This is a genomic window from Oceanidesulfovibrio marinus, assembly GCF_013085545.1.
Taxonomy (GTDB): Bacteria; Desulfobacterota; Desulfovibrionia; order Desulfovibrionales; family Desulfovibrionaceae; genus Oceanidesulfovibrio; species Oceanidesulfovibrio marinus.
The window spans coordinates 3,492,398-3,723,083 of record NZ_CP039543.1 but is presented as its reverse complement, the minus strand read 5'-3'; the positions used below and the strand labels follow the sequence as shown (position 1 = coordinate 3,723,083).

Here is a 230,686-nt window from a genome sequence, read left to right as displayed (position 1 = left end):
CTCTCTAAAGAAAGAGGGCATCCCCGAAATATTTCTTTTGATCTTCTCGCGTTAACATTCTTATCTTTGCTGACACTCATTTTTGGCTATACATGTAGGTTAACGTATCTTGGTGAAGGGACTCAATGCGTAGGAGTAAATGTCCCTGATCGAATTAAATTTCTACTAGATTTCTCTCAATTTTCCATCAACTCTTCAGTGACTTTTTTGGGAGGGCTTTATGTTCCCAAATAAGTGTCTACCAATTCTCTTTATTTTTTCCATATGCATTTCTATCCTTGCAAATAATACGTTTGCTGCCACACTAGAGGTACACACCTCTTCATCTTCATCGTCTATAGATCTATCGGATATAAGTTGCTCAATAATTGTAGATCAGCTAAAAGTCGATGGCAATAAAATTGAAATACTCGTGAACGGCGATGCTGGAGAACTAGAAAAGGCGTTGACAATTACAGTAGAAGATTTTGACCCAAGCACCGCATACACTGTTACTCGAATAGAAGGGAAAATACCTTTCTTTAAAAATGATAGCAGTATTGACATGTACATTCACATCATCGACCAAAACGAACAAAAACAATTGTGGACTCCTCGAACATTAAATCAAGTTATTGTTGAAGAACTAGAACCAAGAGCATTATTTGTATACTATATTCACAGCCGGCTACTTGCACAGCAAGTCCTAGGAAAAGACCTTGTGCATATTCCGGATACGCGTGATGAAATTCGTGTTGTATACAATTTTTTGAGAGCTGCAAGAGAGTTATCTTATCAATTCAACATTCTAGCTGATAGCTTCACAAAAGACGCCACGAGCAGACTACGAGAATCTTCTCCAATCTATAATGAAGTTATAAAAGGCGCTGTCGGATTAGCCAACTACAGGCTCATCATGGACCAAATGAAGCAGCTCGATGGTGAGTATTATGCCCAAGCCTATAGAACAATTAAGTCTAAGAAATTCTCTAATTTTTCTTCTTATTGTAAGCTAATGCATTCTCTACAGAACTCATTGTATAAGCATACTTCAAACGAACTTTACGAGATCAATCAAAGTAAAAATGTACAACCTCTTGTCCTCACTGCTGTTTCAGATTGTATATACAAGTACATTAATGACAACAAGCTTGAAATAAGTTATAGTGAAGTTTTTGGCAATCAAGATAGATTAGGGCTTGTTCAAAAGCAACTCGGATATTTGTATAGCCCAATGCCAGGGATGCTATGGTCCGAGAGCTTAAAGGAAACTATTATTGACTCAAAGATCCACGACCTGGAGCGAACTTGCTCAACTTTGGAATGAGCACCCACCACTCTAAAACACCTCCTCTTCTGGCTACACCGCCAATATATTGCAACTATACAATTTTGCTTACCAGTTCCTGTTACGGTTCATAACTCCATCATTTGGCTTTCCCTTCGCCCGCCTCCATCACATGCAGCGCAGGCGCTTTGCCTTCCTTGTCCACGCCCGGGTACAGGGTGATGTGCGGGAAGGGGATTTCGATGCCGTGTTCGTCAAAGGCTTTTTTGAGCCGTTTGTTGAACTCGCGGCCGATGATCCATTGGGAGCCGGGTCTGGTTCGGGTGCGCGCGCGGATGATCACGGCCGAGTCGCCGAACTTGTCCAGGCCCAGGATCTCGATGGGTGCGAGGATGTCGCGGTTGTAGGCGTCGTCCCCCCGCATGTCTTCGTCCACGGCCTTGATGACCTCGACGACGTCGTCCACGTCCTCGCGGTAGGCCACGCCCAGGTCGAACACGTAGTAGGAGTAGCCCTTGGTCATGTTGGTGACCACATCGATCTGGCCGTTGCGGATGAAGTGCACGTTGCCCGATAGGTCGCGCAGCACGATGAGGCGCAGGGTAATGCGTTCCACCACGCCGGACTTGCCCAGGGTCTGAACCACGTCGCCCACGCGGACCTGATCCTCCAGCAGCATGAAGAAGCCGCTGATGAAGTCCTGTACGAGGTTCTGCGCGCCGAAGCTGACGGCCAGGCCGATAACACCGGCTGCGGCAAGGATGGGGCCGAGGTCGATGCCCATCTCCCCGAGGATCATGAGCAGCGCCACGACGAGCAGCGCCACCTTGAGCGTGAAGGAGATGATGCCGCGGGTGGTCTCCACGCGCTTGAGGTACTCGGAGTCGCGCCCCTTGCCGATGCGCTGGAACACACGCCGCGTGATCATGCCCACGATCTTGAGCGTGATGATGAGCAGGATGATGATGACGAGAATGCGCAGGCCGCCGGAGACGATCCAGGCCATGCTCTGTTCCCAGTACTTCTGCAGCATGTCAACGGCTACCTGGGCCTGTTGTTGGATATCTTCGTTCATGGGACGCGTCCTTTTGGTTGATGCGTAAAAACGATTCACAAGGGCAGGGTATTTTTAACAGCATACCAAAGACAAACCCCAAGGCAAGCTTGCGCGGCGGCGAAAGCCTTGTTACGTACCTTTCCATTCCGGAGCCCCTTGCGCTCCGGGCGCTTTATCCGGAGGAATCCCATGCTTGCCATTCTGGAATACAAGGCCGGCAACCAGACCAGTGTTCGCCGGGCCCTGGATCATCTCGAAATACCCAACATCATTACCGCCGACCCGGAGAAGATCGCCGAGGCCAAGGGCCTGATCTTTCCCGGCGTGGGCGCAGCCGGCTCGGCCATGGACGAGCTCCTCGCCACAGGCCTGGACCAGGTCATCAAGGACCACGTGGCCGCGGACAAGCCGCTCCTCGGCATCTGCGTTGGCTGCCAGATCCTGCTGGACTACTCGGTGGAGAACGACACGGAAGCGCTCGGCATCGTGCCCGGCGAGTGCGTCATGTTCCAGCCGACCATGAAGGACGAGAGCGGCGACCCCATCCGCATCCCGCACATGGGCTGGAACAAGGTGAACCTGGTCAAGGACTGCGTGCTGTTCGACGGCGTGGACCCGGACTCCGAGTTCTACTTTGTCCACTCCTACTTCCCCAACCCCAAGGAAAAGTACGTGATCGGCACCACCCGCTACGGACTGACCTTCTGCTCCGTGCACGGCGGTCCCGGACTCTGGGCCACGCAGTTCCACCCGGAGAAATCCGGCAGACCCGGCCTGCAGGTGCTGAAGAACTTCTACCGCTACTGCCAGGAGGAAGCCCGTGCTGAGTAAACGCATTATCCCCTGCCTGGACGTGCGGAACGGCCGTCTCACCAAGGGCATCAAGTTCAAGGGCAATGTGGACATCGGCGATCCCGTGGAGTCCGCGCGCATCTACTACGAGGAAGGCGCCGACGAGATCGTGTTCTACGACATCACGGCCTCGCACGAGGAGCGCAAGATCTTCCTGGACGTGGTCAACGAGGTCGCCTCCAAGATCTTCATCCCCTTCTCCGTGGGCGGCGGCATCAACACCCTGGAGGACATGCGCGCCGTGCTGCTGGCCGGCGCCGAAAAGGTCAGCGTGAACTCCGGCGCCGTGAAGAACCCGGATGTGATCAGCCAAGGCGCCGCGGCCTTTGGCGCGCAGTGCGTGGTCCTGGGCATGGACGTCAAGCAGGTGGAGAAGTCCGAGCAGATCCCCTCGGGCTACGAGATCGTGGTTCACGGCGGCCGCAAGTACACGGGCCTGGACGCCGTGGAGTGGGCCAAGACCGGCGAGGCGCTCGGCGCCGGCGAGATCTGCCTCAACTCCATCGACGCCGACGGCACCAAGGACGGCTACGAGCTGAACCTGACCCGGCTCATCGTGGAGAGCGTGTCCATTCCGGTCATCGCCTCGGGCGGGGCCGGCAACCCGCAGCACATGGCCGACGCCCTGATCAAGGGCAAGGCCACAGCCGCGCTCATCGCCTCCATCGTGCACTACGGCGAGTACACCATCCCGCAGATCAAGAAGGAGATCGCGGCCCAGGGCGTGAAGATGCGCATGGTCTGGTAGCGGGCTGATTGTTTTTGCTGGGAGCTGAAACGAAATGAAGGCGGCCGTCCCGATGGGGCGGTCGCCTTTTATTATAATAGGACATCGTAAATCATGCGCTCATATAAGGAAATAATAGCCTTAATGAACTGAGATGGATATAACCTGACACCTGGGCCACCAAAAGGTTGTGGTCATGCCGTCCCTGGCTGGGTATCGATGGAGTTGCGAAGCTTCACGAACCCTTTCGAGGAGAACGCCATGACCACGAAACGCAAAGTAGCACGAAGGAAGATGAGTCTGCTAGAGCTGGCCACTGAATTGGGCAACGTCAGCAAAGCGTGCAAAATCATGGGCTATTCCAGGCAGCAGTTCTACGAGATCCGGCGCAACTACCAGACCTTCGGCGCCGAAGGTCTATTGGACCGCCTGCCCGGGCCGCGAGGCCCGCACCCCAACCGCGTCGACGAGGCTGTCGAGCAGGCCATTCTCGACTACTGCTTGGCTCACCCCACGCACGGGCCGCTCCGCGTCGCCCAACAGCTTGTCCTGCAAGGCGTCCAGGTCAGCTCCGGCGGTGTCCGCGGCGTCTGGAGCCGGCACGGCTTGCTCACACGCCACGAGCGGTTGCTGCGGCTGGAGAAGAGCGTGCGAGAGCAGCGTTTGGAGCTCTCGGACGAACAAATCCGCGTCCTGGAGCGCTTCAGTCCCGAGTTTCGTGACCGGCACATCGAGACGCGTCACACCGGCGATCTTGTGGCCGTGGACACCTTCTTCGTGGGCACGCTCAAGGGCGTTGGACGCGTGTATTTGCAGTCGGTTATCGACTGCCACAGCCGCTATGCCTGGGGCCGACTCTACACCACCAAGTTGCCGGTTACCGCGGTTCACGTGCTCAATGAGGACGTGCTGCCGTTCTTCGAGGAGCACGCCGCGCGCATCTCCACGATTCTGTCGGACAATGGTCGCGAGTTTTGCGGTCGACCGGACAGGCATCCGTACGAATTGTTCCTGCAATTAGAAGGTATTGAACATCGCACGACACAGGTTCGGAGGCCGCAAAGCAACGGTTTCGTGGAGCGGCTGCATCGGACGCTGCTCGACGAACATTTCCGCATCAAGGGCCGCGAGAAGTGGTACGAATCGGTGGAGGAAATGCAAGAGGATTTGGATAGTTACCTGAACCACTATAACCGGGAACGCACCCACCAGGGTCGCGGCATGAACGGCCGAGTGCCCTACCAGGCGTTCCTGGACGGCATCGTAAACGACGAGGCAGAGGCAGAAACAATCGAAGAAGCAGCATAACCATCACCCCGCCAGGGGCGGAGTGTCAGGTGAATACTATCTCTGTACAAATAGGACATCGTAAATCATGCGCTCATATAAGGAAATAATAGCCTTAAGGTCACCAATACTCGTTTTTTGACTCTAGAAATTCTTCAAACTCTTGTGCTATTGAGTCAATATCGTTATAGTCTTGCCAGTTCTCTCCATATACTTTCGTTGCCCATCCATCTAGTTGGGCTTCATAGAGAGCATTATCGCTTTTTGTGCGGGCCTTTTCTGCACGACTTTTATCTAATTTCTCGTGGCATCGAATGCATACCACAGCTAGATCGCAAGTGTCTTCTTTACCAAAGCTATCATAATTGAGGTGATGGACCTCTAGTTTACTTTTGTCAAAGTCCCAACCACAGCGTTGGCACCAATATTTTCCATCACAAAATGTTCCTTCTATTGCCTTTTCCCGTTTTTGTTTCCATTTCAAGCTTGAAATATAGCGCTCGTACTCTTCTTTCATGTGTTTAGGAACCATTGGCAACCCACCTATTGCTCAACAGATGATCGTGGAAGCTCTACACATCACGAAACATAGCCACCATCTCACTCCGCGCCCTCACTCATCCTTCAGCTCTGAGTGCCGTTCGTAGAAGCCTTCGATGGGTTCGAGCTTGCCGCCGCACTTGGGGCATATGAGTCGTTCTGTTCCATCCGGCAGATAAGGCGTTTGGCATTGGACACACATCATAGGTTGGGTAGCAGAAATATGCTTATTTCTGACGCGAAAGTATGACCGTGTGCATATTGCCCCGACAACTATACATAGGGGTCCCAATAAATAATTTGCTCCGCGGAGATCTATTACAAGGCCATATTGCCTGCTATAAAATAGTGGTACAAGCAAGACAGCGAGGCCAAATAATATACACGGGATCCCAATCCATATGAAATATCTGTTCCCTACTGGCATGGTACTAAAGCGCATACAGGTGCACCCTCTCTAGATCTAGGATAGGTCAAACTTCTATTTCTTAATGTTCTTCGATCATTTCGACTAACTTTGTGATAAAAGCGGGGATGCCCCCCAGCCCCTCAGGCACACCCGGCATGAATCCGCCCGCAAGATCAAGCACCGGGTTAAACTTGTCCGCGTTTTGCAGCACAAACCTCGCTGCCGCCGGCGGCAAATACGGCAGCGCATCCCAGATAAGCCCCAGCGCCGTTTCCATCGCCACGACGCTCCCCACTGCGCCGAGCGCGGTGAGCTCTATGACGAGAGCAGAGTGGAGTAGCCCCCGTTTCGACCGGACACCTCGGCATACCGAAGAGGTAGGTCTGGAGGCATGTCTAGACATAGTGCTAACGAGTATCCGACGGTAGAGGTGGTGCACAGTGTCCAGCGCCGGCGCTGGGCACTGACCGAGAAGTTGCGGATCGTCGAGGAGTCGTCGCAGCCAGGCATGAGCGTCTCCTACGTGGCCCGCAAGCACGGCATCGCCCCCAATCTCCTTTTCCGCTGGAGGAAGCTCATGAGCGAGGGCGGCAGGAAAGCCATCGAGGCCAACGACACGGTTGTTTCGGCAGCCGAAGCGCGGGCCATGAAGAAGCGCATCCGCGATCTCGAGCGCCTTCTGGGCAAGAAGACGATGGAAGTGGAGATCCTCAAGGAGGCCATCGAGATTGCGCGCGAAAAAAAAACTGATCTCGCGCACGCCATTGCCCTTCGAGGACGATACCCCATGACGCGCGTTGCAGACGCCATGGGCGTTTCCCGGTCCAGGCTTGTGGAGCGCGTCGGCGCCCAGCCAAAGGTGAGGCCGCCTCGCTATTCCAAGGCAGAAGATGAAGCGCTGCTGCCGCTCATTCGCGACATCATCGACGATCGTCTCACGTACGGCTACAGGCGGGTTTGCGCCGTGCTCAATCGACGCCTGGTTGAGTTGGGCCAGCCTCGCGTGAATCACAAACGCGTTTACCGCATCATGCGCCTTCATGGACTTCTGCTGACGCGGCATTCCGGCAAGCGGCCGACGCGCGCCCATGACGGCAAGGTAATTACGCTGCGCAGCAACCTGCGCTGGAGTTCCGACGTCTTCGAAGTGTCCTGCGCCAATGGCGAGGCGGTCAGGGTGGCGTTCGCCATTGATTGCTGCGACAGGGAAGTCATCGGCCATATGGCGTCGAGCCGGGGCATTTCCAGCTCGATGATCCAGGACCTGATGCTGGAGTGCGTCGAGAAGCGGTTCGGGACAAATCGAACTCCCCGCCCGGTGCAATGGCTTTCGGACAACGGCTCATGCTACACGGCGAAAGACACGGTGGAGTTCGCCTCGTGGCTGGGCCTGGAGAGCCGGTTCACGCCCGTCAGGAGCCCGGAGAGCAACGGCATTGCCGAAGCGTTCGTGAACACGTTCAAGCGTGATTACGTGCGCATAAGCGACAGGCCGGATGCCGTGACGGTGTTCGGACAGCTGGCGGACTGGATCGAAGATTACAACGAGAGGCATCCCCACAAGGGGTTGCGGATGAAATCTCCTCGCGAGTTCATCCGCTCTATGGCAACAGCCGAGTGTCCGATTTAGCGGGGGCAACACCACAGAGGCCAGAGCCGCAATCGGGCAAACTGGTCCGCTCCCATCGGCAGCGAGAGTTGTTATAGAATCAACGCAGCAACAAAACCGCCTACAACAATTATGGCAACGAGGTACAGTATCGACCAATACACATTGTACAGTAACGCAAGCCCTGCAATCTCGTGATAATTTAAACCAAGAAACAAAACCCCAAAGAAGATCAGGAGCAAGCCGAAAAGTTTATGTAATTTCGTGAACTCAAAAATTCTTGGGAGATATGTCGACCAAACAATGAACTCTGCAATTCTCGAGTCGTTCTCGTATTTGGACGCAATAATTCAAAGAATACCTATGCACATCGCCAGAACAGGACCAACAAAGCAGTTCTACTCATCCCCAAGGAGCCACTGGATAAGATATATTCCAGTAATAGTCATAGCTGCTACATTATACTTTGCATTTTTTGGCATCATGAATGTCCGCATTCCGACAACGTACCTACTTTAGTGACGTAATATTAAAGCAAAGCATCCTGCCAACGCAAACGACGAGAGAGGGAGAATAACCCAATGGATGCCGAGGCTATCAGCGAGATCAAAGACATGGCTATAAAGTATAGCCATAAACAGCATCCCAAATATGATCGCGTACCAACCTTCTCTCCTATAGTTCACCTCTTCCCGCCACCACTCTCTCATATCTGCATTCCATACCAAAAAACGTGCCACCATGGAGACGTCCGTGTACTGGTCTGCAAAGTATGACAATACACCTATGAGTATTGCTCCTGTGGCTGAGGTAAACGGCAACCACTGATCACCAGGGACAACTGGGCTCCAAACCAGACATAGAGTAGCTGCCAATAGTATATTGTATTTCAAATTTCTTACCTTGACATCACACGTCGCAATCATAGCCAAGAAGACTGAAGACATGCGTCCATCAAACACCATGCCTGCCGCATTCTGTATCAGAATCACTGGGACAATACCAAAGCAAATATCCCGGCAAGGGCTATGGAGAAAAGTGGTAGCAACACCCAAGGCACATTGAGACTTTGGGCAATCTCTAAAACTGCATCATAACGAACTGCAATGAGCCCGGCGCCCAAGGCTACTTCAAAAAATGCTGACTTCTTACAATGTCCCGTCTCACCAAGTTCACGCATTTCAATATTCCATGCGATAAAACGAGCAACGGTTGACTCATCTTGATATTGTTCGGCAAAGAAAGTCATGACTCCAATTAATATGACACCTGTTCCTCCAGCAGGAAATAGCCACACATCGCCAAGAAGTAACGGACTACACATGGCGTATATAACGACGATAAGTAGCGTAGTATACTTAAGATGTATCACTTTCATTTACATACCACATTGATAGGGCCAATATAATTCGAGTGCCACCCTCTGTATCCACTAACGCAGGTTCAGGACCCGACCTGTCCCAACATACAAATGAAGGCGACCGCCCCAACCGGGCATTCGCCTTCTTCATATGCGGGCTCACTCATCCTTCAGCTCAGGATGCCGCTCGTAGAAACCTTCGAGGGGTTCGAGCTCGCCGCCGCATTTGGAACAGGTCAAGTGCTCAGTTCTGTCGGGCTGATAAGTTGTCTGGCATTTTGGGCAGATCATGGTTGTGAAAATTGAAATATGCTTCTTCTGGGTGAACTGAGATGGATATAACCTGACACTGACCACCAAAAGGTTGTGGTCATGCCGTCCCTGGCTGGGTATCGATGGAGTTGCGAAGCTTCATCCAACCCGCAGCGAGGAGAACGCCATGACCACGAAACGCAAAGTAGCACGAAGGAAGATGAGTCTGCTAGAGCTGGCTACCGAGCTGGGAAACGTCAGCAAAGCCTGCAAAATCATGGGCTATTCCAGGCAGCAATTCTACGAAATCCGGCGCAATTACCAGACCTTCGGCGCTGAAGGCCTGCTGGATCGTCTGCCCGGGCCGCGAGGCCCGCATCCCAACCGCGTTGACGAGGCTGTCGAGCAGGCAATCCTCGACTACTGCTTGGCCCACCCCACGTACGGCCCGCTCCGCGTCGCCCAACAGCTTGTCCTGCAGGGCGTTCAGGTCAGCTCCGGCGGCGTCCGCGGCGTCTGGAGCCGGCACGGCTTGCTCACCCGACACGAGCGACTGCTACGGCTGGAGAAGAGCGTGCGGGCGCAGCGCCTCGAACTCTCGGACGAGCAGATTCGCGTTCTGGAGCGCTTCAGCCCCGAGTTCCGCGACCGACACATCGAGACGCGCCACACCGGCGACCTCGTGGCCGTGGACACCTTCTTCGTGGGCACGCTCAAAGGCGTTGGACGCGTGTATTTACAGTCTGTTATCGACTGCCACAGCCGCTACGCCTGGGGCCGACTCTACACCACCAAGCTGCCGGTCACCGCGGTTCACGTGCTGAATGAAGACGTGCTGCCGTTCTTCGAGGAGCACGCCGCGCGCATCTCCACGATTCTGTCGGACAATGGTCGCGAGTTTTGCGGTCGACCGGACAGGCATCCGTACGAATTGTTCCTGCAATTAGAAGGTATTGAACATCGCACGACACAGGTTCGGAGGCCGCAAAGCAACGGTTTCGTGGAGCGGCTGCATCGGACGCTGCTCGACGAACATTTCCGCATCAAGGGCCGCGAGAAGTGGTACGAATCGGTGGAGGAAATGCAAGAGGATTTGGATAGTTACCTGAACCACTATAACCGGGAACGCACCCACCAGGGTCGCGGCATGAACGGCCGAGTGCCCTACCAGGCGTTCCTGGACGGCATCGTAAACGACGAGGCAGAGGCAGAAACAATCGAAGAAGCAGCATAACCATCACCCCGCCAGGGGCGGAGTGTCAGGTGAATACTATCTCTGTACATTCTGGGGAACAAAAAAACGCCATATTAGTACTGATCCAACAGCAATTAGCAGTGGCCCCAGGATATAATTTATTCCATGGAGATCAATTACCATCTGGAACTTCCCACTGTAATACACCGGATCTATGATTATCAGCACGCCATACAACGCGAAAGGAACCCCCATTAATGCCCAGTAGCTCCTTTTCTTTGTGTACATATTTCCCATCTTGAACCTTATCTTGCCTTTTTAAGTCTATTCTTCAGAGGAATTGTTCAAGCGGAATATCACTTCTTTTACAAAAGCTGGTATGCCGCCCAGACCCTCTGAAAATCCCGGCATGAAGCCCCCCGCGAAGTCTAGTCCATCCTTAAATTTGTCCGCATTTTGCAGCACAAACCTCGCTGCCGCCGGCGGCAAATACGGCAGCGCATCCCAGATAAGCCCCAGCGCCGTTTCCATCGCCACGACGCTCCCCACTGCGCCGAGCGCGGTGAGCTCTATGACGAGAGCAGAGGCCAGAGCCGCAATCGGGCAAACTGGTCCGCTCCCATCGGCAGCGAGAGTTGTTATAGAATCAACGCAGCAACAAAACCGCCTACAACAATTATGGCAACGAGGTACAGTATCGACCAATACACATTGTACAGTAACGCAAGTCCTGCAATTTCTGGATAGTTTAAACAAAGAAACAAAGCTCCAAAGAAGATCAGGAGCGAGCCGAAAAGTTTATGAAACTTCGTGAACTCAAAAATCCCTGGGATATATGTCGACCAAACAATGAACTCTGCAATTTTCGAGTCGTTCTCGTATTTGGACGCAACAATCCAAAGAACACCTATCCACATCGCCAGAACAGGACCAACAAGGTAGTTCCACGCGTCCCCAAGGAGCCATGGAATAATATATACCCCAGCTATAAGCCCAACAGCTGCATTGTACTTTGCTCTTTTACACATCATGAATACCCGCACTCAAACGATGTATAAGATTCAATATAGCCCCAGCCACCATACCACCCAATGCTGACTTCAACACCATCTTGATGACCTTTCCATGACGTACTTTTTGTAGCGCCCAGAGTAAATATACTTGCACTATGCCCATTCCCCGCGAACGCCCATCCTCCTACAAGCACATTTGCCCATCCTTCCATAGCATGCAGGGGTGTTTTATAGTCACATGATGTACATGTCGGATACAACTCTATTTGAGAGGTCGTACCTCCTAATAACGTCGCTGAAATTGCTGGCCCAAACAACGTAGCCTTATATACACCATTGTATTGCCTCCCCTTAATAAAATTATCTGCCACGCGTTTTTCAGGGATGCATGCTGTTGAAACATTACACCTCAGAAAACAAGCATCGCCGCCTTCTCCAACTGTCATCATTATGGCAGTCCCTCTGATGTTCACCGAATAATTCGGCCATGGAATTCTATCGGGAGGTACATACTGCTGTATCGTTTGCTCTGCCTCCACCGCCTCTACCCGGCACTTGCAGTTCGGATGCGGCCGCTTTGGGACATCATGGTAGTTGTACATATGGCCATCCCGTTTGCGGCAAATCTCGCACGCGCCGGGGTTGGCTATCCAGCGCCTTTTCGCAAACGGATTCTTCGTATAGATTTTTTCATCTTTATCGGTCAACAGTGGCGGGCTCAGGTTTATCGCGGGCATGGTTCGCTCCTTTGGGTAGCGTTGAATGGCTGTGTCGCAACGCAACGTTACCCGCGACATGCTGTGAACACCGCGGGGAAGCGGTTCCGGCTGGTTTCCCCCGCCAGCCCCCAGCACACGAAAAAAGGCGGCCGCCCCAATCGGGACAGCCGCCTTTCACCTTGAAAAATCAATATGATTTTCAGCTCTCAGAAACTGCATCCACAATTGAAATTGTGTTCTGCGGCAAGGAGGGCGAGGTTTTGCGCGGAGAGAAGCATATACAACAGCGAGCCTGACGCCGCCGCAGGGCACAAGGGCATTGTGGAGACGGTTTCTACTCGCCCACGGACTCCCACTCGGCCCACTCCGGGCTCTTGAACTCCCCGCTCTTGCCGCCGCTCTTGTAGAGCAGCTTGAGCTCGCCGAGCACGATGTCCTTCTGCACGGCCTTGCACATGTCGTACAGGGCCAGGCCGGCTACGGAGGCCGCGGTCATGGCCTCCATCTCCACACCGGTGCGGTCGGCCGTGCGCGCCTCGGCCTTCACCAGCACGGTGGAGCGCGCCTCGTCCAACCCGAATGACACGTCCAGGAAGCTGAGCGGCAGCGGGTGGCACAGCGGAATGAGTTGCGCCGTGAGCTTGCCGGCCTGGATGCCGGCGATACGCGCCGTGGCCATGGCGTCGCCCTTGGGCAGGGCCTGCTCCTTCAGAAGGCGGAATGTCTCGGCCGAGAGCCGCACCTGCATGCCGGCGATGGCGCGGCGCTGGGTCACGTTCTTGCCGGCAACGTCCACCATGCGCGCGCGGCCCTGCTCATCTATATGGGAGAATCCGGACATGGGTACCTGCTGGGTTCGGGTTGGCTCCAGGTACGATGGAGTGGAAGAGCCGGATCGGGACAAATATGAAGTCGTCTCAACAATAGGCATTGTGTTCTATGGCAAGGAAGGCGAACTCCGCGCGGAGGGAGTGCATACACCAATATTCGACCTTCGAGCGGAGTGAGCCTGACGCCGCCACAGGATGCACGGGCATTGCTGAGGCCGCTTCTACTCCTCGTCGCCCACTGCCTTGTCTTCCTTCTTGAAGAAGTTCTTCACCTTGTTCATGGGCTTGTTCTTTTCGAGCTTCTTGAACCCGCGCAGCAGCTCTTCCTGCTTCTTGCTCAGGCGGGAGGGTGTCTTCACCGTAACCTCCACCAGCAGGTCGCCCTTGTGCTCGGAGCCCAGGTACGGCAGGCCCTTGCCCTTGAGCTTGAAAACCTCGCCGGACTGCGTGCCGCGCGGAATCTCCATGGTCACGGGCTCGTCCAGGGTGGGCACCTCGATCTTCTTGCCCAGCGCCGCATCCACCATGGAAACGGAGGTGGCGTAGACCAGGTCCTGGCCCTGGCGCTCGAAGGTCTTGTCCTCCTCCACATGGATGACCACATAGAGGTCGCCGGGAGGGCCGCCGTGCTCTCCGGGCTCGCCCTCGCCGCGCAGGCGCAGGCGGCTGCCGTCGTCCACACCGGCCGGAATGCGCACGCTCAGGTCGCGCATGACCGCATTGGTGCCGCGTCCCCGGCACTTCGGGCAGGGATCCGTAATGACAACACCCTCGCCGCGGCACACCGGGCAGGTGACCGCGATGCGGAAGAAGCCCTGGGACTGGTGGATCTGCCCGGCGCCGCCGCAGTGCTTGCAGGTCTCCGGGCTGGTACCGGGAGCCGCGCCGCTGCCGTCGCACTCCTCGCAGGGTTCGTCCCTGGGAATGGTGATGGTCTGCTCCACCCCCTTGGCCGCCTCGCGGAAGGTGATGGTGAGATTGTAGCGCAGGTCCATGCCGGCGCGCGGCCTGGGGCCGTGGCTGCGAGCGCCGCCGCCGAACCCGAAGAACTCGCTGAAGATGTCGCCAAAGGCGCTGAAAATGTCTTCGTTGGAGTTGAAGCCGCCGAAGCCGCCGGAACCGCCGTTGCCCACGCCGGCGTGGCCGAACTGGTCATAGCGCTGGCGCTTCTGCGAATCGCGCAACACCTCGTAGGCTTCTGCCGCTTCCTTGAACCGGTTCTCGGCCTCAGCGTCGTCCGGATTGCGGTCCGGGTGGTTCTCGAAGGCGAGCTTGCGGTACGCCCGTTTGATCTCGTCCTCGGACGCCTCGCGGGAAACGCCCAGCACCTCGTAGTAGTCGCGTTTGGAAGTCATCGTGTCCATGGCGTCCGGTTACGCAGTTGCCTCTTCAGGGGCTTCGGGTTCAACCACCAGCACCTTGCCGTCGGCAATCTCGCGCAAGGCGTTGACCACTTCCTTGTTCTTCGAGGAAACGAGCGCCTCGTAGCCCTCGCGGTACTGCTGGACACGCTTGATGCCCATCTGGACGAGCAGGAAGCGGTTGTCCACCTGCTTTTGACAATCTTCAACTGTGATACGTGCCATGTCTGGCTCCTTATGGTGATGTTGCGGAAGCGTTCGCGGCGTTTTCCGGAGCGTCCTCCGGCCCTGCGGCCGCGCCTTCCTCGAATAGTTGACCGGTCAGTTCATCGGCGAGGCGCTGTCCGCCCTCGCCCACGGGGTACCAGGGACCATCGTCCCCGCCAAGAGAAACGAGCGTGCCCACCCCGGAAGGCAGCTCGTACCAGAAAATTTGCAGCCCGTTCACGTCCAGCCCCGTGTCGAACACCCGGAGCACGAGAAACCGGCGGGCGTCGGCCGGCAGCACATCCCGCGGCTCGTCCGTGTAGCGCAGGTCCGCCAGCTTCCAGACGGCCATGCCCAGCTCGCCGAGCTTATGGCCGCCGTCCGGACCGTCCAGCATCCAGACTTTGTCCTGCCGCTCTACCGTGGCGTTTTGCACGCCGCGTCCGGGCTCCACATACGACGCTTCGATGCGCGTGACGTCGTGCGCGGCGAAATGCATGATGGACCGCTCGCGCAGGGAGAACGCCGTGCGCAGCATCGCGTCCACATCCTTGGCCGCCACAACCATCGGCATGGTCTGCCAGTCCGACTGCAGCACGAACGTGGCGTTGGTGCCGTCCAGCGGATCGGCGTCCTTGGGCCGGTACACGGAGAAAGCCAGCCGCTCCGGCGTGTCGTTGCCGCGACGCCGCACGTATATATCGAAGACCGGCTCTTCCACAATGCCCGCCTGCGCCGCGGGCTCGAAGAACCGCGTCCCCTTCAGATCGAGAAGACGCGTGGCGTAGGAGTCCGCTTCCATATTCGAAACGGCCTTACTCTTCAAGGTCTCCGGCCACGTGAACGACGCCTGGGTGGCGTTGTCCGCGTCAAATGAAATCTCCCAGCGCTCGGCCCGCTTCCCTTCGCCCGGTCCCTCCAGGCGGATGGAGGCCAGGGCCTTGCGGTTCATGTCCAGGGCGCGGAGATCGAAAAACGTATCCGCGCTACCGGCCAGACGGCTCGCGTATGATGAGTCCAGCAGCAGGACTTCGCCGTGGTTCCGGCCTGCCGGGCCCTGCAACTCCGCCTCCGGGGCCGGACCGTCCGCCAGTGCGTAGACACCGTCTCCGGTCGGGTTCATTCCGCCAACCGTGAGGGAGAATTCCATCCCGTCGGCGAAGACACTAATACCTCGTGTGGCGTTGTCCACCCCATACCCGGCCAAGTCCTCGCCGTCCACTGCAAGACGCCGCAGCGGCGGGTGGCCACGCAGGAACGCCGTCAGGGCCTCGGCCTTGTCGCGCTCCGCCCGCACCGTCTGCCCGCCGGGCGGGGTCACGAACCACTCGCCGGCCTTTTTGAACAGCGTCACGTCGCCGGCCGGCTTGCGAATCACCACGCGGTCCACGGCGCCGTCGGAAAAATCAATCCACGGTCCGGTATCCACGGCGCTTTCCCCGCCCAAGGGCTCGGGCACGCCGGGCTCGGTTTTCTGGGGCGTCTCGCCAGGCAGCCACACCGCCAGAACCCACACAGCCACAGCCAGAATTGTCAGGTAGAGCACGCGTCGCATGTTCTGCGCTCCCCCTACGCCTTGCCTGAGTTGCCCGGATTCCGCTGATACCGCGGACGGCGGCGGCGCATCGCCACCACGATAGCCAGGATGATGCACGCGAGCGGCGCGATCACCACAGGCACATAGGTCATCACCGCGCGCTGCAGCGGCGTCATCACCAGGAACGCGGCCACGGGTCTGGGCTTGTTCACGCTGATCAACGACTCATGCTCCAGCAGCCAGTTGAGGCTGTTGCGCGCCAGGTCCTTGTCTCCGCCGATGACGATGAAGTCGTCGCTGAGGAAATCCTGGTCAGCAAAAAACACGCCGCGCGTCTCCGGCGCCTTGGATACCGTCGCATTGGTGGCGTTGGCCTGTGCTGCCGGAGCAGCCGCCGTTGCATTGGCGGACCCGGCGCCGCGCGCCGGTCCTTCATATACGGCTCCCAGCCAGAACGGTCCCATGGTGTCCTCGCCGGGGTTGAACGCGGCCGTGCCCTGATGCAGCCCCTGGATGTTGGTCTCCAGCCAGGTCTGCTCCCCGCTGAAGGCCAGCCCCTGCGGTTCGGTCGCATTCTTCGCCGTAGCGGCGTTGCCATCGGCGGCCAGCAGCGCGCCGGAGGTGGGGAAGAGCGTCATCAGCGCGAAGTCCCGGGTGATGGGCATGCGCGAGTACTTCTGCGCCAGCGGCGTCATGGCGTCGCCGGTCATGGCCTGGCTCAGGGTGTCCACCACAAAGCCGCTTGGCATCTTCAGGCCGAACTGTTTCGTGATCCAGGCGTCCAGGTTGGTGGGCGTCTCCGGAGCCAGGGCGACCAGCACCCGGCCGCCGCGGTCCACGTACTCGTCCAGCACCTTGATCTCGTGGTCCAGGTAGTTGTCCGTCGGCCCCAGGATGAGCAGCAGGTCCACATCATCAGGCACGGTTTTTGTCTTGGCCAGGGTGATGGGCTGCACCGTGCCGCCCTGGTCCGTGAGCAGTTTCTTGAGCGTGGTCGCGCCGTGGCCGCCCGGGGCGTCCACATCCAGCTCGCCGTGGCCAGTGACCACCCGCACCACGCTTTTGCGCCGCGAGGTCGCCTTGACCACCGCGTTCACCAGAGCCTGCTCGTCCGGGAACACAACCTTGTCGCTCCGGCCGTCGGACTCCACCACCACGGCGCCGGACTGGCGCACGTCCATCTGCTTGGCGCGGAAGGGCGCGCGGTCCGGGTCCACTATCTCGTAGGTGAACTGCTTGCTCTGCTGGGCAAAGAGCTCCAGCATATCCTCGGTCTGGCTGGAACCTTCCGAAGGCCGGAAGAACGCCACGGCATGGACCGGTCCGGTCAGCGAAGCCAATGCGGCTTTTGTTGTCTCGCTCAGGGAGTAGCGCTTGTTCGAGGTCGCGTCCCAGCGCCAGTCGTGCTTGGCGGCCAGTACGTTGAGCCCCATCAGCAGCGCCACGGCCACTATGCCCGTCAGCACGGTCATGGAAAGTCGTTTCAGCATGCCGCTACGCCCTCCACCGCTGGTTCTCCAGCGAAAGCACCGTGAGCCAGAAAAAGCCCGCGATGAAGGTGACGAAGAAGATGACGTCGCTCCCGCCGAGCACGCCCTTGGTGAAGGGCTCGAAGTGCGTGAGCATGGAGAGGTTGGCCAGGACCGGCTTGGCCCCTGCCGGCGCGGCGTCCTTGAGCCAGGAGAGCACCCAGAGCAGGAGCAGCGCAACAAAGGTGGCCACCGCGGCCACCACCTGATTCTCCGTGAGCGACGAGAGGAACAGGCCCAGGGAGCAGAAGGCCAACGCCAGGAGCAACAGGCCCAGATACCCCACCAGCATTGGCGCGATCTCCGGCCTGGAGAACATGAAGAGCAGCCCGGCGCTGCACAACGCGGAAACGCCGATGGCCGCGGCCAGGAACCCCAGCAGCGCAACCAGCTTGCCGGCCGCCACCTCCCACTCGCGCACCGGGTAGCTCATCAGCATCTCGAAGGTGCCCATGCGCTTCTCTTCGCTGAAGCCGCGCATGGTCAGAAGCGGCAGGAAGAACAGCAGGATGATGCCCGCGTTCTGCAGCTGCGGCCCGACCACCAGCTCCATGAGGGTGAAGTCCGCCACCTCGGGCGAGCGCATGGCCTCCATGGAAAGCATCTCGTAGAACCCCACGCCCACGACAAAAAAGTAGCCGCTGGCCAGCAGGAAGAAGGCCATCAGCACATATGCCAGGGGGGAGCGGAAGTATATGGCCAGATCCTTGTACGCAAGAAGCAACGTCTTCTTCATGATCCGGCCCCTTGCGCGCCTGCCTGGGTTTCACCGCCGTTCTCGGCAAGGCCGGCCTGCCGGTGCACCAGGTTCACGAAGGCGTCCTCCAGCCCTGCGCCGGCCGGCTTGAACTCCAGCACGCCGTACCCGGCCTGGGTTGCCAGGCGAATGATGTCTGCACGGCGATCGGCTGCGCCGTCCGTGGTCACCGTAAAGGCGCCCTCGCCGTACTGCTCATAGGATACTTCGACAGAGCGCACCCACGCCGGGGCATCGAGGGTCTTCAGAGCCTCGCCCGCATCGGCCTGATCCACGTCCAGCCGGATGATGTGGCTACCGTGGCGGCCGAAGGTATCCACCAGGCCGCCGGGGGTGCCCTCTGCCACAATGCGTCCCTCATTGATGATCAGCACGCGGTCGCAGGTCAGCTCCACCTCGGGCAAAATGTGCGTGGAGAGAAGGATGGTCTTATCCTTGCCCAGCTCGCGAATGAGGTCGCGTATCTCGCGTATCTGCTGCGGGTCCAGCCCGGCCGTGGGCTCGTCCAGAATGAGCAGCCGCGTGGGCCCCAGGATGGCCTGGGCCAGCCCCACGCGCTGGCGGAAACCTTTCGATAGATGGCGCACAAGCTTGCCCCGCGCCTCGGTCAGCCGGCAGCGCTCCATAACTGCGGCCGTATCGCCCTTGGCGTCGGCCGCCTCCTTGAGCCGTGCGGTCCAGACAAGGTGCTCCTCCACCGTCAGCTCCGGGTAGAGCGGCACGTTCTCCGGCATGTAGCCAAGCTGCGAGCGCAAGGCCAGCGGTTCCTTCTGGATGTCCTTGCCGGCAAAGAGCACGCGCCCGGAGGATGGCTGCAGATACCCCGTGAGGATGCGCATGGTGGTGGACTTGCCGGCCCCGTTGGGCCCCAGCAGACCGAGAATCTCGCCCTCGGCCACGGTGAAGCTGACGTCGTGCAGAACGCGCGTGGAGCCGTACGTGTGGGAAAGGTTGAGGACTTCGAGCATGCCTCGTTCCTGTCCTTCCGATCAGGGTCTTTTGATGGAACAGATGATCGTGTAACGGGTTTTTGGGGTGGAGGTCCGGACGTGGGCGGAGTTTCGGGCCCTGACGCCCCTTGCCCTTGGTGAAAAAAGTGCCTACATCTTCGCCGGCGGCAACGCCGCTCGCCTGCAGAGGCGTGCGGGAAACCGCCCCGAGGCCCCTGCCACACCGTGGCGCGTCTCAACCTTGATGTGAACAAGCCCGATCCGCAGACCACAGGCGGAACGTCGCAGACTTACTCCCGACCATTTTCAGCGTCAAGGCGCTGACGCGACGGATACCCTTTCCTTAACCACTTGTAATAAGCCGCATGTCCCGCAACAAGCTCACATACGCACAGAAGAACTGCATCGCCTCGGCAGGCAAGCTCATGCAGCAGCTTTCCATGATCCAGCCCGGCTCGCGCATCGGCGTGGCCGTGTCCGGCGGCGTGGACAGCCTCACCCTGCTCGAAGTCCTGCTGCACCGCCAGCGCATCCTGCCTTTCCGCATCGAGCTCATGGCCCTGAGCCTGAACCCCGGGTTCGACCCCGAGGCTCACAAGCATGTGGCCCGTTTCGCCATCGAAAAGGGCGTGGCCGTGCACACGGAGCTCACCGACCACGGCCTGGAGGCGCACTCCGACCGGAACCGCAAGAACTCCGCCTGCTTTCTGTGCAGCAAGCGCCGCCGCACCCGACTGTTCGAGCTCTGCCGCGACTACGACCTCACCCACCTCGCTTTCGGGCACAACGCGGACGACCTCGTATCCACATTTTTCATGAATCTCTTCCAGGGCGGCCGGGTGGAGACCCTCTCGCCCATCGAATCATTTTTCGACGGTCGGCTCATGGTCATCCGTCCACTTTTATGGCTCGAAAAATGCATAATCAAGCGCGCGGCTCGCAAATGGGCGCTTCCCGTGGAAGAGAACCCCTGCCCGTCTGCGGCCACGAGCAATCGTACCCGAACATTTGAATGGTTTTGCAAAGAATGTGGTAACGATGCGCGGAAAAAGAACAATGTGCTCAACGCACTGCGCAGGTCAGCTCTTGACCATACCATTGATTTGCATTACTGACTAGCCACTGCTGGGTAATTTTCCGTTGCCTCGTTCCGGCGCAGGTTGAAGGAAGCCGCACTTAAATTCAGCTTGATGCAAGCCAACCGGAGACACGCACCACCCAATGCTTCTTAGAAAATACCACATTGTCGTTTTCAAAGATAATGAAGGGGCCTGCAGGACCCTTCGCCTTCGTGGTTGGATTTTCTTCGCCCTTTTTGGACTGTTCGCTGTGCTCATTGCTGCGAACGTCCATTTTTTCAGGTACTTCAGCACCTATCACAACCTGAAGACCAACCTCGAAGCCTCTGAAAAGACGATTTCGGAACAGAACAACCAGTTGCTCACTCTGGCCAGCAAGATCAAAACGCTGCAAGGCGATCTCACCCGTATCCGTGATTTCGACTCCAAGCTCCGCGTCATGATCAACCTGGACGACCAGATCGACACCAACACCTCGGTGGGTGGATCCAAGAGCCAGGACTTTTCCGACAGCTACCTGCCCGTCTATCGCCAGGAGCTGCTCGCCCGCAAGATGCACAACTTCCTCCACCAGCTGAACACCGACGTCCAGCTTGAGGAAGTACGCCAGCAGGAGCTCATGCAGGCATTCAAGGGCAACCTAGAGCTGCTTGCCGCCACGCCGTCCATCTGGCCGTGCGAAGGCTGGGTCACCTCCCCCTTCGGCCCGCGCATCTCGCCCTTCACCGGCCGCAGCGACTTCCACCAGGGCCTCGACATCTCCAACCAGGTCGGCACGTCCGTCTACGCACCGGCCAAGGGCGTCGTCTCCTTCGTGGGTGTAGAAGGCGGCTACGGCAAGACCATGGTCATCAAGCATGGCAACGGCCTTGTCACCCGCTTCGCCCACCTTTCCGCCATCGACGTGAAAGAGGGCCAGACAGTGGAGCGCGGACAGCAGGTTGCCGAGATGGGCAACACGGGCCGTTCCACCGGTCCCCACCTCCACTACGAGGTCCGGCTCAACGGCACGCCCGTGAACCCCATGCGCTACATCCTCAACTAAGAGTCAGGGCCGCGTGCCCGCTGATTTACTGATACTCGGAGCCCCTTGCGCCACACCGCGCCGGGGGCTCTTTCTTTTGCGCCGCCGGAGCCGGCAGTGTATACGTGTGCCATCATGTGCGGATTGACTGGCTTTCTCGGCCCGGCCACACCGGGCGCCGACCCCCGGCCCTATACCGACATCCTCGACGCCATGTCGCGGCGCATTGCCCACCGCGGCCCGGACGGCGCCGGCGCGGTCTACCTGCCGGGGCTCGGCCTGGGCCTGGCCCACACGCGCCTGGCCATCCTCGACCCCACACCGGCCGGCGCGCAGCCCATGGCCCTGGTCGATGGCGCCGCCGTGCCACACAGCCCGGGAAGCTCCGTTCAATCGACCTCCTCCAATGCCTCGTGGATCGTCTACAACGGCGAGATCTACAACCACATGGACATCCGCCGCCGGCTGGAGCGCGAAAGCAATATTCAGGGCTGGCGCTCCGGCTGCGACACCGAGACACTGCTGGCCGCCTGCGCCGCCTGGGGCGTGGAAAAGGCCGTGGCCAGCGCCGTGGGCATGTTCGCTTTCGCTTACTGGGACGGCTCTTCGCGCACGCTTACCCTGGCGCGCGACCGCATGGGCCTCAAGCCACTGGCCTACGGCTTCGTTGGCGGCAACGCCGGCGAACGCGCCCTCCTCTTTGCCTCCGAGATCACCTCGCTGGAGGCGCATCCACAGTTTCCCGGCCTGGCGAACCTGGACGCCTCGGCCCTGGCCTCCTTTTTCTGCTGGGGATGCGTGCCCGCGCCGGCCACCATCTACACCGGGTTCCACAAGCTGCCGCCCGGCTGCCTGCTCACCATCCGGCCGCAGGACGTCCGCGAAGGGACGCTGCCCGAGCCGCACCAGTACTACTCCGTGGCGCGCCTCGCCGCCGCGGGCCTGGCGGATCCGCTGGTTGACGAAGACGACGCCGTGGAGCGGATGGAAGACGCGCTGCAATGCGCCGTGGCCGACCGTCTGCTTTCCGACGTTCCTCTGGGCGCATTCCTCTCCGGCGGCACGGACTCCTCCCTGGTGGCCGCGCTCATGCAACGCGCCAGCGACCGGCCCGTGGCCACCTTCACCATGGGATCGCCCCACCCGGAGCACGATGAATCCGCAAAGGCCGCGGCCATTGCCACGCACCTGGGCACGCGGCACACGCACCTGCCCGTGACCGAGGCCGACGCTCTGGCCCTGGCCGCGGATATGGGCCGCCTCTACGACGAGCCCTTTGCCGACTCCTCACAGATTCCCACGCACCTGGTAAGCCGCCTGGCCCGAGGCCACGTGGCGGTCTGTCTCTCCGGCGACGGCGGGGACGAGCTCTTTGGCGGCTACAACCGCCACCTCTTCGGACCGGCCATCTGGCGGCGCATCGGCGGCGTGCCCTTTCCTGTGCGGCGCGTCCTGGCCGCGATCCTGGCGCGCGGCGGCGAGTCCGCCCTGGACCGCGCCTACCGGCTCATCGCCCCGGCCCTGCCCCCGGAGCGACGGCAGATGCTTTTCCGCCAGAAGGCGGCAAAGGTCCGCCGCGGGCTGCTTGCCCACGATCGCGAGGCCTTCTACCGCGCCCTGGCCGCGCTCTGGTCCGAGCCCCCGCTTTCGGCGCAGTTTGGCTCCACAACAACACCACCGTGGCCCCAGCCGCGCATGACCGCCGGGCTCGAAGAATCTCCCGGTGGTGCCCGCGCCCTGGATTTCGGCGACTGGATGCAGGCCGCCGACCAGCTCGGCTACCTGCCGGACGATATCCTGGCCAAGGTGGACCGCGCGTCCATGGCTGTGGCGCTGGAGGTGCGCGTGCCCCTGCTGGACCATCGTGTGGTGGAGCTGGCCTGGCGGCTGCCGCGCTCCCTGCGCATGAACCACGGCCATGGCAAGACCATCCTGCGCACGCTCCTGTCCCGCCACCTGCCGCAGGAGCTGGTGGACCAGCCTAAGCAGGGCTTCGGTGTGCCCCTGGCCGACTGGCTGCGCGGACCGCTGCGTCCCTGGGTCGAGGAAATGCTCGCCCCGGCCTCCCTCGGCAGCCACGGCCTGCTCGACGTCCGCGCCATTCAAAGCGAGTGGCGGCGGCTCCTGGCCGACAACGACCGCTCCGGCATCAACGCGCCGGCCATGCGCATCTGGGCCGTGTGCATGTTCCAGGCGTGGTACGCAGAAAGGACTTCCCGATGACTCAAACCGCGCCGCGCATCTGCCTTGTCAGCCACATCGCGCTCAACCTCTGGCTCTTCCGCCGGCCCCTGACGCGCATGCTGGCCGAAGAGGGCTGGAACGTGACCTTTATCGCGCCCGAAGGCCCGCACATGGACCACCTGCATCAAGCGGCCGCGGAGATCTGCACTGCAATGGAAGGGATACGGGACAATGCGGCGGAGTGCGTGACGATCCGGACCTGGCCGCTGGAACGCGGTTCCCTCGCCCCAAGCGCGGCCCTGCGCGGCACGCGGGCACTCGAATCGATCCTTATCGAGGAAAAGCCCGACGTCATCCACACCTTCACCCACCAGCCTAACATCCTCGGCCGGCTCGCCATGCGGAAGGTCTCGCGCGCCCTGCGCCGCCGGCCTGTGCTGATCAATGCAGTCACCGGCCTGGGCAGCTGCTTCCTGGGCAGCGGACTCAAAGGCGTCGCCGTGCGCATGCTCTTCTACCAGCTCTACGCGCGCACAGCGTCCAAGGCCCGCGCCGTGCTCTTCCAGAACGAGGACGACCGCCTCTACTTCGAGTACCGGCGCCTGACCGGCTCCGCCAGAACAGCCGTCATCCGCGGCAGCGGCGTGGATACCGAGCGGCTGCGTCCCGGCCTGCTGGGCCCGGCGGCCCGTAAAAAATTCCGCGCGTCCCTGGGGCTCAAGCCGGACCACGTGGTCTGCACCATGGCCGCGCGGCTCATCCACGACAAGGGCGTGCGGGAGATCCTGCTCGCGGCGCGGTCCCTGGGCGCGGCCCTGCCTGAGCTGCGCTTCCTGATTGTGGGCGAGCCCGACCCCGGCAACCCGCGTTCCCTGACCGACGAGGACATGAAGACCTTCTCCGGCCTGGGCAACGTGCTCTTCCCGGGTTGGCGCGAGGACATGGCCGATGTCTGGGCCGCCAGCGACATGGCCGTGCTGCCGTCGTACCGCGAGGGCCTGCCCGTGAGCCTGCAGGAGGCCATGGCCTGCGGCCTGCCCGTGGTGACCACGGACGTGCCCGGCTGCCGGGAGCTCGCCCGGTCGCCGCAAGGCGAGCTGCTGCCGCCCGAAACGTGCGGCGCCATGCTCGTTCCGGCTGGGGCCTGGCCGCCCCTGGCCGAGGCCATCGGCCACCTCGTGTCCCAGCCGGAGCTGCGCACATCCCTGGGCCAGGCGGCCCGCAACAAGGCCGTCCAGGAATTTGACGCCCGCGCCATCGCCAGGCAGACCATCGATCTCTACGCAAAGCTGATGCGCTGACTGTTGCGACTGTCGCGCCTTTTCACCCGGAAGATTCCCAAATCCGCCCCATCGTTGCGTATGCGGCCTTCCGTTTCCATAAAAAAAGCCGGACCCCGAAGGGCCCGGCTCGAAGCGTTCGCATGAGAGGGACGGCTATACCGGCGGCGTGTCCGGATTGACCACCAGCACGGGCACCGGAGCCAGGTGGATGAGGTCGCCCATGGCTTCGGCCAGGTAGGTGCCCTTGGCTGCGCCGGTTTTCTTGTTACGCCCGGCCACCACGATCATGTCCGCATCCTTCTTCTTGACCATCTCCAGGATCTCCTCCACCGGATCGCCCTGCACCACCTCGATTTCCAGGTTGGGGCACTCCTTCAGATCGCGCTCGCAGACATGCTCCATCTGCTCGCGGGCGTGCTGCAGCTCCCAGCTTTGGAAATCCTTGAGCACGTTGGGGCTGGGGTAGTTCCCATACGCCGGGAAGAAATCGCACAGATTGACGGCGACGTAGAGCATCACCACGCCTGCCCCGTACTTCCTGGACAGGGACAAGACGTGTTTGGCGGAGTCGATGGAGCTTTTGGAGAGGTCGGTAGGCCACAAAATAGTTTTCGGTTCCATAGAGCGGATCTCCTCGTTTGGCGACGCGAATTTTTTTGAGTTCTGTTCAGAATACACGATTGAACCACTGAATCAACCATATTCCCTGCAGCGCGCCAACCTTTTCGCAATTGCGTCGCGTGCGCTGCCGCTCTATGATTCAAGCCATGGAGCATTCGCCCAGATACCCGGCCGGCAAGCGCGTTTTCGACATCGTAGCCGCCCTTCTCCTTGCGCCGCTGTGGGTTCCGGCCCTGGCGCTGGCCTCCTGTGCCGTGCTCCTGTCCATGGGACCACCCATATTCTTCCGCCAGCAACGGCCCGGCCTGGGCGGCAGGCTTTTCACCATGTACAAGCTGCGCACCATGCTGCCCTGTACAGAGTGTGGCGAGGCCGCACTGGCCAGTGATCCGGCGCGCGTCACTCGGCTGGGACGGTTCCTGCGCCGCACCAGCCTTGACGAGCTGCCCGAGTTCCTCCATGTCCTTTCCGGCCGCATGAGCCTGGTGGGACCGCGGCCCCTGCTGCCGGAGTATCTGCCGCGATACACGTCGCACCAGGCGCGAAGGCACGAGCTGCCCCCCGGCATGACCGGCCTGGCCCAGACGTCCGGCCGGCGCGGCCTCTCCTGGGAGGAGACGTTCGAGCTCGACGTGTGGTATGTGGAGCATCGCTCCCTGCGGCTGGACATCGCCATCCTCGTCCGGACCGCAGCCCAGGTTTTCCGCGGCGGCGCAGACAACACGCCGGACCGCGGCGCCTTTACCGGAACCGACCCCGCGGGCACCGCCCCGCAGGACCATACTTCAACACACGACACGCCATGACCCAACGCATCTTTCTCTCGCCGCCGCACCTTTCCGGCGACGAGCTCGATTCCCTGCGCGACGCCCTGGGCACGCGCTACCTCGCCCCGGCCGGCCCCACCCTGGCGGCTTTCGAAGACGACGTTTCCACAATCCTGGGCCTGGACCCGGAAGAGCGGCGCGTGGTCGCGCTCAACTCCGGCACGGCCGCCATCCACCTGGCCCTGGTGCTGGCCGGCGTGGGCCCGGGCGACACGGTCCTCTGCTCGGACCTCACCTTCATCGCCTCCATCGCCCCGGCCGCCTATCTGGGTGCGACGCCCGCATTCGCCGACGCCCACCCGGATACCTGGAACATGGACCCCGCACGCGTTCGCGAGGCCTTCGAAACGTCCCGCGCCGCCGGGATTCCGGTCCGGGCCGTGGTTCTGGTCCATCTCTATGGGCGGCCGCTGCCGCCTGGCCACCTGGCCGAGATCCAGGCCCTCTGCCGCGAGCACGGGGCCGTGCTTGTGGAGGACGCGGCCGAGTCCCTGGGCGCGACCACCGGCGGTACGCCCACCGGAATCCTCGGTGACTTCGGCATTCTCTCTTTCAACGGCAACAAGATCGTGACCTGTTCGGGCGGCGGCGCCCTGGTCTGTCCGGACGCCAAGACCGCCAAGCACGCGCTCTCCCTGGCCACCATGGCCAAGGACCCGGCCCCGCACTACCAGCACTCGGCCATCGGCTACTCCTACCGCATGCCCAACGTGCTGGCCGCCATCGGCCGCTCGCAGCTCCCCCACCTGCAAGAGCGCATGGCCCAGCGCAAGGCCGTGCGGGATCGATACATGCAACAGCTCGACGGCCTGCCCGTCGCCTTCATGCCCGAGCCCGAGAACGCCGCGCCCAACTGGTGGCTCACCTGCGTGACCTTCGGCCACGGCCCCGGCGACGCACACGGCCACGAAATGTGCGAGACCGTGCGCCAGGCCCTGGACGCCGAGAACATCGAAGCGCGGCCGGTGTGGAAACCCATGCATATGCAGCCGGTCTTCAAGGACGCCGCCGCGTTCCTCAATCCCGAAGGCTGTGTAGGCGCCGACCTCTTCGCCCGCGGGCTCTGTCTGCCGTCCGGCTCCACCCTGTCCGAAAACGACGTGGACCGCGTGGCCGGCGTTGTGCGGACGGCTCTGGGTTAATTGACGAGAGGCACCGAGGGACGCTGTCCCTCAGCACCCTGCAAGGGGCCATTGGCCCCTTGACCCCATTCTGGGGGTTTGGGGGAACAGTGTTCCCCCAGCCGCCGGAGGCAAATCTTGTAAACATATCCATCCAGGAAATCAGACAATGACCGCAGCCATTCCCGCCCGTGAGCGGATCATCTTCGCCCTCGACGTGCCCACGTTTGACGAGGCCGTGGCTCTTGTGGACCGCCTGTCCGGCGAGCTCATGTACTTCAAGGTCGGGCTGGAGCTCTTCATCGCGGCCGGCCCGCAGATCATCCGGGCAATTGCAGACCGCGGCGGCAGGGTGATGCTCGACCTCAAGCTGCACGACGTGCCGGCCACGGTGCGGCGCGCCCTGCTGGCCATGAAGTCCTTGCCGGGTATCGCCTTCGCCACCGTGCATGCCGAACCGCAGGTCATGGCCGCGGCGGCCGAGGCCCAGGCTGCTGGCGGACCGCCCGTGCTGGGCGTCACGGTGCTCACCAGCCTGGGAGCCGAGGACCTGGCTGCGTCCGGTGTAGCCAAGACGCCTGAGGAGCTCGTGGAGATCCGCGCCCGTCTGGCCAAGCTCGCCGGCCTGACCGGTGTTGTCTGCTCGCCGCGCGAGGCGGCTCTGGTCCGCGAAATCGCCGGGCCGGACTTCGCCATCGTCACGCCGGGCGTACGGCCTGCCGGACCGCAGGTGGCCGGCGACGACCAGAAACGGACCCTCACCCCGACCGAGGCCGTGGCCGCCGGGGCGGACCACATCGTCATCGGCCGGCCCATCCGCGACGCTGAAGATCCGGTGGCGGCGGTGCGGGCAATCGTGGCGGAGCTGGACGAGTAGGCCAGACAGCCTCAGCCGACCCCTGATGCATCCGTTTCCCACGCCGCCCTGTTGCACCATGCAGCATCTCCCGTTTATGATAGACTACGTACCGCGGCAAGCTTGCAACATTACGCTCTGCGCCGTTTTTCCCTTGGACACATCGGCATCCAACACCTGGAGACTTCATGACCAAATGCGCCCGATGCGAGCGTCTGCCCGAGAGCGCCCCAGCCGCAGGACGGCTCTTCCTCGTACCGCCTATTGCGCCCACCTGCGCGATCATCGAAGACGTGCTGGAAAGGCTTTCCCTCGAATACACCACGCCCTTCCCGCAGGTGTACGAGATACCTTTTGGCGAGGGTGATCTGCGAAGGCTGTGCGAGGAATACGGCGAGACGATCAGCGCGTTGGAGCAGGCGGACACCAAATGCTTCATCCTGCCCAGAGACGAGGCCCTGTCCGTGGCACATCTTGCGACCATGGAGCCTTTGCGCGTCCTCGTGGCCCGCATCAGGGCTGGCTGGCTCACGGATATGCTGGCCCAGAAACGCCTGACCTCATGGTTTCAACCCATTGCCGATAAAGAGGGCGTCATCCACGGGCACGAATGTCTGATGCGCGGCATCGGGCTTGACGGAGCCATCATCAGTCCAATCGAAATCTATAATGTGGCTCGCCAATCCGACCTGCTGTTTTTCCTGGATTGCGCTTGCCGCATCAACGCCGTGCGCTGCGCCGCCGAGCATGGCGTGGCCTCGCGGCTCTTCATCAACTTCGTGCCGGCCTCCATTTACCGGCCGGAAGCCTGCCTGCAGAGCACGTTCAAGGCCATCAGCGACGTGGGGCTCCAGCCCGAGAACATTGTCTTCGAGGTGGTGGAGAGCGAAACGGTCCGCGACACCGAGCACCTGCTGCGCGTGCTGTCGTTCTACCGCGACCACGGCTTCAAGGTGGCGCTGGATGACCTCGGCGCGGGCTACAGCTCCCTGAACCTGCTCAGCCGGCTGCAGCCTGACTACATCAAGCTGGACATGGCGCTTGTCCGCGACGTGGATGTGGACCCATACAAGGCCAACATCACGGAAAACCTGCTGAACATGGCGCAGAAGCTGGGCGTGCGCTCCGTTGCCGAGGGCGTGGAGACGCAAGGCGAGCTGCATTGGCTGCTGGAGCACGGCGCTGACCTGCTGCAGGGGTTCCTGCTCGGCCATCCGGCGCCGGAGCCTGCATCATCCGTGAGCATGCCTGCCTGATACATTTTTTTATCCCAGCCCTGCTTTCCCTAGCCATGCCTCCGGCATGGCTTTTTTTCGTCCATGACGCTTCATCAGCGGCCGATCACGTGCGCCGTCTACCCGACGCGCCTCGCGCAATACCGCTTTTTCTTCAGATCATAACAATTTATTCCGACGATTCGTCTTGAAACACAATTAAAGTTCGAATAACCTTCAAGCCCATGAACTCAGAAACCGCCTTTGAAGAGACCTTGTACGAGAGCAACGGCCGGCCAGAAGCCGCCGGCGAGCTCGACCCCGTGGACCGCGCCATCCTGGACGCCCTGCAGGAGAACGCCCGCATCACCAACGCGGCCATTGCCCGCCGCGTCTCCATGGCGCCGTCTGCCGTGCTGGAGCGTATCCGCAAGCTGGAGCGCAAGGGACTGATCCGCGGGTACGAAGCCCGGCTCAACGCCAAGGCTCTGGGCCACGGCCTCACCGCCTTCACCTTTGTGCGTAGCGAAGAAGCGCCCGGCGACACCAGCGCCGGCGAGCTGCTGGCGCGCATCCCCGAGGTCATGGAGGTACACCATACCGCAGGCCACGACTGCTACCTGGTCAAGGTGCGCGTGGCCGACACGGACCATCTGGGCCGACTGCTCAAGGAGTTCGGCCGCATCTCCAGCGTGCGCGACACGCGCACCACCGTGGTCCTTTCCACGCTCAAGGAGTCCGCGCGGTTACCCATCCCCGTGGACGAGGAATACCTGGCCGGGGCCGACCCCGCCGAAGACTGAACCACATCAGCACAGACAGGAGCCGTCATGGACACGAGCCAGCTCGACGCAGCAATCAAGGCACGCGGCAAGGAGTTTTTCACCTCCATCGCCGGCGAGGCCCCGTCGATCTTCAACAAGGGGTGGTGGACCGGCAAGGTCATGGACTGGGCCATGAAGAACGAGGACTTCAAGGTCAAGCTCTTCCGGTTCGTGGATGTGCTGCCCTACCTGGACAACGGGGACTCCCTCTCCCGCCACATCGACGAGTATTTTGTGGACGACTGCGGCGAGCTGCCGCCGGTGATGAAGTTCGGCATCAAGTCGGCGGGCATCGCCGGCAAGATCGGCGGCAAGATCATGGCCAAGTCCATCCGCGCGAACATCGAAAAGATGGCGCGGCAGTTCATCGTGGGCCAGAACACCAAGGAGGCCGTGCACTCCATCGACAAGCTGCGCAAGGACGGCTTCGCCTTTGTGCTGGACGTGCTGGGCGAGGCCACGGTGAGCGAGGCCGAGGCCGACGCCCGCCTGGAAGAGCACATGGAACTGCTGCAGGCCCTGGGCAATGCGCAGTCCAAGTGGAAGCCGCTGGGCGGCAACGGCGAGATGGACTGGGGCCACGCGCCCAAGATCAACCTGGCGGTCAAGCCCTCGGCATTCTACTCCCAGGCCAAGCCGCGCGACTTCGAAGGCTCGGTGCAGGGCATCCTCGACCGGCTGCTGCCTGTGGCGAAGAAGGCCCGCGAGCTCGGCGCCTTCCTGTGCATCGACATGGAACAGCTCGACCTCAAGGACATCACCATCGAGCTCTACAAGCGGCTGCGCAGCCATCCGGACCTGGCCGACTACCCGCACCTGGGCATCGTGCTGCAGGCCTACCTGCGCGAGACCGACGCCGACGCCAAGGGCCTTGTGGAGTGGGCGCGCGAAAAGAACCTGCCCATCTCCATCCGCCTGGTGAAGGGCGCCTACTGGGACTACGAGACAGTAAAGGCCAAGCAGAACGGCTGGGAGATTCCGGTGTACACCGTGAAGGCCGAGTCCGACGCCGCCTACGAGCGCGTTGCCGGCTACATCCTGCAGAACGCCGATATCTGTCACTTTGCCTGCGCCTCGCACAACATCCGCACCATCTCCGCCGTGCAGGAGACCGCGTTGTCCCTGGGCGTGCCGGAGTCGGCCTACGAGTTCCAGGTGCTCTACGGCATGGCCGAGCCCGTGCGCAAAGGGCTGCTCAACGTGGCCGGACGCGTGCGGCTCTACTGCCCGTACGGCGACCTCGTGCCCGGCATGGCCTACCTGGTGCGCCGGCTGCTGGAGAACACTGCCAACGAGTCCTTCCTGCGCCAGTCCTTTGCCGACGAGTCCGACCACGACCGGCTGCTGGAAAAGCCGGTGACCACGGCCCAGCGCGAGGCTCCGGCTCCGGAACCGGCGCCCAGCTGCGAGGGCGTGGGCCCCTTCCGCAACGATCCGGCCATCGATTTCACCATAGAGGAAGCGCGCCGCGCCTTCCCGGAGGCCATTGCCGCGCGCCGCGCCAGCCTTGGCCGCACCTATCCCCTGTTCATCGGCGGCAAGGATATCGAGACGGACGACCGCATCCCCTCCACCAACCCGGCCAACCTGAACGAGGTTGTCGGCGAGGTCTGCCAGGCCGGCACGGCCGAGATCGACCAGGCCATCGCCGCGGCTGTCACGGCGCAGAAGGAGTGGGCCCGCCGTCCGGCCAAGGAGCGCGCCGAAATCATCATGCGCGCCGCCGAGATAGCCAAGGAGCGGATCATCGACCTTGCCGCCATTCAGGTGCTGGAAGTGGGCAAGCAGTGGGACCAGGCCCACGCCGACGTGGGCGAGGCCATCGACTTCATGGAGTACTACGCCCGCGACATGCTGCGGCTGGACAACCCGCGCCGCATGGGGCGCGCTCCCGGCGAGATCAACCACTACATGTACCAGCCCAAGGGCGTGGCCGCGGTCATCGCGCCGTGGAACTTCCCCCTGGCCATCTCCGTGGGCATGTGCTCGGCCGCCATCGTCACGGGCAACGCCGTGCTCTACAAGCCGTCGTCCCTGTCCTCGGTCATCGGCTACGGCCTGGTGGAGCTGTTCAAGGAAGCCGGCGTGCCGGACGGCGTGTTCAACTACGTGCCCGGCCGCAGCTCCGTGATGGGCGACTACCTGGTGAACCGGCCCGAGATCGGCGTCATCGCCTTTACCGGCTCCATGGAGGTGGGCACCCACATCATCGAGACGGCGGCCAAGATCCAGCCCGGCCAGGACCACGTGAAGCGCGTCATCGCCGAGATGGGCGGCAAAAACGCCCTGATCATCGACGACGACGCCGAGCTGGACGAGGCCGTGGTCCACACCCTGTACGCCGCTTTCGGCTTCCAGGGGCAGAAGTGCTCGGCCTGCTCGCGGGTCATCGTGGTGGACGCCATCTACGACCGCTTTGTAGACCGCCTGGTGGAGGGCGCGCGCTCCCTGAAGATCGGCCCGTCCGAGGACCCGGGCAACAACATGGGCCCGGTGGTGGACGTGAGCCAGCAGAAAAAGATCAAGGAGTACGTGGAGATCGCCCGCAAGGAAGGCACCATCCTGGTGGAGCACACGGCCCCGGCCGCGCTGGATACGGACAACGCCTGCTACGTGCCCATGACCATCGTGGGCGGCATCACGCCGGAGCACCGCATCGCCCAGGAGGAGATCTTCGGCCCGGTGCTGGCGGTGATGCGCGCCAAAAACTTCGATCAGGCTATCGAGTGGGCCAACTCCACGCGCTACGCCCTGACCGGCGGCGTGTTCTCCCGCTCGCCGCGCCACCTGGAGCAGGCCCGGCGCGAGTTCAACGTGGGCAACCTCTACCTCAACCGCAACAACGTGGGCGCTCTGGTGGAACGCCAGGCCTTCGGCGGGTTCAAGCTCTCGGGCGTGGGTTCCAAGACCGGCGGGCCGGACTATCTTATCCAGTACATGGACCCCAAGGTGGTCACGGAAAATACCATGCGGCGTGGCTTCACGCCCATCGCCGAGGACGACGAATGGGTTTAGAGCATCTTAAGCTCGAAGAGATTTAGATGCTCTTATGCGTTTCTTTGAAATAACGTCAGTTATTTCAAAAAGGAGTCTTGCTTCAAGACAAAAACGCGCTGGAGCATCTTAAGCTCGCATCTGAAGTTCGTGAAGATTTGTTCAGATAGGAGTCGTATTTTCAGACAAAAACGATCTGAAATCATCCATCCATAGCATCTCTCTCAAACGGGCCGTCCTCGGATGGCCCGTTTGTCTTTTGGGAAAAAAGGGCGTATTTGGGTCTCGCTAAAGTATCACCCAACTCCCCGCAATAAATGAGCTAATTTTCGAATTCGCACAGGTACGGGGTATATAGCCCGGAGGAAAAATGTCTCTCGGTTCACGCATTTTCACTGCGGTTTGTATCGCTGCGCTTGCAACCGTAACGCTCTTCATATGCTCGTGGTTCGGTCTTGGTATTGGTTTGCAGATGGCCCTGACCGCTGTAGCCGTGCTCACTGCCGGGTACGCCATAGTAGCCCTGCCGGCTCGCGTGTTCGGACCGGTCGCCGCCACCCAAAAGTTTGCCGAGGCCGCCGCGGGTGGCGACTTCTCCGGCGCTCCGGCGCAGGCCCCGCTGGAGCTCGGCGCGTTGCAGACCGCCGTGGCCAAGCTGGCGGACACCTTCCGCTGCGAGTGTGAACGCTCAGAAAACGGATTGAGCGCCGCAAGGAACGAAGCGGCGGAGCTCCGCTCCCAGCTCGAAAAGGCCAGGGAAGAGAACGAGTCGCTCACGTCGCTACTGCAGCAGCTTGCCGGCGGCGCTGCCCGCGCACGCGCCATCTCCGGACAGGTCGCCTCGTCCGTGGAGGAGCTCTCCCACGAGGTGGAGGAGGTCAACCAGGGCGTGGATATCCAGCGCGACCGCATGGCCGAGATCGCCACGGCCATGGAGGAGATGAACGCCACCGTGGCCGAGGTCGCACGCAACGCGGCCGAGGCGGCAGGCAGCGCGGCGGAGTCCCGCAGTAACGCTCAGGACGGAGCCGACGACGTACGCGGCGCCGTCACCACCATCTCCCAGATTCGCGAGCGGATCATGGGCCTCAAGACCACCATGTCCACGCTGGACACCCAGGCCGATTCCATCGGCGAGGTTCTGCAGATGGTCACCGAGATCGCCGACCAGACCAACCTGCTCGCTCTCAACGCGGCCATCGAGGCGGCCCGAGCCGGGGAGGCCGGCCGTGGCTTCGCTGTTGTGGCGGACGAGGTGCGCAAGCTGGCCGAAAAGACCATGCACGCCACCGACGAGGTGCGCGAGGCCGTGTTCGGCATCCAGAAGGTGGCGCGGGAGAACGTGGCCTCGGTGGAGTCCGTGGCCGAGGATATGGATGCTGCCGCCTCCCGTGCCGAGGACTCCGGCAAGTTCATGGACCAGATCGTCTCCCACGTGGAGGGCTCTTCCCTGCAGATGGACTCCATTGCCACGGCATCGGAAGAGCAGTCCGCCACCTCGGACGAGATCAACCGCGCTGTGAGCGAGGTCAACGACGTGGCCGTGAGCACCGCCACGGGCATGGCCCGCTCGGCCGCCGCGCTGGGCTCCATGACCGGGCTCATCGGCGAGCTCGACTCGATCATCCGCGAGATGTCCGACTCCGAGCACACGCTCACGGCCAATGTCTCTGCCGCCGGCCGGCCGCTCATCGTCTGGAGCGACAAGCTTTCCGTGGGCATCGACTCCATCGACGACCAGCACAAGATCCTCGTGGACCTCATCAACGAGCTCAACGAGGCCATGAAGCAGCGCAAGGCCAACGAGGCCATCATCGACGTGCTCGACCGGCTCAAGAACTACGTGGTGGAGCACTTCGCCAACGAGGAAAAGCTCTTCGACCGCTACGGCTACCCCGAGACCAAGTCGCACAAGGAAATCCACACCATGTTCGTGGACAAGGTCGTGGAGTTCGACAAGGCGCTCAAGGCCGGCAGCGTGACCCTGTCCATGGAGATCATGAAGTTCCTCAAAGACTGGCTCACCGGCCACATCATGGGCACGGACAAGAAATATGTCCCATTCCTCAAGGAGCACGGCGTGCGCTGACAGGCTGTTGAGAACCTCCCGTTGGCTGTGTTGCCGTAGAAAACTCAGCCTCTCGCGTATCTTCTCCCATCCAACCGGCTCCCTGACGGCTGTTGCATTATTGCCGCCCGGGGGCCGGACTCATTTTACCCATACATCCCGGCAGCATGAGCCACGCGCCCTCTTGACTGTGCGGCCCGGATGCTTATCTGAACTCCAGAACCAAACAACCACTCTTTTCTGGAGGTAATGATATGACAACTCTCACTCCACTTTCCGCTTTTGACCGCAACCTTGACTGGATGAACCGCTTCTTCGCCAGCGCCATGCGTCCTGGCGCGGGCACCCACGTTCGCACGCACGCGGGCGCTTTCCCTATCGAGCTCAAGGAAACGGACACGGCCTATGTGATCTTTGCGGAGCTTCCCGGCTTCAAGAACGAGGACATCGACGTGAGCCTGGAGGACAATGTCCTGACCATCCGCGCCGAGAAGAAGCACGACGAAACCGCCGAGGGCGAGCGTTACCACTTCAGCGAACGCGGCTACGGCGAGTTCTCCCGCGCCATCCGCCTGCCCAGGCACGCCGCGGGCGAAGCCTCGGCGCATCTGGAAAACGGCATCCTCACCCTGACCATCAACAAGGTCGAGGAGGCCAGGCCCCGCAGGATCGAGATCCAGTAACCAACCATCTGCCCAACCAACAACAACGGCGGAGTCCCTGCGATAGGGGCTCCGCCGTTTTCTTTGCTATCCGGCCAGACGCTCACGACTGGGAATGGGTGGATACCACCTGGGTCCACTGCTCGCCCGGTTTGGACGTCGGCGGCGCATGCTCGCCTTTGACCATGGTCGCCTTCCTGCCGCTGTCGTCCATATATATCCCAGAATCCGGAACGATCTCGCCAGGTTTCACCGTAATTTTCTTCTCGGACATCTCCGCCTCCTTGCATTGCGCCGGTCTGGTCCGCGCCGGCCCGTTCCCGGCTTGGTTGAACGGTCCTGCCCCAGCATAACACACCCGACCAGAAAACACCGCCGTCTCTTCCTGAATCCGCGGCTCCCACGGCTCATTCACCAGAATTGACGCCGGCCCCGCCCCTCCTCTAGGATGCGCCATCCTCGACAACACGCCGCCAGCGGCGGGAAATCACATTCAAGGAGGCATCCTGTGGACTTGCGCATCAACCTGCCTGAAAGCGAGATACCCACGGCGTGGTATAACGTCATGCCCCACCTGCCTTCTCCGGTGGCGCCGCCGCTCGATCCTCAGACCCACGAGCCTGTGGACCCGGCCGCCCTGGCCGCCATCTTTCCCGAGTCCCTCATCGCCCAGGAGATGAGCGACCAGCCCTGGATCGAGATTCCCCAGCCCGTGCGCGACGTCTACCGCCTCTGGCGGCCCACGCCCCTGGTCCGCGCCAAGCGCCTGGAAGAGGCCTTGGGGCTGAAGGTCAAGATCTACTATAAGAACGAGTCCCTCTCCCCGGCCGGCTCGCACAAGCCCAACACCGCCGTACCGCAGGCCTACTACAACAAGCAGGCCGGGCTGAGGCGCCTAGCCACCGAGACCGGCGCCGGTCAGTGGGGCACGGCCCTTTCCTTCGCCTCGGTCCAGTACAACCTCGACTGCACCGTATATATGGTCAAGGTCAGCTTCGAGCAGAAGCCCTACCGCGGCATGCTCATCCGCTCTTACGGGGCCACCATCTTCCCCTCGCCCTCGGACAAGACGCGCTCCGGCCGCGCCGCCCTGGAAAAGAACCCGGACCACACGGGCAGCCTGGGTCTGGCCATTTCCGAAGCCGTGGAAGACGCCGCCACCCACGAGGACACCAACTACGCCCTGGGCAGCGTGCTCAACCACGTGCTCATCCACCAGAGCGTGACCGGCCTGGAGACCAAGAGCCAGCTCGTTCTGGCCGGTGAAAAGGCCGATATCCTGGTGGGCTGCGTAGGCGGCGGCTCCAACGCCGCCGGCCTGTTCGCGCCCTTTGTGCCCGAGTGCCTGGACGGCCACGGCCCGCAGATGCTCGCCATCGAGCCCATGGCCTGCCCCACCCTGACCAAGGGCCAGTTCCGCTACGACTACGGCGACGTGGCCCAGCTCACCCCGCTCATCAAGATGCACACCCTCGGCCACTCCTACACGCCCCCGCCCATCCACGCCGGCGGCCTGCGCTACCACGGCAACGCCCCCATCCTCTGCCAGATGGTGGACTCCGGCCTGGTCACGCCCCAGGCGTACTACCAGAAGGAGGTCTTCGAGGCGGCCATGCTCTTCCTCAAGACCGAGGGCTTCCTGCCTGCGCCGGAAACGGCCCACGCCATCAAAGGCGCCATCGAGGCGGCCAAGAACGCCGAGCCCGGACAGACCGTGGTCTTCCTCTACTCCGGCCACGGCCTGCTCGACCTCGCCGCCTACGACGCCTATCTCTCCGGCAAGCTCACCGACTACGAGTATCCGGACGCCGAGATCGCCGAAGCGCTCAAGAGCTGCCCGGACATATAGGGACCAGGAAATACCAAAAAGCAGTCCCCCCGAACGTCCTGGCTGGAGTTCGGGGGGACTTTTGCGTTGCGCGCAGTCTGCTGCGTGAAGCCTGCGGGGCCTAGTCGCTTTCGGACTTGAGGTCCTCGACGATTTTCTGCAGCTCGCTCACCTGCTCGGCCAGGCTCTTCAGGGCCGTGGTGAACTCATGCACCCCTTCGGACGCTTCCATCGTGATGCGGTTGATCTCTTCGATGGCGTTGTTGATCTCCTCGGACGTGGCGGACTGCTGCTCCGCCGCCGTAGCAATGGCGTCGATCTGTGCTGCGCTGTCCTCTGTCTTGCGCACGATCTCGCGGAGCATCTCGCCCGAGCGGACGGAGAGCTCGCCCGCGCTCGAGATGCGACTGAACACCCCTTCCATTGCGGAGATGTTGGTGCCTGCCACCTTCTGAATCGCGCCTATGGAATCGGACACTTCCTTCGTCGCCGTCATGGTCTTTTCCGCCAGCTTTCTGACCTCGTCGGCCACCACTGCGAAACCGCGCCCCGCCTCGCCGGCCCGGGCGGCTTCGATGGCCGCGTTCAGCGCCAATAAATTGGTCTGGTCGGCGATGTCCTCGATAGTGCCGATGATAGCTCCGATGTCCTGGGCCTGCGAATCCAGCGCTTGCATGCTGTCCTTGAGGTTGTTCACCTCGGCGATGGTCGAATCCATCGCGCCCTTGGAATCGTCCACCACTTCCGCACCACTGGACGCTTTCTCCTGGGCCTCCTTGCCCACTTTGGCGGCGTCGCTGGCGTTGCGGGCGATTTCCAGAACCGTGGTGTTCATCTCCTCCATGGCCGTGGCTGTGGACGTGATGCGCTCGCTTTGAATGTCGGTGCCGCGAAGCAGCTCTTCGGATTGCGAGGACATTTCTTCGGAGGCAGAAACCACATGCTCCAGCACCCGCTCCACGCGCTCCGCCGCATGATGCAAGCCTTCCAGCCGCGCCCTGTCCGCGCGATTTCTGGCCTCCTCGGCCTCTGCCGTCGCCAGCCTCGCTTTCTCGGATTCCTCTTCCGCTTCCTGCGTTTTTTCCTGGGCCCGCATAATGGTTTTATCGAGCTCACCGACCATGCTTTTCAATGAATCGGCCATGACGCCGATTTCGTCCTTCTGGTCGATGTCCAGATTGGCGTGCAGGTCGCCCGCGGCCACCTGCTCGGTGTAGGCCGACGTCTTGAGAATAGGCTTGCTGATGATGCCCGCAATGATCAACAACACTATAATCAGCGCGATCATGGCGCCAATGCCGGTCCATATGCCGGTTCTGCTGATAACACCGGCTTGCGCGCGAACCTTGTCCATGGGGATGGCGACAGCCAGGCTCCAGGGCGTGTCGGTCCGGCCCACTGATATCGGCATGTAGGCGTAATACATATCACTGTCCGTTGTCGGCGATTGCAGGATCGCCGTGTACGGCTTGCCATTGTGTATGGCGTCCAGCAATTGAGCCGTATTGCCGGACCCCTGAACATCCTCGATCTTCTTGCCGAGGAGCTTCTCATCGGGATGCGCCACAATGCTGCCGCTATTGTCCACCAGAAAGCCGTACCCAGTCTCAAATGGATTGATCTCCTTCACCATTTTCTGGAGATCTTCGAGGTAGAAGTCCACACCGACCACGCCGACAAACTCGCCGTCGCGCTTGATGGGAAAGGAGGCCGAAGCCAGCCACAGGGTTTTGCTGCCCATTTCCCATGGATAGGGTTGGGTCAGCATTTCCCTGCCGGTTTCTTTCGGGACCTCCCACCACGCGCCCTTGATATTCTCGCTGCCCTGGTACGCCGTGGCAATCTTGCCGTTGTCCCGGTAATGGTACACGCGCATGTTCCCCTTCCATACGTCCGCGTACTCTTCCTCCCTGTTGTCAAAGGCCCCAGGGATACAGACGACCCAACTGCCGGACAGCTCCGGGTAATTGACGAGAATATCCTTGAGAAAGGCGGCGAGGTACTCGCGCCTTGGAACTGAATCGGCTTTCATGGCTTCATTGAACGCCGATTGTATTGTTCTGCCCACGGTCATGGCGGTATTGAGGGTACCGCTTACCTTGTTGCTGTTGGCCTCGGCTTGCGCCTGGGCCAGTGTCTTTGCCTGATCGATCGCCATCTCCGTGCCCTGCCTGGTCATAAGCCAGGTGCTGGCGGTCAGGATAATCAGGATGAGAACAAACAACGGAATGACTATTTTCTTTCTCAGGCTCCAGTCTTTGAACCGCATCGCGCTCCCCTTGGAATCAAAGTTGTCTATGCCCGGTTAATGCATTTATTCCATTTGACTATTTTTTAGCACAAATCGTGCCGAAAAAACAGGCGCTGCCTTGGCCAATATTGTACTCAACGTATCTATCCGATATTACACTACATGGACTGTGTGACGGATCTATGGCGACCCGCCGGGGCCGCCGAGGGCAGTCTCCCCCGCCTCTGCCGAAGCCGTCGCAGACCCCTGCGGATCTCATGGAAAAATCATGAATGAAGACGCCCAGGGCGCGCATCGCCGCCGGCAACCAGGAGTGTTCTCGTCCCGGTGTCGCACTTCTGCGGCAATACTTTCCCGGGACAGGTCAAACGAGATGATAAGCGAAACGAATCAGGGAGGATAGCGCCCTGGCAGGCGCTCAAGGGATGGCATTCTTCGTACCCTGCTAGTCGCCGTTGTCAGTGGAAGACCGGCCCAGCTTCTCCAGCAGCTCCTCAACCAGAGCCCATTGGGCCGGGTTGATCTTGTCGCGCGCGGTGTCCGGGCTGTACCAGGCGGCGCGGTCCACCTCCGGAATCTCGATGGTCCTGCCGGAACGGGGCGGCCACTCCATCTTGAAGGTGTTGGAGACTATGGTCTCGGCGTCGGCGTCGCCTTCCACAGCCCAGGCGCGCACGCGCTTGCGGTTTTTCTGCAGAATCGGCGTCAGAGGCTCGTAGCCGCCGGCCGGTGGAAGCTGGCCGGTTTCCTCGTGGAACTCGCGGCGGGCGGTGTCGAAAGGCGGCTCGCCCTCCTCGTACTCGCCTTTGGGAATGGACCACGCTCCGGCGTCCTTGTTCTTGAAGTACGGGCCGCCGGGATGGACGAGGAAGACTTCGATGGACTGGCCGCGCCGACGGTAGAGCAGGAGGCCGGCGGAACGTTTGCGCACGGAATCGACAGAGTGTTGTTGCATGGTGCCGGGGTCTGGACTCATCCGGCGTTGGTGCCGGTCTCGTCCGTTGCTTTGATGATGAGCAGAGTGATGTCGTCTTCCTGGGGCGCATGGCCCAGGTAGGCATAAAGGTCATCGAAGATGGCATCCACCATCTGGCGAACGTCCAGGTGCGCATGGCGGCGCACGGCCTCGTGGAAACGCTCCTTGCCGTACATCTCCCCGCCGGGCGAACGCATCTCCCAGATGCCGTCCGTGCCCACCACAACGATCTGCCCCGGGGCAATATCCACGCCGCGGGTTTCGTAGGTCAGATCGTCGTCCACGCCAAGGCTGACGCCCGGTCCCATCAGCTCGGTCATTGCGCCGGTGGCCGGATCGAACAGCAGGGCCGGCTCGTGCCCGGCGCGAACCCAGCGCAGCTCGCGTCCTCCGGCTTTGAGCTCGATAAGCATCAGGGTGACGAACTGGCCGGTGCCGAAGGTATCGCCGGAGAGCTGCGTGTTGACGTGCTCCACAATAGCGTGCGGCGGTCCGGGCTGGGCGGCGCGGCTGCGCAGATAGGCGCGGGCCGAGGACATGAGCAGCGCCGCCGGAATGCCGTGGCCGGAGACGTCGCCCACCACGGCCAGCAGTGTGGATTCGCCGGAGATGCTGCGCGGCACGAAGTCGTAGAAATCACCGCCGGTCTCGTCGCTGTAGTCGCAGCGTGCGGCGATTTCAAAGCCGTCAAACGCGGGGGAACCGTCCGGCAGGAGAGCCTGCTGCACCTCCATGGCCACGTTCAGCGCTTCCTTGATGCAGACATGCTCCGAGAGGGCCGGTCCGGTGTTGTCCAGCACACGGCCGAGCTCGCCGATCTCGTCATGCCCGCCCACGTCGGAGCGGGCGTCGAAGTCCCCTTCCGACAGCCGCCGGGCCTGCCTGGCCAGAATCTTCAGCCGCCGGGTCATGGAGCGCGAGAGCAGGAAGGAGACGGCCAGGATGGCGGCCAGGGCGAAGATCAGAATGATACCTGTGGTGCGCACCTGCCCATGGATGCGGTTCTCCACGTAGTCGCCCAGGGCCTCGGCCTGGGCCACCACGTCCTTTTCCGGCGCAACGAGGATGAGGTGCAGCCCGGAGAGCCCCACAGGCGCGTACACCCAGATGGACTCGCGGCCGTCCAGGGGCTGGACCGCGATGCCGGACTTCTTGTCCGTCAGGTCGGCGGCGATCTCGGACACGCCCTCGCCGTCCGCCTCGCCCAGGTAGATGGTCTCCGCGCCGCTCAACCGCCAGCCCATGTGAGCCTCATCACCATGCACCGGGTTCTGCCGCCGCACCGTGCTGGCCACGATGCGCAGTCGGCCGCCCTCCACATTGACCATGTACGCCTGCATGGACGTGGAGATGTCCGGCAGGTGGACACCCGCGTGAAACAAGGCGTTGACCGGCACCACGAAAGCCGTACGGCCTTCCGCCTCGCCGGCGGCGGAGAGCAACGGCCGCACGATGACGAACACGGCGCGGCCGGTCATGGGGTCCTGCATAGGACCGTGCCACACGGTCTTGGTCGAGCCCTTGCCGGGCGGGGGCAGAAGGTTCTGGATGCCACGCCACATCCGGCGCATGTTCTCGTGCATGCCCTCCATGCCGCGCATCATGCCGCGGGACATGCCCATGCCGTGCTGCATCATGCTGCTGCCGTCCTGCATCATGCCCATGCCGCCGTACAGGCCGCCGGACACGCCGTCATCCCGCCACTCCTGGCTGAAGACGCCAAGCGGAGGCGCCGGATAGAGCAGGAGCCCCTTGCCCGTGCGCGCGTAGAGCGTCCACATGAGCATCTCGCCGTATTCCTTGAAGGATTCCCGGAATATGGGCACGTAGGGATGGTCCGTCTTTTCCGGCCGGCCGGCCCACCAGCGGCCCCAGCCACCCTGGAACTCGACGAGCCTGCTGTCGTCCACGCCAAAGGCCACGCACTCGCCGGTGGCCGTGCTGTTGCAATAGAGCCCGGTATCGAGCACCGAAGTGCGGTCCGTGTCGCGCTCTGCCGAGGGGTGCAGGAAGAGCCGGCCGGCGTTGAACTGGGAGATGCGTGAAGACTGGAGCTCCAGCGTTGTTTCCAGGAGCTGGCGCTCTCGTTTGAGCAGCCGGGCGTGGTCCTCCACCAGACGCTTCAGACTGTCGCCCACGTTCTCCACGAGGGCCGAGCTGGTGCGTTTCGCAAGATCGTCCCCCACCTCGCGCATGGACTGCTGGGCGTTGAGCCGCAACAGGAGAATGGGCGCCAGGGTGACCAGGAGAAGGAGGATGAAGAGTTTCCAGCGTATGCTCATGGGCTCACCAGGATCGTCAGGTACAATGGTTCAATGTAGCGGTTGGCGGAGCTTGCTGTAAAGGCAATATGGCCAGATCGGCGCGTTCCTGCACAATCCCATGGGTATATCCACGATTGCCCCGATTCCCCCGTGATTCTCCCACGATTCCCCTATGATTCCGTTGACCCTATGCCCCGCTGCCCGTAGAGAAGAATGTTTCACAAGGAAGCCCCATCATGCCGCGCGCATCAAAACACTTCATTCTCGGTCTGCGGGCCGTCTCGCCCATCCTGCTCGGCGTGCTGCCCTTCGGCGTCATCGCCGGCATCACGGTGATCGAGACCGGGCACGGCGCCCTGGACGCCTCGCTGTTCTCGCTGCTGGCCTTTGCCGGGGCCTCCCAGATCGCCAGCCTGGCGCTGCTCAAGAGTGGGGCTCCGGTCCTGGTGGCGGCGCTCACCGGCCTGGTCATCAACATGCGCTACCTCATGTACTCGGCGTCCATCGCCCCGTACTTTGCCGAGCGGCCGCTGCCGCTCAAGGCGGTGTTTGCCTGCATCCTCTCGGACCAGTCGTACGCGCTCTCGGTCTCCAAATTCCGCAGCGAGCCGCAGCTGCCCAAACGCGCCAAGATGGCATACTACGCCGGATGCGCCCTGGGCGTGTGGACCATGTGGCAGCTCGGCACCATAGCCGGAGCCCTGCTGGGCCGCGCCGTGCCGCCGGAGCTGGGCCTGGAGTTCGCCGTGCCGCTCACCTTTCTGGCGCTGCTCTTCCAGGTGCTCACGGACCGCGGGCTGATCATCGCCGCGATAGTGGGTGGCGGCCTGTCCGTGCTGCTGTCCAGCATGCCGGCCAACACCGGCTTCCTCATCGCCGCCGTGGTCGGCATTGTGGCGGGATACTACGCCCGGCCGCCGGAGGAGCGGCGTCCCCCGGGCACGGAGGATGAACAATGATCGTTAACGATGCAGCCTTCTGGGGCGTGGTGGCCATCCTGTCCGCCGGCACGTTCCTGATGCGCTTTTCCTTTTTCGCGCTGATCCGGGGCACGGTGTCGCCGCGCTTCATGACCATGCTGCGGCCCATTCCGGCGGCCGTGCTGGCCGCGCTGGTGGCTCCGGCCATTCTCACGCCGGGCGGCGGCTTGGCCACGCTGGCCGTGTCCTGGCAGAGCGGCAAGATCGCGGCCGGGCTGGTGGCCGCCGTGGTGGCCTGGCGCACTCGGCACATGTTCATGACCATTGCCGCCGGCCTCGTGGCGTTGTGGCTGTGGCGGTTCCTGCTTTAATCCCGGCGCACTCCCGCCTTGCCATTGCGGAGCGCGGCGTCTAGACCAGAACAAAACTCTTCAACCCAAGCCGCCGCACGACAAGGAGACCTCCATGCTCTTGAACCATACCCCGCCGGACGAGGCCGAAGGCAAGATCGCCGACGCATACGCAGCGCTTCCTCCCGGCGTTCCGGTGCCCGATCCGCTGGTGCTGCACTCCGCCAGCCCCGAGATCCTGATCCGGCAGATGGAGTTCCTGCGCTACTATATGAACCATCCGCGGCTGGACATGGAGCTGCTGGCCATGACGCGCTACATCCTGTCCCACCGCCTCGGCCATCAGTTCTGTTACGATTTCAATGGCATGATCCTGCAGGCCGCGGCCATGATGAGCGACGAAGAGCTGGCCACCCTGCGCGAGACCCCCGAGTCCGCCGAGATCGATCCGGAACGCAAAGCCCTGCTCCTTTTCGCGCTTCAGGTGGTCGCCGCCCCGGAGTCCGTCACGTCCAAGGATGTGGACGCGCTGCGCGATCTGGGCTGGACTGACGAGGACATCTTCGACATGTCCTTCCACGCCACTTCGTTCATCTCCTCCACCATGTTGTGGAAGGCGTTCGCCGGAAACAAGAGCTGCGGCTAGGCGCCGGCCCTGGCCGTTGAAATAGATATTCAGAACAGGGGGCGGCGTGACGCCCCCTTCTATCTGCTGGGCTTGCTTGCCATCTATCCGCATCCGTCCTAACACCGTTGTTTCGCGGATTTATTTTCCGCGCTTACCAAATCCGCCCGGCAGAATTGATGATGCAACCCGCTACGCTTGTAAATCGCGCTCTTCTTCTTGTCTTCGCCCTCGCAGCTGTGGCGTTCGTGGCTTACATCAAGCCCTTTTCGCCGTCCGCGCCCAAGGAGGCGCCTGGCCAGACGTTGCGCATGGTCTCGCCCTCCGAGGCCGCAGGCATCATCGACTCCGTCCCCGACACAGTGATCCTCGATCTGCGCACGCCGCTGGAGTTCGATCAGGGCCACATACCGGACGCCAGGCTGCTCGACTACAACAAGGACGATTTTTGGAAGCGGCTTGCGTCGCTGGATCGCGACAAGCCGTATGTTATTTACTGCGCTACCCAGGGTCGTAGCTTCCAGACCTTCGAAAAGATGGCCGCCCTGGGTTTCGCCAAGGTCTGGCTGCTGCAGGGCGGGTTCTACGCCTGGCGCAACGCCGGGCTGCCCATAGCACACTGAACACGCTTGGAGAACTCGTTTGCCCAATCAATACCCGCGTTTTGACGCCGCCGCGCTGCGAGAGCTGTGCGCCGGCCTGGCCCGGACCTCCTCCGTACTCCCACAAGATGCCGACATCCTGGCTGCATCTCTGGTGGATGCCGACCTGCACGGCAGGTCCACCCATGGCGTCTCCCGCCTGCCCGTCTATCTGCAGCGCATCGACAAAGGCCTTGTCGATCCCGCGGCGCAGCTCGTTCTGGAACGACCCCGGCCGGGCGTGCTCCTGGCGGACGCCGCCAACGGCATCGGCCAGGTCCAGTCCTTCAAGACTGTAGAGACGCTGCTGGACATGGCGCGCGAGAACGGTACGGCCACCGCGGTGGTGCGCGGCTCCCAGCATAGCGGCACCATGGCGCAGTACTGCAACCACGCCGCCGACCAGGGCATGATCCTCTTTGCCACGACCGACTGCGAGCCTGCCATGGCGCCCGCGGGCGGAACAGAGGCCCTGTTCGGCACCAACCCCCTGGCCGCGTCCTTCCCCACGGGCAAGGGCTGGCACATCGCCATCGACATGGCGACCTCGGTGGTTGCGCGCGGCAACATCGTAGCGGCCAACCGGAGGGGCGACCCCATTCCCGAGGGCTGGGCCCTGGACAAGAACGGCGAGCCCACCACCGACGCCCAGGCCGCCCTGATGGGCACGGTGCTGACCATGGCCGGGCACAAGGGCTACGCCCTGGCGCTGCTGGTGGAGCTTTTCTCGGGCGTGCTTTCCGGCTCATCCCTCTCCGCGGACATTTCCTCCATGTACGCCGGGCCGGAGCGGCCGCAAGACGTGGGCCACTTTTTCCAGGCCCTTGATATTTCCGCCTTCATGGACCTGGAGCTCTTTACCCAACGCACCGATGCGCTCATTGACCGCATCAAGGGCAGCCGGCGACGCGAAGGCGTGGAGGAGATTCTGATCCCCGGAGAGCGCGCCGCCCGTGTCGCGGCGCGGAACCGGGCCGAGGGCGTGCCAGTGGACCCGGGCGTCATCGCCACGCTGGAGGACATGGCCCGGAAACGGGGCCTGGAGCCGACAATTTCGGCCATTACCTAGCTTTACCGGTCGCCTGCGGCTTGCCATGTATCCCGGCTCCAGCTAAGTGTTAGGCTCGTTGTGAATTCGTGCGTCTCATCCGTGAACACTCAACCCGGAGATGATGATGCGCTTTACTGCATCCAAGCTGCACCGTCTTGTCCCTCTCGCTTCTCTTTGCTTCTTCCTTGTCCTTGCCTCGTGCGGCGGCGACGCCCCCGAGTCCACGGCCAAGAAGGACGCCGCAAAACCCGCCGCCCAGGCGGCGCCTCCACCGGAGGTGAAGGCCGTCAAGGTCCAGTCCGCAGACGTGCCCATCACCATGGAGTACGTGGCGGAGACCCAGGCCAAAGAGAAGGTCGAGGTCCGTGCGCGAGTCGCTGGGTTCCTGGAGGAACGGCACTACGAGGAGGGCTCCGTGGTCAGCGCGGGCGACCTCCTCTTCACCATCGACCCCAGCCAGTACGAGCAGACGCTCAACGAGGCCAAGGCGAACCTGGCCCGGGACGAGGCGTCCATGATCAAGGCGCGCAAAGACCAGCAGCGCTTCAAGGAGCTGGTGGACCAAGGGGCCGTGAGCCAGTCCGAGTATGACACGCGCGAAACCCAGGCCAAGGAGTACGAGGCCATGGTGGAGAGCGACAAGGCCGCCGTGAAACAAGCGCAGCTGAACCTGGGCTACACCAAGGTCACAGCGCCTCTCGCAGGCCGCATCAGCAAGGCCAAGGTGGAGGTGGGCAGCCTGGTGGGCCAGGGCGAGAACACCCTGCTGGCCGAGATCACCTCCATCGACCCCATGTACGTAAACTTCTCCATCAGCGAGCAGGAGTACCTGACTTTCGTCAAGGATCATCAGGAGAAGAGCTCGTTCACACCCTCCTTCCAGCTCGTCCTTTCCGACGGCGATGTGTATGCGCACAACGGCACCGTTGACTACGTAGACCCCACCATCAACAAGCAGACCGGCACTCTGGGCGTGCGCACCGTGTTCCCCAACCCCAACGGCATCCTGCGGCCGGGCCTCTTCGGCCGGGTGCGGGTGACGGTGAGCCGCAAGGACAAGTCTCTGCTGGTGCCCCAACGCTCCGTGTACGATGTCCAGGGCATCAAGCAGGTGCTCATGGCCCAGGACAACGGGACCCTGGTGTCCAAGAGCATCCGTCTCGGCAACCAGGTTGGCCAGTTCTATACGGTGGAGGACGGCCTTGAGGCCGGCGACGTCATTCTTGTGGAAGGGTTGCAGAAGTTCCGTCCAGGCATGACCGTGAGCCCGCAGATCGAGCCCATTCAGGAAGTCACCGACGCCAATGCCACGGCGGCCCCGGTTCAGTCGGCAACCGCATCCGAAGCGGGCAACGCCACTGCATCCAACGCGACGGAATAACGCGCCGTTCCTGGAGGGGAACCCATGATCCGCTTTTTCATCCACAGACCCATCTTCGCGGCTGTGGTGTCCATCGTCATCACGCTCGTCGGCGTTATTTCCATCCTGAATCTGCCGATCGCGCAGTATCCCGAGATATCGCCGCCCACAGTTTCCGTCTCGGCCACCTACACCGGCGCCAACGCAGAAGTCGTGGCCGACACCGTGGCGACCCCCATCGAGCAGCAGATCAACGGCGCCGAGGACATGCTCTACATGTCCTCCATCAGCGCCAACGACGGCTCCATGAGCCTGAGCGTGACCTTCGATATCGGCCGCGATCTGGACCTGGCCACGGTCGATGTACAGAACCGGCTTTCCCTGGCCAACCCGCAGCTGCCGGAAGACGTCACCCGCTCCGGCGTCACCGTGCTCAAGCAATCGCCGGACATCCTTGCCGTGGTCTCGCTCACCTCGCCCGGCGGTGAGTACGACAGCCTCTTCCTCACCAACTACGCCAGCATCAATATCGCCGACGCCCTGGCGCGCATCAAGGGCGTGGGCAACGTGCAGGTGTTCGGCGCGGGTGACTACTCCATGCGCATCTGGCTGGACCCGGGCAAGATGGCAGACCTGGGCCTGACCGTGAGCGATATCGCCAACGCCATCAACGAGCAGAACGTCCAGGCCCCGGCCGGCCAGATAGGCATGCCGCCGGTGCCGGAGGGCCAGGTCTTCCAGTACGCCGTCCAGGTCAAGGGCCGCCTCAGCAACGCCGACGAGTTCCTGAACATCGTGCTGCGCTCCAACCCGGACGGCTCCATGGTCCGCATCAAGGACGTGGGCTCGGTCGAGCTCGGCTCCCTGTCCTACAACAACTTCAGCCGGCTCAACGGCCAGGACACCTGCTCCATCCTCATTTACCAGCTTCCCGGCGCCAACGCCCTGGAGACGGTCAAGGAAGTACGGGCCACCATGGAGCAGCTCGCCGTGCAGTTCCCCTCCGGCGTGTCCTACTCCGTGCCGTACGACACCACCCTGTTCGTCAACGCCTCCATCCAGGAGGTTATGCAGACCCTGTACGAGGCGCTGTTCCTCGTGCTGCTCGTGGTCTTCGTGTTCCTGCAGAACTGGCGCGCCACCCTCATTCCCATGGTCACGGTGCCGGTCTCCCTGGTGGGCACGTTCCTCTTCTTCACGCTCCTGGACTTCTCCATCAACACGCTTTCACTCTTCGGCATCGTGCTCGCCATCGGCCTGGTGGTTGATGACGCCATCGTGGTGGTGGAGGCGGTGCAGCGCATCATGGACGAGGAAGGGTTATCGCCCAAAGAAGCGACCATCAAGGCCATGGACGAGGTGTCCGGCGCCATCATCGGCACCAGCCTGGTGCTCATCGCCGTGTTCGTGCCCGTGGCCTTCATGGGCGGCATCACCGGCCGGCTCTACCAGCAGTTCGCCCTCACCCTGGCCGTGTCCGTGGCCATCTCCACGCTCAACGCGCTGACGCTCTCGCCGGCCCTGTGCTCCCTGCTGCTCAAGCCCAAGTACAAGGCCCGCGGACCACTGGGCTGGTTCTTCGACAAGTTCAACGCCATCTTCGAGTGGGTTACCCGCGGTTATCTGGCCGGCGTTCGCGGCGCCATGCGCATGGCCCTGCTCACCCTGGCCGTGCTTGGCGTGCTCATCTTCGGCTGCCTGGGGCTCATCGAAAAGCTGCCCACGGGATTCGTGCCGGATGAGGACCAGGGCTACTTCATGGCCACCATCCAGCTTCCGCCAGCGTCCTCTCTCCAGCGCAACGACGAGGTCATGCGCCACATCGAGGACAAGATGAAAGAGCTCGACGGCGTGGAGTACCTCATCGCCCTCGGCGGCCTGAACCTGCTCAACGGCTCCTCCAGCTCGTACTCCTCCAGCATGTTCGTCGTGCTCAAACCCTGGGGCGAGCGCCAGAGTCCCGAGCTGTCCATCAACGCGCTGATGCAGAAGACGCGCGCCATGTTCAGCAACTACAACGACGCCGTCATTTCCGTGTTCAACCCGCCGCCCATCCGCGGCATGGGCAACGCAGGCGGCTTTACCTTCGAGCTGCAGGACAGGACCGGCCAGGGCATCGGCAAGCTGGCCGAGACGTCGCAGAAGTTCATGCAGGCCGCGATGCAGCGCCCGGAGATCGGCGTCATCTTCACCTCCTTCAACGCCCACGTCCCCCAGATCAAAGTGGATGTGGACCGCGAAAAGGCCAAGACCCTGGGCGTGCCCGTGCAGGATATCTTCTCGGCCCTGCAAACCTTCCTGGGCGGATACTATGTCAACGACTTCAACCGCTTCGGGCGCACATACCGGGTCATGCTCCAGGCCAAGCCTGAGTTCCGTCGCCAGGTGGACCAGGTCGGCAGCTTCTACGTGCGCGCCCAGGACGGCTCCATGATCCCGCTGTCCACCCTGACCCATCCCCAGTCCATTACCGGACCAGAGTACGTGCAGCACTTCAACCTCTATCAGACAGTGGAGATCAACGGCGCGTCGGCCCCGGGCTACAGCTCCGGTCAGGCCCTCGACGCGCTCAAGGAAGTGGCCGCCGAGAACCTGCCCCAGGGATACTCCTTTGCCTGGTCCGGCCTCTCCTTCCAGGAGATCCAGCAGGGCGGGCAGGCCGTGGTCGCCTTTGGCCTGGCCGTGCTCATGGTCGTGCTCTTCCTCAGCGCGCTCTACGAGTCATGGCTCGTGCCCTGGGCGGTCATTCTCTGCGTGCCCGTGGCCATCTTCGGCGCCATGTTCGGCCAGCTGCTGCGCGGTCTGGACAACAACGTCTACGCCCAGATCGGCCTGGTCATGCTCATCGGCCTGGCGGCCAAGAACGCCATCCTCATCGTGGAGTTCGCCATGATGCGCCGCTCCCAGGGCCTCACCGTGCGTGAGGCCGCGGTGGACGCCGCGCACCTGCGCTTCCGGCCTATCCTGATGACCTCCTTCGCCTTCATCCTGGGCGTGCTGCCCCTGGTTCTGGCCAGCGGCGCCGGCGCGGCCAGCCGCCACTCCCTGGGCACGTCGGTCTTCGCCGGCATGCTCTTCGCCACGGTGCTGGGGACCTTCTTCATCCCCACGCTCTACACGTCCATAGAGTGGCTGCGCGGCAACAGGGACAAGAAGGGCAAGAAGAACGGAAAGGACGCGGGCGCAGACGCCGGAACTCCGCCTGCAACACCGGAAGCATCTTCTGATGCATCACCCCAAGCACCATCTGACACACCTGAGGACGAACCCTCCGGCGCGTAACGAATAACGCGAGGGCTCCGAACGGGGCTCTCGCGAATAAGTATCCGTATCGGCATGGCAGCAGAAGAGCACATCCCTGCCTGGCTCCTGGCCCTCAAGGACTCCCTGCCCGTCGGCGAGTCCTACCAGGTCATTGCCCTCTACGTCGGCGTCATTCTGGTGGCATTGCTCGCCTACGCCATCGGCAGGCCCATCCTCGAACGGATCATTACCTCTCTCTCCTGCAAGACGCGAAACCGCTGGGACGACTACTTTATCCAGCGCGGCGCCGTGCGCGACATGGCCATGCTCCTGCCGGCCATCATCCTGCTGTACGGCTCCGTACTGCTGCCATACGGCCAGACCGCTTTCCGCAAGGCTGTCTACATCTGGATGCTCGTGGAGGTCGTGTCCCTCATCAGCAAGCTCATCGACACCTCCATCCAGATCTACGAAGAAAGCGCCATCTCCCGCCGGAGGCCGCTCAAGGGCTATGCGCAGCTGGTCAAGATGTCCATTTACATCGTGGCCGGCATCGTCATCTTCTCCCTGATCGTGGAGACCTCGCCCTGGGCGCTCCTCTCCGGACTCGGCGCGCTTTCGGCCATCCTGCTGCTCATCTTCCGCGAAACCATCCTCTCCTTTGTGGCCAGCGTGTCCATCGCCTCCAACGACCTGCTGCGCAAGGGCGACTGGATACAGATGGACTCCTTCGGCGCCAACGGCGATGTGGTGGATATCGCCCTACACACGGTAAAGGTCCAGAACTTCGACAAGACCATCACCGCCGTCCCCACGCACAAGTTCCTGGACAACTCCTTCATCAACTGGCGCGGCATGCAGGAGTGCGGCGGCCGGCGCATCAAGCGCGCCATGCTCATCGACATGTCCAGCATCCGCTTTGCCACGCACGAGGAGATCGAGCGCTGGACCGAGATCCGCACGCTGACGCACTACATCATGGACAAGGAGCTGGAAATAGAGGAGGCCAACCGCCGCGCCAACATCCCCCCGGACGAGCACCCGCTCAATGGCCGGCGCCAGACCAACCTCGGCATCTTCCGCGCCTACGTGCGCAGCTACCTCACCGAGCGATCGGACATCGACACCGAACGGATGACGCTCATGGTGCGGCAGCTGGAGCCCGAAGGCGACACCGGCCTGCCCCTGGAGGTCTACTGCTTCACCCGGACCACAAACTGGGTCGAGTATGAGGGCATCCAGTCCGACATCTTCGACCACCTGCTGGCCGCGCTGCCCTTCTTCGGCCTGCGCGTGTTCCAGCGCAACGCCCTGATGGACCGCCGGCAGAAGTTCGAAGACACCTTGCTATAGACGCCGGGCCGTCCATCAGGCACACCACGCGTCTTCACACCCGCGCCTGCGCGGCGTACTCTCTTTTTCATGATCCCCTGCCGCCTGCATGGTAAACCGCCCTACACCGTGGCCGTTATCCACGGCGGACCCGGCGCGCCCGGCAGCGCCTATCTGTTGGCACGCGAGCTCTCCGCCACATACGGCGTGGCCGAGCCCATGCAGTCCAAATCGAGCCTGCTCGGCCCGGACGGCCAGGTGGAGGAGCTGCGCGGAATTCTGGAGCAGCACGCCACGTTGCCGGCGGTTCTGGTGGGGCACTCCTGGGGCGCCATGCTCGCGTGGTGCCTGGCCGCGCGGCACCCGGCCCATGTGAAGAAGCTCATCCTCGTGGGCAGCGGCCTGTTCGACGACGCCCTGGCCGGCACCATCATGGAAACGCGGATGCAGCGTCTCACCCCGGAACAACGCGCCGAACTCGACACCATCTTCCACGCCATGGACGCCGCCGGAACAGCGTCCGAACGCGACAATCTGATGGCCCGAGCCGCGCCGTACTTCATCGAAACCGACACCTTCGAGTCCAACATTCTGGACAGTCAGCGCGAAGGAACCCTGGCCTGTCAATACGATCTGCACACCGCCGTCTGGGCCGAAATGCGCGGGCTGCGCCGGAGCGGAAAGCTGCTCGACATGGGCCGCGCCATCCGCTGTCCGGTGATTGCCATCCACGGCGAGTACGATCCCCATCCGATTGCCGGCATCGAGGAGCCTTTGACGCGCATCCTGCCCGACTTCCGCTTCCACCTGCTGCCCCGCTGCGGCCACTACCCCTGGCTGGAAACCCACGCCCGCGACGAGTTCTTCGGGCTGCTGCGCTCCGAGATCGATTCCTGACGCCAACACCTGCCCCCGCGTCACACTTTTGCAATATCCGCACGTACTTCTTGCCAAAATTTACCGATCGACGTACGTATCGAGAACAATCGCATCTGTCTTACCGTCGCACCGCCCACCACTTCCGCACACGAGGAGGAAACGATCATGCGCCTTCTGATCTCGTCCCTGCTTGCCGGCCTGCTCTGCCTTGCCGTCGCCTTTCCCGCCGCGGCTATCGACCTCTCCAAAGACGTCGCAGGTTCCAAGGACATTCCGGGCCTGCCGCGCTACGAAGGCTCCATCATCATGGCCTACCAGCTCGGCGAGTTCGACGAGGCCGTCGTGCCCCTGGCCCCGTTCCAGGACGGCGACTGGTCCGACGCCGTCAAGCTCGAAGGCCGGGTCACGCGCATCCTCTACCTTGCTCCGCCGGACCGCAGCTCCCTGGAGGTAATCCGCAACTACGAGAACTCCCTGAAGGAGCTGGGCTACACGACCGTGTTCCAGTGCGGCGGGTTCGACGAGTGCGGCAAGGATGTGGACACCTTCTACAGCGCGGACCTGCACGGCGCGCAGTTTACCGAGACCCACACGGCCAAGAACGCCTTCTCCCAGATGTCCGTGAAGGACCCGCGCATCGTGGTGGCCAAGGGCATGCTGGACGGCAAGGAGTCGAATATCTTCATCTTCGCCGCCTATCAGGAGAACTACCACGAGCCCCAGGCCAGCGACCGCGTGGCCGTGTACGTGCAGGAGGTCCTGGCCAAACCCATGGAGAACAAGATGGTGGTGCTCAAGGCCGATGAGCTGGCCCAGGACATCGATGCCACGGGCAAGGCCGCCATCTACGGCATCTACTTCGACTACGACAAGGCGGACATCAAGCCGGAGTCCAAGCCGCAGCTGGAGCAGATGGCCGCCATGCTCAAATCCCGGCCCGAGCTGAACGTGCTCATCGTGGGCCACACGGACAACCAGGGCGGTCTGGACTACAACATGGGCCTGTCGCAGCGCCGCGCCGAAGCCGTGGCCGCCGCGCTGTCCAAGGACTTCGGCATCGACGGCTCCAGGCTCACGCCCAAGGGCGTGGCCTACCTCGCCCCCGTGGCCACCAACCGCACCGAGGAGGGCCGGGCCAAGAATCGCCGGGTGGAGCTGGTGGAGCGCTGATTCCCCGAGCGATCCGGCTGCCGGGTCATCGTGACGCTCTCGAAGTCGTTGTGATGGGACAACGCCGGCACGCTGACTGCTTGTGCTCCAGACCTTCTGTTGTCCATGTGGACGCTTGGTGCGTCTGCGTACAGGGATATAACGGCGCGTGCCTTTTCCGGTCCGCCACGTGGGTGTAAGTTGTTCACGTTAACCGGACGACGTGCGGGGGGCTTGCCTTTCCGCCTTAACTCCGGCATGCCGGTGCAGGCCCGCTCCCTGCTCCGGCGCCTGCCGCTGTGCTGCACAACGCCGCGGCCAACGCCGCCCAGTCTCTTCCCGGAGCCCGGCGGCTCAACCGATCACCCCAGACCCGAGACACCCGCATGGAAAACCCGCACGTGCTCATCGAGACCAGCCTTGGCGACATCCTCGCCGAGCTTTATCCGGACAAGGCTCCGGCCTCCGTGGCCAACTTCCTCCAGTACGTGGACGACGGCCACTACGATAACACCATCTTCCACCGCGTAGTCCGCAACTTCGTCATCCAGGGCGGCGGCTACACCTCCCTTCTGGAAAAGAAACCCAGGCGCGAGCCCATCCCCAACGAAGCGACCAACGGCCTCCAGAACACGGCCGGCACCCTGGCCATGGCCCGCGCCTTTGACAAGGACTCGGCCACCGACGAGTTCTTCATCAACGCCGCCGACAACCCGGACCTGGACCATGCCGGCGACGCCGACGACGAGTACGGCTACGCCGTGTTCGGCCAGGTCGTGGACGGCATGGATGTCGTCAAGAAAATCAACTGGAAAGTCGTCAAACCCCGTGACGGCTTCGATGACCTGCCCGTGGATACCGTGGATATCATCTCTGTAAGCCGGTACGAGTAGGAGAACGAGGGGCGCTGCCCCTCGCGCTCCCCGCCAGGTCTGGGGGAACAGTTGTTCCCCCGGCCGCCGGAGGCATATCAAAATTAAGAACGGGGGCGGAACACGTGTGTTCCGCCCCCGTTGCTATCCAAGTTCCTGGACAACTTATTTAGCTAATCACTGAATCCCAAATTTCTTTTTCGCCTCCCGCCGACGCTTGTGAAGAATCGGCTCGGTGTAGCCGTTGGGCTCGCCGCGACCTTTAAGCACGAGCTCCAGGGCGGCCTGGAAGGCCACGCTGTTTGCGAAATCGGCGGCCATGGGCTTGTAGGCCGGGTCGCCGGCGTTCTGTGCATCCACGACCTTGGCCATACGCTGCATGGTTTCCACGACGTCGTCCTTGTCGCAGATGCCGTGGTGCAGCCAATTGGCGATCTGCTGGCTGGAGATGCGCAGGGTGGCGCGGTCTTCCATGAGTCCCACGTCGTGGATATCCGGGACCTTGGAGCAGCCGATGCCCTGCTCGACCCAACGGGAGACGTAGCCCAGGATGGACTGCGCGTTGTTTTCCAGCTCTTCCTGCACCTCATGGGGTTTCGGATAAGACTTGACCAGAACGGGCAGGGTGAGGAGCTGGTCCAGGGTGGCGCGGCGTTTTCCGGCCAGCTCCTTTTGGCGCTCACGTACGTCTACCTGGTGGTAGTGCATGGCGTGCAGGGTAGCGGCCGTGGGCGAGGGCACCCAGGCGCAGTTGGCCCCGGCCTTTGGGTGGGCGATCTTGGTCTCGACCATCTCGCGCAGCTCGTCCGGCTTGGCCCACATCCCTTTGCCGATCTGCGCCGTGCCGGCGAACCCGGTTTCCAGGCCGATGTCCACGTTCCAGTCCTCGTAGGCAGTCATCCAGGCGGCGTTCTTCATGTCGCCCTTGCGCAGCACCGGCCCGGCCTCCATGTCGGTGTGGATCTCATCGCCGGTGCGGTCCAGGAAGCCGGTGTTGATGAAGATGATGCGGTCCTGGGCGGCGCGGATGCACGCCTTGAGGTTCACGGTGGTGCGGCGCTCCTCGTCCATCACGCCGATCTTCATGGTCCGCGGCGGCAGCTCCAGAGCCTGCTCCACGCGGCTGAAAAGCTCGCAGTTGAAAGCGACTTCGTCCGGACCGTGCATCTTGGGCTTGACGATGTAGATGCTGCCGGTGCGGGAGTTGTTGTAGCCGCCGGCCTCGGAGCGGTCGATCCGCGCGAACCAGCCCGAGGCCACGGCGTCCAGGAACGTCTCGGGCACGGGATTGCCGGCAGCGTCGAGCACTATATCGGTATCCATGTGCATGGCCGTGTTGCGGATAAGCAGCAGGCTCCGGCCGGAAAGGACGACGGCGGTGCCGTCCGGCGCGGTGTAGCGGCGGTCGCCGGCCAGGGTACGGGTGCGGGTCTTCCCGCCCTTTTCGAAGCGCGCTTCCAGATCGCCTTTGAACAGGCCCAGAATGTTGCGATAGGCCAGGGCCTTGTCGTGGGCGTCCACCACGGCCACGGAGTCCTCCAGGTCGAGGATGGTGGTCATGGCCGATTCGAGGATCACGTCGCGCACGCCGGCCGGATGATCCTTGCCCACGCGGTCCTCGCGGTCGATGGCAAGCTCCGCGTGCAGGCCGTGGTTCTGCAGCAGAATGGCGGAGGGTGCGTCTTCCTCCCCGCCGTAGCCCGCGAGCTGGTTCGGATCGCGCAGGCCGGTTTCGCGGCCGTCGCTTTCCACGCGCAGGGCCAGGGCGCCGCCCTCCTCGGCAAGGAAGTAACGCGTAGCTGTGCCGTGGCTGCCCTTGGCCAGGGGAAAAGCCTGATCCAGAAACGCGGCGGCCTGCTCCATGACGACCTTGCCACGCTGCGGGTTGTACGGCCCGGACTTCTCCAGCCCGGCGCTTTCCGGAATCACGTCGGAGCCGTAGAGCGCGTCGTACAGGCTGCCCCAGCGCGCGTTGGCGGCATTGAGCACGTAGCGCGCGTTGGTCACTGGCACCACGAGCTGCGGGCCGGCGATAAGGCTGATCTCGGGATCGACCCCGGACGTGGTGATGGAAAAGTCCCCGCCTTCCGGCAATACGTACCCGATATCGTACAGAAATTGCTTGTACGCTTCATGATCGTGGTGCGCGCCGCGGTGCTCCTTGTGGTAGGCGTCTATCCGCGCCTGGAGCCCGGACCGCTTGGCCAGCAGCTCGGCGTTGCGCGGCGCCATGTCCTTGGTGATTTCCTCAACCGCCGCCCAGAACCGTTCCGCGCCCAACCCGGCCGCAGCGGCCGAATCGTCCACGAACTGCTTGACCGGCGCGGCGATCTGCAATCCTCCGACCCGAACGTAATCCATCCGTACTCTCCTGTTCCTTTATGCTTCCTTATACGAATACGGCGCGGCGACCGCAGGGCGAGTGTCCCCGGGCGGCATGCTCACTCATCGCCGGGGTCCGGCTCACGCGTGCAGTACCCGGCGCCGCAGCCTTGCACGATGTCCGCCAGCACCTCGATGGGGTCCAGGAGCTCTCCGCAGACGTCGCAGACCACATAGCCGTCGTTCCGATAGACGGTTATGCGCTTGTGGCCGCACGGCTGCGCCTTCCCGGCGGAAGCCTTTCCGGCCCGGAACGGCAGCACCGTGCCTTTCCCTGTCCTCTCATTCCCCATACTCACTCAGCTCCATACGACGTTCGCGTTCCCGGAACGGACGCGCCGACACGACACCACATGCGCAGCCCTATCGAAAGGGCCATTTCTCGGCTTGCCGCCGCAGGGCCGATACCGTGCGGCCCGCACTCAGATGCGCTCCCCGCAGCGGGGGCACACCCGTTCCTCCGGCCGTTGCGTGTCCCGGCTCTCTCCGGCGTCCCGGCGCGTTTCCTCCGCTCGTTCGCACAGGCACGCCATGGGGTAAAGAAAGAGCAGGCAGCCGAGTAGAAAAAGGATGCCGCCCACGATGGTCAGCACGTCTCCGGAGCGCAGGCCGGCGATGATGAAAAAGATTGCAGAGCCCACGAACAGCCACCAGCCTGTCAGGTGACAGCGGTGCTCCGACCGTCTGTGTCCGGCGCAGAACTCCCGGATTCTTGACACGAGTTTCGAGTTCCACATCAGCACATCCTGACCCATCCTGCGACACAGCGCAAACCCTTCCGAGATTCACCCCTCGCGCATGATCGTTTCCAGGATGCGGCGGCGGTAGTCGAAGATGCGCCCCAGCAACCGGCAGATCATGAGCCGGTGTGCGGCGGAACCCAACGGGCCGAAGGGCAGGGCGTAATGCACGATGTCTTCCATGCGCACGCCGCCCTCCTCGGCGGTGAACCTGTGCTGGTGATGCCAGAGGCGATAGGGTCCCAGCCGCTGCTCGTCCACGAAAAAAAGCGGCTCGCCCGGTCGCACGTCTCCAGGCCCGCGCACCTGGGTTATCTCCGTGACCCACTGCCGGCGGATACGCGAAAGGCCCGGAAAAGGTGTGATGGTGTAGGTGACGATCTGGCCGGCGTACATGGGCTCCGGGTCGCACGTGACCACAAACCCCAGCCACGGCGGCGTGATCTGCGCCAGATTGCACGGATCGGAAAAGAAGCGCCACGTTTCGTCCAGGTCGGCGAACCTGCCGGTCAACGTCTGCGTACGGGCCAACTGGTGGAGCATGGCGCCTCGGCGTTTATTGGGCCAGCCGCATGGAGTGCACGCGCACCAGGTCGCCGCGGGCGTCGGTCTCACCCTCCACGATGACCTCCTTGCCCGCGAGCTCCTCAGGTGCGGGCACGCCGGTCCGGCCTTGCACCAGGCCCACGTCCGGCCGCATGGTGATGCGGCGGATGCGGCCGTCGGTGAAGACCACGGTGCAGGCCAGACTGCCGCCGGTCGCGTCGCAGTCCTGCACCTGGCCACGCAGCGTCACATACGGCCCCTCAGCCGGGGCTGGTTTGGCAGGAGGCGCAGGGGGCGATACCGGCGGAGGCATGGTCTGAGGGAGCTCCGGCAGCGGCTCTGCCGGAACCGGTATGGCCTGGCCGCCCAGATCGGAACGCGTCGCGGCCAGCAATGTCTCGTAGGCGTCGTATTGGGAAAGGCGCTGGTTGCGGGCGCGGTCCTGCACCCAGCGCACGTCGTTGCCCCGGCCGCCGCTCAGGTAGACGGCGTTGGGCCGCGCGTAGATCTCGGCGTTGCGGTCCTGGCACTCCAGCATCATCAGAATGTCCGGTACGCTGTCGCCGTTCACGTCGTCGAAACCGATGGTCGCAGGCCAGCACTCGGCAATGGGGATATAGGCGGCCATGGCCGGCCGTTCGAGCTCCTGCACCACAGGACCCTGCGGCGCCCTGGCCACGGCCAGGATGGTCTGGTCCAGATAAACGCCGCCGGGACGGACAACGCCCACCAGACACATGGGCCGCTCCAGCGCGCCGCCGGAAAATGTCTCGGCCAGCCCGGCCACCGCCGGCAACGGTCCGGCCGACCGGAGGCTCGGCAGGGTCCACTCGGTCATGCAGGCAGGGCCGGCCGGCGCGGCGTACGCCCCCTGGATGCGAATCTGCGCCGCGGCAGTGGAGGCCAGCAGCAGGCAGCCTGCCGCCGTCGCAACAAATAGTCGCCCGATCATAGCGTCCATCCTTGTGGTCGGTGTGCTGGGGACGAAAGCGCCTTCCCTGTTCGAAAGATGGCTGGCCGGCGTGAACTGCCGCCTGTTCCTACAGTACATGCTTTCTTGCGCCCATGGCAACGCGTCCCCTCAATCTCCCTGCCGGGCGGCTCTCGCGCCGCCCCCCTTTCCCTTGACGCGCAACACCGCGATCCGCATAGTATGGAAGAATACCCTTCGCCTCTTACCCAGGGAGGGCGCATGCGCTTCTTTTCTCCCGTTCTTCTTGCCGGAGTCATTCTGCTCGTTGCCGGATGGGCCGAGGCACAGGAGCCTGCGATGAATGCGACAACCGACAAGGACGGATCGGCCGAGGCGGTCTTCGCGGCCGGCTGCTTCTGGTGTGTGGAATCGGACTTCGAAAAGCTTGACGGCGTGAAGGAAGTCATCTCCGGCTATGCCGGCGGCACCGAGCCCGAACCCACCTACGAACAGGTCTCGTCCGGCGGCACCGGCTACCGGGAGTCCGTGCGCGTGCTCTACGATCCCAAGAAGATCAGCTACGCCGACCTCGTGGACTACTTCTGGCATCACGTGGACCCCACGGACCCGGACGGCTCGTTCGTGGATCGCGGCAAGCAGTACACCTCCGCCATCTTCTACAGCAACGAAGAGCAGAAGCGCATCGCCGAGGAATCCAAGAAGAACCTTGCGGCCTCCGGCGTGTTCGACAAGCCCATCGTCACGAAGATCCTGCCCCTGACCACGTTTTACGATGCGGAAACCTACCACCAGAACTACTACAAGACCCACTCCATCCGGTACCATCTCTACCGCTTCGGCTCCGGCCGCGACCGCTTCCTGGACGACGCCTGGGAAGGCCACGAGGTGGACACCACTCCGGATGACGGCGCAGCTTCCGGCGGCGCATCCAACGCCACCCAGAGCAATGCATCCGCCCAAAACGACACGACAACCACCTCACAAACAAATGATTGGGAGCACTTCGTGAAGCCATCCAACGACGAGCTCAAAGCCACGCTCACTGACATGCAGTACCGCGTAACCCAGAAGGACGGCACCGAGCCGCCCTACAACAACGAGTACTGGGACGAGAAACGCCCCGGCATTTACGTGGACATCGTCTCGGGCGAGCCGCTCTTCTCCTCCACGGACAAGTACAAGTCCGGCACGGGCTGGCCCAGCTTCACCAAGCCCCTGGCGCCGGAGAACATCGAGGAGCGCGAGGACCGCTCCCTGTTCACCACGCGCACCGAGGTCCGCTCCAAGCACGCCGACTCGCACCTGGGCCACGTCTTTGACGACGGGCCGCAGCCCACCGGTCTGCGCTACTGCATGAACTCGGCCGCGCTGCGCTTCATCCCCAAGGACAAGCTCGAAGAAGAAGGCTACGGCCAGTATCTGTCACTCTTCGAGTAGAATGCGGAGCCCGTGGCGCACGGTGGCTCCCAGGCGCCTTACGGGCAACGGCCTGCCGGCAGGATGACTCCACGCCTGGATCGCGCTGTCCTTCCAGCGCGGAGGCGGGCTTTTCAGCCGGCCCTGTTCCTGGTATCGAGAGCACCACCTGCGGCGCACGCGCCGCGGCCAATTCATCCTTCGAGGAACACGCCATGATAGTGATCTATGATTTCGAAAAGACCGTGGCCGAGGAGCGGGACCGCTACTTCATCGAAGCCGGCGGCAAGCGCATCCCCCTGAACATCGAGAAGGCGAACCTCTTCTTCTCCGCCGCCATCGAGAAGTACTCCACCTACAAGAACTACCAGGAAGCTCTGGAGACCGACGAGGCCGTGTACAACGAGCTCGTCGAGGCGCTCTCCGGCATGACCACCATCCCGGAGAACCCCTACCCGGACGTCACGGACAAGGAGTTCGTGCTGCTCTTCCTGCGCTTCCTCTTCAACATCAACCAGCGCTACACCAAACGCTTCCTCTGCGACGCCTACATCATCGGCGATTCGCCCGAGCACCATCACCACGACCACGACGACCTGGGCAAGCACAAACCCGGCGGTCATGGCCACGGCCACGGCGGCGGGTGCTGCCACTAATTTTTGAGCAGCTGGAACGCCTGAGGGACGCTGTCCCTCAGACCCCCTGCAAGGAGCCAATGGCCCCTTGACCCCTTTCTGGGGTCCTGGACCCGTAAAGGGTCCAGGGAGCTTAGCTCCCTGGCGGGGTGTCCGAGGGGCGGAGCCCCTCGATTACCAGCCCTTCGACCGCCGAGCCAACTTCAGACGACGGATCAGTAGCCGGCCAGCTCCAGCGCGATGAACAGCGCGACAAGGATGCCGGCGCAGGTGAGCGCCGCCTTCCAGCGGGACACGCCGAAGAGTTCGTCAAAGGTGATGTCGCCGAAGGGGATGATGCGCTCGGCCGTGCTCTGCCAGAACTTCTGGGAGATCACGTAGAGCCACGAGCCCAGAATGATGCCAGGCAGGCCGCCGATCAGGGCGTCCAGCGCGCCGTGGCCCATGGCTGCGGCCATGGTGCCCGGGCAGTAGCCCAGCAGTCCGAAGCCCACGCCGAAGATCAGCCCGCCGGGGATGGTGGCGCCAACCGAGCCGTGCGTTTTCTGGTACTCCACCCAGCCCAGCCGGCGCATGGCGAAGAACCCGGCCATGCCTACGATCACAGCCGAGCCCATGACCTTGAGCACGGTGAAGTCCCGGAGCAGCAGTTGGCCCAGGATGACCTCGTAACGGTCCACCCCGGCCCTATCCAGGAAAAAGCCGAAGCACACGCCCATCAGCAGCCCGAACACGAGCTGTACAGATTTGTTGCTGCGTATGGTCTGGAGCATCGCCGTCCACCTCACGGATAGATAAGGAAGGCGGTGATAACGCCGCCGATGAAGAAGCACGCCGCAGCCATCCAGCTGGAGACCACGAGCTGCAACGCGCCGCTGATGCCGTGGCCGCTGGTGCAACCGCCTGCCAGACGCGCGCCGAAACCGAGCAGCATGCCGCCGGCAAAGGACACCGCCAGCCGGTGGACAGCGCCAGGCCCGAAGGCCTGCTCCCACAGGGGCGGCAGCAGCATCCACTGGAAGCTCCCGGCAGCCAGCGAAGAAATCACCGCGCCCACGATGACGCCTGCAACCACCATCCACAGCCAGTCAACGCCCGGACCTGTATCGGAGTAGAACGTCCTGTTCCATACGCGGTCCTTGCCGCGGATGGCGGCCTCGATCATCCCGGCCGTCTGGGCATACGCACCAGATGCGCCGATGCCCGTGCCGGAGAGCAGGAACGTGAACCAGCAGATGACGCCGATGCCGGCTCCGCACAGATAGGGCGACCATCGCGCCGTGGTCCAAGCCGAGGCCGCCGGCTCTGTCTGGCCGTACGCAAGCGATGCAAGAGCTGCGAACACGCCCAGCGACAACGCCGCAGTCAGAGAGAGTTTCCATACGCGCATGCTTAGTCCCTCTCGATGGGGCAGCCGCGCTTCTGGCAGGCCATCATGGAGCCCAGGGAGTCTTCCACGGTTGTCCAGCCGTTCTGCTTGAGAATGGAGGCGGCGATGATCGCACGCGCTCCGGAACCGCAGAAGGTGGTGATCCGTCTGGACTTGTCCACATCCAGGTTGCCGGGCAGATCGCCCAGAAAGGCATGCACAGCACCGGGCAGGTGGCCGGCGTCCCACTCGTCGTCATCGCGCACGTCCACCAGCACGAAGTCGTCATCCTCCTCGATGCGCCGCACCAGCTCGTCGGCATGGATGGCCGGGATCGTGTCATAGGCGCGGCCGCTCTGCTCCCAGGCGGCCAGCCCGCCTTCCAGGAAGCAGACCACCTTCTCGTAGCCTATGCGCACCAGCCGGCGCACGGCCATGTCGATCTGGTCGTGGGTCTCGGCAACGAGCCCGATGGGCGTTCCGTATTCCAGGAAGAAACCGGCGTAGGCCGAGAGCATCTCCAGCGGGAAGGCGAAGCTGCCGGGGATGAACGCGCCGGCAAAGGCCTCCGGGCTGCGCAGGTCCACCACCTGGAGCCCCCGGGCCATGCGCGCCTCGAAAGCCTCGGGCGTGAACGGCGTAGGCCGCGGCAGCGGCAGCACCGCCGGCGGCGTACCCTCCTGGTTGTATGCTTCCATCTGCTTGAAGTACGGGGGAAGCGGATGCCGCTCCGCCACCTTGCGCGCAATGAACGCCTCGCGCGAACCCACGGTGAGCGCCTTGTTGTGCATGCGCTCATACCCCAGGGTGGAGAAGTCCCGCGGCGCCATGCCCTTGCCGCACACGGAGCCGGCCCCGTGCGCCGGGTAGAGGATGGTCTGGTCGCCCAGGGTCAGAATCTTGTTGAAAATGGAGTCGTACAGCAGGCCGGCCACCTCTTCCTTGCGATCCGGGAAGAAGTCGGTCCGTCCCACGTCGCCGATAAACAGGGCGTCGCCGGTGAACACGGCCAGCGGCGCGCTACCCGAGGTGGTGTCCCGCAGCACGAGGGAGATGGAGTCGAAGGTGTGGCCGGGCGTCTCCAGCACCATGAGCTCCAGCCCGCCGACGCGGAAGGTGTCGCCCTCCTCCACGGTCTCGCCGTAGGCGAACTTTGTGGCGCCGCTGTGGTGGATGGACGCGCCGGTCAGCCGGGCCAGCTCCCGCGAACCGATCACGTAGTCTTCGTTGCGGTGGGTTTCAAAAATACGGGTGATGGCGACGCCGTACTTCTCGGCGATCTCCAGGTAGATCTCGCAGTCGCGCCTGGGGTCGATGACCACGGCCTGGCCACCGTGGCCGACGACGTAGGAGAGATGGGCCAATCCAACGGATTTCACGGGCTCGACGAACATGCTCATGGAAATATGTCCTCCTGATATATCGGATGAAAATTTACGCGCAAAAAGGTCACAGTCTTTCCAGTTTCGGGGGAATTACCCATCACGTCAAGCGGGTTTCCGAAAAAAAGTGGCATTGTAGCCACCGGCCCGGCATCTGATTGCCGAGCCCTCCGCACCCTGCCGGACCTGCAACATTGCTGATGATCCCAGCCGCGCGGCAGGCCAACTTTCCGAGCCGATGTGCGATGCCTACCCGTTATTTTCCCTGACCCATCTTGCCTGATTGACCAAAATAGGGGACAATAAGCATTCTGTATAATAACGCATCGTTCAGGAGGCTTCATGCGTATCGTGCCGAGCTTGCTTCTTGCCGTGTTTCTGGTTCCGGCCGTGATCCTTGCCGAAGCGGCCGTTCCTGCCCTGGCCGCCAACGCCACGCGCCCCAACTCCGATGAGCTCTACCAGGTGGGCCATCTGCCGCCCACGGACTCCGAGCTCAAGGTCAAGGTGGGCGACATGGCCCCGGACTTCACCCTGCCCTCCATCCAGGGCGAGGACGTCACCCTGAGCGACTACCGCGGCAAGAAGAACGTGGTCCTTTCCTTTGTGCCGGCCGCCTTCACACCAGTCTGCTCGGACCAGTGGCCCGGCTACTGCCTGGCCGAGCCCCTGTTCAGAAAGCAGGATGCAATGCTTCTGGGCATCTCGGAGGACAACATCCCCTCGCTGTATGCCTGGACAAGCGAGATGCCCAACCTCTGGTTCCCGGTCCTCTCGGACTTCTGGCCCCACGGCGAAGTTGCCAAAAAGTACGGGATACTACGCTCCTCCGGCATGGCCGAGCGCGCTCTGTTCGTTATCGACAAGCAGGGAGTGATTCGGTACATCGAAATCCACGATATCAACACCCGGCCCGACCTCGGAAAGCTCATGAATGCTCTTGAGGAAGTGAACGCGCAACAGTAGCCGCGTACAGGCGGCGCATTGAGCACGCATCCGCTGTGGGCCGGGCAGACATGAAGGAGCCCGGTCCCCATGGCGTCCCAGAAACCGGCCTACCAACAGGCCGCCGCACGAATCCAACCCCCGGAAAGCGCCCTCTACGAGGCGGCGCGCCGCCATCTCGACAACCTGACCAAACCTCCGGGGAGCCTCGGCCGCCTGGAAGATCTCGCGGCGCAGCTCTACGCCGTGGGCGGCGGCAAGACGCCCATGGCCGTCGATCCCGCCCGCATCTACACCATCGCCGGCGACCACGGCGTGGCCTCGCCCGACGGTCCGGGCGTCAGCCCCTTTCCCCAGGACGTCACGCGGCAGATGGTCATGAACTTTCTGCAGGGCGGTGCCGGGGTCAACGCCATTGCCGGCAGCGTTGGCGCACAGCACCGGGTGGTGGACGCAGGCTGTCTGGGCGGACCGTTCCCCGAGCATCCCAACCTGATCCAGAGGAGGGTCGCCGACGGCACCGCCAACTTCCTGGAAGGCCCGGCCATGAGTCTGGAGCAGTGCGAGGCCGCGCTGGACCTGGGCGTCGAGCTGGCCAATGAGGCCGCTGCCGAAGGCGTGCGCACCCTGATGACCGGCGAGATGGGCATCGGCAACACCACGCCCTCCACGGCGCTGTATTGCGCCTACCACGGCCTGGACCCCGTGCGTATGACCGGCCCCGGCGCCGGCCTTGACGCCAACGGTGTCTCCCGCAAGGCCCAGGTCGTCCGCCAGGCACTGGAAAAGCACGCGGACGTCGTGGCCTCGCAGAACCCCGTAGCCATCCTCGCCGCCCTGGGCGGCTACGAGATCGCGGCCCTGGCCGGCCTGATCATCGGCGGCGCAGCCAACGGGCAGCTCACCGTGGTGGACGGCTTCATCTCCACGGCGGCGCTCTGCGCCGCAGCGCGCATCGCGCCGGATGTGCGCTTCTTCGTCATGGTGGCCCACGCCTCGGCCGAGCCCGGCCACCGCGGTGCCGTGGAATCCCTGGGGCTGGAGCCTCTGCTGCACCTGGGCATGCGCCTGGGCGAAGGCACCGGCGCCGCGCTGGCGCTGCCGCTCTACCGCGCCGCCGCCGCCGTGTTCGAGCAGATGGCCACATTCGACTCCGCCGGCGTAAGCCGCTCCTAGCATCGCATCGATTTTTCGGAACACGAGAAGGACAGGCGGGGGATTCCCCCGCCTGCTCCATCAACGGAACAACAGAAGACAGGATCGCGCCGGCCGGGCCGCCGCCGCATGAATGGTGCGGCTTTTACTCGCCCATGGGCCAGTGGGTCGTCAAAACGCCGCTGGCCAGCAGGTCCTCCTCGGACATGGGCTTGGCGTAGTAGAAGCCCTGCCCGAACTCGCAGCCCAGCTCGCGCAGCATATCCTGCTGTGCCACCGTCTCCACGCCTTCCGCCACCACCTCCAGCGACAGGCTGTGTGCCAGGGACACGATGGTCCGCGCGATCTCCAGGTTGTCGGAGCCGGCCTCCATCATGGAGACGAAGGAGCGGTCGATCTTGAGCATGTCCACCGGGAAGCGGTGGAGGTAGGAGAGGGACGAGTACCCGGTGCCGAAGTCGTCGATGGAGACCTGCAGGTCCAGGGACTTGAGCCGCTTGAGCAGCTCGATGGCCTGCTTGGCGTTCTCCATGACCACGCTTTCCGTGATCTCGAGCTTCAGATTCCTCGGCTTCAGGCCGGACACGATCAGCGCCCGCTTGACCACGTCGAAGAGGTCCTCCTGGGCGAACTGCTTGCCGGAGATGTTCACGGAGAGCATGAGCTCGATGTCGGTCTGGGCGTTGAGACGGGTTATGGCCCGGCACGACTCCTCCAGCACCCGCTGACCGATGGGCAGGATCAGCCCGGACTCCTCGGCCACGGGAATGAACTCCACCGGGGAGACGAGCCCGTGCGTGGGATGCTGCCAGCGGATGAGCGCCTCCACCCCGATGACCCGGCCCGAGGCGAAAGAGATGATGGGCTGGTAGTGGAGAATGAACTCCGAGCGCTTCAGGGCCTGCCGCATGTCCGTGACGAGCTGCATCAGCTTCCTGGCCTTGATGTGCATCTCGTAGTCGAACACCTCGAACCGCGCCTTGCCCAGCAGCTTTGCCCGGTGCAGGGCGGTGTCGGCGTCGCGCAGCACGTCTTCCGGCCTGTCGTAGCCGATGTCGCTGGTGGCGATGCCCAGGGACGACGTGGTCACGATCTCCTGCTCACCAAAAGCAAAGGGCTGGCGCACCACCTGGAGGATCTCGCGGGCCAGGGATTCGCCCATGGCGATATCTTCCACGCCCTGCAGCAGCACGGCGAACTCGTCGCCGCCCAACCTGCAGAGCAGGCCGCTCGACCCCACAAGGCTTTTGAGCCGGCCGGCCATGGCCACCAGCAGGCGGTCGCCAATGGTGTGGCCCAGGCTCTCGTTGATGATGTTGAAGCGGTCCAGGTCCAGAATGAGCACCACGAACTTCCAGCCCGGCTCGGTGCGCGCCCGGCGCACGGCCTCGCCCAGCGTGGACAACAGCATTACCCGGTTGGGCAGCCCGGTGAGGGCGTCGTGCCTCGCGTTGTAGAGCACCTGCTGCTCGGCGCGCTTTCGGTCGGTCACATCCACCAGCGAGATCACGTGCTCGTTTTCGTCCGGCAGGGCCGAAACCGTGAGCGTGGAGTAGCTCTGCATGGAACCGCCCGCGTCGCCCAGGCGGACCTCCAGGGTGCCGGCGTGCTCCTCGTTGGCCACCGAGAGCGCCACAAACTCGCGGGCCTCGGCGCGGTCCTCCGGGTGGATGACGTCGTAGAAGTTGACGAACTTCAGAGCCTGCTCGGTCAACCCGGTGATGCGCTGAAACTCCATGTTGGCCAACAGGATGGCCCCGTGCGCATCGGTGATGGCCTTGGCCGTGCCCGCACTTTCGAAAATGGTGCGATAGTGCTTTTCCGATTTCACCAGGTCGCGGATGGCGCGCTTGTACAGGATGACGCGGGCCAGGGTATTGGCCATCATGTTGAGAAACTCCATCTCCTTGGAGTCCGGGCTGTGCCCATCCTTAAGGTAGATGTCGATGACTCCGAGCAGCGACCCGGCGTATGCGATGGGGGCGCAGATGTGCCGGCGCTTACCGCCGTCCGGCCCCGGGTCGGTGGCGACGACTACGCCCTTGGCCGCCGCTTCTGCCGAGTAGGGGCAACTCGTGATCATGGGCCAGGGGCAATTGTCCAGGATATCCCCGGAGAGATTGCGGCTGCACGCCAGTCTCAGCTCACCGGTCTCGTCGCAGTCCACGAAGATGGCGCCGCGGTCCTCGAAGGAGAGTAGCGGAACGTCGAGGATCATGCCCAGCGACTGGTCCAGAAACTCGTCGAGCGTCACCTCGTCCAGCGAGATGCGCAACAGGTCATTGACCACGGACTGGATGTCGTAGTCACGGAGGAGCTCCGCCTCGGCCGCCCGCAGGTCTCTGGTGCGCTCCTCGACCATGGCCTCCAGGTTGTCGGCGTACTGGCGTATCTGCCGCTCCTGGTCGCGCAGGGTAAGGTGCGTGTCCACCCGCGCCAGAAGCTCCTTGGAGTCAAAGGGTTTGGTCACATAATCCACCCCGCCCGCCTCCAAGGCCCTGGTCTTGAACTCGGTATCGGACAAAGCGGAGAGGAAGATGACCGGAATGCCGCGAGTGACCTCGTTCTCCTTGAGCCGGCGGCACGTTTCCAGCCCGTCCATCATCGGCATCATGACGTCCAGAAGGATGAGGTCCGGCTGCAGGTCAGCCTTTTCCAAGGCCGACTGGCCACTCTGCGCTTCAAGGACGCTGTGGCCTGCCCGCTCCAGATAGGCGTGGAGTACACGAATATTGATGGGTTCGTCGTCGACGACGAGAATCGTATGGTTTGTGGAAGTATCTGCCTGGTCCATGCCGTCCATGATATCAACTCGGGGGGAAAATGTAATCGATCGTACAGCCTGCCTGTTCCACGCTCTTTGCCGACGTCGGGAACCGGCGCATCCGCGTCTTGGGGCTGATTCCATACGTAGCGGGCATTCCCGCACATTTCAGGGGGCCTGTGCGCACTGGCGCCTGGACATCCCCCAGCCTTTTTGCCAAGAAAGAACAACGCAAGCAACCACTATGGCACCTGCGGATACGTCATACGAAATTGAGGAGCCGAACCGAATGACCGACACAAGCGGCGTGGAAATCGCCAAACCATTCATCAAGGCAACCGTCAGCGTGCTGTCCACCATGGCGATGATCGAGCCCGAGCCGGGCCGGCCGTTTGTCAAAAAGGACAATACCGCTACCGGCGACATCTCGGCCATCATCGGCGTGACCGGCTCCAAGAATGGTTCCATCTCCGTATCCTTCACCAAGCGTTGCGCCATTGCCGTGGTCAAATCCATGCTCGGCGACGACATCGAGGATATCCTGCAGGACGCAAAGGACGCCGTGGGCGAAATAGCGAACATGATATCCGGCCAGGCGCGCGCCAGCCTTGCGGAAATGGGCCTCAACTTCGCCGGCTCCACCCCGTCGGTGGTCATGGGAGACAACCACACCATTACACATATTACGTCGAATCCCGTGGTTTCCATTCCGTTCAGCACCGCGTACGGTGAGTTCTACGTGGAGTTCGTCTTCGAGTGATGTGAATATCCGAACCGCATCATGCAGTTTCCGAGCAAATGCCCAATGCATGCAATCCGTCCGGAGATGTGTTATAGTACATCCCATGAAGACGCCGATCACCCGTCACGCCGGCGCAGAACGGATACTGGCATTCGGACATCGCCGCGCCTCGGCCTTGCGTGTTGCATTTACCCGGAAAAGCAACTACTGGTTTGCAACTTTATACGGAACGTCAACGCAAAGGAGCGTTTTCTGATATGCCCGCCAACACCAACATGCGTATTCTCGTCGTAGATGATTTCTCCACCATGCGCAGGATCATCAAGAACATCCTCCGCCAGCTCGGCTTCAACAACATCGAAGAAGCTGACGACGGCAGCACGGGATGGGAAATGCTCAACAAGGGTGGAATCGACTTCATCATCTCCGACTGGAACATGCCCCAGATGACCGGCATCGAATTCCTGCGCAAGGTCCGGGCCAGCGAGGAGTTCAGCGACTTGCCCTTCCTCATGGTCACGGCCGAGGCCCAGCAGGAGAACATCATCGAGGCGGTCCAGGCCAAAGTCTCCAACTACATCGTCAAGCCCTTCACCGCCGAGACGCTGAAGCAGAAAATCGACAAGATTTTCGAGTAGGCGACGTCTCTTTTGCGCCATGCGGCGCCGGACCATGGCGCTTGACGTTCCACGGGCCCGTGCACCCACGTGTTCCAGCGTGGCGCTTCAGCCTTTCGTCCAGGCCCGGATCTCCACCGCATCATTCCGCCGTTACTTTCGTGTGACGATTTTCTCCGCGCCGGATGTCGTTGGCCGCGGTCTTTTTTCCTGCGCGATGCGGTGCCCTGGTCTCGTGATTTTTTCTTAGCTTTGTCTGGAATTTTCTTGCGAACTCCCGATCACAAGCCTTCATCCCCCTCGTATCCCTTAACATTCTGTAACATTTGATACAACATTCTTGAATCATAGACTTTTCCCATCACACAAAAAGGGCCCATTCAAGCGAGCCCGGTCCCCGCGCGGGCTGCGCTATTGTCGAGTGAGTTTATCCGAAAATTCGCCTCGCAATTTCCCGTTTTTTACCCCGATTTCTTCCCCATGCTGCGGAAAACATTTTTTTGTCCAATCATTCCGACAAGAAGTTCTGTGACATTTTCCTTTCGAACACGAAGGATGCTGTACAAAAATTCATAGAAAATGTATCTACTGACCCTGAATCGAGGGAGTCTTTTTTTCTAAAGATTTACTAGATTCTGGTTCGATTTCATCAACGCTACAATCTGGTTGTGGACCGGCTGGAGCCCGCTCTCCGTGCCGCTTTTCCCGTAGCCCGGGACGTCTTCAAGCCGTCCAAGACCACTGCCCATTCAATGCAACACATCGCTTCTCTCAATGCCGTGCGCGCCATGCAGATCGCAACCCGATCCGAAGAGCTTCCGATCGTCCAGCCGGACACGCACGTGGTGCCCAGTGTGGCGCCGGGCTGGTGCAGCGTCCGCGGCTTCGAGCGTATGAGCCTTTCTGACTGGCCCGGGCACACCGTGTTTGTGCTCTTCATAGGCGGCTGCAACCTGCGCTGCCCCACGTGCCACAATGCGGATCTCGCCTGGAGGCACACCACTCTGCCGCGAATCAGACAGAGCGCCGTACATGAGCTCGTTGCGAAACGCAAGCGCTGGTACGACGGCATCGTGGTCTCCGGCGGCGAGCCCACATCCTACGCCGACCTGCCGCTTTTGCTGCGCGACCTCAAGTCCACGGGCCTGCCCGTGAAGGTGGACACCAACGGCATGCGGCCGGACATGGTCGAGATCCTCTTCCACGCGAACCTCGCCGACGCGTTCTTTGTGGACGTGAAGGGGCCGTTCGAGAAATACCCCCAGCTCACAGGCAACGGCGTCACCGCCGACCAGGCCGAGGCCAACATAAGCCGCGTGTTCAAGCTGGCGCGGACCGCGCCGGAACGCTTCCAGTTCCGCACCACCATGGTCCCGCTGCTGACTGACGACGATATCGCCACGGTGCGGCGTCTGCTGCCCGAAGGCTTCACTCTTACGACACAACAATACAGAGAACCTGCGAGGAGGACCCATGCCAAAACAGATCAGGAAACGTGACGGTTGCCTTGAGACCTGGTCAGCAGATCGCATAGCGCATGCTATCCTGAAAGCGCTGCAAGTCACTGGGATCAAGGACCCGATCCTTGCCAAGAGACTTGCGCTCAAGGTCGAGAAGAAGCTCCTCGGCGTCGACGTTCCTGAACAGGAGCTCGTCCAGGATACGGTCGAGCAGGTCCTCATGGAGTCCCGGCTCTTCGATGCGGCCAAGCGCTACATCATCTATCGCGAGCAGCGCCGTCAGATCCGCGAGCAGACCGCCGCGTATCTGGACATCTCCGAGACCATAGACAACTACCTGGACAAGGCCGACTGGCGCGTGAACGAGAACGCGAACATGAGCCACTCGTTCCAGGGTCTCATGCTCCACCTCTCGGGCACCATCCAGGCGCGCTATGCCCTGGAGAAGTATCCGGTGGAGGTGCGCGAGGCGCACAACCACGGCTACTTCCATATCCACGATCTCTCCTTCGGCCTGGCCGGCTACTGCGCCGGCTGGTCGCTGCGCGATCTCCTGCTCGAAGGCTTCAACCTGGACGGCCGCTCCTCGGCCGGACCGGCCAAGCACTTCGACGCCATCCTGGGCCAGATGGTCAACTTCCTCGGCACGCTCCAGAACGAGTGGGCCGGTGCCCAGGCCTTCAACAACGTGGACACCTACCTCGCGCCCTTCATCCGCAAGGACGGCCTGTCCTACGATCAGGTCCGCCAGGCCATGCAGAAGTTCGTGTTCAACCTGAACACCACCTCGCGCTGGGGCGGGCAGTCGCCGTTCACCAACCTCTCCTTCGACCTCGTGCCGCCCAAGCACATTGCCAGCGAAGGCGCGATCATCGGCGGCGAGATCACGGACACGACGTACGGCGAGTACCCGGAGGAGATGGAGATGATCAACCGCGCCTTCCTCGAAGTCATGAGCGAGGGCGACTATCACGACCGCATCTTCTCCTTCCCCATCCCCACGTACAACATCACCAAGGACTTCCCCTGGGACAGCGATATCGGTGAGAACCTCTTGAAGCTCACCGCCAAGTACGGCGCGCCGTACTTCCAGAACTTCATCAACTCCGACCTCTCGCCCGAGGACGTGCGCTCCATGTGCTGCCGCCTGCAGATGGACCTGCGCGAGCTCAGGAAGAAGACCGGCGGCCTGTTCGGCGCCGGCGACCTCACCGGCTCCATCGGCGTGGTCACGCTCAACCTGCCCAAGCTCGCCTACCTCTCCCAGGGTGAAGAGGACTTCCTGGACCAGATCACCGAATACGCCCAGATGGCGCGCGACGCCCTGGAGTTCAAACGCAAGCTCATCAACGACAACCTTGAGCGCGGCATGTTCCCCTGGACGCGGCGCTACCTGAAGAACGGCTACAAGGGCCACTTCTCCACCATTGGTCTGGTGGGCGGCCACGAGGCGTGCCTCAACCTGTTGGGCAAGGGCATCGAGACCGAGGCCGGCATACGGCTCATGCAGCGCGCCCTGCATCACCTGCGCGACCTCACCAGCCGCTTCCAGGAGGAGACCGGCAACCTCTACAACCTGGAGGCCACCCCGGCCGAGGGCACCAGCTACCGCCTGGCCAAGATCGACAAGAACCTCTACTCCGGCATCGCCGCTTCGGGCAACGGCACGCCCTACTACACCAACTCCACGGCCCTGCCCGTAGGCTACACCGAGGACGTGCTCTTCGCCCTGGAACACCAGGACAAGCTCCAGCCCCTGTACACAGGCGGCAGCGTGTTCCACACCTTCCTGGGCGAGGCAGTGCCGGACACCAATGCGCTGAAGAGCTTCATCATCAAGGCCTTCAGCCAGACCAAGCTGCCGTACCTCTCCATCACGCCTACCTTCAGCGTGTGCAAGGAGCACGGCTACGTCTTTGGCGAGCACTTCGAATGCCCCACATGCGGCGAGACCACCGAGGTCTACACCCGCATCGTGGGCTACTACCGCCCGGTCTCCCAGTGGAACAAGGGCAAGCAGGCCGAATATAGCGATCGCATAGTCTTCGAGGAAATTACGCCGGGGATGTGCGGCTGTTGATCCGCTGCAACGCAGGGATCACTCCATAGACCAACCCCCCGGTCCTCCAAAGGGGGGCCGGGGGGTTTTTCAAGGATAAGGAGATTCGTATGGTAACGGCGTGTTAACGCCGAAACAATATGCAAAGACAAAGGCCTCCAGTCGTAACAACACGAGCAGGAGGCCCTTGGCACCAGAAGCTGGTGCAACTATGTACTTGGCAGTTCATAGTTATACTCCCACCACTCTTTGTGTCAACGCCTGCTCGTGTAAACATAGGAGGTAATTCCTATGTCCAGACAAAGCTGGAACGGCGTCATAAACGGGCGTCGCGTCAGATTTGTGGCTTGGTTCCGCCATTGGCGGAGCGGACGCATCATTCGAGCTAAGGACTACGGAAAGAAGGCATTCATCTTCTATCTGTAGCAGGTATTGACAGCGGAGCGCCTTCGGGCGCTCCCGTCTAACTCTTTAGACACTGAGAGGTGCATAGCTATGTCACGGAAAAAAGTCCACGTAACGAAAGCAGGCAAGAAATGGAAGGTACAGTCCGAGGATGCTGGACGTGCTGACAGCTACCATGATCGAAAAGAAGATGCCGTCAACCGAGGGAAGGATATCGCGAAAAACGCCCCCCTTGGACAAATCATCATCCATAAAGGAGATGGTGAGTTCCAGACCGAGCACACCTACGGGAATGACCCTGAACGTTACAAAGGATAAGCCCTAACCCACCCCCGGTCCTCTTCGCGAGGGCCGGGGGTTTTTTGTGTCCCGCAGGAAGGATTGCGATGAGGGGCGTTACGCGCCGCCCGCCTCCGGGAAGTACGTGATGATATGGATGTACGCGCCCAGCGGGTCCCGCAGAACCGCAAACCGCCCGACATGTGGGATATCCACCGGGCCGTGGATAACCTCGCCGCCAAGCGCCACGCATTGTTTTGCCGATTCGTCCGTATCGTCCACGGTAATGTACGCGCCCCAGTGCGGCGGGATGTTCCTGCCCTCAGCCGCCGGCGGGAACGTCATCATGCCGCCGACGTACTGGCCGCCAACCTTGGCCGACGAGTAGGTCATGCCAGGCAAGTGCTCCATGGGCATGTCCTCAAATGTCCACCCCAGCAGCTTGCCGTAGAACTGCTTGGCAGCCTCGACGTCCGTAGTGATGAGCTCGTTCCAGCTGAACATGCCATGCGTCTTCATAGGATCCATGGTGTGTACTGCCCCCGTTTTAGCAAGCCTCTTGTAAGGGGAGGTTTGGGTTGAGCAGCTCCTGCTCGACAGCCAGGGGCGTTCGGTAGCCCAACGTCGAGTGCAGGTAGTGCGCATTGTAGTCGTCAATCCAGCGGCTTAGCGCCTCGCAGAAAGCCGTGGGGCTACGCCATTCGTTCACCCACACGAGCTCCTCCTTCAGCGTCCGCATGAAGCGCTCCGTATCGGCGTTGCCCTTGGGGTTGTTGTACGCCGTGAAGGCCTGCGTGATGCCCAGGCAGTGGCATGTCTTCATAAAGCTCAATGATGTCGGCTGGCTGCCGTTGTCCGACATCAGGTGAAGGCCGCCGCCGCGCACGCCCTCGGGGAACTGCCGATTCACGGCCTGGTCCAGCGCCGCGAGCCAGTGCTCTGTCCTGGCTTGCGCCCCGGCGTAATGCCCCACGACCTTTTTGGTGCGCCAATCCAGGACGATCACGACGTACATCCAGCCAAAGCCGTCGATCATGACCTTGGTCATGTCCGTGCCCCACCACTCGTTGGGCCGCGTCGGACGCGGCTTGGGGCGCGAAGGCTTCCGATTGGTCGCGGGCACGGCGCCGCGCTTCACGCAGAGGCCGTGGTCGCGCATAAGCCGGTAGACGCGGTGTTTGCCGATGGACATCGTGTCCACAAAACGCAAGTGGGCCCAGATCCGGCGGTAGCCCCAGTAGGGATGATCCGCCTTGATGGCGCGAATTCTCTGCAACAACAGAGTGTTGCGAGATGCAACTTTGGGGTATGGGCCACGCTTCATTCGAACAGATCGCTTTTTTTAAGCTCCAGAGTCAGCTCGCCCACCAGCCCCTTGAGCCGGGTGTTTTCGCGTTCGAGCTTTGCCGTGCGCCGGGTGTTCTTGTCCGAGATAAAGACCTCGTGGGCCTTCTCCAGCAACTGATCCCGCCACCGGTAGTACATGTTCTGAGTGATGGCATGCTCCGTGCAGATTTCTGTGACGGATCGTCCTCGAAGGCCTTCGAGGACGATCTGGGCTTTCTGTTCCGGGGTCCATTTTCTCAACGCCATGGGAACCTCCTTCTGCTGAAAATCTCAGCCATGGATGCTCCCCTCTGGTCAAGGCTTCTTCAAACTGGGGGCAGTATAGGTGCTCCCCTTCTGTTGCGTTCCTGAGGATAAGGCCGCGGACCGGATGGACGCATCGGCCTCGTGCCGTGATAGCCTTGAGCACAATCGTATGCTCGAAATCATACTCTGTAGCGAGGTCTTTTTTCGGGGAGGTCCCCTGTCAGGGCTGCGGCGCTCAGCGCGGCCTTGCATGCAGCAGTCCCGGAAGAATCCACACGTTCCTTCTTCCTCCCATAGAAAACGTTCTGCGCTTGATTTCAGTCAAGAATCCCATATAACAATATAATAGTTCCACACCAAATATATTGGAGGACTCCATGAGACGGCTTCTTCTGCTCCTCGTCTTTGTCTGCCTGATTGCGGCCCCTGCCTACGCCAAGGACTGCACCGCGGTGTACGGCGATTCCGACCAGCAGTTCAAGCTGGCCACCGGAAGCCCGGGCGAGCTGGGACTGCTCGAACAGCTCGCAAACGCCTTCAACGCCGACCACGACACGAGCCTGTGCTGGATCAAGGCCGGCTCCGGGGCTTCCCTCAAGCTGCTCAAGGAAAAAGAGGTGGACGCCGTCATGGTCCACGCGCCGGCCGCGGAGAAAAAGGCCGTGGAAGAAGGCTGGGCCACGGACCGCAAGCTCATCGGCTCCAACGAGTTCTACATCGTGGGTCCGGAGTCCGACCCTGCCGACATCGCGGACGCCGAAAGCGTGGCCGACGCCTACGCCAGAATCGCCAAGGCCAAGGCGCTGTTCTTCTCCCGCGGTGACAACTCCGGTACGCACAAAAAGGAGATGGCCATCTGGGAAAAGGCCGGCATCGAGCCTTCCGGCGACTGGTACGTGGTGACCAAGGATTTCATGATGGCCACCCTGAAACGCGCCGACGCCGAGAAGGGCTACTTCATGACCGACTCCTCCACCTACGTGGCCGCGCGCAAGGAGCTGCAGAACGTGAAGCCGCTGTTCTCCGGCGATCCCTTCATCGTGAACACCTACCACGGGCTCTGCCAGCCCGCCGGGGCCACGCCCATGGCGGAGACCGGCTGCGAGTTCATAGACTTTGTCGGCAGTGACGCCGGCCAACAGATCATTCGGGATTTCGGCAAGGACCGCTACGGTGAGCCGCTGTACAACGACGCGGAGTACGCCAAGCAGTTCGTGCATTAAGTTGGACATGGGGCTACCCGCCCAGGCGATGAGCGGGTGCACACTATGAACGCGCCGGCGGAATGGGACCGCCGGCGCGTTCTCTTTTTTACGGCTACGGATTCTGATCGACTTACGCAACTATCAAGAATGCCAGGGCATCCATAAATTTCGCAAAATAGCTTGATATTCAAAATACTCGCATATAGTTTATTTTGACTTTCAAGCTAAAGGAGATTTTCAATGAATGCCGATGCGATATTCCTTGTGGCCCTGCAGACCAGCCTCGTTCTCGGTCTGGTGCACGGCGTTAATCCGTGCGGCCATTCCTGGCTGGTGCTGGCGCCGTTCGTAGCCGGGCAGAAAAGCGGCCGTCGCGTGGCCGTGCTCACCGGCTCGTTCATAGCAGGCACCTCGCTGGGCTGCCTGGCAATCGGCCTGGCCCTGGGCCTGCTCTCTGCGCAACTGCCGGACAGCATCCGCGTGGTAACGGACATGGTCGTAGGCGGCATCATCATAATCTTGGGTCTGATCCTGGTCTGGAAACCGCATCTTTTGCACAGCCACGAGCATTGCCACATGCCGGACGATGATCATGATCACCACCATGGCGACGATCCCCATCATCATGATCACGATCATGACCACCATCACGATCATGACCATGCACACCATCACCACGCTCCCGCCAAAGGCTTGGGCAACAAGGCCTCCACGGCCTGGGGCCTGGGCGCCATCGGCTTCGTAAACATGATCGTGCCCTGCCCCACGGTGGCCATCATGTACTCCTACGCCCTGAAGTCCGGGAACGCGGCCAGGGCCGTATCCGTGTTCGCCAGCTACGCCGTGGGCACCGCCCTGGCCCTGGCCAGCGTCATCTTTCTGCTCTTCCGGCTGGCGGGCTGGGTGCGCAACCTGGAGAAGCCGTGGGTGGAACCGGCCATCATGCGCACCGTGGGCGTGATGACTATCGCATTCGGCGTATACTCCATGTACGCGGATTTTTTAGCATAAGGAGGCAACCTCGTGCCCGACCTGGATACCCTCTCCCGCGCGCTCGTGGAGTTTTACGAAAAGCTTTCCTCCTGGGAGCATAGCGTGGTGCGCGACCAGGGCATGACCCTGCCGCAGATGCACACACTGGAGATTCTTGGCGTGAACCCGCCCCTGCGCATGAAGGAGCTGGCCCAGAAGATGGGCGTGACCACCGGCACCCTGACCGTGCAGGTGGATCGGCTGGAACGCAGCGGCATGGTACGCCGGCGGCCGCACCATGATGACCGCCGTTCCATTCTGGTGGAGCTGACCGACGCCGGGCAGGAGATGTTCCAGGGACACCACTCCCTGCACGAACAGCTCACCCGCGACATCACGGCGCAGCTCTCCGACCAGGAGCGCGACACCCTGACCGAGCTGCTCACCCGGCTGAACAACGAGTTCTGAGACCTTTCTCCCGATGGACGTGGGGCCGGCGGTTCGATTCGCTCTCAGTGCTACCCGGCGCGCCGTCTTTCAGAGGGCACTGCTCAGTCCTCGTCCTCGCCCTTCCTGCTCTCGGCGCTCTCCCCGTCGTCCTCCAGGCTCCTGCCGCGCACCAGTCCCTCGCGGCCATACTTCTCGCGGATGGCGTCCACGGTCTTGTCGATCACCTCGAAGCGCCGCGACTTCTCGCCCTCGCCGCGCAGGTCCAGCTTGAGCTGGTACGGCGTACGCTGGAAGTTGGAAACCGAAACGCCGATGAGCCGGATCTTCTTGGTCAGCCGCTCCTTGTCCAGCAGATCGGCCGCGGTCTCGAAAATGCGCTCGTCCGTGTTCACGGGCTCGTCCAAAGTGCGCGAGCGCGTGATGTTGCGGAAGTCCACATCCTTGAGCTTGAGCGTGACCGTGCGGCCCAGGTTGCCGTCGCGCCGCAGCCGGCGGCCCACCCGCTCGCACAGCCCCCACAGGATGCGCCGCAGCTCGTTCTTGTCCCAGATGTCCTTGGCAAAGGTGGTTTCGGCGCCCTCACTCTTGGGCGCGCGGTAGGTGGTCACGCCGCGCGGGTCCAGCCCCTGGGCGCGGTCATAAAGCACGCCGCCCCACTTGCCGAAGCGCTCCAGCCAGAACTCTTCGGGGTAGCGGGTGATATCCGCGGCCATGACGATGCCGAGCTTGGCCAAAGCGCCCTTGCCGTGCTTGCCCACGCCAGGGATGTCGCCCACGGGCAGCGTTTTCAGGAAGCCGGCCACCTCGCGCGCCTCGATGATGAACACGCCGTCCGGCTTGTTCACGTCCGAAGCGATCTTGGCCAGGAACTTGACCGGCGCGATGCCCAGCGAGCAGGTGAGCCCGCCCGTGGCCTCGCGCACCGCATCCTTCACCTTCTTGGCCAGCACGGCCGGCGGCCCGAACAGCGTCTCCGTGCCCGAGACATCGAGATACGCCTCGTCCACCGAGGCTTTTTCCAGGATCGGCGAGAAGTCGGAAAGCGTTTCCATGACGATGTTTGAGAGCTCGCCATAGCGGTGCCCGCGCGGTTTGACGAATACCCCGTTGGGGCAGAGCCGTTTAGCCGTGGCCGTGGGCATGGCCGAGTGCACGCCGTACTTGCGCGCCTCGTAGGACGCGGCAGAGACGACCCCGCGCTCCCGGCCGCCAACGATAACGGGCTTGCCGGCCAGGGACGGGTCGTCCAGGACCTCCACGGATGCGAAGAACGCGTCCATATCCACATGCATGATGCGCCGAGCCATGACCGCAAGTGTATCAGCAGCCGGGACGGACGGAAACGGCGGCGTGTGGCGCTCTCCCGCTAGATCCCCGCGAAATTTTTCGATATATATTCAAGCATTGTTTGCGGAATGCCACAATACCGTCACGATTGCGCGAAAGAGATTGCGTACGTTCCTGGGCACATAGCATATCTTTTTCCGGCGCTTCAAACCGAACGGCGCATGTTAAAAAATCGCACGCAAGCCCCCCCACCTACCTATGAACACACAAAAAGTCGTGATCACCCACCGGGTCCACCCCGGTGTCGTCGAGTATCTGTCCCGGCACTACGACGTCATACCCAACGAGACTCCCGGAGCTCTGGACCGTGAGACCCTGCTGGAACGCTGCCGAGATGCCGCGGCCGTCATGGTCTTCATGCCGGACTGGATCGACGCCGCGTTTCTGGACAATTGCCCGAAGCTCAAAGTGGTCGGCGCCGCACTCAAAGGGTTCGACAACTTCGACGTCGCTGCCTGCACCCAACGCGGCGTCTGGTTCACCATCGTACCGGACCTGCTTACGGTCCCCACGGCCGAGCTCGCCTTGGGCCTGGCGTTGGGCCTCATGCGCAATGTCCTGCCCGGTGACCGCTTCATCCGCAGCCGCAAGTTCCAGGGCTGGCGGCCCAGTCTGTACGGTGCCAGCATGACCGGCGCGACCATCGGTATGATCGGCATGGGCGCGGTGGGCAAGACCCTGGCGCAGCGGCTCATGGGGTTCGATATCCGCCAGATCCTTTACACGGACCCAGCGGCGCTCACGCCGGAGGAAGAGAAACGCCTCGGCGCAAAGCAGGCGAGCTTCCAGGATATCCTCGCCCAGAGCGACGTGCTCTTCCCCCTCACGCCCATGACGGCGGAGACCTTCCACCTCATCGACGAGACCGCACTGGCCGCCATGAAGCCGGGAAGCTACCTGGTGAACGTCTCCCGCGGTTCCGTGGTGGACGAGGCGGCCGTGGCCGGCTCCCTTGCTGCGGGCCGGCTGGGCGGCTACGCCGCCGATGTGTTCGAACTGGAGGAATGGACGCGCGAGGACCGGCCCAGCGTCATTCCGGAGATGCTGCTCGACAACGTGGACCGCACGCTTTTCACCCCGCACATCGGCTCGGCCGTGGACGGCGTGCGCTATGAAATCGCCATGCAGGCGGCGCGCAACATCGTCCAGGCTCTGTCCGGCCAGCGGCCGGAAGACGCCGTCAACGAGCCGGTTCGTTGAGTACAAAACTCAAGCCAGCCAAACAATCTCCTACACATTTAACAAGTCCAAATAGGGCTTATAAATGTACACGCGATTTCTCTTCTGCCCGGTAACTTCATGCAGCAGACCCAGCTCTTCAAGCTGAGACACGAGGGCATTTGCGGCCGGGTAGCTTCTACCAATGATTTCGGCAATGGTCTTGACTGAGACGAAAGGATGCTCGAACAATTTATCCAGCAGAAGTACGCTGCTTGCACTTGAGCGAGTCTGATCTGAAAGCAATGCCCTATGATCTTCGCGCATCCTCTGGATATTTTTCGCTGTATCTGTTGCTTGAACAGACGTTTCTCGAACACCTTTCAAGAAAAAGATTATCCATTCTTCCCATTCGCCATAATCACGAACTCTCTGAAGTCGCTCATAGTACTCCATCCTGTTCTCTTTAAAGTAGTATGAGATGTACAGGAGTGGACGACTCAATATTTTCTTCCAGCACAATAAGAATGTTATAAGAAGCCTACCCATTCTTCCGTTTCCATCGAGGAAGGGGTGAACAGTTTCAAATTGAGAATGTATCAAACCAATTTTTATAAGTGGCGGTACATCATCTTCCATATGAATGTACTCCTCAAGCCTACCCATGTGGCGTAGCACTTCCTGAGGAGGTGGCGGGACGAATGTCGCATCTGAAGGTGAGCACCCTGGAGCCCCGATCCAATTCTGCGTCCTTCTGAACTCTCCTGGTTCCCTCTCCGATCCCCTCACGCGTTGAAGAAGGATTTCATGAATTTCCTTTATCAGCCGGATGGAAGGTGGGAGCTCATCAAGCCGCTCCAGCCCGTGATTCATGACTCTGATATAGTTGACGACCTCTCCCACATCTGAAGATTTCTCGGCCCGAGCAGAGTCTATTTCGTACTCCAGAAGGTCTATCAGGGAGGCTTGCGTCCCCTCGATCTGAGATGACAACACCGCCTCTTTTCTCACATACATTGCAACAAACAGATCCGGATTAGGAAGAAGCTCTGTCGCCGCGTCCAACCTGCCTATCGCCCTATCCGCGCTTGATAGCCTCATCAACAGCTCTGGATTGCCAAGATCAAGCAGTGGATTCTTCGGAGGGAGAGGGGTCGGAATGAAGGATCGGCAGCCCGCGCTTTGCGGTACATATATTCCGGCCCTGTTCCTTTTCGCGCCGGCGCTTTCTGAACTAGCCATATTGAACTCTCCTTCATTAAGCGTTGCAGCTTCCTCTCTTAGTAAAGTTTCTTGGCCTTTTTTTTAATATGCCCTTCAGCGCAGCGCAATATTAAAGTTCTCAAGTATAACTACGTATACAAACAAGACGCCGGAGGCAGCAGCGTCCTCCGGCGTCTCATTTTGTTTGGAATCTGGGAGCGAAATCTTAGGCCGCGGCGCAGGCAGAACGCCCCACGGCAAAAACGTGGCGGCCTTCCACTATGACGTCCGTGACTGTCGGGGTTCCGGCGTCGTCCACAATAATGATGTCCGCGCGCTTGCCGGGCGCGATGGCGCCGCGGTCCTCCATGCCTACGGCGCGCGCCGGTCCGCCGGAGACGAGGTCCCAGCAGCGGCCGAAGCCGAGCTCCAGAGTCCGGGCCAGAACGAACGGCGCGTGCAGCAGCGTGGGGTAGTAGTAGTCCGAGGTCAGCACGGTGCACAGCCCGGCCACCAGAGCCTCGCGCGCGGTCAGCCGCTTGTCGTGGCTCTTGCCGCGCAGGGCGTTGGGCGCGCCCAGAATAATCGCATCCCCCATCCGCCGCGCCTCCTCGGCCGTCTCCGGGTCCACCGGAAACTCCGACAGCCGGCAGCCCAGCTCGTGGAACCAGCGCCGGGTCTCCGGGTCCGGGTCGTCATGGGAGGCCATGGGAATGCCCCGCGCCGCGGCCCGTGCTGCCAGGCGCTCCACCATGCGGGGGATTACCCCCCGCCGGCCCTTCATCTCCTCCAGCAGCACAATGAACTCCTCGCGGGTCAGGCCCGTGCGGTTCAGATAGCCGGACATCTTGTCGTAGCTGTCCAATTTTCTGGACATGAGATCAAGGTGGTCGTTGAAGGCCAAAAGGTCCACAGCGCCCTGGTCCAGCCACTCCTCCAGCTCGCCGACCACGTCCAGGTTGGCCGTCTCGAACCTGACGTGCAGCCGCGTATCGCAAATGAGCGACGGCCGCACCGCCTCCAGGGCCTGGCGAAAGGTCAGCGCCGCCTCGCGTCCGCGCAGTCCCGGCTCCCACGACCACGTCAGGCTATGAAACACCGTGGTGATGCCGCTAGCCAGGAGCTGGCGATCCGTATCGATCAGCGCGATGTCGTGCGCAAAGTGCACGCCCGGCCGGGGCATGAGCTGGCGCTCGAAGCCGTCGCCGTGCAGGTCCACAGCCCCCGGCAACACCAGCCTGCCGCCGGCGTCCAGCCTGCGGCCGCGGCCGTTCTCGCCCACGCCGGTTACGACGCCGTCCTCGATGGTGATGGTGGTGTCCTCGATGCTTCCGCCCGGCAGCAGCACCCGCGCATTGTCTATGGTCAGGCTCACGTGGCAACTCCTCATTCATGTTCGCTGAACGCCCGGATTCCGATGCGCCATTCGTGCGCAACCTGCTTCCAGACATACGCGCTATGGCGCGCCGCGGGCGCGCTGTCAAAGGATTAGACGATATCTAAATTTGTCTAGACGTTCTTCATCGGAACTGTGTTTGCCTGCCACCGCATTGTAACCAATTCGCCGGTAGACACTGTGGTGTGCGCACAGACGTCGCAGGTTTTTCGCACCCCAAGCACGATGCAACCGAGTGGAGGATGGCATGACACTGTTCCGCAGCCTGGCGATAGCCCTGGCCCTGATCGCGGTTTTCGCCGTGACCAGGAAGGCCGAGGCCGCCCAGACCTACAAACTTGCCGTGACGGACCTCGAAGGCATGGAGGAGCTCCAGCGTGAGTTCGCCAAGTTCCGCGAAGTCCTCAACACGGCCACTGGCTATGATTTCGAGCTCTTCCCTGTGAACAACCGCACCGCCGCCGTGGAGGCGCTGCGGTCCAAAAATGTGGACTTCGTGCTCACCGGCCCGGCCGAGTACGTGGTCTTCAAGAAGCTCACCAACGCAACCCCGGTGATCGGCTTCTCCCGTCCGGACTACTTCTCCTCCGTCGTGGTCATGGCCGACAGCGGCTACACCTCCCTGGAGGACCTCAAGGGCCAGAAGGTGGCCTTCGGCGACGTTGGCTCCACCTCCAAGCACCTGGGCCCCATGCAGATCTTCAGCGATCACGGCATCAATGCGCTGAGCGATCTCGAACCCATGTACATCGACCAGAACGTGGGCTGGCAGGCGCTCAAACGCGGCGACGTGGCCGCCTTCGGCACCACCAACTCCAAGTTCATGCAGCTTCGTGAAAAGGATGAGCTGCCTCCCGGCGCGTTCCGGGTCATCGCCCGCGGTCCGGACCTGCCCAACGACGTGCTGCTCGTGGGCCCCCACGTCGACCAGAAGGTCGTGGACACGGTCCGCAACGTCTTCGACTCGCACTCCGACGAGCTCATTGCCGCGCTGCTCGTGGGCGAGGAGAACCAGAAGTACCAGGGCATGAAGTTCATCTCTTCTATCAAGGATTCGGACTACAACTACGTCCGTGAAATGTACGCCACCATCGGCTACCCCCAGTACGCCGAGTTCGTGGGTGACTAAATGAAATGTCCGTATGAACCCGCCGGGGCCAGCGCCCCGGCGGGCACCACCCCAGAAGCCGAGCGCGACATCCTGGTGCGCGGCCTTACCAAGCGCTTCGGCGACCACGAGGTGCTCAAGGGCGTGGACCTCGATATCCCCAGGGGACAGGCCGTGGCGCTCATCGGCTCCAACGGCGCCGGCAAGTCCACCCTGCTGCGCTGCATGCTCCGCCTCGTGGACCCCACAGACGGCTGCGTCACGCTCCTGGGCGAGGACGTCACCGCTCTCAGGCCGGCGGAGCTCAGGCGCATCCGCAGTCAGGTGGGCTTCGTGTTCCAGCGGCACAACCTCGTGCCCAGATTTTCAGCCCTCACCAACGTGCTCCACGGCGCGCAGGCTCGCGGCAAGGGGCCCCGCCTCTGGCACCAGACCCTCGCTTCCGAAGGCAATCGGTTGGAGGCGTTGCGCTGCCTGGAGATGGTGGGCCTCTCCCACCTGGCCGAACGCCGCGTGGACACCCTCTCCGGCGGGCAGTCCCAGCGTGTGGCCATTGCCCGCGCCCTGATGCAGCGGCCCAAGCTGATGATGGCCGACGAGCCTGTGGCCAGCCTGGACCCCAGCGCCGGGCGCGAGGTCATGGATCTCTTCGTCGAGCTCATCCACCGCGAGGGCATCACCCTGGTCTTCACGTCCCACTCCCTGGCCCAGGCCCTGGAGTACGCGGATCGGCTCGTGGCCCTGAAGCATGGCCGCATCGACCTGGACGCACCGGCCGCGAACCTCGACGAATCCCAGCTGAGGACGGTTTATGAAGCCGCATGACACCGCGGCGGAAGAACGCCGCTTCAAGGACCCCTCCGTGGTGGACCACAAGCTCCTGCCTCAGCGGTTCAAGCGCATGGAGCCTTTCTCCTTCGTGGTCCTCCTGGTCTGCGCGGCCTTCTTCGTCTCCTCGCTCTACGGTACGGATTTCTCCCTGCTCAAAATCGCGCACGGCGTGCCGTACATGCTCGACCTTCTCTCGCGCATGTTCCCGCCGGACTTCTCCCGCCTGGGGGCCGTGGGCCGGGCCCTGCTGGAGACCTTCCAGATGGCGCTGGTGGGCACGGTGCTCGGCGTGCTCTTCAGCATGGTCATCGGCATTCTGGCCACGCGCAGCCAGACGCCCAGCATGGTGCTCTACTATATTTCCCGCGGGTTCATCGCCCTGTTCCGCACCGTGCCGGACCTCATCTGGGCCATCATCTTCGTGGTCATGGTGGGGCTCGGCCCCTTTGCCGGAACCCTGGCCATCATGGTGGACACCATAGGCTTCTGCGGCCGGTTCTTTGCCGAGGCCATGGAGGAGGTGGACCCCGGCCCGCAGGAGGCATTGCAGGCCCTGGGCGCCACGCGCCTGGGCGTGATCTTCTGCGCCGTCATCCCGGCCGCCCTGCCCTCGTTCATCAACACCGCGCTCTTCAGCCTGGAAAAGGCCACGCGCTCCTCGGTGGTGCTGGGCCTGGTGGGCGCCGGCGGCATCGGCATCGAGCTCAAGGTCTCCATGGACATGTTCATGTACGACCAGGCCTCCACCATCATGTTGCTCATCTTTTTCCTGGTGCTCATCGTGGAGCGCGCCTCCACCTGGCTGCGGCAGAGGGTCATCTGATGCGCGCTTCACGCCTTGTCGAGGGCGATCTGCACGCGGTCGCTGTTGTAGCGGGTGCAGCCGTAGTCGATGGGCAGGCCACGAGTGTCCACGTTCAGGCTCTTGGCCACCAGCAAGGGCCGGGTGCGCGGCTGGCGCAGGATTACGGCCTCCTCCTGGGTGGGCGGCCGCGCCGTGATGCGCGTGTACACGCGGGTGAAGTCGGCCACGCCGAACTCGGTCAGACACGCGGTGATCGAAGATTTCTGCACAAACATCTCATCGATGCCCGTAAAGCGCGGCAGCGGAAAAAAGTGCGAGGCAATGGCGATGGGCCTGCCGTCCGCCTCGCGCAGAATGTCCATGCGCACGGCCTTACGTCCTGCAGGAAGCTGCAGCGCCTGGGCCATCTCGCCCTCGGACTCCACGACGTCCTTGTTCAGCAGCGTTCCGCCGGGGAGATGGTTCTGCAGCGCCATGTTCTCGGAAAATCGCGTCCGCTTGCCCACGGAGTACTCGATGAGGTGGTCCTGGACGAACGCGCCGCGGCCCTGCTCCACCCGCACCAGATCCTTTTCCTGCAGCACCACCATGGCCCGGCGCACGGTGTGCCGATTCACGCGGAAGCGGTCGGCCAGCTCCATCTCGGTGGGCAGCTTCTCGCCAGGCGCGAACGCGCCGCTCAGGATGTCGCGCTCCAGATTCAGGACAATCTGCCGCCACAAGGTCACGCCGGCTGTTCTGGGCAGGGTCATGGCGCCTCTCTACTCGGGGTGTCGATGGTGGATGGGAATGGCCGCGGTCTCAGGGTTCTTGACCTTTTGAATTGTATAGACCTCCGGATGATTGTTTGATGACGACTGCGAAGCATTTGCATGACACGGAAACCGCTACGACCGCGCGCCAGCACTGGATGGCCGTGCTTGCACGCGCCGACGCCAACGCCATGGAGGAAGCCTGGCACGACCTCGACCGACAGCCGGCCTGGGAGTATCTGCGCAGGCCCGAGACCGGCCTGGTCATGGTTCGCGGGCGCATGGGCGGCAGCGGCGGCAGGTTCAACATCGGCGAGATGACCCTGACCCGCTGCGCCGTGCGCCTCCTGGATTCTGGTATCGCCGGCTTCGGCTACGTGGCGGGCTACGCGCACGAACGCGCCATGTGGGCGGCCCTGTTCGACAGCCTTTTGCAGGACGCCGAGCACCAGACGGCGGTCATGGCCGCGCTGATCACGCCTGAGGCGGAGCGCATCCAAAAGGACAAGGAGCGCGCCAGCAAACGCGCCGCAGCCACGCGGGCTTCTTTCTTCACTCTGGAGCGGGGGCATATCGGCCTATGACCTTCCACGCCTCGATCCCCACCGCGCAGGGACGCGCCATGCTGCAACCGGCCTTTGCCAACCCAGTACAGGAGAGCCAGCGCTTTTTCCGCGTCGCCCTGGAGGCCCTGTCCCGGCCCGGCCACGTCGCCCATGCAGACTGCGCACACGACTCGCCGGGTCATCCGGCTCCGCTGCACCCGGCCACGGCAGGTCTCTGCCTCACCTTGGTGGACGGCAACACCCCTGTCTGGCTGGATTGTATCAATGGTAGCGACCGCGACGGCGTCATCGGCTGGCTGCGATTCCACTGCGGCTGTCGCATCGTGGACGACCCGGCCGCCGCGGCCTTCGCCATCATCACCGACCCCGACCACATGCCGCGCCTGGAACGCTTCTGCCAGGGCACGCTACGCGACCCGCATCTCGCTGCCACGTTGCTTATCCAGGTTGATGCGTTGGCGGGCGAGCAGGTTGTCGAGTCTAATTTTATGGACGCCATTAGCAAGACGAACAGCCTGAACGACATGTCTAACAAACTGGACACAATCTCTGACTCCGACATCGTCACACTGGCCGGGCCGGGTGTGGACGGCTCCATCCGTTTTGCCGCACGCGGGCTGCCGGACTGGTTCTGGAACGATATGGCCGCGCAACGAACGTCCTACCCCCAGGGCGTGGACATCTTCCTCACGGCCGGCTCCTGCTTGGCCGGCCTGCCGCGCAGCGTGCGGCTTCCGGACCACGGAGGCGCGCCATGTACGTAGCCATCAAAGGCGGCGAGCGCGCCATCCGCGCAGCGCATGCCCTGCTGGACGCCTGCCGCCGGGGCGACCCGGACGTGCCGGAGCTCGATCTCGACCAAATACGCGAGCAGCTCGGCCTGGCCGTGGACCGCGTCATGGCCGAGGGCTCCCTGTACGATCCGGAGTTCGCAGCCCTCGCCGTAAAGCAGGCCCAGGGCGATCTCGTGGAGGCCATCTTCCTGTTGCGCGCTTACCGCACCACCCTGCCGCGGCTGGGCGAGAGCGAGCCCGTGGACACCACGCGCATGGCCGCCATGCGCCGCGTCTCCGCCGTGTACAAGGACCTGCCAGGCGGGCAGATTCTCGGCCCCACCTTCGACTACACGCACCGGCTGCTAGACTTCGAGCTGGCCGACGGCCGCGACGCGCCAGACATTGCCGAGGCCGACGAGCCGTTGCACGAGCCCCTGCCCCGGGTGCTGGACTGGCTGAACGCCGAGGGACTTATCGAGCCGCCCGGCGGCATGGGACAAAAGCAGCCGGACACCGCGCCGGATGTGGCAGTTGATGACGCAGCAGGCGCAGCAGATGCAGGCGACGACGCCTCAGAAAAGTGTGGCGGGCCTCATCCTCATAATGACGACCCGGAGCCCGGCGACATCACCCTGGACCCGCTGGAGCTGCCGGCCGGCCGCGACGTGCGCCTGCAATGCCTGGCGCGGGCGGACGAAGGGTTCCTGCTCTCCATGGCCTACTCCACCCAGCGCGGCTTTGGCCGCAATCACCCCTTTGCCGGCGAGATCCGCACCGGCGAGGTGGCCGTGGAACTCTGCCCGGAGGAGCTCGGCTTTCCGGTCTCCGTGGCCGACATCACCGTGACCGAGGCGGACATGATCAACCAGTTCAAGGGCGGCGGCGATGTGCCGGCCCAGTTCACCCGCGGCTACGGCCTGGTCTTTGGCCGGCTGGAGCGCAAGGCCGTGTCCATGGCGCTGGTGGACCGCGCCCTGCGCGCCGAGGAGCTGGGGGAGGAGGCGAGCTCCCCGGCGCAGGACCACGAGTTCGTGCTGCTGCATGCGGACAACGTGCAGGCCTCCGGATTCGTACAGCACGTGAAGCTGCCACACTACGCGGACTTCCAGTCCGAGCTCGCCTTGGTGCGCGGCCTGCGCAGAAAATGGGAAGTCGGAAAACGCGGCGGAGGGACAACAACAGACGGCGCAGGCGATACTCCCGAGGCCCATGACGTCGATGACGCCGGGGACTCCCACCTGCACAGCTTCGGACCGGACGGCATGGAGAACGGCGCATGAAACCGAAAAGCCGCTACACCTTCGCCTACCTGGACGAGCAGACCAAGCGGATGATCCGCCGCGCCGTGCTCAAGGCCGTAGCCGTGCCCGGCTGCCAGATTCCATTCGCCAGCCGGGAGATGCCGCTGCCGCCGGGCTGGGGCACGGGCGGTCTGCAGGTCACCGCCGCGGTCATCGGACAGGACGATGTGCTCAAGGTCATCGACCAGGGCTCGGACGACACGACCAACGCCGTGTCCATCCGCTCCTTTTTTGCGCGCACAGCCAACGTGGCCACCACCACGCGCACGTCCGAGGCGTCCATCATCCAAACGCGGCACCGCATCCCGGAAACACCGCTCCGCGAGGGGCAGATCATGGTCTACCAGGTGCCCATTCCGGAGCCCCTGCGCTGGCTGGAGCCGCGCGAGACCGAGACCCGCACCATGCACGCCCTGGAGGAGTATGGCCTGTTGTACGTCAAGCTCTACGAGGACATCACCCGCCTGGGCGAGGCGGCCACCTCGTACAACTACCCGGTGCTCGTGGAGGGCCGCTACGTCATGAGCCCGTCGCCCATCCCAAAGTTCGACAACCCCAAGCTGGACCGCAGCCCGGCCCTGCAGCTCTTCGGCGCCGGCCGGGAGAAACGCATCTACGCGCTGCCGCCGTTCACGGCCGTGGAGAGCATCGCCTTCGAGGACCATCCCTTCACGGTGCAGCGCTGGGAGCGCGCCTGCGACCTGTGCGGCTCGGCCGAAAGCTTTCTGGACGAGATCGTGATCGATGACGCCGGCGGCCGGATGTTTGCCTGCTCGGACACGGACTTCTGCGAGCGCCGGCGTCAGGCCGGCAACCGCGGGGCCATGTCCGCCGGTCTAATCGCCGAGGAGCTGGCAGGAGAGCTAATCGGCGAGTCGGAAAGTGAGGGAGGCGCGCAATGAACCCGGTGCTATCCAAAGGTGACGCGCCCTTGCTCTCGGTGCGCGGGCTGGCCAAGTATTACGGAGCCCGCGTCGGCTGCCGGGATATCGAGCTCGACCTCTGGCCCGGCGAGGTGCTGGCCCTGGTGGGCGAGTCCGGCTCCGGCAAGACCACGCTGCTCGAATGTCTGTGCGGCAACTACGCGCCCAGCGCCGGCCAGGTGACCTACCGGACGCGCGACGGCCGGGTGGTGGACGTGCACGAAATGCCCGAGGCGGCGCGGCGGGTGCTGATGCGCACGGAGTGGGGCATGGTCCGCCAAAACCCACGCGACGGCCTGCGCATGAAGGTGAGCGCCGGGGCCAACATCGGCGAGCGCTTGCTGAACGCCGGAGAGCGCCGTTATGGCGCGGTGCGCAGTGCGGCCGCCGGCTGGCTGGAGCGGCTGGGCATTGCCGTGGACAGGCTGGATGACCTGCCCTCGGCCTTTTCCGGCGGCATGCAGCAGCGGTTGCAGATAGCGCGGACCCTGGTCACAGAGCCGCGGCTGGTGTTCATGGACGAGCCCACCGGCGGCCTGGACGTCTCGGCCCAGGCCACGCTGCTCGACCTGTTGCGCAACCTTGCGCAAACCCTGTCCCTGTCCATCGTGCTGGTCACGCACGACCTCGGCGTGGCGCGGCTCCTGGCCCATCGCGTGCTGGTGATGCGGCGCGGCCGCATCGTGGAGCAGGGCCTGGCCGACCAGGTCCTGGACGACCCCATCCACCCCTACACGCAGCTTCTCGTCTCCTCCATCATCCACGCATGACTGACATTCCACGCCCCACCCTCCGCGTCCGCGGTCTGGCCAAGGAGTTCGTCCTGCACCACCGGGGCGGCGCGCGGCTGCCTGTGCTCGCCGGGTTCGAGCTCACGGCCATGCCCGGCCGTTGCGTGGCCCTCACCGGCCCGTCCGGCGCGGGCAAGTCCACGTTGCTCAAGCTCTTCTACGCCAACTACCGCGCCAACGCCGGCGCAATCCTGGTGCGCCATCACGGCGAGGTGGTGGACATCGCCGCGGCCGGACCGCGCACTCTGCTGGAGCTGCGCAACGAGACCATCGGCTATGTGAGCCAGTTCCTGCGGGTGATCCCCCGCGTGGACACGCTGGACATTGTGGCCGAACCGTTGCAGCGCAGAGGCGTGGAGCATATGGAGGCGCGCGAACGCGCGGCCGCCCTGCTGGCGCGGCTGAACATCCCGAAGAGCCTGTTCGAGCTCACGCCGGCCACCTTTTCCGGGGGCGAGCGCCAGCGGGTGAACATCGCGCGCGGGTTCATCGCCCACAGTCCCCTGTTGCTGCTGGACGAGCCCACAGCCTCGCTCGATGCGCGCAACAAGGGCGTGGTGCTGGAGCTCATCGAGGAGGCCAAGACAAACGGCGCCGCCGTGGTGGGCATCTTCCACGACGAGGACGCCCTGGCGCGGGTGGCGGACGAGTGCTGCGAAGTGCGCCCACCTTGTACGGCGGAAGCCGGCTGCTGATTATCCCAGATCCGGCGGCGACCCAGGACGCTCGCCGGCCGCCTCCAAACGTTCCCCTGATTGTGACCAACCAGTGGCAATCCTGCGTGCGGCTCCGCCCGCGCCGGGCCGTTCTGCCACATCCGACTGCTCCGCCTCCCTTCCGCATCGGCCTGGCGTTGCAAATTATCACGCCTTTGCGAATCGCGCTTCGATCTATATCTGATGCGACTTCCCGACCGTTTCGGCCATGAAGTTCACTATCCCGGAGCCTATTCTCCGCCTTGAAAAGCTGTTGATACCGGGGTAACGCTCTATCTGGCCCCTTGAAAACCATTGCAACGGTATAGCTGGCGCACCTTTCACCCGGCGGTAACACGTATGCCAAAGATGACTGCGTGGCGATTGACCATCAGGCAGCGCTTCCTTGCCATCCTGCTGTTTTTCATCATCAGCATGGGCATCGTGGGAACCCTCTCGTTCTTCGATCTCGTGCGCATCCGCGAGCTGACGTTGCTGGTGAGCGAGGTGCAGCAGCTCAGCAACGCCCTGCTGGAGACGCGGCGGTTCGAGAAGAACTTCCTGCTCTACGGCAACCCAGCCGACCTGGCCGAGGCGCGCAACTATCTGGAGCACGCCAGAGTGTTGGTCAACGACGTGGCGCGCAAGCGGGGCAAGACCGGCGTGCTGAGCACCATGGACAGCCTGCGCGAAAACCTGGCCGACTACGGGCAGAGCATGGAGACCCTGGGCCAGGAGCTGCAAGGCGGCAGGCCGGCCAGCGAGGCCGAGCTGAACAACATACGCGCGCACGGCAAGGAGATGGTGAGCCTGGCCGAGAACCTTCTGACCTCGGAAAGCAAGCGCATCATCAGCATTATCGACACGCTCAAGATGCAGCTCCTCACCTCGGTGGTGGTGGTCATCGCCCTGGGCGTCACCGTGGCGCTGATGATGTTCGGCCGGCTCTTCAACACCCTGAACATCATTCAGACGGCCACCCGGCGCATTGCCCAGGGGGTGTTCGAGCCCCTGCCAGAGGTGGGCGGCGAGAGCGAGGCCAAAACCATTGTCCGCGCGCTCAACGCCATGGTCCGGGAGCTGGAGTTCCGCCAGGCCCAGCTGCTGCAGGCGCAGAAGCTCTCCTCCATCGGCACCCTGGCCGCCGGCATCGCCCACCAGCTCAACAACCCGCTCAACAACATCTCCACCTCCAGCCAGATACTCATCGAGGAGCTCGACTCCGCCGACCCGAACTTCATGCGCAAGATGCTGAACAACGTGGAGAGCGAGTCCCTGCGCGCCAAGGAGATTGTCCAGGGCCTGCTGGAGTTCTCGCGGGAGCGCAACTTCTCCATCGTGCGCGAGAACCTGGCCACGGTCATCAAAAAGACCGTGCGCCTGGTCTCCAGCCAGGTGCCCGGCAACATCGAGATCATCGTGGACGTGCCCGAGGACCTGGAGGTCTACCTGGACGCCCAGCGCTTCCAGGAGGCTCTGCTCAACCTGATCATCAACGCCGTGCACGCCATGGACCCCAATCCCGGCACCGTGACCATTGTGGCGCAGAAGGACGAAAACACCGTGACCATGAGCGTGGCCGACACCGGCAAGGGCATTCCGGAGGAGGTCCGCAACCAGATATTCGACCCGTTCTTCACCACCAAGGGCGAAACCGGCGGCACCGGTCTCGGCCTGTCCATCGTCTACGGCATCGTGGAAAAGCACGGCGGCAAGATCACCGTGGACAGCGAGCCCGGCGCCGGCACCACCTTCACTATCCGCATCCCGACCGACATGATGGAGCAACAAGCCCGTGAGCAATGAAATCCGCATCCTGATAGCCGAGGACGAGGAGATAACGCGCGAGAACCTGACCCACGTGCTCTCGCGTGACGGGTATACGGTGGACGCCGCGCCGGACGGCGAAAGCGCGGTGGAGCTGTTGCGCGAGAACCAGTACGATGTGGTGCTCACCGACCTGCGCATGAAGCAGGTGGACGGCATGGGCGTGCTGGCCGCGGCCAAGGGCCTGCAACCCGAAACCGAGGTCATCATGCTCACCGGCTTCGCCACGGTGGAAACTGCCGTGCAGGCCATGGAGCAGGGCGCCTACCACTACCTGGCCAAGCCCTACAAGCTGGACGAACTGCGGGCCATCGTACGCAAGGCCCTGGAAAAGAACGCCATGGCCCGGGAGCTGAACGAGCTCAGGCTGCGCGCGGCAGACTCCGATATTCCCCAGATCGTGGGCCAGTCCCCGGCCATCACCTCCCTGCGCGAGCACATCGCCCAGGTGGCGCCGGTCAGCTCCAACGTGCTCATCCTGGGCGAGACAGGTACGGGCAAGGAGCTGGTGGCGCGCGCCATCCACCACCTCAGCCCGAGGCACAACCAGCGCTTCATGGCCGTGAACTGCGCCGGCTTCACCGAGAACCTCCTGGCCAACGAGCTCTTCGGCCACGAGAAGGAGGCCTTCACCGGGGCCGGCAACCTCAAGAAAGGACTGCTGGAGCAGGCCGACGGCGGCACCTTCTTTCTGGACGAGATCGGCGACATGCCCCTGTCCATGCAGACCAAGTTCCTGCGCACTCTGGAGCACAAGACCCTGATCCGCCTGGGCGGGAACCGTGAGATCGCCGTGGACCTGCGCTTCATCGCCGCCACCAACCGGGACATGACCCAGGCCGTGGAGGAAGGCGAGTTCCGCCGCGACCTCTTCTACCGGCTCAACGTCATCACCATCCACATGCCCACCCTGGCCGAACGCCGCGAGGACATCGAGCTGCTGGCGCGCTTCTTCCTGCACAAGCACGCCGCGTCCATGGGCAAGGCGGTGACGGACATCGCGCCCGAGGTGCTGGCCATCCTAGACAACTATGAGTACCCCGGCAACGTGCGGGAGCTGGAGAATATCGTCGAGAGCTCGCTGGTGATGTGCACCGGGTCGGTGCTGCAGGTGACGCACCTGCCGCTGGATCTGCAGCAGCGCAGCCACTGGATGACGCGGGAGTGCCACGGCCCCACGGAGCCGGTGACCCTGCAGGAAAACGAGAAGCAGTACATAACCTGGGTGCTGGAGAAGACCGGCGGCAACAAGACCCACGCCGCGCAGATTCTGGGCATCGACCGCGCCTCGCTCTGGCGCAAGCTCAAACGCCTGGGCATCGAGGCCTAGGCCCTGTTTCCCTTGCCTGAAAAACGGGCGCGACTCCCCTTCCCCGTGACCGACTGCGGGCCGGAAAGGACGGCCCATCCTGTCGTCTGGACCGCTACTCGAACGGTTCCGTCATCAGCGACTCGCGCACCGCGTCGTCCACGTTGCGCACGAACACGGCGTCCACCCCGGCCGTGATCTCCTCGTCCAGCTCATCCACGTCGCACTGGTTGGCGTCCGGCAGCAGCACCCGGGAGTAGCCGGCCTGCTGCGCCGCCAGCAGCTTGTCGCGCAGGCCGCTCACCGGGAGTATCTCGCCGGACAGGGTCAACTCGCCGGTCATGGCGGTGTCCGGCCGCACGGTCTGGTCTTTGAGCAGCGAGGCCAGGGCCACGGCGATGGTCACGCCGGCCGAGGGGCCGTCCTTGGGGATGGAGCCGGCCGGGATGTGCACGTGGATGTCCGCGTTGTCGAAGAAGTCCGGGGCGATGTCCAGGCTCTCGGCGCGGCTGCGGATGTAGCTCAGGGCGGTCTGTGCCGACTCGCGCAGCACCTTGCCCAGGGAGCCGGTCATGGTCAGGCGACCGGTGCCGTGCATGATGGCCGTCTCCACGCTGATGGTGTGGCCGCCGGTCTCGCTCCAGACCAGGCCTGATGCCACGCCGGGCTGGGAGCGGTGGATGGCGCATATCCTGGGGTAGCGCGGCTTGCCCATGAGCTCCGGCAGGTCCTCCACCGTGATGGTCACGGGCAGCTCCCGCTTGCCCTGCAGCACCAGCCGGGCCATGCGGCGGCAGGCGCCGCCCAGGGCGCGCTCCAGGTTCCGCACGCCGGCTTCGCGCGTGTACTCCTGGATGACGCGGTCGATGGCCGCGTTCTCCATGTGGGCCTCGCCGGGGTTGAAGCCCGTGGCCGAGGCCTGCTTGGGAAAGAGGTACTTTTGGGCGATCTGCCGCTTTTCCCTGGAGGAGCAGCTGTCGAACTGGATGATCTCCATGCGGTCCAGCAGCGGCCTGGGCAGCCGGTCGGCGTTGTTGGCCGTGGCGATGAACAGGATGCCCGAGAGGTCGAAGGGGATGTCCAGATAATGGTCCATGAACCCGGAGTTCTGCTCCGGGTCCAGAATCTCCAGCAGCACCGAGGCCGGGTCGCCGCGGAAGTCCTGGCCCACCTTGTCTATCTCGTCCAGCATGAACACGGGGTTGTTCACGTCCACCCGCCGTATCTCGGAGAGGATGCGGCCGGGCATGGCCCCCACGTAGGTTCTGCGGTGGCCGCGCAGCTCGGCCTCGTCGCGCAGGCCGGCCAGGGACACGCGCACGAAGGAGCGGCCCAGGGCCTGGGCGATGGCCCGGCCGATGGAGGTCTTGCCCGTGCCGGGAGGTCCGGTGAAGCAGAGCACGGGCCCCCGCGCCGTACAGGCGGTCCGCCGTTTCTCCAGCACCTCGCTGACGATGGCGCGCAGCCGGTCCAGGTGCAGCGGCTTGGCCAGGTACTGGTAGGCGCCCTTCTTGAGGGCGTCCACCGCGGTCTCCACGGTGGCGTAGCCGGTGATGACGATGAAATCGGTCTGGGGCGAGCGTTCCTTCCAGGAGTCCAGAAGCTGGAGGCCGTCCATGCCGCGCATCTTGAGGTCGGTGATGACCACGTCGAAGTCGTGCTCGGTGAGCTTGTGCAGCGCCTCGTCCGCATCCTCGGCCATCTCCACCTGGTACTGCCGCAGGGCGCGGGCGATGTTCTCGCGGGCAATGCGCTCGTCGTCCACCACGAGCACGTTGCCGTGGGGCCGGCGGACCATGATGGTTGCGGCCAAGTGGTCCAGCACGCGCTCCTTGACCATGGTCAAGCCGTGGTGCTCGGCGTCCAGCACGGTCTCGGCGCGGCTCAGGTCCAGGATATCCTGGGAGGACTTGCGCCACGGCAGGTCGAGCACGAAGTCGAGATAGGCGAGGCCGATGCCGTACTCGGCGGCCGAGGGATCGCTCTTCTCCAGCCGCTCCAGCTCCCGCGCGGCGGCCTTTTCGGCATGCGGCGGCAGCGCTGTGTCATGGATGCGCTGACGTACGGCGTCCAGCCCTTCCAAATCGGGCTGCTCCTCGGTCCTGGATTCGTTCGGCCGCCTGAAAAGGGACACTGGCTCCTCCTTGTGCGCGAATTTTTCGTTGCACGCACGATACTAGCGAAATCCCTGCACAGTCCAGTTGTTGCAATTTATCACGGCGCAACACCGGACCGCGACGGGAAAAATCCAATAAAATCAACATGGCTTTTTCGCAGCCGTTGCACATTACAATGGCTGCAACAGCGCCGTTCCCCAGGATATCCAAGCATCATTGAAATCATTTCAGTAGTTTATTTGGCAATTGCTGCTTTGGCACGACCTTTGTTTAGGGGAAGGCCAAGGAGGAATTCCATGCGACGCAAATTGGAAAGTTGGGCTGCGGCAGTCGGTCTCGCCGAAGAAGGGTGCCACGACGGCGCGCTCGAGATCATGCGCGAGCTCAAGCAGCTCGAGCACAGCACCAAGGCCAAGATCATCGTCATCGCGGACGACGACGCCCTGACGAACGACCGGTCCATGCACCTTGCCGGTCTGGCGCAGAGGCTGGCCAGCGAAATCCTGTTCATCTCCTCCAACCGCCGTTTCTCCACCGGAGCCAAGCTTCCTAAGACGGTTTTGGGTCTGCAGGAGCTGCTCTCCAAGAGCGTGCAGCTCGTTTACATCCCCTCCGCCGGCCATGTGGAGCGGGTTTTAAAAACTGCTTTGCACTCCATGCATCATGTGGAGTTCGCAGTGCTTGTTGGAAATCAGGACAGAGGTTTGAGCGCCAAGCTCAACGTGCCGGTCTTCACCCTGTGACGGTCCCCCCACGCGAAGAACGCATGCAACAAGCACGGAAGATCTTATGGAGACGGGCCTGTTGGACGGCAGCCGACCACTGCGACGACCGGACCGTATGCGCGGCGCCAAGGCGCCTTGCCGTGTAACTCAGGAGGATACCATGAGTATCGTGCAGCGGCTTGAAGATTACGGAGTTGAGGTTGCGTTTGCCGAGGCCAACGCCTGGCACGCCAGTCCCACGCATAAAACACCAAAAGATAAGGAGAAGAATGTGACGACAGCCACCAGCCAGAAAAAGAAACGGGCTCGCAATCGCGCCATGCTCTATGGGATTGTTTCGGTCGCCCTGTACACTGCCGTGTTCACCAACTCCGATCTGGTGATGAAGTACTTCGCCAAGGGCGGCGTGTTCGCCATTCTGCCCGTGGCGGCCGTTTTCGTGTTCTCGTATGTGCACGGCACCTTTGCCAGCAACTTCTGGACCGCCGTCGGCGTCGAAGGCAACTCCAAGAAGCTGGTTCGCAAGGAAGCCCCGGCCGAGAAGCGGCCCTCTTCCCGCCCGCGCGTGAACGCCTAAGCCAAGAACCGTACTGAGCTTATAATACCAAGGAGATACTGGACATGCACGGTCATGCAGGAGAAATTCTCGAGTTTATTGACCTCAACCTTGCCAGCGCGCTGTTCCTCTTCGCCGTCGGCATTGTCGGCGGTCTGGTCAGCGGCTTCATCGGCTCCGGCGGCGCCTTCGTGCTCACCCCCGGCATGATGAGCCTGGGCGTGCCCGGCCCCATCGCCGTGGCCAGCAACATGTGCCACAAGTTCCCCAAGGCCCTGGTCGGCGCCATCAAGCGCTACAAGTATGGCCAGGTGGACATCAAGATGGGCGTCATCATCGGCATCTCGGCCGAGATAGGCGTGCAGGTGGGCATCCAGGTCCAGAAGGTGATTCTGGAAACCTGGGGCGAGGCCGGCTCCAACCTCTACGTCAGCCTCGCCTTCGTGGTCATCCTGGTCACCGTGGGCGGCTTCGTGTTCCGCGATGCGCTGCGGCTCAAGAAGACCGGCGCCGAGGAAAAGAAGACCAAGCTGGCCGAGTGGGTGCAGAGCGTGAACCTGTGGCCCATGGTCAACTTCCCGCGCAGCGGCCTGCGCCTGTCCTTCTGGTTTACTGCGCCTCTGGGCTTCGCCACTGGTATGATGGCAGCGACCATCGCCGTGGGCGGCTTCGCCGGTGTTCCCGGCATGATCTACATCCTGGGCATGTCCAGCCTCATGGCCTCGGCCAGCGAGCTCGTCATCGCCTTTGTCATGGGCCTGGGCGGCACGCTCATCTGGGCCTGGTACGGCATGGTGGACATCCGCCTGACCCTGATCATCCTGGCCGGCTCCCTGTTCGGCGTTCAGCTTGGCGCTATTGGCACCACGTACGTAAAAGATTATATGATCAAGTATGTGATGTCGATGATCATGCTCATCGTGGCCTTCAGCCGCGGCATCGTCATCCCCAAGTATCTCACCCAGCTCGGCGTGATGGACATGGACCCTGGTACCCTGAGCATCATGAGCAAGGTGAGCTTCGCCACCATGAGCGCGGCCCTGTGCATAGGCGCTTTCATCATCATCAAAGCCATGGTCACCGGGTTGCGTGAAGAACGTCGCCTGGAGGTAAATGGTGAACACGCATAAGAAGCTGCTCATTGCCGTGGCGGACACTCCGTCCTCCCGGCACGCCGGCGGCCAGGGCATCGCCCTGGCCGCCTCGATGGGCGCCAGCGCCATCGGTATTTCCGTATGCCCCGGGTTCGAAGGAAACATGTACCGCCTCTACACCAGGGACATGCGCGAAAACATCGAGGAACCACACAAGAAGGTACTGAACGAGCTCAAGGAGCAAGCCTCCAGAGCCGGCGTCACCTACCGCTCCGTAATGCCCGAGGGCCATGCCTTCGAGGCCATTGTGGACGAGGCCGAAGCCCAGTGCGCGGACCTCATCGTCATTGGCGGTGTCTCCCGCTCGCGCATCGAACGCTCCCTTCTGGGCACCACTGTGGAACGCGTCATCGGCTACGCCCATCGCGACGTGCTGGTGATTCCGGAAGGTTCCGAAGTGTCCTTCAACAACATCGTGCTCGCCACGGACGGCTCGCGCTACAGCGAGAAGGCGGCCGAACGCGCCGTGGCTCTGGCCAGGGCCTACGGCGGCTCGATCAATGCGATCTTCGCCATCGACGTGCCCTCGGACTACTACCTGTGGGACAAGGTCATGGACGACATGACCAGCACCGGCCGGGCAGCGCTGGACCGCATCACCGAGCTGGGCAACGCCGCCGACGTACCGGTCGCCACCGCCATCCACAACGGTGACGCCACTGAGCTCATTATTGAGGAAGCAGAGACGTGCAACGCCGGGCTCATCGTGCTCGGCTCCCACGGCCGCACCGGCCTGCGCCGGCTCATGATGGGCAGCGTCGCCGCCGGGGTGTTGCGCAGCAACAAACGCCCCGTGCTGGTGGTGCCGTAGATTTTTCATTGATCACCGGGAGTCCCGGCCGGCTGCGCCGGGGCTCCCACACATAAAGAGGATTACGCAGATGACCACCCAGGAGACGATCCCCCAGGAGTCGCAGGAAAAGACTGTGCTGTTCACCGACAACGACGGCAACACCCTGGACACCCTGGTTTCGCCCCCGGAAGCCGGCACCATGCTCCGCGGCGAGGTCCTCAAGACCGCCAAGGGCGAGAACGGCCGCAGCTACTACGAAATCTTCGAGTTCGAGGACAGCGAGGACACCCTGGTGGTCCGCTGCCGGCCCATCACCCCGCAGTATCTCAACGCCATCCTCCTCCCGGCGATCCTCATCGCCACGTGGTTCGGCATCTCCTACGGGATGAAGCTGCTCCACATTGCCGGCTAGCAGATCCCGCGCGTCTGCTTCGGCAAGGGCTTCGGCTACGGGCGCATGACCGTATGCGCCCCGGCCGGGTCCATCCCCACGCGGCGCATCGCCGCACTATGGTCCGGGTCTCCTCCGGGCCGTTCCTGACACGCCATTTCTTCGACACTTCCGCTCCTGGAAGGCTGGCCCAGATCTCGCCGGTTCCCTCGAAAGCAACCCGTGTATACGCGGCATACCGCGCCACCCCCTTCCATCTTCCGCGGCTGCTGGCGTGCGCCCTGGTGCGCCCAGCAATACGCCCCCGGCTGTACAATCATTACAATACGCTGATTGTATTACATATTTCTATTACGTCTTCTCCTAAATCGGCATATGGACACCTACCCGTCGAACCGGTACACTTTGTTCGCGAGAACCTCTAAAATTATCGGGGATGTCATGCCCTCTGACAAATCCGGTGAGTCCCACCAAAACGACCCTGGCCACGCCGCCCCCGTCTCCCGTCGTGACGGCGACCACGCTGCATGCCACGAAGAGCTCGATCGCATCGCCGCGCTCCGAGACCGCAACGAATCGCTGTTGCAGACGCTGCACACCTATGAGCAGGTGGACGCCGCGGCCCAGGAACTCATCGCCGTGGTGGACCGCCACGGCATCCTGCGCTTCGCCAGCCCGGTCTTTGAGAAGGCGTACGGCCTGGAGAGCGGAACGGCCAACAGCCGCCACCTCAGCGACCTGATTGACGCAGACACATACGAGACTCTGGTCAAATCGCACCTTGAGCTCGCCCTGACCGGGGAGACAGTCTCATTCGAGGCCTGGTTCAACTTTCCGGGGCTTGGACGCTCCTGCCGGGAGGTCTCCTTCCTGCCCGTGGCCGAAGACGACACAGGCGACGTCATCATCTTTTTTGCCGACATAACCAAACGCGTGCAGACCGAGCAGAAGCTCGAATCCCGCGAGCAGCAGTACCGCAACGTCCTGGAGTCCATGCAGGACGGCCTCGGCATCGTGGACCCGGAAGGACGGCTGCTCTATGTGAACAAGAGGTTCTGCGAGCTGGTGGAGTGCGGCCGCGATGGCCTCATCGGAACCCGTTTCGAAGATCTCCTGGACGAGGAAAGCCGGGAGTCCTTCCTCCTGCACCAGAAAGCTCGGCGCCGCGGCATCGCCAACGACTACAGAATCTCCCTGCGCGGCAAGGACGGCGACAAACGCACGATGCTCACCCGCGGCCAGCCTCTGTACGACAGCGAGGGCAACTTCGCGGGATCGCTGGGGCTGCTCAAGGACATAACCAAACGCATCGAGGCCGAGGACGCACTGCACGAGAGCCTGCGTTTCAGCCGCTCCATCCTCGACTCCCTGGTCTCCCATGTGGTGGTCCTGGACAAGGACGGCGTCATCACCGACGTAAACAGGGCCTGGCAGGAGTTCGCGGCCGAGAACAAGGGCCACGGCCCCGCCGTCGAGATCGGCACGAACTATCTGGAGCAATGCCGCGCGGCGATGGCTTCTGACAATGAGGAGGACGCGGCCTACGCCAAAGAGGCGCTTGCCGGCATCGAGCAGGTCCTCTCTGGCTCGCAGCCCCTCTTCTCCATGGAGTATCCGTGCAGCGCGCCGGACAATCCCCGCTGGTTCATGATGCGCGTCACGGCGCTTCAGACCGAAGCCGGCGGGGCGGTCATCACCCACATGGACGTGACCCAGGAGCGACTGGCCAACGAAGAGCTGGAGCACACGCGCAACAAGCTGGAAGACAGTGTGCGCGTACGCACCAAGGATTTGACCAAGGCGAACGTCGCGCTCCGGGACGCCTACCAGGATCTGCTGCAGGCCAACGAGCAACTCCGGCAGGAGATCGAGCAGCGCCACAAGGTGGAGCAGGATCTGGCCCTGAGCGAGCACCGCTACAAGGTGCTCTACGAGAACGCAGCCGACGGCATCCTGATCTTTGACGACGCCGGCTGCGTGGTGGAGACCAACGCCCAGTTCCGGCGGATGATCGGCCGCGACGCCGATGCGCTCCTCGGCGTCCACATCAGCACCTTTGTCGACCCGGAGCAGCTGGCCGTGGAGCCCTTGCACATGGAGGAGCTGCTCGCCGGCCAGAAGGTCCTCAGCGAGCGGAACCTGATCGCCGCCGACGGCCAGAAGGTGCCCTCCGAGCTCAGCACCAAGCGCATCGCCGACAACATTATCCTGGCCATCATCCGCGACGTCTCCGAGAAACGGCGCTCCGAGCAGGCCATGCGCCAAAACGAGAAACGCTACCGCAGCCTGTTCGAAGACAACATCATGATCCTCCTGCTGGTCGATCCAGACACGGGCATGATCATCGACGCCAACAGCACGGCAAGCAGCTTCTACGGCATACCGCGGGAGGACATGACCAGGACCACCATGTGCGATCTCTCCACGGACAGCACCGAGCATGTCCTGGGCAACCTCCAGCGCGCGCTCCGCGGCACCGGCCACCGCTTCGTCTGCCACAACCGCCGCGCAGATGGCGACATCCGTAACGTGGAGATATTCGGCGGCCCCCACCTGGTGAACAATCGGGAGCTGGTGCTGGCCATTGTGCACGACATAACCCGGCGCATGCGGGCCGAAGCCCTGGCCAGGGAGAAGGAGGCGCTTCTCCAGCACATTCTCTCGCTGATGAAGATCGGCATTTTCGTCATCAACCAGGAGGACCACACCATCCTGGAGTTCAACAAGGTCTCGTCCACGATGTTCCTGCTGCCGGCGCGCAAGGAGGTGCTGGGCAAGGACTGCCTGGACGTGCTCTTCCCCCTGCTGCGCGACGCCACCACGCACAAGAAGCTGGACCGCAAGGATCTGGAACCGTCGAACGCACACAACCGCGAGGTCTTCCTGGCACCTCACGAAAGCCATTCCTCGCCGGTGCTCTACAACGCCTTCCCCCTCAAGCACGAGGAAAAGCGGAACATCATCCTCACCTTCCTGGACATCACGGACCGCAAGGAGCTGGAACGGCAGCTCACCCACGCGCAGAAGCTGGAGTCCATCGGCCAGCTCGCCGCCGGCATCGCGCACGAGATCAACACACCCACTCAGTACGTCAGCGACAACACCAGGTTTATCAAGGACTCCTTCGATGACCTGCTCACCCTGGTGGAGCAGCTGCTGGAGTTTCTGGAGACCTGCAAGACCGAAGGCGGCGAAAACGAAACCACCCGCGCCATCGACGAGCTGGAAAAGGAGATCGAGCTGGAGTTCCTGCGCGAGGAGGTGCCCAAGGCCATCGACCAGTCTCTGGAAGGTCTGGAGCGTATCTCCTCCATTGTCCTGGCCATGAAGAAGTTCTCCCATCCGGGCGAGAGCGGCATGCGCCCCCTGGACATCAACGACGCCCTCGAAAACACCATCATGGTCAGCCGCAACGAGTGGAAGTACGTGGCCGACGTGGAGACGGAGTTCGACGCCTCGCTCGACCCCGTGCTCTGCTACCCGGACGACCTCAACCAGGTGTTCCTGAACGTCATCGTCAACGCGGCGCACGCCATTGGCGACAAGGTCCAGGGCACGGAGGAGAAGGGCCGGATTACCTTAGGAACCAGGGACCTGGGCGAGTCCGTGGAGATTACCATCGCCGACACGGGCACAGGCATTCCAGAGGGTAACCGCACCAGGCTGTTCGATCCCTTCTTCACCACAAAGAAGGTCGGCAAGGGAACCGGGCAGGGCCTGTCCATCTCGTACTCCGTAGTGGTGGACAAGCACCGCGGCGAGATATTCTTCGACAGCGTGGACGGCGAGGGCACAACCTTCCACATCCGCATTCCAAAGAAGGCCAGGGGCAACGCGTGAGCAAAAGCCACATCATGTTCGTCGACGACGAGGTCAAGGTCCTGGAGGGGTTGCAACGCATGCTGCGGCCGTACCGCAAGGAATGGGACATGACCTTTACCGAGAGTGGGTACAAGGCGATGGAGCTGCTCGAAACCACGCCGGTGGATGTGCTCGTCACAGACATCCGCATGCCCGGCATGAGCGGCTCCGAGCTGCTCGCCGCGGTCAAGGAGCGCTACCCGCGCATCGTGCGCATCGTGCTCTCCGGCCACTCGGATCTCGAGTGCATCGTACAGTCGGTGCTGCCGGCGCACCAGTACCTCAGCAAGCCGTGCAAGCCGGAGGTGCTCAAGGATGTCATCGAGCAAGCGCTCCGCGTGGCCCATCTCGTGGAGGACGACACCCTCCGGGCGCTCATCTCCAACATGGACGCCCTGCCTGTTCTGCCCAAGCTCTATCAGGAGATCAGCGCCGAGCTCTCCAAGGACGAACCTTCCCTGGAGACCGTGGCCGAGATCATCGGCAAGGACGTGGGCATGTCCGCAGAGGTGCTCAAGCTGGTGAACTCCTCCTTCTTCGGCTTCGCGCGCCATATAGGCAGTGTGCGCCAGGCCGTCACCATGCTCGGCGTCAACATCATCCAGTCCCTGGTGCTCACGGTCCACGTGTTCTCGGTGTTTGATACGGAAAAATCGCCGTTCATCTCCTTCAAGGGGTTGTGGGAGCATTCCATCCGGACGTCCAACCTGGCCCGGCGCATCTGCACTGCGGACAAGTGCGACCGCGAGCTGGCCGACAACGCCTGCATCGCCGGCATGCTGCACGACATCGGCAAGCTCGTGCTCGTCTCCACATGCAGCGAACAGTACAACGAGGTGCTGCGCACATCCCGGGAAAAGAACCGCCGGGTCTGGGACGTGGAGAAGGAGATTCTGGGAACCACCCACGCGGAGGTGGGCGCATACCTCATGGGCTTGTGGGGCATGCCGGACTCCGTGATCGAGGCCATCGCCTTCCACCACGCGCCGATCTCGCCCCTCTCCTCCTACAGACCTCTCACGGCCGTACACGTGGCCAACGTGCTCGACCACAAGCACTGCGTGATCCACGAGAACTACGTTGTGCCTGATATGGACATGGACTACCTCGGAAACATCGGCGTGGCCGATCACCTCCCGGAATGGGAGCGCACGACCAAGGACTATCTGGAGGATTTGGAGGATGGCGGAGAACAAGATTCTGCTGGTTGACGACGACGAAAACCTGCTCGCATCCTTCCGGCGTCAGCTCCGCAAGCGATACACCACCGACATCGCCGGCACGGCCGAGGCCGGGCTCGCCATGATCCGGCAGGAAGGCCCCTACGCGCTCATCATCTCGGACTACCGCATGCCCGGGATGAACGGCATCGACTTTTTGGCCAAGGTCCGGGAGGTCGCCCCGGATACGGTGCGCATCATCCTCACCGGCTACGCCGACGTGGACATGGCCATCCAGGCGGTCAACGAGGGCTCCCTCTTCCGCCTGCTCACCAAACCCTGCCCGCCGCAGGTCCTGGTGAGCGCCATCCGCGACGGCATGCGCCAGTGGCAGCTCCTGAACATAGAAAAAGAGCTCCTCGAAAACACGCTCAAGGGCTCCATCAAGGTGCTCTCGGAGCTGCTCTCCATCATCAAGCCCGACGCCTACGGCCTGACCTCGCGCATCATGCCCCACGTACGCATGATCTCCGACGTCGTGGAGGACCCATCCCCCTGGATGACCGAGACCGCTGCCCGGCTCTGCCGCCTGGGCTATGTGGTGCTGCCGGACTCCATCCTGCGGCGCATCCACAAGGGCAAGCCTCTGGAGCCGGAAGAGCTGGATGCCTTCAACCGCCATCCGGGCCTGGCCGCCCAGCTCATCTCTCACATTCCCAGGCTTGAGGAAGTCAGCCAAATGATCGCCTACCAGGGGAAGCGGTTCGACGGCGGCGGCATTCCCGAAGACGACGTGGCCGGCAAGGACATCCCCCTGGGCGCGCGCATCCTCAAGGTGGCCATCGACTACGACACCATGCTCGAAAAGGACCTGTCCAAGCCGGACGCCATCGCCGCGCTGCGCCGCCAGGCAGGGGCGTATGATCCGGACATCCTGCAGGCCCTCAGCGACACCGTGGCCCAGCAGACCGAGCTCCAGCCCCGCGCCGTCACCATCGGCCTGCTCAAGGAGGGCATGATTCTCGACCAGCATGTGTTCATCAATCGCGCCGGCAAGATCGTGAAGGTGCTGGGCAGGGGCGCGGAGCTCACCGAGACCACGGTGGAGTACCTCCAGCGCATCCACCGCTTCGTGGGCATCAAGGAGCCCATCAAGGTGTTCATGCCTGTGAAGCCGAAGATCGACGAGCGCGACATCAAGCCCATTCCGGAAGCCCAGACGCCGCCGCAGGAGGCCCAGTAGCGCGCCGTCTCCTTCAATTCCCGAGGTCCAGGCGGGAATTTTCAGGGATGGCAGCGCATCCCATCGGCTTCCCGCCGTCCTTGCCGTGCGCCCATCCCCCGCCTCAGCCGACGCATGACGCCGGCGCCAAGCCGCCGGGCGTTGCTGTGCGTACTCCTGCCAACGGGTAGCCTCCCTGCCTGTTCCGCGCCGCCTCTTTGGACCGCGAAGGCTCACGCGTGATATCATGTCGTCATTCTTTACAACGATACGGAAACCATCACAGGAGGCACACCATGAAAAAGTTGCTCATCCTCGTCATGACCACCGCACTGCTGTGCGCCGCCGGCGCCGCGCTGGCTCAGAACCAGTACGGCGGCGGGTATGGCATGCACGGCGGAATGATGCAGGGCTACCAGGGCAACCAGCCCCAGCAGTCGGAGGAGTTCCAGAAGTACTACCATGATACGAAGCAGCTGCGCAGGAAGCTGGCCCAGGACCGCGCCCAGCTCAACGCGGAGCTCATGCAGGACAATCCCGACCCGAAAAAGGTCCGGGAGCTGAACCGCAGCATGGCCGACACCCAGGCCGAGCTCCAGCTCAAGGCCCACGAGTACGATGTGCAGGACCAGTGCCCCTGGTGCGGCGGCGGCATGGGGCCGGGCATGGGACGTGGCATGATGGGCCCGGGCATGGGCTACGGCATGCACCGCGGCTGGTAGACGCCTCGCAGCAAATGCGGCGCGTCGGACCGCCGAACCCGATCACGGCAGGGGATGGCTCGCAAAAAGTCATCCCTTTGTTATGTAAGCGCATCCCTTTCGCAAAGCCCATCCTGGCGCCCTGCCGGCCACAGCCGCAAAAAGTCCGCGATTATTCCTGTTGTCAGCCGAACGCATCCTGATATCATTCTCCAAACTCGTCTCCCCTTCCCCGATTCGCAAGGAGTATATCTCGTGAAGATCTGGCCTGGCCTCCCCTACCCCCTGGGCGCGACGTACGACGGCTCCGGAACCAACTTTTCCATCTTCTCGGAGGTGGCCGAGCAGGTGGAGCTCTGCCTCTTTGACGAAGACGGCCTAGAGACCCGCATCGAGCTGCCGGAGGTGACCGGCTACTGCTGGCACGGCTATCTGCCCGGCATCGAGCCCGGCCAGCGATACGGCTTCCGCGTGCACGGCCCCTGGAGCCCGGAGCACGGCCACCGCTGCAACGAGGCCAAGCTGCTGCTCGACCCGTACGCCAAGGCCATCGAAGGAAGCGTCGACTGGAACGACGCTGTGTTCCCCTACCGGCTGGACAAGGGACCGGACGTACGCAGCGACACGGACAGCGCGCCGTACGTGCCCCGCTGCGTGGTGCACCAGCCCTACTTTGATTGGAACGGCGACCGCCGCCTGCAGCTTCCCTGGCACGAGACCATCATCTACGAGACGCACGTCAAGGGCTTCACCTGCAACAACCCCGACATCCCCGAGGAGCTGCGCGGCACATACGCCGGCATGGCCCACCAGGTCTCCATCGAGCACCTCAGAAGCCTGGGCGTCACCGCCGTGGAGCTGCTGCCCGTGCACCAGTTCATCCACGACAAGCGTCTCATCGACATGGGCCTGCGCAACTACTGGGGCTACAACTCCATCGGCTACTTTGCGCCGCACAACGACTACTCGGCCGAGAGCCGACCGGGGGCCGTGGTCGCCGAGTTCAAGCAGATGGTCCGCGCCCTGCACCAGGCCGGCATCGAGGTCATCCTGGACGTGGTCTACAACCACACGGCCGAGGGCAACCACCTGGGCCCCATGCTCAGCTTCAAGGGCATCGACAACTTCTACTACTACCGCACCATGGACGACGACCCGCGCCACTACATGGACTACACCGGCACGGGCAACAGCCTGCACATGCGCAACCCCCATGTGCTGCAGCTGCTCATGGACTCTCTGCGCTACTGGATTCAGGAGATGCACATCGACGGCTTCCGCTTCGATCTCGCCTCTACCCTGGCCCGGGAGCTGCACGAGGTGGACAAGCTCTCCGCCTTCTTCGACCTCATCCAGCAGGACCCCGTGGTCAGCCAGGTCAAGCTCATCGCCGAGCCGTGGGACGTGGGCGAAGGCGGCTACCAGGTGGGCAACTTCCCGCCTGTATGGAGCGAATGGAACGGCCGCTACCGCGACTGCGTGCGCGACTTCTGGCCCGGCCGCGACGAGACCCTGGGCGAGTTCGCCGCCCGCTTCGCCGGCAGCCCGGACCTCTACGAGAACACCACCCGCCTGCCCTTTGCCAGCGTCAACTTCGTCACGGCCCACGACGGCTTCACCCTGCGCGACCTGGTCTCCTACGACCACAAGCACAACAAGGCCAACGGCGAGGAGAACCGCGACGGCACCGACGACAGCCGTTCCTGGAACTGCGGGGTTGAAGGCCCTACCGACGATCCGGAGATTCTGGAGCTGCGCGCCAAGCAGCAGCGCAATTTCCTGGCCACACTGCTGCTCTCCCAGGGGGTGCCCATGATCCTGGGCGGCGACGAGATGGGTCGCACCCAGCAGGGCAACAACAACGCCTACTGCCAGGACAACGAGATCTCCTGGCTCGACTGGGAGCATGCCGACGAGGAGCTGCTGGAGTTCTGCCGCCGGCTCATCGAGTTCCGGCAGAAGCACCCGGTCTTCCACCGCCGGCGCTGGTTCCAGGGTCGGGAGATTCACGGCACTGAGATCAAGGATATCGCCTGGTTCACCCTGGAAGGTTCGCAGATGGCCGAGGAGGACTGGGGCGAAAGCTACGCCAAGTCCCTGGGGGTCTACCTCAACGGCGCCGCCATCCCCAACCCCAACCCCAAGGGCGATCCGGTGACCGACGATGACTTCTATCTGATCTTCAACGCCCACTACGAGCCGCTGGACTTCATCCTGCCGGGCGAGGAGTGGGCCGACTCCTGGCTACTGGAGCTCGACACTCGGAACGGCTGGGTGGATGAAGCCAAACCGCTCAAGGCCGGCGACACGATCCAGGCGGATGCACGATCCCTCGTGGTGCTGCGGCACGAGGCCTGATCCGACGATTCCGGGCCTTGCTTCTTCATGATGGGCCCATACTGAATCGCTGAAGCCCGCCAGCGAAGGGATTTCACACACCAACCCCACGCGGGTTGTCATATGGCCGTGGATTTTCTATACAATCATTATCCCTTTCCTCTCTACTTGCACGTGTAGAGGCTACGCCCCTGTAACGGGAGACGCCCTTCGCCGCATCGCGGCTCTCCCACCCGGTGCGCGCATTTTCATAGTGGGCCGTTCTCACGACGCCTGGATGCTCCACCGGGAGAGCCTTCCGCATGAAGGAGCGTGGAATGCGATACGCCTGCGCCGCCCTGCTCGCCCTGTGGTGCCTCGCGTTTTTCTGCACCGAGGACGCCCGCTGCGAAACCCTATCCGAGGCCATGAACGACGTGCTCACGCAGGTCGAGGAGCACCCCGACGATCCTGAAGCGCAGAAACGCGCCGGCATGGGCTACCTCTACCTGGCTCGGGAGGTGGGCGACGATCCCTCCCGCGATGTCTTCGGCTCCCTGGCCGACTTCCACCTGGACCAGGCCGCGCAACTTGATCCTGACGACGATGAGACCCTGACGATGCTGGCGGAAACCGCCGTGCTCAACCAGGATCCATACAAGGCGGCCAACGTCTACGAGATACTGGTGGGCCGGCAAGAAGACCCGGCCGAGGGCCGTTACCTCGTCCCCCTGCAGAGTTGCTACCAGTGGCTCATGGATCCCTGGCGGGCCGTGTCCTTCTACCGCTCCCAGCTCGAACGCATGCCAGCCTGGCCTCAGCTCGAGTTCCTTCTGGCCGTGACGCTGCTGGACATCGACCGCGGCGAGGCCCTGGAAATCATGTGGAAGCTGGCCGGATCGCCGGACACGCCGCCGGAGCTCAAAAAGACGGTGCGCGCAGCCATCAGGGAGGAGTCATGATCCGCTGCTCCTTCGCCTTTGTCCTCACCCTGTTTCTGGCCCTGCTGCTCTGGTCCGCGGCGGCCCATGCCCAGCCGCAGGACTACCTGACCCTGAAGCGCCGGATCTGGGACCGCTGGGAGCAGGTCATGAATCAGTATCCCGCAGGCCCGCAGCGGCAAGCGGCCTTCGAACAATATGTGAACCAGCCTCTGGCCAAACTCGACCCGGACCGCATCAACGACTTCCGGAACGTCTGCCAGGACGCCGGCGTGTCCTACGACGAAAAGCTTTTCTCGGCCGGGTCGCCGCCGTGGAGCAAGAGCTTTAAAAAGGGTGGCGACCTGGACACCCAGGCCCCGGACCTGCGCGCCTACTACCGCATGCGCCGTGCCGCCAAGGCGCGGGGGCTGCAAGTCACGGACAATGGCAACTCGTTCAGCATCGGAAGCCACGAGACCACGGTGCACATGCCGCCCTCACGGTTCAACGGCCCCACCAGTCAAGCCGCATACGAGCGCGCCATGGCCGCGGACCAGGAGGCGGCCGAGTACATTGCCCAGGGCGGCTCCACCACGATTCCCACTGCTAAAGGTCCGGTGACGTTACGGCGCAACGTCCTGCGCACGCCCATGGCCGAGGCCGGAGATTACCTCAAGAAGGCGCACGAGGCCCGCGACTTCCTGGAGGGACCGAACGTCGGCCGCCAGCAGGTCATCGAATCCATGAACTTCAGCAACAAGGCCGTCTACAAAACCGAACAATCGCTACGCAAGGCGGGCATCAATCCGGGCATGGCCATCCACCGCAAGACCAGCGCCGAGCTGGACGCCATGCTGGGCAACCGCAAAGGGGCCGAGGCCGTTGCCTTTGCCCGCAAGCAGAACGAGAACGCCTTCCGCCAGCTCGACCGAATGCTCGTCAAGTCGGCCAAGGCCACGGCGCGGGACATCGCCGACCTGAGAGGCAGAATCATTGCGGCGGAAAAAGCCGGCGACACGGCCAAGGCCGTGGCCCTGCGGCAGCAGCTCGTCAACACCCGCAACCTTATCAACCGCACTGCCTCCCAGGCCGGCCGCCGGGAGATCGTGCGCAAGGTCTTCCAGGAAGGGGATGACGCGGCCAGCGCCGGCTCCAAGGGCGCCAGGTACCTCAAGAAGCTGTCCGAAAAGTTCGGGAAGATGTCGCCTGCACTGAAGAAACTGGGGGGCATCCTGCTCAAGGGCTTCTCCGCTGCGGCCAGGGCTGCCGAGCTCCACGCCCTGTACAAAGAGTATGAAGCCGCCGAGCAGCGGGAGACGGAGTGGGCCCAGAAGATCGGCCGCGATCCTTCCACCGGCGGCATCGCCAAGGAGTTCGTCTTCGGCGCGCTCGGGTTCCACCGCGCCAAAGAAGCCGCCGACCAGGCCATGGCCCGGCAGGGGAAGGACGCCAACCCCTCGGACTGGGAGTACATCAGAACTTTCGTGGCCGTGTACGCCGATCAGAACATCGAGGCTGTCGGCCCGTTGGGCAACGACCCCACGGTGAAACTGGAGGAGTACATGCGCGCGCATCCTGAGTTTGCCAGGAAGTACGGTGTGGTGCTCGAAGACGACGCCATGGCCGACGCTGCGCCACCCACCCCGCCGGAGACGGCCAAGACAAAGCCGGATGCGCCCAATCCGCCAGCCGCGCCGACACCACCGCCCATGGTCGCCGCCTCCCTGCCACCGGACAAGGGTGCAGACGCCAAGGAGAAGAAAGATAACGCACCGGCTCCGCCGCCCATGGTGCGGGCCTCCCTGGAGAATAAGGATGACAATGAGAAGAAGCCGGACAAAAAATCAACAGGCCAGGAGCCGGATGCCAAGACCTCAGACCCCGGTTCGGGGAAGCCGAGCCAGGCCCGGACCACTGGCCCCAAAACGAGGTCTGGCCCCACGCAGACCGCCGGGTTCAAGGCCAACAGGCCGTACACCGTCACGGGCATGGCCCTGGAGACGGAGCAGCGCAAGTGCCGTGTGGGCGCCAAAACATACAAGACCTTCGAAGGGATTGTTGATGGCAGCGGGATGTCCGTGACGGTCAACCAGGACGGCCGGAGCTACATCCTTTCTGGCGAGAGCGCCCGCCTTGTCCTGGAGAAGCAGCGGTTCATCGAACGGCTCGCCTACTGCGGCTACGTGACCACCGGACGATACGCTGGTTTCGGTCCGGGCATCACTCAGGCCGCGCCAGCCAAACCGCAGCCCAAGATCAACTGGAATGTGTGGAAAACTCGTAACAATCCCAGCAAGAAATACAAATGTATCAACTCCTTGTGCAAGGATTGCTCAATGTGGACCCATATCGGCGCTCCCTTATACGACAAGTGCCGCAACTGTCTGGAACAGAACCGACAAAAGCTGCTCTCATGCGGCGGACCTTAAGGGGGTGCTTCATGCGGACCGTATTGCTGACGCTTCTGCTCCTGCCGGCCATGGTCCTTGCCGCCTTTGCCGGCACGTTCGAGGGACTCACGCCGGGCGAGTCCACGCGCGGCGACGTCTACAGAACTCTGGGGCAGCCCACCAAAACCGAGGACAACGGCCTGCAGTGCTGGTTCGATGCCGCGCCGTTCCAGGGCAAATCCATCATGGTGACGTTCCATCCCTCCGGGATCATGGAGCGTCTCCAGCTCGAACCGGCGCAGGCATACTCCAGGAACGACTATGTCTCGTGGTTCGGTTTGAAAAAGCCCTCCCGAGTCTTTGTGGAGAACGGGTTCCGCTACAGCCTGTACGACGGCCAGGGCGTGGCCCTGGCGCAGAAGCCCCCCGGAAACAACGCGCCCGTAGTCTTCTTCGTCCACTACTGGATAGCGCAGAACGGCGCGAAGGACCGCCTGCTGGCACTGTACAACCAGTTCAAGGACGCCCACGCGCGCAAAGACTGCGACGCCATGCGTACGGCGTGGCAGGCCGGGCAGAAGGAGTTCCCCATGGTGGCCCAGTTCCAGCTCGACCAGATACGCGAGGCCGCCACATGCCGACAGCTCACGCCATCCGATACGGAGACACTGCTGCTGGCCGCCGACACGGCCGTATTCCTGAACCCGGACGACGAAAGTTACCGGACGCTGGGGTATATCTACTCGTCCATCGCCGACAATCCGGCCAAGGCGCTGGACGCCTTCTCTCGGGTGAACCTTGCCCGCAACCCGGACATCAACGTCTTCCTCGGCGCGTGCCATCAGAAGCTTGGCCATGCGCAGAAGGCGCGGAGCCACTTTGAGGCATATCTTGCTACGTATCCGAACGGCGAGTATGCCGATATGGCCAAAGCCGGCCTGAAGCAGTTACGATGATCCCGGCAGTGCTGCGGAAGGACCGCAACATAAGCAACACCCTACTGTTCCGGATGATTGAATGAAGACGCCCGAACTTCTCATGTTCAGAACGCCCAGACCTTCAGGGGCATGCGCATGCACAGACCACTCGCACGAAGCTTATTCCGGCTCATGCTCGCCGCAACCGCGCTGCTTGCTCTGAGCGCGCCAACCCATGCCGAGACGGACGCTTACAGCGAGGGGCTGGCCGCGTTCGAGCAGGGCGACTACGCCGAGACGCTGACCATTATCGAACCCCTGGCCAGGGACGGCGACGCCAAGGCCCAGGCGCTGCTGGCCGTGATGTACGACAACGGCCTGGGCGTATCGCAAAGCCAGGAGGAAGCTGCACGGTGGTACGGCTTCGCAGCCGCCCAGGGTGACGCCTACTCGCAGCACATGCTGGGCCGCATGTACCACCTGGGCCGCGGCGTACCGCAGGACGACGAGCTGTCCGCCCGATGGATGCAGAAGGCTGCCGAGCAGGGGAACATCCAGTCGCAGAGGTCGCTGGGCGCGTTCTACCACGAGGGCATCGGCGTGGAGCAGAACCAGGAAGCCGCTTTCCACTGGTTCGAGCAGGCGGCATGGCAGGGCGATACGGAATCGCAGCTCTTTGTGGGGCTGGCCTACGCCCGGGGGGACGGCGTGCACCGCGATCCGATACAGGCCTACATGTGGTTGAGCGTTGCGGAGGCCAACGGCCAGGAGAGCGCGAAAAAATGGAAGGAGCAAGAGGCGCAGGAGATGAACCCGAAACAGCTGGAGGCGGCGAAGAAACACGCCGCGGAATGGCGCCGCAAGGGACCGGAGCACTTCCAGTAAGCGGCTCCAACTCCTTGCCGGAGCGCCGTCAGGAGGATCTCCCCTCCTCCGGACGCCACATGCCGGACAGGCACATCTTCAGATCATCAACCAGCACCGGCTTGGACAGGTAGCCGTCCATTCCCGCATCCAGGAAGCGTTCCCTGTCGCCGCTCATGGCGTAGGCGGTCAGTGCTATTATGGGGATGTTCCTGTTCCCCTCGCCGACCTCCCCGCCCCGTATGACCTTTGTCGCGGCCACACCATCCATGACGGGCATCTGGATGTCCATCAGGACGACATCGTAGACGCCCTTCTCCAGCATCTCCAGGGCGCTTTTCCCGTTGATCGCCGTGGCCACGGAGTGGCCCCACTTCTTCAGTATCACCTCAATACTGAACTGGCTGATCATGTCGTCATCCACCACCAGCACCCGCAATCCCTCCCTGCCGGGATGCATGATCGGCTGCGACGCGGTGCCCCTGTCCAGAGCGTCCTCTTCCACCACGCTGAACGTCATGCCGATATGGAACGTGGTCCCTTTGCCGGGTTCGCTCTCCACGGCCATGTTCCCGCCCATGAGCGTCACGAGCTGCTTCACGATGGCCAGACCCAGCCCCGCGCCCTGATACCGGCGCGTGAAGCTGTCGTCGGCCTGGGTGAAGGAGTCGAAGAGCGTTTCCAGGCTCTCGTCCTCGATGCCGGGCCCCGTGTCGCTGATGGAGAACAGGACGCGCGCCGTGCCCTTGTCTGGGGCCGGAAGCGCGTAGGTGGACACGTCGATGCTGCCGGACTCCGTGAACTTGACTGCGTTGCCCACGATATTGTTCAGAATCTGCTGCATCCTGGAAGGATCGCCGGCCAGCACTGCCGGCACCTTGGGATCGGGGTGGAAGCGCAGGTCCACTCCCTTTTGCCTGCACATGGGGCTGAAGAGCTGGTCCACCGTATCGAAGAGCTCGGCCGGTCGGAACGGCCTGCTCAGTATCTCCATCCGGCCGGCCTCCACGCGGGACAGGTCCAGGATATCCCCCAGCAGACTGGTCAGCCGCTTGGCCGACTGGATGGCCATGTTGACGTAGTGCTGCTGCTCCTGGCTCAGGTTGGTGGTGATCAACAGCTGGTGCACTCCCATGATGCCGTTGAGCGGCGTGCGGAGCTCGTGGCTCATGTTGGCCAGGAACATGGACTTGGCCCTGTTGGAGGATTCGGCCTGGTCCTTGGCCTGGATGAGCCGCGCTTCCAACTGCTTACGCTCTGAAATGTCGCGGACAATGGCCATGACAATCCGTTCACCCAGAAGCTTGGTGCCGCTGACGCTTACCTCCACGTCGATCAGCGACCCGTCCTTGCGGCGATGCATGGTTTCGAACACCATGCTTATCTCACTGAGGTTGGCGAAGTCCCGCCTGACGTCCTCTTCCGTCAATGTGGCTTCGTACTCCCAGGTGTAGAGCTCAAGAACCTCCTCCTGGGTGTAGCCCAGCAGCTCGGCGAATCGCTTGTTCGACTCGATGACGCGGTGCTCCTGGTTGATGAACAAAATGCCGTCCTTGCTCTGCTCCATGAGCACGCTACGGCGCAGCATCTCGGCCTTGAGCTGTTCTTCAGATTTCTTGCTTCCGGTGATATCCAGCATGCTTCCCAGGCATTCCAGCGGGTTGCCGTTGGCGTCCCGTTTCAGACGGACCGAGTTGTAGACCCAGATGTAGGAGCCGTCCGCGCACCGGAATCTATACTCGTGCTGCAGCACACCGGTCTTCAGGAGCTGGTCCATCTCCGACATGACTCGGTCCTTGTCGTCCGGATGGAGACACCCAATCCAGAAGCCTGGGATCGATATAAAATCCTCCGGCGTGTGCCCTGTAACCTCCCGGATGTTCTCGCTGACGAAGGTTGCGGAAAATTTACTATCCACATCGCAGACATAGACCACGGCCGGCACTGCGGACAAAATTTCTTCCTGGCGCTTTGTGGCGCGGTATATCTTACTCTCTGCCTGCTTGAGCTCGGAGATATCCTGGGCATATACAAGGATATATTCCTGTCCTGAGTACTCGATATGGCTGGATGTGATCTGAACCGGGATGGGATAGCCCTTTCTCGGTATGATATCGATATCGAACTGCAATATATCTGGCGGAATGCTCTTGCTTTCAGCATTGGATTCAACTTTGCCAGGGAACCTTGGCGCGATGTCCCAGATGGACAGCTGCATGAATTCGTCGCGCGAGTAATCCAACAATGAGCATGCGATATCATTGACATAGACGACAGATCCATCCGGCTTGATCCAGAATATGCTCAACGCCGCCTTGTCTATGGACTCCTTTGTCAGCAGAAGCTGCCGCTCAATTTCTTTGCGCTCCGTCACATCCCGGAAAAAGCTCACGATCTTCTCACCATCGGAGTCTATGTGCGAGGCGCTTACTTCCACATCGATTATTCTGCCGTCTTTACGCTGGTATTTTGTCTCGAATCGAGAGCCGCCTTCCCGCTTCAATGAATAAACTATTTCATCTATGCGTTGTTTATCAAAATACACGTCAATCTGCCAAACATACATCATCTCCAGTTCAGATGGTGTATATCCGAGCATCTCCGATGCAGTTGGATTGGAATGTGATATTTTTTTGTCACTGCCCATGACCAACACACCGTCAAACGACGTTTCCAATATGATGGAGGCCTCGTACTCATGTCGCTTCCGGTCCGAAACATCTCGTGCGATCCCATAATAATATCGCTCTCCATCCTCCATATACTGCAATGTCTTTATCTCGACTGGAAATTTCGTTCCATCTTTCCGTTCATGTTCAGCGCCAAGAAGCACCGGCTCATTTTCTTCGTAGTCCTTCCAGAATCTATAAAAGCGCTCGGGTGTTGTTGACGTATCGAGATCCCAGATCTTCATCTGCAATAACTCGCTCTTGTCATACCCGGTGGAGGCGCATCCCGCCTGATTCGTATCAATAATATTACCGTTCTTGTCGGCAAGGTAGATCGCATCCGCCGAGTACTCAGCCAGACGGCGGTACGCCCTCTCGCTCTCGCGGGTGATTATCACCGACTGCGTCTTGCGCAGCCTGTTGTCCAACAGCTTGCCGGTCAGCATCGTTCCTAGCGGAAAGATGATGAGGACCGGGAGGGATATTGTGGACAGCGTCTGCCTGGCCGCTTCCCAGGGCAGCGTCAGCATCATGGCCAGCATAGCCACATGGACCACAAGGCCCAGGACGTACAGCTCCCCCCACGAGAATCGCCCCAGGGAGCCGCGCCTGACGCATCGCCAGGCAATGCCGATACCTCCCGAGGCGATGATGACCAAGACGCCTGTGTACGCGCCAATGCCGCCCACGTGCAGACGATACGCCGATGTGGCCACCAGGGTGATGATTGTGGAAAGCCCGCCGAAGTACAGGCCAGAAAGGCTAATGAGAACGGAGCGGGTATCGAAGATCAGACCCGGCTGAAGGGTCCACGGCGTGGACATGATCATCATGCCAATGGCGCTCAGGGCAAGGCCGGCAACGACCTGCCTGGCCAGACTCCTTCCCTGATGCCAGTTGGCGCCCAGCACGTCGAAGATGAGCGCGGCCCCCAATAACAACGCAATGTTATGCCCGAGTGCTAGGTATGTTGTATGATCCACGATGCACTAATCCGATTCATTGCGTCTGGAATGCTCTTGAACTATTTATTCATATGGTGTTCATTTTAACAATTCTGCTAACACATTTTGCTGCTTTGCCATACACTATCGCGTCATCCAACCTGCATTTCCATAAAAAGCATTAGCTTATTGCTCTAAAGACAGCCTACATTGACAAACGGCCTCAATACATCGTCACCACTTGGCTATTAGCACTCTCACTTTCGCAACTCAAGAACTATAACGGCAGCACGTTTATGCGTGCTTTCTCGCATTGTTGGTTTCTCGCCTGGTCATTCTTGGTGGGCAGGCGTTCCTCCCGGCAACTGCGTCATCGCGTCGCGCCATCGAGAACATACGGCCCGGCTCGCCGCTTATGAGCGGGCTGTCTCCCTCACAGTATGAACGATTCAGCCCTGACCGCTGAAACCGCTCAACACACGCCGCTGAACGCCCGGGTGGCCCAGACCAGGGCCTCGGCCCAACCTTGCTTCACATGCGACGGGTCCAGGCCGTGCTCCTGGATGAACGCGTCCACGGCGGACCACTCCGCCCGTTCCAGACAGCGCGCGCTCTCCAGATACTCGTGCAGCCGGCCAGGCTTCTCCTCCAGAGCGTCAGCCAGGCGCTGCTCCAACGACACCCGCGACAACACCTCGCTCATGGGAAGTTGCATCACCACATCCATGAGCGAAATAAGCCCGAGCAGGAAGTAGGAGTCCTTGTCCTTCTCGTCGGCCAGCAGCTCCAGATATTTTGCCCGCGTCATGCTCATCATCAGGAGTTCGGGGGAGGCGTCCTTGGCCTTGAGCTCCGCCACCACGACCAGCCTGAGCCAGTGCTTCACCTGCCCTATGCCGATGAGCCGCACCGCATGGCTGATGGAGGTGATCTCGTGCAGGAAGGAGAACGCCGAGGAGTTCAGAAAACGCAGCAGCCTGTATGCCAGGGACGGATCGGACTGGACGAGCTCCGTGAGCTGTTCGAGGCTCAGCTCCTCGTTGAGCTGCTGGAGGATGCGCAGCTTGCCGGCGGAGGCAGCCGGTGGTCGGCGGCCCTCCAGATTCACAGGCTTGGAAAAGAAGTATCCCTGGAACAGCTCGAATCCCAGGGACTTGCACCGCATGAACGTTTTGGCGTCCTCAACCTTCTCGGCAAGAAGCGTCACCCCTGGGTGGCGGGCTTTCTGCACTACGCCAGGGAGCATCTTCTCATCCACGCCCATCAGGTCCACCTTGATGATAGTCGCCAGCGGCAACAGCTCGTCGAAGGACGGATCGCCTGTATAGTCGTCGATGGCAAAGCTGTAGCCCTCGTCCTTCAGCTTGGCCACCGCCTGCACCAGCTCGGGGGTTACGTCCACACTCTCAAGAATCTCCACCACCACCCTGTCGGGTGGCAGGCCGTACGGCGTGCCGTCCAGGATCAGGTTGGCCGTGAAGTTGATGAGCAGCCGCTGCCCGGCGATCAGGTCTTCGCTGGATCGCAGGAAGCCGCCCGAGGCAACGCTCATGGTGGCGTGCTGCGGATCAACTATTTCGGCTGTACGCGCCTCCTGATTCTGCCGAAACAACAACTCGTAGCCATACACCTCTTTGTCGAGCGTCAGGATGGGCTGCCGGGCGACGTAGAACGTCTCATAGGTCTCCTTGCTCATGCGATATGCTCCCTATCTGGTCATGTATGTTCGCATAGCAGATCGAGTCAACAATAACATCCTGCCTTGATCGCCAAGCTTGTGAATACAGCCCTTTCGGGAATAAGGCAAAACCCGATGCCGAATGCCGGAGCCAGATTCGATTTGCCAGCGGCAGTGCTGCTGCCTGTTTGTGCAGCGCAAAAAGACCCGCCGCGACAGGATTGCAGTCGTGGCGGAACGAGCAGGATTCCAGAAGGATGCGGGTGGGAAATTATGAGAGGTCCGGAGCGATCAGGCCACGCCGTTCTCCCAGGCGTCTTGCGAGTCGTCCTTCAGGCGGATGCGTTCGGGGTGGCAGTAGACGTTCATGCGGCCGCCGCGCAGCCTGCCCACCAGAGTCAGATCGTGGCGCTCGGCCCAGTCCACGGCCATACTTGTTGCTGCGGATATGCCCGCCAGGCAACGCAGCCGCGCGGACACCGCCTTGCGGCAGACCTCGTACGAGATGCGCGAGGTGACCATGGCCACCGAGGCCTTGTGCGTATCCCCGGCGGCGAAGACCGCGCCAAAGGCCTTGTCCAGGGCGTTGTGGCGGCCCAGGTCCTCGGCATGGGCCAGCATGAAGCCATGGGCGTCGAACAGCGCCGCCGAGTGGGTCGCCCCGGTCTGCGGAAAAACAGACTGCTTGCCCTCCATGGTGCGCATCATGGTGTTGAGCATCGAGGGCGTGAAGCGCGCCTCGGGCGGGGGCTGGCGATGTGGACGCACCAGTCCGATGATATCCGCGTCCGGTTTTTTGGCGCGGATATCCAGAAGGCGGTTGGAGCTGGGAGAGAGCCCGACCCTCGCACGCAGGTCGTGTTCGCCGCGATCGATGATGACGCCGCGGATGTCACTGGAAAGGTTGATGATGCCTTCCGTATACAGTGCGCCGACCACGAGTTCGCCCACCATTCCCGGCGAGCACTGGGTGTGCAGGATCGTGCGGCCCTCCGACTCGATGGTCAGAGGGAGCTCCACTGCCAGAAGATCGCTCTCATTCTCTGAGCAGGCCTGGTTCACCCGGTGAATGCGCCGTGCAATAGTCTCGTCCATACCCCCTCCTCCGATCTGACAGCCGTCAGGAGAACGTATTCCAGGTGGCAGGCGACAAGGGGCCGAAGCCCTTTTCCTGCGCAATGATGTCCAGATGCACCAGCGCCAGCGGCAGCGCCTGCAGGTTCGGGTCCTTCTCGTACTCGCGGAGATCCACGCACAGCAGATAGCCCTTGCACTGGCTGCATGTTTCGATGCGCTCGTGCTTGGCTCGTTCCGCGTAGAACACCTCTCTGGAGTGGGGATCTTCATTGCCGCAGCCCGCGCAGGCGTTGCGCTGGAACCGCCAGCTATGACCGCAGAGCCCGCAGTGGAGATGCTTCTTGCCGCCGCCGCCCACCAGGGCCTCCACCTGGACATCGTCCTTGCGGGAAAGCGTGGCCAGACTGGGTGAGGAGCCGCAGACCGGGCAGGAGCCATGCGACCAGCTCGTGCTTTCCAGCTGATCTCCCAGCTGCGATGCCAGCCCGGCAATGGCCGCTCCGGCGATCATCTGCAACGAGAGCATGAGGTAGCCTGCAGGGACTCCAACCGCATTACCGAGGGCTTCCAGCTTCGCGGCGTCGCCGTCCAGCAGGGCGCGGGACGCCTCCCGCACGGAGAGCTCTCCTGTGGCCGCCGCCGTGGCGAGCTTCCGGAACGGCTCGCCGTTGGGGAACGAGGACTCCAGAACCGGCAGCAGCTCGCGCGTGGCATGCAGCAGCCACGGCTCCAGCCGTGCGAGATCGTCCCCGGTCAGCACGGAACCGCCCTGGGCGATGAGCTCCAGGTTGATCTCGGGCAGCGGGATGGGATCGTTTGCAAAAAGGTCGGCAAGGCCGGCACGAATGGCCAGCGGTTGCTCGAAGGCGTCTATAAGGCTGGCGTGGGCTGGACGGATGCGGCGTGCAGTGGCCATGGCGTCCAGGACCGCGTGTGCAGATTCGGTTGCTCCAGGCGTTGTCATCATAAGTATGCGTCACTCGCCGTTGAAGGTGGAGGAAATGCCGGCCCGCGTCACTGGCAGATAGACGCGGGCCGGCTGGCAGGAGCCGATACACTCGAGGAGGAGGCTCAGCCTAGATTGGCGAACACCCGGCGTAACGGTTTTGCAAGTCCGGCCAGGAACCGTTTCCTGTCCATGGGGCTCGCAGAGGCAACAGCGTAGGTGTAGTAGTTCTCGGGGACGTCGGTGAGCAGGTAGATGGCGCTAGTGAAGTCCGGATCGGCCAACATGGCGTTGGGATAGGTCTTCTTCACCTCGGCCAGACGCTTGTTGGCCAAGTCCAGCATGGCCTCGCGCTCGCCGAAGTTCATGGTGCCCGTGGGGCACACCTTCACGCAGGCCGGCAGCATGCCTTCGGAGATACGGCCGAAGCACATGGTGCACTTGGTCAGCACGCCTGTTTCCTCGTTGCGGCGCGGGATGTTGTACGGGCAGGCCTCGCGCACGACCTCGGCGTCCTCGGCGCTCAGCTGGGCGGTCTTTTCCGTGTAGAGCACGGCGCCGGTGGCGTCGTCCTTGAGGATAGCGCCTTCAACATACATGTCGGCCACTTCCTTGCACGGCGGCACCACGCAATGGCGGCATTGGTCCTGGAAGAAGTTCCAGCTGACCACGCCCTTATCGTCTTTGTGCTCGCTGAAGCGGACGATCTTGTAGTTGTTCGGATTGAGATCCGGCGGGTTCTGGTGGGAGCCGCGCTGCAGCGTATGGTTGGCCGGCAGCTCGTGCCATTCCTTGCACGCGAGCTGGCAACCGCGGCAGGCGGTGCATAATGACGTATCAATAAAGAATGCTTTTGGCATTGGCGTCTCCTGTGATCTCCGGGCGGACCGTCATGGCCCGCCCGGAGTCGCTGGTTAAGCGAGTTCGCTGAGCGAGTCCGCCTTACGGACGTTGACGCAGCAGGCTTTGTACTCGGGGATGGTGGTGTTGGGGTCACCGACCGCGGGTGTCAGCCTGTTGGTCGAGTCGCCGCACTTGGGCGTGGTCCATCCGAAGCAGAACGGCATACCGACCAGATGGACGGTTTTGCCCTGCACCTGGAATGGCTTGATGCGGACCGTGACCATTGCGATGGCCTCGGCCCTGCCGCGCGCGCTCTCGATAATAACGCCGTCGCCGTTTTTGATGCCCTTCTCTTTGGCCAGCTCGTGGCTCATTTCCACATAGAGCTGGGGTTCGGTTTCCAGCAGGTTGGGCACATTGCGGGTTTCACCGCCGCCGCACCAGTGCTCGGTCACACTGTAGGTGGTGAGCACAACAGGGTACTTGGGATCGGCGGGCGCAGCCAGCACGTCCATGTCGCTGCCGACGGACTTGTAGCAGGGGTTGTGCAGCTGCGTGGAGAACGGATGACTCGCAACGGGCGTTTCCACCGGCTCGTAATGCTCGGAGAACGGACCTTCCATACGTCCGGGGCCGTAGATCTGGCCATAGCCGTTCTTTTGCATGATGAAGGGATGCTTACCCTTGCCGGTTGCCAGGGGCGGCCAGCCGCCGTCGGGCACGTCGCCCACCCACTTCTCGCCGGTCCACTCGATGACCGCCTTGTCCGGGTTCCACGGCTTGCCGTTGAGATCCACGGAGGCACGGTTGTAGAGGATGCGGCGGTTAACCGGCCAGCACCAGGACCAGTTGGGATAGAGGCCGATCTTGGCCTGCATCTCGGTCTGCTTGGGATCGCGGCGCTTCGACTTGTTGCCGTCCTCCTCGGTGAAGCTGCCGGCGTAAAGCCAGTTGAGGCTCATGGTGGCGCCGTCGTCGGTCAGAGCGGTGAAGGAGGGCACGAGCTGGCCCTTCTTGTACTGCTTGTTGCCGACCTTGGTGTCCTTGGTGAAGAAGCCGTTGATCTTCTTGCAGACTTCCTCGGCGTCATACTTCTCGGGCCAATCGAGCCAGGTGACCGCCTCGGGCAGCACGCCCCCTTCCTTCTCGTACTTCTTCTTGAGGATGTTCATAAGGGGCACGAACATCTCGCCGAAGGTGACAGCGCCTTCCGGCGGATCGATGGCTTTGTAGTGCCAGAGCAGCCAGCGGCCGGAGTTGGTCACCGAGCCTTCCTTCTCCACGCGGTGCGCGGACGGCAGCAGGAAGACCTCGGTCTTGATCTTCTTGGGATCAACGCCGGGACGGTGCCAGTTGTCCGTGGTTTCGGAGTGGTGCAGCTCGGCCGTCACCAGCCAGTCCAGGTTGTCCAGAGCCTTGCGGGTCTTGTTGGAGTTGGCCATGGACTGCATGGGGTTCAGGCCGATGATGAAGCCACCCTCGATCTCGCCGCGGTACATGCGATCGAAGAGGAAGATATACGAGTAGTCCTCGCCCTTTTCGATCTTGGGCAGCAGGCCGTAGCAGAACTGGTTCTCCGCGGTAGCCTTGTCGCCGTACCAGGCCTTGAGCAGGCTGACAAAGTACTTGGGCTTGTTCTGCCACCAGTTGGCGCTTTCCGGATCATGGCTCACCGGCGTGTTGGCCTTGTTGTAGTCGTCCAAGGTCTGCCAGGTGTTGTTGGGCATGGCCATGTAGCCGGGGATGATGTGATACAGCAGGGTGTGGTCCGTGGACCCCTGCACGTTGGGCTCGCCGCGCAGGGCGTTGATGCCGCCGCCTGCGATGCCGATGTTGCCCAGCAGCAGCTGAATGATGCCGGCGCTGCGGATGTTCTGCACGCCCACGGTGTGCTGGGTCCAGCCCAGTGCGTAGAGCACGGTGCCGGCCTTGGTGCCTGTACCGGTGCTGGCGTAGTTCTCGTACACACGCATCAGATCGTCCTTGGAGACGCCCGTGATGTCCGAGACCTTGTCCAGGGTGTAGCGCGAGTAGTGCTGCTTGAGCAGCTGGAACACGCAGCGGGGATCCTGCAGCGTGGCGTCGCGCTTGGGCACGCCCTTGTCGTCCAGGGCGAGGTTCCACTTGGAGCGGTCGTAGCTGCGCTTTTTGGGATCATAGCCGCTGAACAGGCCGTCCTTGAAAGCGTAGCCATCGCCGACGATGAGGCCGGCGTTGGTGTAGTTGACCACGTAATCCTTGAAGTACTTCTCGTTCTCCAGGATATAATGGACCATGCCGCCCAGGAAGGCGATGTCTGTGCCGGAACGAAGTGGTACGTGGAAATCGGAGCGGGCCGAGGTGCGCGAGAACTTCGGGTCCACGTGCATCACGGTCGCGCCGTGGGCTTTTGCGTCAAGCACCCACTTGAAAGAGATGGGGTGGTGTTCGGCAGCATTGCTGCCCATTATCAGAATGGCATCGGCATTTTTAATGTCGATCCAGTGATTCGTCATCGCGCCGCGTCCGAACGACTCTCCCAGAGCCGCAACTGTGGCGCTGTGTCAAATACGGGCCTGGTGGTCCATATGGACGACGCCCAGGCTTCGCATGGCTTGATGGATAAGTGCGCACTCTTCGTTGTCGGCGTGGGAGGTGCCGAGAACGAACATGCCGTCGAGTCTGTTGACCGTGTCTCCCGCGTCGTTCTTTTCCCTCAGATTCTTGTCGCGGGTGTTCTTCACCAACTGGGCGATGCGCTCAAGCGTCCAGTCCCAGTCCTTTTCCACCCACTCCTCGCTATTGGGAGCGCGGTACAACGGCTTTTTGAGCCGATCGTCGTTGCGGGTCATGCTGAGCATGGCCGCGCCCTTGGCGCACAACGCGCCCTGGTTGATGGGGTAATCCGGATCACCCTCGGTGCCCACCAGTTCGCCGTCCTTCACGTACGCCACAAGGTGGCAGCTGACGGAACAGAAGGGACAGACCGTGATGACTTCCTTGGCCCCGTCGATCTTCAGGTCCGCCGCGTACGCTTCCGAAGGCGCCAGGTTGAGACCCAGCTGCCCCAGGGAAGCGCAAGCAACGCCCGCCCCGGTGAGCTTCAGAAAAGTCCGCCGTTTCAACTCCATAATGTCCTCCTTGGCCTGCACCCCGCCGAACATGCACGGCGACCGCCGGTCCACAGTGGTACGGTAAAAATTCCTCAGCCTTTGGGAAAACCTACCACCTCAGCCCGGTACCGGCAATAATAAATTCAACTATTTTAATATGTTAACACAAGCATACCTGTTTAATTTAACCACTTACTCCCCGTACCGGTGCACCGCGAACGGAAACATGGCCGCGCTCGACGCCGCCTTGTTCTCCACCTCGTCGTAAAGCTTGCGGAAATCCGCCACGAGATCCGCGGCGAAGGGCGTGAGCTTATAGCCCCGGCCGCCGCACACCTTTTCCAGCAAGGGCTCGGCCAGCGCCTCCTCCGTGGTCTTCAGCTTGCCCCAGGCGGCGCGGTAGGACATGCCCAGACGCTCCGCCGCCTTCTTCAGGGAGCCCTCGTCGCGGATGGCCTCCAGCAGAAGCAACCGGCCCAGGCCGAGCATCACGCCATCCTCCGTCTCCAGCCACAGACGCAGCCGGACGACCGGGTGCGGGCCGTTATTCCGGCCACCCGGCGAAGGCGAAGGACGAGGCTTGCGGCGTTTCATGATCCGGTTCCTGCTCCTATGTCCCGAAAGAGCACTTGGGGTAGACGCAGACGCGGCACTCGCGGCACAGCCCACCGTTGGCCAGCGAGGAGAGATTCGCCCGCGTGATCTCCAGCCCGGCCAGCAGCCGCGGCAGCAGGATGTCCAGGCTGGTGGTCTTGTGGAACAGTGCGCACGCCGGCGTGCCCAGAATGCGTATGGGGCCGCGGCGGGCCACCAGGGTCATGGCGCCGGGCAGCACCGGCATGCCGTAGAGCATGTCCGTCACTCCGGCCTGGACCAGGCCCTGGCGCGTCACGTCGTCCGGGTCCACGGAAAGGCCGGCCGTGGTCAGGAGCAGCTCGCATCCCTCGGCGGCGAGCCGCTCCACAGCCGCGGCGATGCGGTCCGCGTCGTCCGGCTCGATCATCGTCTGGAAGGGCTCAATACCGAAGGCCCCCAGCTTGCCTGCCATGGTTTCGGCGAACTTGTCCTCGATGCGGCCCTCGAAGACCTCGGTGCCAGTGATCAGCACCGCAGTTTTGGGCTTGGCCAGAGGATGCATGGAGAACAGCGGCCCGGACTCCAGCAGGCCCAGGGCCGTGCGGAAGTGGTCGCTTGAAATATACAGGGGGATGGCACGGGTGCCGGCCACGCGAGTGCCGGCCGTGACCACGCTGCCCGACTTGCGGCAGGCGGCCATAACCTGCGGCAGGCAGTTGAACCGCTCCAGCCGTTCGACATCCGCCAGGAACAGGCCGTCCTCCTCGGCGATGAGGTTCACCTTGCCCTCGCGCGGGGAGCCCTCGGCGACAACGCCGGGACCGGACATGGCCTTGGCGAATGCCTCGGCCGCCGTGTCCTCGTGCACCCAGTCGCCCTCGGGCTGGTTCTCTTCCAGATAGATGTTGGCGCGGCCGATCTGCTGCAGCCGGCAGACATCGCCGATGTCGATCATCTGCCCCTTGCGCAGGAACACGCCCTTGGACACGCCGGGCTCCACACGCGTCACGTCGTGCGCGATGCGCCGGCCCACAGCCTCGCTCAGCGGCACGGCCCGAAGCGCCGGTCCGGCGCTCTCAACGGATTCGCTCGCATACGGGGCCTCGCCCTGGCAGCCGCGGCACACCCCGCCGTGCTTGAGCGGGTACGCCTCCTTGCAGATTGGGCACTCGCCGATGGCGCCCTTGCCGCGGCGCTGCATCATGCTCTCACGCACCTGCACGGGCTGAATCGTGAGCAGCGAGCGTCCGTGCAGCCGGATGGCCTCGCGCAGCCCATCTGAATCCTGCTCCGGCTTGGGCAGCTTCTTCATCAGCCAGATGTCGATGTCTTTGTGCTTTGCCAGCTCGTCCTGATCGAGACCGATGCGCACGCCCTCGCCGGTGTGCTTGTCGTACAGGGTGACGGCGTAGCGGCCCAGGTTGATGACCTTGAGCCAGCCGTTACCGATGGTGCATGGGGTGAGCATCTGCACGGCGTCCGGCAGGCACCACGAGGTCTCGCTGATCGCGTCGAAGAGCACGCCCTCGGGCATGTGGCGCATGGCCTCGTCCACCATGATGCCGCCAAGCAGCAGACCAGGGGCCGGGTAATTATGAAATGCCCGCGCGGCCTCGATGAATTCTTCGAATGAGTACGGCCCGATGGAGGACCCGGCGGACTTGGGCTCATACGCTCCGACCATGGTTTCTGACATGCGCACCCTCCGGAAGTTGGCATAAAATTATTATGTCAGAATTGACATAATAGCAATTCCAGAGATGCCACAGGGGTCATAATGCGTCAATAAAATGTCCAACAGGCATCGTATGTTAAAATAAACACAAGCCCTTTACATATTGAATTTCTCTATCTGACCCATCAGCATATGCCCAGGCTAACGAAATCGACACACTTTCATTGGGCCTTCAATGCATGCAGCTTCGGCATTGACACAAACAATTCGCTTTACTTTATCCGCAACCTTCCCTATCCAAGCGCCTCGCACAAGGGTCTTCCACCCTTCACACAGGAGAACCACCTTTCACAAACTGCACCAATTCTATCTAGCTGGGGCACAATACAACGCTTCTCCGTTGGCTACATCCCGCAACGGCTGATGTCCGCGTGTTTTTAATGTTATAACTCACTGCGGAGCAATATCTTATCTTTGTTATACGTGTCTTAAGGCTTTACGAAACTTTTTTCCAGAACTTGTTCTTTGGCTGGGAAATGCACTATCTACTGCACCACTTCATCAGTGCCGATATTGCGATTCTGACTACATTCACCTCTTTCGCGCACGTGTACTGCTACAGACCGAACGACGGGGCGTCTCCGCCATGCATTTTCTTATGTGTCGGGCAATTGTACCAGTACTTCAGGGGGGATTTATGGTATCTGAGATGCGCACCCGTTCGTTACTCAATTCCATCAGCATCAAGCTCAAACTCCTTATCGGCTTCGGAATGACACTGCTGCTTCTCTGTGTCGTTGCCTGGGTGGGGAACATGGGTCTCGGCGAAGCCCGCGACGGTACTGTGCGGTACAGAAACATGGCGCGGGACGCCAACCTCGCCGGCCGGATGCAGGCGAACCTCCTTCTGGCCCGAATGAGCGTGAAAAACTACATGATTTCCGCCAGTGACGAGTCCCTGGAGGAATATCGCCATCGCATGGACCTGCTGCAGGGGTTTCTGCAGACCGCCGAGACGGAGATCATGGACCCTGAGCGGGCAAAATTGGTCAGCGACGCCAAGGCAAAGCTGGAGGAATACCTGGCGGGCTTTGAAGAGCTCAAGTCGATGAGCGCCGCCATGGTCGAGCACGTCGCCGCCATGGATAAGTCGGGCGAACAGATGACGAACGCCATCCGCCAGATCGCCGAGTACTGCGCGCAATACGAACTCTTCAGCTGTCTGGACACTGTTTCCGAGATCAACAACCACCTGATGCAAGGCCGTCTCGCCATGGCCTCTTATCTCTGGAACACCCACAATCCAGCCGACGCCCAGAAGGCGCACCAGGAGCTCGCAACCTTTCAGAAGCTTATCAAAGAGCGCGACGATTCCGGTGAGAGCTCAAACGTGCGAGCGCTCTACGAGACGCTGTTTGCTTCCTCAGAGGAGTATCTCGCAGCAAGCTACGCAGAAATGGAATTGGCCGAGAAGCGCAAGACCGTCATTGACGGGACACTGGACCGGCTGGGCCCGGTCATCGCCGACGACTTCGAAAAGGTGAAGCTCTCCGTGATTGCCGAGCAGGACAAGCTCGGCCCGGTTCTTCAGGCCAGAAATCAGAAGCTGAACCGAACCATCCTGATTGTCAGTGTGATCGCACTGGCACTTGGTGCCTGCATCGCCATTCTCCTGTCCCTCACGATATCCCGCCAACTCGGCAGGGCCATGCGCTTTTCCCAGGCCATCGCCGCCGGCGACTTTGGCGCCACGCTCGACATTCACGGCCGTGACGAGGTCGCCAGGCTGGCCCAGGCAATGCGTATGATTCCTGAGACCTTGAACAAGGTTGTGGACGAGTTCTCCCGCGTGAGCCTGAAGATCCGGCACGGCTATCTGTATGAACGCGGCGATACGGCGCCGTTCCAGGGCTCATTTGCGGAAATCGTGGCTTCAACGAACCACATCGCCGATGCGTACTCGCATTATCTGGACGAAGTCCCGACTCCGGTCATGACCATCGATAAATCATTCAAAGTCCGGTACATGAACAAGGCCGGCCTCGACATGGCCCGGACCGACAAAAAGTCGATCCTCAACGCCAGATGCAGCGACATCTTCCGGACGCCAGACTGCGGAACCCGAAGCTGCGCCTGCCAGCACGCCATGGACACCATGGACAAAACGTCCAGGGAGACACAGGCAAGGCCGGCGGATCTGAATCTCGATATTGCCTACACGGGCATTCCCATCATGGAGAACGGTTCGGTCATCGGGGCCATCGAGGTCATGGTGGACCAGACCGAAATCAAGAACACACAACGCAGGATTCTCGACGTTGTCGAGCAAGCGAACAGCTTGTCCGACCGCCTGGCCTCCTCGGCCGACGAGCTTGCCGCCCAGGTGGAACAGATCAACCAGGGAACGGCAAATCAGCGCGACCGCGTATCCGAGACCGCCACGGCCATGGAGGAGATGAACGCAACGGTCATCGAGGTCGCCAAAAACTCAAGCGAGACCTCGCAGAACTCGTCCCGGACCAGAGACAAGGCCCTGGAAGGCGCAGACATCGTTCAGCAGTCCATGGCCGCCATCTCCAAGGTAAGCGCTTCGACCGAGGAGCTGCTCGCCAATATGCAGACCCTGTCGGAACGTTCTGAATCGATCGGCTCGGTGATGAACGTCATTTCCGACATCGCCGACCAGACCAACCTCTTGGCGTTGAACGCCGCCATCGAGGCGGCTCGCGCGGGTGAAGCCGGCCGCGGATTCGCCGTGGTTGCCGACGAGGTTCGCAAGCTGGCAGAGAAGACCATGGCCGCAACCGGCGAGGTCGGCGCCAGCATCCAGGCGATCCAGGACGCGACCCGCAAGAACGCCGCCAACATGCAGGAAGCCTCCGAAGAGGTCGGGAAGGCTTCAGACCTTTCCGTCCAATCCGGCAGTGCGCTCCGGGAGATCGTGCAGTTCATGGAGATCAATGCGAATCAGGTGGAGAGCATCGCCACTGCGGCCGAGCAGCAGTCCGCCACTTCGGAAGAGATCAGCCGCGCCGTCGACGAAATCAGCACGATCACCAACGAAACCGCGGAGAGCATGAGGCAGTCGGCCATCGCCGTCCAGGAGCTGGCAGACATGTCCAATGACTTGAGCACGCTTATGGCCAGGCTGAGCAGCTAACCGGCACCCCGGCTGCTTCTGGATTCCGCATACGCATCGGCGCCCGTTTGCCATGGCCCTGGTGGAGAGCAATCGCCTTTCTACCAGGGCTGGCGCCTGTGCACCCGTTCCGCGCTTTCCGATGTTCCTTTGTTCCTTGGGAACGCATCAGCCCCACGCGGCAAGCCGGGCGCACGTCGCGAAATCGCTCAACAATACCTCGGCATTTTTGCCGGCCGGCAACGACGCGCTCAGCCTTGCATCTCCGAAGCCAGAATCGTGCGGATGGACTCGGCCAGGCTGAGCACCTTGAACGGCCTGGCGCACCCGATCTCCCGGACGGCGCGCGGGCAGGAGTCGGTCAGCCAGAAGTGCTCGAACCCTGCGTCGATGAACCGTTCCCAGGATTGATTCGGGAAGACGCCGTGGGTGGCGTAGGCGCTCACCTGCGCCGCGCCCACCCTTTTCAGCATGTCCTTGGCTGCGATGAGGGTGGAGCCGGACTGGACCAGGTCGTCGATGATCACGGCGTGGCGGCCTTTGGGATCACCCTCGCGCAGGAAGATCTTCCGCGTGCCGTTCTCGCGCCGCTTCATGCACACGGCCTGGCCAAAGCCCTCGAAGATGCTGCCGAACCGCTTGTAGGCGCCGTCGTCCGGGAAGACCACGATGGGGTTTTCGAGCTGTTCGATCTCTTTCTTCACCAGCGGCAGCGCCGTCTCCAGCCTGGGGATGACCTGATCGCTGAAGTAGAACCGTTCCTGCAGGGCGTGGATGTCGTAGATAAGGACCTGTGGCGCGCCGGAGATGGTCATGGGCACCACGGAGAGCATGCGCGCCAGAGTGGCCGCCGTGGCGATGCGGCCGTCGCGGTCCACACGTTCCATGGTGCCGGTGGGGAAGTACGGCAGCACCACCTTGAAGGAGCGGACGCCGTACCTGGGCACCTCGTAGATGAGCGAGAGCTGCGGGAAGATGTCCGCGGGCGAATCGAAGGAGGCGAGCATGGCCACGTCGTTGTTGCGCAGGCACTCCATGTGCTCGACCCACAGATCGGGGTAGCCGTCGGGAAAGGACTTCCACTGCACCGAGCCCAGGACGAACCGCGAGTCGCCCTCGGCGATGCGCCTGGCCAGCGCCTCCATCTGTGGAGCATACAGGAGCGTGATCATGACCGGGTCGTAGCCCTATTCCCGGTATTCGTCAAAATCCCCTGGCCGGACAGCACACCGAAAAAGCCCTGCTTCCCAGTGTACGGCTGGTTGGCAGGGCTTTTCTTCTGGCCGGGGGCCGTTTTTGGAGGGGCGCGTCATGCGTCGACATCCTTCAACACCTGGCAGCGATTTATTGAACGCCACCTGCTCCCAGCGCCGGCGGCTTTCGCATCAAAAAAAAGTGAAAGTGTGGGAACGAAGCGGGGATTATGCGAACTCCCCGCTCCGTTTGTGGGGAGGCAATCTACATCGCGGCCATGAAGGTTTTGTACCGTTCCGTCAGGACCACGAGATCGACAGCATAGGCAATAAACTTAAAGCCCTGGGAAATCCGCAGCTTTGCGTCTTCCTCGTTGCGCACGTACGTGCCCGTGCACATGCCGGCCTCGTTGCAGATGTTGGCGAAGTGGGCAATGGCCTCCTTGACAACCGGATGGTCCAGCTCGCCCGGGTAGCCCAGGGAGACGGACAGGTCGTAGGGGCCAAGGAAGATGCAATCCAGGCCAGGCACCTTCACGGCGTCCGGCAGGATGTCCAGAAACGCCTTGGTTTCGCAGTGGACGATTGTCAGCAGGTCGTCATTGGCCGTCTTGAGGTATGATTCGAAGTTCTTTCCGAATCCGGTGGCGCGGGTGGGGGCCACGCCGCGCGCGCCTGCCGGCGGGTACTTGCCGTACTTCACGGCCAGCTCGGCTTCCTCCACCGTGTCGATCTGCGGAACTTCCACGCCGCAAGCGCCCTGGTCCAGCGCACGCATAATGTACGCGCGATTGAGCATCCGCGGCCGGATGATCAGGGAAAGACCACAGGCGTCGCCTTCGGCGAGCATGGCCTCGGCAAGGGAGTCGTCGATGCCGGCGTGCTCCAGATCAATGATGCCGAAATCCATGCCCGCGTTCGAAAGCACCTGCGGAATACAGGATGCAGCAATGTTGATAAAGCTGCCGAATACCGGTCCTTTTTTGAGCTTTTCTTTTAATGCTTTCTTCTCTAGCATGTGAAGACTTCCTTCATATTGATGAGTTATGAGGGTTGGCAGAGCACTTTCTGCGTGAAGAGGGGACACGGCGGCCACCGTGCCCCTCTTTGTTTAGGACTTTGCCTTGCCAATCACCTCGCGGTTGACCACATTGTAGGGCTCGCCGCCGGTAAGAAACGTCACGGCGGTTTCACCGGCCATACGCTTCAGCGCCTCGAAGGACTCCAGCGAGCGGTAGGCGATGTGCGGAGAAAGCACGACGTTGTCACGTCCGAAGAGCTGGCTGCAGAGCTCCTTGGGCGGTTCTTCTTCCAGCACGTCGAGGGCGATGCCCGCCAGCTTGCCGCTGTCCAGGGCGCGGAGAACGGCCGCCGTATCGATCAGAGCGCCCCTGGCCGTATTCACCACGAACAGTCCGTCCTTGGCCTTGGCCAGGTTCTCGTCGTTGACAATGTGGATGGTCTCCGGGGTAGCCGGGGCCATGACGGCCATGACGTCGGACTCCCGGAACAGCGTGTCCAAATCGACCTTTCGGGCGCCTGTCTCCTCGAAGAACTTGTCGGGCAGGAACGGGTCGTATGCCAGGAGCGTGTAGCCCAGCACCTTGGCGAACTCGCCCAGCTTGCGCGCGATGCGCCCATAGCCCAGCAGGCCGAGCTTGCGCAGGGAGACGCGGCGCATGGTGTAACCTTCGTCCTCGCTCCACACGCCGGCATGCACGCGGCTGCTGTAGAAGACGATCTTGCGTTCCAGAGCCAGGATATCGCCCAGGGCGTGGATGGCCACTTCTTCGACGCCGTAGTCCGGCACGTTGCAGGCGTAGATGCCGTTCTTGGTGTGGTCCTCCAGGTTGAGGTTGTCCACGCCGATGCCGCAGCGCACCACCATCTTCATCTTGGGCAGCTTGGAGAGCACCGCGTCATCGAGCTTGACGTAGATGCACAGACAGGCGTCCGCATCCTGGGCCTTTTCCACCACTTCTTCAGGGCTGTTGCAGTCCAGCACCGCAAAGTCCACGCCCTTTTCCTTGCACAGCTTTTCTACTTCCGCGTACGCGCCTTCAGGGTAATGATGTCCGTCCAGGACAACGAGCTTACTCATATCATTCACCTTTTCTCAGTTAATTTGCATTGAGCAGATGCACCAGGACCATGGTGATCTGCGGGAAGATGACTATAAGCGCCTGGGCCAGCAGCATGACGCCGATCCACGGCAGGATGGCCTTGGCCATTTCATCCAGCGATATGTCGGCTATGCCGCATGTGACAAAGAGGTTCACGCCCAGTGGCGGGGTGATAAAGCCAATGGCCAAGTTGGTCACCATCATGATGCCGAAGTGGATGACGTCCACCTGCACGCCCATCACGACCGGCAGGAGTATGGGAGCCAGAATGATGATGGCGGCCAGCGTCTCCATGATGCAGCCGACGAAGAGCAGCAGGAGCATGACGAGGAGCAGGACGATGAGCGGGCTGCTGGAGAACGAGGAGATGCCGTTGGCAAGGGTGTCCGGCACGCGGTTGATCGTCAGGATGCGGCCGAAAGCCGTGGCCGTGCCGATGATGATCAGGATGGTCGCCGTGGTCAGGGCGCTGCGGGACAAGATCTGCGGAATGTCCTTCAGCTTCAGGTCCCGGTAGACGAACAGGCCCACGACCAGGCCGTAGATAACGGCGATGGCGGCGGCTTCTGTGGGGGTGAACACGCCGGAGTAGATGCCGCCGAGGATGACGACCGGCACGAGCAGGGCCCACTTGGCTTCCCAGAAGATGGCGAAACGCTTGGCCCACGGGACCCTCTGGTCGTCACAGCGGTACCCCCTCTTGCGGGAATAGATGTACGCCCAGCCCATGAGCAGCGAACCGATGAGAATGCCCGGGAAGATACCGCCGATGAACATGTCGGAGATGGATGTGTTCACCGCCACCGCGTAGATGACCATCGGGATGCTGGGGGGGATGATCACGCCGATGGCGCCGGCCGTGGCGATAAGGCCGCAGACAAAGCGCTTGTCATACCCCTGCCGCAGCATTTCCGGAACCATGATGCCGCCGATGGCGGCCACTGTGGCGGGTCCGGAGCCGGAGATCGCGGCAAAGAACATGCACCCGAGGATGGTGACCAGGGCCATGCCGCCCGTGGTTGCGCCGACAAAGGCGTTGGCCGCGCCGAGCAGGCGCCGCGATATTCCGCCCGTGCCCATCAGCTCGCCGGCAAGAATGAAGAAGGGGACGGCCATGAGCGGGAAGGAATCCAGCCCGGTGGTCATGCTCTGCGCGAGATACCGCAGGCTTACGACATCTGATTGCAGGATCGCGGCGACTGCGGAAAGCCCCAGGGAGATACCGATCGGCACGCGCAGCAGCAGACAGACAATCAGAGCGACGAAAAGTACTAGTGTTGTCATGATGACTCCTAACCCGCAGCTTTCTCTATTTCACCAAAGTTGCCCTGCTGAATCAGCTTCACCTTCTTGTATATCGACTGCAATAGCCTGAAGCACACCAGTGTAAATCCGACAGGCAGTGCGCAATAGACTAATTGCATTGATATTTCCAGGGCTGGAGTCGTTTGACCTGTAATACCTATTCGCTGAACAACCTCTGCACCATACCGCACGATGATGACTGCAAACGTTAAGAACAGCACATCTGCGAGAACAGATAAATAGGCTGCTTTCTTTTCCGTCAGGAACAGATTGATGGCATCGATGCTGATGTGCCTTTTCTTCTTCACTCCGTAGCTGATGCCGATGTTTACCATCCAGATAAACAGATACCTGGCGAGCTCCTCGGACCAGGACAAAGAGTCCTGCATCACATACCGCATGATGACCTGAAGTCCGACGAGGAATGTCATCCCTGCAAGAAGAATTACAACGATTACTTCTTCCAGATATTGATCCACCATCTTTAAGACACGCATGTCCGCCTCCATCCGTGCCGGAGCCAGATACTCCGGCACGGTGTTTCCAATCGAAGGCCCTCCAAAAGAAGTCTTCGCTCAATTCAAAGGTCGGGAACAGAAGTCGTGCGGACTACTTCAGCACTGTATTCCGGAAGATCTCGATGGTCTCAGGAGAGACGCGCTCTTCAGCCATCTCGAGGGCAGGTTCGATGGCGATGCGGAAGGTGCTGCGTTCTTCGGGCGTGAGGTCGGCGAACTCGATGCCGCTGTCCAGGATGCCCTTGCGGCACTTGTCTTCCAGCTCGACGGCCAGGTTGCGCTGGTAGTCGCGCATCTCTTTGCCCGTGGTGAGGATGATCTCGCGTTCTTCGTCGCTCAGATCGTCCAGGAACTCCTTGTTGATGACCGGAATGTAGGAGGTGAAGATGTGGCGGGTGTTGGAGATATACTTCTGCACTTCAAAGAACTTGCAGTTGTAGATCAGGGCGTAGGGGTTTTCCTGGCCGTCCACGGTGCCCTGCTGCAGCGCGGTGAAGACCTCGCCGAAGGACATGGGCGTGGGGTTGGCGCCAAGCGCTTTCCAGGCGGCCATGTGGATGGGGTTCTCCATGGTGCGCAGCTTGATGCCTTCCAGGTCCTTGGCTTCGCGGATGGGGCGGATGTTGTTGGTAATGTTGCGGAAACCGTTTTCCCAGTAGCCCAGGTTCACGATGCCCTTGGCGGCCATCTTCTTGTCCAGGGCCTGGCCCAGCGGACCGTCGAGCGCCTTCCACACGGCCTCGCGGGAGGGGAACGTAAAGGGTACGTCCAGAACGAAGAGATCGGGAACGAAAGCGGCCAGAGGAGAGCTGGAGCCGGAGCAGCAGGTCACGTCGCCGAGCATGACGGCTTCGTACAGCTCGCGGTCGTTGCCGAGGGCCGCATTGGGATAGATTTCGACACGGATGTCGCCGTTGGTCCTGGCTTCGACCTTTTCCTTGAAGAAGACCCACGCGAGATGCATGGCGTCGGTCTCGGGCGTTGCATGACCTACCTTGATGACTTTTTCTGCATGAGCCGACTGTACGGTTACTGCCAGAAGCAGAGCACACACCAAAAGGGCTAATACTTTCGTCGCTTTCATTCGATGCTCCTCAAGGGGCTAAAGGGACGTTGACAATGCACGCCAAGGCAGACTGGCGAACTGGATACCTTACCTTGTTAGGACGTATTCGACGGATTGAGCAGAGAGGCGATCCGCTCCTTCAACAGTGCGACGCCATCGGCCTCTTTCGCGCTCAGATCCACGCGCGGCGGTCCCATGGGGAAGCCGCGAGCCTCCAGACCGAGCTTGAAGCCGACGGGGAAAGCGGCGCCGAACATCATGGCGCGGATGGGTTCGAGAATGCTTTCCTGAAGGACTCTGGCTGCTTCATACTCTCCAGCCTGGAAAGCGCCGTAGATCCCGGTCATGACCTCGGGCATGATCCCGGAGGTGGCCGTCATGCAGCCCTTCCCGCCCATGTGCAGGCTGGCCAGCAGACCTTCCTCGCGGCCCGTGAGCATGGCGATCTCGCCGCCGGCCTCGCGCGCACTGTCCTTGTAGTGGAGAAAATCCACGATGCTGCCGCTGGAGTCCTTCATGCCCACTACATTGGGCAGACACGCCAGACGCCCCACGACGTCGTACGGCAGCGGCTGCGAGAACAACGGAATGTTGTACAGGATCACAGGCATGTTGCTTTCTTTGGCCACACGGACAAAGAACTGTTCCATCATGGATGTTGTGGCCTTGTAATAGTACGGCGCTGAAGCAACGACTGCGGCGCAGCCTATCTTGTTGGCATGATGCGCCAGGCTGATCGCCTCATCGGCCGTCGTGGCCGGAACACCCGGCGTTACAGGCACCCTGCCCCCTGCCTGATCCACCACAATGTCCATCAGGTGGCACTTCTCCTCATGGCTCAGGTGGATAGCCTCACCACACGAGCTTACGGGGAAAAGGCCGTGCAGACCCTTTGTGATCATGAACTCCACCATTTCACGCAGGACCGGCTCGTTGATCTGCCGGTCTTCCGTAAACGGGGTGAGCATGGCTGGATAAATTCCTTCGAGAGCAAACACGTTCAATTCCTTCGTTGTTGTTATCTCGTGGGCAAACGCACACCCAGACTGTGCGAAAGCTGTCGTGATACTTCCATGAGGCTGTGGGCGAGCTCCTCCATGCGGCGGTATGGAACCTGGTTCGACGGGCCGGCCACACTCAGGGAAAGGGGCGGTCCCTGGATTCCGTACACCGGCGTGCCGACGCATCGCGTGCCGGCGTCGGCCTCCTCGTCGTCAATGGTCCAACCCTTGCGCCGGGCCTCCTCGATGTGCTCGATAAAAGCCTCGCGCGTGATGATGGAGTTCTTCGTGGCCTGATGGAGGGGCAAGGTCCGCACAAGCTCATTGAACAGCTCGGGGCCTGCGGAAAGCAGCAGGCTCTTGCCGAGCGCCGAGGTGTTCAACGACACGCGCTTGCCTTCCCACGAGTTGACGATAATTGCCTGATTGCACTCCACCTTTGCCAAGTATACGCCCTCGGCCCCTTCCAGGATTCCCAGGTGGCTGGTCAGCTGCACCTCGTCTGTCAGCTTCCGCATCAACGGCAGCGCTTCTTTCCGGACATCGAGATGCCGAACGGAGAGCGCGCCGAGCTCGAAAAGCCGCAGCCCGAGGGTGTAGCCACCACCGGAAGAAATGCGTAAGAGGCCGAGGGAGACCAACGTTTTGATGAGCATGTAGGCGCTGCTTTTGGGCAGGCCGAGCTCAGAATGAATAGTAGTGAAGCTGCAACCGGGCTTGAGCCCGACAAAGTCGAGCACTGCAACAGCCCGTGAAATTGCAGGAATCTGGCCACTCTGTTTTGCTTTTTCCATGAGAACCGCTCCTTGTTCGTTATTTTGAACCAAGTTCAATATAACGAACAAAGTTTTGCCTGACAAGAGCCTCTTTGGCATCTTTGGGCGAAATTTGCTTGGCGTAGTTACACATTACGGTCCTCGGTAGAGTAATCATCGCACTGTTTGGTTCATCATAATGAACCGAGTTCCTTTTCATGAACAGCTCGGAGGGTAGAGAAGTCACCTTTTTGTGTCAAGGCATAAACTCGTCCTGCATGCTAAAATTTTTTACCTCTTTAATTTTTACAAATAGTACGCCGGTATTGCTCCAAAAATACATTCCAAAAACATATGACGCTACAATCCCTATTGATGGAGTAGTTAATTCCTGCATCTGCCCGGCTCATGCTATAGTTATAACTTTCACAATAACTTTCCGATATTTCACTCATTCGCTCGTTTGCAATAGATAGTGTACTGCGTAACATCGCGACAGCAATCTATTCCTTCCTGCGCATTCCTGCTCCTGCCATCGCCTTCTGCGACAGATCCTTATGCCCTGCCCCTCTACGCCTATTCCACGAATCGATTAGCCCTGCGCCAGGGGCCTTTTTACCTTGAAATATGGTGCTGCCCGACAGCAGGAGCACCGTGGAACCGGTCGCCTGCACCGTTCACATAAGAAAAACGGCGGCCGGGATTGTCTCTCCCGACCGCCGTTTTCCCCGTCGCTTGGGACCTGCGATGTCGATCCGTTCACCCGGCGATGCGGGCGACGGCGTGGTGTTGGTGTGGGTCAGGCGCGTCCGGCCTGCCCGTCTTCGTCATGAGTCGTCTGTACCCGCCGGTGGTTGCCTGGCGCATCCAGGTTTGCTCGCCACTTCATCCAGCGCCTTGCAGAGCTGGGCGTACTCCACGGGCTTGGCAAGGTAGTAGTCCATGCCTGTTTCGATAAAACGCTCGCGGTCACCCTCCATGGCGTAGGCGGTGAGCGCTATGACCGGGATGTCCCTGGCCACGCCTTCGATCTCGCCAGCCCGGATGCGGCGTACGGCCTCGTCGCCGTTGATCTCCGGCATCTGGATATCCATCAGCACCACATCGAAACCGCCTTCGGCCAGGAGCTCCAGAGCCTTGCGGCCGTCGCCCGCCAGCAGGGCGTCGTGGCCTGCGCGTTCGAGCATGTGCAGCATCACGACCTGGTTGACCGGGTTGTCCTCGGCCAGAAGCACCTTGAGCGGACGGAATCCGGAGGCTGTGACCTCGGCCGCGTCGGCGTCGTGCGCTTCCTGCTCCGCTGTATCCACATCAAAGTGGGCTGTGAAGTAGAAGGTGCTGCCTTTGCCAAGCTCGCTCTCCACCCAGATCTCTCCGCCAAGGAACTCGACCAGCTCGCGGGAAATAGTCAGGCCCAGGCCTGTGCCGCCATATTGCGGATGCGCCGAGGCCCAGCCCTGGGCGAAGCTTTCGAAGATCTGCTCCAGCTCGTCCCCGGGGATGCCCACGCCCGTATCCTCCACCTCGAAGCGCAGCCGCACGTCGCTGCCGGCGGTCTCATCGACGGCCACCCGGACCTCCACCCAGCCTTCAGGGGTGAACTTGATGGCGTTGCCGATCAGATTGACCAGAATCTGGCGGAGCCGGCCCGGGTCACCCCGGAGCTGCGGCGGCACATCCGGCGATATCGACACGTTCAGCTCCAGCCCTCGATCGCTGGCCGAGCGACGCATTGGCAGCAGCACGCTGCCGAGCTCTTTTTCGACTGAGAACGGAGCCTGGGCCAGCATCACCTTGCCGGCCTCTATCTTTGACAGGTCCAGAATATCATTGATGATATCCATCAGATGATCACCCGAGCTCCGCAGCACTTCGAGGTACTCGCGCACCTCCGCCCCGGGCCTGCTCATCAAGGCCAGCTCCGCCATACCCAGAATGCCGTTCATGGGCGTCCGGATCTCATGGCTCATGTTGGCCAGGAAGGTGGACTTCGCTTTGTTGGCGGCCTCGGCCTGCTCCTTGGCGTAGGTGAGCTCGACCTCGGTCTGCTTCTGCAGGGTCACATCCTGGGTAATGCCGGAAAAGCGTTCGGGCTCGCCCTTTTCGTCATAGGAGACCTGACCGATGGCCCGAATCCACTTCTCCTGCCCATTAGGAGCTATGGTGCGGTAGTTCTCATCGAAAATGCCGCCTGTTTCCAAAGCTTCTTCGATGGCGAGCCTGGTGGGCTCCCGGTCGTCGGGGTGCAGCCTGTCGAAGAAAAATTCCAGGTCCGCTTCCTCATCAGGGGAGAGCCAGAAGTGCTCCTTGATCTGCCGGTTCCATTCGAGCTTCCCGAGGGGAAGGGGGTTGGACCAGATGCCCAGGTCCGTGGCCTCGACGATAAACTGAAGCTGCTCCAGGGTTTTCCTCTGCGCCTGTTCGGTCTTTTGCAGAGCTTCTTCGGCCTGCTTGTTCCTGGTTACGTCGATAAAGGCGTTGATGGCGCCGATAATCTGTCCCTGGCCATCGCGTATCGGATCGATGTTGACCGATATGATGACAGGCATTCCGTCAGGCTGCTTGATCATCACCTCCCGGCCGCGGAAGCTCTCGCCCCTGCTCAGGGCCTGCACCATGGGCCGCTCGTCATGCGGCATGGCCGATCCGTCCAGCCGGAACATGTCCAGGGAGGTGCAGTAACGCTGATCGGCATTCTCCAATCGTGGCCTGCGTCCCCAGACTTTGACCGCGTGGTCATTATAGTAGGTGATAATCCCGTCTTCATCGCAGGTGTACACGGCTATGGGGAAGACCGAGGCAAGCTGTCGGTAGTTCTCTTCACTCTCGCGCAGGGCCATTTCAATCTGCTTGCGCTCGGTGATGTCCAGGCCATAGAGGTTGACGTAGCCGCCGTCACGGACCGGAGCCAGGCCCACGGCGAATGTCTGGCCGGGCAGCTCCACCTCGGACATGCTGACCTTGCCCTCTTTCAGGGTGGCCGCTATCAACTTCCGGAGCTCATCGGACGGCGGTTCGCCCACCTTGGAGCTCCAGTGCTCGAGAAACTGGGCGCTGGCCTTGTTCGCGTAGATGATGGTCCCATCGCCATCGAAGCGCATGACCGGATTGGGGTTCTCCTCGGGGAACCTGGCCAGATTCCGAATCTCCTCTTCAGCCTGCTTGCGCTCGGTAATGTCGTAGTGGACCCCGACCACACGCAGGGGGTGCCCCTTCTCGTCATGGTACATACGTCCCACGGCGGCCAGCCAACGGATTTCCCCGTCCGGCCGAATGATGCGCATCTCCTCCTGCAGATCGCCGCCCTGCTCCACCGCAGCCTCCAGGCTCGCCCTGGCCTGTGGCCGATCGTCCGGATGGACCCTCTCGAAAAACCTCTCAGCGCTCTCGCGCCCGTCTCCAGCAGGGAGGCCGAGCAGCTCGTACTCCCTGTCGCTCCAGAGCGAGCTGCCGGTGTGCATGTTCCACTCCCACATGCCCATCCGCCCGCTTTCCAGGGCCAGCTTGAGCCGCTCCTCGCGATCGCGCAGGGCCTGCGCCGCCTCGCGCTCCTGCGTGCAGTCGCGGAAGGTGACCACGGCGCCCAGGATTGGGCCATCGGCCCCCCGAATGGGCGCTGCGCTGACCGAGAGGTAGATGGGCTCCTCATGGTCCTGAGTCTGCCACAGCAGATCCTGTCCATGCACGACCTCGCCATGCACGGCCCGCCAGCTGGGCAGATCTTCCCTCTTCGCCGGCCCGTGGCCTGGAATGGAGATATTCAACGACCTGATCCGCTGGTTCACGTCCGCTGCGATTGCGCCTGGTGCAATTCCCACCAGGGTCTCGGCGGACGCGTTGATCCGCTGCACCTCGGCTTCGGGCCCGAAGACCACCACCCCTTCGGTGATGGCGTTCATGGCCGCGTCCAGCTCGGCGGCGCGGCGCTCGGCTCTCCTGCTCGATGCTTCGAGCTGGGCCGTCCGCTCTTCCACTCGCGCCTCCAGCTCGGCGTTCAGCTGGCCCAGCTGCTCCTGGGCGTGCTTCAGGTCCGTGATTTCGGCAAAGGTGATGACCACGCCGTCCACGTCACCTTTTGGGCCCACATAAGGGATGATGCGCTTGAGATACCACTTTCCCTGGCGGCTCTGCACTTCGCGCTCCAGGGGCTGCAACGTATCGAGCACGCGGCGGGAGTCTTCCTTGATGGTCTCGGATCTCAGGATGTTGACCACATGGTCGATGGGGCGCCCCACATCGGTGTCCACAATGCGGAAGATCTCCGCCGCCACCGGCGTGAAGCGGAAAATGCGCATGTCCCGATCGAGGAAAACCGTGGCCACTTTGGTGCTTTCCAGCAGGTTCCCCAGAAACGTCTGGGAAAGGGCGAGCTCGTCGATCTTGGCCTGCAGCTCGCAGTTGGAGATGGAAAGCTCCTCGTTCAGGGCCTGCAGCTCCTCCTTGCCCGTCTCCAGCTCCTCGTAGCTGGATTGCAGCTCCTCGTTCATACTGAGGAGTTCTTCGTTGGAGCTTCTCAGCTCCTCGTTGACGTCCTCGTAGGCATCCACAGCCTCCTGATGCTGGCTGCGCGAGCTGTCCAGCTCGTTTTCGAGCTGCTCCACCAAAGCGCGGTCTATACACCCTTCGAGCTGGAAATTCGGATCGACATTTTCGATCCCCTGGACCTCTTCGAAGGCGATGAGCAGGTACTGTCCGCCGTACATCTCCAGCGGCTTGACCATGAGGTCGACGAGGCCAGCGCCCTCCTCCAGGCGAATGCCCCGCACCTCCACTGCCTCCTTGCCCTTCAGCGCCTTGCCTACTGCGGACCGGAGCTGGAGACGCAAGGGCTTGCGGGCCAGCTTGTACAAATGGCTGGTTATGCCGCCCGGCGTGAAGTTGAGGAAGGCGTTCACGTCCCCGTGGATGTGCAGCACATTGAGGTCCAGATCCACCAGAAGGGAAGGCCGGCCATACAGATCGATGAGCGCCTGTCCCAGAAGCTCCCTGGGCTCCGGCCTCTGGTTGTCCAGATCCTGTACTGTAAATCTGTTGCCCAGCGCCTGGCGCGGAATGTGTGGCAGCCGCACTCTGTCCTTGATGCCTTCCTTGCGCCTGTAGATACGCCACTTCTTGTCCAGCGGCTCGAAAAGCCCGCCCTGGCCGCCCAGGCTCTCGGAAGGCCCCAGGAAGAGCAGCCCCTTGGGCCGCAGGGCATAGTGTAAAAAGGAAACAACCTTGGCCTGCGCGTCGTTGACAAGATAGATGAGCAGGTTGCGGCAGGACACGAAGTCGAGGTTGGTAAAGGGCGGGTCCTTGAGCAGGTCGTGCTCGGCAAAGACGATGAGGTCCCGCAGACGGGGGGCGACCTCGAAACCGCCGGAGGTAGCTTTGAAGTACTTTTTCAGCAGCTCTGGCGAGATATCTTCGGCGATGGTGGCCGGATAGAACCCACGCTTTGCGGTCTCCAGCGATCGCGTATCCACGTCGGTCGCGAATATCTTTATGTCGTGGGCCTTGTCGGCCTTCTCACCGCGTTCGGCCGCCAGCATGGCCAGGGAGTACGCTTCCTCGCCGGTGGAGCAGCCCGCCACCCACATGCGCACGGGCTCGCCCTCCCCCTTGCCGCGAAAAATCTCGGGCAGGACCTCCTTGCGAATTCGCGAGAAGGCGTCTGCATCGCGAAAAAAGCGCGTCACGCCGATGAGCAGATCCCCGATCAGCGCCGCACGCTCGTCGTTGTCCTTTTCCACGAAAGCCGCATAATCGCCGAGCGACGACATGGCGGAAAGCAGCATCCGCTTATGGATGCGGCGGATGATGGTGTTCGTCTTGTAGGCCGAGAAGTCATGGGCTGTCTCGTGGTTGAGGCTCCCCAGAATCCGCTGCACCTGCTCGCGTGTCTCCTGATCCTCCTCGGCTCCGGGCTTGAGGGCCTCCTGGCGGGACAAACGCAGGTGCTCCGCCAGCCGGGCCGCGATCTCATGAATATTAAGGCTCAGGTCTGCCAGGCCCGTTTCCTTGGCGCAGGCCGGCATGCCGGGGTGGGCGGCTGTGGACGGCTCCTGGACGATGACAAGCCCGCCAGACTCCCGGACCTCGCGTACGCCGCCGGCCCCGTCGCAGCCAGTGCCGGACAGGATGACGCACACGGCGTTGTCGCCCTGGTCTCTGGCCAGGGAGGACATGAAGGTATCGATGGTGCGGTGCAGGGGCTCGTCCACCCCCTTGCAGAGCTGCAGCCTGCCTCCGGAGATGGTCATGCAGTGGCCGGGCGGGATGACGTGGATGGTGTCGGGCCTCAGGAGCAGGTCCTGGCTGGACGCAAGAACCTTCATATCGGTGTGGCCGGCAAGCAGCTCCCCCAGCATGCTTTTATGGTCCGCCTGCATGTGGGTGATGATCACGTAGGCGGCCCCGGTGTCTCCGGGCAGCGCCTTGAAAAGAGCCGTCAGCGTCTCAAGCCCACCGGCAGAAGCGCCAATGGCGACGATGGGAAACTGCAAGACTTCACGAGAGACCTTGACTGCCGGTCTGGCCATGAGGCTCTCCAGATAGAGGCTTACTATAGATATCCCGCACGATCCGAGAATTCGACCTGCCGATATTTCAAATCGTATTGATAGCTCATAGTCATTGGGGCGTCTACAACCCTACTCCTTGCACACCTCTGCCACCCTGCCGGCGCCCGATCCGACAAGACGCTCTGCTGGCCGAATAAATTGCCAGAAATCGGGCAGACATTCAGCACACCGGGACGCCCTCGGGAGTGCATCAAGCCACGTCATTCTCCACGATGACAGCATTTTTCACAGAATGAAACTGTCAGGATATTCCGAAGAATGCCCGACCACACCGCGTTGGCGCGCATGCTTCCCGGCCGGCCCCGGACCAGACAGGTGCATAAAATGGCCGCGGCCGTCAGAGCTCCAGCTGGGCTCCGACCTCAATGACCTGCTCCGAGGGGATGTCGAAGAACCCGGCGGCGTCCATGGCGTTGTGCGAAAGGAAGAGGAAAAGATGCGCCCGCAGGCGTCCCATGCCGGGCTTGTCGCCCAGGATCAGCTTCTCGCGGCCAAGGAAGAAGCTCGCCGTCTCCAGATCCGCCTCGATGCCGAGCCCTTTGCAGAGCTCCAGGATGGTGGCGATCTTGGGCTCTTCCATGAACCCGAAGTGCGCGATGATGCGATAGATGCCCGAGCCGAACCGCTCCAGCTCGATCTTCTCCATGTTCGGGACCCTGGGAATTTCCTCGATGCGGATGTGCAGAAAGTAGACCTCGGAGTGCACGATCTTGTTGTGGCGCATGTTCTGGACCATGGCCATGGGGACACGGTCGTAGCTGCCGGTCAGAAAGAAGGCCTGCCCTTCCACCCGCTGGGGCTTGTCCGCGAGGACCTGATCCATGAACGCGCTGAGACTCTCCGTGAGCCCCTGGATCTTCGCACCGAGGATTTCCCGGCCTTCCTCCCAGGTGATCATGACAATGAAGAACACGCCGCCGATGAGCAGCGGGAACCACGCCCCGTGGAAGATCTTGGTCATGTTCGAGACGAAGAAGGAGCTGTCCACCATGAGAAACAGCACGGTGAGCGCGCCGGCGGCGGGCAGCGACCAGTTCCAGCGCTTCCGCGCCACCACAAAGAAGAGGATCGAGGTGATGAGCATGGTGGCCGTGACCGCCACGCCGTATGCCGCGGCCAGCTTGCTGGACGAGCGGAAGCCGAGCACCAGCCCCACGGTGCAGATCATCAACAGCCAGTTCACCGGCGCCACGTAGATCTGCCCGATGTGCGTGCTGGAGGTGTGCGTCACGCGCAGCCGCGGCAGGTAGCCCAGGTTGATGGCCTGGCTCGTCAGGGAGAAGGCTCCGGTGATCACGGCCTGGGAGGCGATGATGGTGGCCATGGTGGCGAGGATGACCAGAGGTATCAGCGCCCAGTGCGGCACGATGGCGTAGAACGGGTGGAAGGCGTCCTGCGGGTTCGCCATCAGATGCGCGCCTTGCCCAAAGTAGTTGAGCGTCAGGGCGGGAAACGCCACGGCGAACCAGGTCAGCCGGATGGGGCTGCTGCCGAAATGGCCCATGTCCGCGTAGATGGCCTCTGCTCCGGTCACCACCAGAAAGACCGCGCCGAGCACCACGAAGCCGTGCGCTCGGTTCTCGACCAGAAACTCGATGCCGTGCCAGGGCAGGAGCGCGGAGAGCACCTTGGGGTTGCCGATGATCTGCGGCAGGCCCAGTGCGGCGAGCACGCAGAACCAGACCAGGATGATCGGCCCGAAGAGCGTCCCCACCTTGGCCGTGCCGTGGCGCTGGAGCAGGAACAACCCGACCAGGATGCCGAGGGTGACGTGGATCACATACGGGGCGAACACCGGCTCGATATGCCCCAGGCCTTCCACGGCGCTGAGCACCGAAATCGCCGGGGTGATCATGCCGTCGCCATAGAGCAGACACGCCGCGAACAGGCCAAAGGCCACCAGCACCCAGGACGGCGTGCCCATGCGCACCTGCTTGGGCTTGGCCAGGGCTGTCAGGGCGAGCACGCCGCCCTCCCCGTCGTTGTCCGCACGCATGATGAAGACGAGGTACTTGATGGTGACGACGAGCAGCAAGGCCCAGAAGACCAGGGAAAGCACGCCGAGCACATTGCTCTCAGTGACGGCGATGCCGTACTCGCCGTGGAAACACTCGCGGATGGCGTAGAGGGGGCTCGTTCCGATATCGCCGAACACGACGCCGAGAGCGGCAATGGAGAGCGCGGCCCGCTTGCCTAACGTGGGGGTGTCGTGGGGTTGTTGCATGCGAATATTCTATGGACGTGCGTGTCTGGCAATCTGCACAGTGGTCGCCCGTGCGACCTATCCAATGCATAATACGACCATTCCGTGAATTATCCAAGCGTTAGGACAGACAGGCAACGAGGGAGGCGCCCCTTGTGCGGCGTGGCCTTTGCCGTACGAAGGGCGGGCACGGTTTCCCGTGGACATAAAAAAGGGTCACCCCGCAGGGCAACCCTTTGTAATCACTATGCACACATTGGGGGCAACGCCCCGTCGCCGGCGTGCACGTTCGCCTACTTCTTATCAAACGGTAGCACCACGCCTCCAGACTGCGTTGTCTTCACATTGGAGGCGCTGCCTTTGGGCTTGGCTCGCTTCGCGCTCTTCACGGCTTTGCCGCGGCGGCAGATGTAGTTCTTCTCAAAGGCGCCCTTGTCTCCGGACACGACCTCGGCAATGGCGTACTTGGGCTTCACCTGCTTGACCACGATGGCGCCGATCTTGACCTCTTCCTGCCCCAGGGACTCGTTGGTGTAGGGGTCGATGAGCTCCTCGCCGAGTGAGAAGACGTCGAACCGATCGCCCTTGGACACGGTCTTGCCGCCCTGATTGATGTAGATCTTCGAGCCCGAGATGTTGATGATGCGGATGGGGTAGATGACCTCCATGCTCTCGTGCACGATCTTGGTGGCGAGCGTCTTGAGCATGCTCGATTCCATCCCGCCGCCCCCGCCGTCCCGGTGGAAGGAGGTGGAGACCGTATCGGACCACTTCACCTGGCCCGTGGCCGGCACCATGAGCCGGTACTCCACAGACGCGCCGCCGGAGGTCTCCACAACGGTCTCGTCCGTCATCTCGATGTAGGTCTTTTTCGTGTTCACCCAAAGGCTGCTCACCGTGCCGTACACCAGGTAGTCCGCACCCAGGCGCTGACCGAGCTTGGCTCGTTCAAGCACGCTGGCGTCGCCGCTGGCCCACACGTTGCGCTCCTTAGCCATCACTTCCTCGTACTCACGATCGAGCACGGCGAAGCGGCGGCTCTGCGTGAACTCGTTGACCAAGGACTGCGAAAGCAGATCGATGGCGCGGCCGGAAACGCCGCGGCCGGGCCGGAACGGCATGACGGCCAGCTTGCGCCGGCTGTCCGTGGAAAGCCCCGGGGATTCGTACTTCTCGATGGTCACAGACAGGGTGACCACGTGCTGCCCGCCATCCTGACCGGAGTCGAGCACGCTGTATCGCTTGATGATGCCGGAGGTGCCTATGGTGATGGCGCTGTCGGAAGACTTGCCAACCATGGCTGTAGAGCTGTCGCCGTCATCCGTGTCCACGGTGACCATGGCGGACTGGCTGCGAACGATCTCCTGCGAGTCGATGGAGACGCCGGTCACCTGCCGCGATGCTTCCTGGAGCCCATCCACCACGGCGTCGGAGTGCGTCACGCCATAGCCCTGCACCTCCACATGGTACTCCACGGCGCCCGCAATGGCGGGGGCCAGAAGGAGGCAGGCCAGAACGGCAAGGAAGCCTGCGATGTATCGTATTCCTGCACTTGCTGTCGTATGCATGAGCTCGTCCTAGAAGTCGTTGGGGGACATGACGTCCTTACTCACGTTGCCGCCGGCAGAGCCCTCGTGCTTCGGCTGGGCCGGGGCCTTGGCCGCCTTCTGCTCAGGCGTCTTCTTCATCTCCTGGGCCAGCGCGGCGGAGCGCGGAGACCAGGCATAGACCACGCCGTTGACCTCCTGGCCGTTCTCGGGATGCGTGATTGTCCAGCGGTAGAGCTCCCGGATGCCGGGGAAGCTCTTGATGGAGCCGTGCACCTCGATCTTCTGGATCTCCGACTTTATCATGTCGGTGCTGAACTCTTCCGACGGCACCTCTTCGCCATCCCGCAGCGTGACCTTGGCGACGTCTTTGACCACGGAGCTTTCCAGCGTCTGGCTGGAGGTGTGGCCATAGGCGTTCATGAGCAGGGCGTAGTTGGCCTTGGCCTGGCTTTCCGCATGGTCGAACGACGCCTGGCGATAGAGCTCTTTCTTCTGATAGTTGTCGCCCGCATAGCCCATGCCGCTTTGACCGTAAGAGACGAGGACGGGGTAGCCGTCCTGGTCGTAGATCCTGCGGATGCCGAACTCCTGCAGCAGGGCCTTCTTGTCGCCGAGGATCTGCGCGCGAACCGAGGGACCGCCTACTTTGCGCGCGTTCGGCTTGACGTTCTCACGGCTCTCCAGGACCTCCTTGGCAAAGCTGCGGAACTTGGGAGACGCCACGATGGCCACCGCCACCTTGTAGTTCCCGTCCTTGTCGTGCGCCTCGAAGGATTTGACCGGGACCACGCCGGAAAGCTCGGCCATGGAGCGCGTGATGGTCTCCTGCTGGATGGCCTTCATCATCAGCAGCTTTTTCTTGCTCGGCGGCGCGGCATCATACTCCTTGGGGTCCACGCCCATTTCTTCGAGCTTGTTGTCCAGGTAGGTGCCGCCGAGAGCCACGAGCTTGTCCACGAGGCTCTTTACTTTCGACGGGTTGGCGATTTCTTCGTCAGTGAACTGCGGCAACTGGTTGTCCTCGATCAAGGTCTTCTTGACCGTGGCGCCGATGCTTGAGCTGAGGAACTCGATGTACTGGGCCTGGGCGTCGAGGATTGCCTCGCGGTACGCCTCCACCCTGTGGTCCACCCAGTTCTTCCTGTTCGATTTGACGTTCACGATGGCCGTGGCCGTGGTGTAGAACAGCTCCTGCCGGTCCATCTTCTCCAGGAACACGCGGCCCATGCCGGAGGTCTGATACTCGTCGATGAGCTCCGTGAGCAGAATGTCCGGGTTCACCGGCTCGGGCTTGCTGGAGTCGGCGATCTCGGCAGTGACCTCGTCGCTCGGCATGGAGTCCAGATAAACGGGACCGGCGGCAGCCTCTTCCCGGGGTTCGGCCGGAGGCGGCGGCGTGGGAGCCATGACCTCCTGCACGGCGTTGACTACCGTGCCGGTGGTCTGGGCCGGCGCCGGAATGGCGGCGGCAGCCTGTTCGGATTCCTGCAGGGGCGCTTGCGACTGTTCGGCCACAGCTTCCGGGGCGGCCTGCGTTTCTGCCGCCGGAGCGGCCTGCTCTTGCTGCGTCTGCATTGCTGCACCCACCTGCTGCTGGACAGCCTGGGTCAGCTCGGTGGGGATGGCCGGACCAGCCTTGGGAGCATCGGTGGCCTCCCCGGCGACCTGGGCCTCTTCAGCCGGAGCCGCCTGTCCATCATTCGCCAGGCCGGTCAGCGGCGCCGACAACATCATGATCGCCATGGCGATCGCCATGCATAATATCTTGTTCATGCTCTCTCCCTGCCTACCAGGACACGCTGCGCGAGGTGCCCTGTTTGCTGATCGGCTTTTCCGATTCCCAGATTGCCAGGCCGGTGTTCACGTCGGTCAACGAGAGCATGAAGTAGTAGTCCACCTGCTGCGTCTCGGAGTCCACGCGGTAGTTGCGCTGGATAATCTTGCCGGAGAGGCTGAGGTCCGGCGCGACGATCTGGCCCTTGCGCGCCACGGTTCCCTGGTTGACCTCCTTGGACTTGCGCAGCTTGCGCACCTCGGCGGCCATGGGGTCTTCCGGACCGCCCAGGCCGATGGCCGTGGTGGTGACGACCTTGCCGCTGCGCAGCAGGGCCACGCGGATCTTCTTGGTCAACTGGTCGGTGTCGATGCGCTGCATGGTGTCGTTGGTCACGCGGGAGATGGCCAGGACATAGCGGCCGCCGCCGGGCCGATCCACGGCGCCCGAAGCCAGCATGTCGTTGATCATCGCATCGGCGGCGCCGGCAAAGTCCTGATAGTCCAGCCCCATGGTCACGGAGTCCTGCATGGGGTCGACCTTGACCGTTTTCTTTGGGGTGCATCCACAGGCGACGACGAGAGCGAGCAGCAACGCCGCCACGCTGAACAAACGAAGACGATTCATGGTTTGACTCCTGATCTCGGTGAAATGAATTCAATCCCGCGACGGCTACAGCGGTATGGTTGCAACCGCGGCGGGGACATTGGCTTTCGGAATGCGGACGTAGACGATGCAGTCGTTGCAGTCAGGTATCTCTATCTCGGAGAGGACCACGCCCTGCGGCGACTTGAGAAGCAGATGGCCGTCCTCGGGCAGGGGAAGGCGCGCAACCTGGACTTCCTTGGGCAGCGCGGTCCACATCCGGGTGTCGGCCTGCGTTGTGAGCGAGTTGAAAATGCCCATGATCAGAGCGCCTGTATCGCCCAAAGTCTTCTCCGCCACGACCTGTGTCAGCATCTTGGTGATGGTGGAGGCGATACTCTTGGCGAGGATCGAGTCATAGTAGACGTCGAACTCGGTGGCGACGACACGGTCGATGTCGGCCAGCTGGATCGTGCGATCCTTGGCCTTGCCGGCCTCGATCTCCAGATAATCATAGGCCTTGTTGCGGAACGCCATGTACGGCAGGGCCATGGAGACGGTCTTGATGGGCGAATCCTGGCTGACCGCGAAGATAGGCAGGTCGAGCCGGACCTCCTTGAGCTCCGGGCCCATACCGTTTTCGAACACGACCCAGACATTCTTCTGCGCGGCTTTACCTCCGGCCTTGCCCAGGCACGCCGTGGCGGCCTCGATATCCTTGTCCACCAGCTGGCACTCGGTCATGCCCTTGACGCGCTTGAAGTTGTCCAGAGCCTTTTCGTAGTCGCCCTTGTCCTCTCCCTTGGCGAGCCAGTATATGCCGCCGATGTAGGTGGGGTACGGGTTCACATAGTCTGTGTACGGTTTCCAGGCGCGGTGATTTTCGCTTTTTTCGTCCATCTTGGCCTTGGCGGCCTCGACCATGCGATCCATGTCGACATCGGTCTCTTCCGCGTCCGGCTCGGCCTCGACGGCAGTCGCATTGGTGGCCTCGGTGGCGTTCTGGGCTTCCGCAACACGCTGCTCAGCCTCGGCCTCAATCTCTTCCCTGGTCTTGGCTATCTCCTTCTCGAACTCCTGAACGGCCATGCGCTGCCGCTCGTACACGCGGTTCCATTCGACGCGCGAGTTGTCGAAATCCCCCAGCGCCATGAAGGAGAGCGCCTTGTAGTAGTTGACGAACGTCTTGTCGTATTGGGTGGGATCGTAGTCGAGGAGATACCGGTTGGTGAGAATCTCGCCGGCTGTCTGCGCGCCCTTGAGCGCGTCGTTCTCCAGATCATCCTGCTTGCAGTATGCTTCGGCCTCGTCGAAAATTGTAATGGCGTTATCGAAGCGGTCCTCGGCAATATAACACGCCCCGGCGTGCAGGTTCCAGAGCAGAGGATCGCTGGCCTCCGTCGCATTGGCAGCGCCGTCGGTAGCGACCTTCAAGGCCTCCTCGTACTGGCCTTCTTCGTAGAGCTTGTTGAAATCAGACGTCTTTGCGCGGGATTGAACACCGCAACCAGTCAGACACAAGGCGACACACAGCACGACGCAGGATATGACACTCCTCACGGCTTCCCCCCAATAGCTGAACGAATGATTAAATTGCCAAAATGAACACAATCATGAGTCATGCGGCACATTCGGAACTCTATTGACTGACTACTCTCATTCCATAATGTATTATTCTCTCTATCAATGAGTTCTGTGCGATTTCGAACAAATTTATATGCTGAATGTTCGGTTGCCGCATACAGCTTCCACATTCATTAACTTTTGTCAATAATCACTCTGAAAATATCGTTCTACACCGCTGTGGTCGTATTTTCTGCTCGCACAGTGCAGCACCTTTATACGTCTGGTGACGCAGCGCAGGATTTGTTCCATCCGTGCCCAGCCCACGGGAATCCATACAAAAGCGAGCTGTAAGTCTGGGGCAACCAGCCTGGGGGAGAATCAGCAACCAAGAGAAGAAATATACACGGGAAGCGCAACACAGCGTGCCACAACATATTGATCCGCGGGCACACGTATCGAGCCGTGCGACCTCGAACGATCGAGCCCGGTCCGCCTACCTGTGGCTATCGATTGATTTGAGCGCGGTTGCGCTTCATGAAAGAGACCGTCGTGGGCGAATCGATCCGAACGGCTCATGCGGAGCCAATCAGAGGCCGCGCGTCCCGGGCCACACGCCCCGGACGAGCCAGCCGGCGCAGCGTTCTAACATCGCGCGGTTCGTGCGATATTCCCACAGGCAGTGGGGACGTGTACAAAAGGCAGGGAAGGCAGAACCAGACAAGGCCGCAACACGGCGGTGACGATTGACGACACCCGGAACCTGTTCTGGCTTTCCATGATTGATATTTCTTATTCTTCTATGACGCCAAGCCGTTGCCGCGCGATTACCCGGAGCCCCTACAGACCATGAACATATTGATGCTCGCAATCAACGACCCGGCCGGGACCGCCATTGCCTTTACCAACGCCATCAACCGCTATACCGAGCACACGTGCCGTCTTGTCACCAAAGAGCTGCGCTACACCTGCATGTTCGAGAAGGATCTGCATGAAGAATGGCTCGATGCGGCAGAGAAGCAAGAGGTTGGCGTCCTCATGGAAGAGGCGGACATCTTCCACTTCCACATGACCTGCGATGAGGACACACCTTTCTGCGGATTCCTTCCCCGGGACTTCATGGACCGTACGATTATCGTCCACCATCACCATGGACACCCTGATTTCCGCGGTGACCCTGCGAAGTTCGAACGCAAGTACGACGAACGCGCACGCATCAACCGCCTTGTGAGCACACCCGACCTGCTCAAGTTACTCCCCGGCTCCCGCTGGCAGCCCAATATCGTGCCAATCCATGATGTTCTGTACCTCCCCATGCCGGACATCAAGGATGAGACCGTACAGATCGCACACGCACCCACCCGGAAAGAGCTCAAGAATACAGCCGAGTTGCTGCACGTTCTGGAGAAACTCAAAGCTGAAGGCCTGCCTTTCGGCTTCACAATGATCGAAAACAAAACCCATGCGGAGTGCCTGCGAATCAAGCGCCGCGCACACATCATCTTCGATCACCTGCAGGGGTACTTCGGAATCAGCAGCCTGGAGTCGCTCAGCCAGGGCCGCTGCGTCGTGGCCGGGCTCGATGACTGGAACAGGAGAAACATCCTTGAGATCACAGGGGCGGAGAGACTGCCCTGGTTCCTCAGCAGCCTCGACACGCTGGAGGATGACCTGCGGGAGCTTATCCTGAACCACGAGACGCGTATGGCGTACGGGCACTACGCCCGAACATTCATGGAAACATACTGGAACGAGCAGCGCATGATCTCCCACCTCATTGATTTTTATGAGAGCTGTGCGTGCTAGGGGCGGTGCACGACCACCCGAGAGCTGAATGGCTGGGTTGTTGATGCCCTCTGTGAATGCGCTTCGTTGAGAGCTTCCCCGCGGCGGTCCTAGCTCCCGGTAGTTATCTCACCGGCCTGAAGATGCACGGTGTGTGACAAGGCAGGAGCGGAAGCTATGGTCGTGCACACGAGAACCCGCGTGAGGCCGCTTTGGGGAATTATACATAACCTCTTTTTTTAGGTCTCGTAAAAATGGGGGAGCCCCCTCAACGTCATAGGGATGTCCTTGTGCTGGAGAGCAGCCAAGAGTACTTCCTCTAATCAAGGACTCTTCAAACTGGGGCGATATAAAATTCCCGCTGGTTTCTACATTGGCAACGAACGGCTAGCGGCGAGTAAATATTCGGACCCGCTCCGGTACAAAGGGCACACGCTGATAGCAGATGCCCTTGCATCCCGGGGACAACGCTTCCTCAAGCCGAGCCGCAGACTGTGCCACCTCGTCATAATGCAGATTTGTTTTGTTAAGATTTTTGAGGACAACCCTCGGATCATATTCCTCCAGCATTATGATGATATCGTAACCATCCTGCCAGAGGGAGAACGGCCCCCAGTACTGATCAATGGACACAGCCTTCCGAGAGGGCAAGATATAAAGATGGGGGTCGTACGCCACCTGGAGTGGAACCTGCCAATCATGGCTGGCGGATTCCAAAAAAGACATGATTTGTTGGTGTTCCTCCTCTTTGGCCAAGTGCTCCTGAGATGCCGAACGGCCTGCCGCCCTTGCAAAGTACCAATAAGTGATACCACCCTGGCAGAAAATGAAATAGGCAGAAAAAGCAAAGACCGCCATGGAAAGCCACTTGGCGCAGGGAGCATTGCGTAAGAATGCGCGCTCTAAAGTGGCAATGAAGCCGACCATGAGTAGGATCGTCCCAATAAACAGATAAAACCCCCACAGCCGCTTCACAAAAAGCATGATGGGCAAAAGGAAGGAGTACGCCGCTGTAAAAAGTAGAAAGAGAGGGTCACCTACAAGTGTGGCCACTGACAAACAGAACGAACGTGTACTGCGGACAAACAGGAAATGAATACTGTAGATCAAGAACAACACCACGACGGCGCTAAGAAATAATAGGATGAAAGCTTCCGGCGCACTGAAAAACCTTCCAGTATAGTAGGCAACCCATGTAAAAAAGTTTATGGAGGCATCATCCTGGCCGTGGCTGGTGTGGAGTAGTGTGGCCTTGAGATAGCTCATAGCCCTGCCATAGAAGAGTCCCGGGTTGGCAATAGCCAAGCCGAGCAGGATGGCAAGCAGGTAGGTGGCCAGATTTTTAGCGAGGACCACGGGGCTAAACCTCGCCACGGCTGCTTCGCCTGGCTTTTCTCCTGCTGCGGGGACGCTCTTTCCATTAGATCCTGGATTACCATCTACTGCGTCAGCTACGGACAGAGCGCACCAACAGAACAGCACGAATGGCAGAGCAGATATTTTTGTGCCCAAGGCGACGCCCAGCATCAAAAAAGCCCACCGTTTCGGCCTCTCCGGTCGGGATGAAACCAACCAGAAAAATACGCCCAAGAGCAATACCAGCAGCGGCTCCGGCTTCGGCATGGTCATGTAATATGGGGTAAAAGGAATATACAGCAACACTGCAGCGCACAGATATCGCCGCACTCTATTCTTAATGAAGACACGTGACAAAACAATGCACCCCAACACGAGATACAGAGCAGATAGTATTCTTGTAAATAAAAGTATGCCAGAATCACCAATATATCTGGCAAATGGCATAGTAATAAGAGCTGGAATATACCAGTGAACCCTACCGTACCACTGGTCGTCAGATGCAATATTTTCTATAAGTAAATGTACTGATTGTGAAGCATGAATTTTTTTAATTCCGTCAAAAGTTAACTGCTCGTCCATGAAAATAGCATGCGGCACAAGAAAATCTATATTTGCCCAGACCATCAAAGCCAATACATAACATATTGCGCTCAAAGAAAACACAATCATTATTCTCTGAGATATAGTGCTAAATCTTGACATGGAAGCCATGTTTCCTTTGTGCGAAGTGTAGTTTGCCAACTAGACAGTATCAGTCAAAAACCCACTTCAGACGCCAGGAACGGGCGTCCAAAAAGCATCCAATGGTTCGTTCTGGATGTCTGGGATTTCATATCCATTTTTCACAATTTTCCAGTCAATGACGTTTAGATAGGTAATTCCTAAGCGAATGATAATGCGGATCAGGTCCAAAGAGACCTCTCAGGCAGGCCCAGCTTGAAGTTAGGAAGGGGAGCTCCGCCATAAGGGTATATTGTGCAGTTTGGTGCAGATGGCGTCAAATACCATGGCGTTTGCTTGCAACTTATCTTTGTAGCCAAGGATGTCTTCCGGACGCCCCTGCAGCTCCGGAGATACGAGACACAGCTTGAGGTCGCATTCCTTTAAAGTATCGTAAGTTTCCCGCGTTAGTGGAAAACGCGAAAAGCAATCCACCCACACCCACTCTACACGATCTTTCACAGCCAGGATCGTGTCCAGGCCTTCGAATTCTGAATACCTGACCGCCAAACGATGCTCGCCCAGCCCGGACAACTGAATTATCATCGGAAACGTAGAGTCCAAAAAGAAAAAGTCCTCTATGCCGTGCGCACGGACCATGTCCAAAATCCGATGCTCAATGCGCTCGCTCTTCACGTTCAATATCATCGGGCCGTGCTTGTAGTGGGCAAGATAATCCTCAAAGTCCTCACCGCCGCAATAGGGATCGTGAGACAGAATGATCCTGTCGCCGTGGTCCCGCAGATCGATCTCCACCCCATATTCCGTTGGAGTGGCCTCCAGTTCTGTAAGGGTGTTTACCCGATGCGATATGAACGTCGTCATGACAGCTCCTTACAAAAGTTCCCTTTTTAGACGGATAGAGTACCGTAGCGTACGATCGATGAACTTCCATTTGGCGCGCAGGTCTGTGTCCCAGCTGGACTGTCCATGGATACGTTCTGGAAACACAACCGGAAGGCGCACGATATCGAGGCCCTGTTTTTTCGCCATGTAAAGCGCGTAAAGATCCAGGGAAAAATCCTTGGGCGGATTCTGCCATTCAGCAAATAAAGACCTAGGAAATATGTTGGGTTGGGCATTGATGTCCCACAGGACCGTACGTAGATACAGGGTCTCAAAAATGCTCATACCGACCGTAAAAAACGTGTCTCTCACGGGGCGATTCTTTCTGAGTCCCTTGACAAAGGTGCGCTCCGGCCGGCTGGAGCTCTCTATTACCTCCAGTGCGCGGAGCGCGTCCCGCGGATCAGTCTGCAGGTCGGCATGGGTCCAGCTAAGGAACTCGCCCTGTGCCTCTTGAAGTCCGCTGAGGATGCCAAACCCATATCCCTGGTTGACGTCCACTGTAACCACTTTTGCAAAAGGGAATTGCGGGGTCTGCTCGGCCAGCACCCGGGCGGAGTCGTCCTTGGAGCCGTTGTTCACCAGTATCAATTCAACATCCTTCCGGGTAAGCACGGCAGCAAACCGCTTCAAAACCAAGGGGATGTTCCTGGCCTCGTTGTAACAGGGGATGACGAGCGATAGTTTCATGGTTTTATTTTCAAACATTACGAGCGGCTGGCACTCAGTTCTTTTTTTAGCACTACGAAGCATCCCAAGGCAAAAACATTAGGGCTGATCCGAACGAGAAAATCATCCAGCAGCCCTACAGCCTTCAAAAGGACCATAGGCAGATTCACAGGTCTGGTCTTGGCGATGACGCCGCCGGAGGGATAACAACGCCAAGGTCCACAACCATTGCTGAGCATCGCGTTGACGTTCATATATACAAGGCTCAGGACACTAACTACATGGTCTGACATGCGCCCACACTGGCGGCCAGGGCAGGCCTTGTACAGCGTGCCGAAAATAGACGGTCTCACAGCAAGGCTTCTTGTGCACGCCACAAATCCGAAATATATTTATACAATCGGAGATTCATCCAGCAAACCGAGAGATGGTACATACGCCGGTAGTATCCGGTAGCAGTCCATGCAGGCCACCAGGGTTGGCACCGTAACAAGAACAGCTTGTGGCCTTGAGCCGAGACAGCCTGCCTGCCAGAAATAGGCATACCGCTCTGTTACTCCCAGGACTGCTTGAATCCTCTGTAGCGGTCGTCATATTCCTGTATCGCCCCTTGCTCCATGAAAGGATCTTTGTCCAAAGTGTACCCGTGCCAGGGGCACTTGTGGAAAAAACTCTGCCAATATTCGTAGGTGCGCAAATCGTCCGGGGTCCCCCAGCACACATAGTGGTCGATCTCGAAAACTTTTACCGTATGGTCGAGGTCCACCAGCATTTGTAGGATGCTGTCCACATAGAACTCGTTGTTGATGCGGACGTTGTCCGCGACCAGCTTGTCCAATCCTTCCAAAAAGATTCCGGCCGTGCGGAAATAAAATGCTCCCACGATGGCGTGGTCTTTGAGCGGAGTATCAGAGATAGGTTCCTTAACAGACACCCGGAGAACGGTCTCGTCCGCATCGACGTCCAACCAACCATACATATGTGGATTGCGATCGCTGGTGGGGTTACCACGGAAGCTGAAGGCGATGGCGTCCACCTTGGCGTCAGCACGCAGAACCGCATACGCCTCTGCATCGATCAGCATGCCGTTGTCACAAGCGCCAATCAACAGCGGCGCGTCAAAGTCTTCTTCCCGTAGCCCGAGACGGCAGGTTATGGCTTGGCCCTCGGTCACCTCGTCCAAGCTCACTATCCGGGTGTCTGGGAAGGCTCCGCGCAGAGCTTGGTCCAAGGGGTGCTCGGCTAAGTGCTCGCTACGGCACACAAAGGTGTGACGCTCAGCAGGCGGCAAGGATGCTGCGGCCTGCACCACCATAGGCCGTCCGCTTACGGGAATAAGAGGTTTGGGCGTCTCGTAGCCTTCCCGAGAAAAACGGCTGCCGAGCCCGGCCAAGGGTATGAGGTTCATGGAGCCGGGTTCGGTCTCCGGGCCAGGCTGGTAATTCGGCAAATCCGCAAACAGATCGGACCAGCCCTGGTATTCCTCCAGGTCCGAGGGCGTGCCCCACTGCAGCATGTGTTGCACATTGTAGATTGAGACTGGGATATTCGCCTCCACCAGCAGATTGTAGACCATGCTGACGTAATACTCACCGTTCAGATTCACATCCCGGTGCATCAACTCGTCAAAGTAGCGCTTAACCATTGCGCCGGTGCGGAAGTAATAGGTACCGCTGGATGCAAATTCCTGCATGCGGTCGTCCGTGAAAGGCTTTTTCTCCTGTATTTCCAGCATCCACTGGCGATCATCACGAAGAAAGGCGTAATTAGTGGTCCCCAGCATGTGCGGATGGAATCCCTTGTAGGCGGGCACCGCGCCCCCGGCTTTGCGCGAGCGAGTGTGGTGAAGAAAATCCTTGTAATCCCAGTACACGGCAAAATCACAGTAGTTGACGATGACCTCTTCTTCGTCCTCCAGCAGGTCGTACGCCTGGGAGACGGCATACACCGGCCCTTTTTTATGCGGCGCGATACCTATGATATTGGCCCCGGGCTTGATCCGCTCCAGTTCGGAGCGCATGCGGGTGCTTTGCAGATGATCCTGGCTGCAGATGAAGGTCATCTTGTCTTCCCCGGGGAAGAGATTCACCACGTGTTCGATAATGGGCTTGCCGTCCACGGCGATCAGGGGTTTGGGATCGGTGTACCCGGCATCAAGGAAGCGCTGGCCCCTGCCTGACATAGGAATGACGATATGCATGATGTCGGCCTATAGCTTTTTGCGATACTTCTCAAGCTCATAATCGCCCAGGTAGGCCAGCTCCTCATCGCATAGGCATTGAGCTTCCGGGCCGAGAGACTCCAGCGCCATAAGGTGCGCCTTAAGCACGCTCTCCATATCCTGGCACTTGCGAATATTCGGGGCAATCAGAAAAACATGACCCACATGGAGAACAACACAAGGAGTCTTGCCGAAGCGCTCGGTGTAGTCCTGCAAAGGCGCCGTATCATCCAGGTCGGGCACTTCCGTCGCGCAAATGCCATTATATACCAGCTGGTCCGGAAAAATGGGCCGCTTTATCAACAGCTCCGGCCGCCGCGCCACGATGTCCAGTATCTCCTTATCGCGACACACCTGACAGATCACCGGCTCCCCTCCCAGGTTCGTGATGCTTTCCGCCACCCGGCCGGCCAAGCGGTACAGGCTCAAGTCCAGACCGGCCACCGCCTCTAGCTGAAAGGAGATACGGTCTGTTATTTTCTGGAGTTCTTCAACCTTTTCGCCAGCCACAATGAGCCCATGGTTCTGCAGAAAAAAAACCTCGGTGCTGTGAGCTTTCGGAGCAGCCGCCTCCCGGGCCTGGCGCATGGCCAGCGCCAAATCCAAACCCGGTGTGCAGTACGGTACCAACATCGCCTCGGGCCAACTACTGGCCAGGATATTCCGCCAGCTTGGATGACACGCCACCGTAGTCACGGCGATGGGGTGCGTGTGTAGCACATACGTTCCTAGCATGGCGTGCATCAGGGTTTCGATGGAAGGCCGGGCGGGTGCGTCCACTGTCGTCATAGCCGCGCCTAAGCGTTGCGCCACCTTCTGATCCCGCTCGCGGCGTTCCAGCTGGGCCAGGGTCTGGTCTTCAAGCAGCTCCAGAAGCGGAGGCAAAAACACCTCCACATAACCGGAGCCTGTGGTCATATCGCTCAAAGACGTGCCCGAAGCCTTGATAAGCATGGTGGACGGAGTGGGCTTGAAAGACGAGTTCCCTCCACCGGCCTGCACCAGGTCGAAGCGACCACCTGCGGCTTTGGACATCCTCAAAAAATTATGCATTGCGTTCCTATGTATTCGGTCTCAGCGATCACGACTGGTGCGTTATGCAACGGGCCACATCCAACAGGCTTGAAAACTCCAAACATGGCACCGGCAGATCCCGCTGTGCAGTGCCAATATTCAGCCAGATGGATGATAGCCCGGCGGCTTCGGCCCCGGCAAGATCCTTGGCCGGGTTATCGCCCAACACCCAACATCCATCCGGTGGTAGACCCAGCTTCCGAAGTGCACTCTGGAATATGGCGGGATGCGGCTTTTCCCGCCCTACTTCCTCGCTGGTCACCAGGTGGCCAATCATGCTTAAAAGGCCCAACCGGTGCAACTTGCGATGTTGTATGTGCGCAGTAAGATCCGTGACGATGCATATGCACTGCTGGGGAAGCTTGGTAAGTAGCTCCATGGCGCCGGGACGCAGTTCCATCCGGTCCAGAAAGGCTGTCCAGTACGCCTCATAGGCAGGCAAAGCGGCATCAAGTCTTGGGGCGGCCAGCAGCTCCAACGTGCGTTGAAAGTAAAGCAATCGGTTATGCGAGGCCGCAACGCCGAAAAGCTCGCGGTGTATCTGCTTGCGGGCATGCACGACTGCATCTGCGACCACGTCGGGGGCCCGACCAGTTTTCCGGATCAATACGGCAAGAGCTGCATCCAAGCCTGCCTCGTGACAGGGGGAATAAGCATATAGGGTGTCATCCAGGTCGAGAAGAAGACCACTAATAAAAATGGGTTCTATGACTCGTATCCTTTTGCTTTCATTTTTTCGCTGAGTACCAGCAACAAAAGGAGTTGCACCAGACGACGGTGCCCTGAGGCCCACTTGGGAGCGGACTTAGCCACTTCCTCTATGTTACTGATGAGTGTACGACTGATCCGTTCCACGGTATCTTTGTCAATAAAGTCAGATACAACAAGGCATTGGGTTTGCAAATCCTCAGAGTATTCCCAAGTAATATCAGTGCCAGCATCTTCTAATTCAAGCACTAGTTGCTCAAGTGGCAGACTTGCATCCACATCCACCTGCAGTTTGATGCGCGGTTCGGCCACAGAATCTCCCAAAGTAAAGTCGTCATCTGTAAAATACCGAAGCACCATGTCCGCAAAGCGCCTCTGAGGTTGAATATAGCGTTTGGAATCTTCCTCGCGCAACTCTAGTTGGCGGACGATCCTTTCGGAATCGTAACCGCGTTTGCTTGTATCTCTCGATATTTTCCAATGGCGTCTCAATTTCTCGTCTGTGTCTAGAAATATTTTAACATCAAGAAGCTTGCGCATTTTGGGCAAATACAAAGTATGTAGTCCGGACATTACAATATACTGTTGAGGATCCACGGCGCAGGCCGTGGTAAAAGTCCCGGTAGAGTGGTCATAGTCCGAACGATACACGCGGCTACCACGCTTGAGCGCCATCAAATTGTCCGCCTGCTGATGCAGGTAATTAGCCTTCGGGTTAAGATGTGTGTACCTGGACCACATATCGTGACCCCGCTCCCACTTGTGGTCTCCATCGCCTTCCAATCCCAACAGTCCTTCCCCACTGTCGAAAATACCTGCACCAATGGCGTCACGGATGTCTCGCAACAGAGTGGATTTGCCTGAGCCGCTATCTCCACTGATACCGATGATTGTGGCGTAATGCGGTTTGTATATGGCGTTAGATCGTACGCCGTACCTGTGCAACATGAAGATGTTGCCCAACAGCACGGCCTCCAAGGCGGTGAAGCTAATATTGGCAAGCCTTGGATCGCTGCTTTTCAGATTCACAGCGTGCCCAAGAAAGGTCAAATCCGTGAACTCGCCGACATAGAAAAAAAGGTAGAACACTATATACGCGGCATTGAGTGCCAGCCAGGCCATGTAAATGTGGGACTCCTGTTTGCTTAACCGCAAGAACAGGATGAAACAAAATGGCAGGATCCAAAGATACCACCCGGGCGAGGGTTCAATGATAAGCACGAACACGGAAAGCAAGATGGCGACGTAACTATACAGCAGGTCATGATTTATTTTTTTATAAAGGGCGAACCGGCTGTAAATGAGGAGCATGGCCAGGACAGGCAGGTAGATCCGCATGCTTCCTATTTCGTATACAGATGAAAAAATTAGCGATTGCTTCCTGTTGGCCAGGACAAGGTTCATAAATCCGTCGCTCGTCAGATACGGGAAACATACAATTAGATATACCAGCGCGATTATTCCAACATAGCGGACTGTGCTCTGCAACCCGTTGTTTTTTAACAAGTAAATAAGTGCTAACGGAAGCGCTGCAACAACATGAAATTTGGTGCAGATGGCCGCGCCATACAACAACGCTGACGTATCAAACTTATTTTGAACAAGCTTATATACTGAGTAAAATAGGAGTGCTGTTGGAATAATGTCTATCTGCGAGTGCATGTACGCCGCATATAAGAGTATTGGAGACAGAAAATACAGTCCAATAATCTCCAGCACTCGCCTGGGGAAAATTCGCGCAAGCAGATAAAATATGGCCGTATCCGCCACAATTGTGGGGAGCTGGAAAAAAATGTTGCCTAAGGCTGAAGTCGAAGATGCCATGGCGTTGTAAGGCGCATAGCAAAGACTTAAAACATAAAGCATTAAAGGGTGGTATGGGAATTCTACCCCAGACGGATTGACGTAGAAATACTGCCAGGGATTATCCAACGTGTCGAGAAAGTGCTTTACAAAGGGGATAAACAGATCGTCTTGATAGGCGGAGGAAAAAAGCGCCATGAGCAGGAGCTTAACCACCAGAGAAAAACCCAACGCGACAAGTATGATACCGTGAGGCGCAGAGGCAACAAGCATTTTTTCCCTGCCTGTATGCGTGCTAGTATCTACACATCTATATGATTTCATAAAATTAGTATGGCAAGTCAGTTGAGGACTAAATGGGCAAGCTGTAAAAACTAGTTTTTTAACTGAGCGGTTATCGTTTTGTAAACCTTCCAAGCCAGCGCAACCAAAAGTTGAGATACCCTGTAGTGTGGTTGTCAGGCTGTACAGAGATAGTATTCACCTGACACTCCGCCCCTGGCGGGGTGATGGTTATGCTGCTTCTTCGATTGTTTCTGCCTCTGCCTCGTCGTTTACGATGCCGTCCAGGAACGCCTGGTAGGGCACTCGGCCGTTCATGCCGCGACCCTGGTGGGTGCGTTCCCGGTTATAGTGGTTCAGGTAACTATCCAAATCCTCTTGCATTTCCTCCACCGATTCGTACCACTTCTCGCGGCCCTTGATGCGGAAATGTTCGTCGAGCAGCGTCCGATGCAGCCGCTCCACGAAACCGTTGCTTTGCGGCCTCCGAACCTGTGTCGTGCGATGTTCAATACCTTCTAATTGCAGGAACAATTCGTACGGATGCCTGTCCGGTCGACCGCAAAACTCGCGACCATTGTCCGACAGAATCGTGGAGATGCGCGCGGCGTGCTCCTCGAAGAACGGCAGCACGTCTTCATTCAGCACGTGAACCGCGGTGACCGGCAGCTTGGTGGTGTAGAGTCGGCCCCAGGCGTAGCGGCTGTGGCAGTCGATAACAGACTGTAAATACACGCGTCCAACGCCTTTGAGCGTGCCCACGAAGAAGGTGTCCACGGCCACGAGGTCGCCGGTGTGGCGCGTCTCGATGTGTCGGTCGCGGAACTCGGGGCTGAAGCGCTCCAGAACGCGAATCTGCTCGTCCGAGAGTTCGAGGCGCTGCGCCCGCACGCTCTTCTCCAGCCGTAGCAGTCGCTCGTGTCGGGTGAGCAAGCCGTGCCGGCTCCAGACGCCGCGGACGCCGCCGGAGCTGACCTGAACGCCCTGCAGGACAAGCTGTTGGGCGACGCGGAGCGGGCCGTACGTGGGGTGGGCCAAGCAGTAGTCGAGGATTGCCTGCTCGACAGCCTCGTCAACGCGGTTGGGATGCGGGCCTCGCGGCCCGGGCAGACGATCCAGCAGGCCTTCAGCGCCGAAGGTCTGGTAATTGCGCCGGATTTCGTAGAATTGCTGCCTGGAATAGCCCATGATTTTGCAGGCTTTGCTGACGTTTCCCAGCTCGGTAGCCAGCTCTAGCAGACTCATCTTCCTTCGTGCTACTTTGCGTTTCGTGGTCATGGCGTTCTCCTCGCTGCGGGTTGGATGAAGCTTCGCAACTCCATCGATACCCAGCCAGGGACGGCATGACCACAACCTTTTGGTGGTCAGTGTCAGGTTATATCCATCTCAGTTCAGTCAGGCTTCTTCCGATTATTCAATGATGGTCCAATCTCCCGAGGCCACTCCCCTAATTCGGAGCCGGCAAGGAAGGCGGCAAGGAGTACCGTATCGCTGCCCCGAGCTCCTCCGAAGGACGCTGTTGAGCGTGATCGCCGTGGCTGAGCGCGATGTGGCCTTCCAGCCGATGACGATGCTCCGCCGAATTTGCAAAGGCGCAGTCCCTCAGGAGTAGATCCTGTTCCCGGTCTGCACACGCTCGTTTCAGGCGCGGATCATGGCCTCGTCCATAGCCTGGATAGAGCCGAACGGCCTGCCGGTATGCCCCGATGATCGGCTCATGGCCGAAGTGCGTGTCCGCGGTGAAACAGGTCGTCACTTTGTTCCCTCCACTAGGTCTGCCAACGGTGCGGACCTCCTTCCCAGCTCAGGCCCGTGACCAGCGCCGAAGCTGAGCGCCTCCATCATCGGGTAATCGTTAGCACTCTGTCTCAACATACCTCTTCGGTATGCCAAAAACGGGGACTCCACCAGAGGATGCTCTGCCGGCGCCGTGTGTGCCCAATTTCGACACGCCCCAGTCCCATTTTTCTACGAATCCCGTGCACGGTAGTGAGATACCCCTCTTGATATTTTCCCCATATCGAGTGAGTCTGTCCTCCCGTATCTGGCCGGTTATTCAAAAAACAAGTTGCCAGATATTTTTTCGTCCGCTTTCTCAAGAATCTGGAGCAATATCGACATCCATCTTCCTGTTTCCATGACACATTACTACGCGCACACAGCGGAGCAGCTTCCCCAGAAAGACTGGCATCCGCTCAGCTCGCATCTCGAAGAGGTCGCCAACCGCGCCGCCGGTTTCGCCGCGTCTTTCAACGCCGGGGATTGGGCCCGCATCGCCGGCCTGCTCCACGACGTCGGCAAGGCGACTCCTGCGTTTCAGGACTACCTCGTCAGAAGCGCCGCCGGAAAGGCGCGCCGCGGCGAGGTCCCTCACGCCATCCATGGCGCGCTGCTGGCACGCGGCATGGACCCCGGCCTGGGCAAGCTTCTGGCCTACATCCTGGCCGGCCATCACGGCGGGCTGCCCAACGCCGACGACCTGATGCGCAAGCTGGAGCCCCCCAAAGCGGTCGACCTCGACGCCGCCAGACAGTTCCTCGATCACCTCGGCATTTCAGAATTGCCCCGCAGCGTTCCATTCCAGACGAACGTATCCGAACTCGGCTTCGCCATCTCTTTTTTCCTGCGCATGCTCTACTCCTGCCTGGTGGATGCGGACTGGCTGGATACCGAAAAGTTCTGCGCAAAAGATACCGCGGCATATCGCTGTGGCTTTCCCACCCTCGCCGACCTCATTGCGCGCTTCTTCCCCACCCTCGACGCCCTGGTGGAAAAGACTCCCGACACGCCGGTCAACGCCATCCGCCAGAGCATCCTTGCCGCCTGCCGCGCCCACGCTGACGACGAGCCCGGATTCTTCTCCCTCACCGTGCCCACCGGCGGCGGAAAGACGCTCTCCTCCCTAGCCTTCGCTCTGGAACACGCCCGCGCCCACGACCTGGACCGCATCGTCTACGTCATCCCCTACATGTCGATCATCGAGCAGAACGCCCAGGTGTTCCGCGAGTTCCTGGGCGACGACGCTGTGGTGGAGCATCACAGCTCGGCCCAGGCCAGGGACGCCGACGAAAATGACGAGTCCTACGCCATGACCCGCCGCGCCAGGCTCGCCACGGAGAACTGGGACGCGCCCATCATCGCCACCACGGCCGTGCAGTTCTTCGAATCCCTGTTCGCGGCCAAGCCTTCGCGCTGCCGCAAGCTGCATAACCTGGCCAAAAGCGTCATCATCCTGGACGAGGCGCAGATGCTGCCGCCGCCCTTCTTGTTACCCTGCCTTGCCGCCCTCAAGGAGCTCACCGCGCGCTACGGCGCCACGGTTGTGCTCTGCACGGCCACACAGCCGGCGGTGCAGAAGCGCGAAGACTTCACGAAGGGGCTGGAGAAAGTCCGCGAGATTGTTCCGGACACGGCGGCGCTGCACGCCTCGCTCAAACGCGTCACCGTAGAAAACCTCGGCGCGCTCACGGACGACGAGCTCAACGAGCGCCTTGCCGGGGAAGAGCAGGCCCTGTGCATCGTCAACACCCGCCGCCACGCCCGCGAGCTGTTCGAGCGTTTGCGGGATTCAGGCACGGAAAACGTGGTGCACCTGAGCGCATCCATGTGCCCGGCCCACCGCACGCAGGTCATCGCAGCGATCAAGGAGCACTTGCGCGAAGGGCGCCCCTGCCGCGTGGCGAGCACGGCCTTAGTAGAAGCCGGCGTAGATATTGACTTTCCTGCCGTGTACCGCGCCGCCGCCGGCATCGACTCCATTGCCCAGGCCGCAGGCCGCTGCGACCGGGAAGGCAGGCTGACGGCTGCGGCCGGAGCGCCCGCCGGGCGGGTCTACATCTTCACACCGGCGGACCACGCCCTGCCGCGAGGGCATTTCACGCAGACCTGGAACGCGGCCGGGGAAGTCCTCCGAAAGTACAATGACGTTCTCGCGCCGGACGCCGTGGAGCACTACTTCCGCCACCTCTTCTGGATGCAGGGCGACAAGCTCGACGATCAGCACATCTTGCTTGATCTCAGCGAAGGCTGGAGGGCTTCAGAGTATTCATTCCGCGACGCGGCCGGCAAGTTCCAGATCATCAAGAACGACATGCGCTCGCTCATCGTCCGCTGGGGGCCGGAGTCGGACACCGTGGACGCCCTCATCAACGAGCTTCGCTGGTCAGAGTCCCCGGTCCGCGCCCTGCGCGCACTCCAGCGCTACACCGTGCAGGTCTACGAGCACCAGCTCAAAGAGCTCTTCGAGCAAGGCGCCATCGAGGTGGTGGAGGATGAATGGTTTGTGCTGGGAGATAGAAATTATTCCGACGAGTTAGGAGTCGTCGAGCAATCCGAGAGCTCAATCGTTTGAGCTCGATTCCCTTCGTTTTCATAAAACTCCAACGAAAAAGGAGTCGCCTATGCCATTCGGCGTGTCCCTCAAGGTCTGGGGTGAGTACGCCTGTTTCACCCGGCCGGAAATGAAGGTCGAGCGCGTCAGCTACGACGTCATGACGCCATCGGCCGCCCGCGGCATTATCGAGGCGATCTACTGGAAACCCGCCATCCGCTGGGTCGTGGACGCTATCACCATCCTCAACCCCATCCGTTTCGAAAACATCCGGCGCAACGAGCTCGCCGGCAAGCTCCCCTACCAGAACGTCACCAAAGCCATGAGTGACGGCGTCTCCCCGGTGGAGAAGTTCATCGAGAGCGACCGCCAGCAGCGCGCCTCCCTGGTCCTGCGCGATGTCCGCTACATCATCGAGACCCACTTCGAGTTCACCGGCAAGGACGACACCAACGAGGGCAAGCACCTCGATATCTTCAACCGCCGTCTGGCCAGGGGCCAGTGCTTCCACCGGCCGTGCCTGGGCTGCCGGGAGTTCGCCGCCCACTTCGGCCCGGCCGACTGCCCGGACCCGGTCTTCCCCAGCGGCGGCCCCGAGAGCGCGCGCCCCCTGCCTGGAGTCCCGCAGGACAAGGACCTGGGCTGGATGCTTCTGGACCTGGACTACGACAACAACATGGAGGCGCGCTTCTTCCGCGCCCAGATGAAAGACGGCGTGGTCCGCCCGCCGTCCATGACGGAGGCCACCGCATGATCCTCCAGGCCCTCGCCAACTACTACGACCGTCTGGTGAAGGACCCGGACCAGGACGTGCCCGAGCCTGGCTTCAGCGTGCAGAAGATCCACGCCGCGATCGTCCTGGACAAGGAGGGAAACCTCGTGGCGATGAACGACATCCAGCAGGAGGAGACGATCCCGCCCAAGAACAAGAAGGGCAAACCCAAGACCAGGATCGTGCCGAAGATGGTGAAGGTGCCATTCGTGGAGGGCAGGACATCCGGTGTTGCGGCGTTTTTCCTCTGGGACAACACGGGCTATGTGCTCGGCGCGCAGGACAAGGGCAAACCGGATCGCATCGTCAAGCAGTTCGAGGCGTTTCGCTCTCTCGCTCACGAGGTGCTTGATGGTGTGGAAGACGAAGGCGCCAAGGCCGTACTCACGTTCCTTGATGCCAGAGAATCCGGCCAGGTCAACGACATCGAGAAGTTTGATGAAAAGTTCATCGGCAAAAACTGCGTCTTTCGGCTCTATGGCGAACCGGACCGCTTCATTCACGACCATCCTGCCGTCCGCAAAGCATGGCTCGGCCACATCGACAGCACCATGGAGAGACCCACAGGGGTCTGTCTCATATCTGGCCAAGTGGATGAACCGCAGGCCCGCATCCACCCTGTCCTCAAAGGCGTCCGCGGTGCACAGACGTCCGGCGCGTACATCGTCTCCTTCAACGCCTCTGCTTTCATGTCTTACGGCAAGGAGTTCAACGACAACGCCCCGGTCTCCGAGCGCGCGGCCTTTGCCTACACCACGGCCCTCAACCACCTGCTGAACGCCAAGACGGCGGATCACCAGCGCATGCTGCTCGGCGACGCCACCATGGTCTTCTGGTCCGAGACGCCGACCCGTATGGAAAGCGTGCTCCAGATGTTCATCGATCCGAGCGCAGCCGGGAACGACGAGGGCCAGGAGGCGCACGACGGCGCCGTCATCGGCCAGCTCCGCGCCATGCTCCAGGCCGTACGCGACGGCAAGGAGCCTCCTGTCGCCACCCTGCTCGGTGATGAGCCGGACACCCCCTTCTACGTGCTGGGGCTTGCGCCCAACGCCAGCCGTCTGGCCGTGCGCTTCTGGCTCGTATCCACCGTGGCCGACATCGCAGAGCGCCTGGCCCAGCATTTCGACGACCTGGCCATGGAAACGCAGTTCGACTTCGAGTCCGAGTTTCCCGGCATCTGGCGACTCGTGCTGGAGCTCGCTCCGGCCCGCCCCAATGCCGAGGGCCGCTACACCAGCAAGATGGACGACGTCCCCCCGGTTTACGCCGGCGCTTTGGCGCGCAGCGTCTTTACCGGCGAGACGTATCCGGAAAGCATCGTCAACCGCATCCTCGGCCGCTTCCGCAGCGACGGCCGCGTGACCCACGGCCGTATGGCCCTGCTTGCCGCGCACCACCGTCGCGCCCTGCGCAAAGGCCGCGCGCTCAGCTCGAACATTCAAGAATCGGAGGTCAAAATGTCCCTCAATACAGAGAGCAAGAACGTGGGCTACCGCCTGGGCCGGCTCTTCGCCGTGCTGGAAAAAACCCAGATGGAAGCCTTGGGCAACGTAAACGCCACCATCAAGGACCGCTTCTTTGGCAGCGCCATGGCCACGCCGGCCACGGTCTTCCCGCGCCTGCTGGACCTCGGTCAGAAGCACATTGCCAAGGCCGAGTACGGCTACGTCATGGACCGCCACATCGCCGAGATCATGGAAGGGTTCGAGGTTGCCGATGGCACGCCGCCTTTCCCGGCGCACCTCTCCTCCGACGATCAGGTCATGTTCGCGCTCGGCTACTACCACCAGCGCAACGCCCTGTGGCGCAAGAAGGAAACCCCGCAGGAAGCGACCGAAGCCGAATAATCAACCTAATCATCTTTATATACAGGAGATACACTATGTCCGCCATCGACAAGCGTTACGATTTCGTCTTCCTCTTCGACGTGGCCAACGGCAACCCCAACGGCGATCCCGACGCCGGCAACCTGCCCCGCATCGACCCGGAAACCAGCCGCGGCCTGGTCACCGACGTCTGCCTCAAGCGCAAGATCCGCAACTATGTTGGGCTCAAGCACGATTGCACACCGCCATTCGAAATCTATGTGAAGGAAAAGGCCGTTCTGAATCATCAGAACAAACGCGCCTATCTAGCCCTCGATTTAAAACCCGAACCCAGGAAGCTGCCTAAAGATGCACAAAAGGCTCGCGAATTGACCTCGTGGATGTGCAAGAATTTCTTCGACGTCCGCACATTCGGTGCAGTTATGACTACAGATGTAAACTGCGGTCAGGTCCGCGGCCCAGTACAACTAGCATTCGCCCACTCTATTGACCCTATCGCTCCTTTAGATATCTCCATCACTCGCATGGCCGTTACCAAAGAAGAAGATATCGATAAGGAGCGCACCATGGGCCGCAAAGCTATCGTCCCCTACGGCCTGTACCGCTGCCACGGCTTTGTCTCCGCGCCCCTGGCCGAGCGCACCGGTTTCGGTTCCGACGACCTCGCCCTGCTCTGGGAGGCGCTGCAGAACATGTTCGAGCACGACCACTCCGCGGCCCGCGGCGAGATGGCCTCCCGCGGCCTGTACGTCTTCGAGCACGAGAACAAGATGGGCAACGCCCCGGCGCATACCCTCTTCAGCCTCGTGGACATAGCCCGCGCCAACGGCGACGGCGCGCCGCCGCGCAGCTTCGAGGACTACGCCGTGACCGTGGACGAGGCCAATATGCCCCAGGGGGTGACGCTGCATTCCATGATTTAGACCGCATGCGTAGAAGGCGCCGGCCCGTGTGTTGCGGCGCCTTCCCGCTATAGGAGCGCGCCATGTACGACGATGCTGACCTCCTGTCGCTTTCCGCGTTGCAGCATCTGGCCTTCTGCGAGCGGCAGTGCGGTCTTATCCACCTGGAGCAGGCCTGGAACGAGAACGCCCTGACCGCCTACGGCCGCATCCTCCACCACAGGGCGGACCGCCACGGCAAGGAAACACGCCGCGGTGTGCGCACCGAGTTCGCCGTGCCCATCGCCTCCCGCCGGCTCGGCCTGTTCGGCAAGGCGGACGCCGTGGAGTTCCCGGCCTCCGGTCCCTGCCCCGTGGAGTACAAGCGCGGCAAGGCCAAGGCGCACGACGCTGACCGCGTGCAGCTCGCGGCCCAGGCCATCTGCCTGGAGGAAATGACCGGGGCCGCCATCCCGGAAGCAGCCCTCTGGTACGGCGCCACCCGGCAACGCGAGACCGTGCCCATAGACGACGCCCTGCGCCGCCGCGTGGAGGAGCTCGCCGCACAGCTTCACGCCATGATGGACGACGCCGTCACACCCCCGCCGCGCAAGGGGCCGCATTGCAAGGCATGCTCCATGCGCGGTCTCTGCCTGCCGGACATCTTCCGCGGCGACGGCTCCCAGGGCACCAAAAGCGCCGTCCGCTACCTGGGCCAGATGCGCCGAGACCGCGACCACGAACAGGAGGACGCCCCGTGAGAAAGCTCCTCAACACCTTGTACGTCACCCGGCAGGATTCCTACCTGGCCAAGGACGGCGAGGCTCTCTGCGTCCGCGCGGAGAAAAAGACCCTGCTCAGGCTGCCGCTTATCGGGCTGGAGGGCGTGGTCTGCTTCGGCGTGGTCAACGCCAGCCCGGCCCTACTCCATGCCTGCGCCGAAAGCGACATAACCGTGAGCTTCCTTTCGGAGAACGGACGCTACCTCGCCTCGGTGCGCGGCCCCACGTCCGGCAACGTCCTGCTCCGGCGCGAGCAGTTCCGCCGGGCGGACAGTTCCGAAGCCCGGACCGCGCTGGCCCGGTTCATGGTCCACGGCAAGCTCGTCAACACCCGCGCGGTGCTCCGCCGCGCCCTGCGCGACCACGAGCACGAGCTGGACGCCGAGGCGCTGCATGGCGCAATCCTCGGCATCAACAGCGCTCTGGACCACGCCGACGCAGCGGCGGACGACGAGACTCTGCGCGGTGTGGAAGGCGACGCAGCCCGCATCTACTTCGGTGTCTTTGATCAGCTCGTGCTGCGCCGCGAGGAGTTCCCCTTCAACGGCCGCAACCGCCGTCCACCGCGCGACGCCGTGAACTGCCTGCTCTCGTTCCTCTACACCCTGCTGCTGCACGACGTGCGCTCCGCCCTGGAAACCGTGGGCCTCGACCCCCAGGTCGGTTACCTCCACCGCGACCGGCCCGGCCGGCCCAGCCTTGCCCTGGACATGATGGAGGAACTGCGGCCCTGGCTGGCGGATCGCATGGCCCTTACTCTCATCAACCGCCGCAACGTCAAGCCGACCGACTTCAAGACCGACGGCGCCGGCGGCGTTACCCTGGCGGACGACGCGCGCAAGGACGTGCTCACCGCCTGGCAAAAACGCAAGCAGGAGGAGGTACAGCACCCATTTCTGGAAGAGCGCATCCCCATCGGCCTAGTCCCGTATACGCAGGCCATGCTCCTGGCCCGGCACCTGCGGGGGGAGCTGGACGGCTATCCGCCCTTCATTTGGAGGTGACCCGTGCTCATGCTCGTATCATACGACGTCGCGACCTCCGACGAGGGCGGGCCCAAGCGGTTGCGGCAGGTGGCGAAGCTCTGCGGCGACTACGGCCAGCGCGTGCAGTACTCCGTGTTCGAGTGCGACGTGGACCCGGCGCAATGGACAACGCTGCGCGCCTCGCTGCTGGATGTCATCAACCCGGACAAGGACAGCCTCAGATTCTACAACCTGGGGCGGGAGTGGAAACGCCGCGTGGAGCATGTGGGCGTGCGGGAGCCGCCGCAGCTGGACGAGCCGCTGATCGTTTGAGCGCAGGGGCGTTGCTGCCGCGGCCCTGGGTGTTTGCGCGAACAGGAGGTGTCCGCAGAATTGCCGGGTCAGTCGCGCCTTGGAAATACGCATTGAAAACAGACTGTTGTGAAATTACGTTCTGTGACAACCACATAGCGAAAGCAGAAAAAGAAGAAGTTCGCGGAATTGCCGTTGCCATATGAGGACTGGCACGGGATAAGAAAGGAAGCGTCGCTCCCCCCGCGGGAGCGCGGATTGAAACGGTTTCGTCGGGGCACGTTATCGTCGCAGCGTCTAATCGGTCGCTCCCCCCGCGGGAGCGCGGATTGAAACGAACTGTCCGAGATTAAAACAGAGAAGGGCCAAGGGTCGCTCCCCCCGCGGGAGCGCGGATTGAAACCTGCGAAATGCTGGTGCCGGAAATCGAGCCGCCGTCGCTCCCCCCGCGGGAGCGCGGATTGAAACTACAAGGTCCCCAGAGCCAACCCAGCGGAGCGCGTCGCTCCCCCCGCGGGAGCGCGGATTGAAACGACCTGCTAGATGTAGACCCGTGGGATGAACAGCGTCGCTCCCCCCGCGGGAGCGCGGATTGAAACCTTCTCGTTGAGGTAGTATGAAAACAGGTCAACGGTCGCTCCCCCCGCGGGAGCGCGGATTGAAACCTGACCGGCATCACATCCACGCTGGGCGTTCGCGGTCGCTCCCCCCGCGGGAGCGCGGATTGAAACTTCCGCGTCATCCCATATGGCAACGACAGGAAAGGTCGCTCCCCCCGCGGGAGCGCGGATTGAAACACGGCGGGTGCAGCCCGGGGACGCCTAAGGGGGCGTCGCTCCCCCCGCGGGAGCGCGGATTGAAACAAAGAAAGCCACGGTCGCAAAATGGCGCAGCCAGCGTCGCTCCCCCCGCGGGAGCGCGGATTGAAACTGGCCCGCGCCCGGGTCCATCAATTCGAGCTCCGGTCGCTCCCCCCGCGGGAGCGCGGATTGAAACCACGCCGCTCACGCTGGCGCTCGCGCTGGAGGTGGTCGCTCCCCCCGCGGGAGCGCGGATTGAAACCGCGCCGCAGCGCTCGGTCCGGCTGCAGCCGCCCGTCGCTCCCCCCGCGGGAGCGCGGATTGAAACCTGCCGCAATGCACCGTGGCCAGATCCTCGCCGGGTCGCTCCCCCCGCGGGAGCGCGGATTGAAACTCCCGGTCCAGCCGGGCCTGGATCAGGACCTCCTGTCGCTCCCCCCGCGGGAGCGCGGATTGAAACGCCGACAATGCGCGCGCTGAGCCGGCCGGAGCCGTCGCTCCCCCCGCGGGAGCGCGGATTGAAACACCCTCGTGTTGATTGTCAGAGTATGGAGACGGTGTCGCTCCCCCCGCGGGAGCGCGGATTGAAACAGAACCCGCGCCACGCTATCCGTGCTCACACCAGTCGCTCCCCCCGCGGGAGCGCGGATTGAAACGACCCGGCGCCGCATGACATCGATGGAGTTGTTGTCGCTCCCCCCGCGGGAGCGCGGATTGAAACACGGGCAGCAGGGCATGAACCTCATTGCTTGCGAAGTCGCTCCCCCCGCGGGAGCGCGGATTGAAACGTGCCACGCCATCGCGGGCATGGGCGAGGACGGTCGCTCCCCCCGCGGGAGCGCGGATTGAAACACGGCCGGCGCGCCGTGGTGCGATTCGGCCGGCGTCGCTCCCCCCGCGGGAGCGCGGATTGAAACCACCGCAAGCACGCCATCATCATGGCCCTGGCCCGGTCGCTCCCCCCGCGGGAGCGCGGATTGAAACAGCGAGGGCATGCAGTGGAAAGACCGGCGCGAGATGTCGCTCCCCCCGCGGGAGCGCGGATTGAAACCTTGACGGATCAACAACCGAGGAGGGGCGATGTCGTCGCTCCCCCCGCGGGAGCGCGGATTGAAACACGCCTACCGAAGAAGGGCAGCAAATCGAGTGGGTCGCTCCCCCCGCGGGAGCGCGGATTGAAACATCATCGAGTGCAAGGAGGCTTTGGAGAAGAAAAGTCGCTCCCCCCGCGGGAGCGCGGATTGAAACAAACTTCTTGGCTTGGCGTTCACGCGCAAGCTCGTCGCTCCCCCCGCGGGAGCGCGGATTGAAACACGCCTACCGAAGAAGGGCAGCAAATCGAGTGGGTCGCTCCCCCCGCGGGAGCGCGGATTGAAACAAAAACTGCATCGTCAAGCTGTATGGTGATGCGTCGTCGCTCCCCCCGCGGGAGCGCGGATTGAAACATGGTGTTCGCCAACATTTCCAGCGGTCCCGGTGGTCGCTCCCCCCGCGGGAGCGCGGATTGAAACTGGGTCTCACTGCCCGCTACAACGATCCCAGCGCGTCGCTCCCCCCGCGGGAGCGCGGATTGAAACAAGCGAGGATGATATGGCCTTGACACCGCAGCAGATGTCGCTCCCCCCGCGGGAGCGCGGATTGAAACGGATCGTGGGGGGATGATCTACCATGAAAGTCATGTCGCTCCCCCCGCGGGAGCGCGGATTGAAACCCCTCCATCAGCCGGCCACGTCGGGGTGGTTGCGGTCGCTCCCCCCGCGGGAGCGCGGATTGAAACCCAACGCTGCAACATCTTCGCATATGCGGCCAGTCGCTCCCCCCGCGGGAGCGCGGATTGAAACAATGTCCGTCCGCATGCGCTTCTCAAACCGACGCGTCGCTCCCCCCGCGGGAGCGCGGATTGAAACTGGCGGCATATCCGCGCAAAGCGCTTTGGATGGTCGCTCCCCCCGCGGGAGCGCGGATTGAAACTTCATCAAGTCGCTCAATGACGGCGCCGGCATCAGTCGCTCCCCCCGCGGGAGCGCGGATTGAAACTCCATGAAGTAGTCGAGGCCGATGTTGCGGAAAAGTCGCTCCCCCCGCGGGAGCGCGGATTGAAACTGGCGGCATATCCGCGCAAAGCGCTTTGGATGGTCGCTCCCCCCGCGGGAGCGCGGATTGAAACCCTGCGATTGGTCCGCCTGTTCAGGAATGTGGGTGTCGCTCCCCCCGCGGGAGCGCGGATTGAAACTTGTTAAGTCGCTCAATGACGGCGCCGGCATCATCGTCGCTCCCCCCGCGGGAGCGCGGATTGAAACGTCCCTTGTCACCCGCCAGGATATCACTTCCGGTCGCTCCCCCCGCGGGAGCGCGGATTGAAACTGGATTGTGACCGAGAGCACGCCCGGTGCTGGCGGTCGCTCCCCCCGCGGGAGCGCGGATTGAAACTGCCTAGTTGTCGGAGACGCGCCAGGGAAATGGGATGTCGCTCCCCCCGCGGGAGCGCGGATTGAAACCGAACGAATCGACGTCATATCCACCACCTATGCGCGTCGCTCCCCCCGCGGGAGCGCGGATTGAAACGCGAACGTTTTGACCAGCAGGAGCTTGGCCGCTCGTCGCTCCCCCCGCGGGAGCGCGGATTGAAACATCCATGGAGCGTCCGGCCAAAATTTTGGTCAGGTCGCTCCCCCCGCGGGAGCGCGGATTGAAACCTGTGAATCCAGCGGGTTACGTCTAGTGTGGGGTCGCTCCCCCCGCGGGAGCGCGGATTGAAACATCGCGGCTGATCAGGCGGCAAGGCACGCCGTGGTCGCTCCCCCCGCGGGAGCGCGGATTGAAACAAAGAGGTGGCGTTGCACAAGTCCGCGCACACCACGTCGCTCCCCCCGCGGGAGCGCGGATTGAAACTCGATATTGCCGAGGAGGGCATATTGTCTGCGGGTCGCTCCCCCCGCGGGAGCGCGGATTGAAACTCGCTACGAATGTCATGACCTTGCAGGACTACGCGTCGCTCCCCCCGCGGGAGCGCGGATTGAAACAGGATGCGCGTAAGGAAAGACTCTGGAGGCAGAAGTCGCTCCCCCCGCGGGAGCGCGGATTGAAACCAAATCGCGGAGCCTGGGAAGCAGAACGAAGCATGGAGTCGCTCCCCCCGCGGGAGCGCGGATTGAAACCGCTTGATCTCGCGCATGTCGATCTCGCGCCAGTCGCTCCCCCCGCGGGAGCGCGGATTGAAACATACTCGGGCTCGTGAGGCGCACCGATATCGGGGTCGCTCCCCCGCGGGAGCGCGGATTGAAACGTTGAACCCCGGCCGAGGCCGTGTCTCACCCCAGTCGCTCCCCCTCGCGGGAGCGTGGGGTGAAACAACGTAAAGCAGGCTGCTTTGGAGTGGGTGGCCGCCGGCGGCTTTGACCATCCGTGGATGGGCCACCGCCTACCTGGAAATGGTCCTGCGCCGGAGGCCAAGACCACTTACACCGAGGCCAAAGCAGCCTCCGGAATCAGGAAAAGACTCCTGGTTCCGGCGTGGAAATAGAAAAGATCACGCCACCTTTGGCTCTGAAGCACTTCGACAAGCAATGCGATCAACAATCCAGGCGGGCGCCGCGAATAATGACCGCAAGACACTTGCCACGGCCAAGGGACGGGGGGATGAGGCTTGATGCACAAAAAAAGGGTTACCCTTTCGGATAACCCTGTGATTTTCTTTTGGCGTCCCCAAGGGGATTTGAACCCCTGTTGCCGGCGTGAGAGGCCGGAGTCCTGGGCCACTAGACGATGGGGACGCGGCGTTGTGGAATCCGTCTTGTATGCGTAGTGCGCGTTGCCGTCAACCTATTTTCTACATGCCGGGGCGATTTTTTTCAACACCGGGAAAACGCCTGTCCGGGGCGGCGGGGCGTCCGTTTGAACGCCCGTTGCGCATGGGTCCACAGCAGCATGGTCCGCGATCGCGCCCCGCCGGCCTGCGGCATCACTTCATACGCACGCTCTGCTAGTCAGTCCAGTTGTAGGTCACGATGGCGTGCGGCTCAAACACCTGGAAGGTGAATGACTCCGTAAAATAGAGCGACACCGTAGTCTTGTCATGGCGGTAGTAGCCGATGGCCATGTCCTGGCCCACGACCATGCGCATGTCGCCCCCGCGGGTGGAGACGAGGCAGGCGCCATCGAGGAACGAGGAGATGAGCACCGGTCCGCCGAGCTGCTCCTCCAGGTGCTTCTTCAAGGGGTAGCCCTGCACGTACGTGGACATGGACAGCCACATCTGCGGGTTGACCACCAGGGCGTACGGTCCTTCAATGGACTCCGCCATCATGGCCTGGATGCCGCGCGTGACCTGGTGCAGAATATCCTCGGCCTTGCCGCTCACATGGAGGGTGCCATACGGGGAGGACTCCATGAGACCCGTGATGGACGCCGTGCTCATGCCCTTGTAGACAGCGTTTTCCTCGAACGAGGCCATCCTTCTGGCCGCATCTTCCAGATTGTCCAGGTTGATGCCCTTGGCGCCGCGGATGATGCTGTCCACCTCCCAGATGTCGAGGTCGAAGTGTGCGCGCACCTCCACCAGCGGCTGCACGGTGTTCAGGCCGTACTCCAGTCCATCGGGCTGCGTGCCTTCCGGCACCACGAGCCGGCCCAGAGGCACGGCCGCGTAATCCCAGCCCATGGGGCCTTCCACATCCACCACGCGTCTGGCGGAAAGCAGCCCGGAGAGTACGTCACGCGCCGTGGAGTCGATCTCGTCCCACGCTTCTTCTGTTATCGGCGCCAATGATCGCTTCAAAATATCCATGGAGAAACTCCTTATATTGCAGTGAATTGTTGATGCACTTCACACGAGTGTCAGCGTTTCAGACGGCCCAGTCCCAGACCGTTCTGGGGGCCGGGCGTGCCCGAGGGTTCCGGAGCCCCTTCCGCCTGGGCCTCGCCCTCGCCGCCTGCTTCCTCCAGCCCGGTGATATCGCCGGAGGTGAATAGATAGGTGCGCAGCTCCTCGTCCCAGCCGGGCATGTTGCGCCGCAGCCACTCCAGGGTCATGCAGGCGTGCTCGATCTCTTCGTCGCGGTTATGCGCCATGATGGCTTTAAGCTGGGGGTCCTGGCAGGTGGCCACACGCTGGTGATACCAGTCGATGGCTTCCACCTCCTCCTTGAGGCTGCTCAGGGCTCGCACGAAGTTCCTGTCCTGTTGCTGCAGCTCTTCAACCGGTTCGTGATAATCCATAATTCATTCCTCTCTGCTCGTATTCGCTTGTATGCAATGAAATACGTCCGCACCGCGAAGCTCGCAGCGCGGACGCATGGCAAAAGCGCCGTGCGTGGCACGAAAAAACAGCGCCAGCATACCACTGCCCACGGCGAATGAAAGTCCGTACCAGGAGAAGCGGCGCGAAAATTGGTCAAAGAATATTGATTTCTGTTGTAAAATCTGTGTGTTGAGGAAATGCCCGCACAAATCGGGTATGTTTCGGCCCGAAGGACTGGCCGGACTTCCGGCAGCGATCCGGCCGGGGCCCGGCTCTACGGCGAGCTCAGGCCGGAATGAACCCGAACCGCGAGTAAATCTCCCGCGCCGTTGCGCTGCGGAGGAACCGGGCAAAGGCGAGGCCACCCTCGGGATTGCCGCCGCCGCGAAGAGGGCAGGCCATGTAGGCAACGACCTCGTGCATGTCCAGCTCCGGGCCTGGGTCCACCATCTCCAGGGCCAGGCCACGGTCGCGGGCATGGGCCGCCTCGGTAGCCCAGACAGGCCCCACGTCGGCCTCGCCGTCCAGCAGGCGCTGCGGCGTTTCCCTATGGTGCACGGTGGTCACGTATGTCTCGCCGGCCCGCACCTTGTCTTCCAGGATGCGCGCGGCCAGGGCTGCGCCGCCGGCTTTCTCGTACATGGCGCGGATGTGGATGCCGATGTCCTCGATGGCGGCGTCGGGCTGGCTCACGCGCACGCCCTCCCTGGCAAGATCCGCCGGCCCGGCGATGTTCCTGGGGTTACCGGCCGGCACCAGCAACACGATGCGGTTGTGCACATACGGCTTGCAGGCATCCCGATCCGCCAGCCCGGCCTGCACCACGGCGTCCACACCTTTTTGCGAGACCGGCGCGTAGAAATCCGGCCGCACCGTCAGGATCTCCCCGCGGAACACGGCGCTGCCGGCCAGTATCTGCCGGAGCTCCAGGCCGGGGGGCAGGGTTTCGCAGTATATCCGCGCCAAGTCCGGCCGTTCTGCGGCAAAGGCTTTCAGGATGTGCGGCGCGGCCATGAACTGGTTGCCAGCCAGAAAGACGGCGAGGTCCGGATTGTGCCGGAGCTCGAACCCGAGGAGGTCGCCCTCGCGCTCATCAGGAATAATCGGCGGCTCGTGCATGGGAATCAGTCCTTTTCAGCTTCTGTGTACAGCGTGCAAAAACGCCCAGTTTCATGCCAAAATCATAGCACCCCGGACGGCCTCTGGCCAGTTTCTGCGCGTTCGGATGCTCCAACCCCCCATTTTTACGCTTACTTCTTGCCAGGATTGTACTTCTTTTATATAGAAAGGAGGGCTCATTACGTTGTTATGCAACAGGACTGTCGCAAGCCCTGTTGCCGGATTCGCATTGCAGGACTGCGCCATGCATGTCTGTGGCGCTGAACTTTGCTTGATACGAACAGACATCATACGGCCTCCAGGAGGTGCATCATGCGTGCTCGTCTTACTGTTCTTTGTCTCACCGCGTTTATACTCGCCTTCGCGTCCATAGCGCAGGCCGACGATGCAAACTATCTGCAAGGGTACCTGTACACGCTGAACGGCGAGCGGCAGAATGTCACCAAGTTCCTCAACGTCGGTTTCCACGACTATGTCTATGTGCACGACGGCGTGGAGCGTCGCATTCCGGCCAAGGAGCTCAAGTGCGTGGAGAACCGCGGCCTGAACAAGGTCATGGTCACTGTGCGCGGCAAACGCCCGGTGCGCGGCACCGTGAGCCAGTCCTTCCAGGGCGCGCCCATCCAGCTCCTCGTGGGCGACCTCTCCTCGCCTATTACCTTCGAGTTTTACGACCGCACCCGTGGCAAGATCGGCCGCGGCGAGGTGACCGCCGAGGAAGTGAAGAAGATCGTCTTCAAGTAGGCGCCTCCACATGCGCAATGTGTCGGGCCCCGGCCGTCTCCGCGCGGCCGGGGCTCTTTTCGACGCCTTGCCCTACCGCGTTCCCCGCTCCCCCTGCCCGCGCTTCCTTTCCTGTATTTCCCTTTCCCGGAACGCCTTGTGCATGGTATGACGGCAGCATCCCATGATCCTTTGGCCGTATCTGCCGATATAGACGTTATCGCGCCACCCGCTTCGTAAGCCGGTGCGCAGGAAGTACGCCGCATGGGCACGAAACATTACATCATCGTCGCACTCTTTGTGCTCATCGCCCTGCTGGCGTGTCTGGCCGGAGCCGTCGGCTACGGCATGTACCTCTGGGCCGCGCGCGACCTGCCGGCCTTTACTCAGCTCACGGACTACCGGCCCCAGCTCGTCACCACGGTCTACGCCCGCGACGGACAGATCCTGGGCTACCTCGCGCGGGAGCGCCGCTTCCTCGTCTCCTTCGACCAGATTCCCGAGCACGCGCGCCAGGCATTCCTGGCCATGGAGGACCACACCTTCTACGAGCACGAGGGCGTGGACATCTCGGCCATCATCCGCGCCTTCTTCGTCAACATGCAGCACGGCTCCATCGTGCAGGGCGGCTCCACCATAAACCAGCAGATCATCAAGCGCCTGCTGCTCACCTCCCGCAAGAACTACGAGCGCAAGCTCAAGGAGGCCATCCTCGCCTACCGGCTCCAGTCGTACCTCACCAAGGACGAGATCCTGACCATCTATCTGAACGAGATCTTCTTCGGGGCCGGAGCCTACGGGATAGAGGCGGCGGCGCGCACCTACTTCGGCAAGCACGCGGCCGACCTCTCCCTGGCCGAGGCCGCACTGCTGGCCGGTCTGCCCAAGGCGCCGTCCACCTACAACCCCTTCCGCCATCCGGAAGCGGCCAAGGAGCGCCAGGAAACAGTGCTGCGGCTCATGCTCGGCCTGCAATGGATCACGCAGGAGGAGTACGACGCGGCCGTGAAGCAACCCCTGGTCTACACCTCCATGCCCGACCCCTCCTGGGGACTGGGCGCATACTATTTGGAGGAGGTGCGCCGCCTGCTGCTGGAGGAGCTCTCCCAGGAAAAGCTCAGCGCCCGCGGTGTGCTCCTGGAAAAGTACGGGGCCGACGCGCTGTATGAGTCCGGCCTGTCCGTGAACACCAGCGTGGACCTCTTTCACCAGGCTGCTGCCGAGGCCGCGCTCAGGCAAGGTTTGGAGGACTCCAGCAAGCGCCGCGGCTGGATCGGGCCGGTCGGGCATATCGAGCCGGCAGAGTTCGAGCTGTTCCTGGAAACGCAGAGCGCCCGCAGCGCGCAGGTGGGGGAGTGGACCAAGGTCCTGGTGATCAAGAAGCTGGACCACGGCCTGCGCGTGCGCATGGGCTCCAGCGGGTCCGAGCTCAACGGAAAGGACATGGCCTGGGCCCCGGCGTGGCGGCGCTGCACACCCGGCGACGTGCTCATGGCCCGGGTCACGGCCAACGACGGCAATGGCCATCTGGAGCTGGAGCTGGCCCAGTCCCCCAAGGTGCAGGGGGCCGTGGTCTCCATGCAGCCGCGCACCGGCGAGGTCCTTGCCCTGGTGGGTGGGTACGACTTCACCCGCAGCCAGTTCAACCGCGCCACCCAGGCGCACCGCCAGCCCGGCTCCGCCTTCAAGCCGGTGGTCTACTCCGCGGCTCTGGACGCCGGCTTCAAGACGACCTCGGTCATCGACGACGCCCCGGTCACCTTCGGCACCTGGTCCCCCGGCAACTACAAGGACCGCTACAGCGGCCCCATCACCCTGAAGACCGCGCTGACCAAGTCCAAGAACGTGGTCACGGCCAAGCTGGCCAACGCCATCGGCATCAAGCGGGTCATCCGCCGGGCGCGGGCCCTGGGGCTGGAGGGCGAGTTCCCGCCGTACCTGCCCATCAGCCTGGGCGCGCAGGCTGTCAGCCCGCTGAACCTCTGCCAGGCGTACACGGCCTTTGCCGACGGCGGCCTTACTGTTGCGCCGCGCTTCATCCGCAGCGTGCAGTCGTCCTGGGGTGTGGATATCCTGCGCACTCGGGCGCAGCGCACCCGCGCCATCACGCCGGAGAACGCCTACACCGTCACCACCCTGCTGCAGAACGTGGTGCAGGAAGGCACGGGCCGCCGGGCTCGCGCGCTGGATCGCCCCGTGGCCGGCAAGACCGGCACCACCAACGAGGAGCGCGACGCGTGGTTCATGGGCTTTGCGCCGTACCTGCTCACCGGGGTCTACGTGGGATTCGACGATCTCACGCCTATGGGCAAGGGCGAGACCGGATCGCGCGCCGCCCTGCCTGTGTGGCTGGCCTACCGCCAGGCCGTGGAGCAGGAGTATGCCTGGGAGGACTTCCCGGAGCCGCCGGCCGAGTACTCGCCCATCGAGGACCTCATGGTGGCGAGCCTCACCCCCGGCCAGGACTTCCTGCCATTGTTCCCACAGCAGGAACGCCGGGAAACTGCGGCCCAAGCCCCGGCCCAGGACGAGGCGGCAACAGCCGCGGCGCGGGAAGCAGTGCTGAAGCGGATATTCTGAGGCAATCGGAATCGTGCTGTTGCCAGCACCGTCTTACGCTTGGCTTCTGTCTAAAAAAATAGACAAGACGCACGAGAAGAACCCCGCTTCCCCACCATGAGGATTTGGAGCTCTTCTCTGCCTTAACCAAGCTCGATGGTTCGACTTTTTTATTGAATCGCTCCCATCTTGGCAAGCTTTTCCTGTCTTTTTTTGGGGAGATTGCATCCAAAAACGGACGACCAAAAAGATGATGCCCTGCTGGAGCCGGATGCCGCAATCCTGCGCAGCTCGCAGCGCAGGGATTGGGCGAGAGGACGGCCTGCCCGACGTCATGCAGCCCGCACGATATGAAAAGAAAACCCCCGCTCCCTCATCAACAAGGGAACGGGGGTTCTGCATGTCCAATATCCTAGGAACGCTGGTTGTGTCGTAATTACTCGTCCTCGCCCAGCAGGCTCCTCTTGCCCTCGATGAGCTCGGTGATGACGCCGGGGTCGGCCAGGGTCGAGGTATCGCCGAAGTCGTCGTACTTGGACGCCGCGATTTTGCGCAGCACGCGGCGCATGATCTTGCCCGAACGCGTCTTGGGCAGCCCTTCCGCAAACTGCAGCACCTCGGGTGTAGCGATCGGCCCGATTTCCGTGCGCACCCAGGCGCGCAGCTCTTTGCGCAGCTCCTCGGACTCCTCCACGTCGCCCTTCAGGGTCACGTAGGCGTAGATGGTCTCGCCCTTGACCTGGTGCGGCATGCCCACCACGGCGGCCTCGGCCACGGCCTCGTGCGCCACCAGGGCGGACTCGATCTCCGCGGTGCCCATGCGGTGGCCGGAGACGTTGATGACGTCGTCCAGGCGGCCCATGATCCAGAAGTAGCCCTCGTCGTCCACGCGGGCGCCGTCTCCGGACTCGTACATGCCAGGGAAGCGCTCGAAGTACGTGGACTTGTAGCGCGCCGGGTCGCCGAACACACCGCGCAGGATGCCGGGCCAGGGCTGTTTGATCACCAGGTGGCCGCCCTCGTTGGGGCTGGCGTCCGAGCCGTCGGCGCGGACAATCGCGGCCTCCACGCCGGGCATGGGCATGGTGGCGGAACCGGGCTTGAGCGGCGTGGCGTATGGCAGGGCGGAGATGAGGATGCCGCCGGTCTCGGTCTGCCACCACGTATCGCAGATGGGCAGCTTCTCGTTGCCGACGTACTTGAAGTACCACATCCAGGCCTCGGGGTTGATAGGTTCGCCCACGGAGCCGAGTACGCGCAGGCTGGAGAGATCGTGTTTCCTGGTCCACTCCACGCCCTCGCGCATGAGCGCGCGGACAACGGTGGGCGCGGTGTAGAAAATGTTGACCTTGAACTTCTCCACCACCTTCCAGTATCGCGCCGGCGAGGGGTAGGAGGGCACGCCCTCGAACATGAGGGAGGTGCCGCCCAGAGCCAGCGGGCCGTACACGATGTAGGAGTGGCCGGTGATCCAGCCGATATCCGCCGTGCACCAGTAGACGTCCTCGTCGTGGAGATCGAAGACCCACTGGGTGGTGTGCGCCACGTAGGTGAGGTAGCCGCCCGTGGTGTGGACAACGCCTTTGGGCTTGCCCGTGGAGCCGGACGTATAGAGGATGAAGGCGGTGTCCTCGGCCTCCATCTCTTCACAATCACACTCGCCGGAGATGGACTCGTCTTCCATAACCTCGTGCCACCAGACATCGCGGCCGTCCTGCATGGTCACTTCGTTGCCGGCGCGTCTGACCACCACGCACTTCTGGATCGAGGGGGACTTGCTCATGGCCTCGTCGGCGTTGGGCTTGAGCGGGATGGTCCGGCCGGCGCGCAGCACGGCGTCCGAGGTGACCAGCACCTTGGCCTCGCAGTCCTGGATGCGGTTCTGCAGGCTCACGGCCGAGAAGCCGGCGAAGACAATGGAATGGATGGCGCCTATGCGCGTGCAGGCCAGCATGGCGATGGCCAGCTCGGGGATCATGGGCAGGTAGAGGGAGACGCGGTCGCCCTTTTTCACGCCCATGGACTTGAGCACGTTGGCGAAGCGGCAGACCTCAGTGTGCAGCATCTGGTAGGTGTAGACGCGCACGTCCTCTTCGGGCTCGCCCTGCCAGATGATCGCGGCCTTGTTCCGCCGGCCGTTCTGCACGTGGCGGTCCAGGCAGTTGTAGGCGATGTTGGTCCTGCCGCCGCTGAACCACTTCACCTCGGGCTTGTGCAGGTCGTAATCGGCTACGGTGTCCCACTTCTTGAACCAGTGGATGAGCTCTTCGCTCCGCTCGCCCCAGAACCCGTCGGGATCGTCCATGGAGCGCTTGTAGAGCTTCTCGTACTCCTCCATGGAGGTAATGTAGGCTTTATCGCGATGCTCCTTGGGCGGCTCGAACGTACGTTTCTCCCTCATCATGCTTTCAATGTCTTCGTGGCTCATGCGCTTCCCCGTCTGTTTGATTGGAATTTCTGGAATGGAGGCGCTCGATCAGCTCATTCGGATCCGGCCGTCCCAGGGATATCCGGGGCACGATCGAAGGGCGTCCTTCTTTATGATATGGAATACCGGCGAATAAAAGTAAAGCCGTTCGCCGTGGCGTACACACCGTTCACGGGTTCTTCGCCATTGACTTGCCCGAAAATCACAGGAATACAATATCTGCAGGCGCTGCCCTGGCTTTCCCGGAACGCCCTGCACCCTATTCCATGGTCGCCACGTGAAAATTTCCAAACTCGACAAGCTCTTCAAGCCCACATCCGTCGCCGTTATCGGAGCGTCGGAGGAGCCCGGCTCCCCCGGCCGCCAGATCATGGAGAACCTGCTTTCGGGCACGTTCCTCGGCCCGGTCATGCCTGTCCGCGAGGACATGCAGCCCGTGCTGGGCCAAGAGAGCTCCCGCAGCGTGGACACCCTGCCGCTCACGCCGGACATGGCCTGCATCCTGGCCAGGCACGAGGAACTGCCGCGGCACCTGGAAGATCTGGGCAAGCGCGGCTGCCACGCGGCCGTGCTCCTCTCGCGCGGCCTGTTCCGCTTCGACCGCGACGCCCGCGACGGGTTCACCCGCAATCTCCTGGACATCGCCCAGAAGCACGAGATGCGCATCCTGGGTCCCAACTGCCTGGGGTTCATCAACCCGTCCATCGGCCTGAACGCCAGCCTGGCCCACCGCCACGCCCTGCCCGGCAAGGTGGCCTTTGTTTCGCAGTCCGACTCCCTCTTCGCCACCGTGCTCGACTGGGCCACGTCGCAGTCCATCGGCTTCTCGCATTTCATCTCGCTGGGCGACCGCTACGACATCCGCTTCGGCACCGTGCTCGACTACCTGATGAGCGACCCCAACACCCGCGCGGTGCTGCTCTACCTGGAAACCATCGTCAACGCCCGCAACTTTCTGTCCGCCGCGCGGGCCGTGGCGCGCAACAAGCCCGTGCTGGTGCTCAAGGCAGGCCGCTCCATCCAGGGAGCCCGCGCCGCCGCTGCGCACTCCGGCGCTTTCCTCGGCTCGGACGAGGTGTACGACGCCGCCTTCCGCCGGGCCGGCATGCTGCGAGTCAACGACATCGACACCCTGTTCGACACCGTGGAGACCCTGGCCCGATCGCGGCCCCTGCGCGGCGAGCGGCTCGCCGTCCTTACCAACGGCGGCTCCCCCGGATTTCTGGCCACAGACAGCCTGGTCATGGCCGGCGGCAGGCTGGCCACGCTGGAGGTGGAGACCGAGCAGCACCTCATCGAGACCATGGAGGGCTCCTGGTCCTTCGACAACCCGCTCATCCTGCGCAGCGACGCCTCCGGGGAGCTGTACTCCCAGGCGCTTTCCTATCTGCTGAAGGACAAAAACACCGACGCCGTGCTGGTGATGCACGTGCCCACCCACGCCGTGCCGGACCTGGAAGTGGCCGAGGCCGTGGCCAAGACCGCGAAAAAATCCAAACGCAACGTGCTCACGAGCTGGTTGGGGGAAGAAGCGGCCGAGGAGGCCCGCGCCGTGTTCGCCAAGGCCGGCATGCCCACCTACTCCACGCCGGACAAGGCCATCCGCGGCTTCCGCAACATGGTGCAGTACCGCCGCAACCAGGAACTGCTGGTGGAGGTGCCGCCTTCCATGCCGGAGTCGTTCATGCCGGACACGGACGAGGTGAAGCAGCTCGTGGCCCGCACCCTGGAGTCCGGCCGGCAGCTGATGAACGGCACCGAGGCCATGGCCGTACTCTCGGCCTACAAGGTTCCGGCCGTGGAAACGCGGCTCGTCTCGGACATGGACGGTGCGGACGGCGCCGTGCACGCGGCGCAGGAGATCGGCTACCCCGTGGCAGTCAAGGTCCTTTCGCCCGACCTTTTGCGCAAGTCACTGGCCGGCGGCGTGGCCCTGGATCTGGAAACCGACGCCCAGGTGCGCGAGGCCGTGACCGGCATCGTGGAGCGCGTGCAGGAGCAGCAGCCCTCGGCGCGCATCAACGGCTTTGTGGTGCAGCGCATGATGCGCCGGGTCTTCGCCCATGAGCTCTTTGTGGAGGTTGTCACGGACCCGGTCTTCGGGCCCGTCATCCGCTTTGGCCAGGGCGGCAGCCTGACCGAGATCGCCGACGACCACGCCGTGGCCCTGCCCCCCCTGAACCTGGGCCTGGCGCACGAGCTGGTATCGCGGACGCGGGTGGCCTCCATCCTCAAGGGGCATCGGGAGTTCCCGGCCGCAAACATGGACGCCATCTGCCAGACGCTGGTGAAGATATCCCAGCTTATCGTCGATATCCCGGAGATATTCGAGCTCTCCATCAACCCGCTTTTTGCCGACGCCGAGGGCGTCATGGCCCTGGACTGCGCCATCCACGTGGCCAAGGCCGAGGTGGAGCGCGGCGAGGACCAGCTCGCCATCCGGCCCTACCCGCGCGAGCTCGAGGTCTGCGTCACGCTCAAGGACGGCCGCCGCGTCTTCCTGCGGCCCATCAGGCCAGAGGACGAGCCGGCGCACTGGGAGTTTCTGGAGCACGTCAGCGCCGAGGACATGCGCTACCGCTTCTTCTCCAACATCGGCGAGCTTCCTCGCACGGAGATGGCCAAGCTCACGCACATCGACTACGACCGCGAGATGGCCTTCATCGCCAAGGGCTCCGAGGTCTGCGGGGACGAAGAAGGCGGGGAAAAGACTCTGGGCGTGGTGCGCGCCTCCACCTCTCCGGACAACGAGGAAGCCGAGTTCGCCATCCTCGTGCGCTCCGACCTGAAGCGCCTGGGCCTGGGCAAGCAGCTGATGAAGAAGATCATCGAGTACTGCAGAAGCCGGGGAACCCACCGCATTGCTGGTCAGGCCCTGGCTGAGAACGCCGGCATGGTGGGCCTTGCCGAAGCCGTGGGCTTCGAGGTCACCAAGGACTTCGAGGACGACGTCTACAACTTCGATCAGGTCCTGAACCCCACCGAAGAAGAGTAGACGCCGTCACGCCGGCCCCGGCGGTCCGAGAACATCGCCCAACTGATGCGCCCTGCCTTTGGGCTCACCCCAGGCTCACCTCTGGTCGGTTCGCATTGCCCGCCGGCCCGGTTCTTCTATTTTAGAGAAATGTGACCCCGATCGGGGACCAAAAGCAATGAGCCCTGGCAGGGTTGTCCAAGGGACAACGCCCCCCGGCACAACCAGAACAGCGGGACGCTTTTACAATGAGTCGAGCAGCGTCTTGGCCTTGTCGAAGCCAGGGTTCAGCGTCAGCGACGCCTCCAGGAACTGGCGGGCCTCGTCGCTCTTGCGCGCCTTGGTGTAAATCAGCCCGAAGTTGTAGGCGATGACCGGGTCCTGCATGTGGAACTCCGGGTTGAGCTGGAGCGCTTTTTCCAGATGCTCAGTGGCCTTGCGCATCTCCTTGCCCTCGGCATAGGCCAGCGCGATGTTGTACAGCAGGTTCTCGTCCTCGGGCGAGACGGTCCGCGCCTTGTGGTACTCGTCCACAGCCTCGCGCCATTTGCCCTGCCGCCGCAAGGCAATACCCAGGGCGTTGAATATCTTGATGTCGGACTTGTCGAGCATGTCGCCCTTCAGCTCGATGGCCTTGCGGTAGTACTTCACGGCCCTGTCCGGGTCGCGCTTCTCGTAGATGCCGCCGATCTTTGAGGAAATCTCCTCAATGTAGCTCATGGCCTCTCGCTTGGCCTGGTTGATGGCATGGTCGAAAAGCACCTCGGCCTTGTCGTCGTTGCCCATCTCCACGTGAATGCCGCCCATGTCCACCTTGCGCTCCACGTTGAGGGGCGAGAGCTTGTCCAGCTTCTCCAGGTAGCGGAGCCGGTTCTCGTGGTCGCCCTCCTCCTCGTAGAACTCGGCGAGCTTCTTGAGCGGCTCCATGTACATGGAGGCGTGCTCGCAGGCGCTCTCGTACGCCTCCACGGCTTTCTCCTTTTTCCCCAGGCCCTTGTAGGCGTCGCCGAGAATGAGGTAGCCGGCTGCGGAGTTGGGTTTGATGTCCAGGATCTGGCGTACGATCTTCAGCGACTCTTCGAACTGCTCCTGGCTGACCAGCTGCTTGCCCTTGTCGATAAGCTTGCCGATCTTGCCCTGCGGCTTGATGGTGAAGGCGATCTTCTCGATAAGGATGTTCATGGAGATGGGCTTGGAAATAAAGTTGTCCGCGCCGATCTCGTGCAGCAGGACCAAGCGTTGCCGATCCGTCTCTCCGGTCAGGATAACGACCTTGACGTCGTTGAACGCGTTCTTGATCTGCTTGACCAGAAACGCCGTTTCCTTGTTGTTGAACACGCGTTCGATGAAGACGACGATGTTCTTGCGGCGATGCATCGTATCCCGAAGCGCCTTGAGGATATTGTTCTCATCCAGGACGGAAATAATACAATCATCGGTCACGGCGAGTTGCTTGTTGATCGTATTGCGAAGTACGGAATGGAACGTCGTATCCTGAGAAGCGACTATGAATGCGCCATGCGACTTGCGGATGTATTCGACAACAGTGTTTTCATACTGCTTGATTTTCAGATCCATCTTGCTGCTTTGCATCTGTCCTCCGGGCAACCGACTGCCCTTGTTGAATAAAGCCCCCTCACCTTGACCAAAAAATATAGTCTACTGATCAGGTCATCTACCTGTCAACGCTGTGCAGGAAAACCGATTGGGCTTCTTTCCGGTATACGCCGCTGCAAAACGTCTGGGGATGCACTTTTCACCCCACACTGCATGGTGATATACTCTGTCTGTCACTGCGACAACGTAACTTGCAATGCAATCTTCACGATGATATGCAATGATATATTCTGGAAACAAAGCCAAACCTGCTGCGAAGCAGGGACGGAAAGCCACAGGGTCTCTCCGAGACAGCCGGTTGCCCATGGATATGCTCCGCACTCCTTCGTTCTCCCACAGCGCCTCCGATCACGCCGTCTGTTGCACGATGCGTGCTACCGCCATCCATTCCGTTAGCTCCGCTCTCATGGCTCGAACCGTGCGTGTACGGCTGTCCGCAGCATCCGCCTCCGTATCAACAGGGCGCCTTCTGGGAGGTCACGCATGAGCGCCGAACAGCTGATGCGGGACGCACTTGCTGTCTGCGCGGCCACAAAGCGCATGGACGAGGCCATGAAGCGCAATGACAAGAGAGCCATGCAGCGCGAGCTCTCGCTCATACACGAGGCCTCCCAGCGGATCATGGTAGAGGCGCGCACCCTGCCGGATGCCGGCGCGGACAAACCGGCCCCAGCGGCCGCCTGTATCGCCGCCTCCGAAAGCCCTACGCGAGCCATCCGCAACCTGCGGGCCTCGGCCGACTGCATGGCCGCCAACTACCGCGACTCGCTGCGCACCTTCAACCGCTTCCGCTCGTCCATCGCCATCATCCAGAAGACCGCCAGCTTCACCGAGCTGCCCCACCTCCTGCTCCGGCTCCAGGAAATCTTCGGCCTGCAGGTCTTCCGGCTCGTTCTTTCCAGCGACGCCTACGGCGAGATCGCCACGGATCACTTTGACACCTGCACCGAGGCCGAGCTCCGGGACGCAGGCTCCGAGCTGACCGGCGCGGGCTGCGAGCGGCCCTACTACATGGGGGCGCCGTCCGAGCTGCAGCAGCCGGAGCGCTTTCTGGGCGAGCTGGCCGGCAGCCCCGGCTCCTGCTTCATCTACCCCATCATCCACGCCGGCGAGCCGGACAAGATCCTTGGCTACATCACCCTGCTCGACCAGGACCCGAGCCGCTACGCCCCGGACAAGGCCACGGATTTTCTCGAACATTTCCTCTGTGTGCTGGGCCAGTCCATCATCGATCTCCTGGACAAGGAGCTCACCACCCTGACCCACGCCCTGGACGACCTCACCCGGGTCTTCACCCGCGGGCACCTCATGCGCCAGGGCTCCCGGCTGGTGCGCGAAGCCGAGGCCCACTCCATCCCCCTGAGCATGCTCTTCATCGACCTCGACCGCTTCAAGCCCATCAACGATACGTACGGCCATGACGCCGGCGACGCCGTGCTCAAGGTCGTGGCCGCCACCATCAAACAGTATGCGCGCAAGGACGACATCGTGGCGCGCCTGGGCGGCGACGAGTTCGTGGTGCTGCTGCCGCAGACCGACCTGCCCGGCGCGGGCACATTCCGCCGGCGTCTGGAAGAAGGATTTTCCGAGCTGGACCTGGCGCGTATCGTTCCCGGCGCCGAGCACCGGGCCATCGGCGCGTCGGTGGGCGTGGCCGTCCGCGCTCCCAAGCAGGATCTGGCCTCGCTGCTGGGCGAGGCGGACCATGACATGTATGCGGTCAAGCGGAGCATGCATGCGGAGCAGTCTGCCGGAACGCGGACAAAACGCCTGCGCCGGGCATTCTGACCCTGCAGGGCGCGCGTCATGCACAACGTGCACGCCACGGCGAACCGGCTTGCGATTCCTGCGCAACGCTCACCATCCACCGTACATTGGAATGTATGGCCGGGCCTACAACAGTCTGCGGCAGGCCCTTGCCGTGGGTATCTGCATCGCATCACTGCTACCCGCCGGAACGTCCACGCGACCTTTCTGCGGGACACAATCTTAATTGCTCGTCGCTATTGCCAATTTCTGCAAAGCATAGTAAAGGGATATGTAAATTTTCACGCCACCTTGCCCACAGAACGGATCTGCTGGAGCAGGTGGGGATCACGTCTTTGCAGTACGATGATTCGATGATGTATCGCGCCGCGCTCACGTCTCCAGGCCCTGCGTCATGGACGCCGGTCGCATGGAGATCGTCCGGCCGGACTCTGTCTGTGTCCGGAATCCATGTTCCGGCAACAAGGAACGGCGCATTCATGCGAGGCATCGGTATTATGGGTTGCTGCCCGGTGAAAGGCGTCCGCCTGCGTGCCCGACGTTCCGTGCGGCCTGTTCAGAACCTACACGCTGCGAGCCGGAACGCCGGCACGCCAACACGATCGCTTACGACGCCTTGCGCGACGTATGCCGACGCGCAAAAATTCAGGAGGGACCACCCATGAAGCGCGTTTCTGCGACCACTCTGCTCCTGCTTGCGGGGCTGTGCTTCCTGTTCGTCCAATCCGCAGTCGCCGCCGACAAGGAATGGATCAATGCCAAGGGCTATGTCCTGTATCAGGATGAACGCGGCGACATGGTGCGGAAGACCTTCAGCGCCTACCGCGACGTCTATTTCCCGGAAAAACCCAAAAAGCTCGGCCACTTCATTTGCGACCACGAGCGGATTCTCACTCAAATTCCCGTCAGGGAAATCACGGACATCCGCAAAGACCCGCTCTCAAAGAGCGTCTGGATCAAGGCCAACTGCGGGGAGTACCACGCCGTGATAGACCAGGATCTCGCCTATGCGCTGACCAACATGAAGCACATCGAGATGCGCTACTACAACGAGATCACCAGGCAGGAAGAGGTCGGCTTCATCCTCGGCATCGACCTGCACGAGATCCACTTCACCGACACCACCCACGTCACGTTCTAGCTGGGTTCCATTTCTGCGCGGCCGGCTTCTCCGCTCGGGGAGTCCGGCCGCCATTTCCATGACACGCGGCTCTGACCGCCGCGGCTCCTCCTTCCCTTGACGACCTCCAAAACATTCCGTCTGACCATCGCGGCGACAGCCGCGGTCCTGCTCGCTGCGCTGCTGATCTATCACGCGTACTCGACCCCGGAGCGCAACGCCGATGCGCCGGCGACGGCCGATACGACGACCGCTCCGCAGGATGATTCCGGCTCCCGTTCCACAAGCACCCGTCCGGACATCGCGGCCCCGCCGCGCAACGCGCTCCAGGCCGTACGCATCCGGGAAACGCCGGACGGCGCGCGCAGCGTCAGCCGCATCCAGTACGACCCGCCGTACTTCCGCGCGGAAGACGACGCAGGCGTCCAGATTGTAGATATGGAGCAGCAGACGCTACATTTCCAGACGCCCGACGGACAACGGCGGGATATTGAGCTTGCCGACCTCGACCTCGCGCCGCAGTGTGCGTTCTTCTTTGGCGAGTTCGCCCCCAAAAGGTTCGGCGCCGTGGTTGTCGGCGAGACGCCTCTGGGCAACGCGACCTGTTCCGTGTGGGAAATTCCGGCGGATACGGCTATGGCCACGGACGACGCCCCATCCGGCGGCCATTTGCCCGCGCCCCCTGCCGCAGCCCCCTCCACTGCAAAAGATGATACGGTGGAGCAGACCGCCGTTCCGTGTCCGGATCTGGCCGGCGTGCGCATGACCGTCTGCCAGGGCACGCCCCTGCCGGTGCGGGTGGAGCTTCCGAACGGCGTGGTGGAGCGTCTGGAATCCTGGACACTGCTGCCGGCAGGCAGCCTCCGCGAGGCCCTGGCTGCCGAACGTGCAGCCGGCATAACCGCCGGTTTGCATACTGGCAACGCGGACGAACTGCCCGACCGCCCCAGCCTTCAATAACTCCCTCGTTGCGAGGATGCGCCGGTGTACGACGATACGCCCATCCCCCCAGAGCCATTGCCGCCGGAGCCGCACGACACGCCGCCGGGTGTCCATGGTGATGACGCGGCCGTGCCCGTGAGCGTGCACCGCGCGTTTGTCTACGCGGCCATGGCTCCCGGTTTCGGGGAGTGGTACGCCGGAGCGCGCATCCGCGGCGCCGCCGTGTTCACCGCCTTTGTCGCCGTGTTCGTCTGGGGCTCCTGGGAGCTCGCCGTCACGGTCAGCGCGCTGCTGGACCTCGCCTTGGGCGCGACTGTGGACAAACCGCTGCCTCTGTTCCAGCTTGGCGCGGCGTTCTTCATCGCCCTGGTGCTGTGGTTCTGGGGCATGGCCGGCGCCGTGGAGGCCGCGGTGCGCAGGCGGCAGGCGGCAGGCGATCCGCCGCAGATCCATCCGGCGTGGGGCGTAGCCATGAGCTGGCTCTGTCCCGGCGCAGGCCAGATATCCCTGGGCCGGCTGCCCATGGGCTTCATCCTGCTCGGCCTTTACGTCGCGATATTCCCCACGCTGGGGCCGGCGCTCTCCGGGCTGCGCGTTGTCATCGATCACGCCGCAGGCAGCGCCGGGCAGCTGCTCTCGCGACCGGACCTCGCCATGGAGCTGGCGCAGGAGATCTCGGCGCGCATCCAGCTGAGCTTTCCGCGGGTGGCGCAGGACATGGTCAAGTCCGTCTCCATCGCCCTGTACTGCGCCACGCTGGGGCCGGTGCCCGGTGCGCTGGGCGCCGTGCTCGCAAAGGAAGGCGCACACTGGACCGCCGCCCTTTGGGCGCGCTGCCTGGGGCTGGCCGTACTGGGCTGGATATGCCCCGGCGCTCCCCAGCTTCTCCAGGGCCGCGAAGCTCTCGGCTGGTCCCTGCTCGGCGTGAATCTGGCCCTGCCTGGGGCGGCCGGTCTGCTCCTGGCCCAGGGCGTGATCCAGCCCGGCCAGGCATCGCAAATCGCCTCCTGGACGACGCTGGCCGTGCTCGCATCCATTGCCGACAGCCTCATCCGCATGATCCGGCTCAGACGACAGCCTGTACATCTCTCTGATTCCGAGTAGTCGCCTTCCGGCGTCCTGCCGGTGTATTCTGACTGATATCTACTGCTTGAATACTCTCAACTAGAGATATATATTGTGTAAAGAATCTCTAAACTCTCTGGAGAACACATAGTGACTACGCGCCTCTCCCTCCTTGTGCTCGGTCTGGTATGCATTGCGATCCTGTCTGGTTGCGGATCACGCTCCGCATACTATCACCCCAAAAAGCCTGCGTCCGTGTGGGACGAGGACTTCGCCGACTGCCGGGACACTGCGAAGTTCCTGTTGGAGACCGGCCGCGGCGTTTCCGGCGGCGGTCTTGGCGACGAGATCAAGGACTGCATGGAGGCCAAGGGCTACTGCTACGGCTCCGACGCACCGCCGGCCGTCTGCGAGGTCCAGACCTCGGCCAACGACACCGCCCAGACCGAGTACAACGTGCTCGAATCCACATGGCACACCCCGCAGCTGGCCAAGGAGCGCCTCGCCTACCTCCAGAGCACGCACATCCGGGGCGCGTTCATCCGGCCAGTCCAGACCGAGAAAGGCATGTGGTACCGCGTGCTCATCGGCTCGCGTGAAACGCTCCAGGGCGCCAAAGAGCTGCAGTACGACCTCTGGCGCAACCACAACCTGCGCTACACCTACATCGTCAAGCGGCAGTAGCGCCCGCCCAACACAACACCGGGCCGGTTTCATGACCGGCCCTGCCGCCAAGGGCGCGGAAAGCCAGGCTTTTACCGCAAAGCCGAAAAGATGTTGGAGTAGTCGTCCGTCCAGGCGGCCACCTGCGGCGGAAAGTCCGAGATATCCCGCCAGCCCAGCTGCACCAGCGCATCCCTGTCGTCCCTGTTGCGGGTGAAGGCCGCCCAGATACACGCCCGGGCGTCAGGGTCGACATCCGTGATGTACTCGTCGATGAGCACGGAGCAGCCCGCAGACAGCGCCGTGGCCTGCACCACGGGCACAAGGTCGAGGTACTTGTTGGAGAGGTGCATGGCGACCACGCCGTCGCCGCTCAGGCAGCGGAAGTACTCGAGAAACGCCTCGCGCGTGAGCAGGTGCACCGGAATGGAGTCGGAGTTGAAGGCGTCGATGATGATGACGCCGTACCGGCCGTCCGGCTCCCTGGTCAGGGAAAGGCGCGCGTCCCCGAACACAAAGCGCAGCTCACCGGCGCTCTGGTCCAGGTAGCTGAAGTACTTTCGCGCCACGGTCAGGTTGTCCGGGTCCAGCTCGAAGATGTCCCACGGCTGGGCGGGCTTTGCGTACATGGTCAGGCTGCCGGCTCCCAATCCCACCAACGCCACAGGGGCATTGCGCACGAGCGGCGGCACCGTCTTCTGCCCCTGCCGCAGGAGCCGGCCGATGGGCGTGGAGGGATGGTAGTAGGCCAGGGGGATGTCCCGCCGTGCGGCGTCGAGATGCTGCATGCCGTGCAGGGTGGTGCCATGCCGCAGGTAGCGCGTGTCGGCTTCGTCATAGACCTTGTAGATGCCGTAGAAGTTGCGCAGCCGCATGAGGTAGCCACCGGCCGGGCCGTACAGATCCCGCGCCTGCACCGCCAGAATCACGGCCACGCCCACCAGGGCCACGGCGGCGCTACGGCGCTCCAGCTTATACAGCAGCAGAGCCAGCAGGAACCCGCCACCCACGGCGATGAGACTGGTGTCCACGGCCTTGAAATGATCCAGTGCCGCGGGCCAGGCCAAAGCCAGCATGAACGCCCCGGCCATGCGCAGCCCAACGGAGCGCACACTGCCCAGGGGGTGTTTGCCGCGGCTCCAGGCGCTCAGTGCGAGGCCCACGCCGGCCAGCACAATGGCCGTGGGGTACTCCACCAGGCTCGCCCCGGCCAGGGGCGCCCCCCAGCTCACCAGCACGCCGCCCAGGAACCCGCCCAATGCCAGGTGCATGTAGAAGGACGACAACCGGCCGGGGTCTTCCGGCCGCGACTCGTACAGCGCCGTGTGGCACACGGTGCACACCACCAGCAGCACGGCCATGTGCGCCAGCCCCATCACCGCCACGGGCAGCGAGTACGACTGCTGGATGAGCAGGAAGAGGAAAAAGCCCACGGCCGCGGCCAGGGGGAATCTGTCCCTGAGCGCCTGCGGGCACCACGGCCGGGTCCGGAAAGCCAGGGAGAAGGTGAGCAGATAGAGCGCCAACGGTACGGTCCACAGCAGGGGCACGGCGGCCAGATCCATGGTCACGGCGTTGGTCACGGAGAGGAACATGGCCGCGCCGGCTGCGGAGAGCACGAGCCACGTCAGCCGCTTCCGCCAGGGCGTGCGCCTGTCTATATTCTTAGACGGATCGTAACATTCGGCAACTGCAGGCGGGCAGCCGAAGTACACGGCCAGATGCGCTGCCGCGGCCACGGCAAAGCCTATTTGCCACGCCGTGAGCTGATCGCCAAGGCCCAGCAGCGGCTCTACGGCAAAGGGGTAGCTCATCAGCCCGGCGAACGAGCCCAGGTTCGACGTGGCGTAGAGCACGTAAGCGTTGACCCGTTTGCCCATGCCGGAGAGCGCCACGCGCTGCTGCGTGGCCAGGCCCATGGCCGCCAGAACCACGAAGGCCGGCCCCACGGTGCGCGCCAGCATCCACGATATCTCCAGGATATGCGCCAGGCCGTAGCTGGGGTGGGCGAGAATGGTCTGGTCGATGGGGAAAAACGCCAGCGGCGCCAGGCAGAACAGCACATGGAGTGCGGTCCAGAGACGGGAGTGCGAGCGGCCGGCCAGGAAGTACGCCCAGCCGTACCCGGCCAGCAGCGCAGCCTGGAAGAACATGACGCACACCGCCCAGACGAGGTAGCTGCCGCCGAAGCCGGGCAGCACTGCCTTGGAGACAACGAGCTCTAACTGGAAGAGCAGGAAGGAAGCGAGGAATACCGCGCAGTTGGCCAGGATAAACACGCACTTGTCCTAGCGCAAAGCGAGGAAAAAGGGAAACAGTATCAGGGGTTGGAGCGAAATCGTAAAAAAGCGCCGAGAGGTCATCGCACGAAAAAAGCCCCGGAAGCGTGGTCTTGCTGGGGACCTTCTTCCGGGGCTTTGGCAGTTTACGCGTCCGCCCGTGACTTCCGGGCGTGAAGGGGGTTCCCGCACCATTGCGGGTGAGGCGGGCGCGTCGCCTGCAATATTGTCAGCCGAGGAAGTAGCGGGCGTCCTCGGCGTCGTTCGCCTGGGCAAAAGTGATGGCCACTTCGTAATCCTCGATCACCTGGAAGAAACGCCTCACGATACGTGCCATGGTACAACTCCTTGGGGAAAATTTTCGTCGCCGCGCTAACGTGCGCGATGTCTCATACTTTCCAAGAGCCGTGCCAAACATTTTATTTTTGCTTAACATGCTGTTTTTTAAGACAAACACCATATACCGCAATGCATGTGACCCCCTTCACATGATGCATTGTGCAACACGTGAAAGGGGTCACATATCATTCTGCTAAATATATAAGTATGTTAAATTATATTTGTGGTATTACGCAACACCGTTGCGCACTGCACCGTCCGCCAGTCCCATGCGCTTCATCTTCCGCCACAGGGACGTCCGGTCGATGCCCAGAATCTGCGCTGCGCGGGATTTGTTGCCGTCGGTTTTCTCCAGCACCAGCCGGATATGGCGCTCCTCCAGCTCGGACAGGCTCAGCAGTATCTCGCCCTCGGACAGGCACGCCGTGTTCTGGCCGCGTAATCGCGCCGGCAGGTGGCTGCGCTCGATGATCTCGCCGTCGGAGAGGATCACGGCGCGTTCAATGACGTTCTTCAGCTCCCGCACGTTGCCGGGGAAGGGGTAGTTGAAAAGCAGATCGAGCACCTCGCTGGAGAGCCGCTTCACCGGCTTGCCGTAGTCCTTGGCATAGCTTTCCAGAAAGTAATTACAGAACAAGGGGATGTCGTCGGCGCGCTCGCGCAGGGGCGGGATGCTCATGGTAAAAACGTTGAGCCGGTAATAGAGGTCCTCGCGGAAACGGCCGGCCGCCACCTCGTTCCCCAGCCGGCGGTTTGTAGCCGCCAGGATGCGCACGTCCACCGGTATCTCCTCGGTGCCGCCCACGCGGACCACCTTCTTCTCCTGCAGCACGCGCAAAAGCTGCACCTGGGCGGACATGGGCATCTCGCCGATTTCGTCCAGCAGCACGGTGCCGCCGTCCAGGGATTCGAAGATGCCTTTGGTGGTGCGCTGCGCGCCGGTAAACGCCTCGCGCTCGTGGCCAAAGAGCTCGTTGCACAACAGCTCCTCGCTCAACGAGCCGCAGTTGATGGCGAACTGCCGCTTGTCCGCGCGCTTGGAGTTCTCGTGGATCATGCGCGAGACCAGCTCCTTGCCCGTGCCTGTCTCGCCCGTGATGAGCACCGTGCAGTCCAGCGGCGCCACCCGCACGATGAGCCGCTTGAGCTCCTGGATCTGCGGGCTCTTGCCGATGAGCCCCGGCCCCCGGCGGGTACGCACGTAGGAGCGCAGCTCCTCCAGCTCCTCGCGCACTATGCGCTTTTCCTTCACGCGCTCCACCAGCAGGCGGACCTCTTCTTCCGAGTACGGCTTGGTCAGGTAGTGCAGGGCGCCGCGCTTCATGGCTTCCACGGCGCGTTCCACGGAGCTGGAGCCGGTGATGATCACGACCTCGGTCACCGGGTTGTTGGACTTCACCTTGGCCAGCAGGGAGAGCTCGCCTCGGCCGCCAGTGTGCAGATCGGTCATCACGAGGTCGAAGGCCTGCCCCTCCGCCAGGGTAAGGGCGCATTCGAGCTCCTGGCAGGTGGTTATCTCGTGGCCAGGGCCGGAGAGCGCGTGCTCCAGCTCGTCCAGCGACCGGGGATCGTCCTCCACCACGAGAATCCGAAATTGTTCATACATATCATCCATATAAAAATCCTATGCGTCGAAGGCTGGCCAACCATACCATGGAACCATTCCGCCTGCATTTGCAATCGTCCGCCCGGCGGCCAGGGCCAGCGGAATCCTTTACGCCAACCGGCTTGCCATGGCGAGCGGCCGTGGATACACCCTCCCCCATGAACGACGCAATGCAGCAATCCGGGGACAGCCTGGGCGGCACAATCTACCTCGCGCCCAAGGGCTTCGAGGCCGAGCTGGAGCACGAGGTCCGCATCGAGCTGGAGGCCGAGGACCCGCAGGTCGCGGCCGACGTGTGGGCTCGCGAGCGCCTGGTCTTCGCACCCGGTCCGTACCGGCCCATGGCCTGGGCGCAGAACGCCTGGCTGGAGCCGTGGCGCATCCCCTTCGATTCCATCAAGGAAGGCGCGCGGGCGCTCAAGGCCATCCAGCGCAACTGGTCACTCACATCCATTGCCGAGCACCGCCGCGCCGCGCTCATTGCCGAGGCGCTGCCGCCGGTCAAGGGCCGACCCCTGGAGTTCGGCGAGACGCCGCCAGCCTCGCCCCTGGGCGGCTGGACCCTGCTGGACCGCAACACCATCATTGCCGCACCGCAGACCACCTCGCCCTTCCCGCAGGGCGAGGTCCACTTTGTGGAGGACAAGTCCGGCCCGCCCAATCGCGCCTACCTCAAGCTCTGGGAAGCTTTCACCCGGTTCGGCGTACCCGAGCCGGGCTCCCGCTGCCTGGATCTGGGCGCCAGCCCCGGCGGCTGGACATGGGTTCTGGCCCAGCTCGGCTGCAACGTGACGGCCGTGGACCGCTCCCCCCTGGCCCCGGAGTTGATGCGCAACCCGCTGGTAACCTTCCGCACGGGCAGCGCTTTTGGTGTGGACCCGCGCCACGTGCGCGAGGAGTACGGCGAGGTGGATTGGCTGGTGTGGGACGTAGCGTGCTACCCCAAACGGTTGCTCACCTGGGTGCGGCGCTGGCTGGATGCCGGCCCGGAGTGCTCCATGGTCTGCACCCTCAAGTTCCAGGGCGAGACGGACATGGACTCGGTCTTTGCCTTCAAGCGCATCCCCGGCTCACGGCTCGTGCACCTGACGCACAACAAGCACGAACTCACCTGGGTTCGCCTTGCCGGAGGAGCTCCTTTGCCCTGAGCTCCGGCCACAGCCGCGGCTCGTACGCCGGCGCGGTAACGCCCGGCACGTCCGGCACGTCCACTTCCGGCGCGCCCTTGTCCAGCGCGGCCAGGGTCTGCTCCAGGGTCATGCCCGGCATCAGCGCCGGATGGTACAGAAGGAGCAGCGCCTCCTTGTCGATCTCCGGGTAGGCGGTCACTTCCGGCGGCGTCACGCCGTCCACAGGAAACCACAGCACGCTCGTCACGCCGGGCAGGGCCCAGCCCCGCAGTCCCAGGGCCAGCAGCAGATGCCGCCGCACCGAGGCCGGGGTGAGCTTCACGCGGTACAGCTCCACGGTGGCCCGTTGCAGCACGCCGGTGGTCCGGTCGGCCAGCACGCGGGTCAGACCGGTGCGCAGCGTGTCGGCCTCGATATCCTCGATGCGGATGTGGATGTCCGGAACGTGCTCGCGCTCCTCGAAGGAGATATCGCGCTCGTCCAGAATTCTGGACACCTCGTCCGCCGCGTCGTGGATGATTGCAAGCTCCTCCGGATCAGCATCGCCCTCCACGGCGTAGGTGATGCGCAGCTTGCCCCAGCGCATCAACCGGCCTGGCGGAGCCTCGAACCCGGTGCCGCTCTTGAGCAGGGCGTACTGCTCCGCACGGTCCTGAAAGGCCACGCGCAGGAAGTGCTCCAGAGGAGTGACCTCCTTGGGCGATGCCTTCACGCGCACGGGCTTGCTGCTTTTCAGCAGCTCCTGCACGGGGTCCAGCCCTTCGTAGCCTTCCTCCAGGGGAAAGATAGTATCGTTGGCGTCTTTGGTCGGGGTCGCATTGCTTTCCACAGCCGGGGTGTTGGTGCTGTCCGACCCCACGTTGGCCGCGTTCGCCTCGGCTTCGGCCGCATTGTCCGATTCCCGGACAGCTTCCGGCTCTTCCGAATTTTTGGGCGTTGCAACGGCTTTTGTGCCGTCGTCCGGAAGGACGCTTGCCGCAACCAGGGACGGCGCGAGGAGACGGGTCTGCGCCGCGGCCACTTTTTCCGGCGCGCTATGCCTTGCCTGCGCCGGACCGTGCGCGTCCGGCTGCGCGGCTACGGCAACAGCGCAGAATCCTGTACAAAAAAGAATGAGCGCGCAAAGCGCGGCTGGTGCGAAAATCATGCGTCGCATGCGCTCGAGTCCTGCATCCGGGCGTTGGCCCCGTGTCGCTTTTCTGGTAATGATTGCCTCGGCGTATGTCGGCGGCACGCCGCCGCCGCGCTGCCGGGCAAGTATAGCATGGAACAATTTCTCGCCGACCTACATATCCACTCGCGGTACTCCAGGGCAACCAGCAAGCAGCTCGATCCGAGAGTGCTGGCTGCGTGGGCCCGGGTCAAGGGCCTGCACGTCATCGGCACCGGTGACTTCACCCATCCGGGCTGGCGCAAGGAGCTGGCCGAGCTGCTGGAGCCCGATCCTGGCAGCGGTCTGTTCCGGCTCAAGGATACGCGCAACCTGACGCGGGAGATACCCTTCCTCGACGGGTATGAGCTCGCCGGCCGCACGCTGTTCATGCTCCAGGCCGAGATCAGCTCCATCTACAAGAAAAACGGTGCGGTGCGAAAGGTCCACAACCTTGTCTACGTGCCCACCATGGAGGCCGCCGACAAGCTCTCAGAGCAGCTGGCAGCCATCGGCAACATCGAATCCGACGGCCGGCCCATCCTGGGGCTGGACTCGCGCAATCTGCTCGAAATGGTGGTGGAGCTCGATCCGCTGGCCTTCCTCGTGCCCGCGCACATCTGGACGCCATGGTTCTCGCTCTTCGGCTCCAAGTCCGGCTTCAACTCCCTGGAGGAGTGCTACGGCGATCTGTCCTCCCATATTTTCGCGCTGGAGACCGGCCTCTCCTCCGACCCGGAGATGAACTGGATGCTCTCGGCGCTGGACCGCTACGCGCTCATCTCCAACTCGGACGCACACTCCGGCGAGAAGCTGGCCCGCGAGTGCAACATCTTCAGCGGCGAGCGCTCCTACGAAGGCATCTTCCGCGCCCTGCGCGGCGAAGCCCTGGGCCACAAGTTCCAGGGCACGGTGGAGTTCTTTCCCGAGGAGGGCAAGTACCACCTGGACGGCCACCGCAAGTGCGGCGTGGCCCTGGAGCCGCGGGAGACACTGTCGCGCGGCGGCATCTGCCCGGTCTGCGGCAAGCCGCTCACCGTGGGCGTGCTGCACCGCGTGCTGGACCTGGCCGACCGCGACACGCCCGAGAAGCCGGACAAAGCGCCGGGCTTCGAGTCGCTCATTCCCCTGGCCGAGGTACTCTCCGAGATCGTCGGCGCCGGCCCGACCACCAAGAAGGTCCGCGCCATGTACACCCGCTGCATCTCGCGCATCGGCTCCGAGATGGCCGTGCTGCGGGATGCGCCGCCCGAGGAGCTGGCCCGCGTCTCCGCGCCACTGGCCGAGGCCGTCTCGCGCATGCGCCGCGGCGAGGTGATCCGCAACCCCGGCTTCGACGGCGAGTTCGGCGTGATCCGCGTGTTTTCGGAAAAGGAGCGTAAGGAGCTGCACCAGGGCACCTTCCTGGTTCCGGATTCGTATCCTGCCAAGAAAAAACGTTCCGCTCCCGCGCCCAAGGATGCGCCACCGGCCAGCGAGCCGACCGACACCGCGCCCGAGCCCGAGGCCGTTCTGGAAAGCGAGGCCCCGACCCCGGCCGAGCCTGCCGGGCTCAACCCGGAGCAGCAAACAGCAGTGCTGGCCGATCCCGGCCCTGTGCTGGTGAAGGCCGGACCTGGCACCGGCAAGACGCACACCCTGCTGGCGCGCATCGAGCACCTTATTGCCGAAGGCAGCTCGCCCCGGCACATCCTGGCCGTCACCTTCACCCGCAAGGCCGCCCGCGAGCTTTCCGACCGGCTGGTGGCGTCGTTCGGCTCCAAGGCAGCCCTGCCGCGCGCCGACACGCTGCACGCCCTGGCCCACGAGGTCTGGCGCAACGCCTACGACGAAGCGCCGGTGGTCCTGTCCGAGGAAGCCGCCCGCCGTGTGTTCCGCGAGTCCAACACCGGCTCCGACCTCGACTCCCGCGCCCTGGACAAGGCTTTCTCCGCCATCTCCCTGGCGCGCGAACGCCGCGACCCCCTGGGCGAGGAGCTCGAACCGCTGTTCCATCGCTACGTGAAGCAGAAGGAGTCGTGGAACCTGGCCGACTACACCGACCTGCTCGAGTTCTGGCTGGAGCAGATCGAGCACGAGATCTACCCCCGGCCGTACACCCACGTGCTGGTGGACGAGGTGCAGGACTTCTCCCGGTTACAGATTGACCTGGTGCGCGCGCTGCTCACGGCGCCGGCGGCCGAGCAGATCGCCGACGAGCTGAACGAACCGGGTTCCCCTGCCGGGCGCGGCCTTTTCGCCATCGGCGACCCGGACCAGTCCATCTACGGATTCCGCGGCGCACTGGCTCATGTGGAAGAGGCCCTGCGCGAGGTCTGGCCCCATCTGGAGGTCATCGGCCTGTCCACCAACTATCGCTCGTCTCAGTCCATTCTTGATCTCGCCGCCCGCGCTCTGATCCAGGGCCAGGGGGCTCCTGCGCCGCTGACCGGCGTCTCTTCGCTGGCCGGGCAGATCCGGCTGTTCGAGGCTCCCTCGGCAGAGAGCGAGGCTGCCTGGGTGGGCGAGCGCATCCGCGCCCTGCTGGGCGCCACCAGCCACACCCTGGCCGACCGCCAGCACGAGGAAGACAAGGCCGAGGGCCTGGGCGAGGAGCAGTTCTCGCCTGGCGACATTGCCGTGCTCGTGCGTGTTCGCAGCCAGATCGCACCCCTGGCGCGCACCCTGGACCGGCTGGGCCTGCCTGTATCCGTGCCGGAGACCGAGGCTTTCTGGGAGGACCCCCGCGTGGCCGCCATCCTTGCCGCGGCCGGCGGCTTCCTGGGCATCTCCCGGCCCGAGGATGATCCAGAGTCAGAAAAGGCGCAGGCCGCCAAGCCGCTGCCCTGCCCGGACGACGTGCTTGCCTCCGGACCGAGCGCCATCGCATCCTACATGCAGGACGTGCCGCCCTTTGACCGCCTGTTCTGGAAAAGCCGCGCCTTCAAGGAGCTGGCCGCCGGTTTCGAAGAGCACGGAGGCTGGCTCGGCCTGATCAACTGGATCAACCTGCAGTCCAGTCTGGAGCAGGTACGCCGCGCGAGCGAGAAGGTGCAGATCATGACGCTCCACGCGGCCAAGGGGCTGGAGTTTCGCGCCGTGTTCCTGCCCGGCCTGGAGGAAGGCGTTCTGCCCTTTGCCGGACCGGGACTCTCCGCCATCCCGGAAACGCCCGGCCCGAGCTACACCATCGACCTTGCGCCGGACCAGCTTGCCGAAGAGCTGCGGCTCTTCTACGTGGGGCTGACCCGCGCCCGCGAGGCGCTCTACCTTTCCCGCGCCGGCAGCCGCACCGTGTACGGCAGGACCTACCGCCTGCCGGCCTCGCGTTTCCTTGGTCCGTTGGCCGACGGCGAGAACGCCATCCGCCGCTCCACCCTCATCGCCAAGACGCAGCGCACGCAAAAGCATCTGTCGCTCATGGACTGAGGCATGCGCTCCGACGTCCCCCCGGAGCCTGGCGCGCCGTGCATCGCCGCCCCGTCCTTCGTCATTCCCGGCACCGTGCCCGAAAACTGCGCCTTCCTGGAACCGCTGGTGGACGAGGTGGCCCTGTGCTTCTTCGAAACCGCGGCCTGCCTGGAGTACGGCGAGGCGGACATGCCGGCCTATCTGGCAAACCACGCCCTCTCCTACCACGTGCACCTGCCACTCGACCTGCCGGAAACGCCGGCCGGGTTGCATTCCGTACTGCCCGACCTGGTGCGCAAGGCGCTGTACCTTGCGCCGCGGTTCTGGGTCCTCCATCCGCCAAAGACGCCGGCGCTGCTGGAGGCGGCCGTGGCCGCCCTGGCCGAGGCGGGTATCGCCCCCCGCGACATCCTGCTGGAAAACGTGGGGGAACCGCCGATTGCACCACTGCTTTCCCTGGCGTACGATCTGGATATGGGATTTTGTCTGGACACCGGCCATCTTCTGCGGCTGGGCGAACGCGAGCTGCTGAAGGAGCCCTTGCTGCTGGAGCGGACGCGGTGCATCCACGCCTGTGCGCCAGACCCGGCCGGCTCGGGCCGTCATTACCCGCTGGACACGCTGGACCACGCCGGGCTTGGCCTGCTGGACTCGCTGCTCGCTGGGGCCGGCGGCCTGGAGACCGTCGTGCTGGAGCTCTTCGAGCGCCGCGGCTTCGAGCGCTCCCTGGCTTTCTGGAACCGGCGGTACGGAGCGGCCTCGTGATCTCCCTGTTCATCGGCGGTGAAAAGTCCGGCAAGTCCGACCTGGCCCTGGAGCGCTTCCTGGAGCTGGAGCCGCCGCGCGCCCTGGTGGTCACGGGCAAGGCGCAGGACTTCTCCTTCCGCAGGCGCATCGAGAAGCACCGGATGGACCCCCGGCGGTCCGGCTCGCAGATGATCGTATCCGAGGCCGGCCTGAACATGCCCTCGTTGCTGACGCAGCATGCCGAGCGCGGCGTTCCGTCCGTGCTGGTGGACAGCCTGGACTTCTGGGTCTTCGCCGTGCTGGAGGACGGGGGAGAAGAGGACTTCGAACAGCGGCTGGACGAGCTCGCCACGGCGCTTGCACCGTATGCCAAGACCGGCCGGCCCGACGCCGTGCTGGTTACGTGCGAGGTCGGGCTCGGTCCCATTGCGGCGACATCGGCCGTACGGCGCTTTGTGCGCTGCCTGGGAGAATGCAACCGACGCCTGGCCGCCATGGCCGACGAGGCCGTTTTCTGCACCGCCGGCCTTCCCATGCGCCTGAAAACGCTTTAGTGTTACGTTGCCGGAGAACTCCATGTCCTACTTCAGAAAACTCGACTCCCAACTCGCCAAGATGCTCGCGCTCTTCGAGCGCGACAAGAAGTGGTTGATCCTGATCAACGCCGATCCGGACGCTTTGGGCTCGGCCATGGCGCTCAAACGGATCATGAGCTACCGCGTGGCCGACGTGGGCATCGCCCACGTCAACGAGGTGACTCGGCCCGACAACCTCTCCATGATCCGCTACCTGAACATCCCCACCCAGCGGCTCACCCCGGCCATCGCCGAGAGCTACGACCGCTACGCCATGGTGGACTCCCAGCCGCACCACCATGTGGATTTCAAGCAGTTCCACTTCTCCATAGTGCTGGACCACCACCCGCTGGTGGAAGACAAGCCCGTGGAGGCGGAGTACAAGGAGATCAAACCGGAGTACGGCTCCTGCTCCACTCTGCTCACCGAGTATCTGCACAACCTGAACATCCGGCCCGGCAAGCTGTTGGCCACGGCGCTCATGTACGGCATCAAGTCCGACACCTCCAGCTTCGAGCGCAACTTCTGCGACGTGGATGTGAAGGCGTTCCGCTATCTATCCAAGCACGCGGACCACAACCTGATCCGCAAGATCGTGCGCAGCGAGTTCCGGCTGGAGTGGCTGCACTACTTCTCCCAGGCGTTCGCCAAGCTGCGTATCCAGAAGAACGGCGCACACATCTACCTGGGCGAGGTGGACAACCCGGACATCCTCGTCATCCTCGCGGACTTTTTCCTGCGCATCCACGAGATCGTCTGGGCCACAGTGGCCGGCGTATTCGGCGACACGCTCATCGTCATCTTCCGCAGCGACGGCGTCTCCCGCGAGGTGCGCGAGCTGGGCAAGAAGGCGGACCAGCTCTTCGGCGATGTGGGCTCGGCCGGCGGCCACGCCACCATGGCCCGCGCCGAGGTGAAGCTGGACGACATTCCAGACGACGACCCCGAGGCGTTTACCCTCTCCAGGCTTGGCCTCTCCTAACAGGCCGCTGTAACTCCCGTGTTGGCTGCGTTGCTTCAGAAAGCTCCAGCCTTCACGTATTTCCGTATACGCTACCGGCCTTGGACTCTTCTTGCGCCGTGCCACCGCGATTTTTGAACAGCCTGCCGGAAAAAAGTCTTTTCCGACAGAGTGCTGCATCGTGATGCCGCTTACTCCACAGAAAAACGCCCGAAGGCGGCTGCCTCCGGGCGTTCATTTGGTGCTGTCGCGCCTGAGCTCAGGCGACTGAATCGACTGGCTACTGGAGCCAGGAGTTCACCAGGTCCGGGTTCTCGTCGATGAACTTCCTGGCAGCCTTTTCGGGCTCCATGCCATCGCGAATCCAGACCATGACCTTGGCCATGTCGTCCGGACCCCAGTTGAACTTGTCCAGGAAGGCGTAGACCTTGGGCATGTCTTCCTGGAGGCCTTTGCGGACCAGGGTGAGGATCGTGCCGTCTTCGGCCTTGCCGTAGATGTTCTTGGGATCCTTAAGGTACTTGAGGTCCCAGGTGCCCCACATCCAGTGCGGGGTCCAGCCGGTGACCACGACCCACTCCTCGTTGCGCATGGCGTCGGCCAGGGAGGCGGTCATCATGGCGCCGGTGGAGTCGATGAGGTCCAGATCCTTCAGGCCGTACTCTTTCATGACCTTTTCGGTCTGCTGCATGATGCCCGCGCCGGGATCGATGCCGATGATTTCATTATCAAACTTGTCGGCGTTTTCTTCGAGCTGGTCGATGGAATCGATGGTCACGTAGGCGGGCACCACCAGGCCGGACTGCACGCCGACCATGTTCGGGCCCAGGTCCACAACATCGGCCTGGACGGCTTCGAGGTTGGCGGCCTGCAGGGGCTGCCAGGAGGCGACCATGCCGTCAACATCGCCGGCAGCCACGGCTGCGTACATGGGACCGACAGACACGGGGATGATCTCAACTTCCGCGCCGAGCTTGTCTTCGAGGACTGCCTTGACCACGTTGGTGGAAGCAACCTCGGAGGACCATTCCACATAGGCCAGCTCGACCTTCTGCGCCCAGGCGAAGGACACGGTGAGCAGGGTCATGAGCGACGCCGCCAAGAGAATCTTGGCATAATGGGTGAGTTTCATTTTCTTTTTTCTCCTTGTCTTTGGCTCTATTGCAGCGTGTGCCGGCTTGGGCCGACGCCGTTGAATTTACGCTTTTGTCCGCTGGCCCATCTTCTGGAGCACGCGGTCGAGTATGATCGCGACGATGACGATGCCGATGCCCGCCTCGAAGCCGTCGCCCATGCGCATGCGCTGAATGGCCTTCCAGACCTCGCCACCCAGGCCGCGGGCGCCGATCATGGCGGCGATGACGACCATGGAGAGGGCGAGCATGACGGTCTGGTTCACGCCGGCCATGATGGTGGGCGTGGCCAGCGGCATCTCAAGCTTGACCAGGCGTTGCCAGCGGTTGGAACCGAAGGCCTCGGCGCACTCCACGAGCTCCTTGGGCACCTGCTTGATGCCCAGGGCGGTGAGCCGGATGGCCGGGGGCATGGCGAAGACCACGGTGGAGAAGATGGCCGCCACCTTGCCCAGGCCGAAGAAGGGGATGGCCGGGATGAGATAGACGAAGGCCGGCATGGTCTGCATGACGTCCAGGATGGGCATGACGATGCGGTTGACCACGTTGCTGACCGCCGCGGAGATGCCCAGGGGCACACCGATGAGGATGGCGACAAATGTGGAGATAAGCACCAGGGCGATGGTGGAAACAGTGGCTTCCCAGAGCTCGATGTTCCAGATGAGCAGCAATCCCAGGGCAGTGAATATAGTAATGCCGCGGTTCTTCTTGGAAAGATAGAAGGCGATGGCCGTGATGATGAGGATCAAAGCCCACGGCGGCAGAGTGAGCAACCCGTCCTCGATGAACTCGAGCATGTGCTCGATGATCGCGGAAAAAGCCTTGGTGACGCCGGCGAGATGATCGACAAGGAAGTTGATGAAGGCCTCGATGATCTCACCGAGTGGTATACTGGGAATGTCCATGCTGTTCGTCTCCTGAGAGTAGTCGCCCGCCGTCCGCCGGAATAATGGTTATGCACCGATGGCGTCTTGCTTTGTCTGTTCGTTGGTTTTCTTCGGACGGGGCTCTGGACAGGCTGTTGGCACCTGTCCCGGAAGTGTTTCAAAAGAATGCTTCGTGCATATTGCAAATAAAAACATGAAAACGAGAGGCTCGTGCATGCTCTTGGCATGGCTCCGCCAAGTTGCTTCGTGCAGTTTTTATTGTTACATTCATCAACAACAGTGTATATATACGATCATGCCAGCATTGTGACATGACACGTTGCAATGATGCACAAACAGACACAAGTGCACATGAGATAAGAAAATATCTTATACACGGGCTCGTGCACCATGTCAAATCAGGCCCGGAATTCTACATCTTGCGCAGTTCCGTCCGCATGCTTACTCAGAATGCCAGTTTTCCGGTGCTATCTGAAGCGTTTTCCATAATATGCCCGAGCCGACCGGTTGACCCGACTCGAATGCGAAGGCAGCTATTCACTGCCCAGCTTTTGGAATTCTCGTCATTTATTATATCAAAAATAATAGATGTTTGTTGGATCTTACCTCATAAACGCCTCTTTCTTTTTGCCCCCTATTTGCCCCCATCCAGCAGCCTGGCTGCATTCTCGCCTCAAGTTCTTGCCCCCCTTCTGCCTCTGGCGCGACGTCCTCGGATGCGCTTCCGGGCCTTCCTGCTTTGCCGGCCTACGGTCCTGACCGCAGCCGCGCCAGCGGCTGCATCCGCAATGAGGGTCGCCCCTCGTCTTTCCCCCACACCCCCTCCCAAGAAAAAGCTGGGAAAAGGTCTAACGTCGACAACCGTTTCGAGGCTGGACGCTCGGGTCCTCCCAGGGCCTTCCGGCTCACGGGTACTATCGAGCGCGATTCTTGCGCGAGGTCTGACGTTTAATAATTTTACAACTTTACAATTCTTGCAGCGGCCGGCGCGAGATGCGCAAGAGGTCGGCCATGGACGTTAGGCAAGAGGTGGAACAGGCCGTCGCGGAAGAGCGGGCGGCGCATCAAAAGCCGCCCGGCCAAGCGGAGCAGCCCACTGGCCAGGAATCCCAGCCCAGGGACAAAGCCTATTACGACCTGCTGCGCAAGGACTTTGACGACAACCACATGGGGGACGCCCGCCGTTTCTCGGAACGGTTCGACGGGAAGCTGGCCTACGACAATATCCAGGGCCGGTGGTTCATGTACAACCGGACGCACTGGAAGCAGGACCGCGGGCATGTGCACAAGCACAAGGTGACCGAGGTCGCCGACGACTACAAAGCGCTGGCGTTTCGGATGGTCCAGAAGATCAAGGAGGAGAAGGCAAAGCCCGAATTCCAGGCCTTGCCCAAAGGTGAGCAGAAAGACCACCTCCGGCCGTTGCTGACCAATCAGAGGGCCTACGAGTCGCGAGCGAAGGAGCTCAAAGACCCCACCCGGATAAACAAGGTGTTGGACCTGGCCAGCGTGGCTACGCCTGGCTACCTGGGAGTCATCGGCAAGGAGTGGAACGAGGATCCGCACCTCTTTGCATGCGGCAACAAGGTTCTGGACCTGAGGTCAGGCAAGGCCCTGGAACCGGATCCGAAGTTCTACATCAACCGCGCCTCAACAATCGAATGGGCCGGTTTCCAGGCCGATAGCCCCCTCTGGGACAGCTTCCTTGGCCAGGTCTTCAACGCGGACCAGGAGCTGATCGACTACATCCAGAAGTGCGTCGGCTACTGGATGACCGGGTTGATGACGCACCAGGAATTCTACTGCCTTTGGGGTCCCCAGGGCAGAAATGGAAAGGGCGTTTTCTTCCGCACGCTGCGCATGGTCATGGGCAGCTACTTCCAGATGATCCCGAGCAAGTACCTTCTCGACGAGAAGAGTCTCCAGAACACGGACAAGCCGGACCAGCACCTGGTCACACTCGAGCACACCAGACTCGCCTGCGCTTCGGAGGCGCCCAAGAGAGCCAAGTTTTCTGAAGGCGCAATAAAGCAGCTCTCTGGCGGCGATCCCATCACCTGCCGCGGGATGTATTCGCTGGATGTGACCGAATACATTCCGAAGTTCAAGATCCTGTTCGCGACCAACCGCGTCCCGTCCGTGAACGGTGATGACAAAGCCTTCCAGGAACGTCTCCGAATCATCAAATTTCCGTGCACCTTCAAGCATGGAGTCGAACCGGATCCGGAAGCGAAGATCTATCCGATGGATCCGCTGCTCGAGCAGAAGCTCCACACCACGGAGAACCTCCAGGGGATCCTGGCCTGGGCAGTGCGCGGGGCGGTCGAGTTCCTTGCGTCCGGAACGCTCACCCCGCCGGAGTCCGTGTTTTCCGACACCAAGTCCTTCATGGAGGACAACGACTTCATAGGCGAGTTCATCCGGGACTGCCTCGTTGTCCATCCAGACGCACCGTCAACGAACACCCCGAAAGACCAGAAGACCCAGATGAAGCACATCTATGAGGTCTTCCGGACGTGGTCCATGGAAGAGAAGGCCGTGCCCGAAAAGAAGGTCTGGTCCATGCGGGCGCTGGGCAGCGACTTCGGGAACAGGACAGACATCCACCGGGCAAGTCCGGCGAACCTGGTTTTCTACAACATCACCATCAAGCCGGCGTGGCGGAAGCCGGACAACCCGCCGCTCTGATGCTCTCTCGAAGGTCTCGGAATCTCTCGAAACGAATGTCTAGGGATACAATGCCATGAATATACAGAGTATTTTCCTTCTCTTCTTTACCTTCTTACCCCCTTACCCCTTTCCTCTAGAAAGTAGAGAGAGAGAAGAGAAAAAAGAGAATAGAGGGGTAAAAAGTAATTTTTACATAGGGGGGGAGTTTGGGCTTGGATTGGGTAAGTCTCTAAGATTGGCGTCTTTCAATAGCTATATCAGTTGGTTACTCAAAAAAGATTGTCTCAGGGATTCTCGGCCCCTTAGCCTTTTCGCCTGCGGCATGTCCCGGAATGGCCTGCAGGCAGAGGGGGGCGGGGAATGAGCATCGCCCTCGATCGGCTGGAAGCAGATGACAGGCGCATCATTGCCGAAAGCCTGCTGACCAATCCTAAGCCGGCCAAGTCCGGAGAGCTGACATCCCACTGCCCGTTCCATGTGGAAGGAACGCCGGGCGGCGCGTTTTTCTACAGCTACGAGAAGGACCTAGCCCACTGCCACAGCTGCGGCCAGAACGCCGACCTGGTCGGGATCTACAACGCCGTCAACGGCCGGGGCGTGGATGACTCGGATGGGTGTCGCGAGTTCGTGAAGCGGTACTGCCCGGACTCCGGCGGGCGCAGGCCGATCCGCCACAACAACCGTCCGCGGCAACCAGAAGGGTGGACCCCGTCATCTGTCGGCATGCCTCCCGAGCTTTGGCGGCAGAAAGCCTCCGACTTCATGCAGCATTCGGTCGAGCGTCTGCAGCAGAACACAGAGCAGCTTGCCGAACTGGCCCGTTGCGGCATCAGCGCCAAGGTCGCTGAGCTTTGCAGGTTCGGCTGGAACGAAAAGGACAAGTGGCCGCCTGTCACCGCCTGGGGGCTGCCCCACGAAGAGAATGAGCGCGGCAAGGAAAAGAAGATCTGGCTTCCCGAAGGCCTGGTCATGCCGGTGTTCCGCGACAACCAGGTGGTGAAGCTCAAGGTCCGCCGGCCGAATCCGCTGACGCCCTGGGGTGAAGAGCGGAAATATTGGGAAGTGAAAGGCGGGGCCAACGGTCTGTTCCATGTGTACGGCCGCCCGACAAGCCGGATCTGGATCCTGGTGGAAACGGAGCGCGACGCCGCCATGCTGTGGGCCATTTGCCACCGGATGGGCGTCGGCGCCATCGGCACGGGCGGAGCTGCAAAGCAGCCGTGCGACTTCGTCACGATCATCCTTCGCCGCGCAAAGGTCATCCTGAACGCCCTGGACTACGATTCCGCCGGCGCAGCCAACACCTACACGTTTTGGGAAGAGGAGTTCCCGAACAGCATCCGCTACCCCGCGCCGCCGTCCATGGGGAAGGACGTGGGGGACGCGTACCGTAATGGGCTGGATGTCCGCAGATGGGTCTGGGAAGGCCTGCCTGGGTACGCTCAGCGATTTTTGAAGCAGAACGCTACCCGGCCCCAGCAAGACGCCCCAAGCGCCCCTCAGAAGCAGGAACCGGAGCCGCAGGTCAGCACCACCGCGCCAACGCTGGAGCAGGTGCTGGAAAAGATGGAGCCCTGGCCGCTTTGGAAGCAGGATCTGTCGGACTTCTACCAGGATTTCAAGGCTACCGATTTCCGCATTTTCAAATGCCCTCGAGATGGTGAGCTGTGGATGGGGATTACCGGGAACGATTGGAAGGCGCTTAATGCGGATACGCCGCGCAGAGAAAAGCTCGGCGCGCTTCGACACAGGCTGAGCCAGCGCAAGGAGCTGGACCCGGAGCTCGGGCTCAATTCACTCGCCAAAATCATCAACCACTATTTCGGCGAATACTTGGAGGTGCGCTGAATGAACAAAGAAAACGTCTGGTTCAAGAACGCCGCACAGATCCATCGCTACCTCACGTGCGAGGTGGGTGATGAATATATCTACGGGGACAGGGAGGTTGCCACGAAAGAGCACGGCCTCGTTTTCCGGGTGGCGCAGAAGACTGTCTACAACCACATCGACGCGGCCCTGCTCAAGTCCCGCCGCGGCGCCGGCGGCTTCGCGAAGCGGACCGTCGACCAGTACGCCAAGCGGGAGCTGGGGGACAAGGTGCAGGTGGGGAGCAAGGGGGAACTGCCGGAGCCCGAAGAAAGCGAGGGGGAGACCGAGCTGGCCAGGTCTCGCAGGACCATGGCCGACGCCGAAGTCAAAGAGGTCGATGCGCAGCTGAAGCGGATCAAGCTCCAGGAAAAGCTCGGTGAAATCATCCCCCTGCACCAGGTGGAACGCGAGCTCGGAGAACGCCAGCAGGCATGGAAGCTCTACATGACGTCGTTCATGCGCGACCACAAGTCCGAGATCATTTCCGCGGTTGGCGGGGATCTGGACGTCGCGAAGGAGATAATCGCCCTGGTCGGAGGCGACGAGGACAAGGCCGAAGCGCTGTCCGGATGGATGTTCGCCCGGTCTCCTGTTCTGCTGGATCTCTTCCGCAAGCGCATCATCGATGGGCTGAACACCTTCGCCATGGGCGAATGGTTCACCGATGACCTGCAGGAGGCGTGGGAAAAGTGGGACGCCGCACGAAAGGAAAAGGCGGCAGACACCATGGCTCAGCTGCTCGAACTGGTCGACGGAGATCCGGATCAAGCCAGCGTGGCCATGTCCCGCTTTGAGGTCTGCCCGAAAGGGGATGCGGTATGATTTCAGCTCCGCCTATCTCGTTGTACCCTGGAGAGATCCAGGTCCTTCAGTCCCGCCCCTGGAAGTCCACGGCGGATTTCGCTTCGGATGACTTCGTGCTGGTGACAGGCCCCTACGCCGGCCAAACGTACAGGCATGACCTCTACCCGTACGGCCGCTGGATAATGGACCTCTGGGACATGCCTTCCGTGCGGACCGTCCTTATCGCGGCGCCCTCACAGACGGGCAAAACCACCATCGCATACGCCTGCCTCTGCTCGGAGATCAGCCGCAACCCTTCGTCAGCAGGCATCGGCATGCCCGACCAGGGCACCATGGAGCGTATCTTTGACGAAAAGCTCGGCCCGCACTTCAGGCGAAGCAGAGCGCTGAAGGAGCTGCTGTCCACCGACAGGCAGAGCGCCCTGCAGAAGGGCAAGATCCTGACCAAGTTCGGCGCGGTCTACGGCATGTATGCGGGGTCCGACGCCTCGGCTTCGTCCGTGACGCTTCGCCTGCTGGGCGTCGATGAGGAGGACGCATACCTCGACCGCCAGGCCGTGCACCGCATGCTCGAGCGGACGATGTCCTACGAGGATGAAGCAAAGACACTCCGGTTTTCCAAGGTGCGCGGGAACGAACGGCAGTCCACTATCTGGCGCGACATGAAAGCGGAAGCCCAGGTCATCTACCAGATCAGGGCGGCGTGTCCGAACTGCGGCCAGTTGCAGATCATGGACTTCAAGCGGATCAAGGTTCCCGGCAAGATGCGCGACCCCAAGCAGATCCTGCAGCAGCGCGCGGCCTACTACGAGTGCGAGGGCTGCGCCATGCGATGGAACGACCACCACCGGAACCTGGCAGTCCAGCGCGGCGATCTGTACGCGGAACACGAAGTGCCCAACCCCACGGCCGTGGGCGTGATTATCCCTTCCTGGTACAGCCGCACGGTTTCACTCAGCAAGGTGATGGCCGATTGGTTCACGGCGCTGGAGCGCGGGACCCCGGCGGACATGCAGGCTTTCGACAACTCGCACCCCTCCAGGCCCTACCAGGTGGTGACGTTCGACACGCCGGAAGATCAGGTCAAAAAGATGATCCTGCACGACCGGCCGCCGCGCATCGTGCCGGCCGAAGCCGTCGCGCTGACCATGGGGGTGGATAGCCAGAAGTCCAGCTACTTCTTTGTGGTCCGCGCCTGGGCTCGCTCCGGAGAATCCTGGTTGATCGACTATGGCGAGCTGCCGAACAAGGACGCCCTGGACACGCAGCGCATCAGAACGGCCTACCCGGTGGAAGGACGCGACGACGTGCTCATGCCCATTTGGCGCACCGCCATCGACTTCGGCGGCACGCGGGATGAATCGCACATGGAGGGGTGGTCCAGGTCGGAAGAGGTCAAGCTGATGGTCCTTGAGGCGGACGACGAAAGCTTCTTCGCGGTCAAAGGCGCATCGCGCAAGCAGGACGTCGTGGTGCGGCGGTCCGAAACCGGCGTCCATCGCGATGTGCCGAAAGAGTATCAGCAGAACATCACGATCTACACGCTGGACACGGTCGATCTGAAGGACCTGATCTTCCTGGTTCGTCTGCGGCCGGACTCGCTCCAGCCCATGTGGCTGCACAGGGACGTCGGTGACGACTACCTACGGCAGCTCAATTCGGAGAAGCGCGAGGTGGACGGCAAGGGCAATGCATCCTGGGTGCAGAAGAAAGCCGCGAACCATCTGCTGGACTGCGAGGTGTACGCCGCGGCCTGCGCCCATCCTGACTGGACGCCGGCCCTGCAACTGCTGGCCGAACCTCAGTACCGCAGCGCAACTCCCCAACGCCAGGTAGAGCCGGAGCCGGCCGTTTCCAGGTCGCCTCTGGCTGGCCGCGTGATCAACCCCAATTTCCGGAGGTTCTGATGTACGACTCACTTCGTTCAATCCCCAAGGAAGACCTCCGCAAACTGGTTGAGGAGATCCAGAGCACGCCAGGCGTCGATTACAGCGGCCGGCATGGGGGAGTCTGCCCACTTTGCGGCGCGAGGCGCTGCAGAGTGACGGTAACATGTTCCTGGATAGGCCCTTGCCGCGAACGGTTCCACCGCTGCGGGACGTGTGGCTTGCGCTTCAAGAGCGTGGAGATGGACCATGCAGGGGAGGGGTAGGCCCCATTCAGTTCCTAACGTTGTCGTGCGAGCTTGACGTCTGTTTATGTTTTACAACATAATGTTGCACAGCATAAACAGACGGGCACACTCATGCCCGCAGAACCGAGTAACATCAAGGGCTTGTACATGCCGCACTCAGTCAACAGCCATATGCGCTTCGGAATTTCCGCCGGAGCGGGTCTTCGCCTTTTTACCTTCAACCCTGGCTCGGAACAGGAATTTCCGTTCTACCTCTCCGCCGTACCTGCCGGCTTTCCCTCGCCTGCCGAAGACTATGTGGAGGGAACTCTTGACCTCAACGAGTACTTGGTGCGCCATCCTGCAGCCACCTTCTTCGTGCGCGTAGTTGGCGATTCTATGCGCGACGCCGGCATCGAATCCGGCGATCTTCTTGTGGTGGATCGTGCCCTGAACCCGGTGTCAGGCCGCATCGTGGTGGCCGCCGTGGGCGGCGAGCTCACCGTCAAGCGCCTCGTGGAACAGGGCGGTTCGTTACTGCTCATGCCGGCCAATCCAGCATACACGCCCTTGGACGTGACCGAGGATGATTCGTTCGCGGCCTGGGGCGTGGTCACGGCCGTTGTCCGCACGCTGTAGGGGATATCCCATGACGCCATTGCTGCCCCGCCGTTCGCCGCCATACTTCGCCATGGTAGACTGCAATAATTTCTACGTCTCATGTGAGCGTGTCTGCGATCCCTCGCTATGGGGCGTGCCCGTGGTGGTGCTCTCCAACAACGACGGCTGCGTCATCGCTCGATCCAACGAGGCCAAGGCGTTAGGCATCGCCATGGGCGAGCCGGCTTTCAAGCGCGAGGCCTACTTTCGCGCCAATGGCGTGCGCGTGCTCTCATCCAATTATGCCCTGTACGGCGATCTCTCCCGCCGGGTTGTGGAGGTCTTGACCATGTTCAGCCCGGATCTGGAAATATACTCCATTGACGAGGCGTTCCTGCGTATTGACGGCCTGCCGATCCGGGACACGCACGCGTTCGCCCGCACCATCCGCGAGACCGTGACCCGCTGGACCGGGATCCCCGTGTCCGTGGGCATGGCTGAGACCAAGACCCTGGCCAAGATCGCCAACCGGAAGGCTAAGAAGGCCCAGGAATGCGACGGTGTGTACGTCTTACCTCCACCAGGTGCCGAGCGCGATGCTTTGCTAGAAGCCCTGGACACGCGCGATATCTGGGGCGTGGGCCGGCGCTACGCCGCTATGCTGGCGCGCAACGGCATCCATACCGCCCGAGCCTTACGCGATGCGCCGGATCCGTTCATCCGCCGCACCATGACCCTGACTGGCCTGTCCACGGTGCTGGAGCTACGCGGCAAGTCCGTGCTCGACCTGGAAGACGTGCCGCCAAGCAAAAAGGCGATTGGCTCCTCGCGTTCCTTCGGCCGGCCCGTGACGCGCCTGGTGGAGTTGGAAGAGGCTGCCTCGGCCTACGTTTCGCGCGCCGCCGAAAAGTTGCGCGCCCAAGGCGCCGTGGCCGGCCGGCTCACGGTCTACGTCCAGACCAACCCGCACAAGGATGAGCCGCAGTATTCCAACGGTCGGGACATGAGCCTGTCGCGGCCCACATCCCACACGCCCACCCTGGTGCGGGCGGCGCAGGAGTTGGCGCGAGGCATCTATAAAGCGGGGTATCGCTACAAAAAGGCCGGGGTCTTACTTACTGCGCTGGAACCGGCCGCCGGCCGCCAGCTTCCCCTGTTTGACGAGAACACTGCGGACGAACCACGGCAGGCCACACTCATGGACGTGTTGGACCGCACCAACGCCAAGTGGGGCCGCGGCGCGCTTCAGATCGCGGCGGCTGGGCTCGGCCGTCCGTGGCGAATGCGACAGTCGCGGCTGTCGCCTCGGTACACGACCTCATGGGATGAGCTGCCCGAGGTGAGGTAACCTGCAACCACGTTTGTTTTGCGCCCTGCTGCGACCATGAGCGTGCGCGTCGTGGTGAAGTGCCTTGGAATAATTTCCAAGGCGCGCTTCAAGTCCTAGATCCTATGCCCGGGGCTCTTAATCCTGAAGCTGTCGCCAGTGCACGCCCATGGCCCTCGCGATTTTCTTGAGGGTCGTGGGCCGGGGGCGGGCGTCCAAGGCCTCCATCTGCGCATACGCGCCGCGGGAGATCTCCATGCGCTTCGCAATCTCGGCCTGAGTCAGCCCCAGATGCTCGCGCCATGCCCGGATCAGCGAGCAGCCGGTTTCATCCTCGATAACGATAACCCCATGCGGAATGGTTACGTCTTCATCGGCCTCGGCCCCGAACCGTTCCACAAACACATCCCAGGGAATGACGGCGTACAGGGGCTCGCCGTCTGGCCCACGCAGAACCTGGTGTTCAACGTTAGTATGTTCGATCGTCACGTTTCTTTACCTCCTCGATTCTGACTATCCGGACCTCTCCGTTTTCGTGGATCGTGAACAAGACTCGGTAACGGCCCACTCGCAGCCTGTACCCCTCGCGCCCCACCAGGTTTCTGACATTGCGGCAGTCCGGCCAGTTAGCCAGCTCGCCCACGGCGTTGCGGATGGCGGTGCGCTGTGTAGCATCAATACGGCGGAACTGGCGGCGTGCTCGTTGGGTCCACTCGATCTCGTTCATGAGACTCTTGTATGTTTTTGGTATGTTTTTGTCAAGTTGAACGAATGTTTTTGCCACAACAAAGAGTGTCTGCTTTCCGACCAAAACGCACCCGAGCATATGACTAACAGATTCCCAACCTGATCCCGCCCTACCAGGCATAGCGATTGCTTATATTATGATGCGAGCCCCCTGTGCGGAGTCGATCCCGACCCTGCGCAGGGGGCTCGCGTGTAGTAGATTACTACACGTAGTAATCTACTAACCATATAATTTTGCTACGTATATGCTCTAGACTTCCCTCTTTTCGCTGGTAATTTCGACCCATCATTACCGCCGCACGAAAACGCGGCGGATGGAGTCGAAATCAATGGCCGAAGATCCCAAGCAGCTCGAAGAAGTCCTGGATTCCTCCCTCGAGAAGTCCATGCAGGCGGAAGAGTACGAGGCGTACGGACGCAAGATGAAGCGCCCCGGCGTCGACGTGCTGCTCAAGGCCCGTAACGAGCTGGCCGGAGAAGAGCGCGTCCGCCGGCAGGGCAACATCCTCGCCCGCGCTGGCAACGTCGCTGTGAGGCGCGGGGAATGAGGAAGCAGCTCGTCACCCGCCGCGCATCCCGCGCAAAGCACGCCCGCCGGCACAGCGCGTCTCTCCAGGGGGCGCTGTCCAACTGGACGAACTCGATTGTCAGCAGGCGCGAAGCCGAGCGGCAGATCGAGCGTTCCGCAGAGCGCGCCCTCGATCTCTACCACAACGACGCCATGGCGCATGGCGTGCTCGAGTCGCTCGTTGTGGAATCCGTGGGCATCGGCCTGACGCCGCAACCTGCCCCCAGGGCGGACTGGCTCGACCTTACGGCGGAGTGGGAAGCGGAGTTCCAGACGGCCACGGCTCGCTGCTGGGAAGAGTGGGGTCTTGACTGCCGCCATTGGTGCGACGCCACGCGCCGCCTGAATATTTATGGCCTGCAGGCGCTCGCCTACTTCCAGTGGAAGCTGCTGGGGGTGGGCGTCTTCCAGGTCATAGCGAAGCCCCGGCCCGGAGCCCCGTTCTCGACGTGTCTCCTTCCCATCGATCCTTTCCGGCTCGTCACCCCCTCCGACCTGGCAGAGAGTGACATCTACGACGGTGTCCAGATCGACGCGGACGGCGAGCCGGAAAAGGTCTGGATCCGCAAACCGGGCGCGTTGTCCATGCGCCCCCCCTCCTCCGACTGCGCATCGTACGACGTGTTCGACCAGAAAACCGGCCTGCCCCGGTTTCTTCTCGTCTGCGACGTCCGCAACGTTGCCGAGTACCGGCAGGATTCTCTGCTGGGGCCGATGATCGGCGAGATCCGCCACTCCAACGACCTGGCGGAAGCCGCCGTTGTGGGCGCCATGGTGCGCAACCTCTTCACCCTCTTCATCAACGACTTCGGGCAAGGGGCTGTCGATCGCAACACGCCCTGGCATCAACGGGTGATGGAGCTGGAGAAAGGGACCGTGCTGTTCGGATCCGGCAAGGAGAAGCCGACCTTCTTCCAGCCGGACGCGGCCCCCTCCCGGTACTCCGAAATGTTCGGGGCCATTATCGACCGGCTCGGCATGTCCACCGGCCGCGGCGCGGAAAACGTGCTGCGGAAGTTCCAGGCCAGCTACTCCGCAAGCAAGGCCTCCATGGAGAAGGCGGACCAGTTCAACGAGTTCGAGCACCGGGTGCTCAATGACCAGTTCAATCAGCCGGTGTGGTCCTGGATCCTCTACGAGGCGGCCCTGCGCAACCGCGTGCCGCTCAAGCCGCAGGAGTACCTGCGCAACCTCTACGCCTACAGCTGCTGCGAGCACCTGGCCCAACCCATGCGCCAGATCGATCGGGAGAAGGGGGCCAAGGCCTCCGTACTTGAGCTTGGCAGCCACACCACCAGCTACCGAGAGATATACGGCCGTATGGGCCGCAACTGGAGGTCCGGTCTGCGCCAGGTGGCCCAGGAAAAGGCGTTCATCAAGGAGCTGGAGGCCGAATTTGACGTGGACATGAGCTCCTACACGATACCCGACGCCGTGTGGAAGACGGACGAAGCGAGCGAGGAAACGAATGAAAGCGAATAGAGCACCGAGAGCCTTCTCCGCCCTTGTTGGCGAGGTGTGGGCGCTGGAGCCGAACAAGATGGAGCAGGTGGCGGACTTCGCTCAGGCCATGCTCGAGGGCCGCGCCGGCAATGGCGAGATCTTCGCGCAACTGGCCGGGGAGTCAGATGGGGCCAACCGCCCTTACGCGATCGTCGATGGCGTGGCCGTCATTCCCGTCGCCGGGGTCATCGCCCGCCGCCTGAATCTTTTTCAGGCCTTCTCCGGCGGCTGCAGCACAGAGCTTGTCGGCAAGCAGGTCCGCCAGGCGGCGAATGACGATCTGGTGCGGGCCATCGTGCTCGATATCGATTCGCCCGGCGGCGGCGTGTTCGGCCTCAACGACCTGGCCGGCACCATCGCCAGTGTGAGCGAAGCCGGCAAGCCGGTGGTGGCGCACACGTCCGAGCTGATGTGCTCCGCCGCGTACTGGATCGGATCTGCAGCGCAGGAAATGATCTGCACCGCGGACGCGCAAGTGGGATCCATCGGCGTGGCCGCCATGCACTTCGACTACTCCGAGCGCGACCGGAAAGAGGGCGTCCGCCGGACTGTTCTCTACGCCGGCCACTACAAGCGGCTGGCTTCCGACGAGAAGCCGCTCTCCGAAGAAGGGCGCGAGTATCTGCAGGAGCGCGTCGACAACTACTACTCCCTGTTTGTTGACGCCGTGGCCCGCCATCGCGGGATGTCCGTCGAGGACGTCCTCGAGAAGCTGGCCGACGGCTCGACCCATATAGGCCACGAAGCCCTTTCGCGGGGTTTCGTCCATTCCGTCGGCAACCTGGAGTTCGCCATTTCGCGAGCCCTGGAGCTGTCCGAATCACCCAATCAGGAAGAACAGGAGGAACACATGTCCACCGGAACCTCTTCCGCTGGTGACACCGACGCCCGTGGCGGCGATTCCGGTGTCCTGGATCTGTCCACCGTGACCGCCGCACAGCTTTCCGCGGCAAACCCGGAGCTCGCTGCCGAGCTGCAGGCCCGCGGCGCGTCCGCAGAGCGCGCCCGCGTGGTGGAGTTGCTCGGGGCGCAGGCCGGAGCGGAAACGACCCTCGAGGCGGTCCAGTCCGGCGCAGACCCCAAGGAGTTCTACAAGGCCGCTCTGGCCGCCGAACGCAAGGGGCAGACCGAGGCCCTGGCGGAGTTCGAGAAAACCATGTCCGAGTCCGCCGGCCAGGACGGGAAGGATCTGTCCGCCTCGGAGGCTGACGGCTTCGAAGGCCTTGTCGCGGCCCACATGGACGCGGCGAAGTGCAGCAAGGGCGAGGCGCTCATCGCCGTAGCCCGCCGTCACCCCAACGCCCACGCGGCCTGGCTCGCCGGCAAGAACGGAGGTGCTGAGTAATGAGCTACAACGATTACGGAATCGGATCACATCCCGCTGCGCAAGACATGGTTGATGGGCGGCGCGTTGAAATCAACGCCAATGACCAGGTTGTCTACGCCCCCGCTACTCGGCTCGGTGTCGGCGTTACCCGCGTTCCCCAGAAGAGCGGCGAAGACATCGGCGTGGCCTACTGGAACAAGCCCGGAACGCAACACATCGAAGCGAAGGGCGCCGTCGAAATCGCGGCCGAAGTCTTCGCCGCGGCCAATGGCACCGTGTCGGCTCTGCCGGCGGCCGCCGGAGACTACATCAAGGTCGGCGTCGCTTTGGAAGCATCCGCTGAAGACGGGGACGTGATCGAGGTCCTTCCCGTTGAAAGCGGCAAGATCGTCAACGTCGCCGCCTAAAGGAGATCCCCATGATTCCTGAGAATGGAACCGAACGCCTGCGCCCCGATCTTGGGGTGCTTGTTCACGAGGCCATGACCAACGCCCCTTCCATGGGCTTCATCGCCTCGAAGGTCGCACCGTACTACCCGGTTGGCGCTCAAAGCGCCGACTTCCCCGTGTTGCCCGCCAAGTTTCTCTTTAACGTCGAGAAGGTGGAGCGTGCCCACGGCGCAGCCTATCAGCGCAGCTCCGGCAAGTTCGAGGCCGGGCATTACTCCTGCCGCGAACGTGGCCACGAGCAACCTCTGGATGACCGCTTCCGCGCCATCTACAAGTCGCAGATCGACATGGAGAAGAGCGCGACGGACCTGTGCACCAACATCGTGCTCCGCGCCTTCGAGATCGAGGTCGCTTCCAAGCTGAGCAATCCGGACAACTTCCTCACCGCAGCAGCCACTGCCAAGTGGACCGAGCCGGACAATGCCGACCCGAAGCTGGATATCGACACAGCCAGGACCGCCGGCCGCAAGAAGGGCGTCGTCTACAACAAGATGGTCATTACCTGGCAGACCTACCTGGACCTGGCCCGCTGCACCAAGGTGAAGGACGCCGTGCACTACTTGTTCCCTGACACCCGCAAGACGGGTTCGATCGGGCTGCAGCACCTCGAGGCGTATCTGGATATCGAGATCGAGCTGGCCGGCGCGCTGAAGAACGGCGCCAACCGCGCCAAGAATCCGGAGCTTGAGGACATCTGGAGCGACGCCGTCGCTGTCCTGGCCTGCGTCGCGTCCCAGGGCGCTGAGATCTACGAGCCTTCCATCGGCCGGACGTTCAAATGGAACGAGGGCGCGAGCGAGGATTTCGTGGTCGAGGACTACTACGACCCCGCCGTCCGCTCGACCATCATTCGCGTGCGCCACGACATCGATGTGCGCCTGCTCAAGAGCTACGACGACAACGGCAACATCCTGTCCGACATCAGCAAGAACTGCGGCTACGTCCTGACAGCCATTCGATAGCCCCCTCTTGAGGGGGCTGGGTCCATCTTTTGTGCGGCCTGGCTCCCTCAAGCTGAAACGGCAGGAGCCGTCGATGTTCAAAGAAGTGTTCGTAGACCATGTGACGCTGAAGTCCATTTTCGCCGCGATCGGCAGCTGTTCGGCGTGGCTGCTCGGGGGCATCAACGCGGCGCTGCTGGCGCTGACGGTTCTGTACGTCACGGACTTCGTTCTCGGGTTCTACCGCGCGTGGAACGCAGGCACGTACAGCAGCAGCCGCTTCCGCCGCGGGCTGGGCAAGTTTCTTCTGTACGTCCTGGTCATCATGTCGGCGCACATGCTCGACCTGTCCCTGGCCGATCCGCTGCCGTTCGTATCCAGCTACGTGCGCGACTTCATGGTCGCCTTCATCTGCATCAACGAATTTCTGTCCGTGTGCCGCCATCTGGGAGAGCTCGGGATGCGCGTTCCCCGGAAGCTCATCGTCAAGCTGGAATCGTTTCAGGAGCAGGAGGGAGAAAAGTGAAACAGAGGCTTCATGAACTCGCCACCACGATAGCTCTGCGGCACAACCTACCGCCGGCGCTCGTTTGCGCCATGATCACCGTGGAGTCCGGCTGGGACGCCACGGCCTGCCGGCTGGAGCCCCATTACCGCTACTTGTGGGATGTGCGCAGCAACGCGCCATTCCGCCGGATCACTGCGGCGGAGAGCGCCAGCGAAACCGCGCCGCCGGATTTTCCTGCCCCGGCCGGTGTGGGCCGCCACACCGAGTGGCAGCACCAGCAGACCAGTTTCGGGCTGCTCCAGATTATGGGCGCGGTGGCGCGGGAGCGCGGCTGCACGGCTCCCTTCCTGACAACGCTATGCGAGCCCGAGATCGGCCTGGAGTACGGTTGCCGGCACCTGGCCCACTACGCCTTCGCCTGCCGTTATCTCGAACGCTTTGGCTGGGCCGGCGTCTGCCGCGCCTACAACGGCGGTCCGTATGCGGCCGTCCACAATACCAATCCCGAGTACCCGCAAAAGGTCCTGGCCGCCCTGAGCGGCCAGTGGCCGCAATCATAAGGAGCAAACGACATGGAAGAGACGAACATCGTGGAAGTGACGGGCAGCGTGGAAGAGAAGAAAGTCTGGTACACTTCGAAGGAGATCTGGACGTCCATTGTTACGCTGGTCTGCGGCGTCCTTCTCCTCTTCGGAATTCAGGTCGATCCCGACACGCAGGCGCAACTCCCGGTGGTCATTACCGGCGGAGTTGTCTCCTTCGCCTCCCTGCTGAAGATCATTTTCCGCATCTTCTCCTCGCGGAAGAAGCTCACTGCGACGTCCGCAAAAGCCCTCTCATAGGCCGGTTCCGTGCAATGTGGTCATTCCTCGACAACATCGGCAGAACGCTCGGCCTCATCGCGCGCGCCATCCAGACGGCATGGGATGCGTGGCGGGCTCGTGAGCGCCAGCGTTCTGCTGACGCCATTGCTGATGATCCTGCTGG

The 230,686-nt window shown here is 62.0% G+C and carries 183 protein-coding genes, 1 tRNA gene, 1 CRISPR repeat array and 1 riboswitch; of the genes, 104 read left to right on the top strand and 80 right to left on the bottom strand.

Features of this window, described 5'->3' with window-relative positions:
• The first annotated feature begins 412 nt into the window (after nucleotides 1-412).
• Complete coding sequence (locus E8L03_RS16415) at nucleotides 413-1,306, top strand: hypothetical protein (RefSeq protein WP_144306358.1); 894 nt, start codon at nucleotides 413-415, stop codon at nucleotides 1,304-1,306.
• Between the two features lie 100 nt (nucleotides 1,307-1,406).
• Here the strand turns inward: E8L03_RS16415 and E8L03_RS16410 are convergent, their stop codons facing one another.
• Nucleotides 1,407-2,342, bottom strand: coding sequence for a mechanosensitive ion channel family protein (locus tag E8L03_RS16410; RefSeq protein ID WP_144306357.1), 936 nt, complete (start codon nucleotides 2,340-2,342; stop codon nucleotides 1,407-1,409).
• A gap of 171 nt (nucleotides 2,343-2,513) precedes the next feature.
• On the opposite strand from E8L03_RS16410, the gene hisH reads away from it, so the two are divergent.
• The 3 genes from hisH to E8L03_RS16395 all read left to right on the top strand — a co-directional run bounded on the left by hisH (nucleotide 2,514) and on the right by E8L03_RS16395 (nucleotide 5,211).
• A complete protein-coding gene (gene hisH / locus E8L03_RS16405; protein ID WP_144306356.1) occupies nucleotides 2,514-3,155 on the top strand; it encodes an imidazole glycerol phosphate synthase subunit HisH in 642 nt (213 codons plus the stop codon).
• Complete coding sequence (hisF, locus tag E8L03_RS16400) at nucleotides 3,145-3,924, top strand: imidazole glycerol phosphate synthase subunit HisF (protein ID WP_171267947.1); 780 nt, start codon at nucleotides 3,145-3,147, stop codon at nucleotides 3,922-3,924. The genes hisH and hisF overlap by 11 nt, the downstream gene beginning before the upstream one ends.
• 240 nt (nucleotides 3,925-4,164) lie before the next feature.
• Complete coding sequence (locus E8L03_RS16395; protein ID WP_171267946.1) at nucleotides 4,165-5,211, top strand: IS481 family transposase; 1,047 nt, start codon at nucleotides 4,165-4,167, stop codon at nucleotides 5,209-5,211.
• Between the two features lie 100 nt (nucleotides 5,212-5,311).
• Here the strand turns inward: E8L03_RS16395 and E8L03_RS16390 are convergent, their stop codons facing one another.
• Both E8L03_RS16390 and E8L03_RS16385 read right to left on the bottom strand, forming a co-directional pair.
• Nucleotides 5,312-5,707, bottom strand: a complete 396-nt coding sequence (locus E8L03_RS16390; protein ID WP_171267945.1) for an HNH endonuclease — start codon at nucleotides 5,705-5,707, stop codon at nucleotides 5,312-5,314.
• Nucleotides 5,708-6,218: 511 nt separating this feature from the next.
• A complete protein-coding gene (locus E8L03_RS16385) occupies nucleotides 6,219-6,422 on the bottom strand; it encodes a hypothetical protein (RefSeq protein ID WP_171267944.1) in 204 nt (67 codons plus the stop codon).
• Nucleotides 6,423-6,530: 108 nt separating this feature from the next.
• Between E8L03_RS16385 and E8L03_RS16380 the strand changes: the two genes are divergently transcribed.
• On the top strand, nucleotides 6,531-7,769 hold the full coding sequence (locus tag E8L03_RS16380; protein ID WP_171267943.1) for an IS3 family transposase: 1,239 nt from the start codon (nucleotides 6,531-6,533) through the stop codon (nucleotides 7,767-7,769).
• A gap of 967 nt (nucleotides 7,770-8,736) precedes the next feature.
• Here E8L03_RS16380 and E8L03_RS16375 read toward each other — a convergent pair.
• Nucleotides 8,737-8,997 (bottom strand): hypothetical protein, encoded by a 261-nt coding sequence (locus E8L03_RS16375; RefSeq protein WP_171267942.1) that lies wholly within the window; start codon nucleotides 8,995-8,997, stop codon nucleotides 8,737-8,739.
• 550 nt (nucleotides 8,998-9,547) lie between these two features.
• Here E8L03_RS16375 and E8L03_RS16370 point away from each other — a divergent pair.
• Nucleotides 9,548-10,594 carry an IS481 family transposase gene (locus E8L03_RS16370; protein ID WP_171266644.1) on the top strand — a complete coding sequence of 349 codons (1,047 nt, stop codon included), beginning with the start codon at nucleotides 9,548-9,550 and terminating at the stop codon, nucleotides 10,592-10,594.
• Nucleotides 10,595-10,879: 285 nt separating this feature from the next.
• Here the strand turns inward: E8L03_RS16370 and E8L03_RS16365 are convergent, their stop codons facing one another.
• From E8L03_RS16365 to E8L03_RS16320, 10 genes are all read right to left on the bottom strand, one after another.
• Entirely contained in the window at nucleotides 10,880-11,092 is a 213-nt protein-coding gene (locus tag E8L03_RS16365; RefSeq protein ID WP_171267941.1) for a hypothetical protein, read from the bottom strand.
• A 101-nt stretch (nucleotides 11,093-11,193) separates the two neighbouring features.
• Entirely contained in the window at nucleotides 11,194-11,586 is a 393-nt protein-coding gene (locus tag E8L03_RS16360; protein WP_171267940.1) for a hypothetical protein, read from the bottom strand.
• Complete coding sequence (locus E8L03_RS16355) at nucleotides 11,583-12,305, bottom strand: structural protein (RefSeq protein WP_171267939.1); 723 nt, start codon at nucleotides 12,303-12,305, stop codon at nucleotides 11,583-11,585. Before E8L03_RS16355 ends, E8L03_RS16360 begins: the two co-directional genes overlap by 4 nt.
• A 316-nt stretch (nucleotides 12,306-12,621) precedes the next feature.
• On the bottom strand, nucleotides 12,622-13,128 hold the full coding sequence (moaC, locus tag E8L03_RS16350) for a cyclic pyranopterin monophosphate synthase MoaC (protein WP_144306351.1): 507 nt from the start codon (nucleotides 13,126-13,128) through the stop codon (nucleotides 12,622-12,624).
• A gap of 210 nt (nucleotides 13,129-13,338) precedes the next feature.
• Nucleotides 13,339-14,472, bottom strand: coding sequence for a molecular chaperone DnaJ (dnaJ, locus tag E8L03_RS16345; RefSeq protein ID WP_171268515.1), 1,134 nt, complete (start codon nucleotides 14,470-14,472; stop codon nucleotides 13,339-13,341).
• An 18-nt stretch (nucleotides 14,473-14,490) separates the two neighbouring features.
• Nucleotides 14,491-14,703 carry a DNA-directed RNA polymerase subunit omega gene (gene rpoZ, locus E8L03_RS16340; RefSeq protein ID WP_144306350.1) on the bottom strand — a complete coding sequence of 71 codons (213 nt, stop codon included), beginning with the start codon at nucleotides 14,701-14,703 and terminating at the stop codon, nucleotides 14,491-14,493.
• Nucleotides 14,704-14,713: 10 nt separating this feature from the next.
• Nucleotides 14,714-16,240 (bottom strand): hypothetical protein, encoded by a 1,527-nt coding sequence (locus E8L03_RS16335; RefSeq protein ID WP_171267938.1) that lies wholly within the window; start codon nucleotides 16,238-16,240, stop codon nucleotides 14,714-14,716.
• Nucleotides 16,241-16,254: 14 nt separating this feature from the next.
• Nucleotides 16,255-17,712 carry a GldG family protein gene (locus E8L03_RS16330; RefSeq protein WP_171267937.1) on the bottom strand — a complete coding sequence of 486 codons (1,458 nt, stop codon included), beginning with the start codon at nucleotides 17,710-17,712 and terminating at the stop codon, nucleotides 16,255-16,257.
• Between the two features lie 4 nt (nucleotides 17,713-17,716).
• On the bottom strand, nucleotides 17,717-18,487 hold the full coding sequence (locus tag E8L03_RS16325) for an ABC transporter permease (RefSeq protein WP_144306347.1): 771 nt from the start codon (nucleotides 18,485-18,487) through the stop codon (nucleotides 17,717-17,719).
• Nucleotides 18,484-19,476, bottom strand: a complete 993-nt coding sequence (locus E8L03_RS16320; RefSeq protein ID WP_171267936.1) for an ABC transporter ATP-binding protein — start codon at nucleotides 19,474-19,476, stop codon at nucleotides 18,484-18,486. The genes E8L03_RS16325 and E8L03_RS16320 overlap by 4 nt, the downstream gene beginning before the upstream one ends.
• A 347-nt stretch (nucleotides 19,477-19,823) precedes the next feature.
• On the opposite strand from E8L03_RS16320, the gene E8L03_RS16315 reads away from it, so the two are divergent.
• The 4 genes from E8L03_RS16315 to E8L03_RS16300 all read left to right on the top strand — a co-directional run bounded on the left by E8L03_RS16315 (nucleotide 19,824) and on the right by E8L03_RS16300 (nucleotide 25,046).
• Nucleotides 19,824-20,573, top strand: coding sequence for a tRNA lysidine(34) synthetase (locus E8L03_RS16315; protein WP_171267935.1), 750 nt, complete (start codon nucleotides 19,824-19,826; stop codon nucleotides 20,571-20,573).
• A gap of 106 nt (nucleotides 20,574-20,679) precedes the next feature.
• Complete coding sequence (locus E8L03_RS16310) at nucleotides 20,680-21,582, top strand: M23 family metallopeptidase (protein WP_144306344.1); 903 nt, start codon at nucleotides 20,680-20,682, stop codon at nucleotides 21,580-21,582.
• 114 nt (nucleotides 21,583-21,696) lie between these two features.
• Entirely contained in the window at nucleotides 21,697-23,784 is a 2,088-nt protein-coding gene (gene asnB, locus E8L03_RS16305) for an asparagine synthase (glutamine-hydrolyzing) (protein WP_171267934.1), read from the top strand.
• Nucleotides 23,781-25,046 carry a glycosyltransferase family 4 protein gene (locus E8L03_RS16300; RefSeq protein WP_171267933.1) on the top strand — a complete coding sequence of 422 codons (1,266 nt, stop codon included), beginning with the start codon at nucleotides 23,781-23,783 and terminating at the stop codon, nucleotides 25,044-25,046. Before asnB ends, E8L03_RS16300 begins: the two co-directional genes overlap by 4 nt.
• A gap of 135 nt (nucleotides 25,047-25,181) precedes the next feature.
• Here the strand turns inward: E8L03_RS16300 and E8L03_RS16295 are convergent, their stop codons facing one another.
• Nucleotides 25,182-25,649: a universal stress protein gene (locus E8L03_RS16295; protein WP_144306341.1), complete on the bottom strand. Its 468-nt coding sequence runs from the start codon at nucleotides 25,647-25,649 to the stop codon at nucleotides 25,182-25,184.
• Nucleotides 25,650-25,795: 146 nt separating this feature from the next.
• Between E8L03_RS16295 and E8L03_RS16290 the strand changes: the two genes are divergently transcribed.
• From E8L03_RS16290 to E8L03_RS16255, 8 genes are all read left to right on the top strand, one after another.
• Nucleotides 25,796-26,455 carry a sugar transferase gene (locus tag E8L03_RS16290; protein ID WP_171267932.1) on the top strand — a complete coding sequence of 220 codons (660 nt, stop codon included), beginning with the start codon at nucleotides 25,796-25,798 and terminating at the stop codon, nucleotides 26,453-26,455.
• Nucleotides 26,452-27,618 (top strand): DegT/DnrJ/EryC1/StrS family aminotransferase, encoded by a 1,167-nt coding sequence (locus tag E8L03_RS16285; RefSeq protein ID WP_171267931.1) that lies wholly within the window; start codon nucleotides 26,452-26,454, stop codon nucleotides 27,616-27,618. Before E8L03_RS16290 ends, E8L03_RS16285 begins: the two co-directional genes overlap by 4 nt.
• Before the next feature lie 148 nt (nucleotides 27,619-27,766).
• Nucleotides 27,767-28,474: an orotidine-5'-phosphate decarboxylase gene (pyrF, locus tag E8L03_RS16280; protein WP_171267930.1), complete on the top strand. Its 708-nt coding sequence runs from the start codon at nucleotides 27,767-27,769 to the stop codon at nucleotides 28,472-28,474.
• Nucleotides 28,475-28,641: 167 nt separating this feature from the next.
• Entirely contained in the window at nucleotides 28,642-29,709 is a 1,068-nt protein-coding gene (locus tag E8L03_RS16275) for an EAL domain-containing protein (protein ID WP_171267929.1), read from the top strand.
• 203 nt (nucleotides 29,710-29,912) lie between these two features.
• Entirely contained in the window at nucleotides 29,913-30,470 is a 558-nt protein-coding gene (locus tag E8L03_RS16270; protein ID WP_144306336.1) for an Lrp/AsnC family transcriptional regulator, read from the top strand.
• 27 nt (nucleotides 30,471-30,497) lie between these two features.
• Complete coding sequence (gene pruA / locus E8L03_RS16265) at nucleotides 30,498-33,506, top strand: L-glutamate gamma-semialdehyde dehydrogenase (protein WP_171267928.1); 3,009 nt, start codon at nucleotides 30,498-30,500, stop codon at nucleotides 33,504-33,506.
• 451 nt (nucleotides 33,507-33,957) lie between these two features.
• Nucleotides 33,958-35,574, top strand: coding sequence for a bacteriohemerythrin (locus E8L03_RS16260; protein ID WP_171267927.1), 1,617 nt, complete (start codon nucleotides 33,958-33,960; stop codon nucleotides 35,572-35,574).
• Nucleotides 35,575-35,807: 233 nt separating this feature from the next.
• Nucleotides 35,808-36,236 carry an Hsp20/alpha crystallin family protein gene (locus E8L03_RS16255; protein WP_144306333.1) on the top strand — a complete coding sequence of 143 codons (429 nt, stop codon included), beginning with the start codon at nucleotides 35,808-35,810 and terminating at the stop codon, nucleotides 36,234-36,236.
• Nucleotides 36,237-36,318: 82 nt separating this feature from the next.
• On the opposite strand, the gene E8L03_RS16250 is transcribed toward E8L03_RS16255, so the two are convergent.
• Nucleotides 36,319-36,489: a YjzC family protein gene (locus E8L03_RS16250; protein ID WP_144306332.1), complete on the bottom strand. Its 171-nt coding sequence runs from the start codon at nucleotides 36,487-36,489 to the stop codon at nucleotides 36,319-36,321.
• A gap of 234 nt (nucleotides 36,490-36,723) precedes the next feature.
• Between E8L03_RS16250 and E8L03_RS16245 the strand changes: the two genes are divergently transcribed.
• Nucleotides 36,724-38,064, top strand: coding sequence for a TrpB-like pyridoxal phosphate-dependent enzyme (locus E8L03_RS16245; protein ID WP_171267926.1), 1,341 nt, complete (start codon nucleotides 36,724-36,726; stop codon nucleotides 38,062-38,064).
• Between the two features lie 100 nt (nucleotides 38,065-38,164).
• Here the strand turns inward: E8L03_RS16245 and E8L03_RS16240 are convergent, their stop codons facing one another.
• The 3 genes from E8L03_RS16240 to E8L03_RS16230 form a co-directional block, all read right to left on the bottom strand.
• On the bottom strand, nucleotides 38,165-40,312 hold the full coding sequence (locus tag E8L03_RS16240) for a methyl-accepting chemotaxis protein (protein WP_171267925.1): 2,148 nt from the start codon (nucleotides 40,310-40,312) through the stop codon (nucleotides 38,165-38,167).
• 427 nt (nucleotides 40,313-40,739) lie between these two features.
• Nucleotides 40,740-41,249 (bottom strand): NUDIX hydrolase, encoded by a 510-nt coding sequence (locus E8L03_RS16235; RefSeq protein WP_171267924.1) that lies wholly within the window; start codon nucleotides 41,247-41,249, stop codon nucleotides 40,740-40,742.
• Between the two features lie 17 nt (nucleotides 41,250-41,266).
• Nucleotides 41,267-43,552, bottom strand: coding sequence for a SpoIIE family protein phosphatase (locus E8L03_RS16230; RefSeq protein WP_171267923.1), 2,286 nt, complete (start codon nucleotides 43,550-43,552; stop codon nucleotides 41,267-41,269).
• 218 nt (nucleotides 43,553-43,770) lie between these two features.
• Here E8L03_RS16230 and E8L03_RS16225 point away from each other — a divergent pair, with 218 nt between their 5' ends.
• The 11 genes from E8L03_RS16225 to E8L03_RS16175 all read left to right on the top strand — a co-directional run bounded on the left by E8L03_RS16225 (nucleotide 43,771) and on the right by E8L03_RS16175 (nucleotide 55,977).
• Nucleotides 43,771-44,493, top strand: a complete 723-nt coding sequence (locus tag E8L03_RS16225) for an AzlC family ABC transporter permease (RefSeq protein WP_144306328.1) — start codon at nucleotides 43,771-43,773, stop codon at nucleotides 44,491-44,493.
• On the top strand, nucleotides 44,490-44,825 hold the full coding sequence (locus E8L03_RS16220) for an AzlD domain-containing protein (RefSeq protein ID WP_171267922.1): 336 nt from the start codon (nucleotides 44,490-44,492) through the stop codon (nucleotides 44,823-44,825). Before E8L03_RS16225 ends, E8L03_RS16220 begins: the two co-directional genes overlap by 4 nt.
• Nucleotides 44,826-44,919: 94 nt before the next feature.
• Nucleotides 44,920-45,450 carry a carboxymuconolactone decarboxylase family protein gene (locus E8L03_RS16215; protein WP_144306326.1) on the top strand — a complete coding sequence of 177 codons (531 nt, stop codon included), beginning with the start codon at nucleotides 44,920-44,922 and terminating at the stop codon, nucleotides 45,448-45,450.
• Nucleotides 45,451-45,677: 227 nt separating this feature from the next.
• Complete coding sequence (locus tag E8L03_RS16210; RefSeq protein WP_167512560.1) at nucleotides 45,678-46,052, top strand: rhodanese-like domain-containing protein; 375 nt, start codon at nucleotides 45,678-45,680, stop codon at nucleotides 46,050-46,052.
• A gap of 19 nt (nucleotides 46,053-46,071) precedes the next feature.
• The gene (locus E8L03_RS16205) at nucleotides 46,072-47,139 is read left to right on the top strand and encodes an Ldh family oxidoreductase (RefSeq protein WP_144306324.1); all 1,068 of its coding nucleotides are present in this window, start codon (nucleotides 46,072-46,074) and stop codon (nucleotides 47,137-47,139) included.
• Between the two features lie 106 nt (nucleotides 47,140-47,245).
• Entirely contained in the window at nucleotides 47,246-48,502 is a 1,257-nt protein-coding gene (locus tag E8L03_RS16200; protein WP_167512559.1) for an efflux RND transporter periplasmic adaptor subunit, read from the top strand.
• A 24-nt stretch (nucleotides 48,503-48,526) separates the two neighbouring features.
• On the top strand, nucleotides 48,527-51,763 hold the full coding sequence (locus E8L03_RS16195) for an efflux RND transporter permease subunit (protein ID WP_171267921.1): 3,237 nt from the start codon (nucleotides 48,527-48,529) through the stop codon (nucleotides 51,761-51,763).
• A gap of 54 nt (nucleotides 51,764-51,817) precedes the next feature.
• Complete coding sequence (locus tag E8L03_RS16190; protein WP_144306321.1) at nucleotides 51,818-53,077, top strand: mechanosensitive ion channel family protein; 1,260 nt, start codon at nucleotides 51,818-51,820, stop codon at nucleotides 53,075-53,077.
• 69 nt (nucleotides 53,078-53,146) lie between these two features.
• Entirely contained in the window at nucleotides 53,147-53,953 is an 807-nt protein-coding gene (locus tag E8L03_RS16185; protein WP_171267920.1) for an alpha/beta fold hydrolase, read from the top strand.
• 147 nt (nucleotides 53,954-54,100) lie between these two features.
• Complete coding sequence (locus tag E8L03_RS16180) at nucleotides 54,101-55,105, top strand: OmpA family protein (protein WP_171267919.1); 1,005 nt, start codon at nucleotides 54,101-54,103, stop codon at nucleotides 55,103-55,105.
• Nucleotides 55,106-55,470: 365 nt separating this feature from the next.
• Nucleotides 55,471-55,977: a peptidylprolyl isomerase gene (locus E8L03_RS16175; RefSeq protein WP_144306365.1), complete on the top strand. Its 507-nt coding sequence runs from the start codon at nucleotides 55,471-55,473 to the stop codon at nucleotides 55,975-55,977.
• 156 nt (nucleotides 55,978-56,133) lie between these two features.
• Here the strand turns inward: E8L03_RS16175 and E8L03_RS16170 are convergent, their stop codons facing one another.
• The 5 genes from E8L03_RS16170 to E8L03_RS16150 all read right to left on the bottom strand — a co-directional run bounded on the left by E8L03_RS16170 (nucleotide 56,134) and on the right by E8L03_RS16150 (nucleotide 60,576).
• Nucleotides 56,134-58,317 carry a malate synthase G gene (locus E8L03_RS16170; protein ID WP_171267918.1) on the bottom strand — a complete coding sequence of 728 codons (2,184 nt, stop codon included), beginning with the start codon at nucleotides 58,315-58,317 and terminating at the stop codon, nucleotides 56,134-56,136.
• A gap of 80 nt (nucleotides 58,318-58,397) precedes the next feature.
• Nucleotides 58,398-58,631, bottom strand: coding sequence for a hypothetical protein (locus E8L03_RS16165; RefSeq protein WP_171267917.1), 234 nt, complete (start codon nucleotides 58,629-58,631; stop codon nucleotides 58,398-58,400).
• A gap of 129 nt (nucleotides 58,632-58,760) precedes the next feature.
• Nucleotides 58,761-59,075 (bottom strand): hypothetical protein, encoded by a 315-nt coding sequence (locus E8L03_RS16160; protein WP_144306316.1) that lies wholly within the window; start codon nucleotides 59,073-59,075, stop codon nucleotides 58,761-58,763.
• A 48-nt stretch (nucleotides 59,076-59,123) separates the two neighbouring features.
• The gene (locus E8L03_RS16155) at nucleotides 59,124-59,621 is read right to left on the bottom strand and encodes an SRPBCC family protein (protein ID WP_171267916.1); all 498 of its coding nucleotides are present in this window, start codon (nucleotides 59,619-59,621) and stop codon (nucleotides 59,124-59,126) included.
• Nucleotides 59,622-59,634: 13 nt separating this feature from the next.
• Complete coding sequence (locus tag E8L03_RS16150) at nucleotides 59,635-60,576, bottom strand: hypothetical protein (RefSeq protein WP_171267915.1); 942 nt, start codon at nucleotides 60,574-60,576, stop codon at nucleotides 59,635-59,637.
• A 240-nt stretch (nucleotides 60,577-60,816) separates the two neighbouring features.
• On the opposite strand from E8L03_RS16150, the gene msrB reads away from it, so the two are divergent.
• On the top strand, nucleotides 60,817-61,995 hold the full coding sequence (gene msrB, locus E8L03_RS16145; RefSeq protein ID WP_171267914.1) for a peptide-methionine (R)-S-oxide reductase MsrB: 1,179 nt from the start codon (nucleotides 60,817-60,819) through the stop codon (nucleotides 61,993-61,995).
• Between the two features lie 194 nt (nucleotides 61,996-62,189).
• A complete protein-coding gene (locus E8L03_RS16140; RefSeq protein WP_144306312.1) occupies nucleotides 62,190-62,630 on the top strand; it encodes a hypothetical protein in 441 nt (146 codons plus the stop codon).
• 194 nt (nucleotides 62,631-62,824) lie between these two features.
• Here E8L03_RS16140 and E8L03_RS16135 read toward each other — a convergent pair whose 3' ends face one another.
• From E8L03_RS16135 to E8L03_RS16125, 3 genes are read right to left on the bottom strand one after another with little or no spacing between them, the layout of a single operon-like run.
• Complete coding sequence (locus E8L03_RS16135) at nucleotides 62,825-63,382, bottom strand: YeeE/YedE thiosulfate transporter family protein (RefSeq protein WP_144306311.1); 558 nt, start codon at nucleotides 63,380-63,382, stop codon at nucleotides 62,825-62,827.
• A gap of 11 nt (nucleotides 63,383-63,393) precedes the next feature.
• Nucleotides 63,394-63,999 carry a YeeE/YedE thiosulfate transporter family protein gene (locus E8L03_RS16130; RefSeq protein WP_171267913.1) on the bottom strand — a complete coding sequence of 202 codons (606 nt, stop codon included), beginning with the start codon at nucleotides 63,997-63,999 and terminating at the stop codon, nucleotides 63,394-63,396.
• Nucleotides 64,000-64,001: 2 nt separating this feature from the next.
• Complete coding sequence (locus tag E8L03_RS16125; RefSeq protein WP_216367910.1) at nucleotides 64,002-65,378, bottom strand: MBL fold metallo-hydrolase; 1,377 nt, start codon at nucleotides 65,376-65,378, stop codon at nucleotides 64,002-64,004.
• Nucleotides 65,379-65,702: 324 nt separating this feature from the next.
• On the opposite strand from E8L03_RS16125, the gene E8L03_RS16120 reads away from it, so the two are divergent.
• Together E8L03_RS16120 and cobT are read left to right on the top strand one after the other, a co-directional pair.
• Nucleotides 65,703-66,326 (top strand): peroxiredoxin, encoded by a 624-nt coding sequence (locus tag E8L03_RS16120; RefSeq protein WP_171267912.1) that lies wholly within the window; start codon nucleotides 65,703-65,705, stop codon nucleotides 66,324-66,326.
• A 69-nt stretch (nucleotides 66,327-66,395) separates the two neighbouring features.
• Nucleotides 66,396-67,481, top strand: coding sequence for a nicotinate-nucleotide--dimethylbenzimidazole phosphoribosyltransferase (gene cobT / locus E8L03_RS16115; RefSeq protein WP_144306308.1), 1,086 nt, complete (start codon nucleotides 66,396-66,398; stop codon nucleotides 67,479-67,481).
• 124 nt (nucleotides 67,482-67,605) lie between these two features.
• Here cobT and E8L03_RS16110 read toward each other — a convergent pair whose 3' ends face one another.
• Nucleotides 67,606-70,263, bottom strand: a complete 2,658-nt coding sequence (locus tag E8L03_RS16110) for an EAL domain-containing protein (RefSeq protein ID WP_171267911.1) — start codon at nucleotides 70,261-70,263, stop codon at nucleotides 67,606-67,608.
• Nucleotides 70,264-70,513: 250 nt separating this feature from the next.
• Between E8L03_RS16110 and E8L03_RS16105 the strand changes: the two genes are divergently transcribed.
• The 5 genes from E8L03_RS16105 (at nucleotide 70,514) to E8L03_RS16085 (ending at nucleotide 75,825) form a co-directional block, all read left to right on the top strand.
• Complete coding sequence (locus tag E8L03_RS16105) at nucleotides 70,514-70,984, top strand: chemotaxis protein CheX (protein WP_144306306.1); 471 nt, start codon at nucleotides 70,514-70,516, stop codon at nucleotides 70,982-70,984.
• A gap of 239 nt (nucleotides 70,985-71,223) precedes the next feature.
• On the top strand, nucleotides 71,224-71,604 hold the full coding sequence (locus E8L03_RS16100) for a chemotaxis response regulator CheY (protein ID WP_144306305.1): 381 nt from the start codon (nucleotides 71,224-71,226) through the stop codon (nucleotides 71,602-71,604).
• Nucleotides 71,605-72,371: 767 nt separating this feature from the next.
• Nucleotides 72,372-73,082 (top strand): anaerobic ribonucleoside-triphosphate reductase activating protein, encoded by a 711-nt coding sequence (locus E8L03_RS16095; protein ID WP_171268513.1) that lies wholly within the window; start codon nucleotides 72,372-72,374, stop codon nucleotides 73,080-73,082.
• Nucleotides 73,057-75,123, top strand: a complete 2,067-nt coding sequence (locus tag E8L03_RS16090; RefSeq protein WP_171267910.1) for a ribonucleoside triphosphate reductase — start codon at nucleotides 73,057-73,059, stop codon at nucleotides 75,121-75,123. The genes E8L03_RS16095 and E8L03_RS16090 overlap by 26 nt, the downstream gene beginning before the upstream one ends.
• 474 nt (nucleotides 75,124-75,597) lie before the next feature.
• Nucleotides 75,598-75,825: a DUF2188 domain-containing protein gene (locus E8L03_RS16085; RefSeq protein ID WP_171267909.1), complete on the top strand. Its 228-nt coding sequence runs from the start codon at nucleotides 75,598-75,600 to the stop codon at nucleotides 75,823-75,825.
• A 78-nt stretch (nucleotides 75,826-75,903) separates the two neighbouring features.
• Here E8L03_RS16085 and E8L03_RS16080 read toward each other — a convergent pair whose 3' ends face one another.
• From E8L03_RS16080 to E8L03_RS16070, 3 genes are read right to left on the bottom strand one after another with little or no spacing between them, the layout of a single operon-like run.
• The gene (locus tag E8L03_RS16080; RefSeq protein ID WP_171267908.1) at nucleotides 75,904-76,314 is read right to left on the bottom strand and encodes a VOC family protein; all 411 of its coding nucleotides are present in this window, start codon (nucleotides 76,312-76,314) and stop codon (nucleotides 75,904-75,906) included.
• 19 nt (nucleotides 76,315-76,333) lie between these two features.
• The gene (locus E8L03_RS16075) at nucleotides 76,334-77,065 is read right to left on the bottom strand and encodes an IS3 family transposase (RefSeq protein ID WP_171267907.1); all 732 of its coding nucleotides are present in this window, start codon (nucleotides 77,063-77,065) and stop codon (nucleotides 76,334-76,336) included.
• Nucleotides 77,066-77,106: 41 nt separating this feature from the next.
• A complete protein-coding gene (locus E8L03_RS16070) occupies nucleotides 77,107-77,379 on the bottom strand; it encodes a transposase (RefSeq protein ID WP_171267906.1) in 273 nt (90 codons plus the stop codon).
• 377 nt (nucleotides 77,380-77,756) lie between these two features.
• Here E8L03_RS16070 and E8L03_RS16065 point away from each other — a divergent pair, with 377 nt between their 5' ends.
• From E8L03_RS16065 to E8L03_RS16055, 3 genes are all read left to right on the top strand, one after another.
• Complete coding sequence (locus tag E8L03_RS16065) at nucleotides 77,757-78,602, top strand: ABC transporter substrate-binding protein (RefSeq protein ID WP_144306302.1); 846 nt, start codon at nucleotides 77,757-77,759, stop codon at nucleotides 78,600-78,602.
• A gap of 222 nt (nucleotides 78,603-78,824) precedes the next feature.
• Complete coding sequence (locus E8L03_RS16060) at nucleotides 78,825-79,595, top strand: sulfite exporter TauE/SafE family protein (protein ID WP_171267905.1); 771 nt, start codon at nucleotides 78,825-78,827, stop codon at nucleotides 79,593-79,595.
• 12 nt (nucleotides 79,596-79,607) lie between these two features.
• Nucleotides 79,608-80,024: a MarR family winged helix-turn-helix transcriptional regulator gene (locus E8L03_RS16055; protein ID WP_235896690.1), complete on the top strand. Its 417-nt coding sequence runs from the start codon at nucleotides 79,608-79,610 to the stop codon at nucleotides 80,022-80,024.
• 83 nt (nucleotides 80,025-80,107) lie between these two features.
• Here E8L03_RS16055 and E8L03_RS16050 read toward each other — a convergent pair whose 3' ends face one another.
• Nucleotides 80,108-81,313 carry a DNA polymerase IV gene (locus tag E8L03_RS16050; RefSeq protein WP_244963548.1) on the bottom strand — a complete coding sequence of 402 codons (1,206 nt, stop codon included), beginning with the start codon at nucleotides 81,311-81,313 and terminating at the stop codon, nucleotides 80,108-80,110.
• Between the two features lie 238 nt (nucleotides 81,314-81,551).
• On the opposite strand from E8L03_RS16050, the gene E8L03_RS16045 reads away from it, so the two are divergent.
• Nucleotides 81,552-82,553, top strand: a complete 1,002-nt coding sequence (locus E8L03_RS16045; protein WP_171267904.1) for a phosphonate dehydrogenase — start codon at nucleotides 81,552-81,554, stop codon at nucleotides 82,551-82,553.
• Nucleotides 82,554-82,583: 30 nt separating this feature from the next.
• Here the strand turns inward: E8L03_RS16045 and E8L03_RS16040 are convergent, their stop codons facing one another.
• Both E8L03_RS16040 and E8L03_RS16035 read right to left on the bottom strand, forming a co-directional pair.
• Nucleotides 82,584-83,753, bottom strand: coding sequence for a Fic family protein (locus tag E8L03_RS16040; RefSeq protein ID WP_171267903.1), 1,170 nt, complete (start codon nucleotides 83,751-83,753; stop codon nucleotides 82,584-82,586).
• 187 nt (nucleotides 83,754-83,940) lie between these two features.
• A complete protein-coding gene (locus E8L03_RS16035) occupies nucleotides 83,941-85,089 on the bottom strand; it encodes an alpha-D-ribose 1-methylphosphonate 5-triphosphate diphosphatase (protein WP_171267902.1) in 1,149 nt (382 codons plus the stop codon).
• Nucleotides 85,090-85,357: 268 nt separating this feature from the next.
• Between E8L03_RS16035 and E8L03_RS16030 the strand changes: the two genes are divergently transcribed.
• The 3 genes from E8L03_RS16030 to phnE are packed head-to-tail and all read left to right on the top strand — an operon-like array spanning nucleotide 85,358 to nucleotide 87,872.
• A complete protein-coding gene (locus E8L03_RS16030; protein ID WP_171267901.1) occupies nucleotides 85,358-86,239 on the top strand; it encodes a phosphate/phosphite/phosphonate ABC transporter substrate-binding protein in 882 nt (293 codons plus the stop codon).
• On the top strand, nucleotides 86,240-87,043 hold the full coding sequence (locus E8L03_RS16025; protein WP_171267900.1) for a phosphonate ABC transporter ATP-binding protein: 804 nt from the start codon (nucleotides 86,240-86,242) through the stop codon (nucleotides 87,041-87,043).
• Entirely contained in the window at nucleotides 87,030-87,872 is an 843-nt protein-coding gene (phnE, locus tag E8L03_RS16020; protein ID WP_244963547.1) for a phosphonate ABC transporter, permease protein PhnE, read from the top strand. Before E8L03_RS16025 ends, phnE begins: the two co-directional genes overlap by 14 nt.
• 8 nt (nucleotides 87,873-87,880) lie before the next feature.
• Here the strand turns inward: phnE and phnF are convergent, their stop codons facing one another.
• Nucleotides 87,881-88,606, bottom strand: coding sequence for a phosphonate metabolism transcriptional regulator PhnF (gene phnF, locus E8L03_RS16015; RefSeq protein WP_144306294.1), 726 nt, complete (start codon nucleotides 88,604-88,606; stop codon nucleotides 87,881-87,883).
• A 98-nt stretch (nucleotides 88,607-88,704) separates the two neighbouring features.
• Between phnF and phnG the strand changes: the two genes are divergently transcribed.
• The 8 genes from phnG to E8L03_RS15975 all read left to right on the top strand — a co-directional run bounded on the left by phnG (nucleotide 88,705) and on the right by E8L03_RS15975 (nucleotide 96,815).
• Nucleotides 88,705-89,190, top strand: a complete 486-nt coding sequence (gene phnG / locus E8L03_RS16010; protein WP_171267899.1) for a phosphonate C-P lyase system protein PhnG — start codon at nucleotides 88,705-88,707, stop codon at nucleotides 89,188-89,190.
• A complete protein-coding gene (phnH, locus tag E8L03_RS16005; RefSeq protein ID WP_171267898.1) occupies nucleotides 89,187-89,936 on the top strand; it encodes a phosphonate C-P lyase system protein PhnH in 750 nt (249 codons plus the stop codon). The genes phnG and phnH overlap by 4 nt, the downstream gene beginning before the upstream one ends.
• Complete coding sequence (locus tag E8L03_RS16000) at nucleotides 89,927-91,228, top strand: carbon-phosphorus lyase complex subunit (RefSeq protein ID WP_171267897.1); 1,302 nt, start codon at nucleotides 89,927-89,929, stop codon at nucleotides 91,226-91,228. The genes phnH and E8L03_RS16000 overlap by 10 nt, the downstream gene beginning before the upstream one ends.
• Complete coding sequence (locus tag E8L03_RS15995; RefSeq protein ID WP_171267896.1) at nucleotides 91,225-92,151, top strand: alpha-D-ribose 1-methylphosphonate 5-phosphate C-P-lyase PhnJ; 927 nt, start codon at nucleotides 91,225-91,227, stop codon at nucleotides 92,149-92,151. Before E8L03_RS16000 ends, E8L03_RS15995 begins: the two co-directional genes overlap by 4 nt.
• The gene (gene phnK, locus E8L03_RS15990) at nucleotides 92,148-92,942 is read left to right on the top strand and encodes a phosphonate C-P lyase system protein PhnK (protein WP_171267895.1); all 795 of its coding nucleotides are present in this window, start codon (nucleotides 92,148-92,150) and stop codon (nucleotides 92,940-92,942) included. Before E8L03_RS15995 ends, phnK begins: the two co-directional genes overlap by 4 nt.
• Entirely contained in the window at nucleotides 92,939-93,658 is a 720-nt protein-coding gene (gene phnL, locus E8L03_RS15985) for a phosphonate C-P lyase system protein PhnL (protein ID WP_171267894.1), read from the top strand. Before phnK ends, phnL begins: the two co-directional genes overlap by 4 nt.
• Before the next feature lie 360 nt (nucleotides 93,659-94,018).
• Nucleotides 94,019-95,464, top strand: coding sequence for a sensor histidine kinase (locus tag E8L03_RS15980; RefSeq protein WP_171267893.1), 1,446 nt, complete (start codon nucleotides 94,019-94,021; stop codon nucleotides 95,462-95,464).
• On the top strand, nucleotides 95,454-96,815 hold the full coding sequence (locus E8L03_RS15975) for a sigma-54-dependent transcriptional regulator (protein WP_171267892.1): 1,362 nt from the start codon (nucleotides 95,454-95,456) through the stop codon (nucleotides 96,813-96,815). The genes E8L03_RS15980 and E8L03_RS15975 overlap by 11 nt, the downstream gene beginning before the upstream one ends.
• Before the next feature lie 94 nt (nucleotides 96,816-96,909).
• Here E8L03_RS15975 and E8L03_RS15970 read toward each other — a convergent pair whose 3' ends face one another.
• On the bottom strand, nucleotides 96,910-98,928 hold the full coding sequence (locus E8L03_RS15970) for a S16 family serine protease (RefSeq protein ID WP_171267891.1): 2,019 nt from the start codon (nucleotides 98,926-98,928) through the stop codon (nucleotides 96,910-96,912).
• Between the two features lie 279 nt (nucleotides 98,929-99,207).
• Between E8L03_RS15970 and E8L03_RS15965 the strand changes: the two genes are divergently transcribed.
• From E8L03_RS15965 to E8L03_RS15900, 14 genes are all read left to right on the top strand, one after another.
• Nucleotides 99,208-99,654 carry a P-loop NTPase family protein gene (locus E8L03_RS15965; RefSeq protein ID WP_144306284.1) on the top strand — a complete coding sequence of 149 codons (447 nt, stop codon included), beginning with the start codon at nucleotides 99,208-99,210 and terminating at the stop codon, nucleotides 99,652-99,654.
• Nucleotides 99,655-99,796: 142 nt separating this feature from the next.
• Nucleotides 99,797-100,213, top strand: a complete 417-nt coding sequence (locus E8L03_RS15960; protein ID WP_144306283.1) for a hypothetical protein — start codon at nucleotides 99,797-99,799, stop codon at nucleotides 100,211-100,213.
• Nucleotides 100,214-100,257: 44 nt separating this feature from the next.
• On the top strand, nucleotides 100,258-101,322 hold the full coding sequence (locus tag E8L03_RS15955; RefSeq protein WP_144306282.1) for a sulfite exporter TauE/SafE family protein: 1,065 nt from the start codon (nucleotides 100,258-100,260) through the stop codon (nucleotides 101,320-101,322).
• On the top strand, nucleotides 101,309-102,157 hold the full coding sequence (locus E8L03_RS15950; RefSeq protein ID WP_167512556.1) for a universal stress protein: 849 nt from the start codon (nucleotides 101,309-101,311) through the stop codon (nucleotides 102,155-102,157). Before E8L03_RS15955 ends, E8L03_RS15950 begins: the two co-directional genes overlap by 14 nt.
• Nucleotides 102,158-102,227: 70 nt before the next feature.
• Nucleotides 102,228-102,551 carry a hypothetical protein gene (locus tag E8L03_RS15945; RefSeq protein WP_171267890.1) on the top strand — a complete coding sequence of 108 codons (324 nt, stop codon included), beginning with the start codon at nucleotides 102,228-102,230 and terminating at the stop codon, nucleotides 102,549-102,551.
• 420 nt (nucleotides 102,552-102,971) lie between these two features.
• Nucleotides 102,972-106,370, top strand: a complete 3,399-nt coding sequence (locus E8L03_RS15940) for a PAS domain S-box protein (RefSeq protein WP_171267889.1) — start codon at nucleotides 102,972-102,974, stop codon at nucleotides 106,368-106,370.
• Nucleotides 106,367-107,602: a response regulator gene (locus E8L03_RS15935; protein WP_144306278.1), complete on the top strand. Its 1,236-nt coding sequence runs from the start codon at nucleotides 106,367-106,369 to the stop codon at nucleotides 107,600-107,602. The genes E8L03_RS15940 and E8L03_RS15935 overlap by 4 nt, the downstream gene beginning before the upstream one ends.
• Entirely contained in the window at nucleotides 107,574-108,794 is a 1,221-nt protein-coding gene (locus E8L03_RS15930) for an HD domain-containing phosphohydrolase (RefSeq protein ID WP_171267888.1), read from the top strand. The genes E8L03_RS15935 and E8L03_RS15930 overlap by 29 nt, the downstream gene beginning before the upstream one ends.
• Nucleotides 108,795-109,069: 275 nt before the next feature.
• Nucleotides 109,070-109,495 (top strand): periplasmic heavy metal sensor, encoded by a 426-nt coding sequence (locus E8L03_RS15925; protein ID WP_171267887.1) that lies wholly within the window; start codon nucleotides 109,070-109,072, stop codon nucleotides 109,493-109,495.
• Nucleotides 109,496-109,729: 234 nt separating this feature from the next.
• Nucleotides 109,730-111,832: a glycogen debranching protein GlgX gene (glgX, locus tag E8L03_RS15920; protein WP_144306275.1), complete on the top strand. Its 2,103-nt coding sequence runs from the start codon at nucleotides 109,730-109,732 to the stop codon at nucleotides 111,830-111,832.
• 296 nt (nucleotides 111,833-112,128) lie between these two features.
• Entirely contained in the window at nucleotides 112,129-112,752 is a 624-nt protein-coding gene (locus E8L03_RS15915) for a tetratricopeptide repeat protein (RefSeq protein WP_171267886.1), read from the top strand.
• The gene (locus tag E8L03_RS15910; RefSeq protein WP_171267885.1) at nucleotides 112,749-115,142 is read left to right on the top strand and encodes a hypothetical protein; all 2,394 of its coding nucleotides are present in this window, start codon (nucleotides 112,749-112,751) and stop codon (nucleotides 115,140-115,142) included. The genes E8L03_RS15915 and E8L03_RS15910 overlap by 4 nt, the downstream gene beginning before the upstream one ends.
• 11 nt (nucleotides 115,143-115,153) lie before the next feature.
• Nucleotides 115,154-116,059, top strand: a complete 906-nt coding sequence (locus tag E8L03_RS15905) for a tetratricopeptide repeat protein (protein WP_144306272.1) — start codon at nucleotides 115,154-115,156, stop codon at nucleotides 116,057-116,059.
• Nucleotides 116,060-116,176: 117 nt separating this feature from the next.
• On the top strand, nucleotides 116,177-116,905 hold the full coding sequence (locus tag E8L03_RS15900) for a tetratricopeptide repeat protein (RefSeq protein ID WP_171267884.1): 729 nt from the start codon (nucleotides 116,177-116,179) through the stop codon (nucleotides 116,903-116,905).
• A gap of 28 nt (nucleotides 116,906-116,933) precedes the next feature.
• On the opposite strand, the gene E8L03_RS15895 is transcribed toward E8L03_RS15900, so the two are convergent.
• From E8L03_RS15895 to E8L03_RS15860, 8 genes are all read right to left on the bottom strand, one after another.
• Nucleotides 116,934-120,536, bottom strand: coding sequence for a PAS domain S-box protein (locus E8L03_RS15895; protein ID WP_171267883.1), 3,603 nt, complete (start codon nucleotides 120,534-120,536; stop codon nucleotides 116,934-116,936).
• A 433-nt stretch (nucleotides 120,537-120,969) separates the two neighbouring features.
• A complete protein-coding gene (locus E8L03_RS15890) occupies nucleotides 120,970-122,193 on the bottom strand; it encodes an EAL and HDOD domain-containing protein (protein ID WP_171267882.1) in 1,224 nt (407 codons plus the stop codon).
• A gap of 273 nt (nucleotides 122,194-122,466) precedes the next feature.
• Nucleotides 122,467-123,270, bottom strand: coding sequence for a formate dehydrogenase accessory sulfurtransferase FdhD (gene fdhD / locus E8L03_RS15885; RefSeq protein ID WP_144306268.1), 804 nt, complete (start codon nucleotides 123,268-123,270; stop codon nucleotides 122,467-122,469).
• 25 nt (nucleotides 123,271-123,295) lie between these two features.
• The gene (locus tag E8L03_RS15880) at nucleotides 123,296-124,168 is read right to left on the bottom strand and encodes a formate dehydrogenase accessory protein FdhE (protein ID WP_167512552.1); all 873 of its coding nucleotides are present in this window, start codon (nucleotides 124,166-124,168) and stop codon (nucleotides 123,296-123,298) included.
• Between the two features lie 155 nt (nucleotides 124,169-124,323).
• Nucleotides 124,324-125,058 carry a 4Fe-4S dicluster domain-containing protein gene (locus E8L03_RS15875; protein WP_144306266.1) on the bottom strand — a complete coding sequence of 245 codons (735 nt, stop codon included), beginning with the start codon at nucleotides 125,056-125,058 and terminating at the stop codon, nucleotides 124,324-124,326.
• A 54-nt stretch (nucleotides 125,059-125,112) separates the two neighbouring features.
• Nucleotides 125,113-128,151, bottom strand: a complete 3,039-nt coding sequence (fdnG, locus tag E8L03_RS15870) for a formate dehydrogenase-N subunit alpha (protein ID WP_171267881.1) — start codon at nucleotides 128,149-128,151, stop codon at nucleotides 125,113-125,115.
• 174 nt (nucleotides 128,152-128,325) lie between these two features.
• Nucleotides 128,326-128,727, bottom strand: a complete 402-nt coding sequence (locus E8L03_RS15865) for a winged helix-turn-helix domain-containing protein (protein WP_171267880.1) — start codon at nucleotides 128,725-128,727, stop codon at nucleotides 128,326-128,328.
• Between the two features lie 16 nt (nucleotides 128,728-128,743).
• Nucleotides 128,744-130,405 (bottom strand): FmdE family protein, encoded by a 1,662-nt coding sequence (locus tag E8L03_RS15860; RefSeq protein WP_171267879.1) that lies wholly within the window; start codon nucleotides 130,403-130,405, stop codon nucleotides 128,744-128,746.
• 676 nt (nucleotides 130,406-131,081) lie between these two features.
• Between E8L03_RS15860 and E8L03_RS15855 the strand changes: the two genes are divergently transcribed.
• On the top strand, nucleotides 131,082-133,544 hold the full coding sequence (locus tag E8L03_RS15855) for a methyl-accepting chemotaxis protein (RefSeq protein WP_167512551.1): 2,463 nt from the start codon (nucleotides 131,082-131,084) through the stop codon (nucleotides 133,542-133,544).
• 230 nt (nucleotides 133,545-133,774) lie between these two features.
• On the opposite strand, the gene prs is transcribed toward E8L03_RS15855, so the two are convergent.
• The 14 genes from prs to E8L03_RS15785 all read right to left on the bottom strand — a co-directional run bounded on the left by prs (nucleotide 133,775) and on the right by E8L03_RS15785 (nucleotide 155,719).
• A complete protein-coding gene (gene prs / locus E8L03_RS15850) occupies nucleotides 133,775-134,695 on the bottom strand; it encodes a ribose-phosphate diphosphokinase (protein WP_171267878.1) in 921 nt (306 codons plus the stop codon).
• Nucleotides 134,696-134,981: 286 nt separating this feature from the next.
• Nucleotides 134,982-135,734 carry an HpcH/HpaI aldolase family protein gene (locus E8L03_RS15845; protein ID WP_144306260.1) on the bottom strand — a complete coding sequence of 251 codons (753 nt, stop codon included), beginning with the start codon at nucleotides 135,732-135,734 and terminating at the stop codon, nucleotides 134,982-134,984.
• 93 nt (nucleotides 135,735-135,827) lie between these two features.
• Entirely contained in the window at nucleotides 135,828-136,817 is a 990-nt protein-coding gene (locus E8L03_RS15840; RefSeq protein ID WP_144306259.1) for a C-terminal binding protein, read from the bottom strand.
• Nucleotides 136,818-136,836: 19 nt separating this feature from the next.
• Nucleotides 136,837-138,123 (bottom strand): TRAP transporter large permease, encoded by a 1,287-nt coding sequence (locus E8L03_RS15835; RefSeq protein ID WP_144306258.1) that lies wholly within the window; start codon nucleotides 138,121-138,123, stop codon nucleotides 136,837-136,839.
• Between the two features lie 8 nt (nucleotides 138,124-138,131).
• Nucleotides 138,132-138,680, bottom strand: a complete 549-nt coding sequence (locus E8L03_RS15830) for a TRAP transporter small permease (protein WP_171267877.1) — start codon at nucleotides 138,678-138,680, stop codon at nucleotides 138,132-138,134.
• 73 nt (nucleotides 138,681-138,753) lie between these two features.
• Nucleotides 138,754-139,626, bottom strand: coding sequence for a TRAP transporter substrate-binding protein (locus E8L03_RS15825; protein ID WP_171267876.1), 873 nt, complete (start codon nucleotides 139,624-139,626; stop codon nucleotides 138,754-138,756).
• Nucleotides 139,627-139,823: 197 nt separating this feature from the next.
• Nucleotides 139,824-140,726, bottom strand: a complete 903-nt coding sequence (locus E8L03_RS15820) for a dihydrodipicolinate synthase family protein (RefSeq protein ID WP_167512549.1) — start codon at nucleotides 140,724-140,726, stop codon at nucleotides 139,824-139,826.
• A gap of 20 nt (nucleotides 140,727-140,746) precedes the next feature.
• A complete protein-coding gene (locus E8L03_RS15815) occupies nucleotides 140,747-141,523 on the bottom strand; it encodes an IclR family transcriptional regulator (protein ID WP_167512548.1) in 777 nt (258 codons plus the stop codon).
• A 788-nt stretch (nucleotides 141,524-142,311) separates the two neighbouring features.
• On the bottom strand, nucleotides 142,312-148,005 hold the full coding sequence (locus tag E8L03_RS15810; RefSeq protein WP_171267875.1) for a CheR family methyltransferase: 5,694 nt from the start codon (nucleotides 148,003-148,005) through the stop codon (nucleotides 142,312-142,314).
• A gap of 379 nt (nucleotides 148,006-148,384) precedes the next feature.
• On the bottom strand, nucleotides 148,385-150,271 hold the full coding sequence (locus E8L03_RS15805; RefSeq protein WP_171267874.1) for a potassium transporter Kup: 1,887 nt from the start codon (nucleotides 150,269-150,271) through the stop codon (nucleotides 148,385-148,387).
• 272 nt (nucleotides 150,272-150,543) lie between these two features.
• Entirely contained in the window at nucleotides 150,544-151,818 is a 1,275-nt protein-coding gene (locus tag E8L03_RS15800) for a CsgG/HfaB family protein (RefSeq protein ID WP_171267873.1), read from the bottom strand.
• Nucleotides 151,819-151,827: 9 nt separating this feature from the next.
• The gene (locus tag E8L03_RS15795) at nucleotides 151,828-153,573 is read right to left on the bottom strand and encodes a DUF6844 domain-containing protein (protein WP_171267872.1); all 1,746 of its coding nucleotides are present in this window, start codon (nucleotides 153,571-153,573) and stop codon (nucleotides 151,828-151,830) included.
• A gap of 13 nt (nucleotides 153,574-153,586) precedes the next feature.
• The gene (gene lpoB, locus E8L03_RS15790; protein ID WP_144306249.1) at nucleotides 153,587-154,201 is read right to left on the bottom strand and encodes a penicillin-binding protein activator LpoB; all 615 of its coding nucleotides are present in this window, start codon (nucleotides 154,199-154,201) and stop codon (nucleotides 153,587-153,589) included.
• A gap of 45 nt (nucleotides 154,202-154,246) precedes the next feature.
• On the bottom strand, nucleotides 154,247-155,719 hold the full coding sequence (locus tag E8L03_RS15785; protein WP_171267871.1) for a COG3014 family protein: 1,473 nt from the start codon (nucleotides 155,717-155,719) through the stop codon (nucleotides 154,247-154,249).
• Between the two features lie 852 nt (nucleotides 155,720-156,571).
• Here E8L03_RS15785 and E8L03_RS15780 point away from each other — a divergent pair.
• On the top strand, nucleotides 156,572-157,528 hold the full coding sequence (locus E8L03_RS15780; protein WP_171267870.1) for a glycosyltransferase family protein: 957 nt from the start codon (nucleotides 156,572-156,574) through the stop codon (nucleotides 157,526-157,528).
• 366 nt (nucleotides 157,529-157,894) lie between these two features.
• Here the strand turns inward: E8L03_RS15780 and E8L03_RS15775 are convergent, their stop codons facing one another.
• From E8L03_RS15775 to E8L03_RS15735, 9 genes are all read right to left on the bottom strand, one after another.
• Complete coding sequence (locus E8L03_RS15775) at nucleotides 157,895-159,568, bottom strand: hypothetical protein (protein ID WP_171267869.1); 1,674 nt, start codon at nucleotides 159,566-159,568, stop codon at nucleotides 157,895-157,897.
• 240 nt (nucleotides 159,569-159,808) lie between these two features.
• The gene (locus E8L03_RS15770) at nucleotides 159,809-160,411 is read right to left on the bottom strand and encodes a PI-PLC domain-containing protein (RefSeq protein ID WP_144306245.1); all 603 of its coding nucleotides are present in this window, start codon (nucleotides 160,409-160,411) and stop codon (nucleotides 159,809-159,811) included.
• Nucleotides 160,412-160,420: 9 nt separating this feature from the next.
• Nucleotides 160,421-161,122 (bottom strand): glycosyltransferase family 2 protein, encoded by a 702-nt coding sequence (locus tag E8L03_RS15765; protein ID WP_171267868.1) that lies wholly within the window; start codon nucleotides 161,120-161,122, stop codon nucleotides 160,421-160,423.
• 17 nt (nucleotides 161,123-161,139) lie between these two features.
• Nucleotides 161,140-161,355, bottom strand: a complete 216-nt coding sequence (locus tag E8L03_RS15760) for a hypothetical protein (RefSeq protein ID WP_144306243.1) — start codon at nucleotides 161,353-161,355, stop codon at nucleotides 161,140-161,142.
• A gap of 299 nt (nucleotides 161,356-161,654) precedes the next feature.
• Nucleotides 161,655-163,301, bottom strand: coding sequence for an NTP transferase domain-containing protein (locus E8L03_RS15755; protein WP_171267867.1), 1,647 nt, complete (start codon nucleotides 163,299-163,301; stop codon nucleotides 161,655-161,657).
• 9 nt (nucleotides 163,302-163,310) lie between these two features.
• The gene (locus tag E8L03_RS15750; RefSeq protein ID WP_171267866.1) at nucleotides 163,311-164,357 is read right to left on the bottom strand and encodes a class II aldolase/adducin family protein; all 1,047 of its coding nucleotides are present in this window, start codon (nucleotides 164,355-164,357) and stop codon (nucleotides 163,311-163,313) included.
• Nucleotides 164,358-164,403: 46 nt separating this feature from the next.
• On the bottom strand, nucleotides 164,404-165,189 hold the full coding sequence (locus tag E8L03_RS15745) for an HAD family hydrolase (RefSeq protein ID WP_171267865.1): 786 nt from the start codon (nucleotides 165,187-165,189) through the stop codon (nucleotides 164,404-164,406).
• Nucleotides 165,102-167,180, bottom strand: coding sequence for a hypothetical protein (locus E8L03_RS15740; RefSeq protein WP_171267864.1), 2,079 nt, complete (start codon nucleotides 167,178-167,180; stop codon nucleotides 165,102-165,104). The genes E8L03_RS15745 and E8L03_RS15740 overlap by 88 nt, the downstream gene beginning before the upstream one ends.
• A gap of 240 nt (nucleotides 167,181-167,420) precedes the next feature.
• On the bottom strand, nucleotides 167,421-168,467 hold the full coding sequence (locus E8L03_RS15735) for an IS481 family transposase (RefSeq protein ID WP_171266644.1): 1,047 nt from the start codon (nucleotides 168,465-168,467) through the stop codon (nucleotides 167,421-167,423).
• Nucleotides 168,468-169,326: 859 nt separating this feature from the next.
• Here E8L03_RS15735 and cas3 point away from each other — a divergent pair.
• The 7 genes from cas3 to cas2 all read left to right on the top strand — a co-directional run bounded on the left by cas3 (nucleotide 169,327) and on the right by cas2 (nucleotide 177,081).
• Complete coding sequence (gene cas3, locus E8L03_RS15730; RefSeq protein WP_171267863.1) at nucleotides 169,327-171,540, top strand: CRISPR-associated helicase Cas3'; 2,214 nt, start codon at nucleotides 169,327-169,329, stop codon at nucleotides 171,538-171,540.
• Nucleotides 171,541-171,589: 49 nt separating this feature from the next.
• The gene (gene cas5c / locus E8L03_RS15725) at nucleotides 171,590-172,273 is read left to right on the top strand and encodes a type I-C CRISPR-associated protein Cas5c (protein WP_171267862.1); all 684 of its coding nucleotides are present in this window, start codon (nucleotides 171,590-171,592) and stop codon (nucleotides 172,271-172,273) included.
• Nucleotides 172,270-174,141, top strand: a complete 1,872-nt coding sequence (gene cas8c, locus E8L03_RS15720; RefSeq protein WP_171267861.1) for a type I-C CRISPR-associated protein Cas8c/Csd1 — start codon at nucleotides 172,270-172,272, stop codon at nucleotides 174,139-174,141. The genes cas5c and cas8c overlap by 4 nt, the downstream gene beginning before the upstream one ends.
• 35 nt (nucleotides 174,142-174,176) lie before the next feature.
• Nucleotides 174,177-175,043, top strand: a complete 867-nt coding sequence (gene cas7c / locus E8L03_RS15715; protein ID WP_171267860.1) for a type I-C CRISPR-associated protein Cas7/Csd2 — start codon at nucleotides 174,177-174,179, stop codon at nucleotides 175,041-175,043.
• Nucleotides 175,044-175,105: 62 nt separating this feature from the next.
• Entirely contained in the window at nucleotides 175,106-175,762 is a 657-nt protein-coding gene (cas4, locus tag E8L03_RS15710) for a CRISPR-associated protein Cas4 (RefSeq protein WP_171267859.1), read from the top strand.
• Nucleotides 175,759-176,787, top strand: coding sequence for a type I-C CRISPR-associated endonuclease Cas1c (cas1c, locus tag E8L03_RS15705; RefSeq protein WP_171267858.1), 1,029 nt, complete (start codon nucleotides 175,759-175,761; stop codon nucleotides 176,785-176,787). The genes cas4 and cas1c overlap by 4 nt, the downstream gene beginning before the upstream one ends.
• Nucleotides 176,788-176,790: 3 nt before the next feature.
• Nucleotides 176,791-177,081: a CRISPR-associated endonuclease Cas2 gene (gene cas2, locus E8L03_RS15700; protein WP_171267857.1), complete on the top strand. Its 291-nt coding sequence runs from the start codon at nucleotides 176,791-176,793 to the stop codon at nucleotides 177,079-177,081.
• A gap of 212 nt (nucleotides 177,082-177,293) precedes the next feature.
• Nucleotides 177,294-181,146: a CRISPR direct-repeat array (repeat unit 32 nt; unit sequence GTCGCTCCCCCCGCGGGAGCGCGGATTGAAAC).
• 411 nt (nucleotides 181,147-181,557) lie between these two features.
• Here the strand turns inward: cas2 and E8L03_RS15695 are convergent.
• From E8L03_RS15695 to E8L03_RS15680, 4 genes are all read right to left on the bottom strand, one after another.
• Nucleotides 181,558-181,633 (bottom strand) — tRNA-Glu (locus E8L03_RS15695).
• A 209-nt stretch (nucleotides 181,634-181,842) separates the two neighbouring features.
• Nucleotides 181,843-182,646: a family 1 encapsulin nanocompartment shell protein gene (locus E8L03_RS15690; protein ID WP_144233985.1), complete on the bottom strand. Its 804-nt coding sequence runs from the start codon at nucleotides 182,644-182,646 to the stop codon at nucleotides 181,843-181,845.
• Between the two features lie 50 nt (nucleotides 182,647-182,696).
• On the bottom strand, nucleotides 182,697-183,077 hold the full coding sequence (locus E8L03_RS15685) for an encapsulin-associated ferritin-like protein (RefSeq protein WP_208738192.1): 381 nt from the start codon (nucleotides 183,075-183,077) through the stop codon (nucleotides 182,697-182,699).
• Between the two features lie 307 nt (nucleotides 183,078-183,384).
• Entirely contained in the window at nucleotides 183,385-184,218 is an 834-nt protein-coding gene (locus E8L03_RS15680) for a molybdate ABC transporter substrate-binding protein (protein ID WP_171267856.1), read from the bottom strand.
• 312 nt (nucleotides 184,219-184,530) lie between these two features.
• On the opposite strand from E8L03_RS15680, the gene E8L03_RS15675 reads away from it, so the two are divergent.
• Nucleotides 184,531-184,962: a hypothetical protein gene (locus tag E8L03_RS15675; protein WP_144233988.1), complete on the top strand. Its 432-nt coding sequence runs from the start codon at nucleotides 184,531-184,533 to the stop codon at nucleotides 184,960-184,962.
• A 243-nt stretch (nucleotides 184,963-185,205) separates the two neighbouring features.
• Nucleotides 185,206-187,521, top strand: coding sequence for a penicillin-binding protein 1A (locus E8L03_RS15670; protein ID WP_171267855.1), 2,316 nt, complete (start codon nucleotides 185,206-185,208; stop codon nucleotides 187,519-187,521).
• Nucleotides 187,522-187,936: 415 nt separating this feature from the next.
• Here E8L03_RS15670 and acs read toward each other — a convergent pair whose 3' ends face one another.
• Nucleotides 187,937-189,928 (bottom strand): acetate--CoA ligase, encoded by a 1,992-nt coding sequence (gene acs / locus E8L03_RS15665; RefSeq protein WP_171267854.1) that lies wholly within the window; start codon nucleotides 189,926-189,928, stop codon nucleotides 187,937-187,939.
• A 277-nt stretch (nucleotides 189,929-190,205) separates the two neighbouring features.
• Here acs and E8L03_RS15660 point away from each other — a divergent pair, with 277 nt between their 5' ends.
• Entirely contained in the window at nucleotides 190,206-192,923 is a 2,718-nt protein-coding gene (locus E8L03_RS15660) for a bifunctional acetate--CoA ligase family protein/GNAT family N-acetyltransferase (RefSeq protein WP_171267853.1), read from the top strand.
• A 222-nt stretch (nucleotides 192,924-193,145) separates the two neighbouring features.
• On the opposite strand, the gene E8L03_RS15655 is transcribed toward E8L03_RS15660, so the two are convergent.
• Nucleotides 193,146-194,495, bottom strand: a complete 1,350-nt coding sequence (locus tag E8L03_RS15655) for a tetratricopeptide repeat protein (RefSeq protein WP_144233994.1) — start codon at nucleotides 194,493-194,495, stop codon at nucleotides 193,146-193,148.
• A 255-nt stretch (nucleotides 194,496-194,750) separates the two neighbouring features.
• Nucleotides 194,751-194,825, top strand: a riboswitch (cyclic di-GMP riboswitch).
• A gap of 177 nt (nucleotides 194,826-195,002) precedes the next feature.
• Between E8L03_RS15655 and E8L03_RS21120 the strand changes: the two genes are divergently transcribed.
• From E8L03_RS21120 to E8L03_RS15630, 5 genes are all read left to right on the top strand, one after another.
• Nucleotides 195,003-196,307: a GGDEF domain-containing protein gene (locus tag E8L03_RS21120; RefSeq protein ID WP_280530778.1), complete on the top strand. Its 1,305-nt coding sequence runs from the start codon at nucleotides 195,003-195,005 to the stop codon at nucleotides 196,305-196,307.
• Nucleotides 196,308-196,947: 640 nt separating this feature from the next.
• The gene (locus E8L03_RS15645; protein WP_144233995.1) at nucleotides 196,948-197,427 is read left to right on the top strand and encodes a hypothetical protein; all 480 of its coding nucleotides are present in this window, start codon (nucleotides 196,948-196,950) and stop codon (nucleotides 197,425-197,427) included.
• A gap of 96 nt (nucleotides 197,428-197,523) precedes the next feature.
• The gene (locus E8L03_RS15640; RefSeq protein WP_171267852.1) at nucleotides 197,524-198,366 is read left to right on the top strand and encodes a hypothetical protein; all 843 of its coding nucleotides are present in this window, start codon (nucleotides 197,524-197,526) and stop codon (nucleotides 198,364-198,366) included.
• Nucleotides 198,367-198,390: 24 nt separating this feature from the next.
• A complete protein-coding gene (locus E8L03_RS15635; RefSeq protein ID WP_171267851.1) occupies nucleotides 198,391-199,452 on the top strand; it encodes a hypothetical protein in 1,062 nt (353 codons plus the stop codon).
• A 111-nt stretch (nucleotides 199,453-199,563) separates the two neighbouring features.
• Nucleotides 199,564-200,097 (top strand): SPOR domain-containing protein, encoded by a 534-nt coding sequence (locus E8L03_RS15630; RefSeq protein ID WP_144233998.1) that lies wholly within the window; start codon nucleotides 199,564-199,566, stop codon nucleotides 200,095-200,097.
• 71 nt (nucleotides 200,098-200,168) lie between these two features.
• On the opposite strand, the gene E8L03_RS15625 is transcribed toward E8L03_RS15630, so the two are convergent.
• Together E8L03_RS15625 and E8L03_RS15620 are read right to left on the bottom strand one after the other, a co-directional pair.
• On the bottom strand, nucleotides 200,169-202,355 hold the full coding sequence (locus E8L03_RS15625) for a spermidine synthase (RefSeq protein WP_171267850.1): 2,187 nt from the start codon (nucleotides 202,353-202,355) through the stop codon (nucleotides 200,169-200,171).
• Nucleotides 202,356-202,923: 568 nt separating this feature from the next.
• Nucleotides 202,924-204,309 (bottom strand): sigma-54-dependent transcriptional regulator, encoded by a 1,386-nt coding sequence (locus E8L03_RS15620; RefSeq protein ID WP_244963543.1) that lies wholly within the window; start codon nucleotides 204,307-204,309, stop codon nucleotides 202,924-202,926.
• Between the two features lie 149 nt (nucleotides 204,310-204,458).
• Here E8L03_RS15620 and E8L03_RS15615 point away from each other — a divergent pair, with 149 nt between their 5' ends.
• Nucleotides 204,459-205,448, top strand: a complete 990-nt coding sequence (locus tag E8L03_RS15615) for an SAM-dependent methyltransferase (RefSeq protein WP_244963542.1) — start codon at nucleotides 204,459-204,461, stop codon at nucleotides 205,446-205,448.
• On the opposite strand, the gene E8L03_RS15610 is transcribed toward E8L03_RS15615, so the two are convergent.
• Nucleotides 205,408-206,586: a hypothetical protein gene (locus tag E8L03_RS15610; RefSeq protein ID WP_171267849.1), complete on the bottom strand. Its 1,179-nt coding sequence runs from the start codon at nucleotides 206,584-206,586 to the stop codon at nucleotides 205,408-205,410. The two genes, E8L03_RS15615 and E8L03_RS15610, sit on opposite strands and share 41 nt — an antisense overlap.
• A gap of 108 nt (nucleotides 206,587-206,694) precedes the next feature.
• On the opposite strand from E8L03_RS15610, the gene E8L03_RS15605 reads away from it, so the two are divergent.
• The 4 genes from E8L03_RS15605 to E8L03_RS15590 are packed head-to-tail and all read left to right on the top strand — an operon-like array spanning nucleotide 206,695 to nucleotide 212,274.
• Nucleotides 206,695-209,988, top strand: a complete 3,294-nt coding sequence (locus E8L03_RS15605; protein WP_171267848.1) for a UvrD-helicase domain-containing protein — start codon at nucleotides 206,695-206,697, stop codon at nucleotides 209,986-209,988.
• A 3-nt stretch (nucleotides 209,989-209,991) separates the two neighbouring features.
• Nucleotides 209,992-210,735, top strand: a complete 744-nt coding sequence (cbiR, locus tag E8L03_RS15600; protein WP_171267847.1) for a cobamide remodeling phosphodiesterase CbiR — start codon at nucleotides 209,992-209,994, stop codon at nucleotides 210,733-210,735.
• Nucleotides 210,732-211,271, top strand: coding sequence for a bifunctional adenosylcobinamide kinase/adenosylcobinamide-phosphate guanylyltransferase (locus E8L03_RS15595; protein WP_167512325.1), 540 nt, complete (start codon nucleotides 210,732-210,734; stop codon nucleotides 211,269-211,271). Before cbiR ends, E8L03_RS15595 begins: the two co-directional genes overlap by 4 nt.
• 22 nt (nucleotides 211,272-211,293) lie before the next feature.
• Nucleotides 211,294-212,274 carry a DHH family phosphoesterase gene (locus E8L03_RS15590; protein ID WP_144234003.1) on the top strand — a complete coding sequence of 327 codons (981 nt, stop codon included), beginning with the start codon at nucleotides 211,294-211,296 and terminating at the stop codon, nucleotides 212,272-212,274.
• Between the two features lie 259 nt (nucleotides 212,275-212,533).
• Here E8L03_RS15590 and E8L03_RS15585 read toward each other — a convergent pair whose 3' ends face one another.
• Both E8L03_RS15585 and E8L03_RS15580 read right to left on the bottom strand, forming a co-directional pair.
• Nucleotides 212,534-213,385, bottom strand: a complete 852-nt coding sequence (locus E8L03_RS15585) for a glycine betaine ABC transporter substrate-binding protein (RefSeq protein ID WP_144234004.1) — start codon at nucleotides 213,383-213,385, stop codon at nucleotides 212,534-212,536.
• Nucleotides 213,386-213,451: 66 nt separating this feature from the next.
• Complete coding sequence (locus E8L03_RS15580) at nucleotides 213,452-214,291, bottom strand: ABC transporter permease (protein WP_144234005.1); 840 nt, start codon at nucleotides 214,289-214,291, stop codon at nucleotides 213,452-213,454.
• A 993-nt stretch (nucleotides 214,292-215,284) separates the two neighbouring features.
• Between E8L03_RS15580 and E8L03_RS15575 the strand changes: the two genes are divergently transcribed.
• From E8L03_RS15575 to E8L03_RS15550, 6 genes are all read left to right on the top strand, one after another.
• The gene (locus E8L03_RS15575) at nucleotides 215,285-216,961 is read left to right on the top strand and encodes a DNA primase family protein (protein ID WP_171267846.1); all 1,677 of its coding nucleotides are present in this window, start codon (nucleotides 215,285-215,287) and stop codon (nucleotides 216,959-216,961) included.
• A 342-nt stretch (nucleotides 216,962-217,303) separates the two neighbouring features.
• Entirely contained in the window at nucleotides 217,304-218,791 is a 1,488-nt protein-coding gene (locus tag E8L03_RS15570; protein ID WP_171267845.1) for a hypothetical protein, read from the top strand.
• The gene (locus E8L03_RS15565; protein WP_171267844.1) at nucleotides 218,792-219,634 is read left to right on the top strand and encodes a hypothetical protein; all 843 of its coding nucleotides are present in this window, start codon (nucleotides 218,792-218,794) and stop codon (nucleotides 219,632-219,634) included.
• On the top strand, nucleotides 219,631-221,523 hold the full coding sequence (locus tag E8L03_RS15560) for a terminase gpA endonuclease subunit (RefSeq protein ID WP_171267843.1): 1,893 nt from the start codon (nucleotides 219,631-219,633) through the stop codon (nucleotides 221,521-221,523). Before E8L03_RS15565 ends, E8L03_RS15560 begins: the two co-directional genes overlap by 4 nt.
• A gap of 374 nt (nucleotides 221,524-221,897) precedes the next feature.
• A complete protein-coding gene (locus E8L03_RS15555; RefSeq protein ID WP_171267842.1) occupies nucleotides 221,898-222,368 on the top strand; it encodes a LexA family protein in 471 nt (156 codons plus the stop codon).
• Between the two features lie 10 nt (nucleotides 222,369-222,378).
• Entirely contained in the window at nucleotides 222,379-223,677 is a 1,299-nt protein-coding gene (locus E8L03_RS15550; RefSeq protein ID WP_171267841.1) for a Y-family DNA polymerase, read from the top strand.
• 117 nt (nucleotides 223,678-223,794) lie between these two features.
• Here the strand turns inward: E8L03_RS15550 and E8L03_RS15545 are convergent, their stop codons facing one another.
• A complete protein-coding gene (locus E8L03_RS15545; protein WP_171267840.1) occupies nucleotides 223,795-224,145 on the bottom strand; it encodes a helix-turn-helix domain-containing protein in 351 nt (116 codons plus the stop codon).
• Nucleotides 224,126-224,383: a type II toxin-antitoxin system RelE family toxin gene (locus E8L03_RS15540; RefSeq protein ID WP_171267839.1), complete on the bottom strand. Its 258-nt coding sequence runs from the start codon at nucleotides 224,381-224,383 to the stop codon at nucleotides 224,126-224,128. The genes E8L03_RS15545 and E8L03_RS15540 overlap by 20 nt, the downstream gene beginning before the upstream one ends.
• A gap of 349 nt (nucleotides 224,384-224,732) precedes the next feature.
• Here E8L03_RS15540 and E8L03_RS15535 point away from each other — a divergent pair, with 349 nt between their 5' ends.
• The 8 genes from E8L03_RS15535 (at nucleotide 224,733) to E8L03_RS15500 (ending at nucleotide 230,541) form a co-directional block, all read left to right on the top strand.
• Nucleotides 224,733-224,951: a hypothetical protein gene (locus E8L03_RS15535; protein ID WP_171267838.1), complete on the top strand. Its 219-nt coding sequence runs from the start codon at nucleotides 224,733-224,735 to the stop codon at nucleotides 224,949-224,951.
• On the top strand, nucleotides 224,948-226,453 hold the full coding sequence (locus E8L03_RS15530) for a phage portal protein (RefSeq protein ID WP_171267837.1): 1,506 nt from the start codon (nucleotides 224,948-224,950) through the stop codon (nucleotides 226,451-226,453). Before E8L03_RS15535 ends, E8L03_RS15530 begins: the two co-directional genes overlap by 4 nt.
• Nucleotides 226,440-227,819 (top strand): signal peptide peptidase SppA, encoded by a 1,380-nt coding sequence (gene sppA / locus E8L03_RS15525; RefSeq protein ID WP_171267836.1) that lies wholly within the window; start codon nucleotides 226,440-226,442, stop codon nucleotides 227,817-227,819. The genes E8L03_RS15530 and sppA overlap by 14 nt, the downstream gene beginning before the upstream one ends.
• Nucleotides 227,819-228,208, top strand: coding sequence for a hypothetical protein (locus E8L03_RS15520; RefSeq protein ID WP_171267835.1), 390 nt, complete (start codon nucleotides 227,819-227,821; stop codon nucleotides 228,206-228,208). The genes sppA and E8L03_RS15520 overlap by 1 nt, the downstream gene beginning before the upstream one ends.
• Nucleotides 228,209-228,219: 11 nt before the next feature.
• The gene (locus tag E8L03_RS15515) at nucleotides 228,220-229,212 is read left to right on the top strand and encodes a hypothetical protein (protein ID WP_171267834.1); all 993 of its coding nucleotides are present in this window, start codon (nucleotides 228,220-228,222) and stop codon (nucleotides 229,210-229,212) included.
• A gap of 73 nt (nucleotides 229,213-229,285) precedes the next feature.
• Entirely contained in the window at nucleotides 229,286-229,717 is a 432-nt protein-coding gene (locus tag E8L03_RS15510) for a phage holin family protein (protein WP_171267833.1), read from the top strand.
• On the top strand, nucleotides 229,714-230,259 hold the full coding sequence (locus tag E8L03_RS15505; RefSeq protein ID WP_244963541.1) for a lytic transglycosylase domain-containing protein: 546 nt from the start codon (nucleotides 229,714-229,716) through the stop codon (nucleotides 230,257-230,259). Before E8L03_RS15510 ends, E8L03_RS15505 begins: the two co-directional genes overlap by 4 nt.
• A 12-nt stretch (nucleotides 230,260-230,271) precedes the next feature.
• A complete protein-coding gene (locus E8L03_RS15500; RefSeq protein WP_171267832.1) occupies nucleotides 230,272-230,541 on the top strand; it encodes a hypothetical protein in 270 nt (89 codons plus the stop codon).
• Nucleotides 230,542-230,686: the final 145 nt, after the last annotated feature.

Bases quoted from the DNA above. Each gene is read 5' to 3' on its own strand.
- E8L03_RS16410 (WP_144306357.1), bottom strand. From the start codon at position 2,342: ATGAACGAAGATATCCAACAACAGGCCCAGGTAGCCGTTGACATGCTG.
- hisH (WP_144306356.1), top strand. From the start codon at position 2,514: ATGCTTGCCATTCTGGAATACAAGGCCGGCAACCAGACCAGTGTTCGC.
- E8L03_RS16395 (WP_171267946.1), top strand. From the start codon at position 4,165: ATGACCACGAAACGCAAAGTAGCACGAAGGAAGATGAGTCTGCTAGAG.
- E8L03_RS16390 (WP_171267945.1), bottom strand. From the start codon at position 5,707: ATGAAAGAAGAGTACGAGCGCTATATTTCAAGCTTGAAATGGAAACAA.
- E8L03_RS16380 (WP_171267943.1), top strand. From the start codon at position 6,531: ATGTCTAGACATAGTGCTAACGAGTATCCGACGGTAGAGGTGGTGCAC.
- E8L03_RS16375 (WP_171267942.1), bottom strand. From the start codon at position 8,997: ATGACTTTCTTTGCCGAACAATATCAAGATGAGTCAACCGTTGCTCGT.
- E8L03_RS16370 (WP_171266644.1), top strand. From the start codon at position 9,548: ATGACCACGAAACGCAAAGTAGCACGAAGGAAGATGAGTCTGCTAGAG.
- E8L03_RS16360 (WP_171267940.1), bottom strand. From the start codon at position 11,586: ATGATGTGTAAAAGAGCAAAGTACAATGCAGCTGTTGGGCTTATAGCT.
- E8L03_RS16355 (WP_171267939.1), bottom strand. From the start codon at position 12,305: ATGCCCGCGATAAACCTGAGCCCGCCACTGTTGACCGATAAAGATGAA.
- moaC (WP_144306351.1), bottom strand. From the start codon at position 13,128: ATGTCCGGATTCTCCCATATAGATGAGCAGGGCCGCGCGCGCATGGTG.
- dnaJ (WP_171268515.1), bottom strand. From the start codon at position 14,472: ATGACTTCCAAACGCGACTACTACGAGGTGCTGGGCGTTTCCCGCGAG.
- rpoZ (WP_144306350.1), bottom strand. From the start codon at position 14,703: ATGGCACGTATCACAGTTGAAGATTGTCAAAAGCAGGTGGACAACCGC.
- E8L03_RS16335 (WP_171267938.1), bottom strand. From the start codon at position 16,240: ATGCGACGCGTGCTCTACCTGACAATTCTGGCTGTGGCTGTGTGGGTT.
- E8L03_RS16330 (WP_171267937.1), bottom strand. From the start codon at position 17,712: ATGCTGAAACGACTTTCCATGACCGTGCTGACGGGCATAGTGGCCGTG.
- E8L03_RS16325 (WP_144306347.1), bottom strand. From the start codon at position 18,487: ATGAAGAAGACGTTGCTTCTTGCGTACAAGGATCTGGCCATATACTTC.
- E8L03_RS16320 (WP_171267936.1), bottom strand. From the start codon at position 19,476: ATGCTCGAAGTCCTCAACCTTTCCCACACGTACGGCTCCACGCGCGTT.
- E8L03_RS16315 (WP_171267935.1), top strand. From the start codon at position 19,824: ATGTCCCGCAACAAGCTCACATACGCACAGAAGAACTGCATCGCCTCG.
- E8L03_RS16310 (WP_144306344.1), top strand. From the start codon at position 20,680: ATGCTTCTTAGAAAATACCACATTGTCGTTTTCAAAGATAATGAAGGG.
- asnB (WP_171267934.1), top strand. From the start codon at position 21,697: ATGTGCGGATTGACTGGCTTTCTCGGCCCGGCCACACCGGGCGCCGAC.
- E8L03_RS16300 (WP_171267933.1), top strand. From the start codon at position 23,781: ATGACTCAAACCGCGCCGCGCATCTGCCTTGTCAGCCACATCGCGCTC.
- E8L03_RS16295 (WP_144306341.1), bottom strand. From the start codon at position 25,649: ATGGAACCGAAAACTATTTTGTGGCCTACCGACCTCTCCAAAAGCTCC.
- E8L03_RS16290 (WP_171267932.1), top strand. From the start codon at position 25,796: ATGGAGCATTCGCCCAGATACCCGGCCGGCAAGCGCGTTTTCGACATC.
- E8L03_RS16285 (WP_171267931.1), top strand. From the start codon at position 26,452: ATGACCCAACGCATCTTTCTCTCGCCGCCGCACCTTTCCGGCGACGAG.
- pyrF (WP_171267930.1), top strand. From the start codon at position 27,767: ATGACCGCAGCCATTCCCGCCCGTGAGCGGATCATCTTCGCCCTCGAC.
- E8L03_RS16275 (WP_171267929.1), top strand. From the start codon at position 28,642: ATGACCAAATGCGCCCGATGCGAGCGTCTGCCCGAGAGCGCCCCAGCC.
- E8L03_RS16270 (WP_144306336.1), top strand. From the start codon at position 29,913: ATGAACTCAGAAACCGCCTTTGAAGAGACCTTGTACGAGAGCAACGGC.
- pruA (WP_171267928.1), top strand. From the start codon at position 30,498: ATGGACACGAGCCAGCTCGACGCAGCAATCAAGGCACGCGGCAAGGAG.
- E8L03_RS16260 (WP_171267927.1), top strand. From the start codon at position 33,958: ATGGCCCTGACCGCTGTAGCCGTGCTCACTGCCGGGTACGCCATAGTA.
- E8L03_RS16255 (WP_144306333.1), top strand. From the start codon at position 35,808: ATGACAACTCTCACTCCACTTTCCGCTTTTGACCGCAACCTTGACTGG.
- E8L03_RS16250 (WP_144306332.1), bottom strand. From the start codon at position 36,489: ATGTCCGAGAAGAAAATTACGGTGAAACCTGGCGAGATCGTTCCGGAT.
- E8L03_RS16240 (WP_171267925.1), bottom strand. From the start codon at position 40,312: ATGCGGTTCAAAGACTGGAGCCTGAGAAAGAAAATAGTCATTCCGTTG.
- E8L03_RS16235 (WP_171267924.1), bottom strand. From the start codon at position 41,249: ATGCAACAACACTCTGTCGATTCCGTGCGCAAACGTTCCGCCGGCCTC.
- E8L03_RS16230 (WP_171267923.1), bottom strand. From the start codon at position 43,552: ATGAGCATACGCTGGAAACTCTTCATCCTCCTTCTCCTGGTCACCCTG.
- E8L03_RS16225 (WP_144306328.1), top strand. From the start codon at position 43,771: ATGCCGCGCGCATCAAAACACTTCATTCTCGGTCTGCGGGCCGTCTCG.
- E8L03_RS16220 (WP_171267922.1), top strand. From the start codon at position 44,490: ATGATCGTTAACGATGCAGCCTTCTGGGGCGTGGTGGCCATCCTGTCC.
- E8L03_RS16215 (WP_144306326.1), top strand. From the start codon at position 44,920: ATGCTCTTGAACCATACCCCGCCGGACGAGGCCGAAGGCAAGATCGCC.
- E8L03_RS16200 (WP_167512559.1), top strand. From the start codon at position 47,246: ATGCGCTTTACTGCATCCAAGCTGCACCGTCTTGTCCCTCTCGCTTCT.
- E8L03_RS16195 (WP_171267921.1), top strand. From the start codon at position 48,527: ATGATCCGCTTTTTCATCCACAGACCCATCTTCGCGGCTGTGGTGTCC.
- E8L03_RS16190 (WP_144306321.1), top strand. From the start codon at position 51,818: ATGGCAGCAGAAGAGCACATCCCTGCCTGGCTCCTGGCCCTCAAGGAC.
- E8L03_RS16185 (WP_171267920.1), top strand. From the start codon at position 53,147: ATGATCCCCTGCCGCCTGCATGGTAAACCGCCCTACACCGTGGCCGTT.
- E8L03_RS16180 (WP_171267919.1), top strand. From the start codon at position 54,101: ATGCGCCTTCTGATCTCGTCCCTGCTTGCCGGCCTGCTCTGCCTTGCC.
- E8L03_RS16175 (WP_144306365.1), top strand. From the start codon at position 55,471: ATGGAAAACCCGCACGTGCTCATCGAGACCAGCCTTGGCGACATCCTC.
- E8L03_RS16170 (WP_171267918.1), bottom strand. From the start codon at position 58,317: ATGGATTACGTTCGGGTCGGAGGATTGCAGATCGCCGCGCCGGTCAAG.
- E8L03_RS16165 (WP_171267917.1), bottom strand. From the start codon at position 58,631: ATGGGGAATGAGAGGACAGGGAAAGGCACGGTGCTGCCGTTCCGGGCC.
- E8L03_RS16160 (WP_144306316.1), bottom strand. From the start codon at position 59,075: ATGTGGAACTCGAAACTCGTGTCAAGAATCCGGGAGTTCTGCGCCGGA.
- E8L03_RS16155 (WP_171267916.1), bottom strand. From the start codon at position 59,621: ATGCTCCACCAGTTGGCCCGTACGCAGACGTTGACCGGCAGGTTCGCC.
- E8L03_RS16150 (WP_171267915.1), bottom strand. From the start codon at position 60,576: ATGATCGGGCGACTATTTGTTGCGACGGCGGCAGGCTGCCTGCTGCTG.
- msrB (WP_171267914.1), top strand. From the start codon at position 60,817: ATGCGCTTCTTTTCTCCCGTTCTTCTTGCCGGAGTCATTCTGCTCGTT.
- E8L03_RS16140 (WP_144306312.1), top strand. From the start codon at position 62,190: ATGATAGTGATCTATGATTTCGAAAAGACCGTGGCCGAGGAGCGGGAC.
- E8L03_RS16135 (WP_144306311.1), bottom strand. From the start codon at position 63,382: ATGCTCCAGACCATACGCAGCAACAAATCTGTACAGCTCGTGTTCGGG.
- E8L03_RS16130 (WP_171267913.1), bottom strand. From the start codon at position 63,999: ATGCGCGTATGGAAACTCTCTCTGACTGCGGCGTTGTCGCTGGGCGTG.
- E8L03_RS16125 (WP_216367910.1), bottom strand. From the start codon at position 65,378: ATGAGCATGTTCGTCGAGCCCGTGAAATCCGTTGGATTGGCCCATCTC.
- E8L03_RS16120 (WP_171267912.1), top strand. From the start codon at position 65,703: ATGCGTATCGTGCCGAGCTTGCTTCTTGCCGTGTTTCTGGTTCCGGCC.
- cobT (WP_144306308.1), top strand. From the start codon at position 66,396: ATGGCGTCCCAGAAACCGGCCTACCAACAGGCCGCCGCACGAATCCAA.
- E8L03_RS16110 (WP_171267911.1), bottom strand. From the start codon at position 70,263: ATGGACGGCATGGACCAGGCAGATACTTCCACAAACCATACGATTCTC.
- E8L03_RS16105 (WP_144306306.1), top strand. From the start codon at position 70,514: ATGACCGACACAAGCGGCGTGGAAATCGCCAAACCATTCATCAAGGCA.
- E8L03_RS16100 (WP_144306305.1), top strand. From the start codon at position 71,224: ATGCCCGCCAACACCAACATGCGTATTCTCGTCGTAGATGATTTCTCC.
- E8L03_RS16095 (WP_171268513.1), top strand. From the start codon at position 72,372: ATGCAGATCGCAACCCGATCCGAAGAGCTTCCGATCGTCCAGCCGGAC.
- E8L03_RS16090 (WP_171267910.1), top strand. From the start codon at position 73,057: ATGCCAAAACAGATCAGGAAACGTGACGGTTGCCTTGAGACCTGGTCA.
- E8L03_RS16085 (WP_171267909.1), top strand. From the start codon at position 75,598: ATGTCACGGAAAAAAGTCCACGTAACGAAAGCAGGCAAGAAATGGAAG.
- E8L03_RS16080 (WP_171267908.1), bottom strand. From the start codon at position 76,314: ATGGATCCTATGAAGACGCATGGCATGTTCAGCTGGAACGAGCTCATC.
- E8L03_RS16070 (WP_171267906.1), bottom strand. From the start codon at position 77,379: ATGGCGTTGAGAAAATGGACCCCGGAACAGAAAGCCCAGATCGTCCTC.
- E8L03_RS16065 (WP_144306302.1), top strand. From the start codon at position 77,757: ATGAGACGGCTTCTTCTGCTCCTCGTCTTTGTCTGCCTGATTGCGGCC.
- E8L03_RS16060 (WP_171267905.1), top strand. From the start codon at position 78,825: ATGAATGCCGATGCGATATTCCTTGTGGCCCTGCAGACCAGCCTCGTT.
- E8L03_RS16050 (WP_244963548.1), bottom strand. From the start codon at position 81,313: ATGGCTCGGCGCATCATGCATGTGGATATGGACGCGTTCTTCGCATCC.
- E8L03_RS16045 (WP_171267904.1), top strand. From the start codon at position 81,552: ATGAACACACAAAAAGTCGTGATCACCCACCGGGTCCACCCCGGTGTC.
- E8L03_RS16040 (WP_171267903.1), bottom strand. From the start codon at position 83,753: ATGGCTAGTTCAGAAAGCGCCGGCGCGAAAAGGAACAGGGCCGGAATA.
- E8L03_RS16030 (WP_171267901.1), top strand. From the start codon at position 85,358: ATGACACTGTTCCGCAGCCTGGCGATAGCCCTGGCCCTGATCGCGGTT.
- E8L03_RS16025 (WP_171267900.1), top strand. From the start codon at position 86,240: ATGAAATGTCCGTATGAACCCGCCGGGGCCAGCGCCCCGGCGGGCACC.
- phnE (WP_244963547.1), top strand. From the start codon at position 87,030: ATGAAGCCGCATGACACCGCGGCGGAAGAACGCCGCTTCAAGGACCCC.
- phnF (WP_144306294.1), bottom strand. From the start codon at position 88,606: ATGACCCTGCCCAGAACAGCCGGCGTGACCTTGTGGCGGCAGATTGTC.
- phnG (WP_171267899.1), top strand. From the start codon at position 88,705: ATGACGACTGCGAAGCATTTGCATGACACGGAAACCGCTACGACCGCG.
- phnH (WP_171267898.1), top strand. From the start codon at position 89,187: ATGACCTTCCACGCCTCGATCCCCACCGCGCAGGGACGCGCCATGCTG.
- E8L03_RS16000 (WP_171267897.1), top strand. From the start codon at position 89,927: ATGTACGTAGCCATCAAAGGCGGCGAGCGCGCCATCCGCGCAGCGCAT.
- E8L03_RS15995 (WP_171267896.1), top strand. From the start codon at position 91,225: ATGAAACCGAAAAGCCGCTACACCTTCGCCTACCTGGACGAGCAGACC.
- phnK (WP_171267895.1), top strand. From the start codon at position 92,148: ATGAACCCGGTGCTATCCAAAGGTGACGCGCCCTTGCTCTCGGTGCGC.
- phnL (WP_171267894.1), top strand. From the start codon at position 92,939: ATGACTGACATTCCACGCCCCACCCTCCGCGTCCGCGGTCTGGCCAAG.
- E8L03_RS15980 (WP_171267893.1), top strand. From the start codon at position 94,019: ATGCCAAAGATGACTGCGTGGCGATTGACCATCAGGCAGCGCTTCCTT.
- E8L03_RS15965 (WP_144306284.1), top strand. From the start codon at position 99,208: ATGCGACGCAAATTGGAAAGTTGGGCTGCGGCAGTCGGTCTCGCCGAA.
- E8L03_RS15960 (WP_144306283.1), top strand. From the start codon at position 99,797: ATGAGTATCGTGCAGCGGCTTGAAGATTACGGAGTTGAGGTTGCGTTT.
- E8L03_RS15955 (WP_144306282.1), top strand. From the start codon at position 100,258: ATGCACGGTCATGCAGGAGAAATTCTCGAGTTTATTGACCTCAACCTT.
- E8L03_RS15945 (WP_171267890.1), top strand. From the start codon at position 102,228: ATGACCACCCAGGAGACGATCCCCCAGGAGTCGCAGGAAAAGACTGTG.
- E8L03_RS15940 (WP_171267889.1), top strand. From the start codon at position 102,972: ATGCCCTCTGACAAATCCGGTGAGTCCCACCAAAACGACCCTGGCCAC.
- E8L03_RS15930 (WP_171267888.1), top strand. From the start codon at position 107,574: ATGGCGGAGAACAAGATTCTGCTGGTTGACGACGACGAAAACCTGCTC.
- E8L03_RS15925 (WP_171267887.1), top strand. From the start codon at position 109,070: ATGAAAAAGTTGCTCATCCTCGTCATGACCACCGCACTGCTGTGCGCC.
- E8L03_RS15915 (WP_171267886.1), top strand. From the start codon at position 112,129: ATGCGATACGCCTGCGCCGCCCTGCTCGCCCTGTGGTGCCTCGCGTTT.
- E8L03_RS15910 (WP_171267885.1), top strand. From the start codon at position 112,749: ATGATCCGCTGCTCCTTCGCCTTTGTCCTCACCCTGTTTCTGGCCCTG.
- E8L03_RS15905 (WP_144306272.1), top strand. From the start codon at position 115,154: ATGCGGACCGTATTGCTGACGCTTCTGCTCCTGCCGGCCATGGTCCTT.
- E8L03_RS15900 (WP_171267884.1), top strand. From the start codon at position 116,177: ATGCACAGACCACTCGCACGAAGCTTATTCCGGCTCATGCTCGCCGCA.
- E8L03_RS15890 (WP_171267882.1), bottom strand. From the start codon at position 122,193: ATGAGCAAGGAGACCTATGAGACGTTCTACGTCGCCCGGCAGCCCATC.
- fdhD (WP_144306268.1), bottom strand. From the start codon at position 123,270: ATGGACGAGACTATTGCACGGCGCATTCACCGGGTGAACCAGGCCTGC.
- E8L03_RS15880 (WP_167512552.1), bottom strand. From the start codon at position 124,168: ATGGCCACTGCACGCCGCATCCGTCCAGCCCACGCCAGCCTTATAGAC.
- E8L03_RS15875 (WP_144306266.1), bottom strand. From the start codon at position 125,058: ATGCCAAAAGCATTCTTTATTGATACGTCATTATGCACCGCCTGCCGC.
- E8L03_RS15865 (WP_171267880.1), bottom strand. From the start codon at position 128,727: ATGAAACGCCGCAAGCCTCGTCCTTCGCCTTCGCCGGGTGGCCGGAAT.
- E8L03_RS15860 (WP_171267879.1), bottom strand. From the start codon at position 130,405: ATGTCAGAAACCATGGTCGGAGCGTATGAGCCCAAGTCCGCCGGGTCC.
- E8L03_RS15855 (WP_167512551.1), top strand. From the start codon at position 131,082: ATGGTATCTGAGATGCGCACCCGTTCGTTACTCAATTCCATCAGCATC.
- prs (WP_171267878.1), bottom strand. From the start codon at position 134,695: ATGATCACGCTCCTGTATGCTCCACAGATGGAGGCGCTGGCCAGGCGC.
- E8L03_RS15845 (WP_144306260.1), bottom strand. From the start codon at position 135,734: ATGCTAGAGAAGAAAGCATTAAAAGAAAAGCTCAAAAAAGGACCGGTA.
- E8L03_RS15840 (WP_144306259.1), bottom strand. From the start codon at position 136,817: ATGAGTAAGCTCGTTGTCCTGGACGGACATCATTACCCTGAAGGCGCG.
- E8L03_RS15835 (WP_144306258.1), bottom strand. From the start codon at position 138,123: ATGACAACACTAGTACTTTTCGTCGCTCTGATTGTCTGTCTGCTGCTG.
- E8L03_RS15825 (WP_171267876.1), bottom strand. From the start codon at position 139,626: ATGCATCTCGCGTGGGTCTTCTTCAAGGAAAAGGTCGAAGCCAGGACC.
- E8L03_RS15815 (WP_167512548.1), bottom strand. From the start codon at position 141,523: ATGGAAAAAGCAAAACAGAGTGGCCAGATTCCTGCAATTTCACGGGCT.
- E8L03_RS15810 (WP_171267875.1), bottom strand. From the start codon at position 148,005: ATGGCCAGACCGGCAGTCAAGGTCTCTCGTGAAGTCTTGCAGTTTCCC.
- E8L03_RS15805 (WP_171267874.1), bottom strand. From the start codon at position 150,271: ATGCAACAACCCCACGACACCCCCACGTTAGGCAAGCGGGCCGCGCTC.
- E8L03_RS15800 (WP_171267873.1), bottom strand. From the start codon at position 151,818: ATGCATACGACAGCAAGTGCAGGAATACGATACATCGCAGGCTTCCTT.
- E8L03_RS15795 (WP_171267872.1), bottom strand. From the start codon at position 153,573: ATGAACAAGATATTATGCATGGCGATCGCCATGGCGATCATGATGTTG.
- lpoB (WP_144306249.1), bottom strand. From the start codon at position 154,201: ATGAATCGTCTTCGTTTGTTCAGCGTGGCGGCGTTGCTGCTCGCTCTC.
- E8L03_RS15780 (WP_171267870.1), top strand. From the start codon at position 156,572: ATGAACATATTGATGCTCGCAATCAACGACCCGGCCGGGACCGCCATT.
- E8L03_RS15775 (WP_171267869.1), bottom strand. From the start codon at position 159,568: ATGTCAAGATTTAGCACTATATCTCAGAGAATAATGATTGTGTTTTCT.
- E8L03_RS15770 (WP_144306245.1), bottom strand. From the start codon at position 160,411: ATGACGACGTTCATATCGCATCGGGTAAACACCCTTACAGAACTGGAG.
- E8L03_RS15765 (WP_171267868.1), bottom strand. From the start codon at position 161,122: ATGAAACTATCGCTCGTCATCCCCTGTTACAACGAGGCCAGGAACATC.
- E8L03_RS15760 (WP_144306243.1), bottom strand. From the start codon at position 161,355: ATGAACGTCAACGCGATGCTCAGCAATGGTTGTGGACCTTGGCGTTGT.
- E8L03_RS15755 (WP_171267867.1), bottom strand. From the start codon at position 163,301: ATGCATATCGTCATTCCTATGTCAGGCAGGGGCCAGCGCTTCCTTGAT.
- E8L03_RS15750 (WP_171267866.1), bottom strand. From the start codon at position 164,357: ATGTCCAAAGCCGCAGGTGGTCGCTTCGACCTGGTGCAGGCCGGTGGA.
- E8L03_RS15740 (WP_171267864.1), bottom strand. From the start codon at position 167,180: ATGCTTGTTGCCTCTGCGCCTCACGGTATCATACTTGTCGCGTTGGGT.
- E8L03_RS15735 (WP_171266644.1), bottom strand. From the start codon at position 168,467: ATGACCACGAAACGCAAAGTAGCACGAAGGAAGATGAGTCTGCTAGAG.
- cas3 (WP_171267863.1), top strand. From the start codon at position 169,327: ATGACACATTACTACGCGCACACAGCGGAGCAGCTTCCCCAGAAAGAC.
- cas5c (WP_171267862.1), top strand. From the start codon at position 171,590: ATGCCATTCGGCGTGTCCCTCAAGGTCTGGGGTGAGTACGCCTGTTTC.
- cas8c (WP_171267861.1), top strand. From the start codon at position 172,270: ATGATCCTCCAGGCCCTCGCCAACTACTACGACCGTCTGGTGAAGGAC.
- cas7c (WP_171267860.1), top strand. From the start codon at position 174,177: ATGTCCGCCATCGACAAGCGTTACGATTTCGTCTTCCTCTTCGACGTG.
- cas4 (WP_171267859.1), top strand. From the start codon at position 175,106: ATGTACGACGATGCTGACCTCCTGTCGCTTTCCGCGTTGCAGCATCTG.
- E8L03_RS15690 (WP_144233985.1), bottom strand. From the start codon at position 182,646: ATGGATATTTTGAAGCGATCATTGGCGCCGATAACAGAAGAAGCGTGG.
- E8L03_RS15685 (WP_208738192.1), bottom strand. From the start codon at position 183,077: ATGGATTATCACGAACCGGTTGAAGAGCTGCAGCAACAGGACAGGAAC.
- E8L03_RS15680 (WP_171267856.1), bottom strand. From the start codon at position 184,218: ATGCACGAGCCGCCGATTATTCCTGATGAGCGCGAGGGCGACCTCCTC.
- E8L03_RS15675 (WP_144233988.1), top strand. From the start codon at position 184,531: ATGCGTGCTCGTCTTACTGTTCTTTGTCTCACCGCGTTTATACTCGCC.
- E8L03_RS15670 (WP_171267855.1), top strand. From the start codon at position 185,206: ATGGGCACGAAACATTACATCATCGTCGCACTCTTTGTGCTCATCGCC.
- acs (WP_171267854.1), bottom strand. From the start codon at position 189,928: ATGAGCCACGAAGACATTGAAAGCATGATGAGGGAGAAACGTACGTTC.
- E8L03_RS15655 (WP_144233994.1), bottom strand. From the start codon at position 194,495: ATGCAAAGCAGCAAGATGGATCTGAAAATCAAGCAGTATGAAAACACT.
- E8L03_RS21120 (WP_280530778.1), top strand. From the start codon at position 195,003: ATGAGCGCCGAACAGCTGATGCGGGACGCACTTGCTGTCTGCGCGGCC.
- E8L03_RS15645 (WP_144233995.1), top strand. From the start codon at position 196,948: ATGAAGCGCGTTTCTGCGACCACTCTGCTCCTGCTTGCGGGGCTGTGC.
- E8L03_RS15620 (WP_244963543.1), bottom strand. From the start codon at position 204,309: ATGGATGATATGTATGAACAATTTCGGATTCTCGTGGTGGAGGACGAT.
- E8L03_RS15615 (WP_244963542.1), top strand. From the start codon at position 204,459: ATGAACGACGCAATGCAGCAATCCGGGGACAGCCTGGGCGGCACAATC.
- E8L03_RS15610 (WP_171267849.1), bottom strand. From the start codon at position 206,586: ATGCGACGCATGATTTTCGCACCAGCCGCGCTTTGCGCGCTCATTCTT.
- E8L03_RS15605 (WP_171267848.1), top strand. From the start codon at position 206,695: ATGGAACAATTTCTCGCCGACCTACATATCCACTCGCGGTACTCCAGG.
- cbiR (WP_171267847.1), top strand. From the start codon at position 209,992: ATGCGCTCCGACGTCCCCCCGGAGCCTGGCGCGCCGTGCATCGCCGCC.
- E8L03_RS15590 (WP_144234003.1), top strand. From the start codon at position 211,294: ATGTCCTACTTCAGAAAACTCGACTCCCAACTCGCCAAGATGCTCGCG.
- E8L03_RS15585 (WP_144234004.1), bottom strand. From the start codon at position 213,385: ATGAAACTCACCCATTATGCCAAGATTCTCTTGGCGGCGTCGCTCATG.
- E8L03_RS15580 (WP_144234005.1), bottom strand. From the start codon at position 214,291: ATGGACATTCCCAGTATACCACTCGGTGAGATCATCGAGGCCTTCATC.
- E8L03_RS15575 (WP_171267846.1), top strand. From the start codon at position 215,285: ATGGACGTTAGGCAAGAGGTGGAACAGGCCGTCGCGGAAGAGCGGGCG.
- E8L03_RS15570 (WP_171267845.1), top strand. From the start codon at position 217,304: ATGAGCATCGCCCTCGATCGGCTGGAAGCAGATGACAGGCGCATCATT.
- E8L03_RS15565 (WP_171267844.1), top strand. From the start codon at position 218,792: ATGAACAAAGAAAACGTCTGGTTCAAGAACGCCGCACAGATCCATCGC.
- E8L03_RS15560 (WP_171267843.1), top strand. From the start codon at position 219,631: ATGATTTCAGCTCCGCCTATCTCGTTGTACCCTGGAGAGATCCAGGTC.
- E8L03_RS15555 (WP_171267842.1), top strand. From the start codon at position 221,898: ATGCCGCACTCAGTCAACAGCCATATGCGCTTCGGAATTTCCGCCGGA.
- E8L03_RS15550 (WP_171267841.1), top strand. From the start codon at position 222,379: ATGACGCCATTGCTGCCCCGCCGTTCGCCGCCATACTTCGCCATGGTA.
- E8L03_RS15540 (WP_171267839.1), bottom strand. From the start codon at position 224,383: ATGAACGAGATCGAGTGGACCCAACGAGCACGCCGCCAGTTCCGCCGT.
- E8L03_RS15535 (WP_171267838.1), top strand. From the start codon at position 224,733: ATGGCCGAAGATCCCAAGCAGCTCGAAGAAGTCCTGGATTCCTCCCTC.
- E8L03_RS15530 (WP_171267837.1), top strand. From the start codon at position 224,948: ATGAGGAAGCAGCTCGTCACCCGCCGCGCATCCCGCGCAAAGCACGCC.
- sppA (WP_171267836.1), top strand. From the start codon at position 226,440: ATGAAAGCGAATAGAGCACCGAGAGCCTTCTCCGCCCTTGTTGGCGAG.
- E8L03_RS15520 (WP_171267835.1), top strand. From the start codon at position 227,819: ATGAGCTACAACGATTACGGAATCGGATCACATCCCGCTGCGCAAGAC.
- E8L03_RS15515 (WP_171267834.1), top strand. From the start codon at position 228,220: ATGATTCCTGAGAATGGAACCGAACGCCTGCGCCCCGATCTTGGGGTG.
- E8L03_RS15510 (WP_171267833.1), top strand. From the start codon at position 229,286: ATGTTCAAAGAAGTGTTCGTAGACCATGTGACGCTGAAGTCCATTTTC.
- E8L03_RS15500 (WP_171267832.1), top strand. From the start codon at position 230,272: ATGGAAGAGACGAACATCGTGGAAGTGACGGGCAGCGTGGAAGAGAAG.